Annotated in this window: 197 protein-coding genes, 8 tRNA genes and 1 pseudogene (2 of these 206 only partly in view); 140 read left to right on the top strand and 66 right to left on the bottom strand. The window is 35.4% G+C overall.

The window, feature by feature from the left end:
• From H560_RS0105775 to H560_RS0105755, 6 genes are all read left to right on the top strand, one after another.
• Nucleotides 1-33, top strand: partial view of a 3-ketoacyl-ACP reductase gene (locus H560_RS0105775; protein WP_027379165.1) — the end only. Its footprint begins 681 nt before the window's first position; the window shows 33 of its 714 coding nt (coding positions 682-714); its start codon lies off the left edge, out of view; the stop codon is at nt 31-33.
• Between the two features lie 435 nt (nt 34-468).
• Nucleotides 469-1,296, top strand: coding sequence for a 50S ribosomal protein L11 methyltransferase (gene prmA / locus H560_RS0105770; protein WP_027379164.1), 828 nt, complete (start codon nt 469-471; stop codon nt 1,294-1,296).
• Nucleotides 1,297-1,313: 17 nt separating this feature from the next.
• The gene (locus H560_RS0105765; RefSeq protein ID WP_027379163.1) at nt 1,314-2,150 is read left to right on the top strand and encodes an SH3 domain-containing protein; all 837 of its coding nucleotides are present in this window, start codon (nt 1,314-1,316) and stop codon (nt 2,148-2,150) included.
• 108 nt (nt 2,151-2,258) lie between these two features.
• Complete coding sequence (locus H560_RS0105760; RefSeq protein WP_027379162.1) at nt 2,259-2,483, top strand: DUF3955 domain-containing protein; 225 nt, start codon at nt 2,259-2,261, stop codon at nt 2,481-2,483.
• 148 nt (nt 2,484-2,631) lie between these two features.
• Nucleotides 2,632-2,757, top strand: coding sequence for a hypothetical protein (locus tag H560_RS23555; RefSeq protein WP_262486262.1), 126 nt, complete (start codon nt 2,632-2,634; stop codon nt 2,755-2,757).
• Between the two features lie 763 nt (nt 2,758-3,520).
• The gene (locus H560_RS0105755; protein ID WP_155844965.1) at nt 3,521-5,116 is read left to right on the top strand and encodes a hypothetical protein; all 1,596 of its coding nucleotides are present in this window, start codon (nt 3,521-3,523) and stop codon (nt 5,114-5,116) included.
• A 110-nt stretch (nt 5,117-5,226) separates the two neighbouring features.
• Here the strand turns inward: H560_RS0105755 and H560_RS0105750 are convergent, their stop codons facing one another.
• From H560_RS0105750 to H560_RS0105735, 4 genes are all read right to left on the bottom strand, one after another.
• Nucleotides 5,227-6,222 carry a helix-turn-helix transcriptional regulator gene (locus H560_RS0105750; protein WP_034752225.1) on the bottom strand — a complete coding sequence of 332 codons (996 nt, stop codon included), beginning with the start codon at nt 6,220-6,222 and terminating at the stop codon, nt 5,227-5,229.
• A gap of 1 nt (nt 6,223) precedes the next feature.
• Entirely contained in the window at nt 6,224-7,204 is a 981-nt protein-coding gene (locus H560_RS0105745) for an AraC family transcriptional regulator (protein WP_027379159.1), read from the bottom strand.
• Nucleotides 7,205-7,665: 461 nt separating this feature from the next.
• Nucleotides 7,666-7,739 (bottom strand) — tRNA-Arg (locus tag H560_RS0105740).
• Nucleotides 7,740-7,754: 15 nt separating this feature from the next.
• Nucleotides 7,755-7,832 (bottom strand) — tRNA-Pro (locus tag H560_RS0105735).
• Between the two features lie 330 nt (nt 7,833-8,162).
• On the opposite strand from H560_RS0105735, the gene H560_RS0105730 reads away from it, so the two are divergent.
• From H560_RS0105730 to H560_RS0105720, 3 genes are read left to right on the top strand one after another with little or no spacing between them, the layout of a single operon-like run.
• Nucleotides 8,163-8,597, top strand: a complete 435-nt coding sequence (locus H560_RS0105730) for a T9SS type A sorting domain-containing protein (RefSeq protein ID WP_027379158.1) — start codon at nt 8,163-8,165, stop codon at nt 8,595-8,597.
• A 25-nt stretch (nt 8,598-8,622) separates the two neighbouring features.
• Entirely contained in the window at nt 8,623-15,147 is a 6,525-nt protein-coding gene (locus H560_RS0105725) for an RHS repeat-associated core domain-containing protein (RefSeq protein WP_081413927.1), read from the top strand.
• Nucleotides 15,125-15,541 (top strand): hypothetical protein, encoded by a 417-nt coding sequence (locus H560_RS0105720; protein ID WP_027379156.1) that lies wholly within the window; start codon nt 15,125-15,127, stop codon nt 15,539-15,541. The genes H560_RS0105725 and H560_RS0105720 overlap by 23 nt, the downstream gene beginning before the upstream one ends.
• 82 nt (nt 15,542-15,623) lie before the next feature.
• Here the strand turns inward: H560_RS0105720 and H560_RS22290 are convergent, their stop codons facing one another.
• Entirely contained in the window at nt 15,624-16,349 is a 726-nt protein-coding gene (locus H560_RS22290) for a helix-turn-helix transcriptional regulator (protein WP_155844964.1), read from the bottom strand.
• Nucleotides 16,307-17,062, bottom strand: coding sequence for a tetratricopeptide repeat protein (locus H560_RS22285; protein ID WP_155844963.1), 756 nt, complete (start codon nt 17,060-17,062; stop codon nt 16,307-16,309). The genes H560_RS22290 and H560_RS22285 overlap by 43 nt, the downstream gene beginning before the upstream one ends.
• Nucleotides 17,063-17,394: 332 nt before the next feature.
• On the opposite strand from H560_RS22285, the gene H560_RS22280 reads away from it, so the two are divergent.
• Entirely contained in the window at nt 17,395-18,870 is a 1,476-nt protein-coding gene (locus tag H560_RS22280) for a hypothetical protein (protein ID WP_027379153.1), read from the top strand.
• A gap of 16 nt (nt 18,871-18,886) precedes the next feature.
• Entirely contained in the window at nt 18,887-19,744 is an 858-nt protein-coding gene (locus H560_RS0105700; RefSeq protein ID WP_155844962.1) for a carbohydrate-binding module family 14 protein, read from the top strand.
• 669 nt (nt 19,745-20,413) lie between these two features.
• Here the strand turns inward: H560_RS0105700 and H560_RS0105695 are convergent.
• From H560_RS0105695 to H560_RS0105685, 3 genes are all read right to left on the bottom strand, one after another.
• A tRNA-Arg gene (locus tag H560_RS0105695) sits at nt 20,414-20,487 on the bottom strand.
• A 51-nt stretch (nt 20,488-20,538) separates the two neighbouring features.
• Nucleotides 20,539-20,613, bottom strand: a tRNA-Pro gene (locus tag H560_RS0105690).
• 19 nt (nt 20,614-20,632) lie between these two features.
• Nucleotides 20,633-20,717, bottom strand: a tRNA-Ser gene (locus H560_RS0105685).
• Nucleotides 20,718-20,854: 137 nt separating this feature from the next.
• Here H560_RS0105685 and H560_RS0105675 point away from each other — a divergent pair.
• From H560_RS0105675 to H560_RS0105660, 4 genes are all read left to right on the top strand, one after another.
• A complete protein-coding gene (locus H560_RS0105675) occupies nt 20,855-21,883 on the top strand; it encodes an N-acetylmuramoyl-L-alanine amidase (RefSeq protein ID WP_027379151.1) in 1,029 nt (342 codons plus the stop codon).
• 107 nt (nt 21,884-21,990) lie between these two features.
• Nucleotides 21,991-23,391, top strand: coding sequence for an aspartate ammonia-lyase (gene aspA / locus H560_RS0105670; RefSeq protein ID WP_027379150.1), 1,401 nt, complete (start codon nt 21,991-21,993; stop codon nt 23,389-23,391).
• Between the two features lie 81 nt (nt 23,392-23,472).
• A complete protein-coding gene (locus H560_RS0105665; RefSeq protein WP_027379149.1) occupies nt 23,473-24,327 on the top strand; it encodes a glycosyltransferase family 2 protein in 855 nt (284 codons plus the stop codon).
• A 137-nt stretch (nt 24,328-24,464) separates the two neighbouring features.
• Nucleotides 24,465-25,511, top strand: coding sequence for a hypothetical protein (locus H560_RS0105660; protein WP_027379148.1), 1,047 nt, complete (start codon nt 24,465-24,467; stop codon nt 25,509-25,511).
• Here H560_RS0105660 and H560_RS0105655 read toward each other — a convergent pair.
• The 3 genes from H560_RS0105655 to H560_RS0105645 form a co-directional block, all read right to left on the bottom strand.
• Nucleotides 25,504-26,982, bottom strand: a complete 1,479-nt coding sequence (locus H560_RS0105655) for a lipopolysaccharide biosynthesis protein (protein WP_027379147.1) — start codon at nt 26,980-26,982, stop codon at nt 25,504-25,506. The genes H560_RS0105660 and H560_RS0105655 overlap by 8 nt on opposite strands.
• Before the next feature lie 7 nt (nt 26,983-26,989).
• Complete coding sequence (locus tag H560_RS0105650; RefSeq protein ID WP_027379146.1) at nt 26,990-27,784, bottom strand: FkbM family methyltransferase; 795 nt, start codon at nt 27,782-27,784, stop codon at nt 26,990-26,992.
• A gap of 338 nt (nt 27,785-28,122) precedes the next feature.
• Nucleotides 28,123-28,791, bottom strand: a complete 669-nt coding sequence (locus H560_RS0105645; RefSeq protein WP_027379145.1) for a DUF2461 domain-containing protein — start codon at nt 28,789-28,791, stop codon at nt 28,123-28,125.
• Nucleotides 28,792-29,049: 258 nt separating this feature from the next.
• Here H560_RS0105645 and H560_RS0105640 point away from each other — a divergent pair, with 258 nt between their 5' ends.
• From H560_RS0105640 to H560_RS0105590, 10 genes are all read left to right on the top strand, one after another.
• Nucleotides 29,050-30,738, top strand: a complete 1,689-nt coding sequence (locus tag H560_RS0105640) for a DEAD/DEAH box helicase (RefSeq protein WP_027379144.1) — start codon at nt 29,050-29,052, stop codon at nt 30,736-30,738.
• A 150-nt stretch (nt 30,739-30,888) separates the two neighbouring features.
• A complete protein-coding gene (locus H560_RS0105635) occupies nt 30,889-31,527 on the top strand; it encodes a DUF47 domain-containing protein (RefSeq protein ID WP_027379143.1) in 639 nt (212 codons plus the stop codon).
• A 20-nt stretch (nt 31,528-31,547) separates the two neighbouring features.
• The gene (locus H560_RS0105630) at nt 31,548-32,690 is read left to right on the top strand and encodes an inorganic phosphate transporter (protein WP_027379142.1); all 1,143 of its coding nucleotides are present in this window, start codon (nt 31,548-31,550) and stop codon (nt 32,688-32,690) included.
• A gap of 166 nt (nt 32,691-32,856) precedes the next feature.
• Nucleotides 32,857-32,985 (top strand): hypothetical protein, encoded by a 129-nt coding sequence (locus tag H560_RS23550; RefSeq protein WP_262486260.1) that lies wholly within the window; start codon nt 32,857-32,859, stop codon nt 32,983-32,985.
• Nucleotides 32,986-32,987: 2 nt separating this feature from the next.
• Complete coding sequence (locus H560_RS21150; protein WP_034752223.1) at nt 32,988-33,185, top strand: hypothetical protein; 198 nt, start codon at nt 32,988-32,990, stop codon at nt 33,183-33,185.
• Between the two features lie 10 nt (nt 33,186-33,195).
• Entirely contained in the window at nt 33,196-33,990 is a 795-nt protein-coding gene (locus H560_RS22275; RefSeq protein ID WP_081413926.1) for a GLPGLI family protein, read from the top strand.
• A gap of 479 nt (nt 33,991-34,469) precedes the next feature.
• Nucleotides 34,470-35,441: a polyprenyl synthetase family protein gene (locus tag H560_RS0105605; RefSeq protein WP_027379141.1), complete on the top strand. Its 972-nt coding sequence runs from the start codon at nt 34,470-34,472 to the stop codon at nt 35,439-35,441.
• Between the two features lie 88 nt (nt 35,442-35,529).
• Nucleotides 35,530-36,489 (top strand): GSCFA domain-containing protein, encoded by a 960-nt coding sequence (locus H560_RS0105600; RefSeq protein WP_027379140.1) that lies wholly within the window; start codon nt 35,530-35,532, stop codon nt 36,487-36,489.
• Nucleotides 36,482-37,009 (top strand): DUF4269 domain-containing protein, encoded by a 528-nt coding sequence (locus H560_RS0105595; protein ID WP_027379139.1) that lies wholly within the window; start codon nt 36,482-36,484, stop codon nt 37,007-37,009. Before H560_RS0105600 ends, H560_RS0105595 begins: the two co-directional genes overlap by 8 nt.
• Nucleotides 37,010-37,013: 4 nt before the next feature.
• Nucleotides 37,014-37,784: a TatD family hydrolase gene (locus H560_RS0105590; protein ID WP_027379138.1), complete on the top strand. Its 771-nt coding sequence runs from the start codon at nt 37,014-37,016 to the stop codon at nt 37,782-37,784.
• Nucleotides 37,785-37,824: 40 nt separating this feature from the next.
• Here the strand turns inward: H560_RS0105590 and H560_RS0105585 are convergent, their stop codons facing one another.
• The 6 genes from H560_RS0105585 to hpt all read right to left on the bottom strand — a co-directional run bounded on the left by H560_RS0105585 (nt 37,825) and on the right by hpt (nt 42,784).
• A complete protein-coding gene (locus H560_RS0105585; RefSeq protein WP_027379137.1) occupies nt 37,825-39,132 on the bottom strand; it encodes a DEAD/DEAH box helicase in 1,308 nt (435 codons plus the stop codon).
• Nucleotides 39,133-39,220: 88 nt separating this feature from the next.
• Nucleotides 39,221-39,712, bottom strand: coding sequence for a DUF6438 domain-containing protein (locus H560_RS0105580; protein WP_027379136.1), 492 nt, complete (start codon nt 39,710-39,712; stop codon nt 39,221-39,223).
• 154 nt (nt 39,713-39,866) lie between these two features.
• The gene (locus H560_RS0105575; RefSeq protein ID WP_027379135.1) at nt 39,867-40,355 is read right to left on the bottom strand and encodes a DUF6438 domain-containing protein; all 489 of its coding nucleotides are present in this window, start codon (nt 40,353-40,355) and stop codon (nt 39,867-39,869) included.
• A gap of 104 nt (nt 40,356-40,459) precedes the next feature.
• Nucleotides 40,460-41,443, bottom strand: coding sequence for a GTPase ObgE (obgE, locus tag H560_RS0105570; RefSeq protein ID WP_027379134.1), 984 nt, complete (start codon nt 41,441-41,443; stop codon nt 40,460-40,462).
• Between the two features lie 81 nt (nt 41,444-41,524).
• Nucleotides 41,525-42,103, bottom strand: coding sequence for an adenylate kinase (locus H560_RS0105565; RefSeq protein ID WP_027379133.1), 579 nt, complete (start codon nt 42,101-42,103; stop codon nt 41,525-41,527).
• Nucleotides 42,104-42,229: 126 nt separating this feature from the next.
• The gene (gene hpt / locus H560_RS0105560) at nt 42,230-42,784 is read right to left on the bottom strand and encodes a hypoxanthine phosphoribosyltransferase (protein ID WP_027379132.1); all 555 of its coding nucleotides are present in this window, start codon (nt 42,782-42,784) and stop codon (nt 42,230-42,232) included.
• A 444-nt stretch (nt 42,785-43,228) separates the two neighbouring features.
• Between hpt and H560_RS0105555 the strand changes: the two genes are divergently transcribed.
• Nucleotides 43,229-44,818 carry an ABC-F family ATP-binding cassette domain-containing protein gene (locus H560_RS0105555; protein WP_027379131.1) on the top strand — a complete coding sequence of 530 codons (1,590 nt, stop codon included), beginning with the start codon at nt 43,229-43,231 and terminating at the stop codon, nt 44,816-44,818.
• 63 nt (nt 44,819-44,881) lie between these two features.
• Here H560_RS0105555 and H560_RS0105550 read toward each other — a convergent pair whose 3' ends face one another.
• Genes H560_RS0105550 through H560_RS22270 form a run of 3 tightly spaced genes read right to left on the bottom strand, consistent with a single transcriptional unit; the run spans nt 44,882 to nt 46,500 of the window.
• Entirely contained in the window at nt 44,882-45,181 is a 300-nt protein-coding gene (locus H560_RS0105550; RefSeq protein ID WP_027379130.1) for a type II toxin-antitoxin system RelE/ParE family toxin, read from the bottom strand.
• Entirely contained in the window at nt 45,178-45,429 is a 252-nt protein-coding gene (locus H560_RS0105545; protein ID WP_027379129.1) for a type II toxin-antitoxin system ParD family antitoxin, read from the bottom strand. The genes H560_RS0105550 and H560_RS0105545 overlap by 4 nt, the downstream gene beginning before the upstream one ends.
• Nucleotides 45,430-45,471: 42 nt before the next feature.
• A complete protein-coding gene (locus H560_RS22270) occupies nt 45,472-46,500 on the bottom strand; it encodes a DUF6602 domain-containing protein (RefSeq protein WP_027379128.1) in 1,029 nt (342 codons plus the stop codon).
• A gap of 48 nt (nt 46,501-46,548) precedes the next feature.
• Here H560_RS22270 and H560_RS0105535 point away from each other — a divergent pair, with 48 nt between their 5' ends.
• Nucleotides 46,549-47,835, top strand: a complete 1,287-nt coding sequence (locus H560_RS0105535; protein ID WP_027379127.1) for an adenylosuccinate synthase — start codon at nt 46,549-46,551, stop codon at nt 47,833-47,835.
• A gap of 262 nt (nt 47,836-48,097) precedes the next feature.
• Here H560_RS0105535 and H560_RS0105530 read toward each other — a convergent pair whose 3' ends face one another.
• From H560_RS0105530 to H560_RS0105520, 3 genes are all read right to left on the bottom strand, one after another.
• The gene (locus tag H560_RS0105530) at nt 48,098-48,931 is read right to left on the bottom strand and encodes an N-acetylmuramidase domain-containing protein (RefSeq protein WP_027379126.1); all 834 of its coding nucleotides are present in this window, start codon (nt 48,929-48,931) and stop codon (nt 48,098-48,100) included.
• Between the two features lie 201 nt (nt 48,932-49,132).
• The gene (locus H560_RS0105525) at nt 49,133-50,971 is read right to left on the bottom strand and encodes a hypothetical protein (RefSeq protein ID WP_155844961.1); all 1,839 of its coding nucleotides are present in this window, start codon (nt 50,969-50,971) and stop codon (nt 49,133-49,135) included.
• Nucleotides 50,972-51,206: 235 nt separating this feature from the next.
• Entirely contained in the window at nt 51,207-52,808 is a 1,602-nt protein-coding gene (locus tag H560_RS0105520; protein WP_155844960.1) for a hypothetical protein, read from the bottom strand.
• A 385-nt stretch (nt 52,809-53,193) separates the two neighbouring features.
• On the opposite strand from H560_RS0105520, the gene H560_RS0105515 reads away from it, so the two are divergent.
• The 20 genes from H560_RS0105515 (at nt 53,194) to H560_RS0105420 (ending at nt 70,590) form a co-directional block, all read left to right on the top strand.
• Complete coding sequence (locus H560_RS0105515; RefSeq protein WP_027379123.1) at nt 53,194-54,039, top strand: hypothetical protein; 846 nt, start codon at nt 53,194-53,196, stop codon at nt 54,037-54,039.
• A gap of 167 nt (nt 54,040-54,206) precedes the next feature.
• Nucleotides 54,207-54,980: a ParA family protein gene (locus H560_RS0105510; protein ID WP_027379122.1), complete on the top strand. Its 774-nt coding sequence runs from the start codon at nt 54,207-54,209 to the stop codon at nt 54,978-54,980.
• Between the two features lie 38 nt (nt 54,981-55,018).
• On the top strand, nt 55,019-55,909 hold the full coding sequence (locus H560_RS0105505; protein ID WP_027379121.1) for a ParB/RepB/Spo0J family partition protein: 891 nt from the start codon (nt 55,019-55,021) through the stop codon (nt 55,907-55,909).
• Nucleotides 55,910-56,551 carry a DUF5683 domain-containing protein gene (locus H560_RS0105500; protein WP_027379120.1) on the top strand — a complete coding sequence of 214 codons (642 nt, stop codon included), beginning with the start codon at nt 55,910-55,912 and terminating at the stop codon, nt 56,549-56,551.
• 159 nt (nt 56,552-56,710) lie between these two features.
• Nucleotides 56,711-57,412 (top strand): 4-hydroxy-tetrahydrodipicolinate reductase, encoded by a 702-nt coding sequence (gene dapB, locus H560_RS0105495; RefSeq protein WP_027379119.1) that lies wholly within the window; start codon nt 56,711-56,713, stop codon nt 57,410-57,412.
• Nucleotides 57,413-57,522: 110 nt separating this feature from the next.
• Entirely contained in the window at nt 57,523-59,169 is a 1,647-nt protein-coding gene (gene lepB, locus H560_RS0105490; protein WP_027379118.1) for a signal peptidase I, read from the top strand.
• A gap of 71 nt (nt 59,170-59,240) precedes the next feature.
• A complete protein-coding gene (locus H560_RS0105485; RefSeq protein WP_394330253.1) occupies nt 59,241-59,864 on the top strand; it encodes a WbqC family protein in 624 nt (207 codons plus the stop codon).
• Nucleotides 59,865-59,880: 16 nt separating this feature from the next.
• Nucleotides 59,881-61,557: a S8 family serine peptidase gene (locus tag H560_RS0105480; protein WP_027379116.1), complete on the top strand. Its 1,677-nt coding sequence runs from the start codon at nt 59,881-59,883 to the stop codon at nt 61,555-61,557.
• 125 nt (nt 61,558-61,682) lie between these two features.
• A complete protein-coding gene (locus H560_RS0105475) occupies nt 61,683-62,177 on the top strand; it encodes a lipocalin family protein (protein ID WP_027379115.1) in 495 nt (164 codons plus the stop codon).
• A gap of 24 nt (nt 62,178-62,201) precedes the next feature.
• Nucleotides 62,202-62,891 carry an OmpA family protein gene (locus tag H560_RS0105470; RefSeq protein WP_027379114.1) on the top strand — a complete coding sequence of 230 codons (690 nt, stop codon included), beginning with the start codon at nt 62,202-62,204 and terminating at the stop codon, nt 62,889-62,891.
• Nucleotides 62,892-62,999: 108 nt separating this feature from the next.
• Nucleotides 63,000-63,887 carry a decaprenyl-phosphate phosphoribosyltransferase gene (locus tag H560_RS0105465; RefSeq protein ID WP_027379113.1) on the top strand — a complete coding sequence of 296 codons (888 nt, stop codon included), beginning with the start codon at nt 63,000-63,002 and terminating at the stop codon, nt 63,885-63,887.
• On the top strand, nt 63,884-65,200 hold the full coding sequence (locus tag H560_RS0105460) for an FAD-binding oxidoreductase (RefSeq protein WP_027379112.1): 1,317 nt from the start codon (nt 63,884-63,886) through the stop codon (nt 65,198-65,200). The genes H560_RS0105465 and H560_RS0105460 overlap by 4 nt, the downstream gene beginning before the upstream one ends.
• 5 nt (nt 65,201-65,205) lie before the next feature.
• On the top strand, nt 65,206-65,931 hold the full coding sequence (locus tag H560_RS0105455) for an SDR family NAD(P)-dependent oxidoreductase (RefSeq protein ID WP_027379111.1): 726 nt from the start codon (nt 65,206-65,208) through the stop codon (nt 65,929-65,931).
• Nucleotides 65,932-66,021: 90 nt separating this feature from the next.
• Nucleotides 66,022-66,609, top strand: coding sequence for an HAD-IB family hydrolase (locus tag H560_RS0105450; protein ID WP_027379110.1), 588 nt, complete (start codon nt 66,022-66,024; stop codon nt 66,607-66,609).
• A 22-nt stretch (nt 66,610-66,631) separates the two neighbouring features.
• Nucleotides 66,632-67,087: a hypothetical protein gene (locus H560_RS0105445; RefSeq protein ID WP_027379109.1), complete on the top strand. Its 456-nt coding sequence runs from the start codon at nt 66,632-66,634 to the stop codon at nt 67,085-67,087.
• A 1-nt stretch (nt 67,088) separates the two neighbouring features.
• Nucleotides 67,089-68,264 (top strand): cysteine desulfurase family protein, encoded by a 1,176-nt coding sequence (locus tag H560_RS0105440; protein WP_027379108.1) that lies wholly within the window; start codon nt 67,089-67,091, stop codon nt 68,262-68,264.
• An 85-nt stretch (nt 68,265-68,349) separates the two neighbouring features.
• The gene (trxA, locus tag H560_RS0105435) at nt 68,350-68,667 is read left to right on the top strand and encodes a thioredoxin (protein ID WP_027379107.1); all 318 of its coding nucleotides are present in this window, start codon (nt 68,350-68,352) and stop codon (nt 68,665-68,667) included.
• 126 nt (nt 68,668-68,793) lie between these two features.
• A tRNA-Asp gene (locus H560_RS0105430) sits at nt 68,794-68,867 on the top strand.
• Between the two features lie 31 nt (nt 68,868-68,898).
• Nucleotides 68,899-68,972 (top strand) — tRNA-Asp (locus H560_RS0105425).
• Nucleotides 68,973-69,357: 385 nt separating this feature from the next.
• Nucleotides 69,358-70,590: a site-specific integrase gene (locus H560_RS0105420; protein WP_027379106.1), complete on the top strand. Its 1,233-nt coding sequence runs from the start codon at nt 69,358-69,360 to the stop codon at nt 70,588-70,590.
• Between the two features lie 257 nt (nt 70,591-70,847).
• Here H560_RS0105420 and H560_RS0105415 read toward each other — a convergent pair whose 3' ends face one another.
• From H560_RS0105415 to H560_RS0105395, 5 genes are all read right to left on the bottom strand, one after another.
• A complete protein-coding gene (locus H560_RS0105415; RefSeq protein ID WP_027379105.1) occupies nt 70,848-73,961 on the bottom strand; it encodes an efflux RND transporter permease subunit in 3,114 nt (1,037 codons plus the stop codon).
• Nucleotide 73,962: 1 nt separating this feature from the next.
• Nucleotides 73,963-75,030, bottom strand: coding sequence for an efflux RND transporter periplasmic adaptor subunit (locus H560_RS0105410; RefSeq protein WP_027379104.1), 1,068 nt, complete (start codon nt 75,028-75,030; stop codon nt 73,963-73,965).
• Between the two features lie 5 nt (nt 75,031-75,035).
• Nucleotides 75,036-76,364, bottom strand: coding sequence for a TolC family protein (locus H560_RS0105405; protein ID WP_027379103.1), 1,329 nt, complete (start codon nt 76,362-76,364; stop codon nt 75,036-75,038).
• Nucleotides 76,365-76,565: 201 nt separating this feature from the next.
• Nucleotides 76,566-77,387, bottom strand: coding sequence for a DUF4249 domain-containing protein (locus H560_RS0105400; protein ID WP_027379102.1), 822 nt, complete (start codon nt 77,385-77,387; stop codon nt 76,566-76,568).
• A 31-nt stretch (nt 77,388-77,418) separates the two neighbouring features.
• Nucleotides 77,419-79,794, bottom strand: coding sequence for a TonB-dependent receptor (locus H560_RS0105395; protein WP_027379101.1), 2,376 nt, complete (start codon nt 79,792-79,794; stop codon nt 77,419-77,421).
• 167 nt (nt 79,795-79,961) lie between these two features.
• Here H560_RS0105395 and H560_RS0105390 point away from each other — a divergent pair, with 167 nt between their 5' ends.
• From H560_RS0105390 to H560_RS0105365, 6 genes are all read left to right on the top strand, one after another.
• Nucleotides 79,962-81,062 (top strand): sensor histidine kinase, encoded by a 1,101-nt coding sequence (locus tag H560_RS0105390; RefSeq protein ID WP_228372426.1) that lies wholly within the window; start codon nt 79,962-79,964, stop codon nt 81,060-81,062.
• Nucleotides 81,059-81,457 carry a response regulator gene (locus tag H560_RS0105385; RefSeq protein ID WP_027379099.1) on the top strand — a complete coding sequence of 133 codons (399 nt, stop codon included), beginning with the start codon at nt 81,059-81,061 and terminating at the stop codon, nt 81,455-81,457. The genes H560_RS0105390 and H560_RS0105385 overlap by 4 nt, the downstream gene beginning before the upstream one ends.
• Nucleotides 81,458-81,488: 31 nt before the next feature.
• Entirely contained in the window at nt 81,489-82,205 is a 717-nt protein-coding gene (locus H560_RS0105380) for a LytR/AlgR family response regulator transcription factor (protein ID WP_027379098.1), read from the top strand.
• Between the two features lie 538 nt (nt 82,206-82,743).
• Nucleotides 82,744-83,400, top strand: a complete 657-nt coding sequence (locus H560_RS0105375) for a hypothetical protein (protein ID WP_027379097.1) — start codon at nt 82,744-82,746, stop codon at nt 83,398-83,400.
• Nucleotides 83,400-83,873, top strand: a complete 474-nt coding sequence (locus H560_RS0105370; RefSeq protein ID WP_027379096.1) for a hypothetical protein — start codon at nt 83,400-83,402, stop codon at nt 83,871-83,873. The genes H560_RS0105375 and H560_RS0105370 overlap by 1 nt, the downstream gene beginning before the upstream one ends.
• A gap of 8 nt (nt 83,874-83,881) precedes the next feature.
• The gene (locus H560_RS0105365) at nt 83,882-84,112 is read left to right on the top strand and encodes a hypothetical protein (RefSeq protein WP_027379095.1); all 231 of its coding nucleotides are present in this window, start codon (nt 83,882-83,884) and stop codon (nt 84,110-84,112) included.
• A 21-nt stretch (nt 84,113-84,133) separates the two neighbouring features.
• On the opposite strand, the pseudogene dnaE reads toward H560_RS0105365, so the two are convergent.
• Nucleotides 84,134-86,683: pseudogene (gene dnaE, locus H560_RS21135) on the bottom strand (DNA polymerase III subunit alpha); the annotation flags it as partial.
• Nucleotides 86,684-86,772: 89 nt separating this feature from the next.
• Here dnaE and H560_RS0105355 point away from each other — a divergent pair.
• From H560_RS0105355 to H560_RS0105340, 4 genes are all read left to right on the top strand, one after another.
• Nucleotides 86,773-90,933 (top strand): hypothetical protein, encoded by a 4,161-nt coding sequence (locus H560_RS0105355; protein ID WP_027379094.1) that lies wholly within the window; start codon nt 86,773-86,775, stop codon nt 90,931-90,933.
• Entirely contained in the window at nt 90,887-91,576 is a 690-nt protein-coding gene (locus H560_RS0105350; protein WP_027379093.1) for a hypothetical protein, read from the top strand. Before H560_RS0105355 ends, H560_RS0105350 begins: the two co-directional genes overlap by 47 nt.
• Before the next feature lie 328 nt (nt 91,577-91,904).
• Nucleotides 91,905-91,978 (top strand) — tRNA-Asp (locus tag H560_RS0105345).
• Between the two features lie 248 nt (nt 91,979-92,226).
• Complete coding sequence (locus tag H560_RS0105340) at nt 92,227-93,465, top strand: site-specific integrase (protein ID WP_027379092.1); 1,239 nt, start codon at nt 92,227-92,229, stop codon at nt 93,463-93,465.
• Between the two features lie 96 nt (nt 93,466-93,561).
• Here H560_RS0105340 and H560_RS0105335 read toward each other — a convergent pair whose 3' ends face one another.
• Nucleotides 93,562-93,756 (bottom strand): hypothetical protein, encoded by a 195-nt coding sequence (locus tag H560_RS0105335; RefSeq protein WP_027379091.1) that lies wholly within the window; start codon nt 93,754-93,756, stop codon nt 93,562-93,564.
• Nucleotides 93,757-94,384: 628 nt separating this feature from the next.
• Here H560_RS0105335 and H560_RS23675 point away from each other — a divergent pair.
• The 4 genes from H560_RS23675 to H560_RS0105315 all read left to right on the top strand — a co-directional run bounded on the left by H560_RS23675 (nt 94,385) and on the right by H560_RS0105315 (nt 102,535).
• The gene (locus tag H560_RS23675; RefSeq protein WP_051289177.1) at nt 94,385-94,711 is read left to right on the top strand and encodes a DUF6660 family protein; all 327 of its coding nucleotides are present in this window, start codon (nt 94,385-94,387) and stop codon (nt 94,709-94,711) included.
• 137 nt (nt 94,712-94,848) lie between these two features.
• Complete coding sequence (locus tag H560_RS0105325) at nt 94,849-99,213, top strand: CusA/CzcA family heavy metal efflux RND transporter (protein WP_027379090.1); 4,365 nt, start codon at nt 94,849-94,851, stop codon at nt 99,211-99,213.
• 1 nt (nt 99,214) lies between these two features.
• Entirely contained in the window at nt 99,215-100,471 is a 1,257-nt protein-coding gene (locus H560_RS0105320; RefSeq protein WP_027379089.1) for an efflux RND transporter periplasmic adaptor subunit, read from the top strand.
• Nucleotides 100,472-100,489: 18 nt separating this feature from the next.
• On the top strand, nt 100,490-102,535 hold the full coding sequence (locus H560_RS0105315) for a heavy metal translocating P-type ATPase (RefSeq protein ID WP_027379088.1): 2,046 nt from the start codon (nt 100,490-100,492) through the stop codon (nt 102,533-102,535).
• A 121-nt stretch (nt 102,536-102,656) separates the two neighbouring features.
• Here the strand turns inward: H560_RS0105315 and H560_RS22265 are convergent, their stop codons facing one another.
• The 4 genes from H560_RS22265 to dinB form a co-directional block, all read right to left on the bottom strand.
• Nucleotides 102,657-104,186 carry an endonuclease NucS domain-containing protein gene (locus H560_RS22265; protein WP_051289175.1) on the bottom strand — a complete coding sequence of 510 codons (1,530 nt, stop codon included), beginning with the start codon at nt 104,184-104,186 and terminating at the stop codon, nt 102,657-102,659.
• A gap of 39 nt (nt 104,187-104,225) precedes the next feature.
• Entirely contained in the window at nt 104,226-106,259 is a 2,034-nt protein-coding gene (locus tag H560_RS0105305; RefSeq protein ID WP_027379087.1) for an ATP-binding protein, read from the bottom strand.
• A 174-nt stretch (nt 106,260-106,433) separates the two neighbouring features.
• Nucleotides 106,434-109,511: a DNA polymerase III subunit alpha gene (locus tag H560_RS0105300; RefSeq protein WP_027379086.1), complete on the bottom strand. Its 3,078-nt coding sequence runs from the start codon at nt 109,509-109,511 to the stop codon at nt 106,434-106,436.
• Nucleotides 109,512-109,521: 10 nt separating this feature from the next.
• Entirely contained in the window at nt 109,522-110,664 is a 1,143-nt protein-coding gene (gene dinB / locus H560_RS0105295; RefSeq protein WP_027379085.1) for a DNA polymerase IV, read from the bottom strand.
• 55 nt (nt 110,665-110,719) lie between these two features.
• On the opposite strand from dinB, the gene H560_RS0105290 reads away from it, so the two are divergent.
• The 4 genes from H560_RS0105290 to H560_RS22260 all read left to right on the top strand — a co-directional run bounded on the left by H560_RS0105290 (nt 110,720) and on the right by H560_RS22260 (nt 114,017).
• Nucleotides 110,720-111,496: an XRE family transcriptional regulator gene (locus H560_RS0105290; RefSeq protein ID WP_228372425.1), complete on the top strand. Its 777-nt coding sequence runs from the start codon at nt 110,720-110,722 to the stop codon at nt 111,494-111,496.
• A gap of 74 nt (nt 111,497-111,570) precedes the next feature.
• The gene (locus H560_RS0105285) at nt 111,571-112,221 is read left to right on the top strand and encodes an alpha-ketoglutarate-dependent dioxygenase AlkB family protein (RefSeq protein WP_228372424.1); all 651 of its coding nucleotides are present in this window, start codon (nt 111,571-111,573) and stop codon (nt 112,219-112,221) included.
• Between the two features lie 5 nt (nt 112,222-112,226).
• Nucleotides 112,227-112,835 (top strand): hypothetical protein, encoded by a 609-nt coding sequence (locus H560_RS0105280; RefSeq protein WP_027379082.1) that lies wholly within the window; start codon nt 112,227-112,229, stop codon nt 112,833-112,835.
• 18 nt (nt 112,836-112,853) lie between these two features.
• Nucleotides 112,854-114,017, top strand: coding sequence for a hypothetical protein (locus tag H560_RS22260; protein WP_051289173.1), 1,164 nt, complete (start codon nt 112,854-112,856; stop codon nt 114,015-114,017).
• A gap of 37 nt (nt 114,018-114,054) precedes the next feature.
• On the opposite strand, the gene H560_RS0105270 is transcribed toward H560_RS22260, so the two are convergent.
• The 4 genes from H560_RS0105270 to H560_RS0105255 form a co-directional block, all read right to left on the bottom strand.
• The gene (locus tag H560_RS0105270) at nt 114,055-115,251 is read right to left on the bottom strand and encodes a Swt1 family HEPN domain-containing protein (protein ID WP_027379081.1); all 1,197 of its coding nucleotides are present in this window, start codon (nt 115,249-115,251) and stop codon (nt 114,055-114,057) included.
• Nucleotides 115,252-115,351: 100 nt separating this feature from the next.
• On the bottom strand, nt 115,352-115,918 hold the full coding sequence (locus tag H560_RS0105265) for an AbiV family abortive infection protein (protein WP_027379080.1): 567 nt from the start codon (nt 115,916-115,918) through the stop codon (nt 115,352-115,354).
• Between the two features lie 24 nt (nt 115,919-115,942).
• Nucleotides 115,943-116,758: a hypothetical protein gene (locus H560_RS0105260; protein WP_027379079.1), complete on the bottom strand. Its 816-nt coding sequence runs from the start codon at nt 116,756-116,758 to the stop codon at nt 115,943-115,945.
• Nucleotides 116,759-116,917: 159 nt separating this feature from the next.
• Entirely contained in the window at nt 116,918-117,607 is a 690-nt protein-coding gene (locus H560_RS0105255; protein WP_027379078.1) for a hypothetical protein, read from the bottom strand.
• A gap of 91 nt (nt 117,608-117,698) precedes the next feature.
• On the opposite strand from H560_RS0105255, the gene H560_RS0105250 reads away from it, so the two are divergent.
• Complete coding sequence (locus H560_RS0105250; protein ID WP_027379077.1) at nt 117,699-117,917, top strand: hypothetical protein; 219 nt, start codon at nt 117,699-117,701, stop codon at nt 117,915-117,917.
• Nucleotides 117,918-117,923: 6 nt separating this feature from the next.
• On the opposite strand, the gene H560_RS0105245 is transcribed toward H560_RS0105250, so the two are convergent.
• On the bottom strand, nt 117,924-118,232 hold the full coding sequence (locus H560_RS0105245; RefSeq protein WP_027379076.1) for a hypothetical protein: 309 nt from the start codon (nt 118,230-118,232) through the stop codon (nt 117,924-117,926).
• A gap of 642 nt (nt 118,233-118,874) precedes the next feature.
• Between H560_RS0105245 and H560_RS0105235 the strand changes: the two genes are divergently transcribed.
• From H560_RS0105235 to H560_RS0105225, 3 genes are read left to right on the top strand one after another with little or no spacing between them, the layout of a single operon-like run.
• Complete coding sequence (locus H560_RS0105235; protein WP_027379075.1) at nt 118,875-121,868, top strand: SusC/RagA family TonB-linked outer membrane protein; 2,994 nt, start codon at nt 118,875-118,877, stop codon at nt 121,866-121,868.
• Between the two features lie 39 nt (nt 121,869-121,907).
• A complete protein-coding gene (locus H560_RS0105230) occupies nt 121,908-123,284 on the top strand; it encodes a RagB/SusD family nutrient uptake outer membrane protein (RefSeq protein WP_027379074.1) in 1,377 nt (458 codons plus the stop codon).
• The gene (locus tag H560_RS0105225; protein WP_027379073.1) at nt 123,284-125,776 is read left to right on the top strand and encodes an alpha/beta hydrolase family protein; all 2,493 of its coding nucleotides are present in this window, start codon (nt 123,284-123,286) and stop codon (nt 125,774-125,776) included. The genes H560_RS0105230 and H560_RS0105225 overlap by 1 nt, the downstream gene beginning before the upstream one ends.
• A 17-nt stretch (nt 125,777-125,793) precedes the next feature.
• Here the strand turns inward: H560_RS0105225 and H560_RS0105220 are convergent, their stop codons facing one another.
• Genes H560_RS0105220 through H560_RS0105210 form a run of 4 tightly spaced genes read right to left on the bottom strand, consistent with a single transcriptional unit; the run spans nt 125,794 to nt 128,028 of the window.
• On the bottom strand, nt 125,794-126,066 hold the full coding sequence (locus tag H560_RS0105220; RefSeq protein ID WP_027379072.1) for a DUF6520 family protein: 273 nt from the start codon (nt 126,064-126,066) through the stop codon (nt 125,794-125,796).
• A 21-nt stretch (nt 126,067-126,087) separates the two neighbouring features.
• Nucleotides 126,088-127,605, bottom strand: a complete 1,518-nt coding sequence (locus tag H560_RS0105215) for a DoxX family protein (RefSeq protein WP_027379071.1) — start codon at nt 127,603-127,605, stop codon at nt 126,088-126,090.
• Nucleotides 127,606-127,623: 18 nt separating this feature from the next.
• On the bottom strand, nt 127,624-127,791 hold the full coding sequence (locus tag H560_RS23170) for a hypothetical protein (protein ID WP_169725963.1): 168 nt from the start codon (nt 127,789-127,791) through the stop codon (nt 127,624-127,626).
• 15 nt (nt 127,792-127,806) lie between these two features.
• Nucleotides 127,807-128,028 carry a hypothetical protein gene (locus H560_RS0105210; RefSeq protein ID WP_027379070.1) on the bottom strand — a complete coding sequence of 74 codons (222 nt, stop codon included), beginning with the start codon at nt 128,026-128,028 and terminating at the stop codon, nt 127,807-127,809.
• 275 nt (nt 128,029-128,303) lie between these two features.
• Here H560_RS0105210 and H560_RS0105205 point away from each other — a divergent pair, with 275 nt between their 5' ends.
• The 9 genes from H560_RS0105205 to H560_RS21115 all read left to right on the top strand — a co-directional run bounded on the left by H560_RS0105205 (nt 128,304) and on the right by H560_RS21115 (nt 135,731).
• The gene (locus H560_RS0105205; RefSeq protein ID WP_027379069.1) at nt 128,304-130,007 is read left to right on the top strand and encodes a helix-turn-helix domain-containing protein; all 1,704 of its coding nucleotides are present in this window, start codon (nt 128,304-128,306) and stop codon (nt 130,005-130,007) included.
• A 46-nt stretch (nt 130,008-130,053) separates the two neighbouring features.
• Nucleotides 130,054-130,899, top strand: a complete 846-nt coding sequence (locus H560_RS0105200) for an RteC domain-containing protein (RefSeq protein ID WP_027379068.1) — start codon at nt 130,054-130,056, stop codon at nt 130,897-130,899.
• A 248-nt stretch (nt 130,900-131,147) separates the two neighbouring features.
• A complete protein-coding gene (locus tag H560_RS0105195; protein WP_027379067.1) occupies nt 131,148-131,411 on the top strand; it encodes a helix-turn-helix domain-containing protein in 264 nt (87 codons plus the stop codon).
• 17 nt (nt 131,412-131,428) lie between these two features.
• Complete coding sequence (locus H560_RS0105190; protein WP_027379066.1) at nt 131,429-131,971, top strand: hypothetical protein; 543 nt, start codon at nt 131,429-131,431, stop codon at nt 131,969-131,971.
• 6 nt (nt 131,972-131,977) lie between these two features.
• Complete coding sequence (locus H560_RS0105185) at nt 131,978-132,229, top strand: DUF3853 family protein (RefSeq protein WP_027379065.1); 252 nt, start codon at nt 131,978-131,980, stop codon at nt 132,227-132,229.
• 2 nt (nt 132,230-132,231) lie between these two features.
• The gene (locus tag H560_RS0105180; protein WP_027379064.1) at nt 132,232-132,984 is read left to right on the top strand and encodes a ribonuclease H family protein; all 753 of its coding nucleotides are present in this window, start codon (nt 132,232-132,234) and stop codon (nt 132,982-132,984) included.
• Nucleotides 132,985-133,030: 46 nt separating this feature from the next.
• Nucleotides 133,031-133,237 (top strand): hypothetical protein, encoded by a 207-nt coding sequence (locus tag H560_RS0105175; RefSeq protein WP_027379063.1) that lies wholly within the window; start codon nt 133,031-133,033, stop codon nt 133,235-133,237.
• 82 nt (nt 133,238-133,319) lie between these two features.
• Complete coding sequence (locus tag H560_RS0105170; RefSeq protein WP_027379062.1) at nt 133,320-134,450, top strand: hypothetical protein; 1,131 nt, start codon at nt 133,320-133,322, stop codon at nt 134,448-134,450.
• Between the two features lie 642 nt (nt 134,451-135,092).
• Nucleotides 135,093-135,731, top strand: a complete 639-nt coding sequence (locus H560_RS21115; protein WP_228372422.1) for a toprim domain-containing protein — start codon at nt 135,093-135,095, stop codon at nt 135,729-135,731.
• A gap of 153 nt (nt 135,732-135,884) precedes the next feature.
• On the opposite strand, the gene H560_RS0105160 is transcribed toward H560_RS21115, so the two are convergent.
• Genes H560_RS0105160 through H560_RS0105145 form a run of 4 tightly spaced genes read right to left on the bottom strand, consistent with a single transcriptional unit; the run spans nt 135,885 to nt 139,256 of the window.
• Complete coding sequence (locus H560_RS0105160; RefSeq protein ID WP_027379061.1) at nt 135,885-137,837, bottom strand: SMC family protein; 1,953 nt, start codon at nt 137,835-137,837, stop codon at nt 135,885-135,887.
• The gene (locus H560_RS0105155) at nt 137,827-138,345 is read right to left on the bottom strand and encodes an ABC-three component system middle component 5 (RefSeq protein WP_027379060.1); all 519 of its coding nucleotides are present in this window, start codon (nt 138,343-138,345) and stop codon (nt 137,827-137,829) included. Before H560_RS0105155 ends, H560_RS0105160 begins: the two co-directional genes overlap by 11 nt.
• Nucleotides 138,332-138,901, bottom strand: coding sequence for an ABC-three component system protein (locus tag H560_RS0105150; RefSeq protein WP_027379059.1), 570 nt, complete (start codon nt 138,899-138,901; stop codon nt 138,332-138,334). Before H560_RS0105150 ends, H560_RS0105155 begins: the two co-directional genes overlap by 14 nt.
• Before the next feature lies 1 nt (nt 138,902).
• Entirely contained in the window at nt 138,903-139,256 is a 354-nt protein-coding gene (locus H560_RS0105145) for a hypothetical protein (protein ID WP_027379058.1), read from the bottom strand.
• Nucleotides 139,257-140,032: 776 nt separating this feature from the next.
• Here H560_RS0105145 and H560_RS0105140 point away from each other — a divergent pair.
• The 15 genes from H560_RS0105140 (at nt 140,033) to H560_RS0105065 (ending at nt 153,729) form a co-directional block, all read left to right on the top strand.
• Complete coding sequence (locus tag H560_RS0105140) at nt 140,033-140,428, top strand: single-stranded DNA-binding protein (RefSeq protein WP_027379057.1); 396 nt, start codon at nt 140,033-140,035, stop codon at nt 140,426-140,428.
• A gap of 24 nt (nt 140,429-140,452) precedes the next feature.
• Complete coding sequence (locus H560_RS0105135; protein WP_027379056.1) at nt 140,453-140,941, top strand: DUF1281 family ferredoxin-like fold protein; 489 nt, start codon at nt 140,453-140,455, stop codon at nt 140,939-140,941.
• Nucleotides 140,942-141,379 (top strand): hypothetical protein, encoded by a 438-nt coding sequence (locus H560_RS0105130; protein WP_027379055.1) that lies wholly within the window; start codon nt 140,942-140,944, stop codon nt 141,377-141,379.
• Nucleotides 141,380-141,429: 50 nt separating this feature from the next.
• The gene (locus tag H560_RS0105125) at nt 141,430-141,972 is read left to right on the top strand and encodes a PRTRC system protein E (protein ID WP_027379054.1); all 543 of its coding nucleotides are present in this window, start codon (nt 141,430-141,432) and stop codon (nt 141,970-141,972) included.
• 11 nt (nt 141,973-141,983) lie between these two features.
• Nucleotides 141,984-142,202, top strand: a complete 219-nt coding sequence (locus tag H560_RS0105120) for a PRTRC system protein C (protein ID WP_027379053.1) — start codon at nt 141,984-141,986, stop codon at nt 142,200-142,202.
• 90 nt (nt 142,203-142,292) lie between these two features.
• On the top strand, nt 142,293-143,468 hold the full coding sequence (locus H560_RS0105115) for a hypothetical protein (RefSeq protein WP_027379052.1): 1,176 nt from the start codon (nt 142,293-142,295) through the stop codon (nt 143,466-143,468).
• Nucleotides 143,469-143,513: 45 nt separating this feature from the next.
• Nucleotides 143,514-144,260: a PRTRC system protein B gene (locus tag H560_RS0105110; RefSeq protein ID WP_051289169.1), complete on the top strand. Its 747-nt coding sequence runs from the start codon at nt 143,514-143,516 to the stop codon at nt 144,258-144,260.
• 2 nt (nt 144,261-144,262) lie between these two features.
• Nucleotides 144,263-145,069 carry a PRTRC system ThiF family protein gene (locus tag H560_RS0105105; RefSeq protein WP_027379050.1) on the top strand — a complete coding sequence of 269 codons (807 nt, stop codon included), beginning with the start codon at nt 144,263-144,265 and terminating at the stop codon, nt 145,067-145,069.
• Between the two features lie 991 nt (nt 145,070-146,060).
• Nucleotides 146,061-146,243: a hypothetical protein gene (locus tag H560_RS0105095; protein ID WP_027379049.1), complete on the top strand. Its 183-nt coding sequence runs from the start codon at nt 146,061-146,063 to the stop codon at nt 146,241-146,243.
• A gap of 224 nt (nt 146,244-146,467) precedes the next feature.
• Nucleotides 146,468-147,352 (top strand): DUF3347 domain-containing protein, encoded by an 885-nt coding sequence (locus H560_RS0105090; protein ID WP_027379048.1) that lies wholly within the window; start codon nt 146,468-146,470, stop codon nt 147,350-147,352.
• A gap of 12 nt (nt 147,353-147,364) precedes the next feature.
• The gene (locus tag H560_RS0105085) at nt 147,365-147,886 is read left to right on the top strand and encodes a DUF305 domain-containing protein (RefSeq protein WP_027379047.1); all 522 of its coding nucleotides are present in this window, start codon (nt 147,365-147,367) and stop codon (nt 147,884-147,886) included.
• Nucleotides 147,887-147,925: 39 nt separating this feature from the next.
• Complete coding sequence (locus H560_RS0105080) at nt 147,926-148,588, top strand: DUF3347 domain-containing protein (protein WP_027379046.1); 663 nt, start codon at nt 147,926-147,928, stop codon at nt 148,586-148,588.
• A gap of 1 nt (nt 148,589) precedes the next feature.
• The gene (locus tag H560_RS0105075) at nt 148,590-149,060 is read left to right on the top strand and encodes a heme-binding domain-containing protein (RefSeq protein WP_027379045.1); all 471 of its coding nucleotides are present in this window, start codon (nt 148,590-148,592) and stop codon (nt 149,058-149,060) included.
• An 89-nt stretch (nt 149,061-149,149) separates the two neighbouring features.
• Complete coding sequence (locus tag H560_RS0105070; RefSeq protein WP_027379044.1) at nt 149,150-151,189, top strand: copper-translocating P-type ATPase; 2,040 nt, start codon at nt 149,150-149,152, stop codon at nt 151,187-151,189.
• Between the two features lie 2 nt (nt 151,190-151,191).
• Nucleotides 151,192-153,729 (top strand): multicopper oxidase domain-containing protein, encoded by a 2,538-nt coding sequence (locus H560_RS0105065; protein WP_155844958.1) that lies wholly within the window; start codon nt 151,192-151,194, stop codon nt 153,727-153,729.
• A gap of 763 nt (nt 153,730-154,492) precedes the next feature.
• Here the strand turns inward: H560_RS0105065 and H560_RS0105060 are convergent.
• The 4 genes from H560_RS0105060 to H560_RS22255 all read right to left on the bottom strand — a co-directional run bounded on the left by H560_RS0105060 (nt 154,493) and on the right by H560_RS22255 (nt 161,625).
• Nucleotides 154,493-155,623, bottom strand: a complete 1,131-nt coding sequence (locus H560_RS0105060; protein ID WP_034752218.1) for an efflux RND transporter periplasmic adaptor subunit — start codon at nt 155,621-155,623, stop codon at nt 154,493-154,495.
• Nucleotides 155,620-156,882, bottom strand: a complete 1,263-nt coding sequence (locus H560_RS0105055) for an MFS transporter (protein WP_027379041.1) — start codon at nt 156,880-156,882, stop codon at nt 155,620-155,622. The genes H560_RS0105060 and H560_RS0105055 overlap by 4 nt, the downstream gene beginning before the upstream one ends.
• Complete coding sequence (locus H560_RS0105050; RefSeq protein ID WP_027379040.1) at nt 156,872-161,239, bottom strand: CusA/CzcA family heavy metal efflux RND transporter; 4,368 nt, start codon at nt 161,237-161,239, stop codon at nt 156,872-156,874. The genes H560_RS0105055 and H560_RS0105050 overlap by 11 nt, the downstream gene beginning before the upstream one ends.
• Nucleotides 161,240-161,328: 89 nt before the next feature.
• A complete protein-coding gene (locus H560_RS22255) occupies nt 161,329-161,625 on the bottom strand; it encodes a hypothetical protein (protein ID WP_123983446.1) in 297 nt (98 codons plus the stop codon).
• Between the two features lie 526 nt (nt 161,626-162,151).
• Here H560_RS22255 and H560_RS0105040 point away from each other — a divergent pair.
• From H560_RS0105040 to H560_RS0104965, 16 genes are all read left to right on the top strand, one after another.
• Entirely contained in the window at nt 162,152-162,838 is a 687-nt protein-coding gene (locus tag H560_RS0105040; RefSeq protein WP_027379039.1) for a response regulator transcription factor, read from the top strand.
• Nucleotides 162,835-164,121, top strand: a complete 1,287-nt coding sequence (locus tag H560_RS0105035) for a sensor histidine kinase (RefSeq protein ID WP_027379038.1) — start codon at nt 162,835-162,837, stop codon at nt 164,119-164,121. Before H560_RS0105040 ends, H560_RS0105035 begins: the two co-directional genes overlap by 4 nt.
• A gap of 129 nt (nt 164,122-164,250) precedes the next feature.
• A complete protein-coding gene (locus tag H560_RS0105030) occupies nt 164,251-164,619 on the top strand; it encodes a diacylglycerol kinase family protein (protein ID WP_027379037.1) in 369 nt (122 codons plus the stop codon).
• A complete protein-coding gene (locus tag H560_RS0105025; RefSeq protein ID WP_027379036.1) occupies nt 164,616-166,577 on the top strand; it encodes an LTA synthase family protein in 1,962 nt (653 codons plus the stop codon). Before H560_RS0105030 ends, H560_RS0105025 begins: the two co-directional genes overlap by 4 nt.
• Nucleotides 166,578-166,625: 48 nt before the next feature.
• Nucleotides 166,626-167,297: a phosphatase PAP2 family protein gene (locus H560_RS0105020; protein WP_027379035.1), complete on the top strand. Its 672-nt coding sequence runs from the start codon at nt 166,626-166,628 to the stop codon at nt 167,295-167,297.
• Nucleotides 167,298-167,351: 54 nt separating this feature from the next.
• On the top strand, nt 167,352-168,617 hold the full coding sequence (locus tag H560_RS21105; RefSeq protein WP_081413925.1) for a TolC family protein: 1,266 nt from the start codon (nt 167,352-167,354) through the stop codon (nt 168,615-168,617).
• A 2-nt stretch (nt 168,618-168,619) separates the two neighbouring features.
• On the top strand, nt 168,620-169,546 hold the full coding sequence (locus H560_RS0105010; protein ID WP_027379034.1) for an efflux RND transporter periplasmic adaptor subunit: 927 nt from the start codon (nt 168,620-168,622) through the stop codon (nt 169,544-169,546).
• A gap of 4 nt (nt 169,547-169,550) precedes the next feature.
• On the top strand, nt 169,551-172,589 hold the full coding sequence (locus tag H560_RS0105005; RefSeq protein WP_027379033.1) for an efflux RND transporter permease subunit: 3,039 nt from the start codon (nt 169,551-169,553) through the stop codon (nt 172,587-172,589).
• Between the two features lie 64 nt (nt 172,590-172,653).
• On the top strand, nt 172,654-173,079 hold the full coding sequence (locus tag H560_RS0105000) for a PepSY-like domain-containing protein (protein ID WP_027379032.1): 426 nt from the start codon (nt 172,654-172,656) through the stop codon (nt 173,077-173,079).
• A 125-nt stretch (nt 173,080-173,204) separates the two neighbouring features.
• Nucleotides 173,205-175,628, top strand: coding sequence for an outer membrane beta-barrel family protein (locus tag H560_RS0104995; protein ID WP_027379031.1), 2,424 nt, complete (start codon nt 173,205-173,207; stop codon nt 175,626-175,628).
• Between the two features lie 19 nt (nt 175,629-175,647).
• Nucleotides 175,648-176,229, top strand: coding sequence for an HD domain-containing protein (locus tag H560_RS21100; protein WP_051289162.1), 582 nt, complete (start codon nt 175,648-175,650; stop codon nt 176,227-176,229).
• A gap of 28 nt (nt 176,230-176,257) precedes the next feature.
• The gene (locus tag H560_RS0104985) at nt 176,258-177,052 is read left to right on the top strand and encodes a phosphatase PAP2 family protein (protein WP_027379030.1); all 795 of its coding nucleotides are present in this window, start codon (nt 176,258-176,260) and stop codon (nt 177,050-177,052) included.
• Nucleotides 177,053-177,073: 21 nt separating this feature from the next.
• Nucleotides 177,074-177,490 carry an EamA family transporter gene (locus H560_RS0104980; protein WP_027379029.1) on the top strand — a complete coding sequence of 139 codons (417 nt, stop codon included), beginning with the start codon at nt 177,074-177,076 and terminating at the stop codon, nt 177,488-177,490.
• 93 nt (nt 177,491-177,583) lie between these two features.
• On the top strand, nt 177,584-179,806 hold the full coding sequence (locus H560_RS21095) for an outer membrane beta-barrel family protein (RefSeq protein WP_051289160.1): 2,223 nt from the start codon (nt 177,584-177,586) through the stop codon (nt 179,804-179,806).
• An 818-nt stretch (nt 179,807-180,624) separates the two neighbouring features.
• Nucleotides 180,625-181,623 carry a tyrosine-type recombinase/integrase gene (locus H560_RS21090; protein WP_051289158.1) on the top strand — a complete coding sequence of 333 codons (999 nt, stop codon included), beginning with the start codon at nt 180,625-180,627 and terminating at the stop codon, nt 181,621-181,623.
• Nucleotides 181,624-181,853: 230 nt separating this feature from the next.
• Nucleotides 181,854-182,888, top strand: coding sequence for a L,D-transpeptidase (locus H560_RS0104965; RefSeq protein WP_051289156.1), 1,035 nt, complete (start codon nt 181,854-181,856; stop codon nt 182,886-182,888).
• On the opposite strand, the gene H560_RS0104960 is transcribed toward H560_RS0104965, so the two are convergent.
• The 3 genes from H560_RS0104960 to H560_RS0104950 form a co-directional block, all read right to left on the bottom strand.
• Nucleotides 182,889-183,413 (bottom strand): hypothetical protein, encoded by a 525-nt coding sequence (locus H560_RS0104960; RefSeq protein WP_027379027.1) that lies wholly within the window; start codon nt 183,411-183,413, stop codon nt 182,889-182,891. It lies immediately after the preceding gene.
• A gap of 6 nt (nt 183,414-183,419) precedes the next feature.
• Entirely contained in the window at nt 183,420-184,751 is a 1,332-nt protein-coding gene (locus tag H560_RS0104955) for a PDZ domain-containing protein (RefSeq protein WP_027379026.1), read from the bottom strand.
• Nucleotides 184,752-184,858: 107 nt separating this feature from the next.
• Nucleotides 184,859-185,497, bottom strand: coding sequence for an alpha/beta hydrolase (locus H560_RS0104950; protein ID WP_027379025.1), 639 nt, complete (start codon nt 185,495-185,497; stop codon nt 184,859-184,861).
• Nucleotides 185,498-185,739: 242 nt separating this feature from the next.
• Between H560_RS0104950 and H560_RS0104945 the strand changes: the two genes are divergently transcribed.
• The 5 genes from H560_RS0104945 to H560_RS0104920 all read left to right on the top strand — a co-directional run bounded on the left by H560_RS0104945 (nt 185,740) and on the right by H560_RS0104920 (nt 192,455).
• On the top strand, nt 185,740-186,177 hold the full coding sequence (locus H560_RS0104945) for a hypothetical protein (RefSeq protein ID WP_027379024.1): 438 nt from the start codon (nt 185,740-185,742) through the stop codon (nt 186,175-186,177).
• Nucleotides 186,178-187,060: 883 nt separating this feature from the next.
• Nucleotides 187,061-187,957, top strand: a complete 897-nt coding sequence (locus tag H560_RS0104940; protein WP_027379023.1) for a hypothetical protein — start codon at nt 187,061-187,063, stop codon at nt 187,955-187,957.
• Nucleotides 187,958-188,429: 472 nt separating this feature from the next.
• Nucleotides 188,430-189,989, top strand: coding sequence for a tail fiber domain-containing protein (locus H560_RS22250; protein ID WP_027379022.1), 1,560 nt, complete (start codon nt 188,430-188,432; stop codon nt 189,987-189,989).
• A 507-nt stretch (nt 189,990-190,496) separates the two neighbouring features.
• Nucleotides 190,497-190,775, top strand: a complete 279-nt coding sequence (locus H560_RS0104925; RefSeq protein WP_027379021.1) for a hypothetical protein — start codon at nt 190,497-190,499, stop codon at nt 190,773-190,775.
• Between the two features lie 609 nt (nt 190,776-191,384).
• Nucleotides 191,385-192,455 (top strand): hypothetical protein, encoded by a 1,071-nt coding sequence (locus H560_RS0104920; RefSeq protein ID WP_027379020.1) that lies wholly within the window; start codon nt 191,385-191,387, stop codon nt 192,453-192,455.
• A gap of 169 nt (nt 192,456-192,624) precedes the next feature.
• On the opposite strand, the gene tyrS is transcribed toward H560_RS0104920, so the two are convergent.
• Entirely contained in the window at nt 192,625-193,917 is a 1,293-nt protein-coding gene (gene tyrS / locus H560_RS0104915; RefSeq protein WP_027379019.1) for a tyrosine--tRNA ligase, read from the bottom strand.
• Between the two features lie 315 nt (nt 193,918-194,232).
• Here tyrS and H560_RS0104910 point away from each other — a divergent pair, with 315 nt between their 5' ends.
• The 3 genes from H560_RS0104910 to H560_RS0104900 all read left to right on the top strand — a co-directional run bounded on the left by H560_RS0104910 (nt 194,233) and on the right by H560_RS0104900 (nt 197,148).
• On the top strand, nt 194,233-194,793 hold the full coding sequence (locus H560_RS0104910; protein WP_027379018.1) for an RNA polymerase sigma factor: 561 nt from the start codon (nt 194,233-194,235) through the stop codon (nt 194,791-194,793).
• 154 nt (nt 194,794-194,947) lie between these two features.
• Nucleotides 194,948-195,814, top strand: coding sequence for a lipoyl synthase (lipA, locus tag H560_RS0104905; protein WP_027379017.1), 867 nt, complete (start codon nt 194,948-194,950; stop codon nt 195,812-195,814).
• Nucleotides 195,815-195,945: 131 nt separating this feature from the next.
• Nucleotides 195,946-197,148, top strand: a complete 1,203-nt coding sequence (locus tag H560_RS0104900) for an MFS transporter (protein ID WP_027379016.1) — start codon at nt 195,946-195,948, stop codon at nt 197,146-197,148.
• 51 nt (nt 197,149-197,199) lie between these two features.
• Here the strand turns inward: H560_RS0104900 and H560_RS0104895 are convergent, their stop codons facing one another.
• Nucleotides 197,200-197,580 carry a SpoIIAA family protein gene (locus tag H560_RS0104895; protein ID WP_027379015.1) on the bottom strand — a complete coding sequence of 127 codons (381 nt, stop codon included), beginning with the start codon at nt 197,578-197,580 and terminating at the stop codon, nt 197,200-197,202.
• Nucleotides 197,581-197,691: 111 nt separating this feature from the next.
• Here H560_RS0104895 and H560_RS0104890 point away from each other — a divergent pair, with 111 nt between their 5' ends.
• Nucleotides 197,692-198,897, top strand: coding sequence for an NAD(P)/FAD-dependent oxidoreductase (locus H560_RS0104890; protein WP_027379014.1), 1,206 nt, complete (start codon nt 197,692-197,694; stop codon nt 198,895-198,897).
• 118 nt (nt 198,898-199,015) lie between these two features.
• On the opposite strand, the gene H560_RS0104885 is transcribed toward H560_RS0104890, so the two are convergent.
• From H560_RS0104885 to H560_RS0104875, 3 genes are all read right to left on the bottom strand, one after another.
• Nucleotides 199,016-200,203: a vWA domain-containing protein gene (locus H560_RS0104885; RefSeq protein ID WP_027379013.1), complete on the bottom strand. Its 1,188-nt coding sequence runs from the start codon at nt 200,201-200,203 to the stop codon at nt 199,016-199,018.
• A gap of 10 nt (nt 200,204-200,213) precedes the next feature.
• Nucleotides 200,214-200,888, bottom strand: coding sequence for an SIMPL domain-containing protein (locus H560_RS0104880; RefSeq protein WP_027379012.1), 675 nt, complete (start codon nt 200,886-200,888; stop codon nt 200,214-200,216).
• A gap of 158 nt (nt 200,889-201,046) precedes the next feature.
• Nucleotides 201,047-202,798, bottom strand: a complete 1,752-nt coding sequence (locus H560_RS0104875; protein ID WP_027379011.1) for an amidohydrolase family protein — start codon at nt 202,796-202,798, stop codon at nt 201,047-201,049.
• Between the two features lie 160 nt (nt 202,799-202,958).
• Here H560_RS0104875 and H560_RS0104865 point away from each other — a divergent pair, with 160 nt between their 5' ends.
• The 3 genes from H560_RS0104865 (at nt 202,959) to H560_RS0104855 (ending at nt 206,184) form a co-directional block, all read left to right on the top strand.
• Nucleotides 202,959-204,743: a tetratricopeptide repeat-containing sensor histidine kinase gene (locus H560_RS0104865; RefSeq protein ID WP_027379010.1), complete on the top strand. Its 1,785-nt coding sequence runs from the start codon at nt 202,959-202,961 to the stop codon at nt 204,741-204,743.
• 92 nt (nt 204,744-204,835) lie between these two features.
• Complete coding sequence (locus tag H560_RS0104860; protein WP_027379009.1) at nt 204,836-205,570, top strand: LytR/AlgR family response regulator transcription factor; 735 nt, start codon at nt 204,836-204,838, stop codon at nt 205,568-205,570.
• 74 nt (nt 205,571-205,644) lie between these two features.
• Nucleotides 205,645-206,184 carry a lipocalin family protein gene (locus tag H560_RS0104855; RefSeq protein ID WP_027379008.1) on the top strand — a complete coding sequence of 180 codons (540 nt, stop codon included), beginning with the start codon at nt 205,645-205,647 and terminating at the stop codon, nt 206,182-206,184.
• 34 nt (nt 206,185-206,218) lie between these two features.
• Here H560_RS0104855 and H560_RS0104850 read toward each other — a convergent pair whose 3' ends face one another.
• Nucleotides 206,219-206,575 (bottom strand): YybH family protein, encoded by a 357-nt coding sequence (locus H560_RS0104850; protein ID WP_162143850.1) that lies wholly within the window; start codon nt 206,573-206,575, stop codon nt 206,219-206,221.
• A gap of 4 nt (nt 206,576-206,579) precedes the next feature.
• On the bottom strand, nt 206,580-207,182 hold the full coding sequence (locus tag H560_RS0104845; protein WP_027379006.1) for an NADPH-dependent F420 reductase: 603 nt from the start codon (nt 207,180-207,182) through the stop codon (nt 206,580-206,582).
• Nucleotides 207,183-207,270: 88 nt separating this feature from the next.
• On the opposite strand from H560_RS0104845, the gene H560_RS0104840 reads away from it, so the two are divergent.
• The 12 genes from H560_RS0104840 to H560_RS0104785 all read left to right on the top strand — a co-directional run bounded on the left by H560_RS0104840 (nt 207,271) and on the right by H560_RS0104785 (nt 221,889).
• Entirely contained in the window at nt 207,271-207,645 is a 375-nt protein-coding gene (locus H560_RS0104840; RefSeq protein WP_081413931.1) for a winged helix-turn-helix transcriptional regulator, read from the top strand.
• Nucleotides 207,646-207,740: 95 nt separating this feature from the next.
• Complete coding sequence (locus H560_RS0104835) at nt 207,741-208,991, top strand: CinA family nicotinamide mononucleotide deamidase-related protein (RefSeq protein WP_027379004.1); 1,251 nt, start codon at nt 207,741-207,743, stop codon at nt 208,989-208,991.
• 130 nt (nt 208,992-209,121) lie between these two features.
• Entirely contained in the window at nt 209,122-211,176 is a 2,055-nt protein-coding gene (locus H560_RS0104830) for a M13 family metallopeptidase (RefSeq protein ID WP_027379003.1), read from the top strand.
• A 494-nt stretch (nt 211,177-211,670) separates the two neighbouring features.
• Nucleotides 211,671-213,764 carry a M13 family metallopeptidase gene (locus tag H560_RS0104825; protein WP_027379002.1) on the top strand — a complete coding sequence of 698 codons (2,094 nt, stop codon included), beginning with the start codon at nt 211,671-211,673 and terminating at the stop codon, nt 213,762-213,764.
• A gap of 154 nt (nt 213,765-213,918) precedes the next feature.
• The gene (locus tag H560_RS0104820) at nt 213,919-214,467 is read left to right on the top strand and encodes a type VI secretion system contractile sheath small subunit (RefSeq protein ID WP_081413922.1); all 549 of its coding nucleotides are present in this window, start codon (nt 213,919-213,921) and stop codon (nt 214,465-214,467) included.
• 21 nt (nt 214,468-214,488) lie between these two features.
• Nucleotides 214,489-215,853: a DUF5458 family protein gene (locus H560_RS0104815; protein WP_027379000.1), complete on the top strand. Its 1,365-nt coding sequence runs from the start codon at nt 214,489-214,491 to the stop codon at nt 215,851-215,853.
• A gap of 70 nt (nt 215,854-215,923) precedes the next feature.
• Nucleotides 215,924-216,385 (top strand): hypothetical protein, encoded by a 462-nt coding sequence (locus tag H560_RS0104810; RefSeq protein ID WP_228372421.1) that lies wholly within the window; start codon nt 215,924-215,926, stop codon nt 216,383-216,385.
• Between the two features lie 158 nt (nt 216,386-216,543).
• On the top strand, nt 216,544-217,590 hold the full coding sequence (gene mutY, locus H560_RS0104805; protein ID WP_027378998.1) for an A/G-specific adenine glycosylase: 1,047 nt from the start codon (nt 216,544-216,546) through the stop codon (nt 217,588-217,590).
• Nucleotides 217,591-217,858: 268 nt separating this feature from the next.
• Nucleotides 217,859-218,416 carry a gliding motility lipoprotein GldD gene (gldD, locus tag H560_RS0104800; protein WP_027378997.1) on the top strand — a complete coding sequence of 186 codons (558 nt, stop codon included), beginning with the start codon at nt 217,859-217,861 and terminating at the stop codon, nt 218,414-218,416.
• 23 nt (nt 218,417-218,439) lie between these two features.
• On the top strand, nt 218,440-219,363 hold the full coding sequence (locus tag H560_RS0104795) for a PfkB family carbohydrate kinase (RefSeq protein ID WP_027378996.1): 924 nt from the start codon (nt 218,440-218,442) through the stop codon (nt 219,361-219,363).
• A gap of 87 nt (nt 219,364-219,450) precedes the next feature.
• Nucleotides 219,451-220,821, top strand: a complete 1,371-nt coding sequence (locus H560_RS0104790; protein ID WP_027378995.1) for a peptidylprolyl isomerase — start codon at nt 219,451-219,453, stop codon at nt 220,819-220,821.
• 78 nt (nt 220,822-220,899) lie between these two features.
• Complete coding sequence (locus H560_RS0104785; RefSeq protein WP_228372420.1) at nt 220,900-221,889, top strand: NAD(P)H-dependent flavin oxidoreductase; 990 nt, start codon at nt 220,900-220,902, stop codon at nt 221,887-221,889.
• A 131-nt stretch (nt 221,890-222,020) separates the two neighbouring features.
• On the opposite strand, the gene H560_RS0104780 is transcribed toward H560_RS0104785, so the two are convergent.
• Nucleotides 222,021-222,638 (bottom strand): HD domain-containing protein, encoded by a 618-nt coding sequence (locus H560_RS0104780; RefSeq protein ID WP_027378993.1) that lies wholly within the window; start codon nt 222,636-222,638, stop codon nt 222,021-222,023.
• A gap of 22 nt (nt 222,639-222,660) precedes the next feature.
• The gene (locus H560_RS0104775) at nt 222,661-222,960 is read right to left on the bottom strand and encodes a rhodanese-like domain-containing protein (RefSeq protein WP_027378992.1); all 300 of its coding nucleotides are present in this window, start codon (nt 222,958-222,960) and stop codon (nt 222,661-222,663) included.
• Between the two features lie 124 nt (nt 222,961-223,084).
• On the opposite strand from H560_RS0104775, the gene queG reads away from it, so the two are divergent.
• The 7 genes from queG to H560_RS0104740 all read left to right on the top strand — a co-directional run bounded on the left by queG (nt 223,085) and on the right by H560_RS0104740 (nt 229,019).
• Nucleotides 223,085-224,029 carry a tRNA epoxyqueuosine(34) reductase QueG gene (gene queG, locus H560_RS0104770; protein WP_027378991.1) on the top strand — a complete coding sequence of 315 codons (945 nt, stop codon included), beginning with the start codon at nt 223,085-223,087 and terminating at the stop codon, nt 224,027-224,029.
• 366 nt (nt 224,030-224,395) lie between these two features.
• Nucleotides 224,396-225,073 carry a TIGR02117 family protein gene (locus tag H560_RS0104765; RefSeq protein ID WP_027378990.1) on the top strand — a complete coding sequence of 226 codons (678 nt, stop codon included), beginning with the start codon at nt 224,396-224,398 and terminating at the stop codon, nt 225,071-225,073.
• A gap of 6 nt (nt 225,074-225,079) precedes the next feature.
• Nucleotides 225,080-225,739 (top strand): murein L,D-transpeptidase catalytic domain-containing protein, encoded by a 660-nt coding sequence (locus H560_RS0104760; protein ID WP_027378989.1) that lies wholly within the window; start codon nt 225,080-225,082, stop codon nt 225,737-225,739.
• 10 nt (nt 225,740-225,749) lie between these two features.
• Nucleotides 225,750-226,208, top strand: coding sequence for an SRPBCC family protein (locus H560_RS0104755; protein WP_027378988.1), 459 nt, complete (start codon nt 225,750-225,752; stop codon nt 226,206-226,208).
• An 8-nt stretch (nt 226,209-226,216) separates the two neighbouring features.
• The gene (locus H560_RS0104750) at nt 226,217-227,518 is read left to right on the top strand and encodes a cryptochrome/photolyase family protein (RefSeq protein WP_034752215.1); all 1,302 of its coding nucleotides are present in this window, start codon (nt 226,217-226,219) and stop codon (nt 227,516-227,518) included.
• A 133-nt stretch (nt 227,519-227,651) separates the two neighbouring features.
• A complete protein-coding gene (locus H560_RS0104745; RefSeq protein WP_027378986.1) occupies nt 227,652-228,314 on the top strand; it encodes a succinate dehydrogenase cytochrome b subunit in 663 nt (220 codons plus the stop codon).
• A gap of 96 nt (nt 228,315-228,410) precedes the next feature.
• Nucleotides 228,411-229,019 (top strand): hypothetical protein, encoded by a 609-nt coding sequence (locus tag H560_RS0104740; protein WP_027378985.1) that lies wholly within the window; start codon nt 228,411-228,413, stop codon nt 229,017-229,019.
• 24 nt (nt 229,020-229,043) lie between these two features.
• On the opposite strand, the gene H560_RS0104735 is transcribed toward H560_RS0104740, so the two are convergent.
• Both H560_RS0104735 and H560_RS0104730 read right to left on the bottom strand, forming a co-directional pair.
• Nucleotides 229,044-229,538 (bottom strand): hypothetical protein, encoded by a 495-nt coding sequence (locus tag H560_RS0104735; protein WP_027378984.1) that lies wholly within the window; start codon nt 229,536-229,538, stop codon nt 229,044-229,046.
• Nucleotides 229,539-229,705: 167 nt separating this feature from the next.
• Nucleotides 229,706-230,686: the 3' portion of a tetratricopeptide repeat protein gene (locus tag H560_RS0104730; protein ID WP_027378983.1), read on the bottom strand. Its footprint extends 708 nt past the window's final position; the window shows 981 of its 1,689 coding nt (coding positions 709-1,689); its start codon lies off the right edge, out of view; its stop codon occupies nt 229,706-229,708.

Raw genomic sequence — 230,686 nt, 5'->3', positions numbered from 1 at the left:
GCCAATGGTTCTATTTTTTCTACAAATCCATAGGAATAGAGGTTAGATATTAGAAGTTAGAAGTTAGAAGTTAGTATTAGAAATGCAGTAAATTCTTTTCTATAAAAGGGTGGGCTTTTGTAAAACTAATTCTGGAATTATCAATAGGAGCGGGCTTTAGCCCGCTTTTTTCACGTCATTGCGAGGCGCGGAGCGAACGAAGCAATCTCATAATTTTTTTCACTTTTAATTGGTGAAATTTTTCACGAAACAAATCAAAATAATTCTTCAAACAAAGAGATTGCTTCGTTCGCTCCGCTCCTCGCAATGACAACGTAACCCCTTTGCGAACAAAAAATACAAAACAATATCAAAAAAAGTTTGTATCCTTTGCGTTAAAAAAAAACTTCGGCAGGCTCGGTGTGACATCGCTGATACTTACAGCCGGATTCTAATGTTAATTCTTTATTTTTGCAACAAATTATTCACATGCAAAATTATTTAGAATTCAATTTCAAAATTTCTCCGCTTCAGCCCTGGAACGAAATATTAATGGCAGAGTTTATAGAAATCGGTTTTGACAGCTTTACGGAAGAAATTGATGGTATTTTAGGATATATTCAGAAAGATTTATTTAATGAAGAAGATTTGAAAGCATTGCCGCTTTTTCAGAATGAAGAGGTGAAAATAGAATATACATTTCAGGAAATGCCAAACATCAACTGGAACGAAGAATGGGAAAAGAATTTCGAACCTATAAATATTGATGATAAAGTACTGATCAGGGCAGAATTCCATGAATCTGTTCCCGGAATGCATGAAATTATCATTCAGCCGAAAATGTCTTTCGGTACAGGGCATCACCCGACGACACATTTGATGATCCAGCAGATGATGGATATTGATTTTAAGGATAAAAAAGTCCTGGATATGGGTTGTGGAACATCTGTTTTAGCAATTTATGCCAAACAAATCGGAGCCGGCAATACCAAAGCAATCGATATTGATGAATGGTCAGTGGAAAACTCAAAAGAAAATGCAGTAAGAAACGGTGTTGAGCTTGATATTGAGCTGGGAACTGCAGAGAATTTAGGAAAAGAAAATTATGATATTATTTTAGCGAATATTAATAGAAATATCTTAATTTCAGATATTCCGACGTATGTTTCTGTTTTAAATGATGGTGGTAAGCTTTTGCTTTCAGGACTATGTTTCTTCGATGTGGATGATATTCTGGAGGTAACAAAAGAAAATGGTTTGGAGCTTAAAAAACAATTGCAGCGTGAGGAATGGGTGAGCCTGCTGCTTGAAAAATAATGATAAACTAATTTACCATGAAACCTTTATTCACTGCTTTATTTTTAATTCTGATTCAGTTTTTTTCTGCACAGGAAGAATCTTATGCCAACGGGATCTTTAATTTTGAAGAGAATAAAATCCAGAAAGTATTTACCGACTGGTCAAGGATTCGCCAGGAGCCTGATGCTACGTCAAAAATCATAGATTCTTTGAAAACAAATCAGCAGGTTTTAATCAAACAAAAAGAGAAAGCTGTTTTGCAGCTGGGTGAAAGAAGCGCCAACTGGTACAAAATCTCTTATGAAAAGGAGGGTAAAACTTCGGAAGGTTATATCTGGGGCGGTAATCTTTGCATAGGTCACAGGAATAAAAACGGTTATGATTTTCTTTTCGGATTATCAAAAACAATAGACAGGAAGGATAAAAAATTTAATGAAAACTATAAACAGAATATTGCAGGGATCAAAATGCTGGAAGGTAATAAATTGCTGGATGAGGTTTTCTTTGATACGGGTTCCGGGGAAAGCCTGAACTTCGCATCTTTTATTATTGAAAGCAATCATAAGCTTAAAAACGTGGAGTTCACACTGAAAGCATCTGTTTCCGGTGAGGCTTGCGGTGTCGCAGGTTATGACCAATATGTTTTATTTACAGGTAAAAAACTTCTTGCATTGCCCCAACTGATGAATGTGGGTGATGCCGATGTTTACTATCATTCTGAGCAATTCATTTTCCCGAATGATAAAGGTGGAATTCCTGATGCTTTTATTTTTAAAATGGAAGAAATGGAAAAGGATGAACGAGACAGGGAAAAGAAAAAATATTCCACTAAAACCTATCTTTGGAATGGTAATTATTGTGTTGTTAAATAGTTTTTAATTAATAATATTATGCATTTTTGCCTATTTGGTTAAAGTGTATGGTAATATACTTTCATGGCATACGTTTTGAAAGATTCTCATCAGTTAAAAAAAACAAAAATGAAAAAATTAAATTTATTATCAATCACTATTTTAAGTGCCGGAGTTTTATGTTTTGTCATAAAAATGATTACCGAATCCATGGATGCTACAAAATCAAGCACTGCATCGGACGGTACTCTTAATGAGCCTTTCTTTTTCCTGATTCCCGCAGGGTTCATTTTATTATTTGTGGGTATTTTTCTATATATGTATAAGCTTATTGCAGATAAGTTTTTTGGATAAATTGCCTTTTTACAAGTAGATAATTTCGTTAATACTATAAAATCTGAGCCGGCTTCTTGCCGGCTTTTTTGTGAGGAAATTTTAAATGGAATTTAAATTAATATTTGAAATCCGTGTGTATTTATGTTGATTTAATTAAATTTTATCTATGAGATCAATATTAAAGTTACTTTTAGCCACTGCGATCTGTATGATACTGTGTTCCTGCCCTGCCGGAACTTACATAAAATTACATGAAGTGGTGGAGCGGGTAGCCAATGCAAAGAAATTTTGATAATGAAATACTACTGAAACAGTAAGCCAGATATACCAATTTTCACTAAATAATAATTTGTCTTTTTGTTATATTAATTCACCTTATAGGGGAATTAATTGCTTTTTTATTTGAGGTACTTTGTAAATATAACAAGCGACTTTAACTACCACATAAGGATCTTCTATTAAATGGTTTACAATATTTCATTTCTTGATGTAACCTTACTGTTGCTATATTCTAAATTTAATGAATTTTTTGAATACATAGAATAAAATTCATTTTATTCTGGTGTTTTGTGTTTAGTGTTTGTGAGCAGGGTTTCTGGCCCTGCTCCTTATTTTAAGATTTGTCTTTTTTTTATAATAATCTGACTTTAAAGGGATTATTTAGTTGGCTGTAAGACTGAACTTTGCATTGCTCAATTTGAGATAAAGTAATTAATAAATAATAATACTAAACATTTAAAACATTAAGTATGGTTAAAAGAAAAAAAAATTCAGTCAGGTCAGCAATTCTGATACGATTTAATTTCAAAAAGCATTTTATTAAATTTTTTGAACAAATCAAAGAATTCACAAGTAGTCAGAATTCATATGCTGATAATTACAGAGTATTATCCATTACACAATCAACGATTCTAAAAACACAAATTTATTATTAAAATAGGTAAGCCTATTATAAAATATTATAAGGTTAAAAGTTTTTCCCTCAATCTTCTAACCTGGATAAAATAGTCGTTTCGGACAATTCTTAAGAACTAAAAGAAAAAAGTAGACAAACAATGAAAAAATTTATTTTTATAGCCATGATGTTTTTTACAGTCACGGCATTCTCTCAAGTAGGTATAGGAACAGCACAACCACATCTAAGTGCCGTGTTGGATCTTACTTCAAGTAACAAGGGCTTTTTACCCCCAAGACTAAGTACTTCCCAAAGGGACAGTATTTCAGTAAAGCCCGCCGGACTTATGATTTACAATACAGATGAAAACTGTATGCAGTACTGGAACACTACCATGTGGAAAGGAGACTGTTCAGATTCTGGAAATCCCGGAACAGGTATCATATCATCCTTAGATTGCACTGGTGCTACAAATACTGGAAGTCTGGTAGCTGGTATGGCTGCATCGGGAGTTTCTTCATCTATTTCCTATACTGGTGGTAATGGTGGGGCTCATAACGGGCAGACTGTTTCATCAACAGGAGTAAGTGGTCTTACTGCTATCTTAGGTTCCGGAAGTTTTGCGAATGGAAGTGGGACATTGGTATATACAATTACAGGTACTCCATCTGGATCGGGTAATGCCTCTTTTGCCATTAATATAGGTGGAAAGTCATGCACCCTGACAAGATCCGTGTCAGGAGCACCAGGCAGTATTTCATCATTAAATTGTTCAGGAGCAACCCACAACGGTAGTCTTATTTCTGGAACAGCAGCGAGTAACGTAAAGTCTATAATTTCATACTCAGGAGGAAACGGAGGTGCCCATGGTGGTCAGACGGTTACTTCTACAGGTGTTACAGGTCTTACAGCTAAGGTTTCTGCTGGAAGCTTTGCAAACGGTAATGGAACTTTGACGTATACTATTACAGGAACTCCTTCAGGAAAAGGGATTGCCAGCTTTGCTATTAATATTGGAGGTAAAACCTGTACTCTAACACGCACTGTGGGTGGACCCGTTATAAAAATTGGTGTTAATGGAGCGGGACCTTTTCCGCCATCTGGGACAGGCGAATTTGAAGCCTTCAGAACACAATTGTCGAACCCAACAAATTATGGGCCTGCAGGTACATATACTAAAAGCAGCGGTTATGAAACTACTATCATGTATGATGAACTTACAAATGATACTGGGGCGCAACTTAAAGCAAAATTTGATATTATCAATATGACTTCATCCGGATATTATATTTACGAAGGAACAGCCAACAGGCTTAAAGACTTTGTTAATTTAGGTGGGGTTCTTATTGTAACACTGGATGTGGATGGAAATAACTATCTTGATACATTATGCAATATATTTGGCATTTCTGGTAACAATATTGCAGGCCCTTCCAATACTACAGCATCAGCCAGCTCATCTAATGCTTTTAGCAGTGTTTTCGGTGATTCAAGAGGGGTTTCTTTATCCGTAAGTGGTCCATCTGTAAAAGTGACATCATCAAGGCTTCCGAGTGGCAGTACGCTTTATGCTACCGCAGCAGATGGTTCTCCTGCCGTGTGGACTCTGGGTGGATACAATGGAAGAGTTATTTTTGTCTGGGCAGAAGGTGTATTTAAGTCTGGATCTATTTCAGGAAACCTGATTGACACGGCCCAGGAAAGATTTCTCCATAATCTAATGGCTTATGCTATTGATAAGGCGAAAGGATTTTAAAGTAATTTAAACTTATTGAAAACGTTACAGGCGCTTATAAAAGTGATTTAATAATAGTGTTTACATAGAGTAGCAGTAAGGATTCGTTCCTGCTGCTATTCGTTTTTTAATTACTTATCGTTTCGTATAAGCTCATGGGGAGTGAAGCCAAACTCTTTTTTGAAAACAGAAATGAAATAAGATGGCTTATGGTAATTGAATTCATAAGCTAAGTCAGTAACTGTACTGTAATTATTGCTTTCTAAAATCGCCTTTGCCAGTTTAAGCTTTTCGGTCTTATGATAATTAGCCGGGGTTATACCATACATTTCTTTGAAAAGAAGCTTAAATTTGGATGCAGACATTCCGGCTTTTGATGCTAGTGCATCTATTCCTTCAAAAAGTGATGTTAGATTTTCATCAAGATATTTTTTTATATGGATGATGGCATCATGATCGGCTTTAGAATGTTTCATGATAAAAGTATTGGTCTTCACAAGGCTTTTCATGAAATTCCCTAAAATCTTATGGGCAAGGGAAAGCGCTAAGAGCTCATAATTATTATCTCCAAGCCTTCGGCGGGTTAGCTGCTCAAGAAGAATTTTGGATTTGCTGTCTGCATAGCCGTAAAAATGTAAATGCTTTACAAGATTTTCCTGAAGAATATCATTGAATGCACCGGAGCTATATTCTTTTAAAAGCTCATTAAAAAAGGTTTTAGAAACCAGTATTCTAAAAGAGAAGGTTCTTTTTCCTATTTCTGGTATCACTCTTCTTTCTGTATTGCCCTCCAGGAAACCAAAATTGAAATCCGAATTTTTTCCCATTTCATAGGGTTTACTGTCTATTGTATGTTGGTTTTTACCCTCGCTCAGATCATACATTATATAATAAAAGTCGATGTTTTCTGCCGGTTTTTTTATGAATTCTATTTTTTCCTTTGCGATATAATCCACAACAGCTAAGGCAAAACCCTTGTGAAAGTATTTAAAATAAATACCACCATCCCATACCTTTTCAGGAGCAAGTAAATATTTGTTATCTTTCAGTGAAAACCCGAGTTCATCAATAAATTTTTGCGCCCAGATAGTTTCAATAGCATCTATATGTTCAAATTTTCTCATCATTCTAAAATTTTAATATGAAATCCTTAGGTGTTATACCATATTCCGCCTTAAACTGGTTTACAAAATGGGAACTGCTTTTGTAGCCTAATTTATAAGAAACTTCATTTACAGAATAACCCGATATAAGCATCTTCTTGCTTTTTTCTAATTTATTAAATAAAAAGTAGGATTTAGGGCTGGTTCCAATGATCTTTTTGAAAATATTTTTGTATTTGGTAGGCGACATGCAAGCCTCCCTAGACAAAGACTCAATACTTGGAAAATCCCCATTCACTGATTCTAATAAAGTCTGCTGGGAAATTAAAATATAATTCAGCTCGGTATCCGTTATTTTTCCTACGATTCTTTGTGATACAATGATATGTTTGATATAGATATCCAATAATTCGTAAGCAGCACTTTTAATGAAAAATTCTGTGAACAAGCCTTCTTCTAACTGGAGTTTAAGATCTTTTAAAACAGATAAGCTAGCGTAATTTATTCTTTCAAAACGAATAATTGTGTTCTTCTTTTCGTTAAGTAAGTCTTCAATATGTTTAATGGTTTTCTCGGATTGTGGAAGATAAGATTTTGCGGCCCCTTTTGTTATGAATATATAAAAATTGTAGGCCTTGCAGCCTTTTTTTACTATCACATCACAGTTAAGAGAGCTGTCCAGTGTTGTAAGGTTATTGAATGTATTTCCTACTTTAAAAAACTGACCGCCAATGTTTAATTTAAAATCAGTGTCTGATAAATTATAGTACATTCCAATAAAACTGTCGTCATCATTTCGGATATGAAATAGGGTATCATTATCGTACAAGGCATCTATTATCATGACAGAAATATTTTCATCAACCTGACAAAAAATATATTCTCCATTAAATGAGGAATTACTAATTTTTATGCGGTTTTCAATAGCATGAGTATCAACGGATTCTTCAATGTTTTTTATAAGTTTATTGTAGTCATAGCTATATTGAAAGGAAAAATTTTCCATTTTATAGTGTTTGTTGTTTATGCAATTTAGTAATATTAGATTAAATAATAAGTCAACTTTTTCTTCATCATTATCTTGCAGTTGGAGCGGTGATCGGTCGATCTGATATTGTATGAGCACAGGTTTTTAAATAAATTATAGTTTCTTAACAATTCACTCCAAAACGGTGTTTCAAAAATGATTTATAAAATAAAATTATTTTGTATGCCAATTAATAATCGGCCTTTTTCTCTTTATAAAGTGTTAAAAAGATTTCGGAAATAAGAAATGCACCCGGAAATGACTGTTTGAAAGAAATATGAAAGAATCTTTGTTCGATTTATCCTGAAAAATCATGTATAAAAATAGTGATGTTTCTTCGCCCGGGAGAATGGAGTATTGCTGTATTACTCAGGTTAGCAAGCGGTTATGTGTAAATAAAAAAGGGACAAAAGTAGAGTTGTCTACCTTGTCCCGAGAAGTGAGCGCGAAAGGATTCGAACCTTTGACCGTCTGCTTAGAAGGCAGATGCTCTATCCAGCTGAGCTACGCACCCTAAATATTGTAAAAATGGTCGGGGCGGCAGGATTCGAACCTGCGACCTCCTGGTCCCAAACCAGGCGCGATGACCGGACTACGCTACGCCCCGATGAGGTCATCTAAATAACGAATATTACCTCGTTTTTTGTGGGTGCAAATATATATAGTTTTTTTGAATTAAAAAAGAAAATATTGATTTTTATTAAAAATATTGCTGTGTTCAAAGGATTAGCCAATTTATTTAGTCTCTTTTACGAGATTTAAAATGGAATTTTACCATATAGAAAATATTTTTAATAATTGATTGACGCTGTTTTTTAGTGTTTTATGTTTTGTAATTTTAATATATTTTCAATTAACGTTAAATTAATTCATTTTTAAGAGAATAAATATTGATTTTTTAAGTCATTTTACTATTTTTGAAAAAAAATTAACTACCATGAAAAACATTTTACTTGTTTTGCCTGTAGTGTTTTTTCAGAATGTAGCGGCTCAGACCCTTACTTTTGAATATGATACAGGCGGTAACCAAAAAGTAAGACAGTATTGCGGTATGTGTGCTGTTCTTGGCAAAACTGCAACACAGGAAACCTTGATCACAAAGGAAGAATTCCCACCCGAAGCCTATCAGGTAAAAGTTTATCCCAATCCTACCAAAGATAAGGTAAATCTTGTCTGGAAACCAGAACTTGGAGATATGATAGAACGGATAGAATATGTGGCTTACAATTTTACACAATTCAGATCGATTCCTTTTAACAAAAGGGAAGGTAAGGTTACACTTGATCTTTCTGATGAACCTGTAGGTATGTATGTCATTATCTTTCATCTCAACAGTGGAGAAAAACTTACTTATAAAGTCTTAAAACATTAACCAGAAACAAAACTAATTAATTGCAATGAGAAAAAAACTCTCACTGTTTGTCATGCTGTTAATCAGTATGATGAATATTTTGAATGCACAGGGCGTAGGGCAGACTGCCGGTAGCTTTTCGGTGTCACCCGGTGGGGGAGCCAACTACACGGTGCCTATTAAAACATTGCCGGGTATTAAAGAAATGATTCCTGAAATTGCTCTCTCATATTCCCATCAGGGTGGAAATGGTATTGCAGGATGGGGCTGGAATATTACCGGTGTTTCATCAATTACAAGAATTCCGTCTACAAAATTTCATGATGGAATGATGGATGGGGTGGATTACGACTCCTATGACAGGTTCGCATTAGATGGACAGAGATTGGTACTAAAGTCTGGTACTTATGGTCAGGATGGTGCAGAATATCAAACAGAAAATTACTCTAATCTAAAAATTACCTCCCACGGACAGATCGTAGGCGGTCCGTTATATTTTTTGGTGTATTATCCGGATGGAAAAGTGGCAAGATATGGCTACTCAGACAATAATCAGGCAGGAAATACATTCGAATGGAAAATCAACCAGATTGAAGATGCAAACTTCAACAGAATAAAATTTCTGTATGAAAGTTATGACAGTAATATTTATATAAAATCAATTCAATACGGTAATAATTCTTCGCTCAATCCTTCAAGCGTTATTAATACAATTAATTTTTATTATAAAGATGTAACACGTAATGAAGTAAATTTCATTTACAGTTCGCCAAGAAGGATCAGAATAAACAAAAAACTGGACAAGGTAGAAGTTTTAGGAGGAAACCAACTGTACAGAAAATACCAACTTACATATAACACTACATCTTTGAATTATGACCGTTTAGTGCAGGTTCAGGAGTTTAACGGGGTCAATGAAAGTTTGAAACCCATTACCTTTGAATATGATACAACGCAAAATGGTGTCATTAATGATCCAAATGCAATTATTAGTAATGTTTCTCCTGGTTTTGACACCTCAAACTGGCAATATGTTTCCGGGTATTTTGACAGGGATGGAGCATTGGATTTCATGACCTATCCAAATTCCAAGGATAAATTATATCGATTTAATTCAAGTCAATTAACAATTGCTACATCCAATGTCAGCGGTAGCTTGAATAATGTTGAAAAATTTACCGAAGTTTTTTCCACTAAAATAGTACTTCCTAATAATAAGTTTAATAATCTTGATGCTGTTTCAACATTGGTTGAAAGTACGGGAATAACTACAGATTCGGAAGTTATTAAAATCAATAATTATACTACAAATACAAGTTCCAGCACATTAGATCTTGCATTTAGCAATTCATATACTTTCCCTACTATCCAGAATCAGAGATGTTTTGCGATAGGAGGTAATGATATATACTATTCAAAGATGCCGAAAAAGTACTTTTCCGGAGATTTCGACGGAGATGGTATTTCTGATATCCTTACTATTACACTTCCTTATTATACATACTATCCTACAGTTTGTAATAATGGTCCGGGCGGCCCGCTGGATCCAAGTACGGATCCGAGTGAGAATCCTGGAGAAGGGATACCAACAGGATGTTGCGATGAGAGCTACTATACAGATTATGCCCAGGCTTTCCTGTTAAAGATGGATGCCAATAACAGCGCTGTTCAGCAGCCTCAATCTATAGGTTGGAATAATGTTATTAAGTCTTCTTCTAAAATCTATGTTGCGGATTTTGAAGGTGACGGAATGTCTGATCTGTATGTAGTAAATCCGGGGATTGTATATGTTTTCGGAATGAAAAACGGAGTTTTTGAACAAAAAATCTCTGTTTCCAGTAATTTGATCAAAGCAGATTTCCCACATTACACTTCAGATATGAATGGTGACGGGAAAACAGATTTGGTAATTCCTATTGCTGATGATAACAGTAACTGGTTCTTTATTATAGCCAATGGCGAAGATCTTAAGACTACTGTAAAGGATATTGGGGTGAAATACCGTAAGTCCTGGATTGCTAATCAATGTTATCCTGCTGCAGGAGGAGGAATGCTGTGTGGATATATGCAGGAAAGCATTTATTTCAACTTTGCAGATATTAACGGTGACGGTAAAGGAGATATTTTCTCTCACAGAATCCTTGCTCCTCATAATTATCCTAATGGAGGTCAATGGAATTATCCTTACCAGACTTATGGCTCAAATTATACAATCAGAGATCAGGGTATTGTTTGGTATAACATGAATAATGATATCAATGGTAACCCGGAATTTTCAGCGGCAGTTGATACATGGCAGAATAATTACACGTACGGAGGCAGCACAGTGAATGGCTCACCAATGTTCCTGTCTAATCAGAATGCGATAAACCAGAATTTGGATTATGCATTTTTCGGTGCGGATAAAATAAAATATATTACTTTCAAAAAAGATAACAGAACGGATGTTTTGTTAAAGAGAGTAAAAGAAAATGACATATTAACCAGCATTACATACAGCCCTGTAATTGATAATGGTAATGGAGTTTATACCGATGATACAGCGGAGACTTATCCTTATGTTAATATTAATGTTTCCCCTTCCACACTGGTAGTAAGTAAAGTCTCAAAAAGTTTTGGAAGTGAAACCAAAATTCAGGATTTCAGATATAAGGGAGCTGTAATGCATCTGGACGGATTTGGCTTTTTAGGATTTAAAGGAAATGCAACATCTTCGGTATATTCTGGAAGTACAAATTCCAATGATATTATGTGGACGATCACCAAGCAAGACATGCTAAAACGTGGTGCAAATGTAGAATCATATCTTCTGAAAGGATTTGTAGATTACAACTCGCCTACTAATTTTATTACAAAAAGCACTAAATCCTATAATACATCCCTATTATCCAATAAGGTTTTTGTAAACATGATCTCCCAGTCTGACCAAATTGATAATCTGACGGGTATCACAAGATCTACAATATATGAAGAGTACGACAGCTTTTACAATCTTAAGAAAGCAAAAGATGTAGCTCCCGGAGGTGAAAAAGTAACAACTTTTGAATTTGATAATAATCCTGGAGGCATTTCTAATCAGTATTATATAGGAAGACCTCTTAAAAAAACGGTTACAAAAACACTCGGAACGGAGACATTTTCCACTGAGCAGCAATTTGTGTATTCCGGAATTTACCTTACGCAGCTAAAGAAAAAAGGAAACGGGACAGATTATCTGGTGGAAGATTACCTGTATGATGATTATGGGAATATGTCCCAAAAAACACTTTCTGTTGCCGGGATGACGCCAAGGGTGGAAGCCATGCAGTATGATATATCCGGAAGATATATCGTTCAGACTACCAATGTTTTAGGATTTAAAGACAAAATGAATTATGATTTTAATTTTGGCCTTTTATTATCCAAAACAAATTATCTGAACCAGACTTTCTCATATACCTACGACGGATGGCAGAAAAAAACCAAAGAAACAGACTTTTATAATAAAGAAACTCTATACAACTACGAATGGATCACAAGCAGTGAATTTTTAAACGGGATAAAGTTTAGAGTTACGGATCCTACAGGTGCCATTAAAGAGACATACACCGATGTTTGGGGAAGAAAACGCCTGGAAAGGGAGTTGAGTATTAACAATAAATGGATAGACAGGCGTACTGAATATGACGTATTAGACAGACCTCATAAAAAAAGTGACCCTTATTTTTCTACCAATACTGCAACCAGGTGGACAATTTCTGAATTTGATGAATACGGAAGAGGTAAAAAAGTTACTTTCCCTACAGGAAAAGTTGTGACTTCATCATATAGTGGATTGTCATCAACCGTTGTAGACGGACAAAAAGTGCAGACCGTTACCAATGATGCCTGGGGAAATAAGGTGAAAATGGCAGATAACGGCGGTGAGATAAACTATACTTATTTTGCTAACGGAAATTTAAAATCCGCAAATTATGGTGGGCATATTGTAAGCATAGAGCAGAATGGATGGGGTGCAAAAACCAAAATGTCAGACCCTTCCGTAGGTGGAGATTATACTTATACTTATGATAATTTTGGGCAGCTTCTTACGGAAGAAAATCCGAAGGGTAAAACCACCTACACTTATGATGCGTATGGAAGAGTAGCCACCAAAAAGGTTCAGGGAGATAATACGGACATCAGAGCCAATTTTACTTATGATACCAATGGGTTATTAACCTCAGAAGCCGGAACATCAAACGGAATAGGCAATTCATTTACTTATGAATATGATACCTATTTCCGAAACAAAAAGAAAACCGAAACAATTGCAGGAGTTACAATAGATAAGATATATACTTTTGATGATTTCGGAAGAATAAACACCGAGCTTACAGAGACACATTCCAGCTCGAATGTGAGCAGCTTCAAAATAGAAAATGTGTATGCTGCTTCCGGAGATTTGGAAAAAATAAAAGATGTTGCTACGGGAACTGTCATCTGGAAATTAAATGATATTAATGAAAAGGGGCAGGTTCTTAGCTCTACATTAGGAAACGGAGTACAGGTAGCTAATGCTTATGACAGCAATTATTATCTAACGAGTATTAATCATACCAATTCAAGCAGCGTTGCTGTGGTAAATAATACATATAGCTTCAATGTCCTTTTTGGAACGCTAAATTCAAGATCCAATAATGCAATCCAGCCGGGAGGATGGAATGAAATATTTGAGTATGATAATCTTTTACGCTTAACTTCCTGGACGGATCCTAACGGGACACAGACTCATACCTATGATAATTACGGAAGAATCGATAAAAACAGCGATGTAGGAGATTATAAATATGTTCCGGGAAACAGATACCGAAAGGGTACAATCGCCCTGAATGCGGCAGGAGACGCATATTACAGCGTAAACCAGCTTCAGCAGATAGAGTACAATGCAAATAGGCTTCCGGTAAAAATTTCCCAGGATGGCTTTGCTCATGTATTATTTAACTATAATATTCATCAGAAAAAAGCAACATCAGCGTACGATTATATACCAAGCTATCTGATATATGAGAAAAATAAAATATATTCAGATGACAAATCTGTTGAAGTGTTGCATCTCAATCAGATAGGCAGGCCAAATGCCAACTTTATAAGTACTAAAATTTACACCTATATCGGAGGGGATGCATATACAGCACAGGCAGTTTACATCCAGGATTTCACGGTATCTGGCCTCACAAGGGCAGCGCTTCATTATATTCACAGAGATTATCAGGGAAGTGTCCTGGCTTTTTCAGATGAAGTAGGAAATGTTGAAGAAAAAAGACATTTTGATGCATGGGGAAATATTGTAAAGATTGTTGATGGAAATGGTATTGCAATAGCTCCACAACAGACACTTTTAGAAAGAGGATATACCGGGCACGAACATTTCTTTGCTGTTGGTCTTATCCATATGAACGGAAGAATGTATGATCCTAAATTGCATACTTTCTTATCGGTAGACAACTTTGTTTCGGATCCTTATAATACTCAGAGTTATAACAGATATGGATACGTATTGAATAATCCTTTGCTTTATACAGATCCGTCAGGAGAAGAGCCTATTACATTAGCGGCTATCGGGTTGGGGATGCTTTACGGAGCATTAATCGGTTCGGCAATTGCAGTGGTGACGTATTCCATTCCGGCACTTCTTAATGGAAGCTGGAATTTAAGGGCTGCCAGTAAATCTGCATTATATGGTGCAGTAACGGGGGCTATAAGCGGTGGTATTGGAGCTGCTGCGGGGGCTTCAGCTGCAGGTTCCTTCTGGCAGAGTTCTACCATGAATATGCTTACAAGTGTAGCTTCGCAGGTAGGAACAGGCTTAGTTATGGGAGATAAAATTGGTTGGGCAACTGTAGTATCAGGATTGGTAAGCGGATATCTTGGAGGAAAAATGGAAAACTTCAGTGCATTCGAAAACGGAGGATACCTTTCTAATGTTGCTGGTGAACTTATCTATAATTCAGGAACAGGAGCATTGCTTGGAAGTGTGTCAGGAACCGTAGCAGCAGCAATAAGTGGGGGCAACGTAGGTGATGGTATGAAGAGAGGCATGATCAATGGAGCTATTGGAAGTGCATCACAAACTATTGCAAACATAGCACTTCTGGGAGCTGTTTATATGCCGAAAAAAGAAAATCTGGGATGCGTAGAAGAATTATCTACAAAATTCAGTACACCTACAAAAAGATTAATGTGGAGACACGGTGGTATTATTCCTAATTTATTTTCGTCAATCACCATCGGTGAAAATATAGGAATGAATAGAAATGATGTAAATAACCCAAATGTGTACGGGCATGAATTTGCACATTATGTTCAGCAGTATCGTGGTCAGAATTATTACAGAGGCAATAGTCATGCTCCAAGGCCTCAAGGTTGGGCTGTATTTCAGATGCATGGTATTATCGAACAATGGATTTTACGTACATTTATGGGTATAGAACCTTACGTGGAGTATAAAAATGAAGGTATGCAGTATAACGAGTTCGATGCTGAGTATAAACTTCAGCAGATTGGGGGATGTACAATTACAGACACTAATGGAAACTGCATTAAATTATAATAAAATGAAAAAAACATTGAGAATTAGTTTCTTTCTGCTCGCTTGTTTGTTGTTGACTGCATGCCCTGGCGGAAGCTATATTAAGTACAAATTAGTTGGCGGTAAAAGAACATCTTTTAATGATTATGACGCTATTGTTGTTAATCAATCGGATACTATTCTTTTGAAGGTTGGCGTTATTGAAACTAAAGTAAGAGAAAAGAAAAAAGCTGTTATAGTAAGATTTGAAAACTTAAAAGGATTTGATTTTAATATAGAATCAAGTAAATATGGTAAGCTGTCGAAAGATACTGAAGATCAAAATATTTTTAAGAAAGAAATCAAATCTGTTAACAGTAAGGATACAGTAAAAGTTTCCTATAATTCTCAAACATTTTATTTTACTAGAGAATAAATTTAATAGCTTTAAATTAGAAGAGGCTGCCCTTTTAAGGCAGCCTCTTTATTTTTACAGTAAAGTAAAAAAAGAAATAATGTTATAACTGCTGAATCCATTTTATAAGATCCTCTTCAGGAGCAAGCCCTAATTTCTTTTTCAACCGATACTTTCTGGTTTCTACAGCGCGGAGGCTTATATTTTCATATTGACCAATTTCCTTATTGGTGAGATTCAGCCTTAAAAAAGCAGAAATCTTTAGTTCACTGTCTTTAAGATCAGGATGTTCAGAGAGTAGCTTTTCACAAAATTCGGGATATACTTCTTTAAAACGTATGATGAAAAAAGGGTCATTTGTCTTGGCCAGCTTGATAAGCTGTGGAAATGCGTCATTCACTTTCTTTTTCAAAAGGTTGGCTTCTTGTGATTTTATCCCGATTAGTTCATCTTTTTTCTCAATCAGATCATTTTTACTTTGAATCAGCTCATCTTTTTTCTTTTGTTTTTTTATATAGGCTCTACGTAAAAAATATAAAAGACCCGCAAAAATGAGCAAAATAAGTAAAAGCATTATATAAAGCTTTTTCTTATCTGTTTCTTCTTGTTTTTTTTCTTGTGCTAACTGTTCTACAATAACATGTAATACTTCCTTCTCCTTATCATTTATACTGTCATTTAAAAATGAGTAATTTCTAAAATATTCATCAGCTTTTTGCTGGTCATGGAGGATTTTGTAAGTTTTTGAAATTCTTTTATAGACATTTCTTATATGATCCTTGCGTTTCATGGCCTGAGAAATGGCAAGTGACTTAAAATAATAATCCAAAGCTTTCTGGTACTCTTTTTTTCAATATATAAATCACCAAAAAGAAGTAACGTCATAGCCTTTTGATCTGCGGGACTTTTTTCAAATAAAGGAACTGCTTTTTCCAGATAATATTCAGCAGAATCAAGATGTTTTTTCTGATCAATAAATCTTCCGGCTGCTTTCACGTAAATAATTGGCTCTTGAGCAATTTCCAGACATTTTTTCTGCATTTTGTATACAGAATCCATTTTTTTTAAATATTCGAAATTATACCATTTCCAGGTGTAGCTGAAATAGAGCTGATGGTTTTTCTCTTTTTGATTCGGAATCTTTCGAGCCTTGCTGATAGCTTTGTTAAAATACTCATTCCCTTTGGCAAATAAACCTAATAAAGAATAGTTTCTTCCATACTCATTATACAATCTGGTCTGCAGATAAGGATTTTCCACTTCAGATATTTCAGATTTTGCCTTATCAAGATAAATGATGCTTTCAGCATATTGATTGAGAGTGCAGAGAAGATTCCCGAGATTGATATTTGCGGCAGCAATTCCCTCCATATTATGATTCTTATTGTATTGCTTTAATGCTTTTTGATTAAAATCAACCGCAAGACCTATATCACCTTTTGTTTTATGGCTATTAGTAATGCTGTCCAGTTCACTTACTGAATACATCTGCGCCGGACACCAGGCCACAAAAAACAACAAGAATAGCATGTATATTTTCATAAAGTGGTTTCCATCGGTGGAATTTATTTATTGGAATAGTAAATTTTACCGAAAAATTAGTGAAAATTACCCAAACTCATGAATTTATTTAATGAAAAAGAAAATAAATCTAATTTTTAATGCACTACACTTATACTTCAATTTTTAAATTAAATTATTGGTTTTTAGATTATTATGAATTTAAAGTATAACTGTAGTGCAGATTTTCCAGCTTAAAGTATCTAGTTTTGCAAACACATTTTCATCAATGATTTCGAAAACAGAAAGCCTGTTTTGGAGATACGATTCTAAACACACAAAAAAGAAAATTTTAAGAATGTAAAATTTAAGCAATGAAAAAAAATGTATTTATTATGAGTGCAATGATATTTTCATCATTAGCATTTTCACAGGTCGGAATTAATACTCCCGACCCTTCATCCACATTAGATATTACTGCAAAGAATGCAACCGGTACATCTGCAAATGTAGACGGGTTATTAATTTCCAGAGTAGACAGGCAGAGAGCACAAAGTATGACAAATGTGCCAATCTCCACGCTTATTTATGTTGACAGTATTACCACAGGAACTACAACAGGAACTGCTGTAAATATTGACATGGTAGGATATTATTACTTTAATGGAACCGAATGGGTTAAAATGAACGAGGAAAACACAAATATCTACAACTCAAACGGAACCCTTACAGCAGGTAGAACCGTAACGATGGAAGGTAAAAACTTAACCTTTAGAGGAACTACCGGCGCATTTACTGTGGATACTAACAACAATGGTATTACCCGTACTAATTTTTTAAACTCAAATACTGAAGAAAACAGCCGTAAGGATATCCGTATTGGTGCTGGGGCCGGTAATATTTATTTAGGGGTGGATAATGGTTCGGCTATTTTTGGAGAAGGAGCTAAAGGTTATCTAGATAACCGATCAGGAGGACCTTTTGTTATTGGCAGGAATGGAGCTGAACAAATGAGAATAATGGCAAACGGAACAGTAGGAATAGGAACAACAAATCCAGCTTCTACAGTAGATATTATGGCAAAAAATGCAACAGGAACTTCTACTAATGTTGATGGGTTGCTAATCCCAAGAGTAGACAGGCAGAGAGCGCAAAGTATGACTGAGATTCCTACTTCTACGCTGATTTATGTAAATGATGTTACTACCGGTACCGCAACGGGTACAGCTGCAAATATTGATGTTGCAGGGTACTATCATTTTGATGGAACAGCATGGAGTAAATTGAATTCTGTGCTCGCAGATACTAATATTTATAATATAAATGGTAGTCTTACAGGAGATAGAACAGTGACGCAGGGAGCTAATTCTTTAACATTTACAGGAACTACAACCAATGCATTTTCTGTAGACGAGAATACCTTTTCCGTAGATGCAGCTAATGACAGAGTTGGGGTAGGTACGACAACCCCGTTGGCAAAGTTTGATATTGTTGGGACAACTTTTGGTCTTAAAAATTCTCAAAATAGCGGTAGCTGGGATAATATCTGGTTTAATGTAGGGCCACGTTTCCCTTCTATTAATGCATCCGGTGCTGAAGATGGATTACAGTTCAATGTAGGGTCAAATTCTAAGGGTACGTATGGCGATGACGGACAGGTATTGACAACGGTAGCAACTATGTTGCCTTCCGGAAACGTTGGGATAGGAACAACTACACCGGCTTCGAGGGCTGTCCTTGAGTTATCTTCTACCGATAAAGGCTTTTTACCCCCACGACTTACAGCCGCTCAAAGAGATGCCATTCCAGCTGCCAGCTGCCAGCAGACCGGCTGGTTTAATGATCTATAATACCAATACAAATTGTATGGATTTCTGGAACTCATCGGCGTGGGTATCTACCTGTGGAACGAGCACTCCTACACCGGGAACGGTTACCGGAATTACCTGTGGGAGCGCTACAAATAATGGTAATTTAACAAGTGGAGTTGTTGCATCCGGAGTGACGTCTGTTATCCCATATACAGGCGGGAATGGAGGGTCTCATGGAGGGCAGACGGTAGCCTCTACAGGAGTAACAGGTTTAACGGCCACCTTATCTGCGGGAAGTTTTGCAAATGGAAACGGAAACCTTACCTATACCATCACCGGAACACCATCTGCTGCAGGAACAGCAAACTTTGCAATAAATATTGGAGGGCGTACATGTACACTAACGAGAACTGTGACAGGAGCTGTAGGAAGTATCGGTGGAATCATCAATTGCGCAGGAGCTACAAACAATGGTACATTAACAGCAAGAATTGCTGCCTCTGGAGTTTCATCAGTGATACCTTATACAGGAGCTAATGGAGGATCTCATAACGGACAAACAGTAACTTCTACAGGAGTAACAGGTTTAACGGCGACCTTAGCCGCAGGAAATTTTGCCAACGGAAACGGAACACTAACTTATACTATTACAGGAACACCTAATACAGGAGGTACTGCAAACTTTGTTATCAATATTGGAGGGAAAGCTTGTACACTTTCAGTGAATGTGGCATATAATACCACTGCACCACAGGCAATAGTTTGTACTTCGGCTGGATACCATGTAAATCCTATTGATCCCAATTGGTTCCATTACTGTATATATCAGAATAATAACTGGCTTCAATATATTTTACGATGCGCAGATGGTCAGGTATTTGATAAGGCGCAGCAAAAATGTATTCAAAAGTAGTATAATCAGTAATTGAATGATTAATAGAGAAGTCAGAAAATCTATATTACTTGTCTTACAAATCATTATAAATTATAAGTAAAAACAGAATAAATAAACGCTCTTTTACATTTCTGTTTTTCATTTAGTTTTTGTGCTTGGACGCAGGGGATACTTTATTTTTCACTCCTTCCCCTGTTGTCTTTTTTAAATATATTATCATATACAGTATGTTCCGAAAAAAATACAAATTTAATATACAATATCTCAACCTATCAGGAGCTTACTATCAAAGATATATTTAATAATTTGACATCATATGTTGTAATCACTACAGATTCAGTGATTTTCATCCAATCATGTTTTTAAAATATAATATGATGCACAATACATAACCGCAATATCTATAAAATTTATATAAAAATTGTTATTTCATATCTAGTGTTTTGGTTTGAGCCGGAGGTACTTATGTCCTTCGGCTCAACTTTTTAAGTAATCAAAAAGTTTTCAATAGATTAATGATATAAAATATTATAAAGAGATGGTTTAGGTATTATTGAAGAATATTCTATACGGGTATAATCACTAATTTCAATCAGTATCATATTCCTTAAAGGCCTGACAGTAAGACTTAACACGAAGATTTTAGTCATAAAAAAAGGAGACAAAAATAAATTTTGTCTCCTTAAGTGAGCGCGAAAGGATTCGAACCTTTGACCGTCTGCTTAGAAGGCAGATGCTCTATCCAGCTGAGCTACGCACCCTTAAAAGTTGATTCTCGCTTAGTTAGTAATAAGCGCGTTTTTAAAATAAAGTCGGGGCGGCAGGATTCGAACCTGCGACCTCCTGGTCCCAAACCAGGCGCGATGACCGGACTACGCTACGCCCCGAAAAAGATATATAGGAAAGCGGAGGGTAAGGGATTCGAACCCTTGCGACACTTTCGCGTCGACAGTTTAGCAAACTGCTCCGTTAACCACTCCGGCAACCCTCCTGTTTATCTTCGTTTTTTAATGATCGTTGTTCCTTTATTGCGAGTGCAAATATAGAATAGATTTCTTTATTTACCAAATATTTTTCAAGAAAAATTTGTGTATTTTTGAGGTAATAAACCATTAAAAAACCAAACTGATGCGTAAGACATTATATATCATCGGATTAAGCGTATTTGTGTTTTCATGCACCTCGCAGCCAAGCAGCAAAAATAGGCAGTACATTCCCAAAACACCTGTGGTAAAGCCAAAAACAGCTGTTAAAACACCGACTCCGGAAAAACCAAAAACGCAAATTACAAATGAGCGCGGAGTAGAATTTTATACCACCAATATTGCTGATCCGGCAAAAAATGACAACACTGCAAGCTACGGCTCAATTGTCTCTGCAAAACCTGCAGGATATAAAGTGGTAAAAACCTATTTTCCTGCTATTGCACAAAATTTCAGACAGAGATATTTAATTCTTCATTATACGGCACTTCCGGATGATAAATCCATTACCGTCCTTACCCAGCAGGCAGTGAGTGCTCATTACCTGGTAAACAACACCGGTGACAACGAGATTTATCAGCTGGTAGATGAAAACAAACGTTCCTATCACGCAGGAGTAAGCGCCTGGAGAGCTGATAAAAACCTGAATGATACTTCCATCGGGATTGAAATTGTAAATACAGGATACACAACCGATGCCTCAGGACAAAGAGTTTTTGCCGCATTTGATGATGCTCAGGTGAGAAAAGTGGCAGCTTTAGCAAAAGATATTATCACTAGATACCAGATTCCTGCTACTAATGTATTGGCGCATTCTGATATTGCTCCTACAAGAAAACAGGATCCGGGACCAATGTTTCCTTGGAAAAAATTATATGACGAATACCAAATCGGGATGTGGTATGATGAGGCATCCAAGCAGAGCTATTATGATTTAGCTGTTTCTACGGATTTCCAGACGAAGTATAACGACCCTTCATTTATTTATAATGTTCAAACCCAATTGCAGAAATTCGGTTATGGGATTGATCTGAGCGGGAAATGGGATGACGCTACAAAGAAAACAATTGAAGCCTTCCAGTATCATTTCCGTCCACAAAACTATGACGGGATCATGGATGCAGAAACTTTTGCCATTTTACAGGCCTTAATACAAAAATATCCGGTAAAATAAGTGTAAAAATTTAGCAATATAGCAATGTAATCATGGAACAATACACTAAGATCTTGAAGTATTGTTACATTGATACACTGCTGAATTAGTACATTAATTAAATAATTATGGAAAATTTCAGAAAAGAGAGCGATTTATTAGGTGAACTGGAAGTTCCGGTAAATGCTTATTATGGAGTTCAGACGCAGAGGGCAATTAATAATTTTAAAATTTCCGGGCAGCTTTTGTCTTCCTATCCACAGTTTATCAGAGGACTGGCTTACGTAAAGAAAGCAGCAGCTAAGACAAATTATGAATTAGGCTTACTTGAAGAGGAGTTATACTTTAAAATTGCAGAAGCTTGCGATGAATTAATTGCCGGAGAGCTGCATGAGCAGTTTCCTGTAGATATGATTCAGGGCGGCGCAGGAACTTCAATTAACATGAATGCCAATGAAGTGATTGCCAACAGAGTTTTGGAAAAACTAGGCAAAAATAAAGGGCAGTACCAGTTTTGTTCGCCAAATGATCATGTTAATCTTTCTCAATCTACGAATGACGCATATCCTACTGCTATCAAAATGGGATTGCTTCAGATGAACGCAGATCTGGTTGAAAAGCTTGAAAAAATAGTTGAGGCTTTCAGGGCAAAAGGAAAAGAATTCCATGATGTCATCAAAATGGGGAGAACCCAGCTTCAGGATGCTGTTCCCATGACGTTAGGGCAGGAATTTGAAGCCTTTGCCGCTACTTTGGAAGAAGATATTTCAAAACTAAATAATAACGCGAATCTTTTTGTAGAAGTAAATATGGGCGCTACCGCAATCGGAACAGGATTAAATGCTCCGGTGGGTTATGCGACACTTTGCGCGAAAAACTTAGCTCAGCTTACAGGGTTTCCTGTAATTTCCGCACCGGATTTGGTGGAGGCAACCCCGGATACGGGATCTTATGTAATTTATTCTTCTGCAACGAAGCGTCTTGCGGTAAAGCTTTCAAAAATTTGTAATGATTTAAGACTGCTTTCTTCAGGGCCTAGAGCGGGACTTTTTGAGATTAACCTTCCGCCAATGCAGCCGGGATCATCCATCATGCCCGGAAAGGTAAACCCTGTTATTCCGGAAGTGGTAAATCAGGTTTGTTTTAAGGTAATCGGAAATGATCTTACGGTAACCTTCGCGGCGGAAGCAGGCCAATTGCAGCTGAATGTAATGGAACCGGTACTTTGCCATTCCATTATGGAAAATATTCATTTCCTTTGCAATGCACTGGATACGTTACGTGAAAAATGCATTGTTGGGATCACTGCGAACAAGGAAGTCTGCCTGAATATGGTGAAACACAGCATCGGAATTGTAACGGCGCTTAACCCATATATCGGCTACAAGCAATCCACTGAAATTGCAAAAGAAGCATTGGAAAGCGGGAAAAGTGTTTACAACCTTGTGCTGGAGAAAAACCTGCTTTCACAGGAGAAGTTGGATGAGATTCTTGACCCTCGAAACATGTTGAAACCTCACAATAAATAAAATTAATGGGTAAACGATAATTGATGTAAATATTTCAATTGTCGTTTGTCTTTTTTTTATTCATCATTTTATCATTTCACCTTGAAATTTTTAATTATAATTCCTGCCCATAACGAGGAAGATAATCTTTCCTTCACGCTAGATTCTTTACAACGCCAGAGTTTTAAGGATTTTAAAGTTGTGATCGTTAATGACGGATCCACGGACGGAACCTCTCAGGTTATACAAAGATATATTGGACAGGATTTCCGTTTTGAAACTGTTAATCTGGAAAAATCTGCACATCAGCCGGGATCAAAGGTTGTTAATGCTTTTAAAAATGGTTTGAAAACCCAAGATATTGCTAATTTTGATGTTATCTGTAAATTTGATGCTGACATAATTCTGCCGGAAAATTATCTTGAAACGATTGAAAATGCTTTCAAAAATAATCCAAAATACGGCCTTGTCGGCGGACTTTTATACATCGAAAAAAATGGAAGCTGGGTTTATGAAGGGAATTCCAGCAAACATCATGTACGTGGCCCGATGAAAGCGTACCGTAGAGAAAGTTTCATTGAAATGGAAGGCTTACGCGAAACCTTAGGCTGGGATAATATCGATTCTATTTTACTTGAAAATCTTGGCTGGAAAGAAGTTGTGCTGCCCGAGCTCCATGTACAATTAATCAAAGTAAAAGGCATAGATTACACCATAAAGCCGGCGGATTATTACGGAAGATATTTTTATTTTTTAGGGCTGAACAGGTTTCTGGCTTACATCGCCTCTTCAAAGGAAGCAATGAAAAGTAAATCCGTGTCTTTTTTCTTTAAAATAATTAAATCCTATGAATACTGCCGTTCTCAAAAACTAGAATTAAAAATTTCAAAAAAGGAGCAAAAAATCATCAACAATCAACGCTGGAAAATGCTGAAGAAAAAATGGCTGAAGATGTAAAGTGAAATTGTTATTCCGCAGAAATTCAGATAGATTAACGAGATTGCTTCATTCTTCGCAATGACAAAAGAAGCGGGCTTTAGCCCGTTTAGAAAAAATAAAACCGCAATTCGGCTTTAGCCAAAACCTATTAGCAATTGAAAAAAATAGCCTACATAGAAATAGACACCCACGCAGAAGTTGCCCAGGATTTCATAGAAATCATGCAGGAATCTGATGAATTTTCGGTAGATTATTATTTTTCAGAAAAGATAAAGGACCAGATTGTTGATCATGGAGAGCAGGTTTTTCTATCGGACAGTTCAATGATTTTGGATCAGTTGAAGGTGAAAAAATATGATCTTATCATTGTCGGAACGGTTCATCGTTATTTTAATACATTTAAGGTAATTGTAGAAAAATATAATGTTGCGGTTATTGTTCATAATATAAATTTTATGAATGCTTCAAAAGCCGATTTGTTCAAAAACATTTTTAAAGGCGATACAGTTTATAGGTTAAAATTATGGTGGAAAGAAGGTCTGTTTTTTTCATCAAAAGTTTACCAAAAAGCCAAAAGCCTTCTGGTTTTAGATGAAGAGCTTAGCGCTGGTCAATTGAAGTTTTTACCTCTTTTTTATACTAAAGATTTTGAAAAAGCTCAAAATAAAGTTTTTACGATTGTTATTCCCGGTGGTGTTTCTCAAAAGAGGAGAGGCTATGATCGTGTTTTTAAAATTATACAAAATCTAAAAATTGATGAAAATTTCACATTTGTATTTCTTGGAAAAGCAAAAGATAATGAATTGAGGAAATTAGAAGATTTATCTCAAAATCTTTCTGAAAATCTCACACTTAAATATTTCAAAGAGAGAGTTTCCCAAACCGATTTCGAAAGCTGGATGAAGAAAGCAGATATTCTTTGGTGTCCCATTCAGCAGGAAACGGAATTCTTTAGCCAAAAAGAAATATATGGGGTAACAAAAATGACAGGAAATATTGGTGACGCAATAAAATTCGGGAAATTTGCCGTTTTCCCTGAAAATTATCCATCTAAATTAGATTTCATTATTCCAGAGCGTGAAAATATTATAGAGCAGTTTAAAGAGCTTAAAAACAGTCAGTTTGATTTTCAGGAAAAATATAATAAAAAATCGGTTCAGCAGCAATTAGAAAAAGTTTTGAACAGCCTGATTTCTATTTAAATTTAAAAATACTTTTAATAAAGTTTTTGTTTAAATAATCCTCAATTGGAAATACTTTCGTGAAATAATTTCCTATAAAAATCAAAATCAGCACAACGGCAGGCTTGTAAATAAGGTTGATGAAATTACTTTCAAAAGTCGGAAGGACAATGGCCACTGTAATGGCTAATGTACAGATAATCGATACAAAAATCATCTCAATGCTCAAAGGTGAAACCTTAAACATAATGTAATTGAAAATAATCTTGATAACATTATAAGTTGTAAGCGAAATAGCCGTGGATAAAGCAATTCCTATCAGTTTAAGATCAGTATTTTTTATAAAATAAAGGTTCAGTCCGATGGTAAGACCCGCCAGCAACAGCATTACAACAATATTAAATCTGTAATATTTTGAAAGTGAAATGATATTGCCGTTAAATCCTGTTGCTAAATCTACTAAAACCGCTGATCCCCAGATCCATACCACGGGCTCGTATTCTCTCAGCATGACTCCGTTTTTTGGCATAAACTGGGTCAGGAAAGGAAATCCTACCATGATGCAGGAAAATAAAACAGCTCCTAAAAAATATAAACTTAATGACGTTTTTTTATGAAATCTGTCAAGCCCTTCCATATCACCGTCAGCCAAATTTTTACTGATAATAGGCGCTGAAACATTGAACAGCCCAAGCTGAGGGATAGAAATTAGGGAAATCAGAGCATATAAAACAGCGTAAATACCATTTTCTTCCATTCCCATAAATTCTCCGATCATTAAGCTGTTGATCGCTAAATAATTACCAAAAGTCCCTAAAAATCCGAAAAAGCTGTAGTTGAAAAATTCTTTCCAGAAATTATCTTTTTTAAAATATTCGGTGCTGAAATCGAAGTTGATTTTTTTCAGCCTGTTGGTATAATAAATATAGCCAAACAGCATCAACGCAAACATTCCGAAGAAAAAAGTAAACGCTGTTTTTTGGGATAAGGCAAAATAGAAAAACAGACAGAATGCACCCAGGTTCGCTATTTTAGGAAAAAGATTATCAAAGATATTAGAAACAACAATTCTTTTATAGTTAGATGTGTATTTATTAAAAATGGTACAGAATGAAAGCAGCAATACCAATGGCAGAATAATTTCTTTCACTTTCCAGGCTTCTGAATATCTAAATTTTGGATAAACATAAGGAAGCACGAAAAATATTGCCAGAAAAATGATAAAATTAATAAAAACGGCAAGCAGAGACAAAGAAAGCATATTCTGTTCTTTGCCGTCCTTTTCTACTTTGTGAAAAAATTTCACATTGGAATATGAAATCCCCATCACCACAAACGGAACCAGAAATTCTGCGCTGGGAAGTATATAACGCAGCTTTCCGTAAAATTCAAAATCGTTCGGGAAAATGAAAATTGCGGAAATGGTACCCAACAAAAAACCGATATAGCCAATGATGGAATACTTGAATCCTTGCCTTGCTACTACACTCATAAGGATTTTACTGGTTTTTAGGGATGAAAATTATATTGTTAATGTATTCTTTTTTATTTTTTTCATCTTCAGTGTTTTTTAATAGAATTTCTTCCGTTACTTTTTCAAGAGTAAAGGAATTTCTGTCCAGGTATTTTGCATCATAGCCCCAGGACTCCACTTCGGAAATTTCTTCCCAGATCGGGGTGGTGTGATGTCTTTGCTCCATTTCGATCATGAGGGTCGGGCTAAACTGCTGGATGATGCCTTTAGCTCCTGCAAGCGTTTTCATTTCGTTTCCTTCTACGTCTATCTTTATGAAATCCAGTCTTTTAAAATGTTCTATTGCAGCCCAGTCGTCCAGCTTTATCACTTTTACTTTTTCGGTGTGGCTGCTTTCTTCGCCCACTTCTTTGTAATCGGTCTGCAGGGTTCCTCTGGACTGGATCAGTTTTCCTTTAATTACAGGAACTTTAAATTCAGCTGTAGTATTTTCATCAGAAAGTGCTAATGGAAAGACTCTCATTCTTGGAAAAAGCCTTTTCAGGCGTGTGTACAGTTGTTTATTAGGCTCAAAAGCGTAAATTTTTTCGTGATCCAGCTTGTCCTCCAGCTGATACAGAAATGTTCCTACATTGGCGCCAATATCCAGAATTACAGCATGTTTAGGCAGATATTCTTTAATCCAGACCAATTCAGGTTCTACATTTCTTTCCGGGAAATTAGTTTTAGTAAGGCCATTCAGCTTTTTAAAATATCTTTTTTTGTAAAACCCCGGACTGATGTATTGTAACTTTTCTGCAATTCTTTGGTATAAGGACATTGTTAGCTTTTTGAACGAACAGCAAAGATAAGCAAAAATGTTAAACTAATATTAAAATAATGTAATTATAATCTATTGAAAATCAAATGCTTGATAAGTTATTTTTTAGAACTTTTCTCGTTATCTGTTGATAATCCTTAACTATTGAAGCTAGAAAAAGTGAGGATTGAGCCATAATTGTCAACCGCCGGCAGTGAATTTTTGATCAGATGAATCACTATTATTACGCAGTAAGCTCACAATTAACAATTAACCATTCACACTTAAACCACCCTGTCAAAAATTCTTTGAACTTTCGCAACCCCTCCAGAGGAGGAGAGTTTGTAAGCGATATTTTTTTAGATAGAAAGTGGAGTATTAAGAAAATCATTAAGAGGCTTCATGGCCTTGAAAATTACGGTCAGTTTTTTTACAGCGTCTTTGTCCAGAACTTCTTCGTCTTTTAAATTATAAACTACGATAAAGCTTTTTAATTTCAGGTATTCCGCCATTGGATCTTCTTTTTCGAAGCCCTGAGGAACTTTTTTAAGCTTGTCATCCTGATCTAGCTCAGGAAAATATTTTTTGAAATCTTTGTTATTTACAATTTTAATAAAATCATCTCCGTATAATGAAATTTCTTTTCTAAGCTCTTTCAAAACTGAAGATTCAGGCATATAAATTCCTCCGGCGATGAAAGATTTTCCGGGCTCAAGGTGGAGGTAATAGCCGCCTTTCTGGCTTCCTTTTCCCATTCCTAAAGAAGCCCCGAAATTGGTTTTATAAGGTATTTTGTCTTTTGAAAAACGGGTGTCACGATATATTCTGAACAGGGATTTCTTAGCATCTATTTTCCCAAGATCCTGATCAAAACCGGCCATTTCTTTGAGCAGATCTTCTATGAAAGCAATTACGTTTTCCTGAGATTCAGTATAAAGGCTTTTATTTTCTGTAAACCATTCGCGGTTGTTATTTTTATTGAGCTTCTTTAGAAAATCAAAAACTTTTGGAGAAAGGTTTGCGGACATATTTTTTTATTTTTAATCAAATTTAATTAAAAGTTTGAAGCAGCCAAATTTTTACTTACTGTGAAGGGCTTCCGGAATTAATAATAAGCCGGTGTTCATTTTAAAATAATTATTAGAATAAAATTAAAAAATATGTGTTTTTTCTGCGGAAATTGTAAAATATTTTCTTGTTTTGAATGTTAAATTATTGTTTCTCTAATGATACTTCAATGTAATTCAAATAATAATTGTATCTTTGCAAAAATTTTAAAATATTTAATGAATTTATTTACGGAGACCAATTTAAGTCCTGATATTCTTAAGGCAGTTGGCGAACTGGGCTTCGAAAGCCCGACAGAAATCCAAAAACAGACTATCCCTTTTATTCTTTCAGATATTCGCGACTTGATCGCACTTGCGCAAACAGGGACAGGCAAAACAGCAGCGTTTTCGCTTCCGATTTTGGATATGATTGACGAAACGAGTCGCAAAATCCAATTTTTGGTGCTTTGTCCGACACGAGAATTATGTCTTCAAATTACAAAAGACATAAAAAATTATTCCAAGTACATGAAAGACATCAAAACTACAGCAGTTTATGGTGGAAGCAGTATCATGGAGCAGATCAGATCTCTGAAGGATAAACCACAGATTATTGTAGGGACTCCGGGAAGGGTGATTGACCTTATCAACAGAAAAGCACTTGACTTTTCAGCAATTCACTGGCTGGTTTTGGACGAAGCCGATGAAATGCTTTCCATGGGTTTCAAAGACGAATTGGAAACAATTTTAAGAGAAACTCCTGAAACTAAACAAACTTTCCTTTTCTCTGCAACGATGAACAAGGAAGTTGAGAGAATTTCTAAAAATTACCTGACAAAACCACACAGAATTTCTGTAGGTTCTATTAACGAGGTTAAGAAGAACATCAAGCATGAATATTATGTGACAGGTTACCGTCAGAAAAAAGAAGTTCTTAAAAGATTAATTGATTCAAACCCGAATCAGTATTCCATCATTTTCTGCAGAACAAGAATGGAAACTCAGGAAGTTGCCGATTTCTTAATGCAGAACGGTTACGCAGCAGATGCGCTTCACGGGGATCTTTCTCAGGCGCAGAGAGATACGGTAATGAAGAAATTCAGATTGAAGAATATTGATATTCTTGTAGCGACGGATGTTGCAGCAAGAGGCCTTGATGTGAACTCTCTTACACACGTAATTCACTATTCTTTGCCTGATGATCCGGAAGTATTCGTTCACAGAAGTGGTAGAACGGGTAGAGCTGGAAAAGACGGTATTTCTATGGCTCTTATTAAGCCTGAAGAAAGCAGGAAGTTAAAGCAGATTAAATCATCTACGAAGATTGATATCGTTGAAAGCACGGTTCCTACAGGAAAAGATATTATCAAAGCCCAGGTAGGAGGTGTATTTGAAAGCCTTTTTGAAGTACACGAGGATTTCTTTGAATTTGATGATTCTTTAATCCCTGATTTATCTGCATTCACAAAAGAGGAATTGGTGCACAAACTTCTTCAGTTCCAATTGAAAGATCTTGCGCTTTATTACAAAGACAGACATGATCTTATTGAGCAGAAGCTGAGCAGCAGAGATGATGACGGATCCAGAAGAGACAGAAGAGATCGCGACAGAGACAGAGGCAGAGATCGTGAGAGAAGCGACAGAGGAGGAGAGCGTGGCGGAAAACCAAGAAGAAGAAATGAAAACATGGTAAGATTTTTCTTCAACCTTGGTAAAAAAGATCAATTGAAAAAGCTTGATGTTTTAGATATCATCAATAAAGCTACAGCCGGAAAAAGCAAAAAAAGAGCGGAAATCGGTGATATTGAGATCTTAGAGAAATTCTCATTCTTCGAAGTTGAAAAATCTTTCAAAGACAATGTTTTAAGCAACATAGGGTCTATGAAATTTAAAGGAAAAGAAATGAGAGCGGAAGTGGCAAACTAAACGCTTTAAGCATACTTAAAACCGGCTTTTTGGCCGGTTTTTTTATTTGATAACCAGTCGTTAATGCAATGTTAACAAAACTTAATGTTAGATTGTTTCAGGTGAAGTCCTTTTTTAAGAAATTTGCACACGAATTATAAAAACTTAAAAATGGGAATTGGTAATATTTTCCACGCTTTTCAGCCGAAAGATAAAATCTTCTTTGTACTATTCGAAAAAGTTACAGAAAACTTAGTAGCAATGTCTGAGGATTTCAACCACGGGATCAAGGATTTCGATCTTAATGACGATTCTATGTTGAAAAAGATGAGCGATTACGAACACAAAAATGATGAGCTTACTCACGAAATATTCGTAGAACTGGGCAAAAACTTTATCACACCTTTCGACAGAGAAGATATCCACACACTGGCTACAGGGCTGGATGATATTGCGGATTACATCTACGCATCTACAAAATACATTTTCCTATATAAATCGCCTGAGATGAAGGCGTATTCGGATTTTTCCTTACTAATCCACAAGGCATGTCTTGAAATTCAGAATGCCATGAAGAACCTTAAAGGCTTCAAAAACATGGAGCAGGTAAAAGAAGCTTGTATCAAAGTAAATTCTATTGAAAACATCGCAGACGACCTTCTTTCCAATTCTATGGTAGAATTGTTCGAAACAAATGACGCGATCAACATTATTAAAGTTTCATCTGTACTTAATTATCTGGAAGTAGTAACTGACAAAGCAGAAGATGTTGCCAATACTATTGAGAACATCATGATTAAATACGCTTAATTAATAATTATAATTAACAGATGGAATTTCCTATTTTACTTATAGTTATTATCGCGCTGGCTCTTATTTTTGATTACATCAACGGTTTTCATGATGCGGCCAACTCTATTGCAACTATAGTTTCTACAAAAGTTTTAACTCCATTCCAGGCAGTGCTTTGGGCTGCGCTCTGGAACTTTGCGGCTTTCTTTTTAGCGGCTTATGTGATTGGAGAATTTAAGATCGGTAACACGATTGCCAAGACGGTTAATGAAAATTTTATTAATCTTGAAGTGATATTTTCCGGTCTTGTGGCGGCTATTTTATGGAATCTTTTAACATGGTGGTTCGGTATTCCTTCATCATCTTCCCATACTTTGATCGGAGGGTTTTTAGGAGCAGCTTTAATGAATGCCTTCATGATGGATTACCACGATGTAGCTGTAAGTCAGCCGGCTTTAGGCTTCTGGGCGACAATAAAAGAAGCTGCAAATCAGGTTACACATCAGAGTGTAGTGAAATTTAATAAGGTGATTCCTATCTTCCTTTTCATTTTCCTTGCTCCAATTATCGGGATGATTATTTCGATCATTATTACATTAATTATTGTTCACCTTTATAAAAAGTCGAACCCGCATAAAGCAGATAAATCTTTCAAGAGATTACAGCTGGCTTCTTCAGCTTTATTCAGCTTGGGTCACGGTCTTAATGATGCTCAGAAAGTAATGGGTATCATTGGTGCAGCCTTGATTTTTTATCACGTTAATATGCTTCAGGATCCGGTTTATCTTAATATTCCTGCTGCAGAGCGTTTTGATTACTTTGCCGAGCATTACCTTTGGGTGCCTTTGGTTTCGTTCTTAGCGATCGGTTTGGGAACCATGAGCGGTGGTTGGAAAATCATCAAGACAATGGGTACTAAAATCACAAAAGTAACTTCCCTGGAAGGTGTAAGCGCTGAAACTGCGGGTGCAATTACTTTATTCATCACAGATCACTTCGGTATTCCTGTTTCTACTACACATACTATTACAGGGTCTATCATCGGGGTTGGTTTAACGAAAAGAATTTCAGCCGTAAGATGGGGGATTACTGTAAGCTTACTTTGGGCTTGGGTTCTTACCATTCCTATTTCAGCAATTGTAGCCGGGATTACTTATCTTTTGGTAACATTTGTATTCTAAAGTATAAATTAATTACATTATAAAATCAAACTTTGCTCATCCGGGCAAAGTTTTTTGTTTTAACGATTTTTAATGTATTTGTGCAAAAAATTAGTTTTGTCTTTTTTCTTGTTCTATTGTTTACTTTTATTAGTATTCATATATTTGGGAAATATATAAAACATTATTGCTATCTGTATTTATTTTTACGGGATTAGTAAATGCAAAAAATATTGATCTTGAAAAAGGTAAAAAAGAAAGAGAAAAGTCCGAAAATAAAAGTGATCAGGTAGAAAAAACAGATGCTAAATATTAAAGATGCAGTGTATTCAAAATGCAATGTTTGTTTGGTGTACTGGAGAATTTTATCATGATACAGTGTGCTGGGGAGAAGGGTCAGGAACTGCAACATATCAGCAGGCAATTGCAGATGAAATTCATAACTCACAATTATTGACTGAGTACATTTGTGGACAGGGAACAGGCAGTGGTTGGGGAACAGGAGGTCCAAATTAAATTATTTAAAATGCGTTTTTACCTATTACTTTTAATGTTATTTAGTCATATTTTGTATTCACAATCCATGAATAATCTTAAATCAGAGTATGAAGATATATACAAAATTAAAAGCTATAATGATACATTATCAAAATATAATGCTGCAGAAGAGAATTTATCTTTACTAATTAAAGATAATGTGTCATTATTTCGAAGTACTCAAAAAGCAATAAGTGATTCAATTGCGATGGCTATAGGAAAAAAAAGTTTTGAGAATCCAGTTGATGGAAAAGTCATACTGGATATGAAAAATGTTCCTGGTGTTTATTTCAAATCTGAAGTTTTTACGGATAACGGAAAACAAACAATCTACAAAGAGCTGATGAGAAATAGATTTTCTTTTCCCTTGGAAGATCCTATTATTTGGAAGATCGGAACCGAAACTAAAGTGATAGAATCTTATCTATGTAAAAAAGCTACAGGAAAGTATAAAGGGAGACATTATATTGCATGGTTTACCGAATTTATTCCTATTCCTGAAGGACCATATGTTTTTAAAGGATTACCTGGATTAGTATTAGAAGTGTACGATCCTAATGATAATATTCATTTTACGATGATAAGTTTTAAGAAGGTTGAAAAGCCTATGACATTAATGAAAGATGCTTTTGCAACTAAATATTCTACATTTTATAAAGCAAGACAAAATAGTATAGAGAACGCAGCCGGTGTACTTTCAAATCAAACCGGAATTACTTTAAAACCTGCTGATATTGCAAGGATTAATAATAATGCTAAACGCGTAAATAATTATCTCGATTAAAATTTTAAAACTTTGCTCATCCAGGCAAAGTTTTTTGTTTGTAGGATCTGGGGGAATTTGGAGCTTTTTCCTGCTTTCCGCACTCGCTATTTTTCAGGCTTCAGGGGCGGCGGCAAAGCCGCCGCCCCTGAAGCCTGAAAAATGAGCTCAAACAAATGCTTCAATCAGGGCTAAGGTGGCAGTCGCATATTCAAATTATGAAAAATAACCACAGAGTTTGTCATTCCGTAGAAATCCAGGCACGAATTTTCCCATTTAATTTTCAAATACTATGCCTGGATTCCTGCGGAATGACAAACTACGCAGTAATAAATCGAGCGTAAAAAGAAAAGTTTAATCAAATAAAAACTTTAAGATTTTCATGAATTTAAGATAAATAAGTATTCACATAAAAATTAAGTCCTCACTTCTTAAAACGGTGAGGTTTTTTGTTTTATAAAGCCCTGAAAAATTGTATTTTTGTTCAAACTATTAGAAATATGGAATTTTTAGACAGATACCAACAGATCGTTGCTGATGCCATTACCAAATACACATTTAAAGACAAGCCGGCGGAGCTTTATGAACCGATGAACTACATCATTTCCCATGGTGGAAAACGTCTCCGTCCCATTATGGTTTTAATGGCGTGCGACTTATTTGGTGGAAATCTGAATGAAGCCATTAAGCCTGCTCTGGCGATTGAGTTTTTCCATAATTTCACCCTCATTCATGATGATATTATGGATGAAGCACCGTTGAGAAGAAACAAGCCTACGATCCACACTTTACACGGGATTAATGTAGGGATTCTCTCAGGAGATGGTCTCATGCTGAAGGCTTACAAGTTTTTTGAAGACCTTGAACCTGAAACTTTTAAAGCATGTATCAGGATTTTCACACATACAGGCTTGCTTTTATGTGAAGGTCAGCAATATGACATTAATTTTGAAACTCAGGAGAATGTAACTTTTGATGATTACATCAGGATGATTACTTACAAAACCGGAGTTTTAAGCGCATCTTCTTTTGAAATCGGAGCATTGATTGCTAAAGCTAACTTTAAAGATGCAAAAGCAATCTTCAACTTCGGAAAACACATCGGAATTGCCTTCCAGATTATGGATGATTATCTGGACGTATTTGGGGATCAGGCGCAGTTTGGTAAAAAACATGCAGGGGATATCTACGAAAACAAAAAAACAGTGCTTTACCTTATGGCGAGAGAACACGCAACGGAAGAAGAAAGAAAAGAGCTGGATTACTGGTATTCTAAAAAGACGGATAATATTGATAAAGTCTACGGCGTAGAAAAGATTTTCAGAAGAACGAAGGTTGACGAAAAAGCATTACGTTTAATCGAAAAGCATAACGAAATCGGACAAAGCTATCTTCAGAAAATTGATATTCCGGAAGAGAAGAAAAAACCGTTCACTGAACTGGCAAATTATTTATTGAGAAGAGAAAGTTAAAATTAGGCTCCAGGTCTTAGGAATTAGGATTTAGCTTTTTAGGGCTACGATAACCAATTCCTAAATCCTTATTCCTAATCCCTAAAATATGAAATTCAGGACAGAAGTTGATATCAAAGAATCGCAGAAGAAAATTGGAGTTGAAGATAAAATATTTTCAATCGGTTCCTGCTTTTCTTCAGAAATGTCTGAACTTTTTCAGCAGGGACAATTACAGACGGTTAATAATCCTTTTGGAACCATTTTCAACCCCTTTTCGATCAATAATGCTTTTAAAAGGCTTCATGATGCCGACTTTTATATTGAAGATGAATTAATAACCTTTAACGATGAATTTATTTCTCTGGATCATCACACAAGCTTTGATACAAGATATATTCACCAGACCTTAAATAAAATCAATACGAAGATTGAAGAAGGGAATTCCTTTCTTCAGGAGGCTAACTGGGTTATCATAACCTACGGAACATCATTCATTTACGAGTTTATTCCAAAACAGAAACTGGTAGCCAACTGTCATAAAATTCCTCAGAAATTCTTTGAAAAAAAGCTGTTGACCACTCAGGAAATCGCTGATTCTGTTTACAATACTGTTTTAAACTTAAAAGATATTTGTAAGGATGATGTTCAGATTTTGTTTACGGTTTCACCGGTTCGTCACACAAAAGACGGAATGATTGAAAATCAACTGAGTAAGTCAAAATTAATCACGGCGATTCATGAGGTTATTACTCAATTTGAAAACTGCCAGTATCTTCCGGTGTACGAAATTTTAATGGACGATCTTCGGGATTACCGTTTTTATAAAGAAGATATGATTCACCCTAATAGCCAGGCTGTTAATTATATTTTTGAGAAATTCGGGAATGCTTTTTTCTCTTCTGAAACCAAAGATTTTATTAAAGAAAACTTTAAAATAATTAAAGCGCTGGACCATAAAACAGATGATGAAAAAGATCCGAAATATATTGAGTTTAAAGAAAAATTAAACCAAAGAATCAAAGTACAGCAGCAAAAAGTAAAGCACAAAATTTTTTCAGATGACTGATTTTACAACCATTGATTATTTAAGAAATGGGAATGAAAGGCAGAAAAGGGCTTACCAGATTCTCACAAAGCATCGGTTATTTGAAAAACTAAAGGATTATCATCCAATACTGGCCGGAACTGTTCCCATTGAAATTGATGTTGACGGAAGTGATCTGGATATTATTTGTGAGGTTGATCTTAGGTTTGAAGAAGATTTTTTGGACGATTTAATGTTCAGCAAATTTATTCCTCACAATATAGAAGTTAAGGTTGAAAATCCAATTATAAATGGCGAAAAATGTATCATTTTAAATTTTAAGCTTGAGGAATTTCCTATTGAAATTTTCGGACAAAATAAACCGACAACTGAGCAAAATGCTTACCGCCACATGATTGCAGAATACAAGATATTAAAGGAAAAAGGAGAAGATTTTAAACAAAAAATAATAGAATTAAAGAAAAAAGGAATCAAAACAGAGCCTGCTTTCGGAATATTGCTGGGCCTCGAAAACCCTTATGAAGATCTATTGAAATTTTAAGAAAATGATTGATACTCATACACATTTATACGCAGAAGAATTTGATGAAGACAGAAAGGAAATGATTCAGAGAGCTCTGGATAAAGGGATTAATGAATTTTATCTTCCTGCCATAGATTCAGAATCTCATGAAAAAATGCTGCAGCTGGAAGCAGAATATCCAAGCCGGATCTTTTCGATGATGGGGCTGCATCCCTGTTATGTAAAGCCTGAAACCTGGGAAAAAGAGCTTGATATTGTAAAAAACTATCTTAATGAGAGAGATTTTCCCGCAATCGGGGAAATAGGTGTTGATTTGTACTGGGACAAAACGACCTTGGATATCCAGGTAAAAGCTTTTGAGCAGCAGATTGACTGGGCCATTGAAAAAGACCTGCCGATTGTAATTCACACCAGAGAAAGTTTTGATGAAACTTTTGAGGTATTAGAAAGAAAAAAGCACCCGAAATTGAGAGGAATCTTCCATTGCTTTTCCGGAAATCTTGAACACGCGAAACATGCCATCGACTTAAATTTTACACTGGGAATCGGTGGAGTAGTAACCTTCAAAAACGGAAAAATAGATCAGTTTTTGAACGAAATTCCGTTAGAAAAAATTGTTCTGGAAACAGACTCTCCTTATCTTGCTCCGGTTCCTTACCGCGGGAAAAGAAATGAAAGCTCCTACCTCGATCTTGTAGCCGGAAAGCTGGTGAATATCTACGGAAAAGATTTCTCTGAAATAGACAGGATCACTACGGAGAATGCAAAAAGAATATTTAATACTATTGAATAAACTAAAAAATCCGTTTCACAGGTGTGAGACGGATTTTGTTTTATTTTTTTCTTGTGAAATTCTTATTCTTAGGCTTTTTAAAACTGATAGAGTTATTATTTTCGCCTGTAGGTTTCTTTTTGCGGTTATTAGACCTCGGTGGACCTGATTTTGGAGCGTTGGATCTTTCTGACAGCGGAGCTGGTTTATTGTTAGAATCCCTTTTTTGAGCCACCAGATCATCAGTGTGGAAAGGATGATCTTTTACCACCGGGATTTTCTTGCCGATCAGTTTTTCTGTATTCTTTAAATTTAATAAATCCAGACCGTCCACAAATGATATTGAGCTCCCTTCTGCGCCGGCTCTGCCTGTTCTTCCTATTCTGTGGACATAGGTTTCTGAAACGTCTGAAAGCTCAAAATTGATAACATATTTCAGCTCATCAATATCAATTCCCCTTGCCGCAATATCGGTTGCCACCAAAATTCTGGTTTTGCCTGATTTGAAGTTGCTAAGGGCATTTTGTCTTGCATTTTGAGATTTATCTCCGTGGATAGCTTCCGTTGTAATATTGCTTTTCTGCAGCTTTTGGGCAATTTTATTTGCGCCGTGCTTGGTTCTTGAAAATACAAGAACAGAATCGGAAATATCATTTTTAAGGATATGAGTAAGAAGATTCAGCTTGTTTTCCTTTTCAACAAAATATACGGATTGCTTAATGGTATCAGCAGTTGATGAAACAGGTGTAACTTCCACTTTTACAGGATTGTTCAGTATGGAGTCTGCCAGTTTCTGAATTTCTGCAGGCATGGTTGCAGAGAAAAATAAAGTCTGTCTTTTTTGCGGTAAAAGCTTGATGATTCTCTTTACATCATGCACAAAACCCATATCCAGCATTCTGTCTGCCTCATCCAGAACGAAAATTTCAAGATTTTTTAAGCTGATAATTCCCTGAGCGATAAAATCCAGTAATCTTCCCGGAGTGGCTACCAGAATATCAACGCCTCTTCTCAGTGCTGTTTCCTGGTTTCCCTGTTTTACACCACCGAAAATAACGAGATGTTTTAAAGGCAAGTATTTTCCGTAGGCTTTGATATTTTCCTCAATCTGAATTGCTAATTCTCTTGTAGGCGTTAATATTAAAGCTTTAATATTTTTATTGGGTGTTTTATTTTTAGAAAGATTTTGTAAAATAGGAATGGCAAAAGCAGCTGTTTTTCCGGTTCCTGTCTGAGCACATCCCAAAAAATCCCTGTGATTTAAGATTTGTGGAATCGATTTTTCCTGAATAGGAGTAGGGTTCGTATATCCTTGTTCCTGTATTGCTTTTGCAATAGGCTCGATTAATTGTAAGTCTGTAAAATTCAAATGAATTGTTTTTTAATTAAATAAAAATTCCTTCAAAAGGAAGGAATTATCTTGCAAAGGTAGTTTAATTATTTTAAAGTGAGTTATTTCACTTTCGCCATTCCTGATTATTTCTCAGATCTTCAATAAAACGGTAAACTTCTACCAGCTTTTCGGTTTTATTTTTGCCATAATCTTCAATTTTTTCCGTTGTTCCGTCAGTAAGTTTAAGCTTCAAAATGGCTGTCCAACGACCATTTACCATATTATCTCCGGGTTTGTAAGCTGGTAAGTTTTTAAAGTCTATGCTGTTTAATAAATAAACCAGTTTGTTATAATCTTCTTTTTTTATAGTTCCTTGCAATTTTTGAGGCTGTACACTTCTTGGATTAATTTTTGAAGAATTAGAAGGGGTTACCTCTAAAGCAGCTGTTCTGTCGGCATTGATCGTTATTGCAATATTGGGATTAATATCAAAATAAGATGTTGACGTATATTGAATTACAGCATATTTCGACTGACTGTTTTGCTTGGTTTGCGCATATTGAGAATTGCATGAAAATAATAAAAGAAATGCAAAAAGAGGGAATAAATATTTCATTTTTTAAGTTTTAAAGGAATCTCTCAATAATTATTCCAAACAGTCGATTAGTACTTTTGACAACAGTTACAAATAAAAGCTTTGAATAAAAAAAAATTCTTCATTGAGAAGAAATCATAATTTGTAAAGATATAATTTAAATATTTTGATTAAATTATTTCACTTTTGTCCACTGCTGGTTTTTTCTTAAATCTTCAAAAAACTTATAAACTTCTGCCAGTTTTTCGCTTCCATGTTTTCCGTAATCTTCCACATGCTTTGAAGTTCCGTCCGCGAAAGTAATACTTAAATAGGAAGAGGGAAGATCGCTGATATTCCTTTCGCCATACTTTTCATTTAAATTTTTCACATCCAAACCATCCAGTAAAGCGATTAGCTTATTGTAATCTTCTTCTTTAATTGTTCCTGTAAAAGTGCCTTCGCGTGTCTTGGAAAATTCGTCTTTTGACGGCTTGTCAGTAAAATTAAAATGTTCTGCATCAAAGACTGCTGTCCTGTCCGGATTGATGGTCATTTTAAAGATCGGACAAAATCCGAAGCATGCCGTTGCATTATATTCAATTTTAGAATATTTTGAATTCGCTTTTTGAGAATTGCAAGAAAATAAAAAGACAAATGCACAAAGGGCTAGTAAATATTTCATTAGTTTTAAAATTTGTTTTGGAATTCTTTCAATAACTGTTCCAAAATAAAAGAATAAAAAAGAGAAACATGACGCTTCTCTTTAATTTTTATTAATATATCAATTTATCCGTGAAGCTGTTTCCAGATCGCATCTTTCAGCTCTATAAGGCCTTCGCCCGTAACTCCGGAGAAAAACAAAGGCTGTTTGTTTTCAGGGAATTCGGCTGCGATTTCTTTTTTCAGTTCATCATCCAAAAGGTCGGATTTCGAAACAGAAATAATGAAATCTTTATCCATGAGCTCTGGATTATACTCTTTCAATTCGTTTTCAAGGATCTTAAATTCCTGGAAATGGTCTTCAGAATCCGCAGGAATTAAAAATAATAAGATTGAATTTCTTTCAATATGTCTTAAAAATCTGTGTCCCAATCCTTTACCTTCTGCCGCGCCTTCTATAATTCCCGGAATATCAGCCATTACAAAAGATTTATAATTTCTGTAATCAACAATTCCTAAATTGGGCGTTAAAGTAGTAAATGCATAATCTGCAATCTTTGGTTTTGCAGCAGAAACAGATGCTAAAAGTGTTGATTTTCCGGCATTTGGAAAACCTACCAGACCTACATCAGCTAAAATTTTAAGCTCAAATACAATGTAGCCTTCCTGCCCAGGCATTCCCGGTTGAGCGAATCTGGGAGTCTGGTTGGTAGAAGATTTGAAATGCTCATTTCCTTTTCCGCCCATTCCACCTTCCATCAGGATAATTTCCTGTCCATCTTCTAAAATTTCACCGATGATCTCTCCATCTTCATTTTTAGCGATGGTTCCTATCGGAACTTCAATATAAACATCGGCTCCGTAAGCTCCCGTCAGCTGGTTTTTTCCTCCGTTTTCACCGCGCTCAGCCTTTACGTGACGCGTATATCGGAGAGGAAGTAAAGTCCATTCATTGGCATTTCCCTTCATGATAACGTGGCCTCCGCGACCGCCGTCTCCACCGTCAGGACCACCTTTCGGGATGTATTTTTCACGGCGAAGGTGGGCAGAACCTGCACCTCCGTGACCGCTTTTACAATGAATCTTTACGTAATCTACAAAATTTGACATAATTTTAGGTCTTAGGATTTAGGGCTTAGAGCTTAGAATTTAGTGTAAACAACTATTACCTAACTCCTAAACCCTAATTCCTTATTTTACTTTTTCTACTTCCGCAAAAAGCTTTTCAGAGATTTCGTTGATGTCTCCTACACCGTTAATCTCTACATATTTGCCTTGTTGCTTGTACAGTTCGGCTACTTCTGCTGTTTTTGCGTAGTATTCTTTTATTCTGTTTTCGATGATCTCTACATTGCTGTCATCTGATCTTCCGCTGATTTCTCCTCTTTTCAGCAATCTTTCAACTAAAATCTTGTCTTCAACCACCAAAGAAAGGCAAACATCAATATCGTCATTCAGTTCTTCTTTTACGATTTTTTCCAGTGCTTCTGTCTGAACGGCAGTTCTTGGATATCCGTCGAAAATAAATCCTGCAGTATCGGTTGGTTTTCTGATTTCGTCAATCAGCATATCTGTTGTTACCTGATCCGGAACCAATTCTCCTTTATCGATGTATGATTTTGCTAATTTCCCAAGCTCGGTATCATTTTTCATATTGAATCTGAAAAGGTCACCTGTTGAGATTTGCTTTAAATTAAATTTCTCGATTAAATTTTGCGCTTGCGTTCCTTTTCCACTTCCTGGAGGGCCGAACAGAACAATGTTTATCATAATGTTAATTATGCTTCAGACTGTAAGCAAGTAAGCTTTAGGCCTTTAGCTTTTTTAGTTAATATTTACTTTTTTATTCGATTAATATTGAAAGCTAAAAGCCAGTAGCTAATAGCTATCGGCAATCTAATGATTGATCTGTCCGTCTTGCAGCTGGTACAAATTAGGTAAGTTTCTTCCCAATTCATCGTAATCTAATCCGTAGCCTAAGACAAACTTATTTGGAATTTCTTTTCCGATATAATCCAGCTTAAAATCTTTTTTATACACTTCAGGCTTCAATAAGAACGAAGCGATTTTTACAGATTTCGGACGTTGTGTTTCATTAAAATATCTGAAAAGGCTTTCAACCGTATTTCCTGTATCTACAATATCTTCTACAAGAATAATATGACGGTCTTTTACATCTTTTGTAAGCTCCATTTTCTGGTAAACAATCCCTGTGGATTCTGTTCCTACATAGGAGCTCATCTGGATGAATGCGATCTCACATTCTCCCGGATAATGCTTCAAAAGGTCTGAGAAGAACATTATAACTCCATTCAAAACTCCAATAAAAACAGGAACCTCATCCTTATAATCCTCATAAATCTTTAAAGCCGTAGCCTTTACAATCTCCTGAATCTCGGCATCCTCCAAATAAGGAACAAAAGTTTTGTCGTGAACTTTAATACTTTCCATAAAATTTCTAGTAGGCGGCAAAGTTACGGATTTTTGATGAAAGTTTCCTATGAGTTCGAGGGGATTGTGTTGAAGGATTTGAGTATAATAGCGTTTTAGGGGTTTAGTGTTGGTGAGTTTTTTTGCATTAGTCATTCAAAACAAAGAGCAGTTGAGTGAAGAATCTGTTTTAAAGTATTTAATCTTAATATTTTTGGATATCTAAAATGTTTGTCATTCCAGAGGTAATGTAAGTAAAGAAATTAAGCTTAGGTTTGGGATCCTTGTCAAGGTTTAAAACCTTGACAAGGATTAATTATCTGAAAAAAAATAAAATATTTAAAAATCCTTATCTTTGCATTTCACAAAACCCAAAATAACAGCATGTAGGATATAATTTCTTTCAGAATTAATTGAACAATAACGAAAAAAGTTATTGAAGTTTAACTTATTAAGAAAGAAATCATGCTTTTTCTACACAATATATCTTTTGGGTTTCCCGCAGGGAATCTCCTTTTTAATTCTATCAATTTAACGATACAAACTAACACAAAATCGGCTCTGGTTGGAAATAACGGCATGGGAAAATCTACCTTGCTGAAAATCATGGCGAATGAAATCGAACCTTTGGGAGGAAGCGTCAATATTCAGGGCAATATTTTCTATATTCCGCAGATGTTCGGGAATTTTAATGATTTTACGGTTGCAGAATGCTTAAAAATTAATAAAAAAATCGAAGCCCTCCAAAAAATTACGAACGGTGAAGTGGATGAAATTTATTTTGAAATTTTAAATGACGATTGGGACATTGAAGAACGCAGTGAAATTGCTTTGCAGCATTGGAAACTCGAAAATCTGGATTTAAATCAAAAACTTGAAAACCTGAGTGGCGGACAAAAAACTAAGGTTTTTCTGGCGGGGATTCAAATCAATCAGCCTGAAATTATTTTACTGGACGAACCCACGAATCATCTCGATCTGGAAGGCCGGAATCTGCTGTATGATTTTATTGAAAAGACCAGCTCAACGGTTGTGATTGTAAGTCACGACCGTGCTTTGCTGTATTTGGTTGATACAATTTTTGAATTGAGCAATCAGGGAATTTCTACTTATGGCGGAAACTATGATTTTTATGCCGAACAAAAAGAAATTGAAAATGAAGCCTTACAAAACGATATCCATTCCAAAGAACGGGCGCTGAAAAAAGCCAAAGAAAAAGAACGCGAAACGCTCGAACGAAAGCAAAAACTCGATGCTCGTGGAAAAGGGAAGCAGGAAAAATCGGGTGTGGCGAGAATTATGATGAATACCCTGCGAAATAATGCTGAGAAAAATTCTTCAAAATTAAAGTCTGTTCATGCTGAGAAAATCAATGATATTTCCGGTGATTTGCGGGATTTGCGTTCGTCGGTGAGAAATGCCGATCAGATGAAAGTGAATTTTAATGATTCGAATCTGCATTTGGGAAAAATGTTGATTTCTGCGAAAGAAATTAATTTTAAATATAACCAAGAAAATCTTTGGAAAGAAAACCTCAATCTTGAAATCCGAAGCGGTGACAGAATTTCGATTAAAGGATCCAACGGTTCGGGGAAAACGACTTTGATCAAGCTGTTGTTGGGAGATTTACGGCCTTCTGTCGGAAAGATTTCTAGAGCAGATTTTCAGACGATTTATATTGATCAGGAATATTCTTTGATTGATAAACAGGCGACACTTTACGATTTTGCCCAAAAGTTCAACGATAATGCGTTGCAGGAATCTGAAGTGAAAACCTTATTGTCAAGATTTTTATTCGGAAAGGAAACCTGGGACAAAAAATGCGATGTTCTGAGTGGCGGAGAACGTTTACGATTGCTACTGTGCGGACTTTCCATCAGCAATAAAGCTCCCGATATGATTATTCTCGATGAACCGACAAATAATTTAGACCTTCAAAATGTGGAAATTCTGGCGAATTCTATTAAGGGTTATCATGGAACTTTGGTGGTGATTTCGCATGATGGGGTGTTTTTGGGGGAGATTGGGGTGAGGAGTGAGATTATTTTGAGTTAAAGTATTACTTTGAAAATTCTAAACCTAACAGGTTTTTAAAACCTGTTAGGTTTGGTTTACATTTTACTCATCAAGTCTCGATGAAATGTCCATTTGTTGATGAAGAATTCTTATAATTTCAATTTCCTCATTTTTTAAATTAATTTTATAAAAGATAAAATGCGATTTTACCCTTGAACGAAAATATCCTTTTCTGATTTCATTGTAATCTTTTCCAGATTTCGGATTTTCAGATAAATATTCAATTTCATTTATTAACAAATCGAGATAATAATCTGCTTGTTCTCTAGACCAAATTTCAGAAGTGTACAACCAAATTTTTTCTAAATCATTTAATGCCTCTTTACTGATTCTGTATTTCATGAGTCAGCGGAATATTTTTGATGAAGATTTTTCAAAAACTCTTTACGGTCAAAATTCTCAACAAATCCGGATTTTTCACCTTTTTTTAATTCATTGATTAATTCTGATTTTTTAGATTCTTCATATTCAAACATTCGCAATGCAGCTCTCACAACTTCACTTGCAGAAGAGAATTTTCCAGATTTAATTTGCTGACTGATAAAGTTATCAAAATAATCGCCTAATAATATGGAGGTGTTTTTTGCCATTTTCTTAATTTTAAATCAAAGATACCAATTCTTGGTATTTCTTCAAAATTTGTTACTTTCAAATGATTGTAAATCAATAGTAGTAGTATTTATACCTTCTAAAAGGTATAAACTTTCTTGAGTATCTAGATATCTATTAAATGCTCCTACTGGAACTGTTCTTCCATTAGTTATAAAGCTCATTATCATTTTTAATAAAAACTGAAAATTATTATTATTTTGGTTGAAAAAACAAAATGAGTCAGCATCTTTTTTTGACATAACAATATTGTTGTTTTTTTTATTCCTAAATATTAACAATCCATCTTTAAGGATTGATATAAGATTAACTTCTTCTCCATCTGAACATTTGTTTAGGTTTTCACCAAATTTTTTTATCAACGTATTTGATTGAATGTCTAGTTTACCACATAATGAAAAGAAAAATATTTGATCTAAAATTTTATTTTTTTGATCAAAATGTTCTGAACCATAACCTTCAAAAGATATTCTGGAATTATAACTTCTATGTGCAAACTGTTGATCGCCACTTAGCTCACTTTTTTTACTGACTGAATATCTAACTAATTTTTTTACTGACTTGGATTTATCAAAAATATTTTTAAGTTCTTTTGTGCTCAATGAGCTTTTAACTTCTCCTACAGCAATTACACCTTCACAAGGGTAATATGTAGTTTCTGGTGACGAATTAATTGAAAATATTGGGCAAAATTCTTTTTCATAAATAACAATATCCATCTGTTTACTTGTATTCCCATAGCTGTCAATTATACATCCCGATCCAATAGCAACTGAGTTTGGTAACAAAAGTTCAAGTTTACGTATTACTTCTTTTTCTTTTGCACTGCCTACTAAAACAGGAGTAGTCGCGTTACTTGCATAATCAAAATTTCTTACTAATTCCTCTGCAAGATGATCTATGTATGATTTTGTATCGAAAGGCATATAGTTTTTTAATAGTATAACTTCTTTATTAGACAAATATAGATAAATTATATAGGGGATTTTATTTTCTCCATGTCTATAATTTCCACCCACCCCAAAAATAAAATCTCCCTCAAATTTGCTCACCCAATTTTTTAAAAGTAATTTTGCATGAATCTAAAATAAAAGTAAAATATGTCAACTTACGTAGTTGTAGGTCTTCAGTATGGAGATGAAGGTAAAGGAAAAATCACGGATGTTTTATCGGCAAAATCAGATTACGTTGTACGCTTTCAGGGTGGGGACAACGCGGGTCATACGGTTTATGTGGGCGATGAAAAATTCGTTTTGCACCTTCTTCCATCGGGAGTTCTTCAGTGCAAAGGGAAGTGTATCATTGCGAACGGAGTAGTGGTAAATCCTAAATCTTTCATTAAGGAGGTGAATCAGATCGAAAGCAAAAACATGAGAACTGATCACATTTTCATCAGCAGAAGAGCGCATGTGATCATGCCTTACCACATTCTTTTGGATACTTACCGTGAAGAAGAGCACGGAGGAACGCAGATCGGAACCACGAAAAAAGGAATCGGACCTTGCTATGAAGACAAAATTGCAAGAGTAGGTATCAGAATGATAGATCTTCTGAATCCAGAGATTTTAAGAGACAAAATCGAGAAAAACTTAAAAATTAAGAATTCTCTTTTTGAAAAATATTACGGAAAACCGACATTAGACGTTGAAGAAATTTACAACGAATATCTAGAAATCGGAAAACAGCTTCAGCATAGAATTGTTGACACAGAATTAGAATTAAACGAAGCGATCAGAGACGGTAAAAATGTTTTATTCGAAGGAGCGCAGGCTTTAATGCTTGATATCGACTTCGGAACATATCCTTACGTAACTTCATCTTCTCCATCTACAGGAGGAGTTTGTACAGGAGCGGGTGTTCCGCCAACATCCCTTCAAAACCTGATTGGTGTTGCAAAAGCATACTGCACAAGAGTAGGAAACGGACCTTTCCCTTCTGAATTAGACAACGAGTTGGGTGAGAAAATCAGACAGATCGGAGGTGAATTCGGAGCTACGACAGGTAGACCAAGAAGAACAGGCTGGTTAGACCTTGTTTCTTTGAAACATGCTTGTATGATTAACGGGATCAATAACTTAGTAATTACGAAATTAGACGTTCTTACAGGAATTGAAAACCTTAAAATCGTTACACATTACAAAACAGAAGACGGGAAAATCATCGATTATTTCACTTCTTCAACAGAAAAATTATACAACTACGAGCCTATTTACCAGGATCTGCCGGGTTGGAACGAAGATATCACAAAAGCAAGAAGCTATGATGAACTTCCTGATACGGCTCAGAAATACATCGAGTTTATTGAGAAGTATTTAGGAATCAACGTTTACCTTGTTTCTGTTGGCCCTGAAAGAAGTCAGAACATTATCAGAAAAGAATTATTCTAAGGAATATTTTTAAATAAATTAAAAGAGACTGTCAATTTTGATGGTCTCTTTTTATGTACAATGCTTCGAGAACCTCAGCATGACGCCGCGACAAAAATACGGTTAACAAAACAGTTAGTATTAGCATAATGTCATGCTGAGGTTCTCGAAGCATTTATACAAATAATATAAATATCTCCCACAAAAAAATGCAAGAGATAAAGATTGGCTTCAACGCAAAGGGAACTTTAGAATCAATGCGCTGAAAAATATTAATTGGTTATTAATTTTTTGAATATTTGGCGTAAGCTTTTGCCAGCTTTTCATCGTATTTATTCAGCTTGTAGCCGCCGCCGTTGTAACCTTTTGCGAAACTTGCCCAGCTTTTATTTTTTAAATGAATTAAAAGATTATTTTTCTCTAAAAATTTCCCGAAAGCCTTTAAATGCTCACCTTCATTCATTTCCATTTTCGAAACGAAATCTGCTACATCGTTGTATCCAAGAGGTTTTGCATGAAATCCCATGATCTGGAAGCTTCCCCATGAGGCGGAAGACAAAGCAGCATCTTTGAATTTGGCATCAACCCCTAAAGTGATTGCTTCATTGAGCCTGTCATATTCCTTTACACCGCCCTGATAGTAGATTTTTGTCCATTTCGGGTAAAGTACATCTTTGTGGCTGGAGTTATAATAGGCATTTGGATCGATGCCTCTTTTCTTTAATTCACTCCAGAAAATATGGCCTTCAAATAAAATTTTCGGTTTATTATTCAGCAGAAATCCTTTTCCGCTGCTTTCAATTTCGTTGACGGCTTTTACGGCTGCCAGTTCCAATCCGTACTGATCGGCAAAGCTGATAAGATCAGATTCTTTTAAGAACTTATCCGTTGCGTTCGTAGGAGCCGGAGCTGAACTTTTCTGCAGTAGAACGGTCCAGGTTTTCATTCCCACAATTCCGTCGACCACCAAAGAATTTTTTCTCTGGAAATCCTTTACGGCTGAATCTACTTCCAGGCTGAAAGAGTCTGAAATTTTGATGTTGTATCCCTGCTTATGGAGAAGTTCACACAGTGTTGTAACTTCCGGTGCTTTTGTGTAGTATTTTAAAAGTTTCATGGGTTTTGGTTTTTGTTATTTTAAATTAAGTGATTGTTTTGCCTAAATAAGATTTGATATTGGTTGTATAAGATCCTTCGACTCTGTTCAGGATGACATCGCTAATACTAACGGTTCATAATTGACGGAATAATTTGCCAGTGTCATCCTGAACAGAGCCGAAGTATCTCATAATTATGTAATAGTTGTTCGTGTTAAAGATCAATTTACCGGTATCTTCGGCATTCTCTCGCAAATCATCCCAATTAAAAAGAATGATTTGAATTTTACCTCTTCCCTTTGAAGCCTGTATTCCAGATTTAAAGGATTCGTATTTGTGACACTGAATTTTTGGCTCAGAACGGCGTAATCATCCACTCTTAATTCAATGCTGTATTCTCCCACCGGAACCATCTGGCTGATCATCCCGATTTCGTTGGTTTCTATCTCGAAAATCCTGCTGTTGTTTGTTCCTTTGATGGAAATTGAGCATTTATAAACAGGATCATTATTTATTTTATCAAAAACCCGGAACTGTACATTTGCTGCTGTAGGCTGTGTCTGAACAGGTATTCTTATCGGAACAAAAATTCCCGGAATTTTAATTGGTGTTCTTACCCCGGGCGGGACAGTTTTTATTGGTGTCGGCTGGGTTTTTACAGGGGTGGCAACGTGAGGAGTTGATATTACAGGACGTAAGTTTCTCACGGCTCCCATGGCACCCAAATTAATTTTATTATTAAAAGCCGGAGTCGCTTTTGGGGTTTCAGTTACGGGCTGTATTGCGGGTTTTGCTGTAAAATCTTCTGTCAACGTTTCCGGCGCGGCTGTTTTCTTAGTCAGGGTGTTTAATTGGTCAGATTTTATGGTTCTTACATTCGTTACGGCTTTCAGAAACTTTTGGTTGTTGTTTTTATTCACAAAAAGCTGTTGTTTCATAATTAAAGGCCCAAAATAAATCAGCTGATTCGGATCGTTCACCGTATCGCTGGTGATGGACGGGTCCAGGACGATTTTTAAATTTTTGATCAGCATCATGGTTTTGGTGAAGGCTGGTAATTTAAAATCGCTTGAAATGGTTTGTCCGTCTGATATTTTTTTAGGCTCGTTCCATTCAAACATATTGGAGAGCATGAAGTTTTTATTAAACCAGTTTCTTTTAAGATGAACAAATGAATAATCAAATTCCACCGCCTGGATCACGCTTTCGTCATAATCAATGGAAAGGATTTCGGAGGGCAGGTTTTCATTGGAATTTTTGGCTTCGGCGTGTAGACTTTCCAGCTCGGCTTTTTCCAATCGTATGCTGTTCCAGCCGGATTCATTTTCCATAAAATCATACGGAATAAAATTAATATCATGAATCGAAGAATTGTTGATCACATCAGTTTTTTCTGCGGCATCGAAAGTGTTTTTTGCATTTTGAGCCATTGTCAGATAAAGATCTGCATCTGAGGTTTTATTGATTCTTGCCAGTTCCTGCTCAATCAAATCCTTGAAGCCTTTTACTTTCCATTCTGAGAAAGCCAGTGCTTTCAGGTTGTTTAGGGTAATCAGCTTGTCATTCCAGTTATTTTTCTCCTCATCAGTATCCAGTCCGTCAAATAATTCCAGATGGGAAGCAATATTTGTAATAGCCGTTTCATGGGCGGTCTGGTATTTTTTATAAGCTTTGAGCTCTTTTGTATCAGCTCCTTTTGCATCAAATAAAACTGCGCTTTGATTCTGAATGACTTTATTTAAATTTTCTTCAAGATCCTTCAGATTGTTTTTATCTAAAATATCCCGGTAGATATCGAATAGTGAATTATTAGGATTCAGGTCCCAAAAATTAGGTGAAATGGGAACGGAATTAAGTTCATAAGCCACATTTTGTTTTTTGATGATGGAAAGCGCTTTTTTCTGGTCATCATTCAGCAGGCTTTGGGGCTTTAAAAGCTCCAGCTCTTCATTTTCATACACTCTCAGGGAAGGGCAGATCATCGGCAGATCATTTTCCATCGAACTTTGAGACATGTATGTATTTCTCAGTTTCTGGTAAACGGCAACAAAATATTTCATGGCTGTTAGGTTTTTGGTTATTAGTTTTTGCTAGTTGCTAGTTGCTGGATGCTAGTTGTTTTGGTAATTGATTCTTATATCAGTTGTTGAGTGAAACGCCTTTGCGAACGAAAAACAGCAGTAAATTTTTCAAAAAAAATCTTTGTAGATTAAAGATAAATATCAGATCAAAAAGTTTTGGAAATAACCGGCGGAAAAAAATATCCACCGGTTAACCCCTGATTATGAGAAGAAATTATGATTTTCCGTCAGTCCATACTTTAATTTCCGGATTTGGATTCGGAGATTTTGGAACTACGTGGCATTTGTAACCGATGATGTAGATTCCGTCCGACTGAAGTTTCTTACCGCTCCATTTTGCATTACTCTGTGAGTTTTGGTTTTGATAGCTGTGGCTTCCTCCGAACACAAATGGCCCGATTCCCACTGCCGCACCGCTGTTGATGGTAGTGCTGGCTGCTTTATAAGCCGTACTGTTTTCACTGAAATCAAGCATTACATCTTTTGCGATGATCAGTTCTGTGATGATCATTGGCATTAATCCTTTTCCTTTACCATCGCTGATGATGTCTCCGTTTAAGGTCTGTGGAGAATTTTCATGAAGCTTCCAGTATTTTGATTCTACAAATTCTTCGCTGAACCATCCTCTTTCTACTCTTACTTTTCCAAGCTTGAATGAAATTTTAAGGTTGCTGAAATCCGTATTCATGGAAGTTCTTGTAGTTTTACCGCTGTTTCTGGCCCCGATGCTGAATAATCCCATGCTGAATCCTGCACCCGCGCTCCAGTTATGGATGGTTTTTGAATAATCTCTGTTGGCTTCACCTTCGTACATAGAAATGGTTGGCCATCCTTTGGATTCTTTAAGTGCATTGGCTGCAATTGGGATAGACGGAGAATAGTTGGTGTAATCTACCACTCGTGTTCTCTGGCTGTTTCTGAACTCAGACTGAAGACGTTTCTTGATAACAAGCATATGTTTTTCTTCAATTTCGCTCAGGTAATTCTGAATTCTCTCAACGGCTTCCTTGTAACCCAGAGACTGCCATGCCTTTAATGCTGCATCTTCTCTTTTTTTCATGTTTTTACCGTCAATGGATAATTTTGCCATTGCATCAGGATCACCGTTGTCAGCGTCTGTTCTCACGGAATTATTTTCATCCACTACATCATAATATTTCATTTGATATTCGATGTATTTTGAATACATTGGCGAAACAAAAGTCTGGTGAAGTTCCGGCTTATTCATATCGTCTACCGGTGCATTTTTATCAAAATCAGGATTTTTTACCACTTTGATTTTGAAAAGCTTGTCTCTTAATTTTTCAAGATTTTTTTCAACTTTAGGATCTACCGGCGTATCTACTACTACAGACCACTGCATCAGGTCTTCGTACACTTTGGAAACCCTTTTTGAAGAATCATTGAAAATGGTGATTGCCCTGCCGTTTCCGCTTTCGGTAAGTGGAGGTAATGTTGATGGAATGGCATCTACCATTGCGGAAAACTGCTCCATTTGAAGGTATTTACGGAACTTGCTTTCTTTCATTGCGTTCTGGAATTCTTCAAGATTTGTTTTTGGGTTTCCGTTAGCATCTAAAATCGGTTTTCCCTGTCCGTCCAGCATTGGTTTAGGAGCCGGAGCATTCCCGAAAAGTCCGTTTAGTGCATAATCGAAAGTATCTTCCGTTAAAGTAATCCCGATCGGGTCAAAGGCGATAAAGTCGTTCGGTCCGATGGAATCCGGATCGCCTCCGTTAGTAATAGAATCGTAAACTTGTTTTAAAAGCATGCTCATTAATGAGTTTGATCTTGCTTCTTGAGTTAATGTTGGCATAATATAGTTTTTTAAGTGTTTCTTTGCTTACTCTTTTCGGTTTTCAGCGTCCCCGATTTTGTATGGTACAAATATCTGTCTGTCTCACAATAAATTAGTCAGTGATTTTCCGATTTCGGGGTGGGGTTTTTACGATAATTGAATATTTCTTTGGAATTTTTAAATTAAATATCGTTTTAAATTAAAAAATAAACATCTCATAAGCCTTACTATCAGCTGATTGTTATTTTTAGCATAGTTAATTTTTATAATTGTCATAAATATTTTTAAAATGATGAAATTTTAACAATTTTTTGGCAAAACTTTTGATGTTGAATCAATACTTATCGATAAGGCTTATTAAACTAATAATCAGAATTTTTTAACAGTTTAAATAATAATAGTGATGAAACACATACATCAAAATCAGGAATTTCGTTTTAACGAGGTTCTTTTTGAGCACCGGAATAAAGAATACGGAGCTTATGTTCTGAGAAATGAATCAGACAAAATTTTAACAAAAGCTCTTTTTATCGGGGTGAGCTTACTGGCTGCAATTTCAATTACACCTGTGGTGATAAACGCATTTAAAACACCTGAGATTGTACAGGATGGTGGATTTGAATTACCACCACCTGTTATTATAGATGAATATGATGACACACCGCCAGTTGTTCTCCCGCCTAAAGCCACCCAAGCCCCTGTAGTAAAAACAATTGACACTACAGTACCAGAACCAACAGCTGAAGTAAAAAATGAAAAGGTGATAGAAAAAATTGAAGGTGCAGTTGCAGGAACAAAAAATAATTCTGACGGTGAAATAGCCCCACCAAATGTTCATGTCACAGTAACACCAACTATTGGTACGGGTCCTGTAATCAATACAGCTCCACCGACACTTCCGGTAGTTGAAAAAACAGACCCTAACAAAATTGTTGACGGAAAAGATTTAGGGGTAGAAGCTAGTTTCAACGGAGGAATAGAATCATTCAGAAATAAAGTAATGAACAACTTCGATGGATCCGGCTTCGAATCTGATGATGTGATGAGAACCACTGTTACTTTTATTGTAGAAATAGACGGAACCATCTCAGCAATTAAAGCTAATGGTACTGATGTAGATTTCAACAGTGAAGCCATCAGAACCGTAAAGGCAATTTCAGCAAAAGGAAAATGGATTCCGGGAAAAAATAAGAAAGGAGAATCCGTAAGAAGCTACTTCAAATTCCCAATATCTATGAAGTTTGAATAGTTAATGTTTATAACAAATCTTGAACAGTTATCCACAAAGAATTTTTTTTGTGGATAATTTTTTTTATTGTTAATCTGCTTATTAACAATATTTTAACTCAATTTTCGTTTTATCCATTCATTAATAGCAAGGAAAAATGTGTATTTTTGAGGCTTAAAGTTCTAATAATGGCAAAAATCATAGGTATCGCTAATCAAAAAGGAGGAGTTGGAAAAACTACAACAGCTGTCAATTTAGCCGCAGCATTAGGGGTATTGGAAAAAAAGATATTAATCATCGATGCTGATCCTCAGGCTAATGCAACTTCCGGATTAGGAGTGGACGACGTTCAGTATTCTACATACAATTTATTGGAGCACAGCGTTGATACAAAAAGCTGTATCAAAAAAACGGCTACACCCAATCTTGATATTGTTCCGTCTCACATCGACTTAGTAGCGGCAGAGATTGAACTGGTAGACAAGGAAGACCGTGAATACATGCTGAAAAAAGCATTGCAAAGTGTAAGAGACGATTACGACTATATCATCATAGACTGTGCGCCGAGCTTAGGTTTAATTACCGTAAATGCGCTTACCGCAGCAGATTCTGTGATTATCCCGATTCAGTGTGAGTATTTCGCATTGGAAGGTCTTGGGAAATTATTGAACACTATTAAAAATGTTCAGAAAATCCACAATAAGGATCTTGATATCGAAGGTTTGCTTCTTACGATGTATGACAGCAGATTGAGATTATCGAATCAAGTGGTGGAAGAAGTAAATGCCCACTTCCCTGAAATGGTTTTTGAAACCATCATCAGCAGAAACGTAAGACTGAGTGAAGCACCAAGTTTCGGAGAAAGTATTTTAAATTACGATGCCGAAAGTAAAGGAGCGATCCAGTACATTCAGCTTGCGGAAGAAGTTTTATTAAAAAACGAAAAATTAGTAAAAAATTAAAAAGCTTAAAGCCATACGCTTAAAGCTTAAAGCATATTATGAAGGATAAAAAAAGAGCGATGGGACGTGGTTTGGGTGCTATTCTGAGTGCAGAATCCAAAGCAACGATCAATTCTGCTACTGATGAAGGAGCGGACAAGTTTGTAGGGAATATCGTAGAAATTGCGATAGAAGATATTTATCCCAATCCCACACAGCCAAGAACTTATTTTGACGAAAAAGCCTTAAACGAGCTTGCGCAATCCATCAAGAACTTAGGGGTAATTCAGCCGATTACCTTAAGAAAAGATGGCGAAAAGTTCGAAATCATATCCGGGGAAAGACGTTACAGAGCAAGTAAAATTGCCGGCTTGGAGTCTATCCCGGCTTATATCCGTCTGGTCAATGATCAGGAGCTTCTGGAAATGGCTCTTGTAGAAAACATCCAGAGGGAAGATCTTGATGCGATAGAAATTGCACTGACGTACCAGAGATTGATGGAAGAGATCGGGCTTACTCAGGAAAACCTAAGCCAGAGAGTAGGGAAAGACAGAAGTACCATTACAAACTCTATCAGGCTTTTAAGATTAAATCCGGATATTCAGAATGCGATCAGAAGCGGGGAAATCTCTGCAGGACACGGAAGAGCTATCATAAGTCTTGAAAGTGAAGAGCATCAGCAGATTTTATTTGATTTAATTATTAAAGAAAAACTGAATGTTCGCCAGTCTGAACAGGCTGCAACGGCATTAAAAAATCCAAAATCCCCGGCCGCAAAAAAAGCAAAAGCCGAGCTTTCCAATAATTATAAGAGGGCGCAAAAAACAATTGCAGATATTCTGGATGTAAAAGTAGAAATCAAAACCACCGGAAACGGTAAAAAAGGAAAAATAGTTCTGGACTTCAAAAATGAAGATGAGCTGGAATATATTTTATCCCATATTAAATAAATGAAAAAAATATTTTTCACATTTTTTCTATGCTTGTTTACGATTGCCTTCTCACAGGTGAATCCTAACGATACGATCCGGGTGGAATATCATCCGACAGACAGCGTGTCCGTAGAAAAAAACAATACAAAAACAGAATCGAAGGTTGTTGCAGATCTTGAAAAAGCAAACGGGCCAACAAAGAAAACCTTAAAGCTGAATCCTACAAGAGCGGGATTATATTCTGCTGTATTACCGGGATTGGGCCAATATTACAACAAGAAATACTGGAAAATCCCGATCGTCTGGGGAGCAGTAGGAGCCGGAGTAGGTATTGCGGTCTGGAATGACAATCAATACAGACGATACCGCGAATATTATATCGCCAAGCTCAACGGAACCCCGAATGAATTTGTCGACAGTCACCCGTGGCTTGACAAAGTGGCATTGGGAAATGCTCAGGACAGGGCGAAAAGACAAAGAGATTATGCAATTGCCATCACGGGGCTTATTTACATTTTAAATATTGTAGATGCCGTTGTAGATGCTCATTTGTATGAAAGCCGCCACGATCCGGATCTGTCATTTAATCCTACGGTTATTCAGGATCAATATGGTTTTGCTCCTCCAAAAACAGGATTAAGCTTAAGTTATAGATTTTAAAATAATTAATAAATAATAATTAATAGTGAATCTGTTTTCGCAACCATTGTCATTGCGGACTTTGTTAAGTGAAACGCCTTTGCGAACTTAAAAACAGTTAGTAGTTAAAAAAAATCTTTGCGACCTTTGCGTTAAAAAGAACCTAGAAACAAATAGAAAATGAAAATAGCACTAGTTGGTTACGGCAAAATGGGCAAAATCATCGATGAAATTGCTACGAAAAGAGGTCATGAAGTGGTTGCCCGCTTAAAAGAAACTCCAACTGCTGAAAATCTTAATAATCCGGAAGTGGTTATTGAATTTTCTTTACCTGAAGTGGCTTACGATAACATCAAAGCCTGTCTTGAAAATAAAATTCCGGTTATCTGCGGAACCACCGGCTGGCTGGACAGAAAACCAGAAATCGAAAAGTTGGCTGTTGATAACGGAACGGCTTTTTTATATGGCTCAAACTTCAGTTTAGGCGTGAATTTATTTTTTGCTTTAAACGAAAAACTGGCCGACCTGATGAAAAATGTTGATGAATACTCATGCCAGCTGGAAGAAATTCATCACATCCACAAATTAGATGCTCCGAGTGGAACTGCAATTTCCCTTGCGGAAGGCATTTTTAAAAACAATCCTAAGTTTGACGCCTGGAAATTGGACGAAACTCAGGGGAATCAGCTGGGTATTTTTGCTATCCGTGAAGATGAGGTTCCGGGAACTCACAGCGTTTTTTACAGAAGCGAGGTGGACGAAATTGAAATTAAGCACACCGCTTTCAACAGAAACGGTTTTGCATTGGGGGCAGTAGTTGCCGCTGAATGGATCAAAGATAAAAAAGGAAATTTCACAATGAAAGATGTTTTAGGACTTTAATTTTGTAACAAATTTCCTACATTGCAAACTAATAGTAAGAAATAATGAGAGCTAAAATTATTCATTGCTCATTACCAATTACTCATATTATAGATTAGGCACAAAAAATTATGAATTATTTTTTAACGTACACAGTTTATGTTCTCATTTTATCCGTATTGATGGGGATTTCCACTTGGAAGCTGTTTAAGAAAATGGGGTATAGTCCTTTATTTGCTTTTATCCCTTTCTACAATTATTTCATTATTTTAAAAGAAACAAAACATCCGAAATGGTGGGCTATTTTGTCCTATCTTCCAATTGTGGGACCTATCATGATGTCTGTTTTTCATATTTATTTAATGAAAAAATTCGGGAAAAGTGCGCTTCTTACAGCAATTCTTCCATTTATCTATATGGCAACGGTAAATTATGGCAAAGATGTGGAGTTAGAAGGTGAAAATGAATTGTTCCTGACAGACGAAGAAAAAAGCGAAAAAAAGAAAGATTCTTTCCTTGGATCAGTGACTTTTGCGGTGGTTTTTGCTACCATAATTCATGTTTTTGTAACACAGCCTTTCGGAATTCCTACAGGGTCTATGGAAAGAACGTTATTGGTAGGTGATTTCCTTTTTGTAAATAAATGGAGCTACGGATACAGGCTTCCTATGCGCCCGGTAGCAATACCTTTCCTACAGGGAACGATCTTCGATTCCGGCGAAAAAGGAAACCCGAAAGATGACCCGAAATCTTATGTAGAGGGTGTAAAATTACCATACGAAAGAATTTTCCAATTTAATAAGCCTCAAAAGCATGATGTAGTTGTTTTCAACTATCCTCAGGATTCTGTACATACTGCAATCGACAGAAGAGATCCTTATGTAAAGAGATGCGTTGCCGTTGCTGGTGATACTTTTGAAATGAGAGCAGGAAGACTTTTTGTGAACGGAAAACCGGAGACTATCCTCGGAGATCAGGAAATTCAGCATGCTTACACAGTAAATACAGGAACGCAATTAGATATTCCTGCATTATACAATGCTTACGGATTTTTACCTGTAAGGGAAATGCAGAATGATAAAGGTGGTTTCACTTATATGTTCCAGGGGCTTACAGATAAAACAGCGAAAGAGATTAAAGGGTTGCCGAATGTAATTGATATGGAAGAGAGCATTTTCCCTAAAGATTCTGCTACGGTTTCTTATAAACTTAATGCTGACAGATCTGCATATACAAAAAGCATAGATACCACCCAGTCTATTTTCCCTATCAACAAACCTTGGAATCAGGATTGGTACGGACCTTTGAGAATTCCTAAAAAAGGAGACGTTGTTACGCTTAATCAGGAGTCTCTTCCTATGTATCAGTGGATTATCTCAGAATATGAGCACAACAGCTTAGAAAATAAAAACGGAAAAATTTTCATCAACGGAAAAGAAACCAATCAGTATACTATTAAACAGGATTATTATATGATGGTTGGGGACAACAGGGATGCTTCATTGGATGCGAGATTCTTTGGCTTCGTTCCGGAAGAGAATATTGTTGGGAAGCCTATGTTTACGTGGATGAGCATACAGGGTGCTTTCAAAGATGCCAGCTCTTCTTATCAGGCTCCGTGGAAAATCCGTTGGGAAAGAATGTTTAAAGCTACAAATACAGGAGAAGCTAATAAAACTTCTTACTGGTGGATTGCAGCAATGATTCTTATCTTGTTCTTCGGATGGGAGTATTTTATGAAACTATTCAGAAAGAAAAAAACTGACGACGAAATCTAAAACACTTTGTCAAAGTTTAAAATAAATATAAAATAAAATGGAGTATTCAAAAAATACTTCATTTTTGCATTATGAATATGAAGAATGTATTATTACCGGTATTTTATTTACCGCCTATTTCATGGTTTTCAGTTTTCTTAGACCCTGAAAATGAAATTTTATTTGAACAGTTTGAAAGCTTTCCGAAGCAGACGTATAGAAACAGGGCCAATATTTATGGGGCAAACGGAAAATTATCATTAATTATTCCGATTCAGCATAATGGGAAAAGAGAGTTTAAAGATATTGAAATTTCCCACCGCGAAGACTGGCGTACTCTTCATTGGAAGTCTATTAAGACAGCCTATCAAAGCTCTCCTTATTTCGAATTTTATGAGGATAAATTCAGGAAAATATTTGATTTAAAAGAAAAATATGTACTTGATTTTAATATCAAAGCACTTGATGTTATCCAGCAGATCCTAAAAACGGAAAAGGCACATTCTTTGAATATAGAATATATCAAAAATCCGGAAGAAATTAATTTCAGAGAAAAATTTTCAGCAAAACATCCTTCAGAATATGATATGGAAGAATATTATCAAACATTTTCAGACAAGCTGGGTTTTCTGAAAGATTTATCAATTTTAGACCTTATTTGTAACAAAGGGCCGGAATCTCTGACTTATATTAAAAATATAAAACAATCATATTAAAATATATTATATACATATGAAAAAGGTATTATTAGCTGCTGTTTTTTTAGCAGGATTCAGTTTTTCTTATGCTCAGGAAGCAAAAGCAGGTGTAGATCCGAAAGAAAATAAAGATCTTATGACTTGGTATCACAAAGATTTTTCTACAACGAAAGTTTATGGTATAAATACAGAAAACGCATATAAATTTTTAGAGTCTAAAGGTCTTAAGCCGAAAACGGTTGTAGTAGGAGTTTTAGACAGTGGTGTTCAGGTAGATCACCCGGGGTTGGTTAAAAATGTTTGGTCTAATCCGAACGAAGTTCCAAACAACGGAAAAGATGATGATGGAAACGGATACATCGATGATATTCACGGATGGAACTTCATTGGTGGAAAAACTGCCGATATTGATATCGATAATATGGAAGTAACAAGAGTTGTTGCTAAATACAAGCCAATGTTTGAAGGAGATGACTCTGCTAAAAACAAAGCAAATCAGGCTAAGATGCCCGAAGAATTTGCAATGTATATGAAAGCAAAGGATCTTTTCTCAAAGAAAAGTGTTGAGGCAAGACAGGGTTTCCAGACGTATTCAATGATTAATGATGCCATTCCTACAATGGTAAAATTGCTGAACGGAAAAGCTGTTACCCCTGAAAATGTTGCAGCCATTAAGCCGGCTGATCAAAAAGATGCAATGGCAGCTCAGGTGTTGGCTCAGGTTTCTCAAAGTCCGGAATTTAAAGGGAAATCTGCAGCAGAATTCGAAACGGAAATGAAGAAGCAGATGAAAGAGGCTTTAGATTATTTCGGTCCGCAGGAAAAGCAATATAATCTTGATTATGACCCAAGAAAAGAAATTGTAGGTGATAACTACGATGATTATTCTGAAAAGAATTATGGAAACAATCACTACGAAGGTCCTGATGCAGAGCACGGAACTCACGTTGCCGGTATCATCGCAGGTCTTCCGAACGGAAAAGAAATTCAGTATGGGGTTGCTTCAAAAGTAGCTAAAATCATGTCTGTAAGAACAGTTCCGAATGGTGATGAAAGAGACAAAGACGTTGCGAACGCTATCAGATATGCAGTGGATAATGGTGCTAAAGTTCTGAATATGAGCTTCGGTAAGCCGGTTTCTCCTGGTAAAAATGTAGTATGGGATGCATTCAAATATGCTCAGGATAAAGGCGTTCTTCTTGTAAAAGCTGCGGGTAATGAGAATGAGGATGTTGCAGAGCATCTTGCTTATCCTACCAACTTTAAAAATACTACTGATGCGGCGCCATTTGTAAATAACGTTTTGGTTGTAGGTGCAAGTACTAACGACAATAATGCATTGAGAGCAAGCTTCTCAAACTACAATAAGAAAATGGTAAATGTTTTCGCTCCGGGCCAGGAAATTTATTCTACAGTGCCTCATAACGAATATAAATATTTACAGGGAACTTCTATGGCTTCTCCGGTGGTAGCAGGTGCTGCGGCAGTTTTATTGGCTTATATGCCGAATCTTACGCCAGCCCAGGTTATTGAATCACTGGTAAAATCAAGCAACGCAAGCACAACGAATCAGTTTGGAGATTTTTCTCAGGCAGGCGGTGTTATTGATTTAAAAAAGGCAGCTGAATACGCTTATTCAAACTACTATAACGGAAAATCCGGCGCTGTAAAAAAAGCTGAAAGATCCGTAAAAAAGGCTGTTAAAAAATAACATATCTTCCTGTAATTAAGGTAGAACCATATAAAGTCCGAAATTTTGGGACTTTTTTTATTTTTATTTTTAAATTTTGGCACGGTTTTTTGTAACTTTATTGTAACAAAATAATAAACAACAAAATGAAAAAGTTACTACTTGCAGGGATGATCGGAACATCACTTTTTGCAGTGTCTTGTTCCTCAGTTAATAATGCTGCAACAGCGCAGAATCAAAGATCAGAATTTCTTAAAATGAAAGGAGACTGGCAGATTGTAAGCGTTGACTACGACAAAAAATTCAAGATTAAACCTTTCGATGACGGTGTGGATGCACAATGTTTTGTAGGAAGTCATTGGAGACTGATTCCAAATAACTGGACAGGAGCTTATACCCTGAATGGAGGCGGAAACTGCGGAGCCGGATTCACACAGCCAATTAAATTTGAAGTAAAAAGCGGAAACACTTTTGAATTCAAAAAAATCGCAGCCGGAACCAAAGCCAAGCAAAATTCAATGGGTTACAGCTTAACCATGGTTAACCAAAGCACAGATCAATTCTCACTTGAACAAAATGTTCCTTTCGAAGGAGAAAATGTAAGAGTTGTTTACAACTTCGAGAGAACGGGAATGAAATAATTTAATTAAAAAATACTTAACAAGATGAAATTTACAAAAACATATATCGGAGCTCTTTTCTTATCATCGGCTCTATTGCTCACAAGTTGTGAAGCTGTACAGAATTCTAACCACCAGCAAAGAGGTACTGCCGTAGGTGCTGCTTCAGGAGCGGTTCTTGGAGGAATCCTTGGAAATAATGTAGGAAAAGGAGGTAACGGTGCAATTGGAGCAGTTTTAGGAGGTATTATCGGTGGTGTTGCAGGTAACGTTATCGGTAACAAGATGGATAAGCAGGCCAGAGAAATTAAAGAAACGCTGCCGGGTGCTCAGGTTGAAAGAGTAGGAGACGGTATCAAAATTACTTTGAACGAAAGTATTGTAAACTTTGATTTTGATTCTTCTGCGCTTACAAGTACTGCAAAAACCAACTTAGATAAACTGGCTCAGGTATTAACAAACAACCCTGATACAAACATCAATATCTACGGGCATACAGACAGCAAAGGTACAGATGCTTACAACTTAAGCTTATCAGAAAGAAGAGCCAATTCGGTAAAAACTTATTTATCTGGAAAAGGCATCGCATCAAGCAGATTATTCGCTAAAGGTGAAGGAGAAGCAATGCCGGTTGCTACAAACGATACTGAAGAAGGCAGAGCTAAAAACAGAAGAGTGGAATTTGCCATCACTGCAAATGCAAAAATGATTAATGAAGCTCAACAGGGGCAATAATTAATTAACATATAAATATTTTCGTAAATAACCGCTATTGGCGGTTATTTTTGTATTTTTATGGTGGATATTTTTTTAATTCTTACTTTTGCATTTGAAACCACATAAATGAAGAAATATTTTAAGCTGCTTCGGGTAGAACAATGGGTAAAAAACCTTTTTGTATTTGTTCCCCTGTTTTTCTCAGGTAATATCAAAAACCTGGATCTTTTAACCAAAAGCATCTTTGCGTTTATCATTTTCTCATTAGCTGCCAGTGTTGTTTATATTTTAAATGATTATAATGACATTGAAGCAGACAGAAAACACCCGGAAAAAAGACGCAGACCGCTTGCAAGCGGCGCTATTTCCAAATCCCGTGCAATAGGTATTTTTATAGGTCTTATTGCTGCGGATATTGCGCTTGTATTCTTTGCTCAGGCTTATTTTCAGGAGAATTTATGGAAGTTTGCGACTATTGTAGGATTTTATTTTGTAATGAATCTGGCTTATACTTTTAAATTAAAACATGTTCCGATTATTGATATCTCAATTATTGCCATAGGTTTTGTTTTAAGGGTGTTAGCTGGAGGTTATATGACGGGGATCAGTATTTCCCAGTGGGCTATTTTATTAACGTTTGTACTGGCATTGGTTCTGGCTATCGGAAAAAGAAGGGGAGAACTTATCAACGCCCAAGTTTCAGGGAAAACAAGACGGGCTTTGGATGGTTACAACGTTCAGTTTGCAGATATTGCACTTTCCATTTCCGTAACATTGGCTATTGTATGTTACTTAATGTTTACATTGTCACCTGAAGTTCAGGCAAAATTCCATGAGAGGGTTTTTTATACGGTGATCTTTGTGGTATTTGCCTTTTTGAGGTATCTACAGCAGACATTGGTTTATAACAGGACGGAATCGCCTACCAAAATTGTTTACAGGGACAGATATATTCAGGTTACCTTATTGTTGTGGGTTGCTGCGTTTTTAATTCAAATTTACTTTAAAAAATGAAGCCTAATTTTATACAGAAAGTTACAAACTGGGGTAATTTTCCCATAGTGGAAAAAGAAATGAAGTCTGAAGACAGCTTCAAAAAAATAAAAGAATTTGTAGTAAATAACAATGAAGTTATTGCCAGAGGTAATGGAAGATGTTACGGTGATGCTTCGTTGGGCGAACATATATTTTCAACCAAAAAATTAAATAAATTCATCAGTTTCGATCGTTTAAACGGTGTTATTGAATGCGAGTCAGGAGTTCTGCTTTCAGAAGTTTTGGAAATTTCTGTTCCCCAGGGATATTTTTTGTATGTAACGCCGGGAACGAAGTTTGTTTCTGTCGGAGGTGCCATTGCATCTGATGTTCACGGGAAAAACCATCACGCAGAAGGCTGTTTTTCAGAGTATGTGATTGAATTTAAATTAATGACCGAAAACGGTGATATTATTACCTGCTCAAGAGAGGAAAATACAGATAAATTCTGGGCTACCATCGGTGGAATGGGCTTAACAGGTATTATTCTGACAGCGAAATTTAAGCTGAAAAATATAGAATCCGCATACATTCGTCAGGAAAGCATTAAAGCTGAAAATCTGGATGAAATTTTCAGATTATTTGAAGAAAGTGAAAGCTGGACTTATACTGTTGCATGGATAGACTGCCTTCAAAAGGGGAAGAATATTGGCAGGAGTATTTTGATGAGAGGAGAGCACGCTTTCCAGCATGAACTGCCTCAGAATCTACGAAATAATCCTTTGAGACTCAAGAAAAAATTTGAACCTACCGTTCCTTTTTACTTCCCTGGGTTTGTTTTAAATGCTTTAACGGTGAAGATTTTCAATTTGTTGTACTTCAATAAGCAGACAAAAAAAGAAATTAAAAATTTTATTGATTACGAAACTTTTTTCTATCCGCTGGATGCTGTTCATGAATGGAACAGAATTTACGGGAAATCAGGATTTATCCAATATCAGATGGTAATCCCGAAAGAAACCGGAAAAGAAGGCATGAAAAAAATTCTGGAAACCATCGCAAACAGTGGAAATGGTTCTTTTCTGGCCGTTTTAAAGCTTTTCGGAAAGCACAACCCGGAAGCTTACAATTCATTTCCGGTGGAAGGATATACGCTGGCTCTTGATTTTAAAGTGAATTCAAAACTTAAAAAGCTTGTTGACCAGCTGGATGAAATTGTTCAGCAGTACGGAGGAAGGATTTATCTTACCAAAGACAGCATGAGCAGGTCTTCCCTTACCAATTATCTCAAAAACACACAAAGTTCAAAATTTGTGTCTTTACAGCACAAAAGAATTATAAATAATAATTAAACCAAATGATCGTTTTAGGAAGTACATCGGAAGTAGCGCAGGCTTTTGTAGAAAAAGCACTTACTGAAGGGGAAAAATATGAAAAAATCTATCTTTTTACCTCAAATAAAGAAACTACCGAAAGATTTGCAAGGCATATTGATGTGAAATTTCTGCAGCAGGCGGAGGTTATAGAGCTGGATCTGATGAAGGAAATTGACTATACATCATTGGAAAATATTCATTCAGGCTTATTATTTTGTGCCACCGGATACCTTGGAGAGGGAACGGAAGAAGGTTTGTATGACAATAAAAATACAGAAAGGATAATAGATATTAATTACTCAAAATTGGTTCCGGTAATGAATTATTTTGCTCTTCAGTTTGAAAGCAGAAGATCCGGTACCATCATCGGCTTATCATCCGTAGCGGGAGATCGCGGCAGGCAGAGCAATTTTATTTATGGAAGTGCAAAAGCGGCTTTTACAGCTTATTTAAGCGGATTGAGGAATTATCTGTTTGATAAAAAAGTCCATGTAATGACTGTTAAGCCCGGATTTATGGCCACCAAAATGACGGAAGGCTTACCTTTGAACCCAAAATTAACAGCCACGCCAAAACAGGCGGCCGACTATATTTTTAAAGCTTATAAAAAACGAAAAAATGTAGTCTACGTTTTGCCGGTTTGGGGAATTATAATGATGATTATCAGGAATATTCCTGAATTTATATTTAAAAAATTAAAGCTTTAAAATAATTTAATTTTAATGAAAGATTAAAAATATCTTTAATACTTTTACGTTAAACAAAATATTTAAATTAATAACAAGATAGAAACCCGAATGAAAAAATTGTATTGTTTTGATTTTGATGGAACTCTGACTTATAAAGATACAATGTTTATGTATCTTAAATTTTACGATCCTGCAAAATTCCGAATGCAATTTTTGAAGCACGTCCCGCTTTTTATCCTGTTAAAATTAAAGCTTGCAGAAACTGAAAAGGTGAAGAAAAGCTTTATCAGTTCTATACTTAAAGGCCAGACTCAGGAGAAAATTGAAAAAAAATCTCAAGAATTTTTTAATGAGCACTACCCTAAAATTGTTAGGGAAAATGCGCTTGATTTTATTCAAAATATCGATAGAGATAATACACAGAGTTTATTGGTAACGGCTTCCCTTGATATTTGGGCCAAACCTTTTGCCGAAGCATTCCAAATGCAGCTTGTATCCACAAAAGCTGAGTTTAAGAACGGAATTTTCACGGGGAATTTCATAGGAAAAAACTGCAATGGTAAAGAAAAGCTTGAAAGAATTAAGGTTGAAATCACGGATACTAAATACGACAAAATAATAGCTTTCGGAGATACTTCCGGAGACAAGCCCATGTTGAAATGGGCAAATGAGGGTCATTATCAATTTTTTCATTAATTTTGAACAATAAAAATATAAAATGAAAAGATTGTTTGTTTTATGTCTTGCACTCATTGTGAGTTGTACAAGCGCACCTTCCCAAAAATCTTCAGGCATGCAGAAAGCTGAAATCATTGCTTCAGAATCCCAGGGCGGAGGAGACGAGGCGAATTTTGTGATCCTTACTAATGAACAGGATCTGCAAAAGGCCATCAAAGGCAACTCCAGTGTTATAGACCTTGGCCAGGCTCCTGTTTATCCCAAATTTCCTAATGACAGAAAAGTGGTTTTATATAATCTCGGAAGATTCAATTCCGGCGATCATAAAATTACACAGATTAAAAATATTTCAGTAAAAGATAACGTTTTGTACGTGGAGGTTCCTGAGTATCAGTCTGGCGGTATGGAAATTCAGGTAATGTCAAACCCATGGTTTATTTTTTCTGTACCTTCAGATTATCAGTTCACCTCCGTAAAATTAAAATATTCAAAGTAAAATGAATAAAGTATACTTAGATAACGCTGCAACAACACCTCTTTCAGAAGAAGTAATTGATGCAATGGTTAGCACCATGAAGATGAATTTCGGAAATCCATCTTCTACGCACAGCTTCGGACAGGAAGCAAAAATTCTTATTGAAAATGTAAGACGACAAGTTGCAGATTATCTTCACGTTACGCCCGCCGAGATTATCTTTACATCTTGCGGTACAGAATCAAACAACATGATCATTAAATCTGCTGTTGACCACTTGGGAGTAGAAAGGATAATCAGCTCTCCACTGGAGCATAAATGTGTTTCAGAAAGTATTCTGGACATGAAAAACAGAAAAGGAGTAGAGGTGAATTATATCCGTCCCAATGAAAAAGGGGATATTGATCTTAATAAATTAGAAGAACTATTAAAATCTTCCGATAAAAAGACGTTGGTAAGCTTAATGCATGTGAACAACGAGATCGGAAATATTTATGATATTAAGAAAATAGCGGAATTGTGTAAGGCAAATAATGCACTTTTCCATTCTGATACGGTACAGACCATGGCCCATATAGATTTGGATTTCTCAGATATTCAGGTGGATTTTGCGTCTTGCAGTGCTCATAAATTCCATGGTCCGAAAGGTGTTGGTTTTGCATTCATCAGAAAATCCAGCGGTTTGAAAGGGATTATCACAGGCGGACCACAAGAAAGAAGCCTGAGAGCAGGAACTGAAAATGTTGCCGGTATCGTTGGTTTAGGAAAAGCATTAGAACTTTCTCTGAACAATATGGAGGCATATACCAATCACATGCAGGAAATTAAAAGTTACACTGCAGAAAGGCTTACAGCAGAAATTCCGGGAATAAAATTCAACGGGAGAAGTGCTGAAAAAGAAAATAGTCTTTACACGGTTTTAAGCGCTTTATTGCCTTATAAAAACCCTTTAATTGGTCTTCAGCTGGATATGAAAGGAATCGCGATTTCTCAGGGAAGCGCATGCTCTTCCGGGGCCTCTAAGCCTTCTATGGTGATGATGATGGTTCTTTCTGAAGACGAGATGGATCACTGCACACCACTTCGTATTTCTTTCAGCCACATGACTACCAAAGAGGGTATCGATACATTCGTGACTGCTTTAAAAGAAATTTCAAGCGATTTTGTTATAGAAAATACAAATGTTGAGCATAGATAACAATATTACACAAATGGCGTAATTTTGGGTATCTAATTAATGATAAAAACAAGAAGATAATATTAATTTAAATAAAAGAAACAAAATGGCTTTAGAAATTACAGATAGCTCATTTCAGGAAACGGTTTTAAAATCAGATAAACCGGTATTGGTAGACTTTTGGGCGGTATGGTGCGGACCTTGTAGAACGTTGGGACCGATCATTGAAGAAGTTGCAACAGATTTTGAAGGAAAAGCAGTAGTAGGAAAAGTAGATGTAGACAACAACCAGGAAATTTCTATGCAGTATGGTATCAGAAATATCCCTACGGTTTTAATTTTTAAGAACGGTGAGGTTGTAGACAAATTAGTAGGTGTAGCTCCAAAAGAGGTGATTGCTGAAAAACTAAGCGCTCACTTGTAAAAAAATAAGTTTGATAATGAATGCCTTCCACTTTAGGAAGGCTTTTTTTTCGAAAATAATTTGCAGGTAAGGAAAAAAGTTGTAGTTTTGCAATCACAAAAAAGAAACGAAGTTCCTTAAAATAATGATCCGGTAGTTCAGCTGGTTAGAATGCCGCCCTGTCACGGCGGAGGTCGCGGGTTCGAGTCCCGTCCGGATCGCAAAAGTTTTATCAATTTCTTTTAAAAAATTGATCCGGTAGTTCAGCTGGTTAGAATGCCGCCCTGTCACGGCGGAGGTCGCGGGTTCGAGTCCCGTCCGGATCGCAACTACTAAATCAAAGTAGTACAAAAAGCTTTAAAACGTATGTTTTAAAGCTTTTTTCGTTTTATAACTATTCAAAAAGAGTCAAAATTACACAATCTGAAAGTGACTTATTCAGTGACCTGAAACATATGGAAAAATAGGTCACTGAGAAATTGAATATTCAATTCGATAATTTTTCATTAAAAAATTAAAAAAATTGAATATTCTTTGAAATTTTTATCAGATTTTTTAATCTTAAGTGACCTATAGAAGTGACCTCACTCAAATGGTTTAAAGAGGTCACTGAATGTTTTGAAAAACGCCTCTGGTAAGCCAGTTCAGAAAGTGAATATCTTGTTAATGTTTTTTACTGTAGTTAATTTTAAACTCATAAAATTCAAATAAATGAACAAGACATTTAATCTCCTTTTCTATGTGAAAAAATCAAAGATCAACGCTAATGGAGAAGTACCAATATACCTTCGTATAACCGTTGATGGGAAAATAACTGAAATTAGTACCAAACGTACCGTGAATACTAAAAGATGGAGTTCCGGGATGCAAAAAGTAACAGGTACATCAGAGGAAGTTAAGTCACTTAACTTTTATCTCAAAACATTTGAGCAGAAAATTTATAATATCTATCACGACTTAATTAAAGATAACGAAAACGTCACTTGTGAAATTCTTAAAAATAAATTCCTCGGAACAGGTGAACTTAATAGAACACTAATACCAATTTTCTTAGACCATAATGATAGAATGGAAAGGCTCATTGGAAAGGAGTTTGCTTCAGGAACTCTCGGAAGATATAAAACCTGCCTCAGTCATATTAGAGAATTTTTGAAATGGAAATTTAATCTATCAGATATTGATATCAAGAAAATTGATTTCACATTTTTAAACGATTTTGAATTTTTTTTACGAACTGAAAGGTCTTGTAATAACAATTCTGCCGTAAAATATATTAAAAACTTTGGTAAAATTGTTCGTATCTGCCTTGCCAATGGCTGGATTGAAAGAGATCCATTTCTTAATTATAGCTCAAGTTTTAATGAAGTAAGTAGAGTTTTTTTGAATGAACAGGAATTAGAGATTATGTTCAATAAAGATTTCAAAAATGAGAGGTTGTCTCAGGTCAGATTTATCTTTTTATTTAGCTGTTACACAGGACTGGCCTATATAGATACGCGACAACTTACTATGGATAATGTTAATGTTGGTTTAGACGGTAATAAATGGATTTACACAACACGTCAAAAAACCAAAACAAAATCAAATATACCATTACTCCCTAAAGCGGAAGAAATTATCGAGAAATACGCAAATCATCCAACTTGTTTGAATAGTGGTAGACTGCTACCTATATTAAGTAATCAGAAGATGAATGCTTACCTAAAAGAAATCGCCGACCTTTGTGATATAAATAAAGAACTTACTTATCATATTGCACGACATACTTTTGCTACAACAATAACTCTGTCAAATGGAGTTCCTATAGAAAGTGTAAGCAAAATGCTTGGTCATAAGAATATTAAGACCACTCAGCATTACGCAAAGATTCTTGATCAGAAAGTAAGTGACGATATGGTAATGCTACGAAATGTTCTTCATAGGAAAGAGATACAAAAAAACTGAGATTAATATTTTAATTATACAATTTTATCCAGCGATTTAAATGTTTCACCAACATATCTTAGCGTTATGTTACGAAAATTTTTGGAGGTACAGTACCCAACGGTACCTTCATCAGAAAATTATTTAAAAAGCAAGAAAAGCTCTCAACAATTATTTATCGATATGCGAAATTGCATACGAACTCGGCTTGAATATTCGCAATCCTTCAGTAAAACTATTTAAGAAAAGTACAAGCCATACTCCCGTTAGAATTTATGTCATTTTTTAGCTAACTTAAAATTCTTTATTTTTTTTACCATCCTCATTACATTATCAACAATCAAATAAATACAGGGAACTACAAAAACCGTAAGAATCATAGAGCTCGTCAATCCTCCGATAATGACCCAAGCAATTCCGTTTTTCATTTCGGAAGCGGCTCCAGTTGCCAGTGCGATGGGAAGCATTCCGAAAATCATAGAAAATGTAGTCATCAAAATCGGGCGAAGTCTTTCTTTTCCTGCTAAAATCAAGGCTTCTTTTGTCGAATATCCCTGAGATTTTAAGGTATTTGTAAAATCGACAATGAGAATAGCGTTTTTTGAAACAAGTCCTAAAAGCATTATCAAACCAATGATGGTAAAAATATTAATGGTTTCTTCGGACAAAGCCAATGCCAGCAACGCGCCAATCAATGCTACCGGAATCGAGAAGAGAACAACAAACGGATAAACGGCACTTTCGTAAAGTGCAACCATAATCAGGTACACCAAAACAAAAGCTGTAATTAAAGCAAAAATCAAACTGTCGAAAGCATTGTCCTGATTTTGAGTTTCGCCAAGATATTCAACAAAAATCCCTGCTGGAAGCTGTATAGATTTTGCCTTTTCTTTTATCTCACTGCTTACAGTTCCCACAGGTCGGTCGAAAACATCAGCCTGAACGGTTATTGCATTCAACCGGTCAATACGTTGCAGGTTCGTTTCGCCTAATTTTTCGGAAACATTTGCAAACTGTTCCAAAAGGATGGTTTGTCCATTAGAATTGACAAAAGGAAGCTTTTTCAGGTTAAGAATATCCGAACGGTTGAATGGGTCGAGACGAATATTGATATCATATTCCGTATTATTTTGCTTAAACAAACTCTGATTATTTCCATTAAAAGAATTTTCCAGAATTTCTCCCACTTTTTCCGCATCCAATCCGATCAGGCTCATTTTTCTACGGTCGATTTTGACGTCGATTTCCGGCTTTTGGTTTTTTACAGAGAGTTTTGCATATTTGATTCCATTGATTTTTGAAATTATTTTCTGATAAGATTCTGCAGCTTTCCGAACAGCATCAGCATCCGTTCCTTTTATCGCAATTTCAATTGGCGCACTGTCCGTTCCTCCAGTAATAGAAGATGATGCGGTAGTAAATTTAACGCCAGCGATTTCAGAAGCCAATTTTTTTTGAATCTGACTACCAAATTCTTCGGTGGTAAAATTCCTGTGCTTTTTATCGACCAAAGAAAGGGTTATTTCCGCTAAATTGGAATTACTTTCGCTACCGGAAATATTTCCGCCCATAAATCCAATACTTGAAAAAACTTTGACGATTTCGGGTTGTCTCAAAAGTATTTTTTCTGACTCCTGAACCAATCTGTTGGTTTTAGAAATGGGTGAAGTAGATTCCAGTTCCATATTGATAACCAAAGTGTTTTGGTCGGTTTCCGGAATAAATTCAGTACCAATTAATCCAATTAGAATTAAAGCAACAGAACCGGAAATCAGTAGAGTTGTAAACAGGAGAAACCACCGTTTTTTGTTGAGAACAATTCTTAGCCATTTTCCGTAATTATCTTTAATTTTTCCGATGAATTTTTCAAATCCTAAAGCAATTTTTCCCCACGCCGTATTATTTTTTAGCTGTTCCAATTTAGCAAAACGGCTCGCCAACAAAGGTGTAATTGTGAAGGAAACGAAAAGGCTCATCAAGGTCGAAAAAACAACGACCAGCGAAAATTCTTTCAATAAACCGCCAATCATTCCGCCACTCAAAGCCAAAGGAAGAAAAACCACAACATCTACCAGCGTAATGGAAAGTGCCGTGAAACCAATTTCGTTTCTTCCTTCAATGGATGCTTTTTCTTTATCTAAACCTTCCTCAAGTTTTCGGTAAATATTTTCTAAAACGACAATGGAGTCATCTACCAAAATTCCTACGACCAGGGATAATCCCATCAAGGTCATAATATTCAGCGAATATCCCAAAAGATACAGCATCGTAAAAGTGGGAATGATAGACGCAGGCAAAGCCACCAAAACAAAAAACAGACTTCGAAAACTGTGCAGAAAAAAGAGCATCACAAAACCAACAATCACCACCGCCAACACCAAATCATACATTACGGCATCGGCAGAACTGACGGTATATTCACTCTGGTCTATCGAAATATCGAACTTCAGATTTTGGGATTGATATTGAGATTCCAATTCGGAAAATCTCTTTTTAATTTCTTCACTAAGCTTTACTGCATTGGCATCGGTTTGTTTGCTGATTTCCAGACCAATTGAAGGAATTCCGTTGATTCTGTTGATGCTAGTTATTTTTTTGGGAGCATCTGCCACTTCGGCAATATTCTTAAGGTAAATGGCTCCCGTTTTCGGATTTTCTACAATCGCCAAATTGCGCAATTCGTCCAGTGATTTTACATTCGCGTCATAACGGATGGAAATACGTGAGTTATCATTTTCCAGACTTCCCGCTGGGACAGAAATATTGGCTTTTCTGATTGTTTGTGTTACCAAGTCTGCTGATAAACCGTAAGCAGTCAATTTTTCCTGATTGATATTAATGTGAATCTCCCGCTCGTTTCCGCCGATAAGGTCTGTCTGCCCAACACCTTTGATGTTATTGAGAATAGGTTTCAGCTGATTATCAAGCAAATCATAGAGTTTTGTCGGTTCCATATTTGCAGTAACGCCTGCTTTTATCACGGGAGTTGCCTGCATATTGACCCTGTTGACTTGCGGTCTTTCAGCAGTTTTCGGCAATTGATTCAGTGTTGCATCGACTTTTTTCTGTAAATCCTGTTCGGCTTGGTTCACATCTGTATCGCTTTTAAAAGCTAACGAAATAATGGAAACGCCTTCCTGCGAAGTAGATTTTATCTGGTCGAGATTTTCTATAGAAGAAAATGCATCTTCCAATTTTTTCGTTACTGCAGATTCTACTTCCGAGGCTGAAGCTCCGGGATAAAGCGTGCTGACTGTGACCTCGGGAATCTCAAATTTCGGAAGCAAATCATAATTGAGATTCAAATAAGAAGAAATCCCAAAATACCCCAAAATCGTAAAAATGACAGCGAGCAACAACGGTTTCCTGATGGATAATGAAGTGATAGACATACTATGGATTGTGTTTTATGATTTTGACAGGCGTTCCATTTTGTAGATTGATTTGTCCGGAAATAACAACCTGTTCATCAACATTTAATCCAGCTGTAACTTCTATATTATCCCCAAATTCTTCGCCCACAGTTATTTTTTTAAGAATGGCTTTTCCATTTTCCACAACGTAAACAGAGGCATTGAGAATACTTTCATTGATTGCCGTTCTGGGAACTAAAATCATTTTTTTTGACGATTCTTGCGAAAAGTCTGCGTACACAAGTGTTCCGGAACGAAGTTCGAGATTGTCGTTTGATTCTATGGCGATTTCGACAACGAAATTAAAGGCATCTGTGGCTTGTGGACTGATGTATGAAACTTTTCCCAACAGGGTTTTCTCAGGATAAACATCCGTAGAAAGTTTGATTTTTTGACCCAAAGAAATTTTATAAACCTCCGATTCTGTGCAGAAAATTTTAACTTTTAATTTTGAACAATTAATGATGGAACCTAATTCTCCGCCAGTTCCTGTAAACATTTCACTTTCCAAATTTTTGCTATTGATTACGCCGTTAATTGGAGATTTGATGACAGCATCAGAAATCTGTTTTCGCAATTGTGATGATTGATTCACAGCATCATTGTAAACTTGGCGAATGGCATCCACATCTCTTTGCGTCGAGGCATTTCCTTGTTGCAATTCTGTATAAGTCTCGAGGTCTGTTCTCAATTTGGCTACATTAGACTCAGATTTTTTGAGTTCGAGCTCCAGAAGTTGGGTGTCAATTATCGCCAGTGGTTGACCTTTGTATACCTTGTCGCCTAGTTTAAAAAGCAGTTTCTTTATTGTTCCTGTTCCGGTAGAAAAAACTTTGGCTTCTTCAAATGGAATGACCAATCCGGTTTTTGTAGTACCGATTATTTGTGATTCTTCTTTTGCCGTTGTAACCGTTACGGGAATTTGCGGAATTTCTTCTTTTTTATGCATCTCAGTCTGATTGAGTTTTTGATAATTCCCATATAATTTATAAATGATAAAACTTAAAATACAGATACTTAAGAATATCAGAATAAAATTCTTCTTCATTTTCATTAATAAGATTTATAAAAAGTTTTCAATGTTCCGTTAGCCATTTCCAAATCGACACGCGCTTGATAATAAGTATACAATGCGCTCAGATACGTGTTTTGAGCTTCCCGAAGTGAGTTTTGGGTATTGAGCCAATCGGTGAGATTGGTAACGCCTTTTTGAAGTTGTAAATCCGTTACTTTTAGGACAGATTTTGCCAAGTCAATGTTTCTAAGACCGTTTTCTACATTCGTTTTTGCCAGTAAAAGTTTGGTTTGCGCATTTTCGTATTCCAGAGTTAATTTACCTTCTGTTAATTTCAGTTTTTCATCAGCATTTTTGTGGCTTAGGTCAGCTTGTTTGTATTGAGCATTGTTTTTGTAAAAATTCAGAATGGGAATACTCAATTTAATTCCAATTGTGGAATACGGATAAAAATCTCGGTACACTTGAGAAAATCTATCGCCAAAACCAACGGCTCCGTATTGAAAACTGAGAGACAGTTTGGGAAGCATTTCTGCTTTGATTGCCGATTTTTCTATTTCCAACATTTTGATATTGAGCTTTGAGAGTTTGTAATCAATCCTTGTCTCCGGAGTAAACATTTTTTCTTGATTTTCCTTAAATAATATCATTTGTAAATCATTCGGAGTTTCTAATTCAATCTTATCTTTTAAAGGAAAGCCCATTTCATATTTCAGTTGATTTTCAGCTAATGTGATATTACTTTCGGCTACACGAATTTGTGCCGTTGTGTTATTAAGGTCCACAATGATTTTATCTAAATCTTTTTGCAGAATAATGCCTTTTTTCACTTGCAAATCATAGATTTGGATAAGTTGCTGATAATTATTTTGGTTAAATTCCAACTGCTCCAATTGCTGTCTGAACGTCCAAATCTGGAAATATGAGGTACTGATTTGATAGATAATTTGATTATGATTCTGCTCAATATTGAGATTTGCCTGCTCTTTCAGGTTTTTATTATTCTTTAATCGGGTAAGTATGGCCTTGTCGAAAATAGGTTGCTCCAACTGGATAAATGCATTGGAATTATATTTCTGCTCCAGCGAAGCACGAATCTCATCCGGCCCGAAAACGCCCGCTGGAATAATGCTCTGCTGTAGTTTTAGATTATTATTTACTGAGAATCCTACCTCAGCTTTTGGGAGATAATCTGCTGAAATCTCTTTCGTTTTTGCATCTGCAGACGATTTTTCGTTGGCGTAAATAGTGTTACTTCTGTGGTTTTTCAAACCATATTCTACACATTGTTTGAGACTGAATGTGGTTTGTGCACTATTCTTAATTCCAATAAGGAAAAAGAATAATAAAAAATGATTTTTGCTCATAAAACTGGAAAAAGAGTAGGGAAGTAATCTTTAGTTAGAATTGTTTTCAACAAAATCAAATGAATTCTTAATGTGGTTTAATTAAAGAAAAAACCGCTGTCACAATTGGCAACGGCTTTCTTCATCAACATTAACCTCTTTTTAAAACTAAATTATTTTGCTTATCAATTATTTGTGTTTATAGAATATTTTCCCGTTTGATTACTGAATGGTGTAATTTTTCACATCCACTTCCGACAATCTAAAATATCCAAAAGGTGTATTGGCAGAGTTGGTTTTATTGCTGATATTGCCGAAAACCGAACTTGGTGTCGTAGAAAACGGACCGGTATCTCCACCCGAAGCATTCAGGATTTTTCGGAAGTAATCGTAATATCTTTTGTTGATACCGTAAAGTTTGATATTTACGACCTCTCCCTGTTTCAAATCTTTGTTGGAATAATAAACTGGCGTTAATCCACCATTATTGTTTTCATCATTTTCAACCTGATATTCCGGAAAAGCGATATGTGGATTTTTGTTGCTGAAAATGTAATAATTGGTTTCCGCAGGATTATCTTGGTAATAATAGGTGAGTTCTATCTCGTCGCCACCCATTCCGCCTTCGTTATTTTGAAGAATGTTGTCTTCAATTTTTGGGGCTCCAATCATTTTATCTGTCGCAGTATAGGTTTCCCCGTTCAGATTGATGGTAAGTGTATAGGTTTCCCCAATAACAGGAACAAAATTATTACAGACATATTCTCCAGTCCCAGAATTCTCAATAAAATTAAATGCTGTATTAGCCGAATTGGTCACAATTACAGAAGCTCCGGAAACGGTCGGGAAATCCGCATTATAATATCCGGTAGAGGTAGAGAGTTTAATTTTTTGTTGACTTCCATTTGTATTTTTTACCCAATCTATCGAGGCATCCACAACCAGTTTTGGAGGTGCAGTATCCAAATCGACATCAATAACATCTTCACAAGAAATAAGAACCATTCCTAAAGCGATAATGATATATTTTTTTAAATTTTTCATTTTTTTTAAATTTTAAATAGGTTAGGAATTTTTAGAACTTGAAATTGTAAGTTACACTCGGGATGATTCCGAAAATCGACATTTTTCTCGCCTCGCTCAATCCGGTATCCAGATTTTGCCCGAAGTTTACCGCCGCCGCATTGCTTCTTCCATACACATTGTAAATACTGAAGACCCATTCTCCTTTCCATCTTTTCTGGCTGTCCGGTTTTGGCGTCCACGTTGCCGATAAATCTAAGTGATGATAAGCTGGAATTGAATTCGCATTTCGTTCTCCATAACTTGCGATGGTGATATCTTGATATTGATATTTTGCATTTGGGTAGGTTGCTGCTTTTCCTGTTTGATAAGTGAAGATCCCTCCAAAACTCCATTTTTTTGTTAATTGATAAGCCGCAGTGAGAGAAAAGTTGTGAGTTTTGTCATAGTTTGCTCTGTACCATTCGCCGTTGTTGATTCCCGGTTCGTTGGCATTTCTTCCCGGCGTTCTCTGTTCTGCTCTCGAAAGGGTGTAAGACAACCAACCTGTTAATTTTCCGGTGTTTTTCTTTGCCATTAATTCCAAACCGTAGGCTCTGCTTTCTCCATTCAGCATTACCTGTTCAATGTTTTTGTTGGCGATGAGTTCGGCTCCGTCAATGTAATCGGCTCTGTTCTTGATTTTTTTGTAAAAAGTTTCTACTTCCAAGGAATATTTTCCGTTGTTGAAATTTCGGAAATAGCCTAATGCAACCTGGTCCAAAATCTGAGGTTTCAGGAATTGGTCGCTTGGTGCCCAAATATCCAAAGGAGAGACCGAAGCTGTATTGGAAATCAAATGCACATATTGACTCATCCTGTTATAGCTCGCTTTAATGGACTGATTATCATCTAAAACATAGGCAACTCCCAATCGTGGTTCAAGATTTCCGTAGTCCACGATTTTCTTGTTTTTTCCATAACTAATGCTTCCTGTAGGCGTTCCTTCTTCGTAGATTTTCAGTTCTGGATTATAAACTACTGCTTCATTATTCGCATAGGTTTTTACTTCTTCAGCTCCCAATCGCATAAAACTGCTGTATCGTAAACCGTAAGTTGCCGAAAGTTTGTCTGAAAATTTATGCTCTGCACTGATGTAGATTGCATTTTCCATCGCATTTTTCTTTGCAATTTGGTCGGGTCTCACGGGAGAATTTTCGCCAAATGGTTTAATTGTTCCGGGATTGAATTGATAATAGATGGAATTAACCCCATAACTCAAATTCAGTTTGTCTGACAAATAATGTTTTAAATCGTATTTGAAATTATAATTTTTGATGGTTGATTTCCAGTCGATACCGGCGAATTTTATTTTTAAGCCATAATCGTAATTGCTGTAGATTGCCGAAGCATTGGAGAATAATTTATCCGAAAAAATGTGATTCCATCTTACATTAATGAGTGAATTTCCGTAATCATTCATTAAACTGTTGTTAAAATTCATATCATCTTTTCCGAAATATCCAGATAAATAAAGACTGTTTTTGTCATTCAATTTATAGTTCAACTTGGCATTCAAATCATAGAAATAGGCAGAATTTGGTTCATCTGCCAGTTTTAGGAACAAGTGGGCGTAAGAAGCGCGACCGCCGATGACGAAGGAACTTTTTTCCTTCACAATCGGTCCTTCCACCAACAATCGGCTAGAAATTGCGCCAATTCCACCTGTTGCGTGAAACTTCTTGTTGTTTCCTTCTTTTTGATAAATATCCAGAACGGAAGAAATACGGCCTCCGAAATTTGCGGGAATACCACCTTTGTAAAGTTTCAAATCTTTAATCACATCAGAATTAAAAACTGAAAAAAATCCAAATAAATGGGAAGTATTGTAAACAATCGCTTCATCCAAAAGAACCAAATTCCCATCTGCAGCACCACCTCTCACGTTGAAACCTGAAGCTCCTTCCTGCGCATTGGAAACTCCGGGAAGCTGTAAAATAGATTTCAGTACATCAACTTCTCCCATTACTGCAGGCATTTTTTTAATGGTAGCAATTGAGAGTTTGTTCACACTCATTTCCGGCGTTCTGATGTTGGTTTTAGTTGAGGATTTTGTAATTACGACTTCATCAATCGATTTTGTGCGGCTGCTTTCTGCAATCACAAAATTTCTTCTTACACTTTCTGTAAGAGAGATTTTTTCTTCCATCTGCTCAAAATCAGGGAACGTGATGATGATTGTGTAATCGCCTTTTGGAAGACTGATAGAGTAGAATCCATAAGAATTTGTTGCTGCAGATAAATTGGCTTCCGGAATCGAAATGGTCGCTCCAATCAGTGTTTCGTTATTCGATTTGTTGGCAATCGTTCCGCTCAGTGTGACTTTTTCCTGTGCAAAAGCAAGTGCAGAAATCGTTATGAACAATGGGACATAAAATTTGTTCTTCATTGTAGTTTGGATTAAGTTATAATTCTGATGCAAAACTATCGGGATAGAATATTGTCTTTTTGTTTATTAGACCAAATGAAGTCATTTGTAGAGGAAAGTGGATTTTAGCAGGACGAAAGTGATTTCCAGTATATCATTTTAAATATTGCAAAAAGTGCATTTCGTCTATGAAGGAGTATATTTCGTCTAATAAATACGATTTAAGTGTAACATCCTTTATTTTTGTAGTCATAATTATTACAAAAATGAGAGAAAATAATTCTGATGAACTCATCAATCAAAACTGGATTTTTCAGTTTTTAGTTTCATCTAAATACAGAATATTCCGACATATATCATTAATAGTGTCAATAATAGCAATTCTGTACAACAGCACATCTGAAATTGCTGAACCAACACTCGTGCTCCTGCTTTTTTTCCTGTTGTTTTATTTAAATATGTATATACTTGTTCCTCAACTTTTATTTAAAAACCGCTATGCATTATATTTTATAACAATCTCTGGTATTTTGATGCTAATTGTGGTTTCAACGAAACTATTTTTATCCTACACACAAGGAAGTGATTACGATGATGACGGTCTGAATATTCCACTTTTTTCTATTCTTATTCTGGTACTTATTGCGGCATCTACGTCGATAAAGTTGTTTCAAAAATGGGTCGTGGATCAGCAGAGAATTTTTGAATTGGAAAGATCGAAAACTTCGGTTGAATTAGATCAGCTTAAAAACCAAATCAATCCGCATTTTCTTTTCAATATGCTGAACAATGCGAATGTTCTCATTCAAAAAGATCCGGAAAAGGCGTCGCAGGTCTTACTGAGGTTAAGCGATCTTTTAAGATATCAATTGTATGACAGCAGTAGAGAAAAGGTTTTGCTTACGTCGGATATTCATTTTCTGGAAGATTTTTTAAATCTTGAAAAGATAAGGCGGGATAATTTTAATTTTTTAATTTCTAAGGAAGGCAGTTTGAGTGGTGTGCAGATTCCGCCGTTGCTGTTTATTTCCTTTGTTGAGAATGCAGTAAAACATAATAATGATTCGGAAAAATCTTCTTATGTCAATGTTTTTTTTGAAGTTAAAGATGGTCAATTAACATTTCAGTGTGTCAATTCAAAACCTTTACAAAAATCAGTTTCTCAAACGGGCGGATTAGGCCTTAACAATATCAAACGCCGTTTAGAACTATTATTTCAAACCAATTATTCACTAAAAATTATTGACGATGTCGAAACCTTTACTATATTTTTATCCATTAAATTATGAAATGTATTATTGTAAACGACGACAATCTGATGAAAAATTCATTATTGAAATTGATTAATCAGTCTGGTGATCTGAATCTGATTTCGGTGTTTTCTTCCATCGCTGAAGCAGAAGTTTTTCTTTGTCATCAACAAGTGGATGTCATTTTTTTTGATATTCAAATGGACGATGTCAAGAATTTGGAATTTTTAAATAAAATTCCAGACGATATATTTGTAATCTATATTCCTGTATTTTCGCCATTTGTCTATTATAATGAAAAAGTGAGTGGGAAGTCAGTAGAGCCATCACAAATTGCAAAACGCTTTAGAAGAGGAATCGAAAAAGCAAAAGGCTATATAAACATTTTTCGATACGAAAGAAAGACTGGTTTTGAAGATTATTTTGTAATCTAATTCTTAAATTTAAACTTTATAATCTTAGAAAATGAAATGCATTATTGTAGATGATGAACCTTTAGCAAGGGAAGCTGTAAAAATGTTGATTGATAAAACCGATGATCTTGAACTTTTAGGTGATTTTAGTGGAGCAGAATCGGCAGGATTTTTCCTTAGAAATAATCCGAATACAGTTGATGTCGTGTTTTTAGATATTCAAATGCCAGGAATTACGGGTATTGAGTTCGCCAATTTTGTTCCGAAGAATACACTTGTTGTTTTCACGACTGCATTTTCTGAATTTGCAACAGACAGTTATGAAGTAGATGCCGTTGATTACCTTTTAAAACCCATTCGCTTACCAAGATTTCATAAGGCGGTTGAAAAGGTCAGAAGTTACCTAAGTTTATTAAAAGTAAAAAACGATGCCTCAGAAATTGAATCTTCCACAGGAGATTATCTATTTGTGAAAGCCGATCGTAAAATGTTTAAGATTTATTTTAAAGACATTGTTTTTATTCAGGGATTGAAAGATTATGTCATTATCCATACAATGTCGCAGAAAATAATTACTGCGATTATGATTAAAACGATTCAGGATGAGCTTCCTAAAAATATGTTTGTCAGAGTTAGTAAATCTTACATCATCAATTCAGAATTTATAGATTCTCTTGATAATAACACGGTGTATATTGGCGAAAATGAAATTCCGATTGGGAATATTTACAGAGATTTCTTTTTTAAAGAGTTTGTGATGAAGAAATAATTGAGAGATTTGATCAGCAGACTTTCTAGATAGATAGATATATATATATAAATAGTTTTTCATTTTTCATGAGATAAAATTTTAAACTTTTTATTAATGATTAAGATTAAATTTATAAAAAGGCTTTACCTCCATCTATATGAATGATTAATATTGCTTTTATAAAGATGTTTAATTAAAAAACTGATGGAGCTAAAGCAATTACTTATAGATAAATGTAGGTAACAACTTGTAAAGGTTTTACGTTTATACCGTTATCACGAAAAAAACATAGCTTAAGACGAATGAGTAGGTTTGTTAGGACGCTTTTAATGATTGGAGAGAAAGTTTTATTGAATTCAAAAAAGTTTCACTAAAAATAGCAGCTTACTAAAAAGCATACAAATTCCTAAGATATCATTAAGTAAAAGTTTATAAATATTTGGAATTACTCAATACGTTGTTTATATAAAATCAGGAAAATTACAAATAGAATGACTTTTATTAGTTATAATTATTAATTTTATATAACCGTATTTTAACTTTTACCTAATAAACAATGAATTTTCAAAAAGTACTAAAAGGTATTAATGGTCTGGACGATCATCTAGCACAAGATATTGTAGATAATGGAATAATGAGCAGCTGGTGGAGAAAAGCTGGTACGATTTCTCCAAAACAAATAAAGGATAATCTCAATATTAACAATTTAGATTTACACTTAAATCATTATCATAAGCCAGTTCCGGTAACTAATCCACTTCACCATTTACACACAGGTAAGTTTGGGGATATTACCCCATTTATCTCAACCACTGCTGGGGCTATTACACGAGATAGCTACAATAAAAGAAATATTACTTTTCCTCCGTTTATAACTGCCTTAAATTTTGCTACAAAAAACTCTAAGTCTGACGGTTATATATTTTATGCTTACCTGATGACTGTAGGAAAGGTAGCGGTTGAAATGGAACAGTTTTCTGAAGAAATAAGAAACCTTTATGTATATACAGATTTTCAACCTTATTACCATCAGGGCGAAATCACAGCTAAGATTTTAATACCTTCTGTTCAAATAGAAAAAGTTGAAGGATATAAAGGGAGTGATGTTAAAGTAGCACATGCTGCCGGAACAATACCGACACCTAGCTTTGTATATATAAATCCCTCTTATCAGAGACCTGAAAATTTATCTAATATTCAAGAAGTAATATAATGGTCAATTATGTAGAATCTTTCCATCTTAATTCAGAAGATGTCAGAAATGTATCACTTTCTTATGAAGGCTATGCAAAATATCTAATAAAAAAAGAAAATCTTAAGGATTTTTTTTTAATTGGAAATTGTTATTTAATTGCTGGAATATTCTGTTGCCTTCTAAATCCTTCCAAAGCCAAAAAACTGTTTGGTTATGCTGCGAATAATTTTGTATTGGCAGATTCTCCATTAGCATTTCTTTGCAAAATTTGCGCACAAGATACCTTTGAAAAAGGACTGGATGATGAAAATTTTTTGTATGCTTACTTAAGAACGAATAATACTATCAGTGATAACATTTCTGGTGATTTTATAGAAGGATTTATCCCAAAACTAAACATTCCTTTTAAATTACTTAAAGATGCTTTGGATGAATTAAAAGAATTTAAGTTGGAGAATCAAAAATTTCATTTAATCATTTTAATCATTTAATAGCACGTTTGGATGAACTGAAATACCAGCATAACAGAAATGATTATAGATGGCAGAATATAGAAGGAAATATGCTACCCTTTGAGCCTGAGGAATTAGCCGTCATCATTATTCTGATTAATAAGTGGAATCAATTTAGCAGCTCTAAAATGTTTAAAAATATTCTTAACGATTTAGGGATAGAGAATAAAGCATTGTATGAAATAGCAGAAAAAATTATTGATAAAAGCCTGGGTTAATTAAAGTCGACTGTAATACTCTTATTTAAAAATTATTTGCTTTCTTGGCAGTCCAATTTCGTGTTCTTGAGGATAAGGCTGTCTAAAAGTTAAGCTGACATCTTCACGAAGACTATTCTCAATATCCTTCGATTTTACCTCATCCATAGAATATCTCGGATCAGCTATAAGTGGCATTTTAGCCATTTTAATAATCGTTATAGTTGGAAAATGGTAGTCGACCTCAACAGTTCCGAGCAAGAGATAAATTCCTCCTTCTTTAAAAGGAAACTTTTTTAGACTATCCGGAAAATGCGCCGTATCAAAATACTCACCTTCTGCATCAATCCAAGTTCCGAAATACATGTCATCTCTCATTCCCAATCTATTTTTAATAGGGACATGTTTCCTTGAAATTAGGTAAGCCAGCATTTTAACCTCCTTCTTATGGTGTTTTAAGAGATCTTTAACCATGATACCACCTCGGTATTTAGTTTGTAGCAGGTCAAAAATAGAATAGGAGACCGGGAATCCCAATATTTCAATTTCATCGAAGGCATCTTCAAAGGGATTTCTTTCAATAATTGGAAGTTTGTAATCTTTCTGAGGTTCATCGAAGAGAGAAATGATTTTTGTTTTATATTGATTCTTCGACAAAAGAAATCTCGCTTCAATTAATAATTCGTGTTTCTGTTTTCCTGTGAATCTGAAAGCCCCGACAAAAATTAAAATCTGCAAAGTTTCAATACCAATATTAACTCTTTTGATGAAATCCTCCAATGATCTGTAATTACCATTATTTTCTCTTTCATTAGGTATAAAGAGTTTTACTGCTGCTTCTAATCTTTCAATATGCATCAAACCTAAGTAGACATCTGTGTCATATACTGTCGTCTGTAATTCACTAAGGTTGACGCAGGGATTATGAATTTTAGCACCAGCCATCTTTGCTTCGTGAACATAGACCTCAGTCCGGTAAAATCCACCACCATTATTGATAGCGGATACCATAAATTCAATAGGGTAGTAGGCTTTTAGATATAGACTCTGGTAGCTTTCCACAGCATAAGATGCAGAGTGTGCCTTACAAAATGAATACCCGGCAAAAGATTCAATCTGTCGATAGACTTCCTGAGATAATTGTTCAGGATGTCCTTTTCTTTTGCAGGATTCAAAAAAATCATCCTGTAACCGCTGTAATGCAGCTAATGACCTTCCTTTTCCGCTCATCGCTCTTCGAAGGACATCGCCATTTTCTGCAGATACACCGCCATAGTGTAATGCAATCTTTATCACATCTTCTTGGTAAACCATAATGCCATAGGTTTCCCCCAGTTCTTTTTCAAATACCTCGTGAAAGTATTCAAACTGACCGGGATGATTATGTCGAAAAATATACTCCCGCATCATTCCGCTCTGCGCAACACCGGGTCGGATAATGGATGAAGCAGCCACCAATACTTTGTAATTGTCGCATTTCAGCCTTCTTAACAAACCTCTCATCGCAGGTGATTCGATATAAAAACAGCCAATGGTTTTTCCAATGCTTAAGAATTCATTACATTTTTCTTCATTCTTTGAAATGGTAGTATCTTCGATATCGATCTTAATCCCTCTTTTTTCTTCAATTAATTGTACAGCATCTTTTATCGTTCCCAAGCCTCTTTGTGAAAGGATATCAAATTTTTCCAGACCAATTTCTTCGGCGGTATGCATATCGAACTGTACAATCGGAAATTCTTTCGGTGGAAATTCCAAAGCCGAATAATTCATAATTGGCTCTTCAGAAATTAAAATCCCACAGGAGTGCATGCTTCTCTGGTTGGGAAAACCAATCATCATCTGTTCATATTTATAAATATCCTGAACTACTTTATTTTGATCGTGCTGTTCGTTAGGTTTTTTAGAAAGCTGATCCAACTCATCTTTTGGAAGACCAAAAACTTTCCCCAATTCTCTGAACCTTGATCTTTTTTTGAATTCCACATTGGTTCCGCAGAAAGCGACATGATCTCTTCCATATTTTTCAAAGATATATTCCAAAATCGTATCGCGGTTCCTCCAGCTCCAATCGATATCGAAATCAGGAGGTGTTTTGCGGTTAAGGTTTAGAAACCTTTCAAAATACAGATCTAATTCTAACGGGCATATATCAGTTATTCCCAAACAGTATGCAATAATGCTGTTGGCACCGCTACCTCTGCCCACATGCATGAACCCCAAACTGTTGCTGTATTGAATAATATCCCAAGTTATTAAAAAGTACCCGGAGAAATTTAAGTCATTTATAACTGCGAGTTCTTTGTCGACTCTAAGAATAGCCTTCCTGTTTTGATCAGGGTACCTATGATTCAAACCTTGATAAGCCAACTGAGATAATAATTGAAAATCATTTTCCTTACTGTCGGTATAGTATTTCTTATTTTTCGGTGTTTTAAAATCAAAATCAAAGCTGCATTTATCTACGATGAATTTCGTGTTATCAATAATTTCAGGAAAATGTTTGTATTTCTCAAGTAGCAGTTTCTTATTCACAAAAGTTTCATCACTCTTACAATAATGATCTTCCTCTAATTTGGTCAAGAGCGTATTTAGTCTCTAGATTTGGAGACGAGGTATCTTTATCCAGACTCAAATTAAATTCAGACGAAAAACCGTGGGCGGGAGCGTTTCATTTAAAATTGGCAGGAATATATTCACGTAAACCTGAAACCAAAGAGATTGCATTAAAACATTTAAAAACAGCCGATGACTGGTTAAATTGGAGACGCAATAAAAAAGATGAAGATTTAAATGATTATCCTATTAGCAGTCTCGATATAGCCTATGAAGTAGAAACTGTATTAAGAATATCTGGTTTGCATAAAGCAATTAGAGCAATAAATAGATGGAAGCCAAAAGAAATCAGACTTTCAGCAGGTAATTATTTAGTAGAAAACCTGATTAGTTTTTCTACAAAAGAAAATATTGGTGAGTGGTCGCAACATCAAAATTTTAGGACGGATGTTAAAATATTTATTATTTGTAAGTTATTTCAATATAATCACCCGATCAATTTCGACTTAAATCTTATTGCCAATTACTTATTAAATATCCTAACAAAAAAAACTTTAAAATTTAATAAAAGATTTCAACAACTTCTCGTTAAGTTTTGTGGAATTTTAACTCATCATAAAATAAATCCAAAGATAATACAGGATATTCTAGGTTTTATTATCATTAAACCTTTGGAAGGAATTCCTCATTTTTTTAATTATTCTGATAAGGATGAAGAAATAGCTATGGATATAACTTTAGCTAAGGAAACTTTAATTCTATCCCTAAACAATTCAGAAGCTAATATAGAATCTTTTTTCCCTGATAAGTTTAGAAATGTTGATAAAATTAAAGATTATGAAAAAAGAAAATCAATAGAAAGTGATAAAAAAGAGTTTGTAAGTTTCTATAAATATGCAGTTAGAATATACCAATTACGTTCTGATTTATTGACTGAACGAATCACTCAATCTGAATGTTTATCGAAATTTGAGACAATATGCGGTAATATTGGAAACGATTATGAATTAAAGTATCAGTACGGTTATCAGATAAATGATAGATTAACATTTCTATCAGGAAAGCTGGCAGAGATTGCTCTATTTTTTAAAGAGAAAGCTGAACGGATTGATTTTATCATAAAATCTTTAGATAACCAAACAGATAAGTTAAAACTTAGATTTGAAGTTTTAAGTAAGACAATCTTAATTGAAGACTTAATCAAAAACTCATTTAAAATTTTAGCTGAGTCAGATGAAATAATTAAGGATTCTGATTTATCAGCGAAAGAAGCTACGGATAACTATATTAAGTGTTTACTTTTTAGTAGTAAGATTGATAACGCTTTCAGTCAATATTTTTTTGATGAGGCTATAAAAGCTACTTCAGAGATAGATTATGAAGCTTTTGCTCAAATATTATGTATTAATTATTTATCGGAAATAGGAATTACTAAACCTAATCCTCAATTGGCTTATCAATATGCACGTTTTGTTGAATATTGTGATATAAAATTGGGTTCTTACGACAAAAAACACTTTCCATATACGGAAGGACTCTTGGGAATTGCCAACATAGATATGCCTTCAATGTTTGCTACAATTTGCAGATGGCATCATAGAAATGTTGTTAGAATTGGTGAAGAGATTACTTCTTTAATTAAAATAGCTGTTGAGAAAGGATATATTAACCATATTGTGGCAGGTTCGATGACTCTTTTAAAAACAAATTATAATTTTAAAGAATTGGAAAGTCTTTATAAGTTATTGATTAAGAAATTTGACCAAACAGGCAATTCTGAACTAAAAAGCAAATATATAGATTCAGAATATAAACATTTAACACTAAATAAAGACAAACATTTTACCAGAAAAATTTATGATGAAATTAAATCTGGGAGATTTATTGATAGCAATATTGTAAATGAAATAAAAAACTATATAGAATTTTTAGATACACTTGAAGACAAGAAAACTAAAACATATACAAATAATGGCTTCAAAAAGGAAGAATTTGCTCATAATATTGATTTGAACAAATTAGATTATACCTTAACAAAAGAAATAGAGAAAGCTATTGATCAAATTGTTTTAGATAATAATGAGACTTATAATCATCGATGGACTATTGAAAATTTTTTAACAGACATTGTAAATAAATGCTCTCCAAATGAATACACTTTATTTTTATCAGCGCTAGTGGAGGCTGATGCAAGCTTAATAGATTTCCATTCTTTTGAGATAACTTTAAAAAAAGCCTTTACTCAATGGGACTACTATCCGGGAGTGAAAATTTGGAAGAAGGATAACTTTAATAATGTAATATCTACCAAACTTCAGCACTTTGATTATGGAAATACTTTAAATATTTGGTCGCTTAGAGAGTTTGCCAGTTTGTTTAATATTGATGATATTCAATTAGCAGATGCTCTTGTAGGAATTTTACCTCAGAAAGTAGATTTATTAACTGACGAGTCAATTTACAGTTCCTTTGAATTGATTAAAAGTAAGCTGAACCCGGATGAAAACGAACAACTATTATCGTGGGTTTTAGAAAGATGGAACTCTAAAATTAAACCTGAAGTTGCTGATGGTGTTTGGGCTGAAGATTTAACCGCTCCTGAAACCTCTGATGTAAACGTTGCAAATTTGTTAAGATTCATTCTCGGACATCCAAATAAGAAACTACGTTGGAGGGCAATCCATTCTATTAGGAGATTAGCAAGTCTTAATAATGTAGAAATACTTAAAGTATTATTAGACAAACAAAATGAAAAGGACTGTTTTCCTTTTCAGAATAAGGATTATATCTATTATTGGATTTCTGCTAAATTATATTTGTGGATTGCAATAGACAGAATCTCAATTGAAAATCCTGAAATACTAATTCCTTTTAAAGATACTTTCTATAAAGAGCTAATATGTGAAGACTTACCTCACGTTTTGATCAAACATTATATCAAGAAATCTTGTTTAAATCTTTACAAATTCGATCAGTCTATATTTACGGATATTGAATTGCAAAGTATTGAAGGTATTAACAAAAGTAAATTAGGTTATGTAGAAGAAAAACAATACAGTAGGCAACAACGAAGATATTCAAGTACATCTAAACAAAAATGGAAATTCCGCTTTGACTCTATAGATACTTTACCATATTGGTATAGCAGAATTGGAGATATTTTTAATTTATCAGAATATGACGTTGCCGACATTGCAGATCAATTTATTTCTGAAAAATGGGGTTATGTTGGTAAGCCTAATGATGATGATTATCTTCGAAGTCAACTTTATGATAGAGATTGGTATTTAACAAGAAATGATCACGGGAGTAATCCGGAAATAGAAGATTTATCCACTTATTTTGAATACCATGCAATGTATTGTGCAGCAAATTTCTTTTTAGAGCACGAACCATTTTTGAAAACAGATTATTCTGATTATTGGGATAGCTGGGAAGGTTGGTTAAATTCGGAAGCAAACGCTTTTGACAACTTTTGGTTATCAGATATAAGAACTGCTATTCCATTAAAGTTAGATTACTGGAAAAATAATGTAGAAAGTTTTGACTTACTTTGGAGAGATTCAATTCCAGAAGAATATTTTGATGAAAATGTTGGTTTTTCAAAAGAAAATAAGAACGAATTTCTAAATGTGTATGGAGCTATCAAAAAATATACAGGAGAAAATCAAGAAACAATAACTTTTACTTCGTGTTTAGTTTCTAATAGGGGTTCAGAAGCTTTATTGCGGGCCTTGCATACAACTAAGGATAGCTATGATTATTACCTTCCTCTTGAAAAAGATAGTGATAATGAAGACTCTGAGATAGATGAAGTAGATTTTACATTTAAGGGATGGTTAAGGGAAAGTCGAAGTGAATATGATGGCCTTGATACTAATGATTCATTGTTTACTGATAGCTCTAAAGGATATTTTGTGTTTGGGGATATTGTAAATTCTTATTTTAATATAAAATACGATAACATTTATACAAGGGGATACTTTGAAGATAATGAAGTAAGTATATATGAAAATTGGAACGAAATAACGGATGATAATTACAGAAAATATAATACTGATACAGAGACTTCTGGTTGTTTTTTTAAAGTCAAAAGTGAATTTATTTTGAATTTCCTAAAACTTGAACAGAAATCTTTAATAATTCGCTGTATAGTCGATAGACAACTAGAGGAAAGAAACTACAGAGAAAGAAATAGTGATAACAGAAATCAAGTTAAACTTTATTTAATTAAATCAGATGGCACAGTTAAGACACTCAGAGGAAGAGATTATAAAATTGGGTGAAAAATTAGTAAGAGAACTTGACTTGGAATATTCCACAAATACATTAGCAAGATGGATGTCTCATTATCTTGCTGAGTTAATGGGAAATATTGATAACATTAAATCTGAAGAAGAAAAAACGATATTGCAACAGGAATGTTGTGATATTATACTAAAAGTTTGGTCCCAAAAAGAGAATCTACCAATTACAAAACCTTTAGATAATTTAAAACCTATTATAGAAATATTAGAGGTTTTAAAAGAACAAAAAGAAGTAAGCATATTACCACGTTGGCTTGAATATAACTCATTACCTCGTAATAACGAATGGGCTTCACTTGTTGATTTAGTTAAAAATAATTCTGAGCAAATCTTCAGCAAAGTTGTTCAGATGAATTTACACAAGGATATTTTAAGTAAAGATAAAGAATGGCTAAAGGAAAATAAAAGTTTTCTAAGTAGAGATGAGATAAACTTTCTTGAGCTTATTGATGTTATGAATGATAATGACTTTAGTAAAGGAGTAATTGATTTAAATGATTTTGAGATGTCAGATGATAATTCAAAGAGAATAAAATTTATGTTTGATGAATTAGAAAATTTAATAGATGAACAAAAAAAGGAACTCTTGAAGATAAAGAAGAACTACCTTAAAAATAAATGATATTTATATGTATTGTCTGGTATTGTACGGTAATTTCTTTGATGGTTTTTTTACTTCTTTTTATATGTTTTAAGAATATTTTTATATTTGATAATCTGAGATATATGATTGATTGAAACGAAAAATACTAAATTTATTTGCAAAAATTAAAAAAACACATATCTTTGCTTCAGTAAAAACAAACACTCTAAATCTTGTTTGGAATAGTGACCTATTCAGTGACCTTCACAACAAGATAATAGTATAAAGCTTATGGATAGGCTTTTTTTTGAAAAAATAAAAGTCCCGTCCGGATCGCAGAAGTTTTATCAATTTCTTTTAAAAAATTGATCCGGTAGTTCAGCTGGTTAGAATGCCGCCCTGTCACGGCGGAGGTCGCGGGTTCGAGTCCCGTCCGGATCGCAACTACAATATCAAAGTAGTACAAAAAGCTTTAAAACGTATGTTTTAAAGCTTTTTTTGTTTTATGTCTGTTCAAAGAGAACTAAAAAAGCACAATCTGAAAGTGACCTATTCAGTGACCTGTTAAAGCAGGTTTAAAAAGGTCACTGAAAATTCAGACAAACCCTGTTCAGTGGCTAGTTCAGCAACTGAATATCTTGTGATAAGTTTTTGCTAAGGTTAATTTTAAATCTTAAACGCTAGACGAAATGAACAAGACATTCAATTTACTTTTCTATGTAAAAAAAGCTAAAATCAATTCTGTAGGAGAGTCTCCTATTTATTTACGAATTACAATTGATGGCAAAATATCCGAGATCAGCACAAAACGTGCAATAAAGCCTTCAAAATGGAGCTCTGCTATGCAGAAGGTTAGTGGCTCTTCAGAAGAATGTAAATCACTTAATTTTTATTTAAAAACATTTGAGCAGAAAGTTTATGATTCTTATCACGAATTAATCAGAGATAAGGAAACGGTAACTTGTGAGGCTCTTAAAAATAAGTTAGTGGGTAGAGGTAGATTGACTAGAACACTCATTCCGGTTTTTCAGGATCATAATGATCGAATGGAGAAACTAATAGACAAAGAATTTGCCCAAGGAACATTAACCCGTTATAAGACCTGTCTGAAACATACCAAAGATTTTTTGAAATGGAAATACAGTGTTACCGATATTGAAATTAAAAAGATTGATTACGCTTTTCTAAACGATTTTGAATTTTTTTTGAGAACCGAAAGATCCTGTAACAATAATTCGGCTGTAAAATACATCAAGAATTTTGGTAAGATCATTCGTATCTGTCTTGCAAATGGATGGATGGAGCGAGACCCTTTTATGAACTATCATTCGAAGTTTAATGAAGTGACAAGAATGTTCCTTAATGAAAAGGAAATAGAAGTGCTTTTTGCTAAAGATTTTAAAAATGAGAGATTGTCTTTGGTTAGAGATATCTTTCTGTTCAGCTGCTTCACCGGATTGGCGTACATTGATACGCAAAAATTAACCTATCAAAATATCAATTTAGGACTTGATGGCTCTCAATGGATCTATACAAAACGTCAGAAAACTAAAACGACTTCTAATATTCCCTTGCTTTCTCAAACAGAGAAAATTATTGAAAAATACAAAAATCATCCAGTATGTCTTAATAATGGAAAGTTGCTGCCTATTCTTAGCAATCAAAAAATGAATGCATATCTTAAAGAGATTGCCGACTTGTGCGGAATTAACAAAGAATTGACCTATCATATTGCACGCCATACTTTTGCAACAACGATCACTTTATCTAACGGTGTTTCCATTGAAAGTGTTAGTAAAATGCTAGGTCACAAGAGTATTAAGACAACACAGCATTATGCCAAAATACTTGATAAAAAAGTCAGTGAGGATATGATGGAATTGAAACAAAAATTTATTAGCAAAGAGAAAATTGCAATAAGTTGTTAGGCTAGGGTTGGCTGAAGGATTCTTAATTTTAGTAATTAATTGAAATTTACTGAGAATATGGAATTATTTGATGTGACTTTTGTGAAAAAACTTTTTTTAGACATCCACAATTTCGTGTTCTTGTGAATAAGGCTCTTTAAAAGTAATACTCAAATCTTCCCGAAGACACTTTTCTATTTCCAGTGATTTTTCCTTATTCAACGAATATCGGGAATCTGCAATCAGCGGCATCTTTGCCATTTTTGTGATGGTAACGGCCGGAAAGCGATAATCTACCTCAACGGTTCCCAATAGAAGATAGATTTCGCCTTTCTTAATTGGAAACCTTCTGTGAAATTTTAGGGTAACTGAGCTGTGCCAAAACGTTTTACTGTCTTACATATAGAAACAATAATGAGTAAGTTACGAATGAAGATAGCAAGATAGCAAGTGAAAAATCATATCTTTTGCATCTTGTACCCCTAACCGAAGAAATATCGAAACGTCTATTGGGAGTTTTAGGGCAAACTCTGGAATTTCAAATAACTTATTATGTCCGGCTACCAAAGCTGTATTCGTCCACACTAATTATAGAAGCAAGTGTTAGAGGCAATAAAACAGGAATTGCAAAAGTTCGTTTTTATTGGATAATTTCCGCTAGATTTAGTTATCTAGATACTTATCAATTTATCTTTAATTAAAAGCACGTAGAATTGTCATTTTTTGTACCTGAACTTCTTTCCTTTCTTATTAATAAAATGCCTCATAGAGACATTCATTTTTGATTTACACAAAATTAAGTTGAAAATAGTAATTGTCTTACATCACTTAAACATGTTCCAATGATTCTTTCGAGTTGTTTGGCATTTTGGTGTAAACAAAGTCGTAATAGATTTTTAATATAAGCAATAAATAAAATAAAATTTTATACTTTTGTGAAGTGAAAATTGTGAGACTTTTATTAACATTTTATTTCATAGCACTGCTTATCATTCCTTGCAGTGATGTTGAAACGCAGCGTGTTGTAGGTCATCATAGCGAGATTTCCATAGGTACCGAAAATTCTCAGTCGAGTACTGATGATGGTACTTGTTCTCCTTTTTGCATATGCAACTGTAGCCATGTAAGTGTTATTGCCTTTAAGGTAGAACCTTTGCTGGAAATTCCTTTGCAGGTTCAATTCTATTTTTCCAAAAAGATTCTTTTTCACAAGAACAATATTGCCTATCAGGTTTATGACAATATCTGGCAACCTCCCAAAATTTAATTTTTTTTAATTTTTTGAAAGACTCTGTAGTTAATGCATTGTCTTCAATATTATGTTTGCTGTATTTTTAATGATATTCGGACAGGTTCTGCTCATTAATCAATAGCAATTTCTATAAAAAATTTAAATTAAATTCTGTGTTAGATAACATTATAAAATTCAGTATTAAGAACAAGCTTGTCATTGGTGTAATGACCTTGTTGCTCATTATTTGGGGAAGTTGGAGCGTTACCAAATTGTCCATTGATGCCGTACCTGATATTACCAATAATCAGGTGCAAATAATTACGGTTTGCCCCACATTGGCGGGTCAGGAAGTAGAACAATTAGTAACGTTTCCTATTGAACAAAGCATTGCGAATATTCCCGATTTGGAAGAAACCCGAAGCATTTCACGGTTTGGGCTTTCGGTAATTACTGTAGTATTTAAAGATAATGTAGATATTTATTTTGCTCGTCAGCTTATTAATGAAAAACTGAAAGATGCCGAAGAAAAAATACCAAAAGGAATTGGCACACCGGAACTCGCCCCAGTAAGTACAGGTTTGGGCGAAGTTTACCAATACATCATCCATCCAAAAAAGGGAAGTGAGAAAAAATATGATGCCAAAGAACTGCGTACAATGCAGGATTGGATTGTTGCCCGTCAGCTTTTCGGTACACCCGGAATTGCTGAAGTAAATAGTTTTGGTGGCGAACTGAAACAATATGAAGTAGCCGTAAATCCAAATCGCTTAAAAGCAATGGGTGTAAGCGTTACCGATATTTTTACTGCATTAGAAAAAAACAACCAAAATACAGGTGGTGCTTATATTGATAAGAAACCAAATGCTTATTTCATTAGGGGGATTGGTTTGGTTACTTCATTAGATGATGTAAAAAATATCAGTGTAAAAAATAATGTAGGCAGTATCCCAATTTTTATTAAGGATGTGGCAGATGTACGTTTTGGAAATGCGGTAAGATATGGAGCAATGACCTACAATGGCGAAGTGGATGCCGTAGGTGGTGTAGTAATGATGCTCAAGGGGTCAAACAGCAGCGATGTTGTAAACCGTATCAAAGAAAAATTACCCGTTATTCAAAAATCTTTGCCCGGAGATATCATTATAGAACCCTATTTAGACCGTACAGATTTGGTTGACAGGGCAATGAGTACAGTAGAAAAAAACTTGATAGAAGGTGCATTGATTGTCATATTTGTATTGGTACTTTTCTTAGGAAATTTTAGAGCAGGATTGATTGTAGCATCCGCTATTCCTTTAGCGATGTTGTTTGCATTGGCTTTAATGAATGTGTTTGGCGTAAGTGCCAATTTAATGAGTTTGGGAGCAATAGATTTTGGATTGATTGTAGATGGTGCGGTAATTATTGTAGAAGCTACATTGCATCATTTAGGTTTGAGAAAATCTAAACAAAAGCTTACACAGCAGGAAATGGATAGTGAAGTATTTGCTTCCGCTTCCAAAATTCGTAGCAGTGCGGCATTTGGCGAAATCATTATCCTAATCGTATATATTCCTATTCTTACATTGGTGGGTGTAGAAGGTAAAATGTTCCGTCCAATGGCACAAACTGTTGGTTTTGCCATATTTGGAGCATTAATATTATCATTAACCTATATCCCGATGATGTGTGCTTTGTTCCTATCAAAAAAACCAATGCACAAAGAAACTATTTCGGACAGGATGATGAATTGGCTACAAAGAAAATACCAGCCATTATTGGAAAAAGCCATCAAGATAAAATATTGGTTAGTGGGAATTACTGTTGCCATATTTGCCTTTAGTCTTTTCGTGTTCAGCAGAATGGGTGGCGAATTTATACCACAATTACAGGAAGGAGATTTTACATTTGAATTTAAAATGCCTCTCCAAGCCTCGCTATCTCAGAGTATCGAAACTTCAATGCAAGCATCAAGAATTATCAAACAATTTGACGAAGTAAAAGTGGTAGTTGGTAAAACGGGTGCGGGAGAGGTGCCTACCGACCCAATGCCTCCGGGAGCGACAGATTTAATGGTTATTTTAAAACCGCAAAATGAATGGAAATCACATAGAACCTATAATGAATTGGGAGAGGCAATTGAAGATAAATTAAAAGTTATTCCAGGCGTTTTTGTTGAAAAGACCCAACCTATACAGATGCGATTTAATGAATTGATGACAGGAATAAAACAAGATGTTGCTGTAAAAATATTTGGCGAAAATTTGGACAGTCTTTCGTTATATGCAAAAAAAGTAGAAAAGGCAATAATAAATGTACACGGGGTTTCAAGACCTCAAATAGAACAAGTTGATGGATTGCCGCAAATTAATGTAGAATACGACCGTACAAGATTAGCCAATTACGGAATAAATGTAGAAGATGTAAACAATGTATTAAGTACTGCTTTTGCAGGAAAAAGTGCAGGTGTAGTATTTGAAAACGAAAGAAGATTTGATTTGGTAGTACGTTTAGACAGTACACATCGTAGCAGTATAGAAGATGTAAATAATCTGATGATACCAACTTCAACAGGTAATCAAATTCCGCTTTCGGAAGTAGCAAATATTGATTACAAATTAGGACCGGCACAGATAAGCCGTGAAGCGGGCAAACGTAGAATTGTCATCGGTTTTAATGTTGAAGGTCGGGATGTACAAAGTGTAGTAGAAGAAATTCAGCAAAAACTAAATACAGATGTAAAATTGCCATCGGGCTACTATTTCACTTACGGAGGTCAATTTGAAAACTTGCAGGAAGCCAGTAATCGATTAATGATAGCCGTTCCGGTTTCCTTATTATTGATTTTTGTACTGCTCTATTTTACATTCCGTTCTTTTAAGCAAGCAGGCTTAATATTTACAGCTATTCCAATGAGTGCCATAGGTGGCATATTGGCTTTATTGCTTCGTGGTATGCCTTTCAGCATCAGTGCGGGTATTGGCTTTATAGCCTTGTTTGGTGTAGCAGTCCTCAACGGAATTGTATTGATAGGCACTTTCAATCAATTAGAAAAAGAAGGAATAAAGGATATTATTGAACGAGTAATAGAAGGAACTAAAATCCGACTGCGACCAGTATTGATGACAGCAACTGTTGCCAGTTTAGGGTTTCTGCCAATGGCATTAAGTAGCAGTGCAGGTGCAGAAGTTCAAAAGCCTTTAGCAACGGTAGTAATTGGTGGTCTTATAACTGCAACTGTCCTGACGTTATTTATTTTACCAATGCTATACATTATTTTTAATACAAAATTCGTAAAGAATCATTTAAAAATGAAACCTTTGACAACGATTGTCGTTTTAGGATTTTTACTAGCTGGACAAACATTGAGTGCTCAAACCACGAAAACCCTTTCGGTAGAGCAGGCAACAGAAATGGCATTGAGCAATAATTATTCAATTAAATCGAAAGATTTGGATATTAAAGCTTCAGAAGCTTTGAAACCAACAGCCAATGAACTTCCGAAAATGAATTTCAATGCCCAGCTTGGACAATACAACAGTCCGAAATTTGACCAGTCATTTTCGATTTCTCAGAGTATTCCGTTTCCTACTTTGTTCAAAGCAAGAAAGGAACTTATTGCGCAGGAAATAAAAGGAAAACAAATTAACAGAGAAATTACCGCCAACGAACTGGCAAAACAGGTCAGAACGTACTTTTATCAAATTGAATATTTGCATTACAATCAGACTAAACTGATTAAACTCGACAGTTTGTATCAGGATTTTATCAGGATTGCAACGGTAAGATTTAATGCAGGCGACATCAAGAAAATAGAGATTAGTACGGCAGAAACTCAGAAAGGAGAAATCAATCTTTTATTAAATCAGAATAAAATCTATCTTGATAATGCTTACAAAAATTTGAAAACGCTTTTAAATACAGATGATCAAATCGAGATTCCGCTTAGTAAAAATTATCAGCCACTGAAAGTTGAATATGTATTGGACAGTACTACAGTTGCCAATCATCCAACCGTCAAAGCATTTTATCAGGAAATGGAAATTGCCGAGAAAAATAAAAATGTGGAGAGGTCACAAGGTTTGCCGGAATTCAGTTTGGGCTACACGAATCAATCGATCATTGGTTTTCATACCGTGAATGGGCAGGAAAAATATTTTGATGCAGGAAACCGTTTTAATGTTGCCAACATTGGTATATCAATACCGTTGACGTTTGGAGCAACCAAAGCAAGAATTCAGTCCTTGGATTATCAGAAGCAAATGGCAGAATCCAATGCGAAACTTCAGCAAAAACAATTGACAGTTCAACTTGAGAATGCCTTAGAGCAATATAAGCAGGATGTGCAGCAATATGAATATTATGTAGGTAAGGCTATTCCAAATGCAGAAAAAATTGTAAAAGCAGGTCAGCTCGGTTACAAAACCGGAGAAATCTCCTACGTCGAATATCTTTTCGCTCTGCAGACTGCAACCAATATTCAGCTAAAGTATCTGGAATCCATTCAACAGGTCAATCAGTCTGTAGTCATCATTAACTCTTTAATCAATAAATAATATGAAAAAAAATATCATCTATACTGCTTTCGTTTTTGTTATTCTTATGAGCTGTGGAAAGAAGGAGGCCAACACAGAATCGGAAAGCGAAATCAAAACTGAGCAGGCAGAAGAACACGGTGATGAGGTTCCACAGACCATAGCAAGCCTGTCTGAAGAACAGATTAAAGCGGTTGGCATCAATCTAGGAAAGATTGAGATGAAGGAATTGACTTCTACCATCAAAGCCAATGGAGCACTTAGAGTTCCGAACAATAATAAAGCGACCGTCACATCAATGTATGGTGGGATTATTAAAACTTTGAATGTACAGATCGGGGATTTTGTAAGAAGAGGACAGGTAATTGCCTCCATTTCAAATCCGGAATACATTCAGTTGCAAGAGCAATACCTGACCGTGAAAAGCAGGATTGCATTTGCAGAACAGGAATACAGGAGACAAAAGGAATTATTTGATAATGATGCCGGCGCAAAGAAGAACCTTCAGAGTTCAGATGCTGAGCTGAAAACCCTGAGAACACAAAGATCATCTTTGCAGAGACAGCTTCAAATTATGGGCATCAATCCCGCAAATGTCAATAATGGAAATTTGCGATCCGGTTTAGTGATCACGTCACCAATCAGTGGAACGATAAGTACTATTTCTGCACAAATTGGAAGTTACGTTGACATCTCATCGCCCGTTGCGGAAATTATAGATAATGGTTCCCTGCATCTTGATTTGCAGGTTTTTGAAAAGGATCTGCCAAAAATGAAAGTGGGACAAATCGTTCATTTTAAATTAACAAATAATCCTGAAACCGAGTACGATGCCAAAATCTACAGCATTGGTTCATCCTTTGAAAACGACAGCAAAACAATCTCAGTACACTGTTCTGTAACGGGAAACAAATCAGGATTGATCGACGGAATGAATATCACAGGAATCGTAAGTCTCGATAAAAGTACCACGCCTGCGGTTCCCAATGAAGCTATTGTAGAAGCGGACAGCAAATATTTCATTTTTATCAAAACAGATAAAAAGGCTGAAGAGCATCAAGAAGAGGGAGAAGATGAACATTTAAATGAAAAGAAAATATCTAACAAAGAAGAAAAAATGACTAATTTCGAAAAGATAGAAGTTGTGAAAGGTTCTTCTGATATGGGTTACACGGCGATTACAGCTGTCAATGAAATTCCGGCAAATGCTGAAATAGTAGTAAAAGGCGCATTTTTTGTCAATGCTAAACTGAGTAATTCAGGTGAACACGAAGATTAAATTTTTAAAATAACTGTAATGGAACACAAACATATTTACGACGAGGAAGGAAACCAGCTTTGTTGTACAGCGCAGGAAGGCAAAATTTACAAAGACGCAGGTGCCAAAAAATTGCTTAATAACGATAGCTGCTGCTCTACAGAGAATAATAAATCTGAAACGCACAGTGACGATGATGGACACGACCATAACGATGGTGAGAAAAATACATTTCAAATGTTTTTACCAGCAATTGTTTCTCTGGTTATACTTTTGATAGGGATCGTACTGGATAACTTTTTTCCGCAGGAGTGGTTTAAAGGCTGGGTACGGATCGTATGGTATGCGGTGGCTTATTTGCCTGTGGGTCTACCCGTTCTAAAAGAAGCGTATGAAAGCATTGCCAAAGGTGACGTTTTTTCGGAATTTTTTCTAATGGGCATTGCTACTATAGGCGCATTTGCAATCGGAGAATATCCGGAAGGGGTTGCTGTTATGTTATTCTACAGTGTAGGAGAGGTTTTCCAGACACTTGCTGTTTCGAGAGCAAAGAATAATATCAAAGCATTGTTGGATCAGCGTCCTGATGAAGTGACCATTCTGGAAGGTAACCAACCAAAGACCATCCCTGCTAAACAGGCGAAAATTGGGGATATTGTACAGCTAAAATCAGGAGAGAAGCTGGCTCTGGACGGAGAGTTGGTAAGTGAATCCGCATCGTTCAATACTGCTGCATTAACTGGTGAGAGTAAGCCTGATACCAAAAACAAAGGTGAGAGCGTGCTTGCCGGAATGATCAATCTACAGACTATTGCTCAGGTAAAAGTTACAACTGCTTATGAAGACAGTAAGCTGAGCAAAATTTTAGAATTGGTACAAAATGCGACAGCTCAGAAGGCACCTACCGAACTTTTTATCCGAAAATTCGCAAGGATTTATACACCCATTGTCGTCGGACTCGCAGTACTGATATGCCTACTACCATATCTGTTCGTGGAAAATTATGTTTTCCGTGACTGGCTTTACAGAGCATTAGTGTTCTTAGTGATCTCTTGTCCGTGCGCTTTGGTTATTAGCATTCCTCTAGGTTATTTCGGCGGAATTGGCGCAGCTTCAAAGAACGGCATACTGTTTAAAGGAAGTAATTTTCTAGACATTATTGCCAATATTAAAAATGTGGTGATGGACAAGACCGGGACAATGACCGAGGGCGTCTTTAAAGTTCAGGAAGTTACTTTAAAATCAGAATTTAATAAAGATGAAATTCTGAAAATGGTAAATGCTTTAGAGAGCAAAAGTACCCATCCGGTCGCTACGGCAATCCATCAATATGTCGGCGAAATCGACCATTCTATACAATTAGAAAATACAGAAGAAATTGCTGGGCACGGATTGAAAGCCAGTATCAAAGGAAAAGATCTGCTTGTGGGAAATTTTAAATTGATGGATAAGTTCAATATCAAATATGATCTTGACCCTACGCAGATCGTTTATACAATAATTGCAATCGCTTATGACGGAAAATTTGCAGGCTATCTTACTATTGCAGACAGTATAAAAGCAGATGCACAGCTGAGCGTTGATAAACTTAAAGCTTTAGGTGTAAAAACCACGATGTTAAGCGGAGACAAGAGCACTGTAGTTCAATTTGTTGCCGATCAACTGGGAATCAATAATGCCTTCGGTGACCTGCTACCGGAAGATAAGGTCAACAAAGTAAAAGAGATCAAATCGCACAACGAAACAGTTGCCTTTGTAGGAGACGGCGTCAATGATGCCCCTGTTGTTGCCTTGAGCGACGTAGGTATTGCAATGGGTGGATTGGGAAGTGATGCAACCATTGAGACCGCAGATGTAGTTATCCAGGATGATAAGCCCAGCAAAATACCGATGGCAATCAATATCGGAAAGCAAACCCGGAAGATCGTTTGGCAAAACATTTTTTTAGCTTTTGCTGTAAAAGCAATTGTATTGGTTTTGGGGGCTGGTGGATTAGCAACAATGTGGGAAGCCGTTTTTGCAGACGTAGGCGTTGCCTTGCTGGCGATATTGAATGCAGTGAGAATTCAGAAGATGAAATTTTAAAAAGCCTAAGAAAAAATACTTAATATTGGTCATGCACGAACTTGCGTTTGAGCATGACCAATATTTATACAACTTATTACATTCGAATGGCAACTTATTACAAATAAAGTAATTTAGTTCTTTAGAATTCCGCATAAAGCGTATTAAATTCTTTTATCATTTTTGAAACTGCCATTTTATTTGAAATAATATATTCGTCAATTGAAGGATAGTGTTTATTCAGATGGTGGACCTTATCTTTTTTTAGAACAACAAATTTGTTCGATGTTTCGAGGGTCTCAATGAATACCGTTTTCCTTATGCTGTAAATAAGTCCCATTTTTTTTGCAACAATTTCATTTTCCGGAAAAAGCTGAAGATCGAACATCTCATCAGAATTAAACAAACTTACCTTGGGTTTTATCCCATTAGAAGTTATCTGACCACAATAGAACTCTGTTTTTTTAGTATCCAGAAAATCAATGATAATTAGAAATGTAGGAAGATAGTCTAGGTTACCTTTGGTCAGGGCAAAGTAGAATGCTGTAACAATTGAATCAGGATTGTAGATATCTACAATGATTTTATATTTTTCTTTTGAACTGATTAACTGTGATAAGATAAAACTTATGAATAATTGCCATTGCGGTGTATGACTCAAACAAAATTGACATTCAGTAAAAATTTCCTGTATTCTTTCTTTTTGATCTGATGCTGAAAATGCCACAAATTTATTGCAACTGGTACCGTCATGACCCTTTAGTTCCTTCATGAGTAATTCATCATTGTACCTAGGATCAGATTTAAATATCCCATATTTCTTTAGTGTTCGGATCTTCCAATTTTGGATACCAGTAACACTCTCGAATTTTTCGGCTGAGCTTGATTCCAGTGAATCAATGTGCTTAGTCATATCGAGGGATAATAAAAACGTTTGTTCCAGATCATGAAGATATTCTTCTTCAGTCTCAAATTCGTTCTCGTCTAGTTCTAGAAATTTTTCTCCTTTTAGATTAGTAATAAATTTTAGGAGCTCAATGTCAGTAAATCTTTGAAAGGCAACACTTAGCGCATAAGGATAGAAGCCACGTTCATTTGGAGAATCAAGATCAACCGTTACATAGTCCGAAAAGTTGGCACCATCTAATTTTTTACTGACTACTTGGTGAGCCTTCGTTCGTTTTTCTTGCTCGCAAAAGAGATATATGATCTGTGAAGACATAAATTTTCTGGAGAAAGTTCTGGAAGATATTGGAGATATTTCTTCTTTGTCTACTGGAATTTTTGATTTTTCATCAATAAAAATCTGCAGACCCATTAATGCAAAAGTTGATCTAAAGCAGATATGTGAGAAGGCACGTATCATTTGATCCCAATGGGTTGAAATGATGATGATCCTGATTTCGCTATTTCTGGCATTATAATTATTTTGGATCAGTTCGGCATATTTGAATACTTCCGTAAAAGCCTGTCTGGCTGCCGGATCGGATCTTTTGATCTCAATGATAACAAAATTATCATAAATGTCTTTGCATAAAATATCGATAAACCCATTGGTGCCGATAGAATCCGGAAGATAATGCTCTTTATCTATGACTTGGAGTCCCTTTTCAATGAATTCAGGATGATCTACCAGCCAGTCTCTGATGAGATGTTCAACTTGTTTAGCCATCTTTTTCTTTGGTTTGATCTGTCTAATTTTAGAACATTATTACATTGCTACTTTCTTTAGTGTAGAATTATATTTTCCGAATTCAATATCTTCAAAATCTCTTGATGCTTTTTCGTGTACATCTACATCTTTAGTATGTAATATATGGGACATATACTGAAGCTTTCTTCTTACATTCTCTATGAGTTCAGACCATTTCATTACCCATATCTCAACATTTTTATTTTCGTTTCTAAAATAGAAATATGGATTATCTTCTTTTTGGCGACTACCATTTAATCTATATTCGGCATCTGAATTTATTCCTGAACTGATCAGTAAAATTTTAAAGCTGACATTTTTGCTAATTGAGTTAAGTTTATCAATTTCCGTTGCATATTTCATTACCTGTTCTAATTCTTTAGGACTGATTTTTACACGTGGTGCTTTCAGTTCTACAACCAATACTTCTCTCTTCTTATGATCTATTATTCTTTCATTGTATAAAAACAGATCGGTGATTGATGAAACAGATCGATCAACTTTTTCGATATTGTCATCTTTTTTAGACACTTTGTATGTCATCGTATCAGCTCGCAACTGTAAAAGATTTTTTTCCAGATTTTTGTCTGATAAAAGTTTTGTCGTGTCGTTATATTCTTCACCAAATACCCAGAGCATTTTTTCAAGAAACTTGTGCAGCTCTTTCCTTTCTTTAACATTCTTAGAAATTTCGCTATATACTAACTTTTCTAAAAATTCCAAATCCTCAATTTTTCGTGCAACTTTATCTGAAAATTCAATTACATTTTCTAAGTCCGTCCTTTGCAGTAATTCAGAAAATTTACTGATCGTCTTTGAATTGAGATGAAGGATGTTCTTTAATATATTGTCAAGCTCCCCGTTAGAGATTGTTCTGTCGATTAGGGGATATATAATTTCTCTCAGCTTATTATTCTCATTGAGTAAATGATATTTATCTTCTACCAAGTAGGCTAGTTTGTCAAAGACAACAATTTTAGATCGCGAACTACTGATTTTTTCTCTAAAGGGGTAGTACTCATCACTTTTTAATTTTTGCGAAAAATTATCAAATTCTGCATTGATAGATTTATAGAATGAGGAGATATGATCTTTGATAAAAGGTCTGTAGTTTTTCCAATCTTCATCCATATCATCCAAATCAATATTTCTGTAGAGATCTGTTGACAATGTGTTTGACTCAATGTAAATATACCATCCACCGGTTTTAGGACTTAACCATGTTGCGTCAAACTCAAAACTGTTAGCAATTGTCTGAATGCCAGCATTATTGGTTGTTAGAAAAACTTTAATCTTTTCAACTTTTTTAATTTTTATAAAATTAAAAACAATTTTATGTTCCACACCTTTAAGATCTACATAAGGGTAGATTTTTGTGACAGGATTGCCAATTATAAACTGTGAAGGCTCAATTTTGACACCATTAATATGAAATGTAATTTCCTTATTGAAGATTTTCAGAGGGTATTTTTCAAATATAGCATCCGCAATATTGTCCTTAAGGAATTTATCAATTATTTTCTTTTTGGGTTCTTTATCAGTTATCAAAAAAGTATAAAATTCAGAAATTTCAACTTTGTAATAAGTATTATACTTCTTACCGGACAGTGTTTCTTCTTTTGAATCTATATCAATTTCAGAGACATTTAAATTTTTACCGAACATATCGAAATGTAAGGGAATCTGAACTTTACTGTAATTATTCTTACTGCTGGAAAAACCTACTGTTTCAATCATAACACTTTTACCAAGTTGAAAACTAGCAAATCGTCCAATACCCTTGCCCCCAACTTTGTTTGTTGTACCAATATCGAGCAATTTTTTTTCAAGTTCATTTCTGTGTACGCCAATTCCATCATCTTTGATTGTAATCTGACTTATAATTGTTGGATGTATTTCAGAATTATCGGTATAATCTATATCAATCCATACATTGTTCGCTTTTGCCTGGATAGAATTGTTAATTAATTCACAAAATGCTGTAAACGTACTAATGTAGTTTGCAAATAATTCATTTACTAATCTAGAGTTTGTAGTTAATTTTCTATTCATCGGTTATGGTTGATTTTTTTTTAGCTATCTTTTTCGTACAATATTTGTAATTACTAAAAATATTTATGAGCTAATTTAACATATTAAGTTAAACAATTGATACTACAAATTAAATTGAATCTATAATTCATTTATTAGAATATCAAATTATTATAATATTTTTTGTTTAAAAAATTAATATCCCATTTTCTTACGGGGCAATTCAATTTCATGTTCTTGTGGATATGGCTCTCTAAAAGTGACACTCACATCTTCCCGAAGACTTCTTTCTATTTCCAGTGATTTTTCCTTATCCATCGAATATCGAGGATCTGCAATCAGCGGCATATTTGCCATTTTTGTGATGGTAACGGTCGGAAAGTGATAATCTACCTCAACGGTTCCCAATAGTAGATAGATACCACCTTCCTTAAAAGGAAACCTTCTGAGACTGTCAGGGAAGTGGGCTGTGTCAAAATACTGTCCTTCGGCATCGATCCAAGTCCCGAAATACATATCATCTTTCTTTCCGGGATGATTTTTCTTTTTAATGGGAACGTGTTTTCTTGAAATCAGATAGGCTAGCATCTTGACCTGCTTCTTATGATATTTAAGAAGATCCTTTACCAGAACGTGACCTCTGTATTTTGTTTTAAGCAGGTCAAATATAGAGAAGGAAACAGAAAAGCCTAAGATTTCAATTTCATCGAAAGCGTCTTCAAATTTATTCTTTTCAATAACTGGTAATTTATAATCTTTTTGAGGTTCATCAAATAAAGAAATGATCTTAGTTTTATACTGCCCTTTTGATAATAAGAATCTTGCTTCGATCAGCAGTTCGTGTTTTTGTTTTCCTGTAAACCTGAAGGCTCCAATAAAAATGAGTGTTTGTAATGATTCAATACCAATGGATATTCGTTTAACAAAATCCTCAAGCGATCTGTACTCTCCATTGTTTTTTCGTTCTTCAGCAATAAATTGCTTGACCGCAGCTTCAAGCTTTTCAATGTGCAAAAATCCCAAGTACACATCAGTACCATAGACCGTCGTCTGAATTTCACTGAGGTTGACACAAGGATTGTGAATGGTCGCTCCTGCCATTTTAGCTTCGTGCACATAAACTTCTGTTCTATAAAACCCACCACCATTATTGATGACTGATACCATAAATTCAATGGGGTAGTAGGCCTTTAGATAAAGACTCTGATAACTTTCTACCGCATAAGAGGCAGAATGGGCTTTACAAAAGGAATATCCTGCAAAAGATTCGATCTGTCTGTAGACTTCCTGGGACAATTGTTCAGGATGCCCTTTTTTCTTACAGGATTCAAAGAAGTCATCTTTTAATTTCTGTAAGGCAGATAAGGAGCGTCCTTTGCCGCTCATTGCCCTTCTTAAAACATCACCGTTTTCCGCAGAAACTCCCCCGAAATGAAGTGCTATCTTGATGACATCTTCCTGATAGACCATAATGCCATAGGTTTCTCCTAATTCTTTTTCAAAGACCTCATGGAAATATTCAAATTGATCCGGATGGTTATGTCGGAAGATATACTCGCGCATCATTCCGCTCTGTGCTACTCCTGGACGAATGATAGAGGAGGCAGCCACCAGAACCTTATAATTTTCACATTTCAATCTTCTTAATAATCCACGCATTGCGGGGGATTCAATGTAAAAACAACCGATGGTCTTCCCGATACTTAGATATTCATTGCATTTGGTCTCATTCTTTGAAATCCTTGTATCTTCAATGTCGACAATAATCCCTTTTTTTTCCTCAATCAACTTGACTGTATCTTTAATTGTTCCTAGTCCTCTTTGTGAGAGGATATCAAATTTTTCAAGGCCTATCTCTTCAGCCGTATGCATATCGAACTGTACGATCGGGAATTCTTTTGGTGGGAACTCTAAAGCAGAATAATTGGTGATCGGTTCCTCAGAAATCAGGATACCACAGGAATGCATGCTTCTTTGATTAGGAAAACCTATAAGCAATCTTTCATATTTATATACCTCATGGACAATAGAATTCTGATCATGCTGATCTTTCGGTTTTTTAGAGAGTTGATCCAATTCATCTTTAGGAAGCCCAAACACTTTTCCAAGCTCCCTAAATCTTGATCTGCTCTTGAACTCCACATTAGTTCCACAAAAAGCGACGTGGTCTTTTCCATATTTGTTAAAGATATATTCTAGTATGGTATCCCGGTTCTTCCAGCTCCAGTCGATATCAAAATCAGGAGGTGTCTTCCGGTTAAGATTCAAAAATCTTTCAAAATATAAATCCAGTTCCAAAGGGCAAATGTCAGTAATTCCAATGCAATAGCTAACAATGGAGTTGGCGCCGCTTCCTCGTCCCACATGCATAAATCCTGTTCGTTTGCTGTATTGGATAATGTCCCAAGTAATTAAAAAGTAACCGCAAAAATTCAACTGGTCAATGACTGCCAATTCTTTTTCCATTCTTTCCCTGGCTTGCATATTATCAAGAGAATAGCGATCACATAACCCTTCAAAAGCCAATTGTTTCAGCAGTTTAAAATCATTTTCTTTGCTATCGGTATAATGTTTTTTATTTTTCGGTGTTTTAAAGTCAAAATCGAAGCTGCAAGCATTGACAATATATTTGGTATTTTCAATGATCTCAGGATACTGGCAGTACTTCTCCAACAGTTGTCTTTTATCAATAAAGGTCTCATTGTTCTTACAATGATCATCTTCTGTCAATTTGGTGAACAGGGTGTTTCCTGCTATTGCCCTCAAAACCTTATGCAGTTCATATTCGTCCTCCATCTTAAAGGTTACCGGATGCAGGATAACCATTTTATGGTTCAAAGCTTTCAATTCAGGATCGAACAACCGATTGAGCTCATCCTGTCTTATCCCGATAAATTCATGTTCAAGCAGTTTTTCAGGAATATTTGTTAAGGGATAGATTACAAAACTATCCTTCAGTTCTGGATTAGCTTTAGCGATCTCGATTCCTACACAATTATAATTAGTCAAAAGCCTGTTGACCTCTGCAATGCCTTTTGGATTTTTGGCAATACACACGAAGTACTGCTCATTTTTAACCCGCACATCGACCCCAACGATCGGTTTGATGCCTCTTTCCTGACAGAGTTTGTAAAACTGATAGATACCGGTAACCGTATTGATGTCAGTCAGAGCCAAAACCTTTAATCGATGATCAACAGCCAGCTGAACCAGATCTTCAACAGAGATGGTCCCGTAACGCAGGCTGTGATAAGTATGGCAATTGAGAAACATGAGTGATGCTTTATTTTAAAAATCCTGACGCTCGGCCGATACTGGAAACCCCAAATCGGTTCTTGATCTTATCCATAGTTTCATACAGTGAAATGAGCTCTTCCGTATCTTCGAAAAGATCCATCTGATGACAGCCGTGAACCAGTCCTGTGAACTTAACGCCGATCAGCCTTATTCTCATCCTTCTGGTGTATAGCTTCTTAAAAAGTTCCAATACATATCTGAGCAGTGTATGGTCAGCTGAGGTGTATGGAATCTTGCATTGCTTGATCTCGGTGTCGAAATTGGAATATCGGATCTTGACCGAAACTGTTGAGGTAAGCCACTTTTCTTGTCTCAGCTGGAAAGCAAGCTTTTCAACCATCCCGGATAATATGCTTCTAATCTTTAGGGTATCGATAGTATCCTGAGAAAACGTATCCTCTGTGGAAATTGATTTCCTTTCGGAATAGGGAACAACAGGGGTTTCATCGATTCCATGCGCTTTTTTCCAAAGGATAGTGCCATTCTTTCCGATCAACTCCTGTAATACATCGACAGGCATTTCAGAGAGGGTCTTGATAGTCTTGACGCCTAATCGTGAGAAAAGCTGAAAGGTCTCAGGTCCGATCATCGGAATCTTTTTTATCGATAGAGGATTCAGGAAGTTTTGAATATTGTCCTCCTTTACCTCACACCTGCCAGTAGGTTTGGATTCTCCGGTACCAATTTTAGAAACCGTTTTGTTGGTAGATAGTGCAAAACTTATCGGTAGGCCTGTGTTCTTTGTAACTGCATCCGCAATTTCATTAGTCCATTGGTAGCAGCCAAAGAATTTGTCCATTCCGGAAAGATCCAGATAAAATTCGTCAATACTGGCTTTTTCCAACACGGGTACTCTTTCCTGAATGACCTCTGTCACCAGATGAGACATATTGGAATAATATTCCATATCTCCTTTGATCACTCTGGCTTCCGGGCACAGTCGCAAAGCCATCTTAATGGGCATTGCCGAACGGACACCAAATTCTCTTGCCTCATACGAGCACGAGGCCACAACGCCACGGTCGCCACCTCCAATGATGACCGGCTGTTTCTCTAATATTGAGTTTTTTAGCCGTTCACAGGAGACAAAGAACGTGTCCATATCCATATGCGCAATTGCTCTTTCCATATTGCAAACTTAGTCACGTTTTTAAACAAAATGCGTATATTTGTTGTCATAAATTATGACAATGTCAATTTTTGCAGATAACATCGTGTTTTTAAGAGGTAAGAATAATCTAACGCAGCAGAAGCTGGCGGATGAACTCATTCTTACCAGATCGAGATATGTTTCTTATGAGTATGAAAAGGCAGAACCGCCAATTGATGTGTTGATAAGGATCTCCAAATACTACAATATCAGCATTGATCTTTTAGTTACTGTTGACATTAGAAAATATCCAATTGATGATATTTTGAATTTGCCCAATAATCGGGTAGTCCTGCCTATTGTTGTGGATAAGGATGGTAATAATTACATTGAGATCGTTCCACAAAAAGCTTCAATGGGTTATTTGAAAGGCTTCAATGATCCTGGCTATATTGAAAAACTTATGAGGATTCTTCTGCCATTTTTAAAAAATGGAAAATACAGAGGCTTTCTGGCAGACGGCGATTCGATGCCACCTTTTGCCGATCAATCGATAATCATCGGAGAATATGTTGAAAAACTGGATGACCTCAAACCTGATAAGGATTATGTTTTTGTGACTAAGGAAGGTATCACTTATAAGACATTTTTAAAGAGAAATAAAAAATCAATTACGGTAGCAGCTGATAATTTATTTTATGAACCTTATGACATTGCATTAGGGGATATAGTTGAAATATGGAGTTATGTAATGGGAATTTTACCTAAAGACTATAAACCTTTAATGCCGGATTATGCCAATTTAAAAATGATGATTGGGGATTTGAAGACCACGATTCTAAACTTGGAAAATAAGGTTTCTGGTTTTTAAACATAGTCTGTAAATAAAAGACCTTCCCAAAGGGAAATCAAAAATACAAATGATGAAAAAAATATCCCATAGAAATGGATGGCATAAAGAAAAATATTTTAAAGAAAACTGCAATGAGCCAGCTGAGTTTATTTGATACTGAAGAATTTTACGAGTTTCCAAAAGACCTTTTGGAATATAAAGAAAATTTCTTGAGCAGGGAAGAGGCGGATCGATTGAAAGACCATCTGTTTGAAACGGCTCCATGGGAACAACGTACCCAGAAAATGTATGATAAGACAGTCATAACCCCACGACTAACCACCTGGTATGGTGATGACAAAAAATCTTATGAGTCGGCTGATAATAATGCTTCAAGTACCAATCCCTGGACTCCGGAGTTGCTGGCATTAAAAGAAAGAGTTGAACAAGAATTCGGTTATAAGTTCAATGGGGTTCTATTAAACCTTTATCGTGACCAAAATGATTCGGTAGCTTGGCACAAAGATAAGGAAAGCAGATATGGAAAAAGACCTGTTATTGCATCTATCAGCCTCGGTCAGACCAGAAACTTTGATTTCAGAAAAAAAGACCATTATCAAAGCAAATACAGTCTGCCACTTCCAAACGGTTCAATACTCATCATGAAAGGGGATTTACAGGAAAACTGGGAACATCGAATTGCCAAATCAACGATTCCTATGAAAGAAAGAATTAACTTGACTTTTAGATTTTTAAAGTATTAATAAAAATGAAAAAAATTTATAACCAAGATTCGCATTTGCTACATATTAACAGAGAAAATTGTGAAGATAAATATCTTAATGACTTATTACTGGCTCTTGCAAATGTTGACAGCAAGTATTTATTATGGCCGTATGGAGGAGTTGCTGAACAAATGTGTGAAAGAGTTTTTGCCTATGAGTTATACCATCAGTGGAGAATTGTTTCTGAAATTTTTCAATATGACAACTTAATAATTAATGGCGAGATTAGAAAAGATGGATCAGTGTACAGACGTGATATTAATATTGTCTACCCGGACTTGGTTCTACACGAACAGCAAAATAATTTAAACCAACAGATATTGGCGTGTGAAATTAAAACGGTAATTGCAGTTAAGAACTCAAAGGAAGACCTTAAAAAAGATTTAATTAAGCTGGATAAATACATTGATGTTTTAGAATATCATAAAAGTGTATTTGTACAAATAATAGATGACCCGGATATATTTGAGAGAAATATTTTGTTTTTGAAAGATCATAGAGATGAGATTAATAATCTTTCAAGAATATATTATGTTATTAAAGATTATGATCATATTTCTTTTGATACATTAGAGAATTTATTAGCAGAATAAAAATTAAATTTTATTATAATGAGTGGAAGTGAGAAGACAAAATCGGAAAGTCAGCTATCGATAATTAATCAAAATGTTTTTTTTAAGGAATTTACATTTAGTAATAATGATTTTAAGAATTTAAAAAATAGTTCTGAACAGGAGCTGGCTGATAATGTTGTCTGGCTGGATGAATACTGCTTTATTTTTCAAATCAAAGAAATGAGTAAAGAATCTTCTAATTATAAGAACTGGTTCAAAAATAAAGTGATGAATAAAGCGGTAAAACAGATTAAGACCACCTTAAATTACTTTGATCGGGAAGATTCAATAATTATTGAAAATGAGAAAGGACATAAGATGGATGTCAAAGATGCCGGAAAATCTCTTGATATAAAAAAAATTATCATCTATTCTACAAATGATGATTTTCCTGACGAGTTAAGATTTCAGAAATTTTATGAAAGTTCTGAAGCAGGCTATATCCACCTTTTCCACATTGAGGACTATTTACATATCTGTAAGTATCTGATCACACCAACTGAAGTTAGTGAATACATGGATTTTAGAGAAGACTTTTTTGAGTTTTATAAGCCAGGAGCACATCGGGTTCCTGAACAATATCTTTTAGGACATTTTTTTGAAACCCCAAATGTTGATCATTATGATGCAAATTATATTAACAATTTAAAAGACCAATTGAGAAAGAATGAAGATTTCGACATTTCAATGTTAGTCGCAAATTTTCAAAATGCCATTATCAATCCATCGAGTAATACAACATATTATTATCCAATAATTAGGGCAATTGCAAAATTACACAGATCTGAACTCGTCGAATTCAAAAAGCGGATTTCTATGGCAATAGAAAAATGCGAAAAGTTTGAATTTGTAACACCCTATAAAATGTACTCTTCTAGAACGCAGTGTGCTTTTGTATTTATTCCATTAAATTCTAAAGACTGTCACAATGCTCAAGCAGCTCTGAGAAATTTAACATATGCGATTAAATATGATAATAAATCACAAAAGGCTTTAGGGGCTGCTATTTATCGAAACCCCCAAAATTTGGATAAAGTAGACGCTATATGGTTTTTTTTAGATGAGGAATGGATTTTTGACCCAGAAATGGAAAAGTTGCTTAAAGATAACTATCCCTTTAGAACTTCTATTAGTAAGGAGATTAAAAACCCTTATAAATAATGAAAATTTCTACAAATTTTTCAAAGATATAATTTTCTTAGTTTTCACTTAATAAAATTTTTGATGAAAATTCATTCATTTTAATTTCGTGTAATCTTATTTCATTAACAATCGAATTTATTTTTTCATTATTCAGCGTTAGTGTTTGTTCAAATAACGATTCTTGTAGATTTTTCTGTTTTTCATAACAGAATATTAACTCATTATGAAGTTCTTTTTTATGGATAGGTACAGTAATTGAGCGCAATTTTATTAATGTATCATTTAAATATGAAATTAGAGAAGTCAGATTTTCTTTTATCTTCAGTAGCTTCTTTTCAAGATCAAATTCAGTATTTATTTCAAATTCACTGTGAACCGATTTATACTGTTTTTCAGTAAAGATGCTTTTTATTTTTATTCTCCAGTTTTCAGTTAGAAAAACTGATTGAAAAGATGGCAAATCAATTAAAACTTTAGATAGTAGTTTTTCGTGTAAATCCCTAAGATTATTCAAATCTAAATCAGAAATAGATCTGTTATGTGCTTCCTCTCGTCGCATTTTATTTAAATTATCCATCAAACTTTCAAAATTAGTTTGGGTTTGAAAATAAGATTTGAATAAATTAAAGTGAGTTAAGATGATTTTTTTTAATTGTAGAGTAAATGTGTAAGATATTAAAATATCACCATTACTACAATCAATATCAAATTGTTTGGAGTACATTTCTTTTACTTCTGCTCCCAATTTATTGTTCAGTCCAATGTCCCACCACTCATCTCCAAGCTTGCTTCTGAGTTTAATTTTTACAATTTCTCTAAGACCATTCTCAATTTCAGAAATAATTTGCTTCGCTTGCGATAGACGATAGTCTTCTGTGTTTTCTTGAAAAAGGGTTAATTTGAGCCATTCAATTGATTTTCCTTTTCCTATACATTCTGCAGCTGATTTAGTTGATAGAGCGTTCAATATTTCCACATTGTTTATGTCGTATGCTCGAACTGCATAATAATTGAGATTAATGTTTTCATAAGAAGTGTCTCTAAAAAAGCCATTGAAAAATCCCATAATTGTAGCAATCTCCAATTTAATATCATTAGATTTTTGCGAAACGGGGTAAAAACTACAGCAAAGAGTATCTTCATTTAATAAACTAACTTCCTTGACATTTATTTCATCACAATTAGCATTCAAAATGTGAATCATTTTAAGCCCACCAGAAACAGTATTAATTAAGTTTTCAATTGTCATCATTTTCAATAAAATTTTGAAATATTCATTATTAAATAGTTCAGTAATAATTTAAGTTATTGAATGCTAAATCTATTTTAAAAGTTGCATTTAAAAATGTAGTCTACTTATTCTCAATTTTAGATTTTGCTACAACTCCAATAAGCCTATCTAAATCTGATAAAAATATATTAGTTAAATCTTCTGTGCCTTTAATTCTGTAATCTGCAATCATATTAATCTGATCTACGTCTTCAGATTTAATTACATCAGACGGGTTGTAGCTACTGCTATTGTGTATAAATGAATATAAACTAAAGTTTTTTAAATTATTTAATTTGTCAATTTGTTCTTTAGAATATGTTGCATTTTCAAGTATCTGATTACTTAAAGCTCCATCTTTGGCCCAGAGTGCAAAAACGTCGATGTTTGTTGATAAATCAATTTTAATTTTGTGTTGCCTAAATTCAATATAAAATTTTTTCAGTTTTTCATCTGAATAATCATTGGCTAATAAATATTTAAATATCACAAATACTTTTCCAACTTCCTCAATTGCCAGATGGAATAGTGTATAGGATCTAGCGTATTTTTTTTCACATTTAAGTATTTCGGCTTCCTCATAAAGTTCCTTTGCATTAATCAATGCATTTGAAATCGCTTGTTCTAAGGTTTCTCTATCGACAGTCATCTTTTACACTTTTAAAAATTAGTATTAAAATCTACGTCTCTTTTCTAATTCAATTAGATAATCCCAATAATCTTGTCCCATTTCTTCTGGGGTAGTCAACATTATAGAAGGAACTTGTAATTCTACGGAAGCAATAAGGCCGTCGAATTCTTGCCTCAAATCTTCTAAAAAACTATAATTTGATCTAAACTCTTTACTGTAATCAATAAGAGCGTCAAGAGCATTGTCGATAATTAACATCTTGATATATATTTTTAAATCCTTGTCCTCTAAACTATCATTTGATTTAAGCTTAAACAACTTTATATCTGAGCTATAATCAGGTCGATATAGATAGGAGATAGTATATGGGTTTCCATGCTTAATACTACTTAAAACAGTATACTGCATATAAAAATTCTTTTCTTCAAAAGGACGTTTGGTTGTAATGTTTTTAATTCTACGTTCATTCTCTAAAACATCACAGACCATGTCGTAAACTCTCCAAGGTGTTTTCTTAGTTAATGCATGATCTGTATGAAGTTGAGCATTTGGTATAGGCTCAATTAAAATTTTCCTCAATGTTAAAATACGCTCCCAACATGCAGTAGCAATTGAGCCAGCACTTTCAATATAACCTTTATCTATTAAATCACGCAGTGTATGTAATAGTTCCACAATCGAACTTAAATAAATTCCGCAGGTTCCTAATACCTTTTGTCTTTCTTCATTAAGATTGTCAATGTCAATGTAACGTAAGGCGTCCTCGAACTGACCTAGAATTATATCATACATTGAATTGTAAACTGATTTGTTTTTATCGTTTACTAATAGCTCTAAGTCTTTAACTGTTATATTCATAATGCAAAGTAATTACTGAAGTGCGCGTTCTTTTTGCGCACTAAAAAATATTTACTAATTGTTAATTATTTTTTAAACCCTTTTGATTTGTTTTTAATTATAACCTTATTTTCTAATTAGCAACAACAAAAAGTAAGTTTTTATATTGAATAAAATTTTTTATTTAAATGTTGAAATATATCGATCGTAATTAATAACTCTTTGCGGATTTAGAGAATTCAAAATGATATTTTTCAGGTCGTCTTCCATACCATCGTAATATTTATCCAGCAATCCCAAAAATATAAATTGAAAATCTGTGTACATATAGCTGTAATGCTTGTCTGGAGACACTTCCTTTCCAAAATATTTATCATTATTTTCTTCCAGAAACCTTACAGAGCTTCGCATCTTATCGTCAAAAATTTTATTTAATTCTTTTGCAGAATTTATTTCCATCTTATTTTCATATAACCTTTCAAATAACTTCCATCGTAAATCAGCAAATTGTCTCTTAAAAAAATTATTGTTTTTTTCGACTTCAATAATTCGTATATCTAATAAATTTTTCCACTCATTAAATCTGTCCTGTTTTACCTTTTCTCTGTTGGCAACCTCGGCGGTAGTTAATCTTAGTATCCCAAAGTAAGCAACGATTAGTGTTATTGTTGCAGCAAATAATTCTTTGAATTCACTAAATTCTTTAATGTAATTATTTAATCCTAGGATACTAGGATCAAAATAGTCATTACAGAGATTTTTTTGAACAATAAATAAGGCACTCGCTGATACTCCTACTAGTATTAATGATGTCGTTATAATTATTATGTTGAAAAATGACTTTATAATATTGAATATTTTAGTTGACATTTGCTGATTAAAAGTTTTTATTATTCTCAAATGTACATTTTAAAGAGCTATAGATTGTATAGTATTGTAATATATTTGCAAAAACACATATATGAAAACACTAAAAATCTACAGTGTAATTGCAACATTAGCAATCATCAGTTTATCAGTGCTATTTTACCAAAGCAAGACCAGGCTTAATAATTCAGAGAAGGAGTTAAAGCAGAAGGAGACAGACTTACAACAGAAAGCGAAACTCTTAAAAGAATCTGAGGAAGTTCTACAGCAATGTTCTGATAGATATTATAGACAAATCGGCAAATCAGAATGAAATATTTTATGAGTTTTCATCCTGATATGTTTTTATTTCCTCATCTAAAATACTATCAAACTCTCTACCAAAATCAGACATAGTAAATTCCATAGCTTCAACAATACTAATTAAAGTTGTGGCTTTCGGTGATGTAATACCATTTAAAGTATCATTAATTGTTGCTTTTCGCAGGAGTGCATTAGAAGCAACTCCATGATAGCTGTAAACAACCTTATTATCCTTCAGTTCTTTTTGCAGGCTTTTACCTCTCTCCAAAAGTTTTTTTAAGGAAATAATGATTTTAATTTTGTAAATATTTTGTTCAGTATTCACAGCGCAATTAACAATTTCAAAAAAATAATATCGTTACGCTATGCCGTACCGATAATTTTTGTATATTTGAAATTATTGTTGACAGATAAATATTTGTTTGTTAACTTTGCGATACTTCAAAGAATATTAGAAGCTATTGCTTAGAATCTCGCTATTGAAAACTGGTACTTTAAAGCAACGAGAGGATAAGTAAGCGGCTCACGACCTAGGCGTGGGTCTCTTCCTCTTATCTGTTGCACGGTATACCAGTACCTCAATAGTGGATAATGTAGAGTTCCCATGCCGTCTTTTTTCAATGCTGTTCGCTCATTTCTACATTACAATCTAAGCCCTGCTTACAAAATAGTATCATGCACGATACAATAGGAGGGTACAACCTATTGAGGCCGTAAAAAGCCAACTTGGGACACAGATTTCATTCATATTAAATTCTTTCCGGTGCCTTTAGGTCACTGCTTGCAGAACCTCACCAGTCCTTTTTCATACCAAAGGGCATCAGGAAAGTCTTTACATTATCCACATGAATCCAAAACAGCAAAATTAAATCAGAAAAAGAAAAAGCCCTTCCCATACAGTTTGCAGACCTACGGGAAAGAGCTGAAATCAGTTATCTAATTAAAAATTAAAAACCTTTACAAATCTATGAAAAAATCCTATTACAATATAGGAGGTATTTTCTTTGGGCTTATGCTTACAACAGTAAGTATCAATATACAGGCTCAAAAACGCGCCATTTCCGGTACGGTCACTTCATCAGATAAACCCCTTTCAGGAGTTATTATCTCTCAGGAAGGCAGTGATCAGGTTACCCTTACCGGCAATAACGGAACTTACCAACTGGAGGTTAGTACAGAAAATCCCATCCTATTGTTCAGACATCCTGATTATGCAGAAGTAAAAATTACAGCAAACAATCATCCAGTCGTAAATGTCAGCTTAGAACAAAAAGTAAAGGGAATCGAAGAAGTTATTCTCAACGCAGGCTACTACAAGGTCAAAGACAAAGAAAGAACCGGAAGTATCGCCAAAGTTTCAGCAAAAGACATAGAAAATCAACCCGTGACCAATGTACTTGCCAGTGCGCAGGGTAGAATGGCAGGAGTAAGCATTACCCAAAACTCAGGAACTCCCGGAGCAGGTTTTGATATTCAGATTCGTGGGCGAAACAGTCTCCGCACCCGTTCGAATTCGGATACCGACGGAAACCAACCCCTATATATAGTGGATGGTGTTCCCATTGGAGGAAGTGTTACCTCAAGATACGGAGCCGGAATTTTACCGAATGCCGATATCAATCCTTTAAATGCAATCAGCCCCAACGATATTGAAAGTTTTGAAATTCTCAAGGATGCCGATGCCACTGCCATTTACGGTTCGCGTGGAGCGAATGGAGTAGTGCTCATTACCACCAAAAGAGGAAAGAAAGGGAATGTCAAACTTTCCCTGAATTCTTCTTATGCTCTGAGTGAGACTTTATCCAACCTCAAGATGATGAACACAGAACAGTATTTTGCCATGAGAAAACAGGCTTTTGCCAATGACAATATTTCTGTGTATCCTGCCAATGCCTATGATGTGAACGGTGTTTGGGACAGCAACCGTTACACGGACTGGAGAAAAGAACTGATCGGGAATTTTGCCACTTTGTCCAACACACAGCTTTCATTAAGCGGAGGAAGTGAAACCACCAGTTTTCTGGTAAGCCTGGGACATATGGAACAGACCACAGTATTCGGGCAGGATTTCAGGTATAAAACCAATACGGTTTCCGGAAATATCAGCCACCGCTCTCAGGACAGGAAATTCAGTTTTAACTCATCCAGTTTATTTTCATCATTAGATAATAATCTGATCAATTCTGATATCACAAGGAATGCGTACAGTCTTTCTCCTAATGCACCCGCTTTATATGATGCTAACGGAAATCTGAATTGGGAAAATAACACGTTTACCAATCCTGTTGCCGCTTATGAGAATTCATATTCCAACGATAATCTGCAGTTCATGAATAATATGAGTGCGGAATATGAAGCATTTGAGAATTTCAGAATTAAGGTTAACGGAGGATTTAACTATAATACCCTTGAAGAATGGTCTTTACGCCCAAGTACAGCTTTTAATCCTTCCACCGGAGCAACTTCGCTTAATTCACAGTCTTCCAAAAGTAATATGAACCGTTTTTCTATGGTCGTCGAACCACAGATCACCTGGCTGTTTAAAAAAGGAAAACATCAGCTGGATATTTTGGTGGGAGGAACTTATCAGAGAGATACCAACGGATCAGGTGCTATTCAGGGAACCGGTTATGAAAGCAATGCCTTTATTAATAATATCGGAGCGGCACAGACCAAGGTCATTCTGGATCATATCACCACAGAATACCGATATGCAGCATTTTTCGGAAGGGTTAATTATCAGTTTGATAAAAAATATATTGTCAACATTACCGGTAGGCGGGATGGAAGCAGCAGATTCGGAAATAATAACAAGTTTGCCAATTTCGGTGCGGTAGGAGCAGCATGGCTATTTTCAGAAGAAAATTTCCTGAAAGATAGTTCATGGTTGAGTTTCGGAAAACTGCGAGGAAGTTTTGGTTCCTCAGGTAGTGATAATATCGGAGATTATCAGTATCTGAATACGTTTGCAACATCAACACTGATTTATAATGGGACGTCAGGACTCGGCCCAACCAAATTATTCAATCCTGATTTCAGTTGGGAAAGAACAGTGAAAATGGAGGCGGCTCTTGAACTGGGATTGTTCAAAAACAGACTGAACATGACGGCAGCATATTACAGAAACCGCTCCGGAAATCAGTTGGTAGGCTACCAGCTACCAGCAGTAACAGGGTTCAGTTCGGTTTTAGCGAACTTGGATGCAGTTATTCAGAATACAGGCTTTGAATTTGAATTGAGAGCAGATGTTCTGAAATCTGAAAACTTCTCATGGAACAGTTCTTTTAATATAACATTTCCTCAGAACAAACTGATTTCATTTCCAGGTCTTGAAGGTTCTACCTATGCGAACAACTATATTGTTGGAGAACCCATTTCAATCATTAAACTGTATCAGTTAACGGGTATAAATCCCGCTACAGGATTATACAGCTTTACGGATTTCAACGGTGACGGAAGAATCTCATCACCAGACGACCGCCAGATTATTGAAAATATAGGCCAGCGGTTTTTTGGAGGGTTAAGCAACGAGCTGAGATACAGAAACTGGAACTTATCTTTCCTTTTACAGTTTGTAAAACAACAGAGCAGAAATTACAACTCAATTATAACCTCACCGGGCATTATGACCAATCTTCCGGTGGAAGCGCTCAATGTCTGGTCTCCTCAAAATCCAAACGGACTTTATATGCCGTACCGATCTGTGAATTCATCTTCTAACAGTCTTTTTCAGACCAGTACAGCCAGTGTGTCTGACGGATCGTTTATACGCTTGAAAAATGTTCAGATCAATTATACCATTCCGATGCGCTCATCAGTATTTCGGGAAGCTAAAGTCTACTTTCAGGGACAGAATCTTCTGACATGGACGAAATATTTCGGAATTGATCCTGAATTTACATCCGTAGGTTTCTTACCCCCTTTACGGACTTACTCATTGGGAGTACAGCTGACCCTTTAATTAAATGATTTTGAATTTGAATTATTAAAACAAAAAGAAATGGCAACAAATATTAATAAAATAACAGCAATAGCAGTGCTTTGCATTCTGACTACACTGATATCGTGCGAAAAAATGCTGGAAGTAGATCTTCCGGAAAATCAGATGCTGTCTGAAACAGTGTTTCAGGATGCCCAAACTGCTAATTCGGTACTTTCGGGTTTATACGCCGGACTTTGGGAAGCTTCGCCGATTGCAGGAGATCAGAGTGGCAGAATTCTGAGTCTTTACACCGATGATTTGACGTACTACGCAGTCAACGCTACCAACGGGCTTCCCGAGATTTCCAATAATACTTTGATAGACACCAATCAATTTGTAAGTTCAGTATGGTCTGCAGCCTATCAGAAAATATATGTCAGCAATTCAATAATTGAAGGACTGAATAGCTCAAGTTCTATATCAGCTGCTGAAAAAAACAGAATGACAGGGGAAGCTTTGACCATTCGTTCTTTGCTCTTTTTTTATCTGCAGCAAATCTATGGTGATATCCCGTATCCAGTTACCACTAATTATCAGATCAATCAATCCATTACCAAGACAAATTCTGAGGAGGTTTTACAGCGCATTGAATCAGATCTTACAGAGGCAGTAGAACTATTACCGGATCAATACCGTTCTGCAGAAAGGATTTTTATTAACAAAAAAACGGCTCAACTGATGCTGGCAAAAGTTCAGATGCAAAGATCAAGATATGCTGAAGCTGAAAGTAATTTAAAAGCCGTCATTCAAAGTCCTCTGTACCAATTTCAGAATGATATTACAAAAGTTTTTCTAAAATCAGGAACGCATATTATCTGGCAACTTAAACCAAAGAACAGTGGTGATCCTGTCAGAGAAGCTACCCTCTATTATTTCGCCAATGTAGCACCTTCTTCTATGTCCTTGTCTCCGGCTCTTGTCAGTTCATTCCAGACCGGTGATCTCCGTAAACAGCATTGGATGGCGGCTGTTATCGTAGCAGGAACGACCTGGTACCGTGCAGAAAAATATAAAGCAAGATCTGCTAATACAACGGAAAACTCTATCGTTTTCCGACTGGAAGAGGCTTATCTTCTTTTAGCTGAATCTTTGGCTAAACAAAATAAGACTGCGGAAGCGCTTCCTTACATCAATCCTATAAGACAGAGGGCAGCACAACCCCTTTTGGCAAGTTCAGTTTCACAGAACACTCTTTTGGATGAAATTCTGAAAGAAAATAGAAAAGAGTTTTTTACGGAAATGGGTCACCGCTTTATAGATCTGAAAAGAGCAGGGCAGTTGAATACCTTACAAACGACTAAGCCAAATTGGAAAGACTTTCATAAAGTTTGGCCTCTGCCGCAGAAGGAACTGTTAATGAACCCCAATATGAACCCTCAAAATACAGGATACTAATGAGAACCGTTTGTCTTTTGTTATGGCTTTTCTCAGGTATCCTGATCAAAGCACAGAAAACTGAAGCCGAAATGGATCAATGGATGTCTCGTTTTTCAACAGCAATAGGTGGCTTGCAGGTAACAGATGATCAACGGTTTGCCTCAGTAACGAAATATTACAGGAAGAATTCAGATACAATTTTGATTTTTGATACAAAATCAGAGAACATAATTTTAGATACTTTGCTAAAAAAAAATAAAGTTGCATTCCTGAATAACAATCTCGCATTTGCCGTAGGTAATGGTACAGCAGAACTGATCGATCTGCCGTCAAAAAAGAGAAAGAAGTTTGATCAAATAATTAGTGGAGAAATTCTGTCAGTGTCAAAACAGGTGGTTCTCCGTGATCATGCTAAGAATATCAATATCTATGACTATAAAGGGAAACTTCTGCATTCTTCAAAAGGAGTGCAGGATTTTATTTCGGATGGGGACGGCAGAGTATATCTGGTTTATAAAAATGGTAGCACCTCTGAAATTGCTGTATGGAATGGTAAAACTGTAAAAACGATACATACAACGAGCAATGGTATTAAATCAATAAAGTACCTGCCATCAAAAAATTTCATTTCATTGACAGAAGAATATCGGAAAGCAGATGATTTAGAATTAAGTGTTTTTTTAATCAGAACATCAGATAATTATTTATTTAAGAATAAGGAAATCAGTTCTAGTGGATTTGAATCCGTTAAAATATCTGAGATTCATGATTCCGATACTTTCCTGATTGATTTTCAGCATATCCAGCAACCACAGAAAGATAAAATGGTAGAGGTATGGTATAGTGGAGATAAACGCCTGCGGGACAAAAAAGACGGAACAAAGCATCATCGGTACCTACACTGGAACATTTCAAAAGATGAGATCATAGAAATACCGACACGTCATTTTTCTGATTTTATCGGGATGAATGATGCCCACTATCTTTGGGCATATCATACAGACGAAGAATTCAATTATACTGGCTATCGCAGTTTTAATGTATTCAGATATGATACTTATACCGATAAGGCTGAACGTATCTTTGAAAATGTCGAAGAATTGGTCATGAGTGAGAATCGCAGATTTACACTTGCGTACCGTATTGATAAAAAAATGTGGATCTTATATGACCATTTTCTCAACAAGATAAAAGATATTGTGACTACCGAAAAGCTTACCAATCCAGTAATGATATCTGATCAGACAGCCTTATTTGAATGTGCAGATGGTTTGTTCAGATATGATCTGATAAAAGGTAGCTCAAAAAAAATTATTGTTGCAAACAATTCAAAAGTGACCTTTCATAACTTACTCGGAAACCTGATCCATCATATAAGTAATTTTAAATTTGTAGAAAGAAGTGCCGATGCAAAGAAACCTCTAGTATTAAATGTAAAAAGAACAGATTATAATGATAACGGCTATTTTACATTTTTGAACGGAGAGATACGAAATCTAATTCCTTATACTCCCAACAAAATAAAAGACTTTAAATACGACAAAAAGAAAAACAAAATATTTACTGTAGAGGAAAATTTTAATGTAGCCGCCAGTTTGTATTTAACTGAAAAAGGTGATGCCGAAAAGAAATTATTATACCAGTCAAATTTGCATGATCAGAAATCAAAGTTTATGAAACAGGATATTCTGTCCTATAAAAACAGTGTGGGGACCGCTTTAAAAGGAGTTCTTACCTATCCTGTAGATTTTGATTCCTCGAAAAAATATCCCGTGGTGGTTCAGGTCTACAGTTTACTTTCCGGCAGTGCAGACAAGTACCTTTACCCTGACTGGGGTAATACTGGCTTTAACAAACGTACGCTTATAGAGAATGGTTATTTTGTTTTCCAACCGGATATACTATTCGATAAGAGAGGAACAGGTCTTTCCGCTTTGGATTGTGTTAACAGCGGTTTGGATGTAATTGTAAATCATCCGAATATTGATGCATCTCGGTTGGGATTGATTGGTCATTCTTTAGGAGGATACGAAACCAATTTCATCTCTACTCATTCCAAACGCTTTGCAGCATACGTTACAGGTGCATCATTAGGTGATATTCCTCACTTTTATTTTTCGTTCAGCGATCTTTTTAATGTTGCCAATTATATGCGGTTTGAAAACGGTCAGTTTGAGATGGGAGAACCATACTCTGATAATAAAGACCTGTATTTTCGTAATAATCCAATCAATTATGTGGAAAATGTGAGTGCACCGGTCTTGATATGGGTAGGAAAAAAAGATACTAATACTCCTTTGGATCAGCCTATGAGTTTCTTTATGGGATTGCTGCGAAATGATAAGAAGGCTGTGGCTTTACTGTATGACAAGCAGGAGCACTCTTTAAAGGATGATTCTGAGGAAATCAAAGACCTTAATAATAAGGTAATGGATTGGTGGAATTATTTTTTAAAAAAAGAGGAAAATATTGACTGGATTAATCAGGAAATGAAAAGGGACGCTCAATAGCGTCCCTCATCTTTCTATTATGGAATTTGAAAAAGTTCGCTTCCACACATGGTTCCTGAGCCTTCATCATGAAGATCGGTAGTGCCGTCAACTTCCCATTTACAGACAATACCATTATTAACATCACTACACTGTTGCTCAGCATTTTGACATTGGAACTGTCCTCCTCCTACGCTCACAATTCTGTAAGCAGGTACTAAAGCTTTGTTACTCTTTTTTGCTACGTTGGTAGCAAGTGCTGACCCTGTGCCCACTAATACTAGGACAACAGGAAAAAGAAATTTTTTCATAATAAAGAAATTTGATTGTGCCTACTCTTGGATACGGTTTTCGGCTACCCCGTTTTTAAAATATTTTGTCAAAGAATTTGTCAAACGGTACTGAATGAGCTGATTTCCTGCAATGACGTACAAGTGCTTATCGGTAACTATAAAATCTGACATCTCAGAATCTTTGTAATGATCAATGTAAATACTTCCGATATATTCCTGCTTATTGATATTGTAAACATCAATTGTTCTGCTTTCCTTCCATCTTTTGACGGGTTCATGCTGGCCTCTTAAGTAGGCAGGATTAAATAAAAGTCCGTTGAAAATTTTTGCATTCCCATTGACAAGCAATGCTGGTTTAGACATTTTAAATCTTCCGTCGGATAGGGAAGTTACCTTGATCTGGGCAATAGTTGTTGTATCAATAGTTGATAACCTCCGTTGAAGTTTCATTGTTGAATCCATCACAATAAACTGATTACGGTAAGCATGAATGTAAGTTACTTTTGATGATTTAGGATCTGAAGACAGATTACCGTCCGAATCAAATACCCCATCAGATTGTTTTTCCAGAAGTTGCGGAAATAACTGGACTTTATTTTTTCCATTTTTTTCAATCGTTAATAAACCAAGTGTAAGATTTTTAGTTGTTGATGACAGTGCTCTAATGGCCATTCTATTACTGTTGATAATTTCTATCTGACTGAAAAAAGCATCCTTGTAACTGATGACCTCCGTTTCAGGACGGCTTAACTGCCCTCTAGATATTACAGGCACTGTACCGTCGTAGATAAAATAATTGTTACCATAGACTTTAACCTCAATCTTTTTATATGGATATTTTTTAAGATCCAGATGAATTTTTAAATTGGGTCGTTTTTGAAACAATGAGTCGACAGTCAGTAGATTTTGTGGCATGGTCCTGTTTCCAAGATATACCTTTTGATTATCAGATCCTGCAAAATAGTACGTGTTGTTTTCGAGAGCAATACTTTTTGTTTTTAGAACAGGATGCATTAAAAACCTTCGTGTAAAATTATTTTCCTGCTTAATCACATAGTCTGATCTTAAAAATAAAAAAAGAATAAGGACCGCACTTAGAATATTGGAAATGACGAGTGATAGAATAACAGTTTTGCGTGGATATTCGTTCTTTGAATATAAAAAGACAGCTACAATTCCCAGCACTACACTTGTGATATTGAAAATCAAATGTTCTGTCCATCCCATCTTCTCCAGGATCCCTCCGCATGAACATGGTACGAAATCACTATAATTTAAAATTAAATAGATGTAGACCGTAAACGCTGTCATCAGTGCAGTTGATGAATATAATCCCAAGAGAAATGTTTTTGGAAAAATCAGCATTAGTACGATGAGCAGTTCTGTAATAATTACCGCATATGATACAAATCCTGCATAAGCACTTAACAGTGGTGACTGTCCGATCTGAACCTGAAAATTCTCAAAATCCATAATCTTGTTTACACTTGCATATATAAACAATAGAATAAAAAAATAGGAAATAATTTTGACGAAAATATTCTGGAAATTTTTCATGGCTAATACATTAATAATTTAACAAACCTGAATCAGTCTCCATTTAATTTTCAATCCACAATAGTCAGGCATTGGTTCACCTTTAAACAGGGATATTGTTGTTTTGAAATTCCCCATACTTTCCCAGATGCCGCTTTCCGGACATGGTAAGCCTGTGGCAGTTGATATGGAGGTATGAGGAATCATAGGTTATAAATCTGATTAATTGCTTGGCTTTATTCTCCAATTATCTCCATCTCTTACCGGGGGATCAGGATCTAATATTTGTTCTGCAGTTTTTGCCGAATCATATCTCATATGTAGATCAGTTTTCATTTCAAATTTTTCATTATTGGTTGAGATGATATCTTCATCTCTCTGGACACAGTTTTGAAGTAAAATTGATCCAGTTACTATGCTTAAAAATGGGATAAACTTTTTCATTGTAATAATTTTTGTTGGTTATCCCGACGTCGGATGATGTAGAATTCTTAAGCCAAAGTTATTAGGCAAGTGACAAGAAAAAAACTGCAATACGGTACTATTTTAAAATAGTTACGTCACTATTTTAGAATAGTACCATGTAATTTTTAATGATAATGTATTATTAATCAGTCTTCTGTAGATTTAGTGTCTTAAATGACTGTAATCTTCTAAAATAGGCAGTATTTATAGGCAAAATTTGTAATTTTGAGATGGTGAGGCTCTAATAATAGCATATGAAAAAGTTAAATTACTTTCTCCTCTTCTTTTTTGCATTTTCTCAGATGATATTTTCACAACAAAAAAAAGAGAAGACCTTCTGGGAGATCAGAGAAAATTATCAAAAAATGACCATTGATGACATTCGAGCAATGCCATTTGTTAAGGTCTATATTCATAAAGCTAAAAGGGAGAATAACTTGCAAAAACTTATACAGGGATATAGAGACGGCAGGCAGTTTGACTTTGCTAACAAAATGAAGTATGCAGACAGCGCACTGGCGATTAGTATTAAATACAAAAATAACGATGATATCAGCAAAGACTATTTAAGCAAAGGAATCATTTATTATTTTTATAAAAAAAAATACAAACTGGCTTTGAACGAATATCTAAACGCATATGAGTATTCAAAGGATTCAAAAGATGAGTACCATCATTATAAAGTTGTCTATCATCTTGGAATAGTAAAAGAGCATTTGGGATATTATGATGAAGCGTTGGAACATTTTAGGAATTGCGCAGAATTTTACAGCACCAAGATGAATAGTAAAATGCATGAAAATATACTTTTTAACTATAAAAAAGCTTATTATAACTCATTGCATCAGATGACTGTAGTTAACCGCTATCTCAAAAATTTTTTAAAAAGTGACAGTTTGAGTGAATTAGGATATCAACTAACAAAAGATGATCAAGATTTTCTTATTGAAAACAGTTACTTTCTGAAGTGCAAGGGTATTTCAAAATTTCACAAAGGAAATTATACCGAAGCACAAAAAGATTTAGAGCAGGCACTACCCATACTGTTGCAAAGAAATGATTTTGCATGGTCATCCGTAATCTTTTATTATCTAGGAAAGATTTCTGAAGCAAGAAATCAGGTACCAAATGCTATCAAATATTACAGTGCAATCGATTCAATTTTCGAAAAACAACAATTTATCCTTCCCGAGATTTATAGAAGTTACAATTATTTAATTACCCATTATAAGCACAAAGATCTTAATAGACAGCTTTATTATACTAATCAGCTTTTAAAAGCTGATAGTTTAATTACAAAAGATTACCCTTATTTATCAAGTAAATTACATAAGAATTACGACCGAAGTACTTTGATGAAGGAAAAAGAAAATATTGAGAAAACAGCTCGAAATAATATGTGGTTTGCAAATATTCTAATCTTAACGGGATCAGTTGCATTTACAGTTCTTACTTTTAAATATGTAAAAGATCAGAAAATAAAAAAGCAGTATGATTTACTTCAAAAAAGAATTGCGGAAGGTAACAATATAGTTGTGGATAAAAAAGTTGATGAACCAACTGGCAATTCAATGAGAAAAACTTTTCTTACTCCTGAATTGTCCGATGAAATTGGAACAAAGTTGGAGAAGTTCGAGAAGGATCTCCAATTTACAAAGAAGCGTTTGACACAAAATACCTTAGCTACCAAGTTTAATACCAACTCACGTTACTTGTCTGCATATATTAATGAAAATAAGGGGGTGAATTTTAACAAATACATAGCAGAATTACGTATTAACTACATTACAAATTTATTAAACACTAACAATAAGTACTTAAATTTTACATTAGAAGCTTTAGCTGACGAGTGTGGAATTGTTGCGAGACAAAATTTTTCAAAGGTTTTCTTCGAGATCAATGGGATTCGTCCAACGGATTATATTAAAAAGCGAAAACAAGAGCTCGGTTTAAGCTGAATATAGCTCCAATAAACGTTTTTTTGTAAATTTCTAAAAAAAGGACATGGTAACAAATACTATTTTTAGAGAAATTACTCAATTATATGATGAGTTAGAATTAGAAATTAATAAAATTTACAACGAAAATAATGACGTCGTCAAACTCGCGGAAAAATCTTTAATTCTAATTGATGATGCAGTCCGAAAAGTAAAAGAAATGATTTCACCTCATCATTTTGAAACAATTGCTCAAGAAATACATTTTTTCAAGAAAATAAAACCTCAGTTTATTTCAAAATTTATTTATTACTCTACAATCCTTGATGTTGAAACTCACAAACCTAACGGAGGCAGTAAAATAATCAAGGAATACTATGAGACTGAGCAAGAAAAGCTTAAAAATTTCCATACTGAACATTCAGAATTTTACAGCTATTATCGAAGAGAAGCTACTTACCTCGACCATAAAATATTTGTAAGAAATTCTTACGATTTAAAAATGAAGTTATCTTATGGTTTTTATAATTTCGATACGACTTTTACGACATCCCATGATCAAATTATAGCAAGATTTATCGCCAATCAGCTATTTGATCAATATTTAAAAGAGTCAATTGAAAATCTTTGTGAAAACAACAGTAGCAGTAAAATTTTATCACCTTTAATATGGTCCGCTTCGAAAGTAGCTTTAACTGAGTTGCTATATGCTTTACATCTTAGTAATTGTTTTAACGCTGGTCACACTGATCTATCTGAAATTTTCAGATGGGCAGAAAAATCTTTTGACATTAGTTTAGGGAACTACCACAAGACTTTAGGCGAAATAAGAATTAGAAAAATTGAAAGATCTAAATTTCTAAATTTACTTCAACAAAATCTTAATCAACATCTCGATGACTTGGACATTTAATGTCTTTTTCATTTTCGGTAGTACGACAAAATACCGAAAAGTACCTAAATGTAAAGAATCATATAATTCATTTAGATAATTAAGGTTTAAATTCATCTAAATGATATCAATTTGTTCCAAAGCATCTCTTTCTGGACAATATTGAGTAAAGCTTTTTATCAAAAAATATCTTTCGGTAGTACCGAGAAACTACCGAAAGATATTTTCCGTGATTTCGAAAATTTGTCAAACAAAATAATATCGAAATTATGGCAATATCCATTATCACCAAAGAAGACCTTCAGCAATTCAAAATTGAACTATTGGAAGGCATTGAAATATTACTCAAGGGTAAGACGACAGAACAAAAATTATGGCTTCGAACCTCCGAGGTTAAGAAACTGCTTAATATTTCTTCGGGAACCTTGCAAAATCTGAGGATCAACGGAACTTTATCTTACAGTAAGATAGGTGGGACGCTGTATTACAATCATAAAGACATCCAGAAATTACTGACGGAAGTTAAAAATTGATTAGTAAAACAGAACTTATGAAGAATAATAAAAATATCATCGGCTTTTTTGAGCGTGTTATTGAAGATGATCGATTGTATCCCTCTCATATCAGTATGTATGTTTCACTTATCCAGTTCTGGAGTTTGAACCGGTTTCAGAATCCTTTTCGGATTAGCCGGGAAGATGTGATGAAGTTAAGTAAGATCAGGTCAATCGCTACTTACCATAAGTGCATCAGAGAACTTTATCGCGCAGGATTTATACGGTATTCACCAAGTTATAACTCATACAAAGGAAGCTTGATCGAGATCGTTGATTTTGACATTGAAAAAGTAAGTGAAAAAATAATATCTCAAAATCAAAAATTTTTACCGCAAGATGAGATTCGGTTTTTAATTCCGGTGTTTAATGAAGTTGAGTTATATTTTTCTGAACGGGATTTCCCATCTTCAGAAGCAGATCGTTTTTTCTCTTTTTATCGATCTAAAAACTGGAAATTGAGTAATGAGAAACCAATGAAATGCTGGCAGGCTGCTGCGAGGAATTGGATCTCTGAATTGAAAAAATCTCTAAATTAAGAACAGATGAAGAATATCGATCCCAAAACTCCGATATGGCGACTAACTGTTGAAGAATTTTTGGAGGTTTCCAAAAAAATTAATTCGGAAAAAAAATATGAATTTGGATTGAAAGGTCTGGCAAAAATGCTGGGATGTTCTATTTCGAAAGCCTCGGAAATAAAATCTTCAGGACTGTTGGATGATGCCATCATTCAAAACGGAAACATTATCATCATTGATAAAGAAAAGGCATTAGCGCTTTTCGCGCAAAAATAAATATGCATTACCTTGAATTAATGCAGCGGTTTTGGGATTTTAACCAAAAAACATCAATTGGAACAACGGGAATTTCAATGTACCTATACCTGCTGAAAATTGGTTCTGACAATGACTCTTGTGATCTTCAAATTTCTGATGTTGTCATAAGCATAGAATTAGGAGTCACTCGAAAAACGGTAAAATCTACTAAAGAAAAACTCCGGAATTTAGGATTAATTGAGTATGAAGCAAAAAGCGGACTTCCGTGTAAGTACAAATTAAGAGGAGATTATCCTTCACAAATTGCTGACCAAGAAATGGTGAGTAAAGAAGAAATTGGAAAGGAGGAATCTATTCAAAAAACAGTAGAATCCGGAGTTTCATTACTTACAGATCGTCCCGTTCAAAATTTTTCTGAAAACACCAATGATCAGGAAATTGAAAGCTATTTATCGCAAACAAAACAATCCTCACAACCACAACTAACAAATCAAAAAGGGAACGATGAAAATATTCCGTCTTTGGAAGAATTTATGACGTATGCGGAAACATTAAAAATTTACGAGCCTGAGTTAGATTCTGAGATACAATCGAAATATGAGAATTGGAAAAAGAATGGATGGAAAAATAGTTCTGATAGACCTATTACCAATTGGAAATCTTCATTGAAAAGTACGTTACCTTTTATGAAAGGTCAAACGGAAAGCCATCAACTTTCACTTCAATCCATTCCGTATATAAAGCGTCCAAAATCCCAAAACGGCAACCTTTGAAACCTAGGCAAATGTCTAGGATAAGAACACACTAAAAATTTAAATTATGAAAATATCAGATTTAAAACCCGGTCAAAAAGTAACCATCAACGGAATGCTTGCCGAATACAAAGGAATTCAAAAAGTGAAGATCCCAAATTTCGGTAAAGTCGAGAAAAGGGTCTTTCAAGGTGAAGGAATTAATATTTACAAATATTACAGTATTGCGGACGGTACTAAAACGCTCGAAAGCGAGAAAATCAAGTTGATATAAAATTACAAATCGATTTTAATCAATTCAGGATATAAGGAAGGAAAATAAAGATTGAAATTTTAAACCAAATTGAAGCATTATTATGGCTGTACCGGAAAAGGATTTACGGTTGATCCGCAAGAATTTTGAAAATAATAATGAAGTAAATCCTGAAAGAATTCGGTTGGGAAACCATTTCGTGGACGATTTTATTTTCGAAGGTCACGAGGCTGCGGATATTCCCATCAATGCTCTTAGGGTGATATTTAATATTGTTTCTACCATCAGCAATGAGCAATTTCGTCCGGAAGACCGACCTAAACAACTCTCCTTGTTTGATGAGGAGTTTGAAACCGAGAACAATATTTTCGCTTCCTTAAAAATCAGGAACAGCAAAATTTCACCAAGCGGTTCTACTAAGCAAGTGGTAGATGCTTACGAATTTCTTACGAAGTTCAAAATGAGCTGGTACAAATCCACTAATTCCAAAGGCAAGGAAATCAAAACTTTTGGTGGACTAATTTCTATACCTAGTTATGACCAGAGAGGTTACACCACGTTTTTAATCAGCAGTTATTGGCTTAAGAAACTAATGGTCATCCCGGAATACAATTACGTTTTGTACAATTTGGTGTACAATATCAGAAACAATAAGCATATTATTTTCGCTATCTGGCTTGCAAAGCTACCTGAAAACGGAGCCGTTTTAAAACTCTCAACACTGAACAAGAAATTTGGATTGAAGTATAAAACTTCCAAGGATTTTTGTTTCAAATTTTTAAAACCTGCAAGAATCAGTTTGAATAGATTTAATACGCTTTCCTTCAATTACAAGTACAGAGGCGATTCAATCTTTATTATTCCTTATTTAACCAAAACCATTTTGGACAACAATTTATCTCGAAACACAAGAGAACAACTGGAATCAAGCGAAGCGTATCTTGAACATAGGGAAAAAATTGGCCAAAGATTAAGTTACATCAGAAAAAGATATGGTCTGCACGAAAATGAAATGCTCCAGTTTTCCCATCAATACAGAAACGTTCCACAAACCAGAGTTTTGATAGAAAAGGCATTCAAAGAATTTATCCGAACGGCTCGATTGAAAGAAATTAAATCTACGGAATTTCAAGGGAAATTATTTCTGAATGAAATTCAGGAACATCTCATACAAATTTATCGGCGTACAAAAACGGGAGAATTATTACCAAATGGTTATCCGATAATTATTTGAATTCGGAATTGCGCTCACCCGGAATTCGGAATTGCGGTCACTGAAGTTAAGGAAATCTTAAAATCCAGAAAATTTTGAGTGATATTTCGGAATTCCGCTCACTCCAAAATTCAAAACCCACTAATAATATGGATAACCATAAAAAAATGTGGATAACTACAAGTATAGTATTAAAAATGAATGAAAACAGAAAGTTGAATTCGGAATTGCACTCACCCGAAAACTGTTGTTTTTTCGGAATTGCGGTCACTCTACTTTCGGAATTGCGCTCACTGGAATTCGGAATTGCGCTCACCGAAAAAGTGCCTCAAAACCTTTACTATAAGAGGATACAATGCCTCATTAAAAGTATATTAAAAGTAATTTTAAAGTCTTTTTTTTATTAAAAAGGAAAATGTGGATAAAAAATTTGCTTCAAAAAAGAAAAAAAATGAATTGTGAAGAAGTAAAAGAAAAAGTGAATATAAGAACAGTTTTGGAATCGTTCAGCCTTTTTCCTGTTAAAGAGATCGGAAAACTGCATTTTACTTTGCGCTCGACAGGGAAGAAAAAATACCGAGTTTTTCGGTTGATTTTGTCAAAAATAAAGCGTTTGATTTTGGAACAGGGAAAAGTTATGACGTGATTTCGATTGTTCAGCAAATGAATCGATGTTCTGTCTCCGATGCTTTGAAATATCTTGAAAAATTTGATTTTTCGATTCAAGAAAATCTTGAGATTGAAGAAATCGACCAAAGCAAGAATTATCAGATTCTCAAGGTAAGCGAAATCAAACATCCGGCATTAATCCAATATTTAAAATCCAGAAAGGTTTTTGAACAAAGAAATTTGATTAAAGAGATTTACTACGAACTGAACGGAAAAAAATATTTCGGCATTGGATTTTTCAATAATTCAGGAGGTATTGAAATCCGAAATAAATATTCTAAAATATGTTTGGGCAAAAAAGATGTTACATTGATGAAAAATGATCCTAATGTTAACCGTGAGGTGATAGTTTTTGAAGGGTTTTTCGATTATATGACTTTCAGGAATTTGGAAAAGAAAGAAAATTCAACTTCGGATTATCTGATTCTTAATTCTACGGCGATGCTTTTCTTAGTTGAAGAAAATTTGAAAGGATATGATAAGATTTCACTTTTCTTAGACAATGACCCAAATTGGGAAACCACCAAAGAAAGTATCAGAAAAAAGTATAAAAATGTGGAAGATTGTTCTTTATTGTATAAGGGTTTTAAGGATTTGAATGAATGGTTTTCTAAAGTAAATAGTGTCTTTTGAAAAATTAAATTTTAGTCCTAACAAATATCTTTCTATGTGCTCAAAAAAGTTTTCAATTTTCTCATAACCAACTAATCTAAAAAAACAACCTCGATTAGTTCATCGCAAACGAGACTGTTTTTTAACAGGATATGGCTACAACTTCACCTGCTATTATTTCTTTATGTTTTTTAAACTTGGCTTTTCTAATGTGTAGAAGTCACCAACACAATAAGGACTGTTTCTTAAATTGTCCGAAATAAATGAAGTTGTATAAATCATCTGATAAGAATTTGTGTCAAATTGAGTTACCCTATCGATAAGTATTTTCTGTAAGTTTTGGGCTCTTTTTATTTCAATTCCTTTGTCTTCCATATTGTCAGCAAAAATAAATCTAGGATAGCGCATATCCTCAACAGTTAATGAAGCAAGGAATATTGCGAATCTTCCAGATACCTTTAAATAGAAATTTGAACTGGCAGAAAACTTATGATATTCTTTTGCAAGTTCAGAATTTTTACTCGTCAAATACACAAGATTGTTTGAAAAATCTATATAGAAGTCATTAGCGTTTTTGAATTCGTCCTGCCGTTCTAAATCGTTGCTTAATAAGTAGATACCTTCTTTTTTGATTTGTAATAGAATAGTTTCTTTTAGTTTTTGCTGTTTTTGATTTGTAAAATGGATATAATTGTTAAGCTTTTTAACTTCTTTATCAAGCTCTTCTTTTTTCGCCAATAGTTTTTCATACAACTCTGCTTGCTCCAAAAGTGTTCTAAATTGTAATATTTCACCATCTATGAAACCTTTAGCTGTATATAGTTGATCCAGTTCTTCTTCTTTGTAGGATTTTACATCTTTCAGAGCAATGTTTACTTGGCTTTGTAGCTGATTTAATTTAATTCTTTCTGAATTATATTTCGTCGTGGCTTCTAATAAAATTCGTTTATTTCGTTCAAGTAAAACGTTAGATTCATTTATCTGGAAACTTATTTCTTGTTCCATTCGTCTTGCTTGCACAACTCCAAAACTTTCGTCGACATTTTCTTTACAAAGTTTACAACTAGAATGATTTTCGTGAAGACTGATTTTAGTTAAACATTCTGGACAGTATTCAAGCGGAAATGTTCCTAAAAAACTACGTGTTTGAATTGAATTTTTCAAAGCCTTTACCTTATCTTTTAAGGTCTCAATAAAATAAGTTGAATCTTCAATTTCGTAAGTTAAACTTTTAATATTTTCCTCTAAACTTAAAACTTTACTTCTCTGACTGATTGACAATTCTGATAATTTTTGAAATTCAAGTTTTGATTTGTCATCATACTCAATTTCAATTTTCTTATTTCGTATGTTTATTATTTTTTCTTCAATATCAAATATTTCCTTTTGCTTGTTTTCAATTGTAGTTTTTAAATGCTCAGTATTTAAAAAAAAATCATTTGAGAAGAATTGTTTTGTTATTTTTATTTCACTTTTAACATTATCAAGCTCTTTTGAAGCAACGTCTAATCTTTTTTTGCTATCATACAATTCCTGATTATAGACCCCTAACAATAAGTCCGAAACGGTTTCTCTTGTCAATTGGCTGTCAAATTGTTCATAATAAAATAAAGAACTTGTCGGCGAATCTTGATCAATATAAAGCAATCTTAAAATTTGATGAAAAGTAATATTACTATCTCCTTTTACAATTGGAATATCAAGGTTGTCAAATATTACATTTGAAAAACTTTTTTTATTGGCTAATGTATTAAATTCAAATTTTTGCCAGTGTCTGTCAATTGGCGGATTTAAACTTTCTTCCAAATTTCCCCAAAAGAAGTTTAGAGCGATTTGAGAGTTAACTTTATTAGTTTTTTCATTAATTTCGATGTTCCTTTTTATAGTAAAAATCGCTCCGTTCATTTCGACTTCAGCGTAAACACTTTGACATTTTCTAGCTTCTGGAACGAAATCATTAAAACTACCACCTAAAACAAAAAATATAAAATGAGTTATTGTAGATTTACCGCTACTATTCTCTCCTCTAATAATATTTACGCCTTTATGAAATGTTTCATCATAAGCAACTTTGCCTTCATTCGTGTAAATAAGAAGTCTATTTAAAAATAAATTATTATGCATCATATTTGCTCTCTAAAAGATTTGTTCTAGCCTTTAGTCCATCTTTTCCAGGCATTTCGATATTATAAAAGTCGGAAATTAAAATTGTAATAATATTACGTTCTCTTGGCGATAATTCCTCAAATTTATCCGCATAGTCTTTTAAAATCGCTCGTGATATAATTGAAACTCTATTTAATAATAGTAATTCCTTATCAATGATTCCATAAGATGCCAAACAATGCAAAGCTGATATTTGATAAGGTTTTATTTTTTCAAATACTTTTCTATCATTATATACTTTTTCGTAAGGATTATCTTTCTTAACTGTGAATTGTTTTAACCGTGCCTTAAAATCTTTTTCATTTCGTTTGGGTTTCAAATCATAAATTTTACTTGGGAATAATAGATAAAAATCCCAAATCCTCAATCTGTCTAGTTCAACATACTCACTTTTGTCAAAATTTGTCAAAAGTTGTAGCATACGATAGACAGCATGGTATAGATCAAAGGCTTGATTATATATTATCATAATTTTTCCAATTTAAATGACATTTGCCCGTCAAAAAATAAACCATCCCTAAAATATCATCCGCGGAATAATTTAAGAAAATATCATCTTTTCCTTCATCATTTAATATTTGCAATATCGGTTTTATAACCTTTTCGTTTAGTTCAGCTTTTATGTTACTTTTTTGTACATTATTTTCAATCAGCGGTTCGATATATGTTTCAAAATTCAACCTTATAAATGCAAATAATTCAACATCAATTTTTTGTTCGGTTTCAAATAATTGTCTTGATACTATTTTTTTTGCGTATTTTTCTTTTCTAATTGTTGCATTCAAAATTTCAATATCGTTAAATCCACCATCCTTTAGCTTTTCAGGCATACTTTTTCCATCAAGTAATGTATTATACAGCTGAAAGTCTTCGATAAAAGTATCAAATCTTATATCATTTTCGACTTCTTGTTTAAGTTTTTGAAATTTAGAAGCCCATCGAGTTTGATTGTTAAAATATACATCCCCTGTTGTATTAACTTGTTTCTCTACACTTCCTGTATTATTTACATTTTGGTCGGACATTTTACAAACTTATGTTTCCCGTTACATTTCCAACATTAACTTGCTTTTCAATATTCCCATTATTGTAAATATTTTGTTGAGTATAATTTGATAACTCTTTTTGCGATTTTTCAACTAACGATATTAATTCATTTTTAAAATTCAAATCTTCGTTTAATTTAACAATTAATTCTTGTTTAAAGTCCTCAGTGTTTTCTAAAAATTTTGTCTCATTTACTTCTTCGTTTTTTGAAAATGGTTTCTTTATTAAATTCCAAATATCTTCTCCTACTTTTCTAGATACTCCTTCTCCAACTTTATTAAGAAATGGTTGTGCCAATGCTAATGCTGTTGATGCTAATGTAATTATGTCCATATTTTATAATAGTTTTTTATTTAATGACAGTTGATTATTAAGATTACCAACTTCTATAGTTCAGAATAATACGAAAAATATTTGATTTAATAAATGAATTCGTAAATGACTGTAGGTTTATGCTTTATCTAGGTTGATAAGTAAATTAACAAATCTAATAAAAGTAAATAGAATAAAAATATGGAAAACCGTAAAAAATGTAAAGTTTAGTGTGAATAGTCAAAAAGATTTAGATTAAAAAATGAAATAAATTTATAACAAAGATTTCAATTTAATAAACCAATTACCCAATGCTTTATTTTAATTTTCCCACTGTCAATACCGTCTATTTAATCACTTCCAACTGATGTTTAGCTTTTTACGATTGCAAATGTAGGACAGCATCATTCACCTAAAAAAATATTTTTGGGTTTCTACAAAAAATTCTTTCCACGAGTTCCAATAATTTTTTCAGACACTCCTTAATCCTTCGGACAAAAATATTTCGAGCCACAAACCTCCAAAGCTTTGGAGGTTTGTGGTTTTATATGCCTGATACTTTCCTATGATCATCGGCAAAGAAAAAGACGGAACCTCAGTTATACGAATCAATTAAATCGCAGACGGTCTTTGACATCAACGGAAAAAACAACAAAATAAAACAACAAATAATTCTGCTTTTCCAATTGAATATAAGTAGAAAAGAAAAAAAACGAGTGTCCTCGAAACCAAATCAATCAAATCGAAAATTTTACAATTAACAAAAAATCAATTATTAACAATCAAAAAAAAACATTATGAACATCGTAGGCAGAATTACAAAAAACGCAGAAATCAACACTTTAAAAAATGACAAACAGGTCGTGAATTTTTCACTAGCCATTAATTACAGATTTAAAACCAAACAAGGCGAAGTAAGAGAACAGACCACTTACTATAACTGCTCCTATTGGCTAAGTGCCAACGTAGCTAAGATTTTAACGAAGGGAACATTAGTAGAGCTTACAGGCAGAGCAAGTGCGAGTGCGTGGATTGGAAAAGATGGAGAAATAAAATCGGGACTGAATTTCCATACTTCAAACATCAAATTACACGGAGGTGGAAAAAAGTCTGATACAGATGAACAAACAGTTTCACAACCACAAAAATCTAATGTTTTTGCGGAAGATACAGACGATGATTTACCATTTTAATCTTTAAACCTTAAATCAAATATTATGGCAAATTGGTGCAACAATAAAGTAACATTCTATGGAGATAAGGACAGTTTGAACAAAGTTTTGGATTTGTTTCAAGAAATGATTGAAAAGGAAAGTAAAGGAAATATCGGGCAGTTACCCGATTTTATTGAGAGCAAAAACGGTTACTTCTTTGAAATTTATCGTAATGAGACTGATGAATGTTCCTTCCATTATGAGACAAGATGGTCTCCAAATATTGAAGCATTATGGATGATTGCAAATCATTACAATGTCGGATTTGTATTGGATTATGAAGAATCTGGCTGTATGGTTTACGGCAAGACCATCTACGAAAACGAAATCTTACAGGATTATTTTCTCAATCAATGTGACTTTCAAGACTGCATCTACAATGTAGACACAGATTGTTATGAATTTGAGGGTACAAGTTATGAGTACAAAGATGAGATTATGAGAATCCTATTAAAAAGGAAAATAAATAATAACAAACAAAAAATTGCATAAATGATAACATCACTTCAACAAACAGAATATTTACTGATAAAAACAATGACCAACAGCGAATGGGATAATGGCGATTTTGCCATTATCCACATTACGGGAGAATGGAAAGAAACCCAAAAGAAAAGGCTCAAATCCGTAAAACCTTTGGAAAATGACTATGATTTAAAATGGCTGAATTATGCTGACACTAATGTCGAATTTTTCAGATTTTCGGAGGAGACACATCCCGAAATAGAAGAATGGCTTTCTGAAAAAGACAGCGTTTTCATTGAATTGGAAACTGATGAATTAAAAAAGCTCTTTCAACCCGAGAATAATCTGAACTGTTATCAAATGCAGGTATTCAAGAATGGAAACACCATTTATAATGCTTTTGGAAAACATACAGGAGAAGAATTTTGGACAAAAGAATTTTCATTATGGGAATTGACAAAATAATTCAAGGTCTAAATCTAAAATTTATAATTCAAATCTAAAATCAAAGTATTATGCAAACCAATTTTTTCAGACAGATAGCCAAACTCAATCTTACAGGAGATTTGCAAATCACACTCCGACAGACCACAGAAAACAACTTTGTTCTTTCCGTATTGCTCAATAACGAGCAATGCGGAGACGAGGCAAGAAAGCTCATTCCGCCCCTTAATTTGAGGGGAACAGCAGAGGAATTGGATAACGGATTTTTTGAAAATATTTCGACACCGTTGCAGACCGCTTCGGGATTGATGGTGGATATGGAAAGTTTTATGAAACAGCTTGAAGAAGCCAAAAAGAAATCGGCAATAGAAAAGGAAAAATCCGACAAGGAGAAAAAAGAAAGGGAAGCCAAAGACAAAAAGTATGGCGAAGCCTTACAAAAAGCTGAAGAACTCGAAAAAGAGGGCAAATATAAAGAAGCGTGGTCAGCTCTTCCAAAAGTATCGGAATTTCCCGAATATGCTGAAATCATCCGCAAAAAGCAGGATGAATATGAGAAACATTTTGCACCAAGCCTTTTCTCTGAAACGACCAATGAAAATGTTGAATCTTAAAAATATTATAAATGTTACTTGCAACCCTATTAGACCGAGTTTTTATACTCAAAGATAATGGACAGGAAATACGTTTACCTGACCCTGAACCAAAATGGAGCGTAGAATCAGTAATGAACTTTTACGCCAACACATACCCGATTCTGACCACTTCAAAAATTTCAGCACCGAAAATCAAGGATGATGCAGTTGAATATCAATTTGAAAGTGTGATGGGAACAAAAGGATAATAAATAGTTGATGGTTTTTGGTTGACAGTTGGTAAAATTACAATCTAAAAGCTTACAACCGTCAACCATAAACTGACAAACAAAAATAAAATGAATGCAACAAAAAACAATATCGGGAACAATTCGACCACCCGAAGAAAAAAAACAAAGGCAACTACACCGACAGTTGAGAGAATACGCAGAGTGGATGAAGCAGATGAAAGACAGTTCGGAAATACAGAAAGACCAACGGAAATCCGTTCCAATCTCTCAACTTCCAATGCTTTTCTGAGAACCTGCTTTATACCGAAATTAAAGGTGAATGAAATTACAGCAAAACAGAGCAAACGCAGGTCTGCTAAAACAGAAAGGGATTTTTATAAGTCCCTTTCTCTATTAGTAAAGCATTATGATATAATCCCGATTCCGACAAGGCATTTTAATTATCCATACAATATCAGCCTTGCTTTGAGAGATATTGAAAAGCAGTTGAAAACCAAGACTGAAAATTGGCAGAGTATCCGGCTGATAGAAAAGGGGAGTGAAACCTGTTTTGCAATAGAGGAAAGATGCAATACAGGGGCAACTTTGTTTTATATTCCTGTTGTACCACTTTATCAATTGCTCCACAATAAGGCACACAAGAAAGCAGCTTGCTTACTATTGTCGATATGCACTTATCTGTATAGAAATGCAGATATTCCATATTACAGACAGGAAGATTCTTATCTCTATTGGAATTACGAAATGCTTAACGATTGGCTTGAACAGGACAAGGAAATAGAGGATAGTCACAACAGCAAAAAAGAACTTCAACGGGCAGAAATCATTGGAGATATGATGGGACAAAAAATTTCCAATGCTAAGAATCTTCTTTTTTTTGAGCAACGCTTGAAACGTTTTAGACCGAAAAACAGGTTTGATAAAGAATGCCTTCAATTGGCTGAAAAAACCTTTAAACTTTATTGTGATTATCCTAATGAAAGCATTTTCAGAAATGCCCACTATAACAATGCGGTCAAATCAAGAGATATGGACGAAGATGACTATTACAACGAGGAAACTGTTATCGCAATGGATAAATATATTTCCTTTTTTGCCGAGAGTGACGGATTAATTTATGATAATCTTACGAGTATGGTCAATAACGAGTTCAACGAATTTGCTGAAACACAGGAACCAATTATTTTCAAAACCTTTGACGGAAGCGATATATCGGATAAAAACCTTGATTTCGAAAATCAGCTATTTAAGGTCTTAAACGAATTGTGCCGATTACTCAACTAATATATTCGCACACAGAATAGATAATTCAAATTAAAATAAAAAGCTATGAAAAATACAGCCACTACAACCGAAAATGAAGAAACTGATATAACCAATAATTTTGGAATACTCTACCATCCTAAATCAGCACTAGTCTTTTTTGAGACAGAAGATTATAATCCCGATGGTTATGTTGAACATTTTGATATTGACCGAAACGGAAATCCTATCAATGCCCATCCTTTGACCGTAAGGGAAGCACAGCGGTTATCGAAAGCGCTTAATATTCAAAATAAGAAAGAAAAAGATTTTTTAAGACCGAGTGGTGTTATTTCTGAAAATATACTTTTTATAGATACATCGCAAAATGGAAAAGTGGTCTGGTACACAAAAGCACAGGAACGACATTTATTATTTACTGATAAACTTTCGATTCCAAACGGATTAGCGAATGTGCCACCTTTAGTATGGTGTGCCAATAAGCAGGGAATGAAAATATTCGCATTGGAGACAGACCAACGCCCAAGAGAGGAAACATCACTTTTCCACGCACCTTTCTTTAATGTTTACGAAAGTGGTAGTGTTTGTATGGGTACAGTCGATGTAAAAATTAAAAGTTCTGCATCATTGGAAGAGTTTACAAATAAATGGGAAGACTATTTTTTCAATTCTTATTTCAGCCATTTGGTCAATAGCCATAATCCGACAAAAGGCAATTGTGTAAATCTTTGGAAAATTTTAATTCAAAGTAAAGAAGCTTTTCCGACAGATATTCTAATTAATTCAAATCTAACTTTAAAAAATCTACTGTAATGATTCAATCTGAGAAACCAAAAGTCCATTTTACCGATGATAACCTTTTAAATCCTACCAATCCTATAATGATAAACCTCATAGGTGCGGGAGGTACAGGTTCAAAAGTATTGACCGCCTTGATGGAAATGAACCATTCATTGATTGAATTGGGACACGCAGGATTACAGGTGCGTTTGTGGGATGATGATGTGGTCACAGAAGCAAATCAAGGCAGACAGCGTTTTGCAGAATGTGAAGTAGGATTACCAAAGGCAGTTGCGCTGATAAATCGGGTAAACCGATGGTCTGGAACGAATTGGAAAGCCGAAGTCGGAAAGTTTGAAAGAGATTCTTTAGGAAGAATTCAAGAGAATATGCAATCAGCAATTTATATGTCGTGTGTTGATAATGTCAAATCACGATTTGAAATTGCTGATATTTTGAATGAATTGAAAGAGGGTAGGAGACTATACAGAAACCAGGCTAAATATTGGATGGATTTTGGAAACAATCGATATTCTGGACAGGTTTTGCTTTCTACAGTTGAGAATATAAAACAACCTAATTCTGAAAAATATCAAACAGTGTCGCATCTTCCTTATGTGACGGAAGAATTTGGAGAACTGCTTTTGCAGTCTGAAACGGAAGACGATACACCAAGTTGTAGTTTAGCGGAAGCATTGGAAAAACAAGATTTGTTTATGAATTCAGCATTGGCACAGATGGGATGTTCTCTATTGTGGAACTTATTTCGCAACGGATTGACTGAAAACAGAGGATTTTTCCTTAATCTGAAAAATTTCCATTCTCAACCCATAAAACTATAAAAAAGTCGCCTGACCAAAAGTTGGGCGGCAAAAATGCAATTCCTCCCTACGGTCGGAAACGCATTTTTGCGGAAAGCGGAACAACCCCATTTCTAAAACAATTCCGGACTTTGGCTTTAGTTTGTTTTTGAAAAAAGGTTGTAGGTTTTAGTTGAAGATGTATAAATATTTTTTTTCACCTCAATATTATCCCGATTAATCTAAATAAATATATTTTGTGTAGTATTTTAAATATTAATTTATATTCGTATCTAAACATTTGATCGATGCTAAAATTATCGGCATAAATATGTAAGCATTCTGCATCGCCTATTAATTGTATAATCTGACAACCTTTTTTCTTCACGCATATATTGAACGTAAGCAGTTAGTTTATTGTAAAAAGAGGGAACGGCTCGTATTGAATCGTCAATAAACATTCTATATAGTCCAACCATTGAACAGACAAGTCAATAAATCTATTTTTAGCCTCAATTGAAAAATCATTTTTTCAAAAATGATTTGCTTTTCGCGCTGCCCAATGATTTTGCAGTATATTCTATTTCTTCTTTCGTCACTAGTTGTAAGATGTAAAAATTCAGATAATCCATAATACCAGCTAAATACTCTGCAATTATCACATCTGCAATTAGGAAGTGCAATGAGCAAAATATTGACGGTAAAATCAAAACGAATTATTAGGAGCACAAGTAATCGAAACGATCCAAAAAGCAGTTTTCAAATAGAGCCCTGGTCACAAATTAACTGTACTATTTTACACCTATTTAATTTGTAATATTTGAAGGGCACTAGTTAATTGGGTCTCCCTTTTAGGTGAACGAAATTTACTATAAACTTATAGAGTATCTTTTAGATTGAGATTTAAAAAGTATAAAATATAGCAATTAAAAGAAATAATTTCATAATTTTGTTATGTTGAAAACTTTTAGTAAACATATCAGCTTTATTATCTTACTATGTTTAGGCTTTTTTCTAATTCCAAGCATAGGCTATGCTTGTGCAAAAAAAACAGTCAATACAGAACGAAAAAGTTGCTCTAAAGACCAATCTGCAAAAGCAGAACACAAAAGCGGTTGTAAGGATAAGTCCTGTAAAAAATGCAACGATGGTCACGACTGCAATGGTAAGTGTAATCACAGTTCTTGCAAATGTAGCACTTCTTCATCTTCATTAAGTTTACCTATACTTATAGATATAAAAACAGAAAACCAGTTTGCAGAAATTAAAACGCAAAAATTCGGTTTCAAACAAGCCTACTATTCTTCGGGCTGCTCTTCCATTTGGCAACCGCCTAAAATAGGTTAAGCGATGGCTTGTTAGCCATACTTATGTCTTGTCGAAAACTAATGTTAGTTTTCGTAAAACTTTTGTATTCCTTAATAATTTAATAATTTCAAAATGAAATCAATATCAAAAATATTGATGGTAATCACCGTATTACTATCAGCCGTAAACAGTTTTGCCCAAATCAAAAATGCAAAAACAGAAACCGTAAAAATATATGGTAACTGCGAAATGTGTAAAACCACCATCGAGAAAGCAGGAAATGTAAAAAATGTAGCCACAGTAGATTGGAATAAAGATACTAAGATGGCTACGCTCAACTTCGATAGTAAAAAAACAAGTCAGGACGAAATATTGAAACGCATTGCTTTAGCTGGTTATGATAGTGAGAAATTTTTAGCCCCAGATGATGTATATGCAAAATTATCCGGCTGTTGCCAGTATGACAGGGAACTAAAACCAGTTGCAAAAGCCAAAGATGATGGTCTGGATATGAAAGCCGAACACGGCAGCCACACCCCTAAAGAAATGGCTACCACAAATACGACGACTAGACAAAATGCACCACAACTGAAAACTGTTTTTGACAACTATTTTGCAGTAAAAGATGCTTTGGTAAAAACCGATGCAGGTGCTTCATCGGCAAAAGCCGCTGAATTGGTAAAGGCAATAAAAGCTGTAGAAATGACAAAACTCTCTACCGAAGAACATACCGTTTGGATGAAAGTAATGAAGGATTTAACAGCAAATGCAGAAAAAATTGCTGTAGCTAAAGAGGTTTCAAAACAGAGAGAAACTTTTGCCTTGCTTTCTAAAAATATGTACGAACTAACTAAGGTTTCAAAACAAGAAACATCTGTTTATTATCAGCACTGCCCAATGTACAACAATGGTAAAGGTGCAAATTGGCTAAGCAAAGAAGAAGCGATTAAAAACCCATATTATGGCTCTCAAATGCTTACCTGCGGCAGTGTACAAGAAACTATTAACAACAAATAAAACATTTTTGCTATGGAAAGTATGGAAAACCAACATAAAATGGAACATAGCCATAAGAGTGAAAAGCATAATAGTAATCATTCTTTAGCAATGTATAAACGCTTTGCTATTATGGCTGTTATAATGTTCGTAGCAATGTATTTTATAATGTATGCTATGATTGACGGGTTGAATAATCTTATCCCTAACATTAATAATTTGTATATGACCTTTCTGATGGTTTCTGCAATGTTAATAATAGAAATATGGATAATGAAGGGTATGTATGAAAATAAGAAAATCAATTGGGGCATTATAATAATTTCTGCTGCGATAGGTATCTTTTCGTGGTTTGGTATTCGGGAGCAGTTATTTGTTGGTGATAAGGAATTTGTAAAAGGTATGATACCACACCACGCAGCGGCAGTATTAATGTCTGAAAAAGCAAACCTTACCGACCCCGAACTAATAAAGTTGCAAAAAAACATACTCACAACCCAAGCAGAAGAAATAGAATTTATGAAGCGAAAGCTGAAAGAATTTGAAAACAAATAAGTAAAAAATCATTCTTTAATAACTTTAAATAACATTACAATGAAAAATATAATTTTCTCAATCATAACAGTGGCTACAATTACAGTAGCTACAATTTCGTGCAACCAGTCGTCAAATAAAAATACGGAAACAAAAGTGACTGATACTATTATTAATTCCGAAAATCTACCAGTTGCAACATCAACGCAAAGCGATACATTAAGTACATCTGCACCAATTGACACGACAACGAAAAAAGTTGAAAAACAAGAAGTAAAAGACCAGGTTCAAAACTTCTCTATCGCACCCATTGTAAAAGATTATTTGGCGTTAAAAAATGCACTTGTAGCAGATAATGATAAAGCAGCAGCCAATGCAGGTAAACAATTAATGGCAACATTTAATAAGATAGATATGAAAACCATCCCTGCCAACAAGCATAAAAAATATATGGACATAGCTGAAGATGCCAAAGAAAATGCAGAACATATCGGCGACAACGCCGGAAAGATAGACCACCAACGAGAGCATTTGGCATCATTGAGTAAAGATATTTCAGACCTTATCGTATTGTTTGGCTCTACTCAAAAATTGTATCAAGACTTCTGCCCAATGTATAATGATGGTAAAGGTGCTATTTGGATTAGCGAAGCAAAGGCAATCAAAAATCCTTACTACGGTAGCCAAATGCTTACCTGCGGTTCTGTGAAAAAGGAATTATAAAATGAAAAAAGTATTAAAGATAATTTTGGCAATAGTACTGTTTTTTTTTATTGCTATACAATTATATCAGCCTGCCCTCAATGTAAATAAGGGGCAGGTTGACAAAACCGATTTTGCAAAAGTTTATACCGTTCCGGAAAATGTGCAAAACATTTTACAAAATGCCTGTTACGATTGTCATAGCAATAATACCAAAAATACGTGGTATTCCAACATACAGCCTATGGCGTGGATGATGAAAAGGCATATTGATAATGGCAAAGAAAAATTAAACTTTAGTGAGTTTGGCAGTATTGGTAGTCGAAGGCAAATAAGTAAATTGAAAGGAATTTCAAACCAAATTAAAGACGATGAAATGCCTTTATCTTCTTACAAGGTGGTGCACAAAAAAGCAAACCTTACCAAAGAAGAAAAATCGTTAATCATGAATTGGATGAACAAAACAGCAGACAGCCTTTCAATAGAAAATTAAAAGCAATGCAAAAAATTAATAAATTATTAATCACCATTTTTAAGCAATCTTAATTCGAAAAAAGGATTGTTGCAAATAAAATTGTTTATATGGAACATCAACATACAGAAAATAAAGAAACCCATACAGGGCATAACATGAGCAATATGCAGCATGGAGCAAACCCAGCAATGGGCATGGCAGGACATAACCATCACGCCATGATGATTGCGGATTTTAAAAAAAGGTTTTATGTCGTGCTGATCCTAACCATTCCAATCATGTTGCTATCAACCATGATACAACATTTTATGAAAGTTGATTGGCAGTTTGCAGGTTCGCAATACATACTCTTTGCATTGTCAACCGTTGTGTTTTTTTATGGCGGCTTTCCATTTTTAAAAGGATTGGTCAACGAAGTAAAAGCAAAGAACCCCGGCATGATGTTTTTAATCGGCTTCGCCATAACAGTTGCTTACATCTACAGCGTTGCAATTGTATTTGGGTTACAGGGCATGGATTTCTTTTGGGAATTGGCAACCCTTATACTAATAATGCTTTTGGGGCATTGGATAGAAATGAAATCTGTTGCAGGAGCTTCAAAAGAATTAGAATTATTGGTACAGTTAATGCCAGCCGATGCACACATGGTAATGCCCAACATGGTGCATGATGTAAAAACCGACACACTAAAGGAGAACGACATTATTTTAGTAAAGCCAGGCGAAAAAGTGGCAGCCGATGGAATTATATTAGAAGGCGAAAGTTACCTGAACGAAAGTATGCTTACAGGCGAAAGCAAACCAGTACAAAAAGTAAAAGGCGATAAAGTAATTGCAGGTGCAATCAATGGCAACGGTTCTATAAAGGTTACCGTTACCCATGCCGCAAAAGACTCTTACTTATCACAGGTTATTAAATTGGTGGACGATGCACAAAAATCAAAATCACAAACGCAGCTATTAGCAGACAAAGCAGCAAAATGGCTTACGATTATAGCATTGGTTACAGGCATTTCGACATTTTTATATTGGTATCTCACAGGGCAATCATTGGCTTTTGCAATGGAAAGAATGGTAACCGTTATTGTTATTTGCTGCCCTCATGCTTTGGGTTTGGCAGTTCCATTAGTTGTTGCAAAATCAACAGCATTATCAGCTAAGAATGGTTTACTTATTAAAAATCGTACTGCGTTTGAAAATTCAAGAAAAATAACCACTATCGTTTTTGACAAGACAGGAACATTAACTGTAGGAAGATTTGAAGTGTCAAAAATTGTATCGCTGCAAAAAGAGTTTAATGAAAATGAAATCATTCGCCTTGCGTCTGCATTAGAACAAAAATCAGAACATCCCATTGCAACAGGTATCTTGCAAAAAGCAAAAGACCTATCGATCACCATTCCTGAAACAGAAAACTTTAATGCCATAACAGGCAAAGGGGTTGAAGCAACGGTTGAAGGCGAAAAAATATTGGTAGTCAGTCCGGGATATTTAAAAGAAAATAATTTAGCAATTCCCGAAGGCTTTAATGCCAACGATACAGAAACGGTTGTGTTTGTAATCGTAAATAATGAGTTGGCAGGTTATATTGCTTTGTCAGATGAAATTCGTCCTGAAGCTGCCGAAGCAATAAAGACCTTGAAAGAAAATAATATCAAATCTATTTTACTAACTGGTGATAATAACAAAGTAGCAAAAAGTGTAAGCGATGTTTTGGGTATGGATAGTTTTATTGCCGAAGTATTACCACATCAAAAATTAGAAAAGATAAAAGACCTACAAAGCAAAGGCGAATTCGTAGCTATGACAGGTGACGGCGTAAACGATGCGCCAGCATTGGCAATTGCAGATGTTGGTGTTGCAGTTGGCAGCGGCAGTGATATTGCAGCCGAAACCGCAGGTATTGTTTTAGTAAACAGTAACCCTAACGATGTTGTAAATCTTATCTTATTTGGTAAAGCCACCTATCGTAAAATGATACAGAATTTAATTTGGGCTACGGGTTACAATGTAATAGCATTGCCTTTGGCAGCAGGTGTTTTATATAAACAAGGCATCTTATTAAGTCCGGCAGCAGGTGCGGTTTTAATGACGGTTAGTACAGTTGTAGTTGCAATCAATGCAAGTTTTTTAAAAATAAAAAAATAAAAATGAAAAAGATAACATTAATAATATTCATCCTTGCCATGTACACCTTTGCACAAGCACAGGATATGAAAGGTATGGATATGAGTAAAAACGAAAAGGTGCAACAGGCAACTTATACTTGCTCGATGCATCCTGAAATCCACGCCGCAAAACCAGGCAACTGTCCAAAGTGTGGTATGAAATTGATAAAAGAAAAGACTAAAACAGTAAAGCAGTCATCGAACAAAAAGAACGATGAAATGCAGATGCCTCCAAAAGAGCAGCCGAAAAAGGTTGAAAAAATGAACAATATGTCTATGCCAAAAGAAAAGCATCAAACCGTAAAAAGAATTTTAAATACAAAACCTCCAAAAACAGTTCGATACGAATTATACGTCACAGATACACTAGTAAACTACGCAGGTAAAGAAAAGAAAGCCATTGCCGTAAATGGGCAAATACCGATGCCAACCCTAACTTTTACTGAAGGCGATACAGCCGAAATTGTAGTACACAATCAGTTAAAAGAAAGTACATCATTGCACTGGCACGGTGTATTCTTACCCAATAAGGAAGATGGTGTGCCTTGGCTTACACAAAAGCCCATTAAGGCAGGCGAAACTTACACATATCGCTTTCCCATCATCCAACACGGTACGCATTGGTACCACTCACATTCGGGTTTGCAGGAGCAGATTGGAATGTATGGCAGTTTTGTAATGAAAAAGCGTGATGATGACAAAACCTTTAGAAAAGGTATTGATGATTTGCCTACCGTACCAATCATTTTAAGTGAATGGACAAACCTAAATCCTGATAACATCAATCGAATGTTGCATAATGCCAATGATTGGGCGGCTATTAAAAAAAATGCAACCCAATCTTACGTTGAAGCCATTAAGGAAGGTCATTTCAAAACAAAAGTAACCAACGAGTGGAAACGTATGTTAGCAATGGACGTTAGCGATGTCTATTATGACAAAATTTTAATCAACGGAAATAATACTACAGATTTAAAAACAGTTGATGGTAAAACACTAAAAGCAGGCGATAAAGTACGGTTGCGAATATCAAATGGTGGGGCATCTTCTTACTTTTGGTTGCGTTATGCAGGTGGTAAAATTACAGTAGTAGCTAATGATGGAAACGATGTAGAACCTGTAGAAGTAGATCGATTAATTATTGCAGTTTCAGAAACCTATGATATAGTAGTAACAATCCCTGAAGATGGTGTTGCTTATGAATTTTTAGCCACTACAGAAGACAGAACACAATCGGCAAGCTATTTTGTAGGCAACGGCATCAAACAGCTTATTTCTCCGCTTCCTCGCCTTAAATATTTTGAGGGGATGAAAATGATGAATGATATGATGAAAATGAATGGGGATTTGGACGATATGGGAATGAAAATGAGCCTGAACCAAATGGATATGAATGTAGTGATGTATCCTGAAATTACTGGAGATGCGAAGCAAAAGCAAGACCACAGCCAACACAATATGAGGATGGATAACGACCCTAATCGTTATAATGCAAATGCTTTGGGAGAAATCAAAACGCTGAATTATGCAATGCTACAATCTCCTTCCAATACGGAACTTCCTAAAGATGCTCCAGTAAAAGAATTGAAATTTACCCTTACCGGAAATATGAACCGTTATGTGTGGAGCATGGATAATAAAATACTTTCAGAAGTTGATAAAATACCTGTGAAAAAAGGAGAAATTCTACGAATTACCATTTATAATAACTCAATGATGCGCCACCCGATGCACCTTCACGGTTTTGATTTTAGAGTAATTAATGGTAAAGGTGAAAAATCTCCCCTAAAAAATGTGTTGGACATAATGCCAATGGAAACTGATACCATAGAGTTTTTAGCAAATGAAGAAGGAGATTGGTTTTTCCACTGTCATATCCTATATCATATGATGTCGGGAATGAACAGGGTATTTGCTGTTGACGATTATCAAAATCCGAATTTACCTGACAAAAAACAAGCATATAATATGTTGCAAAGAGAAAGCAATATGCCACACTTTATGGTACAGAATGATTTTGCTACCAATGGAAATGATGGTGATGCGATGCTTCAAAACGCAAGATGGAGTTTAGGTACAGAATGGCGATTAGGTTATAATGATATGCACGGTTATGAGGTAGAAACTCACTTAGGAAGGTATATTGGAAAAATGCAATGGTTTATGCCATTTATAGGTTTTGATTGGAGGTATCGTAAAATGGGTATGGATGAACACGAAACCAATTTATTCGGACAGAAAAACGAAAAAGATACACGTAGAGCATTTAGTTTAGGTTTTATGTACACCTTACCAATGTTGGTTAATTTGCAAGCAGAAGTATATCATGATGGCATAGTTCGCCTTTCTCTAATGCGTGAAGACATTCCCATTACAAAAAGATTGAGGGCAGGTTTTATGGTCAACACCGATATGGAATATATGACAGAGCTAAAATATATTATCAATAAAAATGTGGGTATCCGTACACATTATGATAGTGATATGGGATTTGGTGTTGGATTATCTATTAATTATTAAAATGTTAAATCAAATGCTAAAAATCATTATTTTTCATTGTATAAAACTGCGATGTATCTATTTGAAATAGTATCAAGTTTTAAGCTGAGTAAATGGAGCTTCCTTTATTGACAAATGCAAGATTATAGCATTATTTATTCATTTTATCACTGTGCTATTCAAGCTTCTCAATATCATTAAAGTTCAATTTTTAATATTTGATTAAAGCAGATACGGGTGTGAAATGCTCCAATGAAAAACAAGATGGGGGAGAATAATGTCCACTGATGTTTAGACTTTAATCGCTAGATCGTCTTTGATACAAATTGAAAATTTGTATCAAAGACGATCTAGCTTTTTTTCAAAAAGGATGAAAACTTGAAACTCATTTTTTTCTAAATTGATAAAAAATATAATTCAAATTTAATTAATTTTTGTTGCGAATAAATTTCGAATACCTATTCTTGAGTAGTTTTAATACTTTATTTCGACTCAGAATTTTTAATAAAAATAAATAAGATTGAGTTATTGTTATTTTTATTAGAATTTCTTCTCATACTGGGGGAAATCAGTTAGATACATAATAGGATTATTTGACAAATGAGTTGAGCTGTAATCATAGTATTCCATCAGGCAGAAAAATTATAACTGCAAGAGAACTGGACATATACGATTATTATCACATAGGGATTCTATATTTTCTATATTACTATAAATAAAAACTGCCAAAAAAATAGTCTAACATTTTGTGGCAGTTCGTTTAAAACTTTTATTTAAAATCAAACTAATCTTCTGTATTCTTCAGAGCCATTAACAAGTTATAGGCACCTTTTGTTACAAACCGTTTACCTCCAAGGTCCTTCTGTAATATTTCGGTATAATTGTTTTCAGAGGTTCCGGTTTTAACTTCTCTCATCTCAAACCTATTTTTGCCTTTGACCTCAAAAATGTAATATTTATTTTCAAACCGTACAATGGCATCATTTGGTAACGCAGAGGCGTTGCTTGCTTCGGTTTCGATATCAGCATTCATATACATCCCCGGGATAAGCCCTTTGTCGTAATTATCAAAATGACAATGAACTTCAACGGTATTATCAGTAGAAACATTTTTACTGATCAAGATGATTTTTGTACTGTATTTTTTATCAGGATCCGTATTGGTATATGCCAGTACAGTTTGCCCTACTGAAAGTTGGTCTATATCCTTTTCATAAACATCAAGTGCCAAGTGGATATCGGTAGGATTTACCAGCTCAAATAAAACTTCAGTAGGATTGACATATTTTCCAATATTCACATTGACAGCCGAAACAAAACCGTTAATTGGAGAATATATATTGATGCTTTTTGTAATGTTATTCGCTGTCAAACCGTTTGGGTTAATACCAATCAATCTTAGTTTCTGCTCTAATGCCTTTACCAGAACATTTTGCATCTGATAATTGGATCTAGTCTGCTCATACACTTTATCACTTGTTGCCTTGCTTACATTCAACTGTTTTTGTCTGTTGTATTCGCTATTATTATAGGAGTACTGGGCTTTGGCTACAAGATAATCCTGTTGGATCTGGATATACTGAGGGTCTTCGATCACTGCTATTACCTGTCCTTTGGAGACCTGCATTCCCGGTAGAAGTCGTGTGTATTTCAGGTATCCTCCCAAAGGCACGCTTACCGAAACTTTATTTTGCGGTGGTACATCGATCTTCCCGTTAACTTTTAATTTTGAAGAAATGTTTTGATTTCCAATGGTCCCAACTTCAATACCTGCATTCTTATATTGTGCATCCGTAAGAGTAACCATATTATTTTCCGTTTTTACCGCCACATCTTCTTTCTGTTCTTCTTCTTTTTTACCTGTACAAGAATTTAGAAGGAGTGCTGTGCATATGATGAGCATTAATCTGTTCATAATGAATTGTTTGATTTTGAATTAATTTTAAATGATGGTTTGAAAACCACAATTGCAATGATGGCGAAGACTATGGTCAATATTCCTCCGTATAAAAATTCTTTCTGAGGAAAATTTGCACCTAGAAATCCTGCGATAGGATAAGCAATAGCCCACCAAAGATGTGAAAACGCAAAGTGAGACCCGTAAACCTTGCCTTGATTTTCATGGGAAATATTTTCAGCAATGAGCGTTTCTGATGGCATCTCTGCAAGGCTTTGTCCCAAACCTGCAAAAATCCACAAGACAATCAGGACATTGAATGATGTCCAGTTTGCAAAGCTTACTGCCAGCCCTAATAGAAATACACCTGCAATTAGAGATAAAGCCCTGGTTTTCGAGCGGTCAAAACTTCCTGCAATAAATGCAGAAATAGAAGCACCGACCCCAAAACCAGCCATCACCCATCCATAGTACTTATCTTCCAGAAGGAGCGATGATTTCACATATCCGATCGTATTGACCAATATCATTGCTCCTGCAAGCGACGATACAAATTCGATGCTTAGGGCGAAACGTAAGATCTTATTTCCAAATAGTAACCTTATGCCCTTCCAGACATTTCCCCAGGTATTTGAATTTTCAGACCCGCCGGTAACACCCTTCTGTAATGCAGATGCAGGAATTGAAAGAATGAATACTGCTGCAATGATAAAGGTGATGCCATCTACAATGAAAATATCCCGTGCTCCAAGCCAGGTCGCAACAACACCAGCCAATGCAGGACCTAAGATCCCCAATAATTGATAGGTTGCAGTGGAAAGACCAACGGCCTCACGGTAATATTTACCATCAACAACCTGAGGAATGACTGTTCGGTAGGTCGGGGTAAAGAATGCGTTGAATACATTCAGAAAAAATACCAATACGTAGATCTGCCATTCCTGCGTTATAAAAGGCAGGCAGCAGACGATTCCCATCCTGATAAAATGGGTAACATATAATATTTTTTTTCGTGATATCCTATCCGCTAATACACCTGCAAAAGGAGAAAAAATGATAAATGCCGTTACCCTTAACGTCAGCGCGCTTGCCAATATGATAGCAGAACGTTCTTTCCCGAATTGATAAGCCAGTAGAGCCAGCCCCACCCATGTGAAAGCATCTCCGATAAGACTTATCGTCTGTGCCATATATAGTTTTGCAAAAGTCTTGTTTTTCAGTGCCATAAAAGGCTCTGTTAACTTTTGAACAAAGGTTCTTTTATCTTTATTTTCCATTGTTGTTGAATTTTGGATCGTAAGAATTAATTTCGATCAGACTGTTGTTGCGGTTTTTTAATGCCTCGATATACTGGTTCTGAATTTCGATAGCCTGATTGGTCAGGATCACCCATTGAAGATAGTCGATATCGCCGCCTAAAAATTGTTTCTTCGCAGTAGAATTGATGGTAGCTACATGTTTTAGTCCTGTATTCTGGTAATAATCTACAACTTCATTATACTTTTGGAAGTCGATAAAAGAAGATTGATAATTGATCTCGAAATTCTTGAGGTTGTATTCATACTCCGTTGCAGCAACAAGCTGGTTCGCTTCTGATGCTTTAATTTTCGCTTTCTGTCCTCCGTTGAATATCGGAATACCTACACCAATTACCACTGATTGAAAACGTGGTGTGCTGTTATATTCTTTATTGTCGGCTCCCATTCCTTTCATTCCCATAATATTATATCCTAAGGAAAGGCTTGGCAATAATTTACTTTTTTCTACTTCTGTTTCGGCAACCAAAATATCTTTTTTCTGCTTTAAATATTGAAGATAGGGATGTTCTGCAATGGCAATATTATCAAGAGCTGTCTGTTGTAATAAAGTATTGTCGCTAACATCAGGACTGTAAAGAACTTCCGTATTCAATAATAACTGGAATTGAAGCTGGGAAATTTCCAAATCTCTTTCGAGTTGTTTTAACTGAACTGCAATCTGACCACGCTGATTTTCAGCGGTTGTCTGTTCAAGAACATTACTTTCACCAACTTTAAAACGGAGATTGGCCTTGTTTAGAAATTCGGCATACAGCTTGTCATTTTCCTGCAATAAACTTTTCTTCTGCAATAGATAAACCATATTGTAGTAAACCTGGGCAACATTTTTACGAAGCTGTTTTTCTTTCACCCCTACGCTCAAGACACTGTTCTTCCAAACCTCTGTTAAAAGATTTTTATTGGCCGAATAAACTTTTGGAAAATTGACCGATTGGGAAACCCCTAATCTGACATCAGAATAAAAACTATTGATCTGTCCGATCTCAGCACTTGCATTCGTTGCCGGGATAATCGCGCTCGACTTAATAAGCAGTTTATTGTAGTCGCTCCTTAATTTTTCGCTCTTTACGGATAAATTATGTTGCAATGCTATCTCCGTAGCTTCTTTTAAAGAGATGGAAGACTGCGCATTTAAACTTAAAGCTCCTGCAAAAAGGAATGCAAGAAGCAATGTTTTTCCTGTTTTGATCTTGAATGTAAATTTCTTTTTTTCTATCATAATATAAAGAATTGGTAATACAAAGAGTGTAAGAAAAGTAGCCACCATAAGACCACCGATAACTACTGTTGCCAAAGGTTTTTGTACTTCTGCACCTTCTCCGGTACTCAACGCCATTGGCAAGAATCCCAATGAGGCAACAAAAGCCGTCATTAGCACAGGTCTTAAACGGACCTTAGTCCCTTCAAGCACGATTTCCCGAAGATCTGTCTTTCCTTCTTTTCTCAATCTGTTGAATTCAGAAATAAGGACAATACCATTTAATACTGCCACACCAAATAGCGCAATAAAGCCTATTCCGGCAGAAATACTGAAAGGCATTCCTCGAAAAGCTAACGCAAAAACACCTCCTATTGCCGAAAGCGGGATGGCTGTGTAGATCAGAAAAGCTTGTTTCATCGAATTGAAAGCAAAATATAATAGAATAAGAATAAGTATTAAAGCCACAGGAACCGCAATATATAATCGTGATTTTGCTTCCTGTAAATTTTCAAACGCACCACCATACGTCACGAAATAGCCAGGCGGAAGTTTAATCTGTTTGTCCACTTTATCCTGTAATTCCTGAACCATACTCTGCACATCACGACCTCTTACATTAAATCCTACAATGATCCTGCGTTGAGAATTTTCTCTTTGTATCTGATTTGGACCTTCTATAATATTTACATCTGCAACAAGACTCAAAGGAATTTGTTCTCCTCTTGGGGTGGCAATAAGCAGGTTTTGAACATCTTCTAGCCCTTGTCTTTTATCGCCCGCTAATCTTACCACTAGGTCAAACCGCTTTTCTCCTTCATAGACTGTTCCACCAACTGCTCCTGCAAAAGCGGAATTGATGACTTGGTTTACATCGCTAATATTAAGTCCATACTGAGCAATAGTTGCACGGTTAAGTTTAATTACAATTTGGGGCATACCGGTGACGGCTTCCACATAAACACCGCTGCTTCCTTGCACAGAACTTACAATTTTGCCTAATTTATTAGCGTAGACAGACAGGGTGTCAAGATCTTCACCAAATATTTTACAAACTACATCCTGTCTAGCACCGGAGATTAATTCATTAAAACGCATCGCAACAGGGTACTGAAAACTAAATGTAACACCGGGAACTGCCTCTAATTCTTTGGCCATCTTTTCTTCCAATTCTTCGTACGAATCAGCGGATGTCCAATCTTTTCGGTCTTTGAGAATAATCATCATATCGGTGGCATCTATAGGCATGGGATCGGTCGGAACCTCGCTGCTCCCTGTTTTTCCCACCACTTTTTCTACCTCAGGAAATTTTTCCAGTATAATTTTTGAGCCTTTTGAAACAGCCTCAATAGATGTGTTGACATTGCTTCCAGGTAATACGCGGGTTTCTACAGCAAAATCACCTTCAGGTAAAGATGGAATAAATTCCCCGCCTAATGAAGATAAAATAAGTATTGCCACAGCAAACAAAGCAACAACTGATATCAAAATAGCTTTTGGAATTCGTAAAACCTTTTCCAGCATCCGTCTGTAAAAGTTCTCAAGTTTAGCCATAATTCTATCCGATAAATTTTCTTTAACCTGGACTTTCTTGCTCAAAAACAATGCTGTCATCATCGGAATGTACGTCAGTGACAATACAAAAGCTCCGGCTAATGCGAAGGCTACAGTCTGAGCCATTGGGGTAAACATTTTTCCTTCAATACCCTTCAATGCAAAAATGGGAAGATAAACGATCAGAATGATCGCCTCGCCAAAAACCGCAGCATTTCTCATTCGTGTGGAGGTACTTAGCACTTCCGCATCCATCTGCTTTTGAGAAAGGACATCTATTCCGGCGTACGCTTTGGAATGTCTTATCCGATGCATAACGGCCTCTACAATAATAACAGCTCCGTCAACGATAAGACCGAAATCTAAGGCACCTAAACTCATCAAGTTTCCACTGACACCGAAAGCATTCATCAAAATGACTGCGAAGATCATAGATAAGGGGATAACAGATGCGACAATGAGACCAGCACGCATACTCCCTAAAAAGAAAACTAAAACAAATACAACAATTAGAGCTCCCTCAATCAGGTTTTTAGTTACTGTACTGATTGAGTTGTCAACCATTTTCGTACGGTCTAGGAAAGGATCGATCTCTACACCTTCGGGAAGTGTTTTCTGAATCAGATCGATTTTATTTTTTATGTTTTTGATAACTTCATTACTGTTAGCTCCTTTCAGCATCATTACAACTGCTCCGGAAACCTGCTGCTGTCCATTATAGGTCATTGCTCCGTATCTTGTAGCACTACCATATTTAACTTGTGCAATGTCACGAACGAGTAATGGAATTCCGTTGGAAAGATTTTTAATTACAATATTCTGTATATCTTCCATATTCCCTACAAGACCTTCACTTCGGATAAATAGAGCAGTAGGACCTTTTTCAATATAGGCTCCTCCCGTATTCTGATTGTTGTTTTCCAAAGCCTTAAACACATCACTTATAGAAATATTATTGGCTTTTAATCGTGAAGGATCAACTGCAATTTCATATTGTTTCAATAAACCGCCGAAACTGCTCACCTCTGCAACACCTTTAACTCCAACAAGCTGACGCCGAACAATCCAGTCCTGAATGGTACGAAGTTCCATTGCATCATATTTTCCTTCATAACCTTTTTTAGGACGTACAGAATATTGATAAATTTCTCCAAGACCGGTAGTGACTGGAGCAAGAGTGGGTGTTCCGAAACCTTTTGGGATTTCATCCTGTACTTGCTGAAGTCTTTCGGAAACCTGCTGTCTTGCCCAGTAAATATCAGTATCATCATCGAAGACGATGGTCACCACTGAAAGACCAAATCTTGAAAAACTACGAAGAGATTTCAATCCGGGAATATTGTTATTTACCTGTTCGATTGGGAATGTGATCAGTCGCTCCACATCCGGAGCGCCTAGAGATGGTGCGATAGTAATTACTTGCACCTGGTTATCTGTAATATCAGGAACTGCGTCTATGGGAAGTTTTTTTACTTCATAAATACCATAGCCAATTAAGGCTAATATAAAGAGCCCGATAATGAGTTTATTCTTAATTGAAAACTCAATTATTCTATTTAGCATATTTTAATTTGTTAAGCATTAAACATACGTACCGACGGAAGCCGGACGCACAAATACCCAAAAGAAAAACCTTTGAGAATGTCAAATGATTAACAAAAACGAGGGGGTTGCCAAATACCCTCTAAATGGGCAGATGCAACAAAGGAATTAGTATATGAAACAGGCTTTTCCTTACTTACAGGAATACTATTTAAAAATGAGAAGGTATTCAATTGAAAATAAAATACTGCAATATGGGGAGCATGAGCATCAAAAGTTTTAAAAGGTAAATTTTTGTGGCTGTGCTGTGCTAAATTATTATGTGTACTGTTGTAAGAATAATGTTCTTTTAAAAATTCGATGAACGAAGAATCATGATCTTCAGCCTCTCCATCATTGTGATGCATAACGAAATGCTGTACGAGATCAGGTAGTTTCAAGAGCTGGTTTCCTATACTGCTAGTAGACAGGAATATAATGAGAAAAAATATTGATAAGGCTCCTTTCACTTCGCAAATTTATAAAAACAAATATAGATTAAGGTAAATTTTTCGGAAAATTTTATATTAGAAGCTCATGAAGAAAAAGTTCTAATTATATTTTTGTTTTTCAGTATCAATTATAATCATCTTTTGTATTTACAATTAATAACACATTGAATCACTCAAGTTTGGTATTGTTACCTAATATTAGTGGTATTGTAAATTATTTGAATCAGGGCTTAAACAATAAAGAATAATAGCTTTGTCTTCAAATACTAAATGCTAAATATATGGAAGTTAATTATTCTGAGTACTTATATCCTAATATATTAGCGTTGGCATTATGTTACTAAATATCGCATCGATAAGTGTGTAAAATTGGTCGCAAAAAAGTAAGTCCAAAAAGTTATAATTCAAAATTTCTTCGAAATTCAAAATGTAAATTAGCAAAATGAAAATCCTGATCATAGAAGACGAAACCGAGCTTGCTAAAAGTATCTCCGAATATCTTTCGGGAGAAAATTATATATGTGAATTTGCACCCACATTCAGCGAAGCAATGGAGAAAATAGAAACGTTCCAGTATGATTGCATACTGTTGGATATTATGCTCCCTGACGGCAATGGACTTGTCATTTTAGAAGAATTAAAAAGACAGAATAAACAGGATGGCGTCATTATCATTTCTGCTAAAAATGCTTTGGATGATAAGATAAAAGGTTTGCAGTTAGGGGCAGACGATTATCTTACGAAACCATTTCACCTTTCAGAACTGATGGCAAGGATCTATTCAATTATCAGAAGAAAACAATTCAATAATTCGAATGTCATCACACAGAATGAATTGCAGATAGATCTTTTAGCAAAAACTGTTACTATTAATAATAAAACAATTATTCTGACAAAAAAAGAATTTGATTTGCTGCTTTATTTTATCGGCAATAAAAATAAGGTAATTTCCAAAAGTACATTGGCGGAACATCTCTCCGGTGATTTTGCGGATATGCTGGATAATCACGATTTTGTCTATGCTCACGTCAAGAATCTTAAAAAGAAATTATATGAAGCAGGCTGTGACCATTACTTGAAAACAGTTTATGGTACAGGATATAAATGGGAAAATATCTATAAATTATGAAGCCACTTTTAAGTAAAACCACAAGACCTTTTTTGATTTTTGTAATGATTGTTCTCGTTTTCAGTATCCCTGTTTATTATTTTGTAGTGGATGCAATATGGCAGGAGGAACTTGATGAGCACAATGAGATTGTTGCAGAAAAAACAGGATACGAATTTAACAAAATGAATGCTTCTAAAGAAGAAATACAACGTAGTATCGCTCTTTGGAAGCAGATTCAGCCGGGAACTAATATTGAAAAATTACCTGGGAATAATTTAAAAAAAGATTCGATTTTCACAACAGAAAAATACAAACCTTTTTCTGCTGATGCCACGATTGAGCGCTACCGATGTCTGAAAAAAATTATTTACATAAAAAATGAACCATATCTTTTTACGATAGAGACCAATATTGAGGAGACAGAAGGTACTGTGATGATCATCGGTGCTATTACATTATTCTTTTTTCTTTTAATTGTCACTGGATTGTTTATTTTGAATAGAAGATTATCTAAAACCATCTGGAAGCCATTTAGAGAGACACTTGATCAATTGAAGAATTTTAATTTAAACACACAAACGCAGATTGAATTTGACAAGACAGATACCACAGAATTTGAAGAGTTAAACCAATCACTAAGAAAATTGATTGCACACAATATATCCGTGTATAAAACACAAAAAGAGTTTACTGAAAATGCATCGCACGAATTACAGACTCCGTTGGCCATCTTGAAAAATAAGCTTGATCTTTTACTTCAAGATGCAAACCTGACCGAAAAGCAGTACAACATTGCCGAGGAAATGAACAAAGCTTTAACGAGAAGTTCAAGAATTAATAAAAATCTTTTGTTATTAGCAAAAATAGATAACAGTCAATTCGATAATTCTGAAAGCATTCAGTTTGATGAGATATTGCACCAAAATATGGATATTTTTAATGAACATTTTGAGCAAAAAAATATATCCGTCGTAGAGAATATTTCTTCTGACGTTGAGATGATTGGCAATAGCGGGCTGACAGAAGTTCTTATCAGTAACCTAATTTTAAATGCAATTCGTCATACTTCACGTGACGGAGCAATATCGGTGAAATTGACAAATTCAGTATTTGAAGTTGCGAATTCCGGAAGTGAAAAATTAAATACAGATCTTCTATTTAAAAGATTTTCGAAGCTTTCCGCTGAGAATAGCGGAAGTGGTTTGGGATTAGCCATCATCAGTGAGATTTGCAAATTCCATCATTGGACGATCAGTTATAAATTTGAAAATAATTTGCATATTTTTTCAGTAAAACTGTAAAATTCAAAATTTCTTCTAAATTCACTTTTAGTTTTGCTGCATAATTTAATTTATGCAAACGTTCTTCTATACTTATAAGTGCAAAACGACCTTCAATAAAAATTTCTTCCCAAATTTCAAATCATTGATATGAAAAATGTTAATGATGGCTTTTTAAAAGGAAGAGCAAAAAGCCTTACATACACTTTTAAAGGTGCTTTTCTTTTGCTGAAAACGGAACATTCGATAATGACACAGTCTTTCATCGGGGTTGTTTTCGTTGTTTTAGGCTTCTATTTTAAAATCACAAAAGTTGAGTGGATGTTTCAGATACTTGGCTTTGGACTTATTCTCACGGCAGAAAGCCTTAATACTGCAGTGGAAAAACTCTGCGATTTCGTTCATCCGGAATATCATAAAAAAATCGGTTTTGTAAAAGACATCGCTTCCGGAGCTATGACATTTGCTGTGATCTCAGTTTTAATTTTACTCACTCTAATCTATTATCCTTACTTATGAAAAAGTTATTCAATGGCAGATTTTCAGCACTGTTTAGTATTCTGAGTCTATATATTTTTTTGGCATTTGTAATTAGGATAATATTACTGATCTGGTCTTTAAAAGATCTTGAGCTTAATTTCCTACATATTTTGCGGGCTTTTTTCACAGGGTTCTTATTTGACCTGACGATGGGTTCTTTATTTTTGGCATTTTACGCCTTTTATCTTTTGATCTTTCCGAAAAGATGGATCGGATCTTTGTTTGATAAAATCATCACCTATTTTTATCTAAGCTTGATTTTCATTATTATTTATTTTAGCCTTTTGGCAGAAATACCTTTTTGGGATGAGTTTGGGGTGAGGTTCAATTTCATTGCGGTAGATTATCTTATTTACACTTATGAAGTTGTCGAAAACATCAATCAGTCTTATCCTTTACCTGTGATTGCTGTTGTTTTGGTAGGATTGATTGTTCTTACGTTTGTTTTATTTAAAAAACTGAATATCTTCAAAAACACTTTTTCTGATAAGAATTCTATCAGTAATCGTTTATTTTATTCACTTCCGGTTTTGGCAATTGCCATTATTTTAGGCTTGGTGATGAAAAACAAGCAGGCGGATTTCAGTAATAATTTGGTGGTAAATGAATTGGGGAAAAACGGTGCTTTTTCTTTTGTAACTGCCTTCAAATCAAACGAGCTTGATTATGAAACCTTCTACCCGAAACTATCGGAAAAAGAAGCTTATTCAATAGTTAAGAAGAATCTTTTACAGGAAAATCAAAAATATACAACCGCAAAATATGATGATATATCAAGGCTCACCATAGGAAATAATGAACAAAAACCTAATCTCATCCTTATTGCCATAGAAAGTTTCAGCGCAGATTTTCTGACAGAATTTGGCAATAAAGATCATCTTACGCCCAACTATGAAAAGTTGTCGAATGAAAGTATTTTCTTTACAAATCTGTATGCAACAGGAACAAGAACCGTTCGCGGGATGGAAGCTTTAACATTATCTGTTCCGCCAACACCGGGAAATAGCATCGTAAGAAGACCTAATAATCAGAATTTATTTTCCGTTTCTACAATTGTAAAATCAAAAGATTATCAGCCCTATTTTATTTATGGCGGCGATGGTTATTTTGATAATATGAATACCTTTTTTGGTGGACAGGGATTTGATATTGTTGACAGAAACAGAGGTAATCCTTTAGCAGACGAGATTAAAACACAAAGATTTGCAATTCCTGATAACGAAGTGAAATTTGAAAATGCCTGGGGAATCTGTGATGAAGATCTTTATAATCAATCTATCAAATACGCTGATAAAAGCGCTAAAGCAAACAAACCGTTTTTTCAGTTTGTAATGACCACTTCCAACCACAAACCTTACACTTTCCCAGCAGGAAAGATCGACCTTCCGCAAGGTGATAGAAATGCTGCCGTGAAATATACAGATTATGCTTTAGGAAAGTTCATTGCGGATGCGAAGACAAAACCCTGGTTTAAAAATACCGTATTCGTTATAGTTGCAGACCATTGTGCAAGCAGTGCCGGGAAGTGGGAGATCAATATCGACAGACATCACATTCCTGCAATTATTTATAATCTTCCACAGCAACAACCAACAAGAATTGATCGTTTAACTTCACAGATCGATTTGATGCCGACTTTATTCGGATATCTCGGTTGGAATTACAACACAAGTCTTTACGGAAAAGACATCAATCAAATGAAAGTTGGAGATGAAAGAGCTTTTATTGGCAATTACAGAACTTTGGGAATGCTGAAAGGAAATGTCTTCACACAGATTGACGATAGAAAAAGGTTAAAACAGTTTGGAGTTTCAGGAAATGAAAAACAGACCTTGTCAGAAATAAAAACAAAAAATCAGGAATTGGCCTATCAAACCATTTCTTATTATCAGACAGCAAGTGTGAGATTTAAAAATGGTAAAATGAAAGCTAAATAAAAACAGCCGGAATTGGGCTATTATTTTTTATCAATAAATTCCTGAACTATGAGATTAATAACTTTTCTGAAAAGCAAGAAAAGGCTTTTGTTTCGTGCGACGCTTATTACTCTATTAATTGTATTTGTAACATTAAGCTGTCTTGTTTTTTTTCTGCCACTAGAATATCTGGATATCCATATTTCAGAGGAAATACAGGAAAAGCAGACGCCGTATCTTAACACCATAATGATCTGGCTTAGTTACTTTGGAAGAACGACGGTGTCGGTTATAATGGTGGGATTAACTTCACTTTTTTTTCTGATTTTGGGCTATAAAAAAGAAACTGTTCTGCTTTTATCAACGCTTTTATCAGGTGTTTTAGGGTTAGGACTAAAAATGCTGATCAACAGACCCCGCCCGTCCCAAGATTTAGTTGTCCTTTTAGAAGAAACTAAATATCAAAGCTTTCCCAGCGGTCACGTTTTGTTTTATACTGTATTTTTTGGTACATTAATATTGATTATTCTTTATTTAAAAAATATCAAATATAAGGTCAAATTATTTTTGATTATCATTTGTCTTTCTGTGATTTTCTTCGGAGCTGTTTCAAGGGTTTATCTTGGTTCGCATTGGTTTACAGATGTTTTGGGAGGATTTATCTTAGGCGTTTTCTGTGTTTTGATTATGGGGTATTTTTACCTCAAAAACGACAGGGATATTCCGAAAAATATAAATTAAAATTCAAAATTTCTTCTAAATCAAATCTCACCTTTACCATATAATTAATAGAATATGGATACTTTGCGTGCATATCTCATTCGTGGTTTTCTACTTTCATTATTCTTTATTTTTTGTTGTAAGATTAGTGGGCAGTCAAAAAATACATTGTCTTATTTTCTTGAAACAGCAAAAACGAACAGTCCTGTTTTAAATGATTTCAACAACCAGGTACTATCAAATCGAATCGACAGTTTAAAGTTAAGAGCAACTTACGGATTCATTGTAACCGGAGAGGGAACAGTGGGATATTCCCCCAATATTAAAGGTTGGGGCTATGACAGCGCGCTGACAAACGGACAATCGCTTTTTGCAAGCGTAAGAGTTGCCAAAGAATTCATCAGCCGGAATAATCTGAATACGAGACTTATCGGTGTTAATGCAAGTATTGCACAGGTTTTAGCCCAGAAAAATATCAGTCTTCAAACGCTTAATAAACAGATTACCGACCAATATATTACGACTTACGCGAGTCAGCAACAATATAATGTAAGCAAGGAAATTATTCATTTGCTGAATCAGGAAGATATTGTTTTGAAAAAATTGACTCAGGCTGCGGTTTTCAAACAAACGGATTATCTAACCTTTAAAGTTGTCCTTCAACAAAACGAACTCACATTGGAACAGCAAAAAGCTGATTGGCAAAATAATTATGCATTACTCAATTACTTGTCTGGAATTATAGATGATACTTTCGAGCCTGTTGAAGCTCCATATTTTACTGAAAAACTGAATTCTACTTCTTTTGACAAAAGTATGTATCAAAAGGCTTTTCAGGCAGATAGTTTAAAATTAGCTAACGACGCCAAAATAATCCAATACAATTACAAACCAAAAATCACAACATTTTCGGATAGCGGTTATCAGTCTTCGTTTATAACAACTCCTTATAAAAATTTTGGATTGAGTGTAGGCGTTGGGGTTACAATTCCGATTTATGATGGTCATCAGAAAAAAATGTTGTTGCAGCAAAATCAATTATCACTGCAAACCCGTCAAAAATATCTTGAGCAAACACAAAGACAATATCAACAGATGATGTTCCAGATTAACAGTCAGATTGAGCAGTATAATAGGATAATTAATACCGCTAATGAACAAACGACTTATGCCAGAACTTTGGTTGAAGCCAATGCCAAACAGCTTCCTACGGGAGATGTAAGAATGGTGGATTTTATTCTTTCAATCAATAATTTATTGAGTCTTAAAGGAAATATCATTCAGTACAATACGACTTTATTCAACCTGAAAAACCAATTGCAATATTTAATTATTCAGTAATTATGGAAAAAATAATATTATTCATCATAGTCTCTCTTGTTGTTTTCAGTTGTAATAAAACGAGTGAAACGGTTCCTACAGAAACACCTACGACAGATGCAAAACCCAAAACATTGGTTACGGTTGCCTATCCGTCTGATACAGCTCAACTCAACAATGTAATAACACTAAATGCAACGGCAGCTTATTTGTTAAAATCTGATGTAAAAGCGAACAGTACAGGTTATATCACAAAAATGACCATCAAACTGGCAGACCGTGTCGGAAAAGGTTCGGTACTTTTCGGATTGCAGACCAAAGAAGCAAGAGCATTGGGAAATACCATCAATAAATTAGATAAATCTTTTCGTTTCAACGGAGCAACAACGGTGACAAGTCCTGCAACAGGTTATGTCGCAATGCTGAATCATCAAATCGGAGATTATGTTCAGGACGGGGAAGTTCTGGCAACGATTACCGATGCGAGCAGTTTCGGCTTTGTGGTCGATGTACCTTATGAATATCTTCAAATCATCAAAAGTAAAGGTTCTTTACCAATCACTTTGCCCGACAATACGGTTTTGCAGGGAAGAATCGCAAAAGTAATGCCTTCTGTTGATGCTATTTCTCAAACTGTGAAAGTGCTTTTACAAGTTCCCATTAACAATATTCCTGAAAATCTGATTGGTACGATCAGCTTTTCCAAAACTTCCGCTTATGGACTTTCTGTTCCAAAAATGGCAGTTTTGAGTGATGAAACCCAGTCTTCTTTTTGGGTGATGAAATTAATCAATGACACGACAGCCGTAAAAACAGACATTACAAAAGGGGTGGAAACGGATAAATATATTCAGATAAAATCCGGCAATTTGACTACGAAAGACAGAGTGATTTTCTCAGGAAATTTCGGATTGAGTAATACCGCAACCGTGAAAATACAAAAACCCTAACCTTATGAAAAAATCCTTTTTTGTAACCTATAAAAGCCCTTTGCTTGTATTAATTTTCTTAATCCTTGCGAGCGGTATTTTTTCTTACACTAAAATTCAGTCGGCATTATTTCCGCAGATTACTTTTCCGAAAATAAAAGTCATTGCCGATGCCGGACAACAACCCGTCAATCAAATGACAGTAGGCGTAACCAAAGTGTTGGAAGATGCGGTGAAAAGAGTGCCGGATTTGGAAGTTTTGAAAAGTACAACCAGCAGAGGAAGCTGCGAAATTTCTGCATTTATGTCGTGGAATGTGGATGTAGATTTGGCTAAACAACAGATTGAAAGCAATATAAATCAAGTAAGAAATCATTTGCCAGCAGATGTCAATATCGTAGTTGAAAAAATGAATCCGTCCATCCTTCCGGTGATGGGATATTCATTGAATTCAACTTCAAAAGACCCGATTGAGTTGAAACAATTGGCACTTTACACCATCAAACCTTTTCTCTCACAAGTGCCCGGCGTAAGTGAAGTGAGAATTATCGGCGGACAAGACAAAGAATTCCGAGTGGTGATGAATCAGGCGATGATGGCGAGATTGGGAATTACGCCTGCTTTAGTGGAACAGGCGATTAATAATACTAATTTCATTAAATCAAACGGATACTCCTCAGATTTTCGCTATCTCTATTTAACACTTACTGATGCTCAGATTCGTAATGAAGGTCAGTTGAAAAATTTGGTCGTAAGCAATAATGGAAACCGAATCATTTTGCTGAGTGATATTGCCCAAATTAATGTTCACAACGCAAAACAATATATTAAAGTCAATGCCAACGGACAGGAAAGTATCTTGATTGCAGTGATACAACAGCCCAACGCAAATGTGGTGGATTTAAGTAAAGCAATGGAAGCAAAAATTGCCGAATTGCAAAAAACCTTACCGAAAGATATTGCTTTAAAACCGTATTACGTTCAGGCAGATTTTGTGAATGATTCTATTAAAAGTGTAACAGATGCTTTGTGGATAGGGCTGGTTTTAGCAATTATCGTAGCAATTATTTTCCTTCGTTCTTGGAAGGCAAGTGCGGTTATTTTAATAACAATTCCGATTACGTTAAGTCTTACAATGCTTGCTCTCTATACGATGGGACAGACGTTCAATATTATGACGTTGGGAGCAATTGCCGCTGCCATAGGATTAATTATTGATGATGCGATTGTGGTCGTCGAACAAATCCATAGAACCCACGAGGAACACCCCAAAGAATCTTCAAAAACTTTGGTTCAAAAAGCGATTAATTATCTGTTGAAGGCAATGATTGGTTCGTCACTTAGCACGATTGTGATTTTCTTGCCATTTATGCTGATGAGCGGTGTTGCCGGAGCTTATTTTAAAGTAATGACCGACACGATGATTATCACATTAATCTGTTCATTTTTTGCAACCTGGATATTATTGCCAATCGTTTATTTACTCTTGTCATCAGGCAAGAAAAAAGAAAAAAATCTACAGCATCACGATGTAAAAGAAAGAAAATGGGTGGGGTTTTTTATCAGAAAACCTTTATTCAGTTATGGTTTTATTTTAATATTAATTGTTTTAACAGCAATTATTCTTCCCAATATCAGTACCGGATTTCTTCCTGATATGGATGAAGGAAGCATTGTTTTAGACTACAATTCACCTCCGGGAACTTCACTCGAAGAAACCGACAGAGAATTGAAGGAAGTTGAGAAAATTATCACTTCCACGCCCGAAGTTCAGGCATACAGCCGAAGAACCGGAACTCAGATGGGATTCTTCATTACAGAACCGAACCGGGGAGATTATTTGATTCAGCTAAAGAAAAACAGAAGCAAAACCACGAATGAAGTTACCGACGAAATCCGTACAAGAATTGATGCTTCAGGATTGCCTTTGACCGTAGATTTTGGACAGGTAATTACCGATATGTTGGGTGATTTGATGAGCAGTGTTCAGCCAATTGAAATCAAAGTTTTTGGGACAGACCAGAAAGTGATTGAAGATTATTCTCAAAAAATTGCGGCTATTGTAAAAAAAGTGAATGGTACAGCCGATGTTTTTGATGGAATTGTCATTGCAGGACCGTCAATGATTGTCACTCCGAAACTGCCTGTTTTAGCGCAATATAATATTTCGTTACCCGATTTTCAGAACCAATTGCAGGCAAATCTGGATGGAAATGTAGCCGGAAACATCTTTGATAATGTTCAGTACACACCGATACGATTATTGTACAACGAAAAAAGCAATCAGTCTTTAAGCGACATCAACAACAGTATGATTGCTTTGTCGAACGGAACTTTGAAACCTTTGAGCGAATTTGCAACTGTAAGCGTCGTCACCGGTTCTGCCGAAGTCAACAGGGAAGATTTACAGACTTTAGGAATTGTAACGGCAAGATTGGATAACGGAAATTTGGGAGGAACGATTCAGGAAATTCAGAATCAAATCAATCAGAAAATAAAACTGCCGAGCGGGTATTCTGTGGTTTATGGCGGTGCCTATGCAGAACAGCAGCAATCTTTTAAAGAATTACTGATTATTTTGGTGGTTTCCAGCTTATTGGTTTTTTCTGTGATGCTGTTTTTATTCAGGAACGTTTTGGTGGCGCTAATCATTTTATTGGTTTCTGTTTTGGGACTTTCAGGAGGGATTTTGTTATTGTATTTAACCAACACGCCATTGAATGTAGGAAGTTATACAGGACTCATTATGATGGTCGGAATCATTGGAGAAAACGCGATTTTTACTTATTTGCAATTCCACGAAAGTTTAGCTACAAAAACCAAAGAAGAAGCCGTTATTTATGCCATCAGTACAAGACTTCGCCCGAAATTAATGACCGCTTTGGGAGCTATTATCGCTTTAATGCCTTTAGCATTAGGAATAGGAACGGGAGCACAAATGCACCAACCTTTAGCCATTGCCGTTATTGGAGGATTTATCGTTGCATTACCACTTCTACTTATTGTTTTGCCAACATTGCTCAACAAAATCAATTTAAAACAAGAAGAAATAAACAATCAATAAAAAGTTCAAAATTTCTTCTAAATCGTTCCTGAATATTGTACTACAAATTTAAAATTAAATTAAAATGAAAAAATTAGCATTTCTATTAACAATGACTACTGGTGTAGGTTTCATCAGTGCACAAAAAATTCAACAGAAGGATATTCCTGCATTAGTTCAGAAAGGGTTTCAAAAACAATTTTCTGCAGTTAAAGATGCAAAATGGGAAAAAGAAAATGGGAAATACGAAGCAGGCTTTAAGTATAAAGGAGAAGAAATGAGCGTTCTCTACAATGCACAAGGCGTTTGGGAGGAAAAAGAAACAGAGATTAAAGTGAGCCAGCTTCCAGCGATGGCTTCATCTTATGTAGCTAAAAAACAATTAGGCAAAATCAAGGAAGCTTCTAAAATTACTAAAGCTGATGGTTCTGTAATGTACGAAGCTGAAGTTAAAAGCGGAGACGTTTTGTTTGATGCCAAAGGTAACTTTGTGAAACTTGCAAAAGAGTAAAATCTGATTGAAAAAAAAGAAAGCCACTTGTACGAGTGGCTTTCTTTTTCAAATTGATTATCTAGACTTTTAAAATTCAAAATTTCTTCTAAATCATTACTGAATATTGTATCAAAATAAATGTAATGTATAGAATCAGATTATTGCTCTTTTTGATAACGGTATTATGCTCGTCTATGGCGTATGCCCAAGTTGCAGGAATTACGATTTCAGGATTGATTAAAAATAAAACAAACAAACTGGTTTTGTCTTACGTGAATGTCCTGGCAAGAACAGAAAAAGATACCGCATTTGTAGCAGGAACAATTACCAATGAAGAAGGAAGATTCTCGTTAACAGGAATCAAGCCTGGTAATTACCAATTGGAATTTTCGCTCTCGGGATTTCGAAAGCAAAGGCAATCACTTTTTGTAGGAAGTTTATCCGAATTTTTAGAGATTCCACCAATAGAGCTTGAACAAGAAGCTGATAAAGAAACAAAAATCGAAGAAGTTGTTATGACAGCTTCGAAAAAAAATGAAATCAGCAATCAGCTTGATAAAAAGACCTATTCTGTCGCAGATAATATCAGTCAAAGCGGAGGTTCTGTTTTGCAAAGTATGCAAAATCTACCAGGTGTAACTGTTCACGACGGAAAAGTGCAATTGCGTGGAAATGATAAAGTAACAGTTCTTATCGACGGTAAACAAACTGCTCTTACAGGTTTCGGAAGTCAGAGCGGACTTGATAATATTCCGGCTTCTGCGATTGATAAAATTGAAATAATCAACAATCCTTCTTCAAAATATGATGCCAACGGAAATGCAGGTATCATCAATATTATTATGAAGAAAAACAAGCAAAACGGCTGGAACGGAAAAGTTGGTTTTACTTATGGTACAGGTTCTTATTGGGTAAGAAAAGAAAATCTGCCGACGATAAGACCTCAATATACGATTACGCCAAAAATCAACCCTTCGCTTTCGCTTAATTACAGAAAAGATAAGATTAATATTTTTCTTCAGGCTGATAATTTATATACTGAAACATTAAATAAAAATGAATTTGTAAAGCGAACTTACGACGACGGAACAATCATTAATTCACAATTAAAAAGAAACAGAAACACAAATTATTTGACCACAAAAGCTGGAATCGACTGGAATATTGATGCTCAAAATACATTGACAATTTCAGGATTGTACGGAACTGAAAAGATCATTGACCGTGGAGATCAGCCATTTTTTAACGGGGATTTTTCACATCGTATTCGCCTTTGGCAGTTTTTGGAGGATGAGTTGAAAACCACAATTATGGGAACGGCTTCTTATCAGCACAAATTTAAAGACGCGGGACACGTATTAAATGTTGGATTCAATTATACATTCCACAGAGAAGACGAGAAATATTTCTATGATAATTATTTGCCGACTTCAACAGGAGCTGATGCTTTTAAATTATTGTCTGACGAACAGGTTTATGATTTTACTATTGATTATGTAAAACCTTTGAAATACGGTCGAATTGAAACGGGAATTAAGCTGAGAAACAGAAGCATTCCAACCAATATGTATTTTATTCCGGGCGTCAATTCTGTTTTAGATGCCAATGCGGGAGGTTGGGCGACCTATAAAGAATTAATTCCTGCCATTTATGGTAATTATATTTTTGAAAATGAAAAATGGGAAGCCGAGCTTGGTGTAAGACTCGAATATGTGAAAATTAACTATGACGTCAATCCAAATCATCCGACTTACGAAAGTGAAAGCTACAATTATACACAGCCATTTCCAAACCTAAGATTGGCTTATAAATTAAACGACCACAATAAGTTATCGATATTTTATAATAGAAGAGTAGACCGACCGAATGAAGTTGATATCCGAATTTTCCCGAAATATGACGATGCTGAAATCATTAAAGTTGGAAACCCGCAACTGAGACCGCAATTTACCAATTCGATTGAGTTGGGACACAAATACAATTGGGATAACGGTTATCTGTATTCAGCCTTATATCATCGTTTTGCGAATGGGACAATTACCAGAATTTCAAGTATTGTTCCTGAAAGTACTTTGATCTATGCGGTGTTTCAAAATGCAGGAAAAAGTTATAATTCAGGATTGGAAATGATATGGAATCAGAAAGTTTCGAAAGCCTATTCTTTTAATATCAATGGGAATATCTACAGAAATCAGATAGATGCATTTTCGGTGGAAAATCTTTATCCACAACCCAATATTTTTTCTGCCAATCAGGAAACTGCCATTTCTGGAAATGTAAAATTGAACAACATTTTTAAATCGTCTAAAGGTTTTGATGCTCAACTAACAGCTGTTTATCTGGCTCCGGATATTATTCCGCAAGGGAAAATAGGCTCGAGATTTTCAGTGGATTTTGGTGTAAAAAAATCAGTTCAAAACGGAAAAGGAGAAATATTTTTAAACGCAACCGATTTGCTGAACACAATGGTCATTAAGAAGAAAATTCAGGGTAATGGATTTGCTTACACAAGCGATGATTATTACGAAACTCAGGTGGTGAGATTAGGTTATAGTTATAAATTTTAATTAAATATTCAATGCTGATATGAACAATCTAGTAGAAGCTGTAAGTAGCTATGTGATATTGTTTCTTTCGGAAAATCTTTCGAATGAGCTTGTTTTTCATAACATCAACCATACCTATGAAGTTGTTGCTGCGGCGAGAGAAATTGGCACTCAATGCTATCTTTCTGACAATGAAATGCTTGCTTTAGAAGTTGCTGCCTGGTTCCACGATTGTGGGTATGCAAACACATATCTCGGTCACGAAAATGAAAGTAAGAAAATAGCTGAGGTCTTTTTGGGAAATTATGGATGTGAAAAAGATTTTATTGATACCGTTTTAAACTGTATTGAATCCACAAAATATCCACCCAAACCTTCTTCACTAATCGAAAAAGTGTTATGTGATGCTGATTTGTATCATTTGACAAAAGCGAATTATCCAAAGTATGAAAAGGCATTGAGAAGGGAATTTGAAATATTTATAAAACTGATTTACACTGACGAGGAATGGCTCAAAAAGAACTGTTGGTTTCTCTCAGAGCATACCTATTACACAGATTTTGGTCAAGAAGTTCTTTCGAAATTTAAAGAGACCAACATTCAGATGCATTGTCCTAAATAAATTTTATATCAAAATTAATAAACATAAGATGTTAAAATTCACTCAAAAAACAGTTTTCAGCATTTTCATATTATTTTCAACATTTGGGAAAGTTGCTGCCCAAAATAATGATACGATTCAGGTTCAGGAAACAAAGCAAGATAGCATCGTTGAACTGAATACAGAAACAAATCATCTTAATTATAAAAGATTGATTGTTCCTACGGCCTTAATAGGCTACGGCGTTGCAAGTTTGTCAGTAAAAGGGATTAAACAACTGAATTTCTCGACCAGAGATGAGATCAATGAGCACAAACCGGATCACATCAGACTTGATAATTACACCCAATTCGCACCTGCTGCTTTGGTCTATGGATTAAATGCTTTTGGGGTAGAAGGAAAACATAATTTCCGTGACAGAAGTATCATTTACGGAACATCTATATTGATTACCTCAGCAATTACAATTCCGTTGAAACATATTGTAAAAGAAGAAAGACCGGATCAATCCAATAATCTTTCTTTCCCTTCGGGTCATACGGCGATTGCATTTGCGTCTGCACAGTTTATGTTCCGAGAGTACAAGGACACCAATTTCTGGCTCGGAATTTCGGGGTATTCACTCGCGGTTTTTACGGGAGTTTATAGAATGTTGAATGATAAGCATTGGGTTGGGGATGTCGTTGGCGGAGCCGGATTCGGTATTCTTTCCACGGAACTGGCTTATTGGTTATATCCTAAAATCAATCATTTGATAGGAGGGAAAAATCAAAATTCGGCTACTATGGTTATGCCTTTTTATCAGAATAAAAGTGTTGGGATTGGTTTGGTTAAAACCTTTTAATTGATGTCGAAAAATAAAAATATGTGGTTCTATTATGCCTTGCTTTCAGCTGTTTTTGCTGCATTCACAGCAATTTTTGCTAAAATGGGAGTATACAATATCAATTCTAATTTAGCAACTGGAATTAGAACAATAATTATTTTGGTATTGGTCTGGAGCATTATTTTTATAAGAGGTGAAGCTAAAGATATTGGATCATTATCAAAATTTAATGTTATTTTCCTTGTCCTTTCCGGTGTTGCAACTGGGTTATCCTGGTTGTTTTATTTTAAGGCTTTACAGATAGGCAACATTTCGCAGGTCACGGCGGTAGATAAATTAAGTGTAGCCATTGCTATTATTTTATCACTCTTGTTTTTTAAAGAAACATTAACATTGAAAACTGCGATCGGGGCTTTGTTGATTATCGGCGGAACTATTTTACTTGCCTTTAAATAACAAAGATCCGGTCATAAAATATTTTGACTTTTTAGTCGAATTCAAAATGTTTACAGAATTGACTTTCATTTTTGCCTCATCATAAACATCGCTTTGAAAAAACTATCAATTCTTTTCGCTTTAATATCGACAACTTTAGTCTGTGCTCAAACTATAGACAAGAAAGCATCTGACACTTTAAAAGACCATCAGGTTAAAACCATTCAGGAAGTTACCATTGTCGGCAAAAAAGCGGTTGTTGAAAATAAAGTTGATAAGATTGTTTACAATGTTGCCAATGACATAACCTCACAAAGTGGAGCCGCAATAGATGTTTTGAGAAAAGTTCCACAGGTAACGGTGGATGCAGACGGAAATGTGGAGTTACAGGGAAATCCGAATGTCAGATTCCTGATCAACGGAAAACCTTCCAGCATATTTGGGAATAGTCTTGCCGATGCGCTGGCTTCTATTCCTGCTAGTCAGATCAAGAGCATTGAAGCGGTTACTAGTCCCGGAGCAAGATACGATGCGCAAGGAACGGGCGGGATCATCAATATTGTCCTGAACGAAAACAAAGTAAAAGGAATCAACGGATTGATTAACGCGTCTGCCGGAACTCGTTTTGAAACAGGATCTTTGAATCTGAATTTCAGAAATAATAATTTCAGCTTAAATACCTTTTTCAGCGGAAATGCACAGCTGAAATCCAGAACACCTTTTTCACAAGATAGGATTTCTCATACAGCTACCACTCAAACCCGATTATTGCAGGACGGCTACACCGATTTTCAGAGACACGGTTATCGTACGGGATTGGGCTTTGATTGGACAATCAACAAAACAAACACCTTAACAGGTTACATTTCTTACAATGATTTTGCCAATAAAAGCATCGGTTTGATCAACCAGCAACAATATATTAATGATTTTTCTCATTCAACCGAACAGTCGATCATTGGTTATAGAACTTCAGACAACCGTTCTTCGGTAAATTCTATTGATGGAAATTTGAGCTATAGAAAAACGTTCCAAAAAGAAGGACAGGAATTGACGGCTGATTATGTGGTAAGTTACGGTTCGCCAAAAAGTAATTATTTGCAAACTCAGAGTCTGACAGGAGCTGTATTTCCATATGATGGCTTTTCTGGAAGCAATCCCGGAACGGATACCAGTCATAATTTGTCGGTAGATTATGTACAGCCGATCAATGACCAAATTACATTGGAAATGGGTACAAAAGCCATTTTCCAGCACATTACAACAAATACGGATGTGAATGTTTTAGATGTTTTTTCAGGACAATATGAATTTGATCCTTTCCAGTCTTACCATTTGAAATATGATGTGGGAGTTTATGCCGCATATATTTCCTCTTCATTAAAATTATTTAATAACTGGCTTGATGTAAGAGCAGGGGCACGTTACGAATATACGACGGTAAAAATAGATTATCAGAATACCAATATTCCATCATACAGTTTGCTCGTGCCGTCATTCATTTTGTCTCATAAATTTGACAGTGGCGAAACGATAAAATTAGCCTATACAAGAAGAGTTGAAAGACCGGAATATGCTGAATTAAACCCATTCTTAAATTTCAGCGATCCTCATAATATCACAACAGGAAATCCTGCATTGAAGCCGGAATTAGGGGATAATATGGAATTAGGTTACAATAAGAATTTTGAAAACGGCGCTAATCTTTCATTCACCCTTACAGAAAGGATCAACAGTCAGGATCTGAAACAAATCACTACTTTTTACCCAATTTATACGGTAAGCGGTATAAATTATACAAATGTTTCAGTAACCAGAAGAGATAACATCGGCAAGGAATATAATTCTGGTGGAATATTGTCAGGTTCTGTTGCTTTTTTAAATAATAAATTAAATCTTCGTGGTAATATGATGGTTTTTCACCGATATATCGTCAGTAATTATTTTGGGAACGTTGATATGGGAATGCGTTACCGCCTGAATTTAAATCTGAATTACTTATTTCCAAAAGATTTTATCGTAGAAGCATTTGGGAATTATAATTCTGCGGCGAAAAATATTCAGGGTAAAAATCCACAGTCGATCACTTACAGTATAGCAGCGAGAAAACAGTTCTGGAATAAAAAAGCAAGTATTGGAATTACAACAACCAATCCTTTCAACAAGTATATCAAACAGGCGACAACTGTTGAGACTGGTGATTACAGCTCATCTTCTATACGTTATTTACCGCTTCGTTCTTTCGGGATCAGCTTCAGTTATAAGTTTGGAAAAGATTTTAAAAAGGAAAAAGATATCAGTGATGATTATTTGAATGCGGCTTCTCAAGGAAATTAAATAGGGCTGATGTAAGTACTTAGATTTATATATTTTTATGTGACTGGATTAGTTTAATTATTTTATTTTACAAGTTAAAACTATTATCAAAAGTGCTGATTTTAAAGTAGATGAATCGGATTTTTCCGATTTTATAAATTTGGAGAAAAAATAAATTAGTATAATTTTTTTTAAATAATAATTTGATTTTATGATTTTAAACTAAAAAATTATGACAGATCTGAGAATTGTTTGATCCCAAAAACATATAAATTGACATACAATTGTTGACTGAGCCGTAGTGAATCAATAATTTCTCTCTTTTTTATCTATAACAAAGAAGTATTATAAATAAAACAATTGATTATCTGTTGATTGCATACTGTAGAAGAAAAAAAGGATGTTCTTAGTTTGGAAATAATTAAAAATGATCTATATTTGCACCAGTAAAAACGACGATCTCTTGATTGTTTAAAAAAGTGACCTATTCGGTGACCTCTTAAACAAGAGAACAATATAAAGCTTATGGATAGGGCTTTTTTGAAAAAATAACAAGTCCCGTCCGGATCGCAACAGCGTAAGAGAATTTATCTTGTAAACGCATTTGAAGCCCACAAAGCCTGCATTTTTAAAAAATGCAGGCTTTTTTGTTTTTGGGAATTTTTTAAAATTTCTATTTAAAATCAAAAAGTTTGTGGCGCATTCATGGCACTTTTTTTTCGAAAAAAAAATGCCACAAAAACAATGTAAGTAGCTGATAATCAACCTATTGTATGCCGGAAACGACTTGATTCAAGTGAGCTTTTTTTCCAAATTTATAACTTTAAATTTTTTAGATTATGCTGGAAAAAAGCTATGGGCTTACATTCTTTTTAAAAAGCCCCAAAAACAAAAAGGACATTCAAAGATATGTCCACGTGAGAGTAACTGTAGATGGCATTCCCAAGGAAACTTCTACGAAGAGAAAATGGGATGCCAACCGTTGGGATCAGAAGACTGAGCGAGCAACGGGAACCAAAGAAGATGCGAGGTCGTTTAATTTCTTTTTGGATTCTCTGGTCACTGCGATTAACCAATTTAAGGTTGACCAGCGTAACCAGGGGAAAAGTATTACTGCAAGATGTATTGTTGATTTTATTAAAGGAGAGCATCAGTCCAGAGCTAAAGTTTTGGAGGAATTTCAAAAACATAATGAACGGCTTGATGCTTTAGTTAAGAAAGATGAGCGGAAAAGGAAAGAGAAGGAACTAGGAATTGAGACCCACGATGACGAGGAGATAGAATATGCGCCAGGCACCTATCAACGTTATGAAATTACAAGACGACATGTGCAAAACTTTATCCTCTATAAATACAAAGTTGAGGATTTGGAATTTCGCGAGCTCAATTATGAGTTCATTAAAGACTTCGAATTCTATTTAAAGACTGTAAAGAATCAGGCGAATAATACGGCTCTGAAATATATCAGTAACTTCAGAAAAATAGTTAACGAAGCCATTGACAAAGAAATTATTCCTGCAGACCCATTTGCACGGTTTAAAGGAAAAAGAACCCGTGGTAAAAAAAGAGCTTTAACTCAATCAGAGCTGCAGCTTTTAGAAAGAAAAGCTTTTACTTCAAACAGGCTGACTATGATCCGGGATATTTTTATTTTTCAGTGTTATACCGGGCTCGCGTATATTGATATTTTCCTCTTGAAAAGAACCGACATCAAAGAAGGTATTGATGGGAACCTGTGGATTATGAATCGCAGACAAAAGACGGACAGTATCACGGATATCCCGCTTCTTCCCAAAGCCTTGGAGCTGATTGAAAAATATAAAGACCATCCTGACTGAAAGCTTAACAGGAAAAATTATATTATTTAAAAATCATAAGTGTTAATTTCATACTTATTTTAGTGTTTGTGTTTTGGCAGCACGAGTGAATGTAAAATTTGACTCCTGTTGTCTTTTTTAGATAAAAGTATCCGGTTTTTTACGGTAATTTCACAAAGTATTTTTATTATTCACTTTTAGGTCTGATATTTGTACTGAGTAGAAAAACTAATCTGACCCTTATTTTATTTATGAAAAACATATTTGTGAAAAAATCATTTCTATACGCACTTTTCATTGTTTTAATGCTTGTTTCCTGTAAAAAGGATATCGAAAAAATAACTGATTCTTTAAAAGATACTGCCAGCTCTGTTACGGAAACTCCTGCCGCTGAAAAAGATTCGCTGAAAAAGGATTCTGTGGTTCAGAAAGAATCTATGCCGCCGGCTATGCAGGAGGACGGATTTTACAATGCTTTTGTTTTCCCTAAAGACAAAAAAATGAAAGATTCTCTGTTTTCTGTTTTCAATAAAAAATATACGGAAAAGGAACGTTATGCTATATTAGCTTTAAACAGACTTGATTCAAAAAACAAATGGAACGCTGATACTTTAGTGGTTCCTGCAAAAATAGACACCACTTTAATGGAATATTCTCCATTTCCCATGCAGCTTGATGTGCTGAGCGGTGTCAAAAAATTTGTGGTTTTTTCTTATCCTATTCAGGCTTATGGAGTATATTCAAACGGAAGCCTTGTGAAATGGGGCCCTACAAGTATGGGTAAAAAGGCAGCAAAAACAAAAACCGGATTAACCTTTGCCAACTGGAAAAAGAAACTGGCGATCTCCACAGTAAGCAGCGAGTGGAAGCTGCCTTATAACTTCAATATATTTAATACAGACGGAATCGGGTGGCACCAGTATGACCTTCCGGGTTATCCTGCATCGCACTCATGCTTAAGATTATTGATGAAAGATGCACAGTGGCTGTATTCTTATGCTGATACTTGGGTTTTAAATCCCGGTGGAGCCACTACAAAAGCAAAAGGAACTGCCGTAATGGTATTCGGAGATTATGGCTGGGGAAAAAGAAAGCCTTGGAGAAAGCTTCTGGATGATCCTAATTCCAATAATATTTCTGTAGAAGAAATGACCAAAATGATCGAGCCAAACATCGAAAAAATATTAATGGAGCAGGACAACAGGGAAAAGGTAGTAGATTCTATTAAAGCGGCGAAGGCTGTATTGGAGCAGATGCCTGAAAATCCGAAAACTCAGACTCCGTAATTAATCCTGCTTCTCAAATTGCAAAGTAGATTCTTCGGCAAATCTTCTCAGCTTTTTCATTTCTTCTTTGCCCTTGTATTGGCCAAATCTTGCAGCTGCGTAAGTAAGGGCCAGTAAAAATAGCATAATAAAAGAAGCTGTTAGTGCCCACGGATATTCCTGGCTTTTGATCTGCTTTTCCACGTAGTACATTGAGAAAAACGTCATCCATAAGATAGAAAAAGAAAAATACAGAAACATAAAAAATGTCCATACTGCAGAGCTGGGCCCAAAAACGCCACGGATCGCGGTTTTCTCATCTTCTATTTCTATTCTTAATGATAATCTGGGTTTCCAGTAGCTTTCATATTCTGTTTCCACACAGATGGTGGCAACTTCTTTATTGATATTTCCGGAAAATTCATCTTTGTGCTCATTAAGATATTTTTGGAGGCTTTCGGCATATTCTTCCTTGGTCAGATTGGTGAACATTTTAAATCTTGGCCTGCTTCTGATCTTATCTAAGGTTATTTCTTCAGTATTCATATCTTTTTAATCTTGGTAAGGTATTGGATCTTCCAAAGTAAAACTCAATGTCATTTCCTGATTTTTTCTCAGGATAAGCATATTGATCGTCTTTCCTTCTTCAGATTTCATCATTTCAATAATTTTCTCCATAGTCATGTCTGCAGTTTTCTTGCCATTGATGCTGATCAGCTTGTCATCTTTTTTCAAGCCGGCTTTGGCTGCGGGTGAATCCTTCCGGACTCCTGCAATGGAAAAAATAGGTTTTAAAACAAAATTATATTGCAGGCTGTTGTTTAATATTTCAATGCCCCCGGAAGGTGTCTCTTTATTCTTTGTGGGTAGGTTTACCATATCTTTTGTCCATTCCATACCGTCTTGGCGGAAGTCCAGACCGCTCATATTAAAATGAAAAGGATCGTCGAAATTCCTGTTTTTTTTCAGATACATTTTTTGATTGGGATAATCAAAAGCTACGGTAAAACGTCTCATAATATCTCCGCCAACGGAGCCTTTTCTGTTTTCCACAAGATTTACATGCTGGATGGAATATTCGTCCGGCATTGCGGTAAGAGGCTTTTCAAACTTAAACGTACCAAGATAAAAATTGTGAATCCGGCTTCTCTTGCCATAAATATCCCCATTAAAACCACGTCCCAGAAAATCATCAATATTAGGGCGATTATACACAAAGTCTTTGATAAGTTTAGGGAAAAGCCAGATGGGATCGCTGTTGCCCAGATCTATTAATAATTTCGAACTTTTCTTTTCATTGGTCATTTCTATATCTGCAAAGAGGTAGGGCTTGTTTTTCTCAATGCTGATGGAGAATTCTTCGAACTTTTTTATTTTTTTATTAAATAACTCACGATCATTGTAGATGGTAATTTTTTTAGAAGAATAATCTATTATAACAGGGTGATTTTTAAAAAAATGATAGCCAATGATACCGTTTACCGGAATTCCGACATGAGATGAAATGTTAAATTCCTGATTTACAATAATAAAAAGGGTTAAACTATGATTAATAAAACTTTTACCGATTTTCCCGATATTATTATCAGACCGAAATCCGTCAATGCTTGCGCTTCCTCCAAGTCCGGAAAATCTTATCTTTTCAAGATTCTGTAATTTCAGTTCCTGATTTTCAAGGCTGAAAATAGAAGTCTCCGCAACGCCTGTATCCAACAGGAAAGTGAGTTCAGCTCCATTGATATTAACCGGGATGAAAATTAAATTACTGATTGATTTAAAGGGAATTACCGTTTTCTTTTCGTCTTGTATTTCAAATGAATTCTGCTCCTGAGCATCAGCAAGAATACTTAAGAAAAAAATCAGGAAAAAAAACTTTAGTTTCATTTACTGAATTTAGTAAAATTATTCTTATCAAAAATAAAAAACATTCTCAAAATTGAGAATGCTTGTGTATATCGCAATAAATTATTAAAATAATTGATGATCCGTAATTATTTAGCAAAGAAATCCATGAGATCAATATAGTTTTTCTGATTGACACCGTGGCCGCTCATATACTCTCTGAACGTAAAATACCCGCCCAGGTCATACAGCAGATCCGCCGCTTTTCTTCCCCATTCTAAAGGAATTACAGCATCGTCTGTCCCATGAGAAATAAAAAATCTTAATTTTTCAATCTTTTTCTTGTCTTTTACAATATCAGTAAGCAATTTCTCTTCCGGGTAACTGCTCATGCAGGCAACAGAGCTGAACATTTCAGGATATTTCAAAGCTAAGGCATAGCAGAGAATTCCTCCCTGGCTGAAACCGCAAAGATTGGTTTTGCCTTCGGTGATTCCATAGTGGTTTACGATTTTTAAGATGCTTTCCAGAACACTGTTTAATGATTCTGTAGCCTGTGGAATATCAACAAATTTTTCCGGATCATTAAAATCTATATCATACCATGAAAATCCTTCGAACTGTGTGGCTCTCGGTGCCCGGAAGCTTACGATAATCCAGTCGCCGGGCAGGGTTTCCCTAAAGCTGAAAAGGTCCTGCTCATTGCTTCCATAGCCGTGAAGCATAAAGAGGATGGTTGTGTTGGGAGTAATATTTTCGGGTTCTCTTACGATGTAATCTAAATTCATGTGGCAAAGATAATTAATAACGATTTATTTTCCGTTTATTAAAGTAAAAATGAGACCATTTGAAAACGCATGACAATCTGTCTAATTTTAGGATATCGTCTTTTGAGGGTTAAAAATTAGATATTCGTAATTATTTATTGATTTGATATTTTTTAGAAATCTTTGTTGGAAATTTTTCATAAAAGTTATTTTTATATTGATAAAAAACTTATATTTGAACCATTAAAAATCTATTTGGAGAAATGAAGCAATTTTACAAATCAAAAAATTTATTGAGACTTTCTTTTTTATTCATCGTTTTATTTTCGGTAATTTCTGTCGTTAATTCTTGTAAAGATGATGATGATGAGGATCAATATAAAGATCACATCGTTCAGTTTGAAGCCAAAATTGTAAACGGTACAGGAAGTGGAACAGGAGTTTTCAAAACGGTTTACACGCAGGTGGGGACGGGTCCGAACACGGTTTTCAATCCTACAGGACTTACATGGTCTACTGGAGAGCAGTTCATCAATTCCAGCCAGTCTCAGCTTAATCTTGCAGCCAATGCTGTACTTCCGAATGCGGATTCTAAACTTACAGTAAATATCTGGGTAGATGGAGAGATTGCTAAAACCAAAACGGTAGAGGGAGTGGGAGAGAAAAGTGTTTCTATCGCTCACAGTTTCTTAGAATTATAATATATAAATTAAAAAACCGCCTTTTTGGCGGTTTTTTTTGTTTTATTCCGTGTTGAACAGTCTTTAGTTATTTGTCCTAATAAAATTTTTTGACGGGTAAGGAATGAAAAGAATTGTAGATCCTAGAATACAATATACTATATAAAGTGTTAATAGCTTCTAAACAATAAAGCTTTAAATAATAAAGTTTTTTTATCATAAACCTAAAAGCACGCATTTATTGATGTTAAAATGCTAATTTAGGTACCACGTTTTTTGGAAAACAGATCAAAATTCCCCTTAAAATTCGCTATAAAACTGATTTTCAGGTAAAATTTATTGATAATAAATTCATTATTATTGGAAATATTTTTAATGTTAAAATGCCGATGTATATTAAGTTTTTTTTAATTATTTATTTCCTGATATTGGGTTTTGTTGTATATTTCACATATTAGGTTTAAAATTTTTAATAAAAAAACAATGAATTTTTTTTTTATTTTAAGTTTTTCATTTTATATTTGTAACATATAAACACAAAACTTATTCTTCTTGAAGAATATATGAATGAGTAGGGATTCAGAATGTTTAATACTAGCAACAATAATCTTATGGATGAAAAAATGAATTTCAGGATTTTTAAATCTTAACCAATAATCTGAAAATAATTGGTTTTAAATAATCAATCTAAATCAAAAATTTTTAAAAACATTTACAATATACACTTTATTTTTCCTTTGCTTCGCATTAGACGCATAGCTAGGGAATAAGAGACCTAATTAATTACTTGAATTATGAAAAAAAATTTATTATTAGCTGCATTATGTATAATAAGTACATCAGTGTACGCACAAAGTGGTAACGTAGGGATTAATACGGCAATCCTGCAACTACCCTTCATGTTATGAACGCCGGTACGGGAGGTTCCTCAGTTGGTACGGGAGGTACTGCGAACACAGCCCTGCGCCTGGAAAATTCAGGGAACGGGCAGGCGGTAATTCAGAATTTAACAGCAAAGAATGCATCGGGTACTGCTGTTTCTGCCGCATTTGGGATTAATCCTAATTTCAGCACCAATGGTATTTTCTTGCTAACAAGAAGCAACACTTCAGATTTACTTATGGATCTTGGTACAGGTAATATCGGGATCAATACCGTTCCTACGGCAAAGCTCCACGTAAACGGAACTTTCAGACTGGTAGACGGTACTCAGGCAAATGGAAGAATCCTTGCATCAGACGCCAACGGTAATGCGTTCTGGAAAGATGATCCCATCCCAAATAACCCGGCTGCTTATATAACGCCCTATGTAAGTGCTGCTGGAGGGACTAATGTTGCATGGAATAACAACACAGGATGGCTTAATAATGCAGAAGTAAATGTTCCTTTAAATGAAATTACCGATGTTGGGAATGTTTATGATCCAACTACCGGTGTTGTAACAATTAATACTGCTGGAGCATACTTTGTAACGGTAGGTGTAAGGCTTCGGAATGATCCGGCAGCTACTCCGGGGTTTGATGGTAGTTCCGGTAACCTCCTCGGCTATTTAATGGTAAAGCCTAGTGCAAGTGCTACTTTTAATCCTATTGCATCTCAAGGTGTAAATATTATCAGAGGATTAAGTAACCCTGGCGGATTAATAATTTATGATGCATCAGTAGAATCAATTATGCTTCTGAATCCAAGTGATCAGTTAAAGCTAAATTTCAGAACCTATGGTACTGCAAATATGAATAATGATCCCGCAAACGTTGTCCTGGATAAGAGTGGCAGTTATCTCAGAGTATACAAATTTTAATTTAATAGCTATTAAATATAGTAAAGCGGGATTGAAATAATCCCGTTTTATGCCAACCTTTAAGCGTATCTTTTTATATATCATTCCCCAAAAAAACTGGCAACAGTATAATAGGATATATGAAAAACTGTATGCACGCTGCTTTCAACATCCAGATTTCCCGTAAGGACGGCTGATTCTAAAACGATGAAAAAGAATTTATTACAATTATATAACCTTTAAGGAAATCCGGATATTATTTTACTAAAATTAAAAAAAAATGTTTAACACACGTGTTAAGACAAATTATTAAAATATCTCAGACCAAACCGTCTTTTTCTTTGGATGGTTTTTTTTAAACAGACTTTTTTTTATTATCCACAAATTGCAATTGAAGTCTTTCCCTTAATTTTTCTAAAACACAAATTTTTTTTATAAAGATTAATTATACTTTGTACAGATAGGTATAGAAACAATTTTTAATATATAAATTATGAAAAAACAATTATTAATTCTTGGTGCACTATGTATTGTGAGTACTTCAATATATGCACAGACTGGGAATGTGGGGATCAATACCACTGCTCCCGGAACTACATTGGATGTGAATGGTGCTATTACCAACCGCGAAACAGCAGTAGCTGTATCCGGAAATGCAGCTACAGTACCCTCAAACATATCACAAGTGAGACTTACTGGTGCAGCAACTGCTGCAGTGGCCGTTACAGCTCCCGCAGCTCCAAATGCAGGGCAGCGTTTGATTATCTATAATAATACAACAGGCGGTTTCGGAGCCACACTTAACGGTTTTACAATTGCCAATGGGCAGGCGATGGAATTTGCTTATAGTAACGGTGGTTGGAGAGCTACCAACGGAGGAGCTGCACTGGCAGGATCAGCATGGGATATTTTAGGTAATACAGGAACTAATCCAGCTACCAATTTCTTAGGAACTATTGATAATCAGGACTTGGTTATCAGATCAAATAATGCTGAAGTAATGAGAGTTACTGCAGGAGGAAGAGTAGGGATTGGGAATTCCAGCCCCATTGCCAAGTTAGGAGTGCACGATGCAATAGGTACTTCCGGAACTCCAATTATCAGGATGCGTAATACCTCTCCTCTGGCTGCAGGAAATACAGCGTTCCTTGGAATTAACTCTTATGGAGCAGGTGGTGCCCACTGGGGATTAGGTTCTGTACAACAGGATGGGACTAATCAGTATAACAGTAAGTTCCACATCATGTATAGCGGTGGTGCTGCATATCAGAAAAACTTTACAATTGTTCCTATTAACCCGGGTGTATCCAATACAAGATTCTATGTAGGGATCAATACTGAGAGCCCAACGGAGGAGCTTGACGTGGTTACCAATCATATAAGAAACGGTGGATTAGGAATGAGGTTGGTTGGAGAGGATCCTTCACCGGCAATAGGGGACGCAGTATTAATGGGCTTTAATCCAAATGTTATCGCCGGAGGATACGCACACTGGGCTATCGGATCACAATTCTTTGGCGGAACGACTATTCCAAATGCAGATTTTATTTTTAAATCTTCAGCCGGAGCAGGTTATAATGACCGTGTTATCATTAAAAATAACGGACGGGTTGGGATTCTTAATATGAACCCTGCTTATGAGCTGGATGTTACAGGATCTATCAATGCATCTTCTACAGTAAGAGCAGGCGGGGTGGTTCTTACCTCAGATGTCCGTCTGAAAAAAGATATCACAGATTTGGATAAAGGCCTAAAAACCATTATGGCGCTTCACCCTGTAGAATACAGTAAGAAAGGAAGTCTTGACACTAATAATTATAACCGTCATGAGATTGGTTTCATAGCTGATGAGGTTGCAAAAGTATTGCCTTCACTGGTAACTGAAGGTAATGATAAAGACAAAATACTTTCAGTATCCTATATTGAGCTTATCCCTGTGCTTACCAAAGCTATCCAGGACCAGCAGAAAGAGATTGAGAATCTGAAATCAGAAGTGAAACAGCTGGCAGACCAAATGAAAGAAGTACAGCTGTCGCTTAAGAAAAGTAAATAAATTCAGGAGAATTAAAGCTTTTCAAAATGCTTCAAAAAATAGGATTACTTCACTATAGATGAGTTTAATAAAATAAAAATAAAATTATTGAATAAATAAAAATAAATGTTTAACTACGTGTTAATACAAATTAATTAAATATCTTACAACAAACTGCCCAAATATTGGGCGGTTTTTTTGTCTTGGTACAGGTAATATCGGGATCAATACCGCTCCTACGGCAAAGCTTCATGTAAACGGAACTTTCAGGCTGGTAGACGGCACTCAGGGAGTTGATAAAATTTTAATGTCTGACGCCAATGGTAATGCAAGCTGGCAGGCCAATGAAGTTCCTATTGTGGTTCTTAAGCCTTCTGCTATACAGACCGTATTAACGGGGATTGGCGCCGGAGGTGCGACCAATTAACTAACTGGACACAGGAGGTCAATACGATTACCGGAGCCACTTTTTCGGTATCTATACTTACACTTCCTGCAGGAACTTATGAAGTAGCGGTAGTTTTCGAAATGGGTGGAGCAACAGGTATATGCCCTGCTGCCGGATTCCTGATCAACAGTTACTTCGTAGACCTCCCAAATAATGGTGGAGGTGTGCGTATCCATGCTAATTCACCTTCAAACTGCGGATCTGCAACCAACCATTCTGCACTTTGGCGAACTACCGTTACCATTCCTGCCGGAGGACAGGCTTATAATATCGCAGTAGGAAGAGGACAGGGAGGTAACTATCAGAGCTTTGTAGATGTACAGCTTTCTTCACGTATCATTTACAAAAAAGTATTTTAGTCTAATAATAAAAATAGTTCATATTTCTTTAAATCAAAATTCTTATTATTGATTTAATTAAAAGAGGATTCATTTCTAATTAAATTTAAATCGTAAACTTATAAGTTTAACCGTGTTAATACAAAAAAAATATCTTACCCAGACCGCCTGATCTCACAGGCAGTTTGTTTTTATATGACTTAAGTGCTTTCTTTTAAAGCTTTTTCGTTCAAAAAAAGGATTAAAATAAACGAAATTAAAATTCATAAATATGTGAATAATTATAAATTTTAGAATAAAACAAATTCAATTTACACAAATTGCATATTAATTTTCATAATTATGAAATTGATAAAAATAATTGTTTATCAATAAAAAAACTTGATAAAACCTTTGTTTAAATGAGGATGTATTATTAAATAATTTCTATTTATTGGGAATTATAAGACTGTTATGAATGAAAAAAATAAGAAATTATTTTTTTTTAAAATATTTAGGAGTAATTTTATATCGCACAAATTATTTAATGGGATTCTACATTTAGTATATACTGTATGAACGCTAGATTAGAAACATTTAAATAATTAAATAATGAACAAAAAATTATTGTTACTAGGTGCATTTTGTGTTATGAGCACAGCTATATATGCACAGAATGGGAATGTGGGGATCAATACCACTACTCCCGGAACTACATTGGATGTGAATGGTGCTATTACCAACCGCGAAACAGCAGTAGCCGTATCCGGAAATGCAGCTACAGTACCGGCTAATATTACACAGATAAGGCTTACGGGTAGTGCCACTGCAGCAATAGCCATTACAGCTCCCGCAGCTCCTAATGCAGGGCAGCGTTTGATAATTTATAACAATACCACAGGGGGGGTCGGAACCACACTTAACGGTTTTACGATTGCCAATGGTCAGGCGATGGAATTTGCTTACAGTAACGGTGGCTGGAGAGCGACCAATGGCGGTGTTTCATCAGCTGCCTCAGCATGGAATATTTTAGGAAATACAGGCACCAACCCTGCTACCAATTTCCTGGGAACTACAGACAATCAGGATATGGTGATGCGTACCAACAATACCGAGAAAATGCGTGTGCAGGCTGGGGGTAATGTGGGGATTGCTACCGCTGCACCTACTGCTACCTTAGATGTTAATGGTACCGAAAGAGTAAGATCTCTTCCTGCTACTACTGCGTCTACCTTTACAAAACCTGTAATGGCAGATAATTCCGGAAATTTAGGATCTACTTTTTTTACTAATGATAGGTCTTTAGCAGCTGCTAATTCACCAAGTATTGCTGCGGGAGCAAGAGTTGCGGTAATGACGGGTATCCCTAATGCCGCAATTTATAAAGCTACAATAACTGTTTTTGATGGATGTACAAATCTGGGATTTGCAGAATTTTATATAAGAACCGCAGGTAATGTCTCAAGAACCTCATTACAGGGCTATGGTGGCTTTTTAGGAGGTAATGGTAATACAGGTCCGTCTTTTACAGAAACCCAGCTTACTTCTAAAGTAACTTTTCCTGATTATCCCGGCGGATCTTGTGGTGATAGTGATGGAGGAACAGCTTTTAATTTTACTGCTGATATAGATACTAGTATACCACACACTCTTTATATTACTAATGATGGTAATAGTATTGCAAGGTCTTATGTTATAAGACTAGAAAGAGTAGGATATTAATTGATACAAAATTCCAGGTTTCTTATTATATGTTCTAAACCAAATGATGAGAAAAATTTACAAAGAAACCTGGATTTAAAAAATAAATATAAGTGTTAATACAATTAAAAATCTCCCAAAATAAAACCGCCCTGAATTTCAGGGCGGTTTTATTTTTATGTAAGAATAATTAATTTGCCTTAATAATAAAATAATTCTTTTTCCCTTTTTGAAGCAGTAAGAACTTACCGTCAATAAGATCACTTTCGTTGGCGGTGAAAGTATCATTTACCTTTTGTTTATTTACAGAGATGGCATTTCCTTTAATTTCTCTTGTGGCTTCACTTTTAGATTTTAAAAATCCTGAACCAGAAAGCAGATCTGCAATATTTACACCTAAAACATCAGCTTTTGGAATTTCCTTTTGAGGAACACCATCAAATACTTCCAGAAAAGTTTCTTCATCAAGGTTTACTAAATCTTCCGTAGTCGATTGCCCAAAAAGAATTTGAGAAGCCTTCAAAGCCTTTTCATACTCTTCTCTTCCATGTACCCAGACTGTTACCTCTTCCGCAAGTTTCTTTTGAAGTTTTCTTTCGTGCGGAGCGGTTTTATGTTCTTCAATTAAACTTTCAATCTCTTCTTTAGGTAAGAAAGTATAGAATTTAATGAATCTTTCCGCATCATCATCAGTTGCATTTACCCAAAACTGGTAGAATTTGTATGGTGAAGTTTTCTTTTTATCCAGCCAGTAATTTTCACCGCTTTCAGACTTCCCGAATTTTGAGCCGTCCGCTTTTGTAATCAAAGGAACGGTTAGCGCAAAAGCTTCTCCCTGCGCTTTTCTGCGGATCAGTTCTGTTCCCGTAGTGATATTTCCCCACTGGTCAGAACCTCCCATCTGAAGTTTAACGCCATTATTTTGGTATAAATGTAAAAAATCATATCCTTGGATAAGCTGGTACGTAAATTCCGTAAAGCTCATTCCGTCAACACCCGCTTCCCCTGAAAGTCTTTTCTTCACAGAATCTTTCGCCATCATGTAGTTTACTGTAATATTTTTCCCTACATTTTTAGCAAAATCAAGGAAAGAAATATTCTTCATCCAGTCGTAATTGTTCACCAGCTCTGCTTTATTAGGCTCATTTCCGGAGAAGTCCAAAAATCTTGAAAGCTGGTTTTTCAGGCAGTCTACATAATGTAAAAGGGTAGCTTCGTCCAGGAGATTTCTTTCGGCAGATTTCCCGGATGGGTCACCAATCATCCCTGTAGCACCACCTACCAGAGCTATCGGCTTGTGCCCATGCTGCTGAAAGTGCGCTAAAATTTTTATCTGAATAAGACTTCCGATATGTAAAGAATCTGCGGTAGGGTCAAAACCGATATAGGCAGTCGTCATTTCCTTATTCAGTTGTTCATCCGTTCCGGGCATCATGTCGGCAAAAAGCCCGCGCCATTTCAGTTCTTCAATAAAAGAGTTCATTATTTTCTGCTTTAAATTTAAGGTGCAAAGATAGTAAATTCAGGCGAATAAGGTAAAGAGGTAGATTGGCAAAATAGCGAATATGGCATTTCTTTGATTGGATGATTATAAACCTAACAGGTTTTTAAAACCTGTTAGGTTTGGGACTCTTCCGTCATCAGAATGACAAGTGATGTATCTTCTTTGCTGGGTGAACATAGTTGCGAGCAAAAAATATGAATAACAATTTTAATAAAAGCTTTTGCGCTTTTTGCAGTAAAATAAACACAGCTCACATATTGTCTTTTCGCCTAAAATCAATTATATTTGTTATACATGAACGACGAACAATTATTCCTTCTCATCGGAAAGGCAAAGGAAAAAGACCAGAAAGCTCAGACCAGGCTCATCAACATCTTTTGGGTTGATGTTTTTTCTTTTGTGATGAAAAAAGTTCGTGATGAAAATGATGCGGATGAAATTACTGTAAATGTCTTTTCAAAGGTACTGTCCAAACTGGATATGTACGATCCTCATTTTCAATTCAAAACATGGGTTCTGACAATTGCTCAGAATACAATCATTGATTTCTGGAGAAAAAGAAGCCGCGAAAACCAGGATCCTACTGAGAATCTGGATGAGGTAAAAAACCAGTTTGCGAAATCACCGGAAGAATTAATGATTTCCAATGAAGAGCAGAAAAAAATCATTAAAACCATAGAATCTCTTGATGCCAATTATCAGGATATTATCAGGCTCAGATTTTTTGAAGAGAAAAGCATTAAGGAGATTGCTGACGAATTGGGAATTTCCATTGCTAATACAAAAGTAAGGGTAATGCGCGCCAAAAAAGTTTTAGCAGAATTACTTAAAAATAATGAATTCGAAGATAATTAATTGTTATTAAGAAGCCTTGTTAAGGTTTTAAACCTTGACAAGGCTCAGGGGATTACCCTTTAACAAAATATTTACGTTATAACTTTCATCAATCCACATCTTTGATTGTTTCGATAAAAAATTCACTAACTTTGAACCTCAATTTGAGAAATAAATGGAGAATTTAGTTCAAGATACAACCGTTCAAAAACCAAAATGGATTCGCGTAAAGCTTCCTACCGGAAAGAATTACAGAGAATTGAGAACTTTGGTTGATAAATATAAACTCAACACTATTTGCCAAAGCGGTAGCTGCCCTAATATGGGAGAATGCTGGGGAGAGGGTACGGCAACATTCATGATTTTAGGAAATATCTGTACCAGAAGCTGTGGATTTTGTGGGGTAAAAACCGGAAAACCGCTTGATGTAAACTGGGATGAACCTGAAAAAGTGGCCCGTTCCATTAAATTAATGAAAATCAAACACGCAGTTCTTACCTCTGTAGACCGTGATGATTTAAAAGACATGGGTTCCATCCTTTGGGGAGAAACGGTAAACGCCGTAAGAAGAATTTCTCCGGGAACTACAATGGAAACGCTGATTCCTGACTTTCAGGGAATTACTAAACATCTTGACCGTTTGGTAGACGTAGCTCCAGAAGTGATTTCCCACAATATGGAAACTGTAAAAAGACTGACAAGAGAAGTAAGGATTCAGGCTAAATATGAAAGAAGCCTTGAAGTATTAAGGTATCTGAAAGAAGCCGGACAGAGAAGGACTAAAACAGGCGTAATGCTTGGTTTAGGTGAAACGAGAGATGAGGTTTTCCAGACGATTGAAGATATTCGAAATGCTAATGTAGATGTTATTACCTTAGGACAATATCTGCAACCGACTAAAAAGCATCTTCCTGTAAAAAAATTCATCACGCCGGAAGAATTTGATGAGTTTGGAGACTTTGCAAGAAGTTTAGGGTTCAGGCATGTGGAGAGCTCACCACTTGTGAGAAGCTCTTATCATGCAGAAAAACATATTCACTAAAAATACTATCGCTCTGAAAAGAGCGATTTTTATTTTATCTATTATAAAAATAATCATTTGAATGCTGTTTAAAATTAAATTAAATTTGCATTTAAAATATAGGATAAACGTTTAACCTTATTAATTATAAAATGGGGATCGATAAAAGAATAATACCGCTGGCCGTGGGCGGTTTAGGAATAGGGACAACGGAATTTACGGTGATGGGATTGCTGCCGGATATTGCAAGATCGCTGCAGATTTCAATTCCGGAAGCCGGCCATCTAATTTCCGCTTATGCTTTGGGGGTAGTAATTGGTGCGCCTATTTTGATAGGATATTCTGTGAAGTTTCCGCCTAAAAAAGTGCTCATCGTATTGATGATGATCTTTACGCTTTTTAATGGATTATCGGCAATTGCTCCGGATTATACAACGATGATGATCATCAGGTTTTTATCAGGACTTCCGCATGGTGCATTTTTCGGTGTGGGAACGGTAGTTGCGGCCAGAATGGCGGGGAAAGGGAAGGAAGCATTTTATATTTCCTTAATGTTCACCGGGCTTACCATAGCAAATCTTGCGATGGTTCCGCTGGTCACTTATATCGGGCATGCTTTCCACTGGAGATGGTATTTTGCCATTGTAGCAGTTATCGGTTTGCTGGCTTTATTGTTCCTGAAACTTTGGCTGCCTGTTTTGGAAACCAATCAGGATACCCATTTTATGGAAGAACTAAAATTCCTTAAGAAAAAACAGGCTTGGCTGGTGCTGATGATTACGGCTATTGGTTTTGGAGGACTTTTCACTTGGTTTAGCTATATTACCCCTTTAATGACCATCATGTCCGGAATTAAGGAAAGCCAGATGGCGTATGTAATGATCCTCGCCGGAGCAGGAATGGTGGTTGGAAACCTCGTGGGAGGCTATCTGTCTGACCGTTTAAGTCCGGAAAAAACCTGCGCGTTATTGTTGTTTTTAATGATGATTTCTTTAGCGGGCGTATTTTTCCTTTCAGAGTATAAATATATTTCGCTGGCACTTACTTTCATTTGCGGAGCTTTGTCAATGTCTGTAGCAGCGCCTATTAATATTATGATGATGAAAGCAGCCCCGAAAAGTGAAATGATGGCTGCCGCTTTTATGCAGGCCGCCTTTAATATTGCCAATGCAATGGGAGCTTTTCTTGGAGGAATTCCGCTGGAACACGGATATTCTTTCAATTATCCGTCTCTGGTAGGAGTGGGGATGACATTGATAGGTCTAGTAATAGCTATCCGGTATAAGATGATGTACGGTTCACAAAACGCCGATGCAGAAGAAGCAGCAGTGGAATGTGTTCCTTGTGATAAATAAAAAAGAGAAGCAGATCTGAGCTGCTTCTCTCTTCTTTAATAATAAAAATGGTTATGCTTCTACCTCATTGCCGTTTTTGCACCAGTAAAGTGCATTATAAAGGTTTTCCTTTGGAAAAGATTTAAATTCTCCGGGCATCAGAACACTGAAAATATCAGTAAATTTCTGCACACCCTCCTTATCCGTAACAATAGCGGCTCTGTTCCACTTTGTTATGTTTTTTAATCCTAAAAGCGCGTCTTCCAGCCAGGCTCCCATCGTAAAATTATCCAGATCCGTGTCCAGATACAGAAGATAATTCAATTCATTGAACTGTTCCACCTTTTCTTTCACTACGGGGATGACAAGGTTTTCAAAATCTTCTTTCGTTACTTCTCCTGTGGCATTGAAAGCCGCAACATTTTCAGGAGCTTCCGGAATAATAGTTATCATATCTTAATATTTAGTGTGGTTGTTCTATAGCCATTACAAAAATTAAACCAATATTTAATTTTTCAAGAATGGAAAAGGCTTAATTATTGATAATTCAGAATAAAATATTTTATGGATTTAAAATCTAACGAACCTTTCTGGCTTTTAAAAAACGGATTAATTGCTTCTTATCCCTCCTTAAAATCAGATGAAGAATGTGATGTATTAATCGTGGGAGGCGGAATTACCGGAAGTTTAATTGCCCATCAAATGATAGCGGACGGCTATAAAACAATTCTTATCGATAAACGCGAAATCTGTAACGGCAGCACTTCAGCCACCACATCCATGCTTCAGTATGAAATAGATATTCCTCTGTTTGAACTTAAAGAAAAACTGGGTGAAAAGGGTGCGGTTCAAAGTTATAAAGCATGTTCGGATGCAATTGACACCATTGAAAAACTTTCAAAAAAAATTAAATCCGTTTCAGGTTTTAAAAGAAAAAAATCCCTCTATTTTGCTTCAAATAAAAAAGATGCTGTATGGCTTAAAAAGGAATTTGAAGCCAGGAAAAATGCTGGTTTCGATGTAAAATGGCTGGAACCGGCGGAAATTCTGATAAGATTCGGTTTTGAAAATACTTTCGGGGGAATTCTTTCCAAACAAGGGGCAAGTATCGATGCTTTTAAGTTCTCTCATGAATTATTTTTACTGAATGTAAAAAACGGGCTAAAGATTTTCGATAAAACAGAAATGACAAATGTTAAATATTTTAAAGGCTATAATCTGGTTTCCACTGATAAAGGCCATCAGATAAAAGCTAAAAGAATCATTTACTGTATAGGTTATGAAAGCAAATCTTTAATAAAAGAGAATTTTGTGAACTTAAAAAGCACTTATGCCATTGTTTCTGAAATCGATAAGGATAAGTTTAAAAATATTACCAATACTCTGGTCTGGAACACAGACAAACCTTATATGTATATGCGTTCCACAGACGATGGAAGGCTGCTAATAGGAGGCGGGGATGAAGATTTCTATGAAGGTAAAAAACGCGATGCGGTTCTAGATAAAAAAGAGAAAGAAATCCTGAAAATCCTGAAAAAAATAAAGCCTGATTATCATTTCTACACAGATTTTGTCTGGGGAGGTACTTTTGGAGAAACAAAAGACGGGCTCCCTTATATCGGGGAGCACAAAAAATTCAAAAACTCTTATTTTGTTCTGGGTTTTGGAGGAAACGGGATCACTTTTTCCGTGACCGGAATGGAAATGGCTTCTCTTTTTATGCAGGGAAAAAAGCATCCGCTTTCGAAATATTTTAAATTTGGAAGGTAGTTTTTTGGTTTCGGCGGCGAAGCCGCCGAAACCAAAAAAACAGAAGGTGACTGAGGTTCTCGAAGTCAGCTTCTGTATAAATAATGGTGACCTGTAATAGCCACCAATTAGCTAACAACTACAAACTATATCCGTTTCTTTTTGCGAGCTCAAGAATAGATTTCTCAATTGCTTTTCCAAGATCATCAGAATCAGAATTTCCTCTTTTTTTCATCTCTGAATCAATAAAATCCTGCCTTTTTTTAGATAAAACTTCTATTTCACTTTGTATTTTATCTCGTTCGGCAGATTTTTGAGCTACAATTTTCTGTATTTCTGCATTACTTTTTCCTTTCAGCTCGGCAGGAAGCTCTTCCTTTCTGATGCTTAAGATATAACCTTTATCTTTTTCTGCTTTATCTACAAGATCCCAATGATCATTTTTATAGGCATTCTTTTTGGCTTTGGCTACGGTTCTTTCAACGGCATTGGAAACAGATTGTACTTCTGCGTTTCGGTCCTGGGTAATTTGTTTGGTTTTATATTCAGAGCCCTGGCTTCCGTAATAGATGTAGGTGTCATTCAGCTTTGCATTGCATTCAGAAATCTTTACGTCATAAGGTGTTTCAATGTAAATAACCTTTCTGTCACTATCGATATTAAAAAATTTTCCGTCCCCGATGGCTGCTCCGTTTTGCCAGAACGTTTGAATGCCTTCATTTCTGTCACCACAAAAAATAGTATTGGTATAAATATTTTTCTTTTTTGCATTGGAAATCACCTCCTTGTAATTTATTTTTCCCTGGTCGAAAGCCTCATTTCCTGCAATATAGATCAGCTTCATGCTCTTATCATTGCCGTCCCAGTTCAGATTTGTTGAAGCATCACGGATCACGGCACCGCAGTATTCGCTTCCTCCGTTTGTTTTTAAAGCAAATAATTTTTCTGAAATCAGATCCAGATCCTGCGTAAGAGGTGCCACCTGCCGGATATAGTTTTCATCGCGAATCCCGTCATTTCCATATTCATACAAAGCAATTTCAATTTCGGGAGCTTTTCCGTTGTACTTAAGGGCAGTAAGCGTATTCACGATATTCCACAGCCTTGATTTTGCCTGGTCTATCAGCCCGTCCATGCTGTTGGAAGTATCTAAAAGCAGGGCAACCTGAATTTTATTTTCTTTGCTTGTGCTTTTTGCAGGTTTTACATCACCCCGCACAATTGTTCTTTGAGGCTCAGGTTTTTTACACTCGAATCTGGAGGAACTTTGCAAGCCCAGAAAGGCTGCTGTTCCCATTGCTAAGGTTAAAATTTTAATAGTTGTCATGATTTTTTGTTTAAAGGATTTCGTATTTTGTTTTAATGCTGTATTTCAGCTTGATATTTTCAATATTTTCGAAAGAATAATCCATGCTTGAATCCGCTGCTTCCAGTTGAACATTTGCTGTCTTGGTTTTGTAAGCTACCGGCATAATCATATCACTGGTATAATCTTCAATTTCTACAATTTCAAGAGGATTTCCTGCCTTTTTTCCGATGCTTTCCAACAGATAATCTGCTTTTTCTTTTGCCGCTTTTAAAGCATTAATCTTAACGGTTTTTCTAAAATCTGCAATTTTTGTATTCTTAATTTCAGCAATATTGATGTTGGTCACCCATTTCTGGTTCAGGCTTTCAAAAAGACTTCCCATTTCTGTTTTTTTATTGATTTTAAACTGAAAATTTTTCGTGAAAGTCTTTGTTTTAGCGTAAATATTCTGATACATCGACTTAAACTTGATATCCTCATTTTTAACACCATTATGTTTAAGTGTTTCAAACAGAAGTTTTTCATTTTCGGCAAGCTGGTTTTTGTTATCACCTTTTATCCCCAGGTTGAAGATAATTTCATCCGGTTCCACTTCCATTTCGGCAACTCCTGTTACTTCAATTGCATTTTTCTTAATTTCCTGCGCGCTGATCAAACCTCCCAACATGAATAATCCGATCAGTAAAAAATGTTTCAATTTCATAATTTTTTTGTTTTAATTTTAAATTCTAAAGTAAAATTACCCTGATTCAAAACCCAAAATCTGCAGACTTGGTGAATGGGAAGTTTCACTTGGTGAAAGCAAAAAAATACGCTCCACAACTTGTGAAGCGTAAACTTATTTTTAAAATTCGAATATAGTTATGGTAAAAAATATACCCTGGAAATCTTACCGTTTTTAATTTCATAGATTGCTGTTGCTTCTATTTTTCGATTTCCCATTCCGGTAACACTTTCTTTATCAATAATGTAGTTTCCGTTAATGATTCTTTCTTTGATTTCGCAATGAAGATTGGGAAGCTTACTGAACATTTCGCTATAATCTTTTTTCATAGTATCTTTTCCTTTACTTATAAGTTTATCGGGAAAATAGTAGAGCTCAATATCCTCAGAATAGGGCTCTGCAAAAGCATCAATATTTCTTGCATTATAGCCATTTACCTGTTGCTGAACCAGCATTTCGGGGGTCATTTTTAGAATTTGATCAGGAGCCAGCTGTTGTCCGTTTTTAAACAGCATATTGATCTGTGTAAGGTTTTCCAGATGATCTGCAGGATTGGAATTTAATAAAACCAAATCCGCAATTTTACCTGCGGAAACACTTCCTGAAATATTTTCTTTATTAAAAATTTTAACGGGATTAATGGTTGCCGCCTGTAAAACCTGCCAGTTGCTCATTCCACTTTTTTTCATCGCCAGTAATTCTGAAATGTAGGATGAAGCATGCTGTGTTCCGATGTTTCCGGCATCGGTTCCTGCTGCAATTGTTACTCCGCCGTCTGATAGCTTTTTTAAGTTGGCCTTTCTTATAGAGTCCTCTTTTGCAGTATAGGCATTCATTTTCGGAAGATTGAATCTTGTTTTCAATTTTTTGATCAGGGCAGAATCGGCAGAACTTTCCAAATGTTTCAAATCATACATTGAGCCTATGGCTTCAGGGTTCGATGTGTTCAGTTCATAAGTGTTGTATTGGTGCTTGTGTCCGTAAGTTTTATAATAATTATCAGCTACGGTGAGGGTTGGGCACAAAACTACTTTTTTCGATTTTAAAAGTTTTACAAAGTCATCCGGAACAATCTCATCTTCAATGTCATGAACCAAAAAGTCCGCTCCATTCTGAACGGCGATTTGAGCTACAAGTCTCTCTGTAGCGTGTACGGCAACTTTTAGTTTGTTTTTGTGTGCTTCTTCAATGATGGCTTTTACAAGCGGTTCTTGCTTTCTGGCGGCGGGTTCCATTTCTTTCCCCTGTTCAAGTACGATATACCATATTTTGATGAAATCCGGTTTGTATGGAATCTGTTCCTGAACATATTTTTTTGCATCTTCAATGCTTTTTACAAGCTTAAAAGGCTCATTTTTATCCAGATTTTTAAAGGCATCCGGTAAATATGTGGTTAAAAGCGGCCCTGTCATGTAAACTGATGGAAGGCCAGGCTTTTGTGCTAAAGAATTTTTAAGGTCGAGAAAATTGTAAGTGGCACCTACGTCAATCATAGAGGTTATTCCGGATTTTAAATAACGCAGCATGAGATCTTCCATATTTTTATGCGTCCATTCTATTTCTTTTTCATAAGAAGTATGTTTTCTCAGATCAAAAGCGTCAGGTCTTGTGTAGAGCCCACCACTTTGGAAAAAATGTACGTGGGCATCAGTCATTCCGGGCATCAGGTATTTTCCATCTCCGTTAATAACCTTGGCGTTCTGTGGAACTTTAATTTTTTTTGCCGGCTTTATTTCGGATATCATATTTTTATTGATGACAACCGTCTGATGGGGAATAAGTTTTTGATTAACAACATCTACTACGGTTACATTCTCAATATAATTCTGTGAAAGTATTTTATTGGTGAAAAGTAAGCTTATCAACAGTATATAAAAGTTTGTTTTCATGTTATTTTATTTGGTTCGGTTTTAACAAATATAATGAATGAGAATATAATGATGTTAAAGAATTTTAGTTTTAAAGTTAAGAAACAACAACTTGGTGAATACGGATTTTCACTTGGTGAATAGTTTTTGGGCAAACTATATATATGTATATCTTTGTTTTATGAAAACGCTTCGATTTTTTCTCGGTTTTTTGCTCATATTTTTTGGGAATATTGTCTATTCTCAGAACACAAGTGTAGTGCAGGAAGTCCGCACCGAAAGTAAGAAGTTGAAAAAAGCGGTTGACAGAAAAGATGATGCTGCACAGGCTGATTCTTACTACAATATCGGTGAAACATTTTTTAATGACGGAAATTTTCCCAAAAGTGAAGAATATTATATCAGAGCAAAAAAAATCTATGAAAAGCTCAATGATAAATCAAATATTGAAAAAGCCAGCAGGAAATTAGCTCAGTCACAGGAAAAACAGAATAAAATCACTCCCGCCATCAGCAATTATAACCGGGCGGCCGAGGTAAGCTATTCACAAAACCGGGCAGTAAATTCTAATGATGCCGCGAGACTTTCCACTACTTCTCCGGAGATGAAGGCGGAAGCCATCCAGAGTAATATTGAGATTAATGAAAAAGAAAAGGACAAAGGTGATCTGGCAGCCAGCTACAGCCAGATGGCGGACGTTAATATTCAGCAGAAAAATATTTCGAAGGCTGAAGAAAATCTTAATAATGCTTACAAAGCTTCTAAGCAGGCAGCGCCTCAGCAGGCATTGGAAATCAATCAGAAACTTACTGACCTCTACGTAGAAAATAAAAATTTTGATAAAGCTATTGATGCCAAAAAGAAAGTGCTTAAAGAGGATTTTGTAAAAGAAAATTCACAAAAGGAGGTCGAGCAGATTCAGGAACTTGCGGATATTTATATCAAAAAAAATGATACCGAAGAAGCCATTAATTTATTAAAAAAATCCTACGGAATTGCTTTGGAAAAAGGTCATACCCTTGAAGCTCAGAAAAGCGTTAAAAAGCTGGACAGCCTTTATAATGTCTCGGGAAATACAGATGCTTCGGTGGAATTATATCGTGATTTCCTCGGAAAACTGCCGGATTTGGTTTCAAAAGACAAAAGCCTGGTGGATAATAAAATACTGGAGGATACGGAACAGAGAATTACCCAGCTGGAAAAAGAAAAACAGCTGAAAGATGAATTAATACGGAAGAAAAATATTTTTAATTATAGTTTAATTTTTGCTTTAATTATTTTAATTGGGCTAATAATTTTCATTTTCAGAACCCTGAAAAAAGTTCAGATTAAGAATAAAAAAATAGCATTGCAGTCGCTTCGCAGAGAGATGAATCCGCATTTTATCTTTAACAGCCTGAATTCTGTCAATCATTTTATAGCTACCAATAATGAGCTGGAAGCCAATCAGTATTTAACCAAATTTTCAAAATTAATGCGTGGCGTAATGGAAAATTCTACGGAAGATTTTATTCCGTTTCAGCAGGAATTGGATCTGCTGCAGAATTATCTGGCATTGGAAAAAACACGTTTTGCGGATAAATTTGATTTTGAAATTGATGTTGATGAAAGCCTGAACACTCAAAGCCTGAAAGTTCCCGGAATGCTTGTACAGCCGTTCCTTGAAAATGCAATCTGGCACGGATTGAGATACAGAACTTCAAAAGGTTTTTTAAAGCTGAGCTTTGAAAAGGAAAATCAGCATCTAAAAATAACAATAGAAGACAATGGAATCGGGATTGAAGAAAGTAAAAAACAAAAAACTGAGCACCAAAAAGCCAGAAAGGGCCGTGGAATGAAAAATACACTGGAAAGAATTACCCTTTTAAATGATCTCTATCAACAGGAAATTGAATGCAAGATCAAGGATAAGGAAGAGGCTCAGGGAGTTATCGTACAAATCCGTTATAAATTGGTGAATAAATAAGTCAATAGTCAATCGTGAATAATTAAGCCGCTAACCTTTAATCCTATTATCAATAACCTGCAACCTAATACCAGTAACCTAATACCTAAAAAATGAAAATAAAAGCCGTAATTGTAGACGATGAAGTCATTGCAAGAGATGTTTTAAGGAATTACCTCACAAAATACTGTCCGCAGGTTGAGATTTTAGGGGAAGCTGAAAACATTAAGGAAGCTGTGCCGTTGATTGCGAAAATGCAGCCTCAGTTGGTCTTTCTGGACGTGGAAATGCCTTTCGGAAATGCTTTTGATGTGTTGGAAGCCACGAAGGAATTCTCTTACGAAACCATTTTTATTACGGCGTTTTCTCAGTATTCTTTACAGGCACTTAATAAATCGGCAAGTTATTATATTTTAAAACCGATTGACATTCAGGAGCTTATTCTGGCAGTGAATAAAGTTGCGGAAAGCCTTGAAAACAAAGAAGAAATCAACAGGAATAAAATCCTTCTTGAAAATTTAAAACTAAAACCGGAAAAACAGCAATTGATTCTTCCTACTTTGCAAGGGTTCGATGTGGTGAAAACAGAAGATATCGTAAGGCTCCAGGCAGATGGAAATTTTACGCAGGTTTATCTTACGGACGGCTCAAAGAAAATGGTTTGCAGATTTTTAAAGCATTTTGATGATTTACTGGAAAATCCTTTCGTGAGAGTACATCGTTCCCATATCATCAATACTAATTTTGTGAAATCATATCACAAAAGCGGAACCGCAACACTTTCAGATAATACCGAAATTGAGGTTTCCGGAAGTTTCAAAGACAATTTTCTGAAAGTTTTTTCTTAAAAATAATTAGAATATAATTTAAATTTCAGGCACTATTTTTGAATTTCAGTAGAATACCACAAAAATATTCTATTATGAAAACTCTTCAAAAAATTGCAATACCCGTTTCACTGGGTGTTTTAGGACTTATAATTTTAAATTCGTGCTCAGTCGGGATCCCAAAAGGCGCAACAGCCGTACAAAATTTTGACGCCGACAGATATTTGGGGAAATGGTATGAAATAGCAAGATTCGATTACAAATTTGAAAGGGATATGGATAATGTAACTGCAACTTATTCTCAAAACCCAAACGGCACCATCCGCGTTCAGAGTAGAGGTTACAACTATGTCAAAAAAGAATGGAAAGAATCTGTGGGTGAAGCGAAATTTGTTAATGAAAAAACCGAAGCCCGATTAAAAGTTTCCTTTTTTAAACCGATCTGGTCCGGCTATAATGTAATTGATATTGATGATAACTACCAATACGCGCTGGTTGCGGGGCACAGCCTTAAATACCTTTGGATTCTATCCAAAACAAAAGAAATTCCTGAAAGTATCCGACAAAGATTTTTGGAAAAAGCAAAGAAAATCGGTTATAATACAGATGAATTAATTTGGGTGAAACATAATTAATAAGACAAGAATCCGCCACAATCAGGCGGATTTCTTATAATTTTTCAGGCATCGACCAGGTATGACATAATATTTTCCATTCAAGGTTCTCTTTTATCCAGGTCACTGAATATTTTCCCTGGCCTATTACCTTTTGAGATAAAATATCAACATCTTTAAAAATGCCATATTCAAAAGCAAGATTTTCATCATTTGTCAAACCGTCTGGTTCAAAAATGACATCTACTTTTCCCAGGCCGCCTCTCATAAATTCCAGAATGTTTGTATTTCCACGTATAGTTGGTTTATTAGGAGGAAAGATCAATCCGTTTTCGGAATAAATTTTCTTAAATTTCTCTGGGTCAGCATTGTGCCAGGTTTCCGTCCAGATTTTCATGTTGGGTGTACTCATATTTTTATTTTTTTCTTTGAAAATAGATAAAGCCGGCATCAGTTCCGCCACCATTTAAAGCAATGGCAATATTCACATGTGCAATGGATTCGAGATGTCTAGCATTGATAATGTTACCGACAATAAGGCCGTTGAAACCGGCTTCATCAGCAAGATTTTTAATAATATCCGCTGCTTCCGGATCATCCGACGCAATGAATGCCGTAAGTTTCTGACCATGAAAAGTTTGTTTTTCAATTGGCATTACATCTGCAAAAATTGTGTTGAATGCTTTTACGACCTTACTTTCGGGAAGTAGTTTAGCGGTTTGTTCGCCGCCGCTGTTTTCGCCTAAAAACAATGGTGACCAGTCTTGAATATTAATTGGGTTGGTAACATCCACTACAATTTTATTTTTTAAGGCCTCTTTATTTGTGGTAAGAACTCCTTCCATTGCAGAAAACGGAATAGCACAAAAAACAATTTCCCCATAATGGCATGCTTCAGCAATGGATAACAGTTGATCCTGAGGGTTTTGGGTTCCATATTTTACATTATGGCCTGCTTTTTCGAATAAGTTTCCCAAGTTTGATGCAACATTACCTGCTCCTATAAAACTGATTTTCATATAGTTTTGTATTTTTTTATTGAAATGTAAATTTGATATAATATATTTGTTCATACAAGTAGTTACAAAATTGTAAGTACTGCAACAAATGATGAACAACAGAAAAGAAACCTCCGTAAGCCTCGAAAATGAGGAAATATTAAAATCAGATTGTCCTTTTATATATGCCATCTCTTTAATGGGAAAGCGCTGGAAACCCGCTATACTTTGGAAAATGATGGATGGCTGCTCCCGATTCGGACAGTTTAAAAAAGCAATACCTCAGATCAGCGAAAAAATGCTTACGCAGCATCTCCGCGAGTTGGAAGAGGACGACCTTATTACAAGAACCGTTTTTTCTAAACAACCTTTAAGAGTGGAGTACAGTCTCACCGAAACAGGTAAATCCTTGTACCCTATACTTTATCAGCTCAATAAATGGGCAGAGATCAACCGTAAAACCAGGCATTCCGTGGTAGAATAATTCAATTATTTTTAGTACAGAAAGAAATGATTTTCTTTTGCCAGCTAGCAGAATTTTCCGTCATTTGTGAAAAGATTTTTTTCGAAAATTGATATATGGAAAAAGCTGTTCTTATAACTATTGGTGACGAAATCCTTTCCGGAAACACGGTGGATACCAATTCTAACTTCATTGCTGCCGAACTTAAAAATATTGGAATAAAAGTTTCACAGATCTTTACGATTTCAGATGAAATTGAGACCATTAAAAAAACAATACAGGCTGCGCTTGAAATTGGAGATCTTGTTATCACAACGGGCGGTTTGGGCCCGACCAGGGATGATAAAACAAAAAAAGCCATCGCAGAATTTTTTAATGATGAAATTGCTCTGGATGAGGTTACTTTCAATCATCTTAAACATTATATGGAAAAACGCGGCCGCCTCGAAATTCTGGAGAGGAACTGTGAGCAGGCTTTTGTTCCTACAAAATCTACGGTTTTTCAGAACCATTTCGGTACCGCACCGTGCATGATGATGGAGCAGGACGGGAAACTGCTGTTTAGCCTTCCGGGTGTTCCTTATGAAGTAAAACCATTAATAAAAGATCAGATAATTCCTTATTTACAGCAAAAATTTAACTTGCATTACATTTCAACAAGAATTGTTTCCGTTGTCGGTATTCCTGAAAGTATTCTGGCGGATACAGTTGAGGATTGGGAACTTGCCCTGCCCGAAAACCTGTCACTGTCCTACCTTCCGGTGGGAACCCGTGTAAAATTGAGGCTTACAGCCACCGGTGAAAATGAACCGGCTTTACAGCAACAACTGGAAGAGGAAATCCAAAAGCTTCTGCCTTTGATAAAAGACAATGTTATCGCAACTTCTGAAGATAAAATTGAAAAGATTTTAGGTGAAATACTGAATGAAAAAAAATTAACGGTTTCTACCGCAGAAAGCTGTACCGGTGGAGAACTCGCTAAATTAATAACTTCAAATTCCGGAAGCTCAAAATATTTTCTCGGCGGAATTGTAACGTATGCCACGGAGAAAAAAGTGGAAATTTTAAAGGTTAAACAAGAAACAATAGATCAGTTTACCGTTGTAAGCGAACAGGTGGCGGCGGAAATGGCGGAAGGCTGCCAGAAATTGTTTAAAACGAATATTTCACTGTCTACCACAGGTGTTGCAGGCCCCGGAAAAGGGGAGGACGGAAAAGAGGTGGGGACAGTTTTTTATACCATCCGGGTAGATGAAAAAGTGGTCACTTCAAAATTGTATATGCCTCATCTTGACAGGCTTGACTTTATGTATTTCGTTTCCCAGAAAATTATTCAGGATCTTGTGGGAATTTTAATTGCGGAGTAAAAGGTTTATAAAAAGCTTAAGCAGGTTTTATTTTAAAGCAAAATAAGCTGTTAATAGACATTTAAAAAAATAATAAATTTCCAGTAACAAATTTTAGATAAAATATACTTATTGTATAAATTGAATTATAATGAAAAAAATAACACTTTCTCTTTTTTTAATAGCAGGGATTTGTTCACAAAATACGGTGAGCGCCCAGGCTAGTTCTGTGAAAGCTGCAGTGAATACAGATAACGGTCTGGATATTAGCCTGATGGATAAATCTGTACGTCCTCAGGATGATTTTTATAACTACGTAAGCGGAATCTGGATGAAAACCGCTAAAATCCCTTCTGATAAACCAACATGGGGAAGTTTTAACAAGCTGGCTGAAGATACGGATAACAATTCCATGACCATCCTGAATTCTCTTTTAAAAGATAAGTTTGCAGACGGTACGGAAGGTAAAAAAATCCAGGATCTGTATGCTACGTATATGAACATGCAGAAGAGAAATGCAGACGGAATCAAACCTATTCAGGATAACATCAGTAAAATTGATGCCATTAAAAACCTTAATGATCTTCAGAATTATCTAACTTCTGTTACTAAAGAAGGAGAAAATACGTTTTACGGATGGGGAGTTGATGCAGATTTAAAAGATTCTAAAATGAATGCGGTTTACTTAGGAAATGCATCTCTTGGTTTAGGAAGAGATTATTACCAGAAAGTAAACGAAAAAAATACGGAAGCTCTTGCAGAATATACAAAATATGTAGCTTCTATGCTTAAAGAATTGGGTTACAAAAATGCCGACGCAGCCGCAAAAGGAATTGTAGACTACGAAAAAAGCATTGCAAAAACCTACCTTACCAACGAGCAGAGCCGCGATAATACTCTTCAGTATAACCCAAGAACAATGGCTGAACTTAAGACATTGGTAAAAGGAGTAGATCTGCCGGCTTATCTTAAAAAAGTAGGCGTAACTACTGATAAGGTAATCATCGGTGAGATCGGATATTATAAAGATTTCGACAAATTGGTAAGCGAAAAAAATCTTCCTGTAATCAAGGATTATCTTAAATTCCACATGATTCACGGAAGTGCTTCATATTTAAGCGAAAAGCTGGGTGATATGAAATTTGCTTTTTATGGTAAATATTTGAGAGGCCAGCAGGAGCAGAGAGCATTGAACAAAAGAGGTTATGAATTAATTAACGGAACTTTGGGTGAAGCTTTCGGAAAGTTATATGTTGAAAAATATTTCCCGGCAGAAGCAAAGGCTCAGATGGTTGAGTTAATTGATTACTTAAAGAAAAGCTTCGCTGTTCACATCAACGGATTAACATGGATGTCTTCCACAACGAAGGAAAAAGCAATGCAGAAATTAAACAAATTCACTGTAAAAGTTGCTTATCCGGACAAATGGAAAGATTATTCTAAATTAAATATCATTTCTGAAGCTAAAGGCGGAAATTTATATTCCAACCTTCAGAACATTACGGAATGGCAATACAATAAAGATTTAGCTAAAATCGGGAAACCAGTTGATAAAACAGAATGGGGAATGACTCCGCAGACGGTAAATGCATACTATAACCCGGTAAACAACGAAATCGTTTTCCCTGCCGCGATTCTTCAGCCGCCGTTCTTCAATCCTAAAGCTGATGCAGCCGTTAATTTCGGTGGAATCGGGGCTGTTATCGGTCACGAAATGAGCCACGGGTTTGATGATTCAGGAGCACAGTTTGATGCAGACGGAAACCTGGTAGACTGGTGGACGCCGGAAGATAAGGCCAACTTCGAAAAAGCTACAAAAGCTTTAGCTGCCCAATATGATAAGTATGAGCCGGTAAAAGGAACTTTCGTGAACGGAACTTTCACAAACGGTGAAAATATTGCAGATTTAGGTGGTGTAAACATTGCTTACGATGCGCTTCAAATGTATTTAAAAGATAAAGGAAACCCTGGACAGATCAGCGGATTTACACAGGATCAGAGATTCTTCCTAAGCTGGGCAACAGTTTGGAGAACGATGTCCAGTGAAAAGTACATGGTAAACCAGGTGAAAACAGACCCGCACTCTCCTGGATATTTCAGAAGTTTCGGACCTTTAACAAACGTTGATGCCTTCTACAAAGCATTCGACGTGAAGCAGGGAGATAAATTATACAAAGCTCCTGCTGAGAGAATTAAAATCTGGTAATTATCGATCAATAATATTAAAACCGCTCAGAAATGAGCGGTTTTTTGTTTTTATTTAAAGCTTTTTGACTTCGTGGATTTTACTTTATTATTTTAAGGAGCAATTTGATTACATCGAAAAGCTATTTTTCAGTTTTCGGGGGGTGGGGCGGCAAAGCCGCCGCCCCACCCCCCGAAAACTGAAAAATGAGCTCAGACAAATGTTTCGATCAGGGCTAGGGTGACGGTTTTCCTTTTCAATAGTTGGAAAAATCTCCACAAAGCTCAAATAAAAACTGGAGGCTGAGGCTCTCGAAGCTACCAGTTTTATTTTATCAATAGGAATGGGCTTAGCCCGTTTTCAAAAATCAGCATAATCAAATTGGCTTTGGCCAAAGCTTAATTTTATAAATAATTCATAACTCATAATTCATAACTTATAATTCACCACTTAAAATTGTTCATCAAAATTCGTATATTTGGTAAGTTTGTATTAAAAATCAAAAAATATTTTCAATGAAAAAGCTAAATATTGGAATACTTGCCTTTTCCGGGCTGGTATTTTTAAACTCATGTGGTACGACAAAAACTGCCGACACAGCGCAGAAGCCTGAACCGACAATTGCTGTAGATCCTGTCAAAAAAGAAGTAAAAGAGGAAGGGCTCAATTTATCTTACATGGATACATCTGTACGTCCTCAGGATGATTTTTTTAGCTATGTTAATGGAAATTGGGTGAAAACCACTCAGATTCCTTCTGATAAAGCAAGCTGGGGCTCTTTCAATGCGTTGAGAGAGAATGTGGATGATTCTTCATTGGATATTTTAAACAAAATTTTATCTGAATCTTATCCTGAAGGCTCAGAAGGCCAGAAAATCCAGAATCTATACGCTTCCTTCATGGATACCGGTAAAAGAAATGCAGAAGGTCTTACCCCTATTAAAGGGGATTTAGCAAAAATAGACGCAATTAAAAATCTTAATGATCTTCAGAAATATTTACTGGAAGCTACAAAATTAGGTGACAATTCTTTCTATGGATGGAGAGTAGGGGCAGATATGAAGAATTCTAAAATGAATGCAGTGTATCTTGGCGGCCCGGATCTTGGTTTGGGAAGAGATTATTACCAGAAAGTAAATGAAGCCAATACAAAAACTCTGGCTGAATATCAGACGTATGTAGGGAAGTTATTCGGGGTTTTAGGATATAAGAACTCTGATGCAGCGGCTAAAAATGTGGTAGACTTTGAAAAGCAATTGGCTAATTATTTATTAACTCTTGAACAAAACAGAGACGCCAATTTAAGATATAACCCAAAAAATGTATCGGAATTATCAGGTTTGGTTAAAAATATCAATCTGGCTGATTATTTAAAAGGTGCGGGAGTAAATACGGATAAAGTAATCGTGGGTGAACTGAAATATTACCAGAATATGGATTCTTTTATCACGCAGAAAAATCTTCCGTTGTTGAAGGATTATTTGAAATATCATTTAATCAACGGGAACGCAAGTAATCTTGATGAAAATTTAGAGCAGATCAGATTTGATTTTTATTCTAAATATTTGCAGGGTCAAAAAGAGCAGCGCCCGATGGACAAAAGAGGTCTTTCTCTTGTAAACAGTGTTCTTGGCGAAGCTTTCGGAAAATTGTATGTTGAAAAATACTTCACTCCGGAATCAAAGGCTCAGATGGAAATGTATATTGATTACATTTTAAAATCATTCAAGCAGCACATTAATGATATGGACTGGATGTCTCCGGAAACTAAAGTTAAAGCTCAGGACAAACTATCAAAATTCACAGTAAAAATCGCTTATCCGGATAAATGGAAAGACTACACCCAGTTGAAGGTAGAATCTCCGAAGGCAGGCGCCACCTTATATTCTAATCTTCAGAATGTTTCCGCATGGCAATATCAGAGAAGCCTGGATAAAGTAGGAAAACCGGTGGATAAAACAGAATGGGGAATGACTCCACAGACGGTAAATGCTTATTACAGCGGATCAAACAATGAAATTGTTTTCCCGGCAGCCATTCTTCAGCCGCCATTTTATAACCCTAAGGCCGATGCTGCCGTTAATTTCGGGGGAATCGGTGCGGTTATCGGGCACGAAATTTCTCACGGATTTGACGACAGTGGATCGAGATTCGATGGAGACGGTAACCTAAATAACTGGTGGACAGATGCGGATCGCAAGAACTTTGATGCAAAAGTAGGTCAGCTTGCGGCTCAATACAGCGCTTATGAACCGGTAAAAGGCAGCTTTGTGAACGGTAAATTTACAAGCGGCGAAAATATCGGTGACTTAGGTGGGGTAGCAGTCGCTTATGATGCGCTTCAGATGTATCTTAAAGACCATGGAAATCAGGGACTTATCAGTGGTTTTACACAGGATCAAAGATTCTTTATGAGCTGGGCTACGGTTTGGAGAACAAAATCTACGGATCAGTATATGACGAATCAGGTGAAGACAGACCCGCATTCTCCGGGAGTTTTCAGGGCATTCGGTCCGTTGGTGAACCAGGATTCTTTCATCAAAGCTTTTGATATCAAGCCAGGCGACAAAATGTACAAAGCGCCTCAGGACAGAATAAAAATTTGGTAAGACAAGCCAAAAATTGTTAGAAACGAAAACGCATCAGAAATGATGCGTTTTTTATTTATTTTTCCTAGCTTAGTGAATCGTTAATATTGTTAATTTGATTAATATTTGACGTATTAAATTAAATATTTCAAGAAAAATCTTAACAAAATTTTGTATGTTACAGTTTTTTTTTAAATTTAAACATTGGATTGGTCAGTTATTTGATGCTGATAAAAACAATGCACACCAAAATAAGAAATCTCAAAATAATAATAATATGGCAATGTTTAATTATGGTGTTGGCGGAAACGAGGTAAAAGTAGACGCTAATGAAGCTATTCAGGACATACAGGAAAATAAGTCACTCATTGTGAGCCAGCTTACAACTGATGAATCTTATGTCCCTGAAATTGTAACAGGATTAAAGACTGTGGATGACGTCTTCAAACATTTCCAGCCTTCTGTAGCGGTACAGCATGAAACAGAAGATGGCAACGTGGTAGAAGAAGAATTCCGTTTTCAAAATCTTGCGGACTTCACTCCCAAAAATCTTACTCAGAAATCAGCTTATTTACAACAGCTCAGCATGGAACAGGAACAATACAATAAGATTGTCCGCCAGCTGAAAACAAATAAAATTCTGCGTAATATGCTTGAGAATGATCAGACGAGAGCTGCATTCATCGAAGTATTGAAAGAAGTGGCACAAGAACTTGAAAAATAATCTAAAGACTTTACATTAATCATGGATAGTAAATTACAGCAGGCGGCAGAAAGCCAACAGCAAGGTCAACAGCAGCACGCAGGCCAACCGAAAGGTAATCCGCTTGCCGAACTCAATAAAATAGGTGGTTTTGGTTTTGTAGAATCCGTTGTAGACGGTATTGCAAACATGAACCCGACGAGAAAAGCAAGGAAAGAAATATTCCTTAATGACAGCAATAAAGCCGAAGAAAGGAAAGAATTGCTTCAGAAAATCAATCTTTGGGTAAATCTTCTGGAAGGAAACGAATCTGCTGATAAAATGGCAGATACCTGCAAAACAAAAGCCCAGGCAGCCGAGGAAAATTTAAAGAAAAACTTAAAAAATACACTGGACGCGGTTCGTATGCTGGAAACAAATTACAGAACTGTCGCTCAATTCTACAAAAATACGGAGCTCGACAAAGTAGATAACGTAAGTATCGTTAATGCAAGTATTGATCAGGTTTCAGACCTTGATAATCCTTTATTCATCGATGCTATTGCAGAAGAATTTAAAAATTATTACGACAGGCTGGATCTTAGGGATAATTATTCCATTCTCGCCATTCCGGGCTATTTAGGATCTAATAAAGTCATTGAAAAATGGGCTAAAATCTGTAACGAAAACAAAGTAATGATGGTTACGGATTTTGCTAATCTTGATAAGCCGGATGATGTGGTAGATTTATTCCACTCCGCAAACCTTACAGGTGGTGAATTGCACAGAAGTAATGTGATCATGACGTGTAACTGGCTGGTTGGCCGTGGCAAAGCTGAAGAAGTAGGTGAAGAAGAGAATGTAGAGCTTCCGCCATCCACTTCATTAGCCGGAAAAATCCATAAAACTCTGATGTCACAGGTTGCCGCAGGTAAAAAGCACGGTAATATCAACGAGGTGGACGCCGTAAAATTTGAGCTAAAGAAAAGCGAAATCTCTCAGCTTGAAAAAATGGGCTTGGTTCCTATGGTGAATGAGTATGGTAAAATCATGGCTTTCTCGGCAAAAACATTGTTTACAGGAGACAATATCGGACTTCAGACGTATTCCGTGGTTCGTGTATTTGATTACGTAACTAAAGTTTTGCTTGATTTCTTAAACAGAAGAGCCTTCGAAAACTGGAATGCTAAAAATGAAGATGATTTGAGAAGACAGATTGTTACCTTTTTAGACAGCATCAAAGGTCCGGATAAATTAATTGAAAAATTCAAAATCGTTCGTTTCGAACAAGATAGAGTGAATAAAGACAGAGTATGGCTGGACATTCGTTTAACACCTTATTTCCCTACAAAAAGTTTCGTTATTAAACTGGACGGGCACAAAGGAGATGACGGCAACGAATGGGATGCAGAATACGCTCAGGAATAAAAATAATAAATCAAATAATGAAACCGATGCATTTTTTACATCGGTTTTTTTCTACCAAATCATTAAAAGTATGAGTATCAAAGGCAGGTTGAGATTCTTTTTGCCCTTATTTCTTATCATTTTCAGTGTAAGCTGTGACGACAAAAAAATTCAGACCGATCACAAAATCGATCTCTTTGCAGACGAACGGCAGGAAGGCAAAGCCTATATCATGAAGCCCCAGGAGTGTTTCGACGGATCAGATATGGTGGTTTCTACAGCAAATATTAAACTGGTTGATAAATCCGCAGGCCGTGGAAAATCTATTTTTATTTACAGGGTAAATGCCGGGAATGTTTTAAAAACCACAAGAGATTCTACTGTTGTTTTTCCATTTCAATTTCTTTCTAATCAGGAGCTTAAGCTGAAGCAGGATACCATGTATGTTTATCTTAAAAAGCTGGATGGTTACCGTTTTATCGCCAAAGAAATGAATTTAAAGTATCAATGGCTGAGAGCAGCTCCAGTTTATTCTGTGAATACTGATCGATAATTTTTATCTTTGTACCAAAGAATAAGAAATCTTAAATTTTAAGATGCTTCGACTCCGTTCAGCATGACATTGCTACAAATTTACTCTGATTAAGCAGTTAGTATTAGACGTGTCATGCTGAACGGAGTCGAAGCATCTAATAAATGCAGTAGACAACTTTGGAAAAAACAAAACAAAACTCAAACTTCAAACACATCGGCAATAAACTCCTCATCTGGTATAAAGAAAACGCCAGAGACTTGCCTTTCAGACAGACAAAAGACCCTTATAAAATCTGGATTTGCGAGATTGTTTTCCAGCAGACAAGAATTAATCAGGGGTTGAACCATTATAATAATTTCATTAAAAGATTCCCGGACGTAAAAACCCTGGCAGAATCTGAGGAAAATGAAGTTTTGCTGTATTGGAAAGGATTGGGTTACTATTCCAGGGCTATCAATATTCATAAGGCAGCTCAGCAGATTATGAATGATTATCATGGAGCTTTTCCTCATGAATACGAAGAAATTTTAAAATTAAAAGGCGTTGGAAAATATACGGCGGCCGCAGTTTCAAGTATTTGTTTTGAGGGTAAAATTCCTGCTGTGGATGGTAATTTTTACCGGGTTTTAAGCCGTGTTTTTGCGGATGATTTTGATATTTCAAATTCAAGAGCTTTCAATTATTTTTCTGAGCTGGCTCATTTAATTTTACCTGAAAATGTAGGAGATTTCAATCAGGCAATGATGGATTTGGGTTCCGAAATCTGTAAGCCTAAAAATCCTCGTTGTCATGAATGTCCCTTAAATGAAGATTGTCTCGCTTTTTCACTAAATAAAACTTCTGAATTTCCTGTTAAAAAGAAAAAAGTAAAGGCAGAAGATTTAAGTTTAAAATATTATTTTGTTCACCGAAATGGGCAGTTTTTAATTCAGCAGAGAAAAGATGATTTTATCTGGAAAAAGTTGTTCGAATTTCCGACTGAAATTCCGGATGATTTGCTTTCATTTATTAAAAGTGTAAAAATGGTTAATCATAAACTTACCCATAAAAATTTAAGCATTGAAATCTTCAATGTTGAGGTAGAAGCAGAGGAAATCTGGAATACCTTTATTGCTGAAAATGATTTTACTGTAACTGATGTTGAAGGTTTTCACGAAAAATCTTTCCCAAAACCTTTAGAAAATTATATTCAAAGCTATGATACGGCGTACAGGTTTTTGTGAAAACACGGAATGACAAACTGTGTGGCAATTCATAAGATTAAAACAGATTCTTCCTTCGTCAGAATGACAATAATACAGTTCAAAAAGTGTTCTTTGCTGAGTGAAACGCCTTTGCGAACGAAAAATATGCAGGACAATTGTAACAAAAAATCTTAGCGCCGTTTGCGTTTAAATACTTCCTGCATCTAAAATCAACTCCAATTCCAAAACCATTGAAATCCTGAAATTTGTCTCCCGAAATCTGAAATCTAATTTGTACTTTTGCAAAATGTTTAAAAATGCCTTTTTTATTTTAATTGCACTGCTATTGGTTTCCTGCGGAAAAGATCCTATTCCGAAGCCGTACGGGGAGCTGCGTCTGGAATATCCGGCGCCAAAATATCAGAAATTTGAGAATAATTGCACTTACACATTTGAATACTCTGATTTTGCTAAAATTACGGATGCCAAAAAACCTTGCTGGTATTATTTGAATTATCCGAAAATGAAGGCAAAGATTTTTGTGACGTATTATCCGATTAAGAATGATTTTGCGGCACATATTCAGGAAGCGGAAAAAATGGTTTACGAACATACAATTAAAGCCAGCGCTATCGATACAAAATCTTTTGAATACCCGAACAAGAAGGTGTACGGAAATTTTTATGAGCTCAAAGGGCAGAGCGCTTCCAATCTTCAATTTTACATTACGGACAGCACAAAACACTTTGTGACTGCCTATTTATACTTTAATACAAGACCGAAGCCGGATTCTCTGGCACCTGCAGTAGATTATATCAAAAAAGATATGAAACACCTGCTCGACACATTTGAATGGAAAAATTAATTTAAAATATACTTTGAAAAAATATGAAACTTTTAGTTGTAGGAAGTGTTGCGTTTGACGCGATCGAAACGCCATTTGGAAAAACTGATAAAATTTTAGGAGGAGCAGCTACCTATATCTGTATCACTTCATCTGTTTTGGGAGTGAAATCAGGAATCGTTTCTGTAGTAGGAGGAGATTTCCCGCAGGAGCACCTTGATATGTTTACTAACAGAGATATCAATATTGAAGGAATTGAAATAGTAAAAGAAGGAAAAACATTCTTCTGGTCCGGAAAATACCATAATGATCTTAACACAAGAGACACCTTGGCAACCGAAGTAAATGTTTTGGAAAATTTTGACCCGAAAATTCCTGATTCCATGCAGGATGCTGAAATTTTATTATTAGGGAACCTTCACCCGGGCGTACAGCTTTCTGTTCTTGAAAAAATGAACAGCCGTCCGAAATTAGTAATCCTTGATACCATGAATTTCTGGATGAACACAGCATGGGACACTTTAATGGATATGATTGCTAAAACAGACGTTATTACTATTAACGATGAAGAGGCAAGACAGCTTTCCGGAGAATATTCTCTGGTAAAAGCAGCGAAAAAAATCCACACCATGGGCCCTGAATATGTAATCATTAAAAAAGGTGAGCACGGTGCTTTGCTTTTCCATGATAATAAGGTATTTGCGATTCCTGCGCTTCCATTGGAGGAGGTTTTTGATCCTACAGGTGCAGGAGATACTTTTGCCGGTGGTTTTGCCGCTTATTTAGCTAAAAAAGGGAAGTTTGATTTTGAGACGATGAAATCTGCATTGATCGTAGGTTCTGCAATGGCTTCTTTCACAGTGGAAAAATTCGGGACGGAGAGAATTGAGGAAGTTAACGAATCTGATATGTTCGCCAGATTGAGACAATTCAAGGAATTAACGACTTTCGACGTTGAACTACAATAAATACGTCTTTTTAAGAAATATTTATAATAAAAAATTTAGTGTAATTCATTAAGAATTCTAAATTTGCAACTTGTTTAAAATAGTAAAATGATAAATAAATTAAAGATCACTTTTCTTTTTGGAATTTTCGTCCTGTTGTTCGCAACAAATATGATGAAAGCTCAGCTGAAACAAGGAGAATTAGTGGATGGTATTGCTGCTGTAATCGGTGATGAAATTGTGCTGGAGTCTGATGTGAATGAGCAGATGAACTATGCAAAGCAGCAGGGAGCTTCTAATATCGATAAGTGTGAGTTTTTGGAAAACCTTCTTAACAACAAACTTCTTGTTTATGAAGCTAAAAAAGATACTTTAATTGAAAACCGTATTGCAGCCATAAAAGAGCAGGCTAATGCAAAATATCAGCAGTTGCTTTCTCAGTTTCCTGACGAAAAAACAATGTTGGCCGCTTATAAGTTCAGAAACGGGTATGAAATGAAAAACGCCATCGAGAAAATCGATACGGATACATATTACGGACAGGCTAAATATCAGAGGGTTACAGAAAAAGCGGACGTTACACCAAATGAGGTAACAGATTTCTACAATATGTACAAAGCTCAGCTGCCGGAAATCAAGGATGAGGTTTCTTTATCCCAGATCATGATGTATCCTAAGCTTACGGAAGCTCATAAACAAGACCTTATCAACAGGCTTAAGAAAATCAAAAAAGACATCGAAGGAGGTGAAAGCTTTGAAAGCCAGGCAAGAATTTATTCTGAAGACCCGGGTTCAGCTTCGAACGGAGGTTTAATGAAAAATATTTCTAAAGGCCAGATGGTAAAGCCTTTTGAGGCTGCTGCTCTTAACCTTCAAGAGGGTGAAATTTCAGATCCTGTAGAGTCAGAGTTTGGGTATCATATTATCCAATTGGTGAAAAGATCAGGAAAGATTTATGATGCAAGACATATCCTTTTGATGGCAACTCCTACAGATGAAGAGGTTAAAACTGCAAAAGCAAAGCTGGACAGTATCAGAGGATTGATCAGCAGTGGTAAAATCACTTTCAAAGATGCGGCTTTCAAATTTTCTGATGATAAAAGAACAAAGTTCAATGCCGGGGTGATTCCTGGTTCAGACGGTTCTAATAAAATTGAAAGAGAAAGTATTCCCGGAACCATCAGCTACGAATTGGCAGGTTTAAACAAAGGGGACATCACGCCGGCTTTTGATGATGAAGATGAAAGAAAAAGAAAAGTGGCAAAAATTGTGAAGATTGAAGACGTAATCCCAGCTCACCAGATCACACTGGAGACGGATTACGACAGGATCAAGCAGATGGCGCTTAATAAAAAACGAAATGAAATGGTAGAAAAGTTTGTGAATTCAAAACTTCCTACAACATTTATTTCCATAGACGGGCGTTACGACACCTGCAGCTTTAAAGGAAGCTGGAAAAAAGATTCAGTTAAAAAATAATACGAAAACCTTCAGATTTCTGGAGGTTTTTTTATGTATGAATCTTTCACAAACCCCTATTTTTAGTATTTTTACAGTATGAGCAATTTTATAGATTTTAATTCTGCTAAAAAACTTCACGACATGCAGCAAAGCCAAAATAGAGTTACACAACTGTTTAATATTCAATATCCCATTATACAGGCAGGAATGATCTGGCATTCCGGATGGAGGCTGGCTTCTGCAGTTTCCAACTGTGGTGGTCTGGGATTAATCGGCGCAGGAAGCATGTATCCGGACGTTTTAAGGGAAAACATTCAAAAATGTAAGCAGGCTACCAACAAACCTTTTGGGGTGAATGTTCCCATGCTTTACCCTAATCTTGATGAAGTTATTCAGATTATTTTGGAAGAAGGGGTTAAAATTGTTTTTACATCAGCCGGAAATCCTAAAACTTATACTGAAACTTTGCAGAAAGAAGGGTTAAAAGTAGCACACGTTGTTTCTTCAACAAAATTCGCCATGAAATGCGAGGATGCCGGAGTAGATGCCATTGTTGCAGAGGGCTTTGAGGCAGGAGGGCATAATGGAAGGGATGAAACGACTACTTTTTGTTTAATTCCAAATGTCAGAAAACATATTTCAAAACCATTAATTGCGGCAGGCGGAATTGCGCTGGGTTTACAGATGAAAGCAGCCATGATTCTTGGTGCAGACGGTGTTCAGATCGGTTCGCGTTTTGCAGCAACCGTTGAGGCCAGTGCCCACGAAAATTGGAAAAAGAAAATTACCGAGCTTCAGGAAGGGGATACTCATTTGACATTGAAGGAATTAGCGCCTGTAAGAATGGTTAAAAACAAATTCTTCAATGAGCTGGAAGAAATCTACAATATAGGACGGAATAAAGAATCCCTCATCGCATCTTTAGGCAGAGCAAGGGCAAAACGCGGAATGTTTGAAGGTGATATGGAAGAGGGTGAACTGGAAATCGGGCAGGTTTCAGCTTTAATTGATGATGTTCTTCCGGTAGAAACGGTTTTCCAAAACTTATTGAAAGAATTTGAAGAAGCAGGGAATCCGGGTTTATAATTGTTTACAAAGCAGAAGTAAAATCATTATTAAGTCTCTTTGCAACATCAAAATTCCCCTCCTCCGGAGGGGTGGCGAAAATTCAAAGAATTTTTGATGGGGTGGTAATAATATAAATCAATCAAATAAATCTAAAGCATTCCTATTTCACACAAAAGATTCTCTCTCGCCTGAACTTCATATTTTTCTCTGAATTCTTTCGTCTTGAAAATATTTTCCAATTCAAGAAAATGTTTCAGGACTTTTTTTCTTCCCGGTTTGTAAAGAAGATCAGGATAAATAGAATATTCTTTTCTAATCTGTTTTGTATAGTCTACATAGATTTTGGGATCTTTTCCCAAAATCGAAAGATCAGCATCCAAAAGATAGTTGGTATCATTGTCGTTAGATTTTTGATGAGATTTTGTAGCAATAATCTGCTCTGAAATTTTTTTGAAGAAATCTTGATTTATATTTAATTTTTTCAGAGCACTTATGGCAAATTCCGCACTTTTTTCCTCATTGAATTTTGATGAAGAATTATAAATGATATCATGATAAAAGATTGAAAAAGAAATAATTGTATAATTTTCAATTTGATCTTTTATGGCATTAACCTCTGGAAACATATTCTCAAGATGTTCCAGATTGTGATAATATCTACCTTTCTCTGAATATCTCTTTTCAATTTCCAACCATAAATTTTCAATAAGATTATGATCTTCAGTAAAACGGGAACAGCTTTGGTGGAATCTATATTTTAAATCCATAATAAATATAAAAAAAGGAACTTTAAAAAGTTCCTTGATTTGCTTCGATAGTTGCTTTCAGCTCAGCCCAGCCTCCGCCGTTATAACCGTCTTTCAGGCCTTGGCTGTTCAGGTATTCCAATGCTTTTCCGCTTCTGTTTCCGCTTCTGCAGAAGATCACAACCGGCTTGTCGATGGAAAGAATTTCGTCTTTTCTGTCCTCTACTTCACCCAGTGGAATGTTTTTAGCACCTTCTATATTGCCGTCCATCTCCAATTCCATTGGCTCACGAACGTCGATTAATTCATAGTTTCCTGATTTTAATACTTCTGATAAAGACATAGTTATATTAATATTTAGAGTTAAAAATTAGATTTGATCCATCGAAAACCGGGATACAGTATTTCGATCTTCAAAGTACAAGCAAATTTATAAAATAATCTTAGTTTTGCAAGGTAAAAAGGTTATGAATTCCAACGCTGAAAAATATTCACAAATAATTAAATCCAAGGCAAAAAGTTTTGGATTCCAGAGTTGTGGTATTTCCAAAGCAGATTTTTTGGAAGAAGATGCGAAACCTCTCGAAGCCTGGCTAAAGAATAATTTTCATGGAGAAATGAAATACATGGAAAATTATTTTGATAAAAGGCTGGATCCAAGGTTATTAGTGGAAGGTTCAAAATCGGTCATATCCTTATCCTATAATTATTTTCCGAAAGAAAAGATTTCAACCATTGAGAATTTTAAAATTTCAAAATATGCGTATGCCGAAGATTATCATGAAGTTATCAAAGACATTCTCCGGGAAATGGTTGCAGAATTACAGCAGGAAATCGGTGAGTTTGCATTCCGTGTTTTTGTAGATTCGGCTCCGGTTCTGGAAAGAAGCTGGGCAAAGAAATCTGGAATAGGCTGGGTAGGAAAGAATGCGAATTTAATTACAAAACAAAACGGATCTTTTTATTTCTTAGCGGAAATTATCTGTGATCTTGAACTGGTTCCTGACCACGAAACTACCGATCATTGCGGAACCTGCAGGAAATGTATTGATGCATGTCCTACAAATGCTATAATTTCTGAAAAAATAGTGGACGGCAGCAAATGTATTTCTTATGCAACAATTGAGCTGAAGAACGAAATACCTGATTATTTTAAAGATAAAATGGACGACTGGATGTTCGGCTGCGACGTCTGCCAGGATGTCTGTCCGTGGAACCGGTTTTCTGTACCGCACAATCAAACTAAATTTCAACCCAATGATTTGTTAAAAAATTTTAAAAAAGGAGAATGGAGGGAGCTGACACAAGAGCTGTTTTCAGAAATTTTCAGGAAATCCCCGGTAAAGCGTACAAAATTCGCTGGTTTGAAAAGAAATATTGATTTTTTGGAGAATTCTTCCGACACTATGTAACAACATTTTCGATGATAAGCCCTTATCTGGAATGTATGAAGTTCCAGAGTAAGGCGGGTGATCGACCATTCCTTAAATTTTCTGCTTTAAGGAGGTTAAAGATTTTTATCAGGTAAAAGGTATGTAAGCCTTTCCTAAAAAGAAAAATTGACTTTCATGAGATCAAATCCCACCGAAAATCAACGTTTTTTCTGTATTCTTTTTGGAGCTACTTTTACTCTTACTTTAAATCTTTTGTTGGACTTAGTGTTTTTGTGCATATTTGTGAATATTTTGTACTTAAATTTAGCGAAAATTTCGATTAAAACAAATACTTTTACGAAAAATTCAGATTAAATTTTTATTAACCATTTTAACAACATGAATGTGAAAAAGATGCTGTTTCTAATTCTAAAAACTTTGGGAATCATTATAGGAATCGTTGTTTTGTACGTAGCGCTGGGCTATTTGTTGCCTTTTATTGAAGTGTCTGCAAAAGATGACGGTCAGAAAAAAGAAATTCCTGTTTACATTTATACCAACGGCGTCCACACAGATATTGTAATGCCTGTAAAGAATGATCTTCAGGACTGGAGTGCAAAAATTCCTTTTGCCAATACCAAATCCGGCGAGACAGACTACACTTACGTCGGTATAGGATGGGGAGACAAGGGTTTTTATCTTGATACACCTACCTGGGCAGACCTGAAATTTTCAACGGCTTTTAAAGCGGCTTTCTGGCTTAGCGAATCTGCCATGCACTGTACTTATTATAAAAAAATGGTTGAAGGCGATGATTGTATTAAAATCATGATCAGTAAGGATCAATATAAAAAACTGGTTCGGTTTGTAGAAGATAAATTCGACAAGGATGAAAAAGGAAATTTCAAGCTTATTCCTACCAATGCGGTTTACAGTGACAACGATGCGTTTTACGATGCAAAAGGTAAATACAGCTTTCTGGATACCTGCAATACCTGGGCAAATGATGCCTTAAAAGCAGCCGGCCAGAAAGCCGCTCTCTGGACTCCTTCAGATTATGGTATTTTTTTACATTACAAATAAACATTAATGAAAATTTTTAGTGTGATTTTTGTATTTCTATTATTGTTTTCATGCAAAACAGACAAAAAAGAAGATTTCAAAAAAGCAAGGCAGCCTGAAGCTGAAAAGATTGAAATTGTTGAAAAGAAACAGAGCATTGATTTAACCAAAACAAAAGCCAAAGCCGATGAAGCACTAAAGTTTTGTCAGTCAGGGAAATTTAATACGGATTTCTGTATTCTGATTGATATGAGCCTGCATTCCGGCGTTAAAAGGTTTTTTATCTGGGATTTTAAAACAAATTCTGTTTCAAAGAAATATCTGGTGGGTCATGGCTGCGGCTCAAATTCATGGAGTAAAGACCAGTCGAAAGATAAGCCTACGTTCAGCAATGAAGATGGCAGCCACCTTTCATCTTTGGGCAAATATAAATTGCAGGGAAGAGGTCACAGTGATTGGGGAATCAATGTAAAATATCTGATGCACGGCCTGGAAGAAACCAACAGCAACGCGTTGAAGAGATTTATTGTTTTTCACTCGTGGGATCTTATGAGCGATGAAGAAGTTTTTCCCAATGGATCGCCGGAAGGATGGGGCTGCCCGACAATATCTAATAACGCAATGAGGGAAATTGACCCAATGCTTCAGAAATCAAAGAAACCTGTTTTGATGTGGATCTATAATTAAAATCAAAACAATGAAACACCAGCTTTATCGCGAGCAGCAATTGAACTGCGACTTACAAACCGCGTGGAAATTCTTTTCCTCGGCCAATAATCTCTCGGAAATAACCCCGAAAGAAATGAATTTCATAGTATTAACCCATTTTGAAAATGACGAAATTTTTGAAGGAATGATCATTGATTATTTTGTTTCGCCGTTATTTGGAATCAAAATGAAATGGAAAACGGAGATTATTCAGGTTGATTTTCAGAAAAGCTTTACTGATTTTCAGAAGAAAGGGCCTTATAAGCTCTGGCATCACCATCATGAATTTATCGAAAATGAAAATGGTGTTCTTATGAAAGATACGGTAGATTACGAATTGCCTTTTGGTTTTTTGGGGGAAATTGCGCACAATGTTTTGGTCAAGAAAAAGCTTCACGATATTTTTGATTATCGTTATAAAATTTTAGAGGAAAGATTTAACAGATAAAATTATTTATGCTAAAAAAAGCGGATAAAATAAATATTTTCTGGTTTCGAAGAGATCTCCGGCTGGAAGACAATACAGGATTAAAAAAGGCTTTGGAATCAGGATTAAAAGTATTGCCGGTATTTATTTTCGATACCGAAATCCTTAATAAGCTTGAAGATAAGCATGATAAAAGGGTCGATTATTTCCATCAGGCATTACATAAAATTCATGACGAGCTGAAATCCCATAAAAGCGGATTGAAAATATTTCATAATAAGCCTTTGGAAGCGTTTAAAAAATTAACTGAAGAATATTCGGTAGAAAAAGTCTTTTGCAATGAAGATTATGAGCCTGACGCGATTCGAAGAGATCAACAAATTGCTGATTTCCTTAAAGATAAAAATATTGAATTTGAGAGCTGTAAAGACCAGGTAATTTTCGCGAAAAACGAAGTGGTAAAAAATGATGGCAGTCCCTACACGGTTTTTACGCCTTACTCAAAGAAATGGAACGAAACACTTAATTCAATCGGAATAAAAGAATATAAAATTAATTTTTCTCAGTTTTTACAATATAATGCCGGGAAATTTCCTGAATTGAAAGAGATCGGCTTTAAAAAGACAGATATTGAGTTTGAAGTTCCGGTGCTGAATAAATCAATCATTGACGATTATGATAAATACAGGGACTTTCCTCGCATGGATCATACGACGCATCTGGGAATTGCATTGCGTTTCGGAACCATATCTGTTCGGAAATGTGTGAATTTTGCATTAAAGCATAATGAAACCTGGCTGAATGAACTCATCTGGAGGGAGTTTTTTATGCAGATTTTATTTCATTTTCCTAAAGTCGTCCATCATTCTTTCAAAGAGAAATATGAAAATATACAATGGCGGAATAATGAAGATGAATTTAAGCTCTGGTGCGAAGGAAAAACCGGATATCCCATTGTAGATGCAGGAATGAGACAGCTCAATGAAACCGGATTTATGCATAACAGGGTGCGGATGATAACTGCAAGTTTTCTTACCAAACATCTATTGATCGACTGGCGCTGGGGTGAAGCTTATTTTGCTCAGAAGCTATTGGATTATGAATTGTCTTCCAATAACGGGAACTGGCAGTGGGCAGCAGGTTGCGGCTGCGATGCAGCGCCTTATTTCAGGGTTTTTAATCCGTACGAACAGACCAAAAAGTTTGATAAAGATTATAAGTATATCAAAACCTGGCTCACTGATGAAGATCTCAACCGGGAAGCTGTGGTAGAACACACTTTTGCGAGGCAGCGTGCACTGGAGGTCTACGGAAAAGCCGTCAAAAATTAGAATAAATAATAAGTCGCTTATGGTGGCTTTTTTTATGTTAAAATTTAAAAGATTTGTCCAAAATAAAAAATTTGATTGTCATTTAATTAAGACAGGAATTGTGTATTTTTAATTAACTAATAATCAGGATTATATGGCTAATCAAGTTTTACAATCATCAATTATGAGAAAAGTGGCAATGGGGCTTTCCGGCATTTTTCTTATTAGTTTTCTGATGCTGCATGTTTCTCTGAATTTTACTTCGGTGCTCAGTGAAGATCTTTTTAATCAGGTTTCGAATTTTATGGGTTACAATTGGCTGGTGCAGTATATCGGGCAGCCGATACTGATTTTTGGCGTAGTTTTTCATTTTGTGATGGGATTTATTCTGGAGATTCAAAACCGTAGGGCAAGGCCTGTGGGCTATGCTTACAATGCAAGCTCGGCCAACAGCACCTGGAGTTCCAGAAATATGATTATTTCAGGAGCCGTTATTCTGGCTTATTTTTGCCTTCACTGGTATGATTTCTGGTTTCAGGAGCTTAATTATAAATTCATTGAAATGAATGTCCCGAATGAGACAAGATATTATGAAGAGCTGGTACACAAATTCAAAAGCCCGGTGCGCACGTTTTTGTATTGCTGTGCATTTGTACTGTTAGGGTTTCACTTGTGGCATGGCTTTTATTCTTCAATGCAGTCGATGGGATTTAATAATAAATATGCCAGAGCACTTACGGGTTTCGGGAAATATTTTGCCATTGTAGTTCCCTGCATTTTTATTTTTATAGCTTTATTTCATCATTTTATAAGATAATTTATTGATATTTTTCGAAATGCACTTTGTTCATGACCTCACTCATAAAAGTTCTGTATTTTGATTAATAACTTTAAGTAATCTAAAAAAATAAATATGAAGGCTAAACAGATTCCGGGAATTCCGCCACAGAAAAAAGGCAGCTTTCATGATACTGAAAGCGAAAAATTTTTTGATACCCCAGACGAGGCGTTTGATTTTTTTGAAGTTTTAAAGATAAGACTGTTCAATGTCAATCAGTGGAAACACTATTGCGGTGAACAGTCTGCTGATTTTGCTTTATTTGATTCTTACGGTAAAGCCATCAGCCGTAAGCCTGAGATCGGTGATTTTATCAGGATTAATATTCCCGGGCCCGGCAACACGGAAGGTAAAGGATATGACTGGGTAAAAATAGTGGGTATTGCTCACGAAAATGAAAATGATTATGAAAAAGTGCTGATTATTTGCAGCCCGTCCGTAAAACCCGGAGATATGAAAAACAATCATATTGCCCATTTTTATTCTTCACAGGCAACCTCCAATTTTATGATCTTAAGAGAAAAAAATTATATTAAAACTGGAATTTACGGTAGAAATGAAACTCCCAACTTTAATGCAAGCTTTATCAACAAAATCAGGAATATAATGATTGCTTTGGGCGGAATGCTGGGCTTTTCAAAAATTCAATGGAAATGTCTTACGGACGGATTTTTAGATTTTTAGCAGATAATTTTTAAAAAAAACTCACTATTTGTGAATTCCGATGGCTTTTAAAGCATTTTCGTTTAAATAAATTTCATCAAAAACCGTAAGCGCTTCAACATCTTTAAAAGTCTGGCATTGTAGGTCATTTTTATTGAAAGACAGTTCAATGGAACTGTCGTATGATGCCACAATTCTTACCACGGAATATCCGTTATATGCCAGTGTGAAGCCTTCAAACAAGCAATTTCTTTCTGCCTTTTGATAGATTTTATATTCTTCAAAGGTTACATTTTCGCTGTTTGTATTTTTTGCATTATGCTTAAGAGATTTCCATGCTTTATAATTTTTAGGTTCCTTCAGGATATTTCCGTTACTATCTACGGGTATGAACATCCCTAAAATAAGAGGTTTTTTAAGAAAATTAGCGTAATTATTTAGCAGGTTCAAAGTCTGAAGATCAGCATATCCCTCGTTTGAGTAAAACTCAATAACGAAAGTGGTCATGGGTATAAGCTTATGAGATGTATTTTCCTGCATCGTAAACTTTCTTATAAAAAAGGTTGGGGTATTTAATTGCTATAATTCTATTATTTTACAAAAATATAGGTTGTTTTAATATGAAAATAATTTTTTGCAGCAAAAAGCCATATTTAAAATGTGTCTAAATATCAATTTTTGAATTTCTTAGTTAAAATTTTTAATAACTATATGTTTTTCAGGTAAATGTCCAGACTGGTTTCCCGGTCCAGCCCCAGCTTTGTTTTAATTTTTGTTTTATAAACCCGTATGGTATTGGGCGTAGTATTTTCAAAAGATGAGATTTCTTTTGATGACAGGTTCAGCCTGAAGTAAACGCAAAGTTTAAGCTCCATGTTAGTGAGAATCGGGAACCGATCGGAAAGGCGGTCCAGGAATTCTTTATTTTGCGCTGAGCATTCATTGATAAGGTCAAAGTTCCTTTTATCTACGTGGATCAGGTTATTTACTTTTAGAAGAAGGTCTTTCAAAACTTCTTCAGGATCAGTGTTTTTCTGTTTTTTAATTTTTCTCAGACTATCCAGAAATGCTTTTTCGGTTTCTATTTTCAGGTTCAGGCTGTGATACAGGTTTTTAATTTTTTCATCCTGAATTTTAATATCTTTTTCCAGGATTTCTTTTTTATTTTCCAGAATTATCTTTTGCTTTTCATTTTTCTCACGCTCTCTTTTATTTCTGTTCCGGATATTTGTGAGAAGGACTAGAAATGTTATGATTGTCAATGAGATAATGATGGTTAGTAACAGGTTTTTCCTTTTCTGATAATCATATTTCTGGTTTACGTTTTTTATGATATAATTGTTGAGAAGGTTTGTTTTCTCTGTGAGGTTTTGTGCTGTAATCTCAGAATTTTCATCATTTAGGGTAGTGATCTTATCGGAGTAAACTTTCAGGTTCCGGAGATCATTGGTATCGGCATAATATTTTTGGATGATCTTATTAATATCTATTCTTTCGGAGACAGAATTTAATTTTGCTTCTCTTTTCTTAAAGGCTTCGATCAGGCTTTCTAGTTTTTGCGTCTGGTTTGTTATGCTGTAAATTTTTGCCAGTTCAATAGACGGGTTAATGCTTTCGTGTGAATAATTATTTTCAATATAAAATTCAAGTTCTTTAGACAATATTTTTTCTGCGGTATTATAGTCTTT

Source organism: Chryseobacterium daeguense DSM 19388, assembly GCF_000430825.1.
Lineage (GTDB): Bacteria > Bacteroidota > Bacteroidia > Flavobacteriales > Weeksellaceae > Chryseobacterium > Chryseobacterium daeguense.
This window is presented reverse-complemented; position numbering and strand designations above follow the sequence as displayed.

Bases quoted from the DNA above. Each gene is read 5' to 3' on its own strand.
- H560_RS0104755 (WP_027378988.1), top strand. From the start codon at position 225,750: ATGAAACACCAGCTTTATCGCGAGCAGCAATTGAACTGCGACTTACAA.
- H560_RS0105450 (WP_027379110.1), top strand. From the start codon at position 66,022: ATGAAAAAATTGTATTGTTTTGATTTTGATGGAACTCTGACTTATAAA.
- H560_RS0105370 (WP_027379096.1), top strand. From the start codon at position 83,400: ATGGTCAATTATGTAGAATCTTTCCATCTTAATTCAGAAGATGTCAGA.
- H560_RS0104750 (WP_034752215.1), top strand. From the start codon at position 226,217: ATGCTAAAAAAAGCGGATAAAATAAATATTTTCTGGTTTCGAAGAGAT.
- H560_RS0104910 (WP_027379018.1), top strand. From the start codon at position 194,233: ATGAACGACGAACAATTATTCCTTCTCATCGGAAAGGCAAAGGAAAAA.
- H560_RS0104835 (WP_027379004.1), top strand. From the start codon at position 207,741: ATGGAAAAAGCTGTTCTTATAACTATTGGTGACGAAATCCTTTCCGGA.
- H560_RS0104945 (WP_027379024.1), top strand. From the start codon at position 185,740: ATGAAGCAATTTTACAAATCAAAAAATTTATTGAGACTTTCTTTTTTA.
- H560_RS0105765 (WP_027379163.1), top strand. From the start codon at position 1,314: ATGAAACCTTTATTCACTGCTTTATTTTTAATTCTGATTCAGTTTTTT.
- H560_RS0105410 (WP_027379104.1), bottom strand. From the start codon at position 75,030: ATGAAGAAGAATTTTATTCTGATATTCTTAAGTATCTGTATTTTAAGT.
- H560_RS0105580 (WP_027379136.1), bottom strand. From the start codon at position 39,712: ATGAAATATTTATTCCCTCTTTTTGCATTTCTTTTATTATTTTCATGC.
- H560_RS0105520 (WP_155844960.1), bottom strand. From the start codon at position 52,808: ATGCCAACATTAACTCAAGAAGCAAGATCAAACTCATTAATGAGCATG.
- H560_RS0105085 (WP_027379047.1), top strand. From the start codon at position 147,365: ATGGAAAGTATGGAAAACCAACATAAAATGGAACATAGCCATAAGAGT.
- H560_RS0105195 (WP_027379067.1), top strand. From the start codon at position 131,148: ATGGCAATATCCATTATCACCAAAGAAGACCTTCAGCAATTCAAAATT.
- H560_RS0105475 (WP_027379115.1), top strand. From the start codon at position 61,683: ATGAAAAAGTTACTACTTGCAGGGATGATCGGAACATCACTTTTTGCA.
- H560_RS0105300 (WP_027379086.1), bottom strand. From the start codon at position 109,511: ATGTTTCTCAATTGCCATACTTATCACAGCCTGCGTTACGGGACCATC.
- H560_RS0105315 (WP_027379088.1), top strand. From the start codon at position 100,490: ATGGAACACAAACATATTTACGACGAGGAAGGAAACCAGCTTTGTTGT.
- H560_RS0104995 (WP_027379031.1), top strand. From the start codon at position 173,205: ATGTATAGAATCAGATTATTGCTCTTTTTGATAACGGTATTATGCTCG.
- H560_RS0105590 (WP_027379138.1), top strand. From the start codon at position 37,014: ATGATTGATACTCATACACATTTATACGCAGAAGAATTTGATGAAGAC.
- H560_RS0105140 (WP_027379057.1), top strand. From the start codon at position 140,033: ATGAACATCGTAGGCAGAATTACAAAAAACGCAGAAATCAACACTTTA.
- H560_RS0105215 (WP_027379071.1), bottom strand. From the start codon at position 127,605: ATGAAAAATTTCCAGAATATTTTCGTCAAAATTATTTCCTATTTTTTT.
- H560_RS0104850 (WP_162143850.1), bottom strand. From the start codon at position 206,575: ATGAGTACACCCAACATGAAAATCTGGACGGAAACCTGGCACAATGCT.
- H560_RS0105640 (WP_027379144.1), top strand. From the start codon at position 29,050: ATGAATTTATTTACGGAGACCAATTTAAGTCCTGATATTCTTAAGGCA.
- H560_RS0105630 (WP_027379142.1), top strand. From the start codon at position 31,548: ATGGAATTTCCTATTTTACTTATAGTTATTATCGCGCTGGCTCTTATT.
- H560_RS0104760 (WP_027378989.1), top strand. From the start codon at position 225,080: ATGAAAATTTTTAGTGTGATTTTTGTATTTCTATTATTGTTTTCATGC.
- H560_RS0105305 (WP_027379087.1), bottom strand. From the start codon at position 106,259: ATGAATAGAAAATTAACTACAAACTCTAGATTAGTAAATGAATTATTT.
- queG (WP_027378991.1), top strand. From the start codon at position 223,085: ATGAATTCCAACGCTGAAAAATATTCACAAATAATTAAATCCAAGGCA.
- H560_RS0104785 (WP_228372420.1), top strand. From the start codon at position 220,900: ATGAGCAATTTTATAGATTTTAATTCTGCTAAAAAACTTCACGACATG.
- H560_RS0105155 (WP_027379060.1), bottom strand. From the start codon at position 138,345: ATGATAATATATAATCAAGCCTTTGATCTATACCATGCTGTCTATCGT.
- H560_RS0105255 (WP_027379078.1), bottom strand. From the start codon at position 117,607: ATGTCAACTAAAATATTCAATATTATAAAGTCATTTTTCAACATAATA.
- H560_RS0105280 (WP_027379082.1), top strand. From the start codon at position 112,227: ATGAAAAAAATTTATAACCAAGATTCGCATTTGCTACATATTAACAGA.
- H560_RS0105465 (WP_027379113.1), top strand. From the start codon at position 63,000: ATGAAGAAATATTTTAAGCTGCTTCGGGTAGAACAATGGGTAAAAAAC.
- H560_RS0104745 (WP_027378986.1), top strand. From the start codon at position 227,652: ATGGCTAATCAAGTTTTACAATCATCAATTATGAGAAAAGTGGCAATG.
- H560_RS0105030 (WP_027379037.1), top strand. From the start codon at position 164,251: ATGAAAAATGTTAATGATGGCTTTTTAAAAGGAAGAGCAAAAAGCCTT.
- H560_RS0105350 (WP_027379093.1), top strand. From the start codon at position 90,887: ATGGCACAGTTAAGACACTCAGAGGAAGAGATTATAAAATTGGGTGAA.
- H560_RS0105020 (WP_027379035.1), top strand. From the start codon at position 166,626: ATGAGATTAATAACTTTTCTGAAAAGCAAGAAAAGGCTTTTGTTTCGT.
- H560_RS0105455 (WP_027379111.1), top strand. From the start codon at position 65,206: ATGATCGTTTTAGGAAGTACATCGGAAGTAGCGCAGGCTTTTGTAGAA.
- H560_RS0105400 (WP_027379102.1), bottom strand. From the start codon at position 77,387: ATGAAAAATTTAAAAAAATATATCATTATCGCTTTAGGAATGGTTCTT.
- H560_RS0105230 (WP_027379074.1), top strand. From the start codon at position 121,908: ATGGCAACAAATATTAATAAAATAACAGCAATAGCAGTGCTTTGCATT.
- H560_RS0104895 (WP_027379015.1), bottom strand. From the start codon at position 197,580: ATGATAACTATTATTCCGGAAGCTCCTGAAAATGTTGCGGCTTTCAAT.
- H560_RS0104855 (WP_027379008.1), top strand. From the start codon at position 205,645: ATGAAAACTCTTCAAAAAATTGCAATACCCGTTTCACTGGGTGTTTTA.
- H560_RS0105080 (WP_027379046.1), top strand. From the start codon at position 147,926: ATGAAAAATATAATTTTCTCAATCATAACAGTGGCTACAATTACAGTA.
- H560_RS0104920 (WP_027379020.1), top strand. From the start codon at position 191,385: ATGAGCACAGCTATATATGCACAGAATGGGAATGTGGGGATCAATACC.
- H560_RS0105755 (WP_155844965.1), top strand. From the start codon at position 3,521: ATGAAAAAATTTATTTTTATAGCCATGATGTTTTTTACAGTCACGGCA.
- H560_RS21090 (WP_051289158.1), top strand. From the start codon at position 180,625: ATGCTGGAAAAAAGCTATGGGCTTACATTCTTTTTAAAAAGCCCCAAA.
- H560_RS0104865 (WP_027379010.1), top strand. From the start codon at position 202,959: ATGAAAACGCTTCGATTTTTTCTCGGTTTTTTGCTCATATTTTTTGGG.
- H560_RS0105265 (WP_027379080.1), bottom strand. From the start codon at position 115,918: ATGACTGTCGATAGAGAAACCTTAGAACAAGCGATTTCAAATGCATTG.
- H560_RS0105220 (WP_027379072.1), bottom strand. From the start codon at position 126,066: ATGAAAAAATTTCTTTTTCCTGTTGTCCTAGTATTAGTGGGCACAGGG.
- H560_RS0104955 (WP_027379026.1), bottom strand. From the start codon at position 184,751: ATGAAACTAAAGTTTTTTTTCCTGATTTTTTTCTTAAGTATTCTTGCT.
- H560_RS0104875 (WP_027379011.1), bottom strand. From the start codon at position 202,798: ATGAAAACAAACTTTTATATACTGTTGATAAGCTTACTTTTCACCAAT.
- H560_RS0105415 (WP_027379105.1), bottom strand. From the start codon at position 73,961: ATGTCTATCACTTCATTATCCATCAGGAAACCGTTGTTGCTCGCTGTC.
- H560_RS0105720 (WP_027379156.1), top strand. From the start codon at position 15,125: ATGGAAACTGCATTAAATTATAATAAAATGAAAAAAACATTGAGAATT.
- H560_RS0105385 (WP_027379099.1), top strand. From the start codon at position 81,059: ATGAAATGTATTATTGTAAACGACGACAATCTGATGAAAAATTCATTA.
- H560_RS0105070 (WP_027379044.1), top strand. From the start codon at position 149,150: ATGGAACATCAACATACAGAAAATAAAGAAACCCATACAGGGCATAAC.
- H560_RS0105550 (WP_027379130.1), bottom strand. From the start codon at position 45,181: ATGAAATACAGAATCAGTAAAGAGGCATTAAATGATTTAGAAAAAATT.
- H560_RS0105095 (WP_027379049.1), top strand. From the start codon at position 146,061: ATGCTTGTGCAAAAAAAACAGTCAATACAGAACGAAAAAGTTGCTCTA.
- H560_RS0104965 (WP_051289156.1), top strand. From the start codon at position 181,854: ATGAAAAACATATTTGTGAAAAAATCATTTCTATACGCACTTTTCATT.
- H560_RS0104960 (WP_027379027.1), bottom strand. From the start codon at position 183,413: ATGAATACTGAAGAAATAACCTTAGATAAGATCAGAAGCAGGCCAAGA.
- H560_RS0104860 (WP_027379009.1), top strand. From the start codon at position 204,836: ATGAAAATAAAAGCCGTAATTGTAGACGATGAAGTCATTGCAAGAGAT.
- H560_RS0104940 (WP_027379023.1), top strand. From the start codon at position 187,061: ATGAACGCCGGTACGGGAGGTTCCTCAGTTGGTACGGGAGGTACTGCG.
- H560_RS0105225 (WP_027379073.1), top strand. From the start codon at position 123,284: ATGAGAACCGTTTGTCTTTTGTTATGGCTTTTCTCAGGTATCCTGATC.
- H560_RS0105745 (WP_027379159.1), bottom strand. From the start codon at position 7,204: ATGGAAAATTTTTCCTTTCAATATAGCTATGACTACAATAAACTTATA.
- H560_RS0104980 (WP_027379029.1), top strand. From the start codon at position 177,074: ATGTGGTTCTATTATGCCTTGCTTTCAGCTGTTTTTGCTGCATTCACA.
- H560_RS0105575 (WP_027379135.1), bottom strand. From the start codon at position 40,355: ATGAAATATTTACTAGCCCTTTGTGCATTTGTCTTTTTATTTTCTTGC.
- H560_RS0105515 (WP_027379123.1), top strand. From the start codon at position 53,194: ATGAAACACATACATCAAAATCAGGAATTTCGTTTTAACGAGGTTCTT.
- H560_RS0105535 (WP_027379127.1), top strand. From the start codon at position 46,549: ATGTCAACTTACGTAGTTGTAGGTCTTCAGTATGGAGATGAAGGTAAA.
- H560_RS0105555 (WP_027379131.1), top strand. From the start codon at position 43,229: ATGCTTTTTCTACACAATATATCTTTTGGGTTTCCCGCAGGGAATCTC.
- H560_RS21150 (WP_034752223.1), top strand. From the start codon at position 32,988: ATGCAGTGTATTCAAAATGCAATGTTTGTTTGGTGTACTGGAGAATTT.
- H560_RS0105380 (WP_027379098.1), top strand. From the start codon at position 81,489: ATGAAATGCATTATTGTAGATGATGAACCTTTAGCAAGGGAAGCTGTA.
- H560_RS0105040 (WP_027379039.1), top strand. From the start codon at position 162,152: ATGAAAATCCTGATCATAGAAGACGAAACCGAGCTTGCTAAAAGTATC.
- H560_RS0105445 (WP_027379109.1), top strand. From the start codon at position 66,632: ATGAAAAGATTGTTTGTTTTATGTCTTGCACTCATTGTGAGTTGTACA.
- H560_RS0105120 (WP_027379053.1), top strand. From the start codon at position 141,984: ATGTTACTTGCAACCCTATTAGACCGAGTTTTTATACTCAAAGATAAT.
- H560_RS0105090 (WP_027379048.1), top strand. From the start codon at position 146,468: ATGAAATCAATATCAAAAATATTGATGGTAATCACCGTATTACTATCA.
- H560_RS0105115 (WP_027379052.1), top strand. From the start codon at position 142,293: ATGAATGCAACAAAAAACAATATCGGGAACAATTCGACCACCCGAAGA.
- H560_RS0105600 (WP_027379140.1), top strand. From the start codon at position 35,530: ATGAAATTCAGGACAGAAGTTGATATCAAAGAATCGCAGAAGAAAATT.
- H560_RS0105405 (WP_027379103.1), bottom strand. From the start codon at position 76,364: ATGAGCAAAAATCATTTTTTATTATTCTTTTTCCTTATTGGAATTAAG.
- H560_RS0105390 (WP_228372426.1), top strand. From the start codon at position 79,962: ATGAAGGAGTATATTTCGTCTAATAAATACGATTTAAGTGTAACATCC.
- H560_RS0105460 (WP_027379112.1), top strand. From the start codon at position 63,884: ATGAAGCCTAATTTTATACAGAAAGTTACAAACTGGGGTAATTTTCCC.
- H560_RS0104830 (WP_027379003.1), top strand. From the start codon at position 209,122: ATGAAAAAAATAACACTTTCTCTTTTTTTAATAGCAGGGATTTGTTCA.
- H560_RS0105130 (WP_027379055.1), top strand. From the start codon at position 140,942: ATGATAACATCACTTCAACAAACAGAATATTTACTGATAAAAACAATG.
- H560_RS0105035 (WP_027379038.1), top strand. From the start codon at position 162,835: ATGAAGCCACTTTTAAGTAAAACCACAAGACCTTTTTTGATTTTTGTA.
- gldD (WP_027378997.1), top strand. From the start codon at position 217,859: ATGTTTAAAAATGCCTTTTTTATTTTAATTGCACTGCTATTGGTTTCC.
- H560_RS0104740 (WP_027378985.1), top strand. From the start codon at position 228,411: ATGAAGGCTAAACAGATTCCGGGAATTCCGCCACAGAAAAAAGGCAGC.
- H560_RS0105125 (WP_027379054.1), top strand. From the start codon at position 141,430: ATGCAAACCAATTTTTTCAGACAGATAGCCAAACTCAATCTTACAGGA.
- dinB (WP_027379085.1), bottom strand. From the start codon at position 110,664: ATGGAAAGAGCAATTGCGCATATGGATATGGACACGTTCTTTGTCTCC.
- H560_RS0105760 (WP_027379162.1), top strand. From the start codon at position 2,259: ATGAAAAAATTAAATTTATTATCAATCACTATTTTAAGTGCCGGAGTT.
- H560_RS0105480 (WP_027379116.1), top strand. From the start codon at position 59,881: ATGAAAAAGGTATTATTAGCTGCTGTTTTTTTAGCAGGATTCAGTTTT.
- H560_RS0105285 (WP_228372424.1), top strand. From the start codon at position 111,571: ATGGATGGCATAAAGAAAAATATTTTAAAGAAAACTGCAATGAGCCAG.
- H560_RS0105420 (WP_027379106.1), top strand. From the start codon at position 69,358: ATGAACAAGACATTTAATCTCCTTTTCTATGTGAAAAAATCAAAGATC.
- H560_RS0105270 (WP_027379081.1), bottom strand. From the start codon at position 115,251: ATGATGACAATTGAAAACTTAATTAATACTGTTTCTGGTGGGCTTAAA.
- H560_RS0105510 (WP_027379122.1), top strand. From the start codon at position 54,207: ATGGCAAAAATCATAGGTATCGCTAATCAAAAAGGAGGAGTTGGAAAA.
- lepB (WP_027379118.1), top strand. From the start codon at position 57,523: ATGAATTATTTTTTAACGTACACAGTTTATGTTCTCATTTTATCCGTA.
- H560_RS0105595 (WP_027379139.1), top strand. From the start codon at position 36,482: ATGACTGATTTTACAACCATTGATTATTTAAGAAATGGGAATGAAAGG.
- H560_RS0105065 (WP_155844958.1), top strand. From the start codon at position 151,192: ATGAAAAAGATAACATTAATAATATTCATCCTTGCCATGTACACCTTT.
- lipA (WP_027379017.1), top strand. From the start codon at position 194,948: ATGGAGAATTTAGTTCAAGATACAACCGTTCAAAAACCAAAATGGATT.
- H560_RS0105730 (WP_027379158.1), top strand. From the start codon at position 8,163: ATGAAAAACATTTTACTTGTTTTGCCTGTAGTGTTTTTTCAGAATGTA.
- H560_RS22255 (WP_123983446.1), bottom strand. From the start codon at position 161,625: ATGCATCACAATGATGGAGAGGCTGAAGATCATGATTCTTCGTTCATC.
- H560_RS0105190 (WP_027379066.1), top strand. From the start codon at position 131,429: ATGAAGAATAATAAAAATATCATCGGCTTTTTTGAGCGTGTTATTGAA.
- H560_RS0105320 (WP_027379089.1), top strand. From the start codon at position 99,215: ATGAAAAAAAATATCATCTATACTGCTTTCGTTTTTGTTATTCTTATG.
- H560_RS0105525 (WP_155844961.1), bottom strand. From the start codon at position 50,971: ATGAAATATTTTGTTGCCGTTTACCAGAAACTGAGAAATACATACATG.
- H560_RS0104815 (WP_027379000.1), top strand. From the start codon at position 214,489: ATGGATAGTAAATTACAGCAGGCGGCAGAAAGCCAACAGCAAGGTCAA.
- trxA (WP_027379107.1), top strand. From the start codon at position 68,350: ATGGCTTTAGAAATTACAGATAGCTCATTTCAGGAAACGGTTTTAAAA.
- H560_RS0105205 (WP_027379069.1), top strand. From the start codon at position 128,304: ATGAAAAAGTTAAATTACTTTCTCCTCTTCTTTTTTGCATTTTCTCAG.
- H560_RS0105470 (WP_027379114.1), top strand. From the start codon at position 62,202: ATGAAATTTACAAAAACATATATCGGAGCTCTTTTCTTATCATCGGCT.
- H560_RS0105200 (WP_027379068.1), top strand. From the start codon at position 130,054: ATGGTAACAAATACTATTTTTAGAGAAATTACTCAATTATATGATGAG.
- H560_RS0105700 (WP_155844962.1), top strand. From the start codon at position 18,887: ATGGATTTCTGGAACTCATCGGCGTGGGTATCTACCTGTGGAACGAGC.
- H560_RS0105290 (WP_228372425.1), top strand. From the start codon at position 110,720: ATGACAATGTCAATTTTTGCAGATAACATCGTGTTTTTAAGAGGTAAG.
- H560_RS0105675 (WP_027379151.1), top strand. From the start codon at position 20,855: ATGCGTAAGACATTATATATCATCGGATTAAGCGTATTTGTGTTTTCA.
- H560_RS0104820 (WP_081413922.1), top strand. From the start codon at position 213,919: ATGTTACAGTTTTTTTTTAAATTTAAACATTGGATTGGTCAGTTATTT.
- H560_RS0104790 (WP_027378995.1), top strand. From the start codon at position 219,451: ATGATAAATAAATTAAAGATCACTTTTCTTTTTGGAATTTTCGTCCTG.
- H560_RS0105260 (WP_027379079.1), bottom strand. From the start codon at position 116,758: ATGAATATAACAGTTAAAGACTTAGAGCTATTAGTAAACGATAAAAAC.
- H560_RS21105 (WP_081413925.1), top strand. From the start codon at position 167,352: ATGGATACTTTGCGTGCATATCTCATTCGTGGTTTTCTACTTTCATTA.
- H560_RS0105175 (WP_027379063.1), top strand. From the start codon at position 133,031: ATGAAAATATCAGATTTAAAACCCGGTCAAAAAGTAACCATCAACGGA.
- obgE (WP_027379134.1), bottom strand. From the start codon at position 41,443: ATGTCAAATTTTGTAGATTACGTAAAGATTCATTGTAAAAGCGGTCAC.
- H560_RS0105210 (WP_027379070.1), bottom strand. From the start codon at position 128,028: ATGAAAAAGTTTATCCCATTTTTAAGCATAGTAACTGGATCAATTTTA.
- H560_RS0105375 (WP_027379097.1), top strand. From the start codon at position 82,744: ATGAATTTTCAAAAAGTACTAAAAGGTATTAATGGTCTGGACGATCAT.
- H560_RS0104780 (WP_027378993.1), bottom strand. From the start codon at position 222,638: ATGGATTTAAAATATAGATTCCACCAAAGCTGTTCCCGTTTTACTGAA.
- H560_RS0104840 (WP_081413931.1), top strand. From the start codon at position 207,271: ATGATGAACAACAGAAAAGAAACCTCCGTAAGCCTCGAAAATGAGGAA.
- H560_RS0105340 (WP_027379092.1), top strand. From the start codon at position 92,227: ATGAACAAGACATTCAATTTACTTTTCTATGTAAAAAAAGCTAAAATC.
- H560_RS23555 (WP_262486262.1), top strand. From the start codon at position 2,632: ATGAGATCAATATTAAAGTTACTTTTAGCCACTGCGATCTGTATGATA.
- H560_RS0105185 (WP_027379065.1), top strand. From the start codon at position 131,978: ATGAAGAATATCGATCCCAAAACTCCGATATGGCGACTAACTGTTGAA.
- H560_RS0104950 (WP_027379025.1), bottom strand. From the start codon at position 185,497: ATGAATTTAGATTACATCGTAAGAGAACCCGAAAATATTACTCCCAAC.
- aspA (WP_027379150.1), top strand. From the start codon at position 21,991: ATGGAAAATTTCAGAAAAGAGAGCGATTTATTAGGTGAACTGGAAGTT.
- H560_RS22285 (WP_155844963.1), bottom strand. From the start codon at position 17,062: ATGAAAATATACATGCTATTCTTGTTGTTTTTTGTGGCCTGGTGTCCG.
- H560_RS21100 (WP_051289162.1), top strand. From the start codon at position 175,648: ATGAACAATCTAGTAGAAGCTGTAAGTAGCTATGTGATATTGTTTCTT.
- H560_RS0105150 (WP_027379059.1), bottom strand. From the start codon at position 138,901: ATGTCCGACCAAAATGTAAATAATACAGGAAGTGTAGAGAAACAAGTT.
- H560_RS0105440 (WP_027379108.1), top strand. From the start codon at position 67,089: ATGAATAAAGTATACTTAGATAACGCTGCAACAACACCTCTTTCAGAA.
- H560_RS0105650 (WP_027379146.1), bottom strand. From the start codon at position 27,784: ATGTCCTTATACCAAAGAATTGCAGAAAAGTTACAATACATCAGTCCG.
- H560_RS22250 (WP_027379022.1), top strand. From the start codon at position 188,430: ATGAAAAAACAATTATTAATTCTTGGTGCACTATGTATTGTGAGTACT.
- H560_RS0104900 (WP_027379016.1), top strand. From the start codon at position 195,946: ATGGGGATCGATAAAAGAATAATACCGCTGGCCGTGGGCGGTTTAGGA.
- H560_RS22265 (WP_051289175.1), bottom strand. From the start codon at position 104,186: ATGGCTAAACAAGTTGAACATCTCATCAGAGACTGGCTGGTAGATCAT.
- H560_RS21115 (WP_228372422.1), top strand. From the start codon at position 135,093: ATGAATCGATGTTCTGTCTCCGATGCTTTGAAATATCTTGAAAAATTT.
- H560_RS0104775 (WP_027378992.1), bottom strand. From the start codon at position 222,960: ATGTCTTTATCAGAAGTATTAAAATCAGGAAACTATGAATTAATCGAC.
- H560_RS0105160 (WP_027379061.1), bottom strand. From the start codon at position 137,837: ATGATGCATAATAATTTATTTTTAAATAGACTTCTTATTTACACGAAT.
- H560_RS0105055 (WP_027379041.1), bottom strand. From the start codon at position 156,882: ATGGAAAATAAAGATAAAAGAACCTTTGTTCAAAAGTTAACAGAGCCT.
- H560_RS22275 (WP_081413926.1), top strand. From the start codon at position 33,196: ATGCGTTTTTACCTATTACTTTTAATGTTATTTAGTCATATTTTGTAT.
- H560_RS0104795 (WP_027378996.1), top strand. From the start codon at position 218,440: ATGAAACTTTTAGTTGTAGGAAGTGTTGCGTTTGACGCGATCGAAACG.
- H560_RS0105645 (WP_027379145.1), bottom strand. From the start codon at position 28,791: ATGTCCGCAAACCTTTCTCCAAAAGTTTTTGATTTTCTAAAGAAGCTC.
- prmA (WP_027379164.1), top strand. From the start codon at position 469: ATGCAAAATTATTTAGAATTCAATTTCAAAATTTCTCCGCTTCAGCCC.
- H560_RS0105025 (WP_027379036.1), top strand. From the start codon at position 164,616: ATGAAAAAGTTATTCAATGGCAGATTTTCAGCACTGTTTAGTATTCTG.
- H560_RS0105005 (WP_027379033.1), top strand. From the start codon at position 169,551: ATGAAAAAATCCTTTTTTGTAACCTATAAAAGCCCTTTGCTTGTATTA.
- H560_RS0105395 (WP_027379101.1), bottom strand. From the start codon at position 79,794: ATGAAGAACAAATTTTATGTCCCATTGTTCATAACGATTTCTGCACTT.
- H560_RS0105530 (WP_027379126.1), bottom strand. From the start codon at position 48,931: ATGAAACTTTTAAAATACTACACAAAAGCACCGGAAGTTACAACACTG.
- H560_RS22260 (WP_051289173.1), top strand. From the start codon at position 112,854: ATGAGTGGAAGTGAGAAGACAAAATCGGAAAGTCAGCTATCGATAATT.
- H560_RS0105075 (WP_027379045.1), top strand. From the start codon at position 148,590: ATGAAAAAAGTATTAAAGATAATTTTGGCAATAGTACTGTTTTTTTTT.
- H560_RS0104825 (WP_027379002.1), top strand. From the start codon at position 211,671: ATGAAAAAGCTAAATATTGGAATACTTGCCTTTTCCGGGCTGGTATTT.
- H560_RS0105235 (WP_027379075.1), top strand. From the start codon at position 118,875: ATGAAAAAATCCTATTACAATATAGGAGGTATTTTCTTTGGGCTTATG.
- H560_RS0105050 (WP_027379040.1), bottom strand. From the start codon at position 161,239: ATGCTAAATAGAATAATTGAGTTTTCAATTAAGAATAAACTCATTATC.
- H560_RS0104880 (WP_027379012.1), bottom strand. From the start codon at position 200,888: ATGAAATTGAAACATTTTTTACTGATCGGATTATTCATGTTGGGAGGT.
- H560_RS0105750 (WP_034752225.1), bottom strand. From the start codon at position 6,222: ATGATGAGAAAATTTGAACATATAGATGCTATTGAAACTATCTGGGCG.
- H560_RS0105000 (WP_027379032.1), top strand. From the start codon at position 172,654: ATGAAAAAATTAGCATTTCTATTAACAATGACTACTGGTGTAGGTTTC.
- H560_RS0104890 (WP_027379014.1), top strand. From the start codon at position 197,692: ATGGATTTAAAATCTAACGAACCTTTCTGGCTTTTAAAAAACGGATTA.
- H560_RS0105655 (WP_027379147.1), bottom strand. From the start codon at position 26,982: ATGAGTGTAGTAGCAAGGCAAGGATTCAAGTATTCCATCATTGGCTAT.
- H560_RS0105505 (WP_027379121.1), top strand. From the start codon at position 55,019: ATGAAGGATAAAAAAAGAGCGATGGGACGTGGTTTGGGTGCTATTCTG.
- H560_RS0105250 (WP_027379077.1), top strand. From the start codon at position 117,699: ATGAAAACACTAAAAATCTACAGTGTAATTGCAACATTAGCAATCATC.
- H560_RS0105725 (WP_081413927.1), top strand. From the start codon at position 8,623: ATGAGAAAAAAACTCTCACTGTTTGTCATGCTGTTAATCAGTATGATG.
- H560_RS0105110 (WP_051289169.1), top strand. From the start codon at position 143,514: ATGAAAAATACAGCCACTACAACCGAAAATGAAGAAACTGATATAACC.
- H560_RS0105135 (WP_027379056.1), top strand. From the start codon at position 140,453: ATGGCAAATTGGTGCAACAATAAAGTAACATTCTATGGAGATAAGGAC.
- H560_RS0105010 (WP_027379034.1), top strand. From the start codon at position 168,620: ATGGAAAAAATAATATTATTCATCATAGTCTCTCTTGTTGTTTTCAGT.
- hpt (WP_027379132.1), bottom strand. From the start codon at position 42,784: ATGGAAAGTATTAAAGTTCACGACAAAACTTTTGTTCCTTATTTGGAG.
- H560_RS0104845 (WP_027379006.1), bottom strand. From the start codon at position 207,182: ATGAAAATCAGTTTTATAGGAGCAGGTAATGTTGCATCAAACTTGGGA.
- H560_RS0105605 (WP_027379141.1), top strand. From the start codon at position 34,470: ATGGAATTTTTAGACAGATACCAACAGATCGTTGCTGATGCCATTACC.
- H560_RS0105170 (WP_027379062.1), top strand. From the start codon at position 133,320: ATGGCTGTACCGGAAAAGGATTTACGGTTGATCCGCAAGAATTTTGAA.
- tyrS (WP_027379019.1), bottom strand. From the start codon at position 193,917: ATGAACTCTTTTATTGAAGAACTGAAATGGCGCGGGCTTTTTGCCGAC.
- H560_RS0104735 (WP_027378984.1), bottom strand. From the start codon at position 229,538: ATGCAGGAAAATACATCTCATAAGCTTATACCCATGACCACTTTCGTT.
- H560_RS0105145 (WP_027379058.1), bottom strand. From the start codon at position 139,256: ATGGACATAATTACATTAGCATCAACAGCATTAGCATTGGCACAACCA.
- H560_RS22280 (WP_027379153.1), top strand. From the start codon at position 17,395: ATGAAAAAAAATGTATTTATTATGAGTGCAATGATATTTTCATCATTA.
- H560_RS0105545 (WP_027379129.1), bottom strand. From the start codon at position 45,429: ATGGCAAAAAACACCTCCATATTATTAGGCGATTATTTTGATAACTTT.
- dapB (WP_027379119.1), top strand. From the start codon at position 56,711: ATGAAAATAGCACTAGTTGGTTACGGCAAAATGGGCAAAATCATCGAT.
- H560_RS0104925 (WP_027379021.1), top strand. From the start codon at position 190,497: ATGGGTGGAGCAACAGGTATATGCCCTGCTGCCGGATTCCTGATCAAC.
- H560_RS0104885 (WP_027379013.1), bottom strand. From the start codon at position 200,203: ATGACAACTATTAAAATTTTAACCTTAGCAATGGGAACAGCAGCCTTT.
- H560_RS0105565 (WP_027379133.1), bottom strand. From the start codon at position 42,103: ATGATAAACATTGTTCTGTTCGGCCCTCCAGGAAGTGGAAAAGGAACG.
- H560_RS0105635 (WP_027379143.1), top strand. From the start codon at position 30,889: ATGGGAATTGGTAATATTTTCCACGCTTTTCAGCCGAAAGATAAAATC.
- H560_RS0104810 (WP_228372421.1), top strand. From the start codon at position 215,924: ATGAGTATCAAAGGCAGGTTGAGATTCTTTTTGCCCTTATTTCTTATC.
- H560_RS0105485 (WP_394330253.1), top strand. From the start codon at position 59,241: ATGAATATGAAGAATGTATTATTACCGGTATTTTATTTACCGCCTATT.
- H560_RS23170 (WP_169725963.1), bottom strand. From the start codon at position 127,791: ATGATTCCTCATACCTCCATATCAACTGCCACAGGCTTACCATGTCCG.
- H560_RS0105060 (WP_034752218.1), bottom strand. From the start codon at position 155,623: ATGAACAGATTAATGCTCATCATATGCACAGCACTCCTTCTAAATTCT.
- H560_RS0104985 (WP_027379030.1), top strand. From the start codon at position 176,258: ATGTTAAAATTCACTCAAAAAACAGTTTTCAGCATTTTCATATTATTT.
- H560_RS0105500 (WP_027379120.1), top strand. From the start codon at position 55,910: ATGAAAAAAATATTTTTCACATTTTTTCTATGCTTGTTTACGATTGCC.
- H560_RS0105180 (WP_027379064.1), top strand. From the start codon at position 132,232: ATGCATTACCTTGAATTAATGCAGCGGTTTTGGGATTTTAACCAAAAA.